This is a genomic window from Izhakiella australiensis, from assembly GCF_002006995.1.
GTDB classification, from domain to species: domain Bacteria; phylum Pseudomonadota; class Gammaproteobacteria; order Enterobacterales; family Enterobacteriaceae; genus Izhakiella; species Izhakiella australiensis.
This window is the reverse complement of record NZ_MRUL01000003.1, coordinates 111613-337840: the sequence shown is the minus strand read 5'-3', so window position 1 is coordinate 337840 and position 226228 is coordinate 111613. Positions and strand designations below refer to the sequence as shown.

The window sequence follows — 226228 nt, the reverse complement described above, 5'->3', positions numbered from 1 at the left end:
GCTTAGTTTAGCGCGCGTCGCCGGAATTTTTGTCACCGGCGGCGAGCAACATTTCCAGCAGCATCAGGCGCAGGGTAAAGGGCGAGCGGCAGAACAGCGGCAGGCTGCGAATCGCTTTTTTCATTTTATCCTCCGACTGAACAAGGGGTTAGCCTATTGACGGCGCTTTTGCGCGGTCAGGCCAAGGCATAATCCACCGGTAAAAGCGAGGAACAACATTAACAGGATATAAACGCTATCCATGGTTATCTCCTTACTTTTAACAGGTGAACATAATACCAACACTTATAGCACGGGCTATATCAGTTAGCCAGTGCTATTTAGCAGAATATTTGAGGATCGCGGAGCATCGTTTACAATGGCTGCCCGACAGGCTGATGTAGCAATATCAGGTCCGTAATGTATAAAAGAAGGAAGCTGAATGAGTCGTCGTGCTAAAGCCGCTGCGCCGCTGCTTAATGGCCAGTTAAAAGATATTGAAGAGCATGTCGAAGGTTTTCGACAGGTGCGTGAAGCGCATCGTCGGGAGCTAATTGATGACTATGTCGAACTCATTTCCGATTTGATTCGTGAATTTGGCGAAGCGCGACAGGTTGATATGGCCGCACGTCTGGGGGTTTCTCAGCCGACGGTGGCGAAGATGTTAAAACGTCTTGGCTCGGCAGGCCTGGTCGAGCAGGTGCCTTACCGCGGCGTGTTTCTGACCAGCGAAGGCGAAAAGCTGGCGGAAGAGAGCCGCGCGCGCCATCATATTGTGGAAACATTCTTACTGGCGCTCGGCATCAGCCCGGATACCGCCCGACGTGACGCCGAGGGTATCGAGCATCATGTAAGCGATGAGACGTTGGCGGTGTTCCAGCAGTTCAGTAACGCCCAACAAAAAAACTGACACTCTTTCTGGTGGCCTGCCATGGGTTCGCTGCTGCGTACTTTTTTGCACGACCGTTTTTTGCAGGCTCTGCTGGCCATCGGACTGGTTACCAGCGCATTTGCCGATTTTCACTATCGCCAGTTGGCCGCTGCGGTTAACTGGAAAACCATCGTTACCCTGGCCTGTCTGCTGCTGCTGACGAAAGGCATTGAAAGCAGCGGCTATTTTGATTTCCTCGGCCGTCGGCTGATCCAGCATTTTCGCAGCCAGCGTTCGCTGGCGCTGTTAATGGTGAGTGCCTCGGCGCTGCTTGCTACCTTTCTCACCAATGACGTTGCGCTGTTTATTACGGTTCCCCTGACGCTGACGCTGCGCAAATTTACCCGACTGCCGGTGAGCCGGCTGGTTATCTTTGAGGCGCTGGCGGTTAATGCTGGCTCTTTATTGACCCCTATCGGCAACCCGCAAAATATTTTGCTGTGGAATCAGGGCGGGCAGGGTTTTTTTCAATTCATCGGGCAAATGCTGCCGCTGGCTGCGCTGCTGGTTGCGGCCCTGCTGCTATTAACCTTCTTTAGCTTTAGTAAACGGCCGGTGCAGACGCCGCAGGGGATGGCGGCCTCAGAGTGGCAGAAAGGGTTATTTATACAGTGCGCGGCGCTCTATTTAGCGTTCGTTATCGCGCTGGAACTGAACCTGGCGCTCTATGCGCTGCTGCTGGTCGCGCTGTTTTTCTTATGGCGCGCGCCGCGTATTCTTTTACTGCTGGACTGGAGTCTGCTGGCGGTTTTTATTCTGATGTTTATTGATGTTTTTTTACTGACCCGGCTGCCGTTATTGTCTCCCCTGTTGCAGCAGATACCGCACTGGAGCGAGACGGAACGCTATTTGCTGGCAATCGGCTTATCGCAGGTTATCAGCAACGTTCCGGCAACGATTTTACTGCTGAATATTCTGCCGGCTTCGACGCTGCTGGCATGGGCGGTAAATATTGGCGGCTTTGGCTTGCTGCCGGGATCGCTGGCCAATTTGATTGCGCTGCGTATGGCGCGCGACCGGCGTATCTGGTGGCAATTTCATCTCTTCTCATTGCCGATGCTGGTATTTGCCGTAGTTGCTGCGTGGTTATTATTTTTGTTAATTGATGCGATTTGACGCCAGGATTTTCTGGTTTGCTGCGCAGATACTGGAATTTATTACGTTTCCTCCTACTGTTAAAAGCAACATAACGCTGTTTTTTTTGCCTGATTCTGGCTGACCTTCAAGCCTGCTAACAATTGATGGGAACTATGGCTGATCAACATTATCCTGCGTCCGAAGAGGACGAAAATAATCAGGGCGGGCAAAACGATGCCTCGCAGCAAGCAAATAATGGAAATGACAATAATGGAGAACGCAAGCGGCCCGGTAAGAAACCGCTGATTATCCTGGCGATTATTGTGGTGGTGATGATAATCGCAGCGCTCATTTACTGGCTAATGACCCACAACCAGGAAACCACCGATGATGCCTTCACCGAGGGGAATGCTGTAACGATTGCCGCTAAAGTTTCCGGCTATGTTACCGAACTGCCGGTACATGATAACCAGCGGGTGAAAAAAGGGGATTTGCTGGTACGCATCGATCCACGCGACAGCGAGGCGCAGCGCGATCAAGCAAAAGCCCAGCTGGGTCTTGCCGTAGCGCAGCTGCACCAGGCGCAGGCACAGCTGGACCTTTCGCGCGTTCAGTATCCGGCGCAGCGCGATCAGGCGCTGGCCCAGCAGGCGCAGGCCGAAGCGAATCTTATTAATGCTGAAGCGGATTACCGTCGCCAGCGCGGCGTTGACCCGCGAGCAACCTCACAGCGCAATATCGATAGCGCCAACGCTCAATTGCGCAGCGCCAAAGCGCAGCTGGCCAGCGCCAAAGCGCAGGTGGAAGTGGCCTCCCAGGTCGCGCTGCAAATTCGCCAGCAGCAGACTAACGTTGAGGCCCGACAGCAGCAGGTCGAACAGGCGAAAGCACAGCTGAATACCGCAGAATTAAACCTCTCCTATACCGAAGTGCGGGCGCCGTATGATGGCTTTGTGACCAAGCGCAACGTGGACCCGGGCACCCTGGTGCAAGCGGGTTCATCACTGTTTTCTCTGGTATCGCCCGATATCTGGATTATTGCCAATTTTAAAGAGTCGCAGCTGGAACATATGAACCCAGGCGATAAGGTTGATATCGGCGTTGATGCCTGGCCGGATCTGAAGCTGGAAGGGCATGTTGATAGTGTTCAGATGGGTTCCGGTTCGCGCTTCTCCGCTTTCCCCGCGGAAAATGCTACCGGTAACTACGTGAAAATTGTCCAGCGCGTGCCGGTGAAAATCGTCATTGATAAAGGTCTGGACCCTAAAAAGCCGCTGCCGCTGGGGCTTTCTGTTGAGCCGACGGTGACGGTGAAATGAGCCACGCGCAAAGCTGGAAACCGGCGAGTAATCCCTGGCTGGTTGCAATGGTCGTAACGGTGGCGGTGTTCATGGAAATTCTGGACACCACTATCGTTAACGTTGCCTTGCCGCACATCGCCGGCTCGCTCTCCTCCAGCTATGATGAATCCACCTGGGTGCTGACTTCCTACCTGGTGGCAAACGGCATCGTGCTGCCGATCTCGGCTTTTCTCAGCCGGGTTTTCGGCCGCAAGATGTTTTTTATGATCTGTATCGTTATGTTCACCGTGTGCTCCTTTCTTTGCGGTATTGCGACCGAACTGTGGCAAATTATTCTATTTCGCGTTCTGCAGGGCTTCTTTGGTGGCGGATTACAGCCGGTACAGCAATCCGTTCTGCTGGACTATTTTAAAGCCGAAGATCGCGGTAAAGCCTTTGGCCTCTCGTCTATTGCGGTGATCGTAGCGCCCGTGCTGGGACCGACGCTGGGTGGCTGGATAACCGATAATTACAGTTGGCGCTGGGTATTTTTTATCAATATTCCGGTGGGTATTCTCTGCGTTATTGCCATTTATCAGCTGCTGGAAGATCCGCCGTGGGAAAAACGTTGGGCGCCGGGCAAGCTGAAAATTGACTATATCGGTATCAGCCTGATTACGCTTGGCCTGGGCTGTTTGCAGGTGATGCTGGATCGCGGCGAGGACGAAGACTGGTTCAACTCGAACTTTATTGTGCTGTTTGCCGTGCTGACGGTGATAGGCCTGGTGGGCGCGGTTTACTGGTTGCTTTATGCCCGCAGGCCGGTGGTCGATCTGCATGTAATGAAAGACCGCAACTTCTGGGTTGCCGGACTGCTGATGGCCGGTATGGCGACCATTCTGTACGGCAGTTCGGTGGTGATCCCGCAGCTGGCGCAGCAGGATTTAGGCTATACCGCCACCTGGTCAGGGCTGGTACTTTCGCCGGGGGCGGTATTAATTATTCTGACCATCCCGCTGGTATTGAAATTAATGCCGATCATACAGACGCGCTGGATTATCGCCTTTGGTTTCCTGTGCCTGTGCGTTTCATTTATTTACTGCGCCGGCCTGACGCCGAATATTGACTTTACCACGCTGATGCTGATGCGCAGCGCGCAGACCATCGGGCTTGGCTTCCTGTTTGTGCCGCTGACAACCATTGCGTTTGTCACTATACCGCAGCGGCTGAATGCCGATGCCTCCGCGCTGTTTACCATGTTCAGAAACGTTTCCGGCTCAATTGGCATTTCACTCTGTACCGCTGCCATTACCGAACGCCAGCAAACCCATAGCGCCTATATGTCTGCCAATATGTCGCCGCTTAACGAGCAGTTTACCCAAACTCTGGCACGCTGGGCGCAGGCAATAAGAGACTTCTCCTCAATGGCCGGCGATCCCAGCACGATTGCCAGCGGAAGGCTTTATCAGGAAATGATAGCGCAGTCGCGAATTCTTGCTTATATCGATGTTTTTGTTGGATTAAGCATATTAGCCCTGATTTTATTACCTTTTTGTTTGCTGCTGTCGCCGATAAAGAGCGAAGGCAGCGCGGGAGCACACTAACATGCAGGTTAAATCCCATCGTCTCTCTTTCAGTCCGGTGGCGCTTATGGTTCTGAGCGTGTTAACGCTTTCCGCCTGCGCGGTCGGACCGGATTACAACGCGCCAAAGCCGGTTACCGCCAGCCATTTTAACGCCATGGACGCCGACGCCGGTTCAAAACCTCAGGCGAGCGCGATTAATCCGCAATGGTGGAAAACGTTTCAGGATCCCCAGCTCGACAGCCTGATTACGCGTGCCATTGCCGGCAACCTCTCGCTACAGCAGGCAGTGATGCGAATTGCCTCCTCGCGCCAGCAAATCAACCAGGCGCGCGGTGCCTGGTTTCCCAGCGTAACGGGCAACGGCCAGGTTACTCGTCAGCAGCTTGGGGTAAAAGGTCAGCTGGAATCTAATGGCGTATACGATCAAATTGACCAGAGCGCGCCGCAATCCCGTTCTACGCTGGATAGCCTGACCAAGCCGGTCACCCTCTATCAGGGAAATTTTGATGCGTCCTGGGAGCTGGATTTGTGGGGAAAAGTGCGACGCCAGGTTGAAGTGGCAAAGGCGCAGCAGCAGCAGAATATTGAAAATCGCAATGACGCGCTGGTTTCCCTTGAGGCCGAGGTGGCGCGAACTTACCTGCAACTACGCGGCGCGCAGGCGGTTACGCAAACCATCGAAACCCAGATTCAGGTGGCGCAGCAGACGCTGGAGCTGACGCAAAGTCAGCAGCGCAACGGGCTGTCGCCGATGACCGATGTCGAAAACGCCCGCGCTCAGCTGGGATCACTGCGTGCTCAGCTGCCGCAGTATCAGTCACAGACTCGGCAGGCGATGAACGGACTGGCCGTTTTGCTGGGTAAGATGCCCGGCGCGCTGGATAGCGAGCTGGCGACGACAAAAGCGCTGCCGCCATTGCCTGCGCTGGTGCCAGTTGGCGTACCCTCAACGCTGGCGCGTCGGCGTCCGGACGTGCGCGTCGCCGAAGCGCAATTGCATGCCGCCACCGCCAATATCGGCGTTTCAGTGGCGCAAATGTTCCCTAGCCTGTCGCTGACCGGCGAGTTTGGCATGCGCAATACCGATGCCAGCTACCTTGATAACTGGAGCAGCCATTTCTATAGCTTTGGTCCTTCGCTCAGCATTCCGATTTTTCAGGGGGGACGGCTGGTCTCCAGCGTGAAGCTGGCGCGCGCCGATCAGGCCAGCGCGGCGCTGGGCTATCGTCAGACGGTGTTGACCGCGTTACAGGATGTGGAAAACGCCCTGGTCAGCTACCGCGCCGATCAGCAGCGCGTGGACAGCCTGAATGAAACGGTAGAAGCACAGCAGAACGCCTTCAACCTGGCGCGCGACAGTTACGGTAAAGGCCTCAGTAGCTTTATTGAAGTGCTGGACGCCCAGCGTCAGCTGGCGCAAACCCGTCAGCAACTGGTTTCCGCCCGGATGCAAAGCAGCGTTGATTTAGTGGCGCTGTATAAAGCCCTCGGCGGCGGCTGGGAGCCCTATCAGAACGTTAATCTGCCGGAATTTCCGGTATTTGGCGATGCTGCCCAGGGATAAATTAGCCCTGGGCGGCGCTAAACTCCAGCGGCAGCAGGCCATGCTGGCGTAATGTGCGGCTGTGGCGCATCGCGGTTTCCGTTTCACAGCCGGCATATTCGGCTATTTCCCGCCAGGTGAAATCGTAACCGGGCCAGCGCGCATATAGCGTGCGGATGCTGGTCAGTACCCGCTGTTGCGAACGCTCGTAGGCCATACTCGCCAGGCGTTTTTCCGCCATCGCCAGATCCTGCGCCAGGCGCTGAATCAAAAAGAGGTTAAGCGCGGGGTAGTGCTGCAAAAAGGTTTCCGGCTGATGCGGCGTGATACGCGTGACGCTGGCGGTGCGCTGCACCCGCGATGAGCAATGATAAAACATGTCGCCAAACAGGCTGCGAAAGCCAAAAAAATCCCCCGGCGTGAACAGCCGCATCAGGCATACCTTACCGTTCTCCTGCAGATAATACAGACCCACCAGACCACTGTGCAGATAATAAAAAGACGACGCTTCATTATGCTGTGGATAGATATGGCTCTGGCGCGGCTGATCGTCAAGGCGAGTAAGGGTGGCGTGAGGCGAGCCCGCCAGGGTGGCAAACAGCTGTGCGCCGTCTCCGTTGGTTTGCCCGCTGCTGCTGGCGCTTGCTTTCATCTTATTCTCCGCCGGTTCTGAGCGATTTAAATTAGCATAAAACGCCGCGCCCCGGAAAACTACCGCCTGCCCGGCTGACGCTCAGTCTGGCCTGTCGATCGCAGAGAGCGTACAGAACGCAAGCTGGCGAAACTTATCCTGACATTCCGATGCTAAACAGAACAAACGTGCGATTTTTTCTCGGATGGCAGAGACGTTAAAGGCCATAAATCAGCGTCAAATCCCATTTTTGCTGTTTTAAACGAGCTAAGTGAGATCAATGTACCAAAAATTAATTTCATTTATTAACTTTGATGGAATAAATGATTTATTTTTTGGTTCTGATAAGGATTGACGTCGAGTAATTTGCCTTTAACCCCGCTTTTTATCTGTCGGATGGGATATATCATGAGCAAAGAGCAATACCTTACGCTGAATCAAGCGTCCGGCCCGAACAGCAGCAGTCGTACGGAGCCATTCGTCAAAGTGATTGCCTGTATCGCAACCCTCGGCGGCCTGCTGTTCGGTTACGATACCGGCGTTATCTCTGGTGCGCTGCTGTTTATGGGGCCGGAGTTGCATCTGACGTCGTTTACCATGGGATTGGTAACCAGCTCCCTGCTGTTTGGCGCGGCCTTCGGCGCGTTGCTTTCTGGTCATTTCGCCGCGACGGTTGGACGCAAGAGAATCATTCTCGTGCTGGCGGTAATTTTTGCCGTTGGCGCGCTGGGTACAGCCCTGGCGCCGGATGTGCAATGGATGGTCTTCTTCCGTCTTCTGCTGGGCGTTGCCGTGGGCGGCGCCTCGGCGTCGGTGCCGATATATATTGCAGAAATTGCCCCGGCTAACCGGCGTGGGCAGCTGGTGACGATGCAGGAATTAATGATCGTTTCCGGCCAGCTGCTGGCCTATATCTCCAATGCCGGTTTCAATGCCATCTGGGGCGGCGCCGACACCTGGCGCTGGATGCTGGCGGTGGCGACGCTGCCTGCCGTTTTGTTGTGGTTCGGTATGTTGTTTATGCCCGATACCCCCCGCTGGTACGCAATGAAAGGTCGGTTGGCAGAAGCGCGCAAGGTGCTGGAGCGCACCCGGGCTAAAGATGATGTCGAATGGGAGCTGACCGAAATCGAAGAAACGCTGCAAGATGATGAGGTCCATGGCAAGCCCCGACTGCGTGAACTGAAGAAGCCCTGGCTGTTTAAGCTGTTTTTAATCGGTCTTGGCGTGGCGGTGATCCAACAGACATCCGGCGTTAATACCATTATGTATTATGCACCGACGATGCTGACCAGCGTCGGCATGAGTGATAACGCGGCGTTGGTAGCAACTATCGCCAACGGCGCCATTTCGGTGCTGATGACCTTTGTCGGCATCTGGATGCTGGGGCGCATCGGCCGCCGTCCGATGGTGATGATCGGCCAGTTTGGTTGTACCTGCTGCCTGCTGTTTATCGGCTGTATTTGCTACTTTATGCCTGAAGCGAGCAACGGCCAGCCTGATATGCTGCGTGCCTATCTGATCTTGCTGGGGATGCTGATGTTTCTCAGCTTTCAGCAGGGCGCGCTGTCACCGGTAACCTGGCTACTACTTTCGGAAATCTTTCCCACTCGCATGCGCGGCATTTTTATGGGCGGGGCGGTATTTGCCATGTGGATCGCCAATTTCCTGATTTCGCTGTCCTTCCCGCTATTGCTCGCCAGCGTGGGTCTGGCAGGCGCGTTCTTCACCTTTACGCTTATCGGGCTGTGCGGCGCGGTGTTCGTTGTGCGCTGCATACCTGAGACCCGTAACCGCTCCCTCGAACAGGTAGAACACTATTTGCATGGCTGGCTGAGCGAGGGGGGAGCATCGCCTAAAAAAGGACTGGCGGGGCGCAAGGCTGAAACCCATTAATCGAATCAGAGTAAGATGACAAGGGGGGCGCTGGCGTCCCCTTTTTTGTTTGCTGGTTCCGGCTGAGTTTCCTGCCGCGCAGTCATCCTTTAGCTCAATGATCGCCAGGGAGGCATTGTTCGGCTGAAAAACGTACACAACTGCAGGCGATCCTGTTGCCGTGCTGTGGCATAATGTGGCCAAACTCACACATTCACTCATTAAGGCAATTTCGTGCTGGTTTCCAACAATGTCACCATGCAATTCGGCAGCAAACCGCTGTTCGAAAATATCTCGGTTAAATTCGGCGGCGGCAACCGCTACGGTCTGATTGGCGCTAACGGCAGCGGCAAATCGACCTTTATGAAAATCCTCGGCGGCGATCTGGCGCCATCCAACGGCAACGTTTCTCTCGATCCTAATGAACGTATTGGTAAGCTGCGGCAGGACCAGTTCGCGTTTGAACGGTTTAGCGTGCTGGATACGGTGATCATGGGACACGCTGAGCTTTGGCAAGTGAAGCAGGAGCGCGATCGCATCTACGCGCTGCCAGAAATGAGCGAAGAAGATGGTTATCAGGTCGCTGACCTTGAAGTGACCTATGGCGAAATGGATGGGTACACCGCCGAAGCGCGCGCTGGCGAACTGCTGCTGGGCGTTGGTATCCCGCAGGAGCAGCACTATGGCCCGATGAGCGAAGTTGCGCCGGGCTGGAAGCTACGCGTATTGCTGGCGCAGGCACTGTTTTCCGACCCGGATATTCTGCTGCTGGATGAACCGACCAACAACCTGGATATCGACACCATTCGCTGGCTGGAAAATGTGCTTAACGAGCGTGACAGCACGATGATCATTATTTCGCACGATCGCCACTTCCTGAACATGGTGTGTACGCATATGGCGGACCTGGACTATGGCGAATTGCGGGTTTATCCGGGTAACTATGATGAATATATGACGGCGGCGACCCAGGCGCGTGAACGTCTGCTGTCTGATAATGCGAAGAAGAAAGCGCAGATCGCTGAGCTGCAGTCATTTGTCAGTCGCTTTAGCGCTAACGCCTCGAAGTCGCGCCAGGCGACGTCGCGCGCCAGACAGATAGATAAAATTAAGCTGGATGAAGTGAAAGCTTCCAGCCGCCAGAATCCGTTTATCCGTTTCGAACAGGAAAAAAAGCTGTTCCGCAACGCGCTGGAAATCACCGACCTGACCAAAGGCTTTGAGCAGGGACCGCTGTTCAAAGATGTCAAACTGCTGCTGGAAGTGGGCGAAAAGCTGGCGGTGCTGGGCGCCAACGGTATCGGTAAAACCACTCTGTTGAAAACGCTGGTCGGCGATCTGACGCCGGAGAGCGGCAGCGTAAAATGGTCTGAGAATGTGCGCATCGGCTATTATGCCCAGGATCATGCAGAGGATTTTGCTAACGATCTGACGGTATTTGACTGGATGAGTCAGTGGAAGCAGCAGGGTGATGATGAGCAGGCGGTGCGTGGCATACTGGGTCGCCTGCTGTTTGGTCAGGATGATATTAAGAAACCGGCAAAGGTTCTCTCCGGCGGTGAAAAAGGGCGCATGCTGTTTGGCAAGCTGATGATGCAGCGACCGAATGTCCTGATTATGGATGAACCGACTAACCATCTGGATATGGAATCCATCGAGTCGCTGAATATGGCGCTGGAGCTTTTTGAGGGAACGCTTATTTTTGTTTCTCACGACCGTGAATTTGTCAGCTCTCTGGCGAGCCGTATTCTTGAAATAAGATCGAATAAGGTCATCGATTTTACCGGAAATTATGAGGATTATCTTTTAAGCCAAGGGGTTGAATAAGTTATTTTCGGCGTTTAATTTCCTGTTCTCCGCACTTGTCCTTACCGGGACGGTGCGGGGGTTTTAAATAACTCTGGTTTTATGATTGTTTTAATTTTGATGCAGGTGTCTGCTTTATTGAATTTCGGTTTGCATTTTCACCAATCCCTGTAATAAATTCCATTAGCCATATTAATATTGATTATTCTTTTTTATGAAAAGATGATTAATAAAACTGGAATCTGTTAAATAAAGGAGTGAAAATGCTCAGCCGAAGGGAATGGTGTAAATCAGTCATTTTAACCTCTGCAGCCGGCGCGGCCGCGTTCTACGGCAGGCCGTCGACAGCGGCAGGTAAAACGACAGCCAGTATTGGAAATAAACCGTCATTACTGCTTAATAATAATTATCCGCGCGATATGATTGGCTATGGCGGTAACTATCCCGAATTCAGATGGCCAGGTAATGCTAAAATAGCGCTACAGTTCGTCCTAAATTATGAAGAAGGTGCTGAACAGCACATCTATCACGGCGACGAAGGATCTGAACGCTTCCTGTCGGAGCTGATCGGCGCGGAAAGCTATCCGGATGTGCATATGTCGATGGACTCAGTCTATGAGTATGGCTCCCGTGCAGGCTTCTGGCGCATACACAATGAATTCCAGAAGCGCAAGCTGCCGCTTTCTGTCTTTGGCGTCGCGATGGCGTTAGCCCGAAATCCTGAGGTCGTCGCGGCAATTAAGCAGGCCAATTATGATGTCGTTAGCCACGGCTGGCGCTGGATTCACTATCAGAATAAAAAGCAGGAGCTGGAGCGGGCGCATCTGGAAAAAGCGATTGAGCTACAAACCAAACTTTTTGGTAAACCGCCGACCGGCTGGTATACCGGACGGGACAGCCCAAATACCCGGCGTCTGATCGTTGAAAATGGTAGCTTTCAGTATGACAGCGATAATTACGCAGATGATCTTCCTTTCTGGACCGAAGTTGAGTGCAGTAATAAACAGATAAAACCGCATTTGATTATTCCCTATACCCTGGACAGTAACGATATGCGTTTTGCGACGCCGCAGGGATTTAATACCGCCGAGCAGTTTTTCACGTATTTGAAAGATGCGTTTGACGTATTATATGCCGAAGGTGAAACGCGACCCAAAATGCTATCGATTGGAATGCATTGCCGCCTGCTTGGCCGTCCAGGTCGATTTATGGGACTACTACGCTTTCTTGATTATATTCAGCAAAAGAACGATGTCTGGATCTGTACCCGGCAAAATATTGCTGACTTCTGGTTAAAGAATTTCCCTTATAAAAAAGCCTGATAATCTTCCGGCGGGTTATTTAGCCCATCAGTAACATGGCAAACGGCAATCTGAAAGATTGCCGTTTGCTTTACTAGAGAACCACCGCCCGGTTACGTCCCTGATTTTTGGCCTGATAGAGCGCGGCATCAGCGCTGGTTATTAGCCCATCATAGCTGTCGCCGGCCGCAGGTTGGCTATTGGTGGTGATGCCGATGCTTAACGTCACCACGCCCGCGCCGCTCAGCGAGGTTGGATGTGAAATAGCCAGCGCTTGTACCGCCTCCAGCGCTTTTTGTGCCAGCGTATTGGCGCTGCGGCTCTCCTGCCCGGTCAGTACAATCGCGAACTCTTCTCCGCCGTAGCGGGCGACCAGCGCCTCGCTGCTGGCGGCCAGATTGCTCAGCGTCGCCGCAATGCGTCGCAGACAATCATCCCCTAGCTGGTGACCGAAATTATCGTTAAACAGTTTGAATGAATCGACGTCAATCATCAGCAGGCTTATTGGCTGTTTCAGCGACTGTGCTCGCTTCCATTGCTGCTGCAAAAAAAGGTCGAACTGGCGGCGGTTAGCCAGTCCGGTCAGTCCGTCCAGCAGCGCCAGCGATTGCAGCGTATGGTTCATCGCCGTCAGCTGATCGCGCACCTGGGTCAGCTCAATCTGGTTTTGCAGATTCAGCCGTATATGCCGCATCACCATGTAACCCAGCAGGCAGATTACCATCAGTAGAATGGCGCTCAACACGGCATAGATCAGCAGATCGGAAAACCAGGATTTCAGCAGTTCCTGCTTATCAAAACCCGCCACGACTACCAGCGGATAACGTTTCAGCGTGGTATAGCCGAGGATACGCTCTACGCCGTCAAGGGTTGAGCGATAATCCGCCGTTCCGCTGCTGGCCGCTTTTAGCAGGTGGCTGAACAGGGGAGCCTGCGACATGTTGCGATTAATTACGCTATCGTCGAAAGGGCGCGAATAAAGAATGGTCCCATCACTGAGCAGCAGCGAAAGGGTGTCGCGATCGCCGAGGTTGTAATAGCCGTAAACCTGGCGAAAGAAATCAATACGAATAGTGCCGAGCACCACGCCGTGAAAGCTGCCGTCCGGATTATTCAAGCGCATCGATACCGGAATGATTAAATCGCCGGTTGAGCGGCTGCGGATAACTTTGCCGATGTGAACGCGATTGTCGTTATTTCGCTGATGAAATTTGAAATATTCACGGTCGGCATTGTTAGCCTGGGCGGGGATTTTACCGTCGGAGGTCACTATCCAGCTGCCTTTATAATCATAGATGAACAGGCCGTGCAGCTGGGGAAGGGTGGCTTTACGCGATTGCAGCAGCGTTTGTAAATAGTCTTTTTGCTCCGACCCCATGCCGTTGATCTCGACCCGATCGCGTAGATCCTGCAGCGTCAGATCTACCTGCAAAAAGGTATCTTCAGCCTGGCGTGATATGGACTGTGAAAGGTTGCGGGCATCCATCTGGCCGTGTTCGACCATGCGATTCCACGAACTCCACATCGTCCAGCCGCTAACCAACAGCACCGCAATACTGATGGTAATGAGAAACAGCAACATGCTGCGCCTCAGGCCGGATTTAAGCATTGCCGAAGGCGAAGAATGTGAGTGAGGCATACCCATCGATCCGTTCAATTTGCAGACAATGGCGATAAGTATAGCGAGCTTAAAAGATGATAGGGTTTCTGAGGGGGAAATAAGCGTTGATTTGCCGAATAAATTTCCCCGGGGTTGGCATTTAATCTCATCCTCAGGCAGCATAGGCAATCTGTACAGCCTGCAACGGGAGCCGCAGTGAACCTTACCGATATTTTCCGAACGCATCCGGTTGTTGCCGCGGTTAAAGACAGCGCCAGCCTGGAAAAAGCTATCGCTTCCGCCTGTCCTATTGTGTCGGTTTTGTACGGCAATATAACCAATATTGGCCGCATCGTGCAGCAGATTAAGCAGGCGGGCAAGATTGCTTTTGTACATGTCGATTTACTGGAAGGCAGTTCTAACCAGGAAATCGTGATTAACTTTCTCAAAATCGTCACCCAGGCTGATGGCATTATCAGCACCCGGGCGGCAATGTTAAAGGCGGCGCGTCAGCAGGGTTTTTACGCCATTCATCGCATATTTGTTCTCGACTCTATCTCGTTTAATAATCTGGGAAAACAGGTTGCTCAGTCACAGCCAGATTTGGTGGAGATTCTGCCCGGATGCATGCCGAAAGTGCTTGGCTGGATCAGCGAGAAAATAGACGTACCGATGATTGCCGGCGGTCTGGTCTGCGATGAAGAGGATGCCCGCCTGGCGCTAATGGCCGGTGCGCTGGCGGTTTCAACCACCAATCACGACGTATGGGGGCTGTCGCTGCGTTAACCGGGCGCCGTCAGGCCGCCTGGTTAAGCGCATTATTCCCGGCAGCGATTAGCTATCCACCAGCGGGCTGAGCTGCGAGAACAGCGGATCAAGCTGGCTATGCAGGCGTTGATAAACCGCTTCATTTAACTGCTGATAAAGTTGATGATGCCTGGCGTCGGGGTGAAAACATTCGCCGGGCTGTACCAGCTGCGCGCAGGCGCTGGCATAATCGGGCCATATTTTCATCGCCATACCGGCATTAATCGCGCAGCCGATGGCCGCTGAACTTTTCATTTTATTGCGCTGTGCAGGAAGGCCGAAAATGTCGGCGAAGATCTGCATAAAAAGATCGCTGTTGGCGCCGCCGCCTGAAATAATCAGCTGATGAAAGGGAACGCCAAGCTCGTCGGCCATTTTATCCATATGGTTTTTCATCGTCAGGGCAATGCCTTCCAGCAGCGAACGAAACATATGGGCCCGGGTATGACGGCCATCAAAACCGAGGATGGCCCCCTTACGAAACTCGGCCTCGGCCGGCGGCGCCCAGTCGTGCAGCGTGATTAATCCCTCGCTGCCGGGCGGAACCTGAGCCGCTTGCTGATTCATTAACTGTTCAATGCTGACGCCGCGATCTGTGGCCTCAGCCAGCGCAGCGGCGCCAAACTGATCGCGAAACCAGCTGACGGTCCACATACCGCGGCGCACGTCCATACATTCATATAACCAGCTACCCGGTAGTGACGCCTGGAAAGGCCAGAAATGCCGGGCGTCAGTATGATTTTTTTCGCCGTGAGTCATTGCGCCGATATAGGTGCCAAGGGAGATCAGTGCGACGCCGGGGGTCAGCGAGCCGGCGCCGAGCGCTTCAACGGCTTTATCATGGGCCGTTACGACAACCGGCAATCCAACAGGCAGGCCGCAGGCCTGCGCCGCCGCTGCCGTTACTTCGCCAGCAATGCTGCCGGGAGGGATGACATCCAGCACCTGGTCAGGCCGCAGATTGCAACGTTGCCAGAGTGCGGGATCCTCGCTCCACTGTTGGCGGTCGTTGTCCATTGGCCACCAGCCGATGTAATTGGCACAGGTATCTTTCAACTGGCCGGTCAGGCGATGGGTAATGTAACCTGAGCTGGTGGTGACATAGCTTACATCGCCATATTCCGGCTGATGCTGGTAGGGCTGATTGAGCCGCTTATCCATCCAGTTAATCACCGGCCAGGCCAGCTCGCCGTCGCTTTTCATTAGCACCCGGCAGCAGCGGATAACGCAGAGGCCCGCCGCCAGCAGCTGATGATTTTGCCCGCCAAGCTGATGAAAACAGGCCATGGCTTTGCGACAGGCGATCTGCAGCGCGCTCCACAGATCATCGTCCGGATGTTCTGCATACTGCGGTGCCGGGGTAGCAAGCGGCCGCAGCGGCTGCTGCTGTTCGCAGACAATCTGTCCCCCGGTGGTAAATATCACCACTTTGGCGCTCTGGGTTCCGATATCGATACCGATCAGATAGTGCTGACTCATACGTACTCCGTTGATTGTGACGCGGCGGCGGTCCGCGCTTTTTTCTTCATCTCTTTAAACAGCAGGGCGGTAAAGACTAATACCATGAGCATGGCGGCGGCGCCCATTAGCCACAAGTTGCGATAAGCGCTGGCTGCGGGCAGCGTGTCCTGCCAGTAGCCTACCAGCGGATAAACAAACACATCCGGTAGAAAACCTATTACCGAACAAATTCCCACCGTGGTGCCGATGATCCGCGTGGGAGTTCGCGCTTCGGTGATACAGGCAAAATACAGCCCGCGCGAGGCATAACAGGTAAATGCCAGCAGCAAAATCATCGCCATTGGCAGCGCGAGCGACGTCGGATGCGCGGTTAACAACAGCAGCAAGCACAGCGTTATCAGCCCTGCCAGCGACAGCAGCTGGATGATGCGCGTGGGGGATTTGACCCGGCTATAAGTGGTAAACAATCCGCCGATCGGGCCGCAAATAGCGCGAAAAATCTTGTTAATAACGACGCCCATATAGCTGGCTGCCACCAGCGACATGCCGTAGATCCCGGCAAGATAGTTGGTGGAATAACTCAGGCTGGCGTAGATGACGTAAACGCCAAAAATTATCAGGCTACAGTACCAGGTGGTGGGGATCTTCAGCACGTTGATGATATCCTGCAACTGAAAAGCCGTTTGCTGCTGTGGTTCTGCGGGGCGATGACCGTCGCTGACCAGCAGCCAGCAGGCGATACCCAGCAGCAGATAGACGACGCTGTACACCAGAATAACGGCTTTAAGACTGTGCGGATCGTCAGGGTGAAACAGCGAAAATACCCACATTGTCGACACCGCCAGCACCATCACGCCGATGCCCCGCAGGCCCTCCATCCAGCCCATAATTTTTCCCTGTTCTTCAGTCGTTCCCAGCAGCGAGGCCGCCTTGATGGATACCGACCACAGCATCAGGATGGTGGTGAAAGCAAAGGCGACCTGGATGAGCAGCATGGCCCAGAAGGGAGGATAGGTGGTCATCAGCAGCCCTAGCAGGCCGGTTGCCAGCATGCCGCCGCTCATCATTTTACGGTGGGAAAACTTATCGGCGATGATACCGCTTGGCGCGTAAAGTATAATCGCGGTAATGCCGAAAGTGCTCATGATGACGCCTATTTCGGTATTGGAGAATCCCATAAACTTCGCCATTGGGATCTGAAAAATATAGCGTAAATAAGCCAGATCGAAGCTGATGCCGCCGCTGATACTTATTATCGCCAACGTTAGCCAGCGTCGGAAATTAGATTTATCCATCAACTGATCCTCGGGTTAATATATTTCAGGCATAAAAAAAGAGAAAAGCAAGCTTCCCGCATGACGCGGAAAGTTACTTTTCTCTTAGCTCGGTCAGTAACGAAGGAAATTCTGTCATAAGGCTGGGGGCGGCATCTGTGAATAAAGTCACAGAAAAATAATATCAAAATTAATGAGGGCTTAATAAGCTTGCCGCTCTGTCTTCGGTTACTTTGTAGCCGGAAAGCGACAGCCGCCGGCGGTAAAAATGGCTTATTTTACGCCAGGTTTTTTTTGTGACGCAGATCGCTTTCTATCTAAAACTGACCGTGATAGCGTAATTGGCAGTTACTCGAGATGAAGAGAAAAGTAACTTCTCCGCCAGCGCGGAGGAGCAGACTTTTCTCTTTTTTTTTGCGTTTTATCCGGCGGACGGGGCAGATATGTCATATGCATTAGAAGATTTTTCCCTCGATTTTTTCTCGCTGCAAGGGAAAGTAGCCATCGTGACCGGTGGCAATAGCGGACTGGGTCAGGCCTTCGCAACGGCCCTTGCAAAAGCCGGCGCCAGCCTGTTTATTCCCGATCTGGCAGCCGCCAATCCGCAAACCCGCGAACTGATTGAGCAGCAAGGCAGCCGGGCTGAGTTCATGCAGATTGATATTACTCAGCCGGGCGCGCCGGCGCAGATCGTTGCCGAATGCCTTGAGCGCTACGGTCGACTGGACATTCTGGTTAATAACGCCGGTATTTGTAAGTTAAATAAAGTTCTTGATTTTGGGCGTGCCGACTGGGACCCGATGATTAATATTAATCTGACGGCGGCGTTTGAAATGAGTCACGAGGCGGCGAAAGTCATGGTCGCGAATAATCAAGGCAAGATAATTAATATTTGTTCGCTGTTTTCATTTCTGGGTGGGCAATGGTCACCCGCCTATGCGGCGACTAAACATGCTGTTGCCGGATTAACTAAAGCCTATTGTGATGAATTAGGACAGCATAATATTCAGGTTAATGGTATCGCCCCCGGTTATTATGCAACCAATATCACCGAGGCCACCCGAAGTAATCCGCAAACTAATCAACGCGTCCTGGATCATATACCGGCTAATCGCTGGGGAGAAACCCAGGACTTAATGGGTGCGATGGTATTTCTCGCCAGCCGCGCCTCAGACTATGTCAACGGCCATTTACTGGTAGTGGATGGCGGTTATTTAGTGCGTTGAACCCGGGCGCGCAAAAAATTCTGAGTTAAGCAACGGAGGTAAGAGTATGAGTCTGTCACGCGCAGAGATTGTTGAGCAGCTAAAAGAGATTGTTGGTCCGCAGCAGGTGGTTACCGATGAAGAGACGCTGCGCCACAGCAGTATTGACCGCTTTCGTAAATATGCCGATATCCACGGCGTCTACACGCTGCCGCTGCCGGCAGCGGTGGTCAAATTACAAAGCAGCGAGCAGGTTTCGCGCGTGCTGGCATTTATGCATCAGCACGGCATTAATGGCGTGCCGCGTACGGGCGCTTCGGCAACAGAAGGCGGCCTGGAAACCACGGTGCGTGATTCGCTGGTGCTGGACGGCGCCTCAATGAACAGCATCGTAAATATTGATATCGAAAATATGCAGGCGACCGCGCAGTGCGGCGTTCCGCTGGAAATTCTGGAAAACCAGCTGCGTGCGCAAGGCTATACCACCGGCCATTCACCCCAGTCCAAGCCGCTGGCGCAGATGGGGGGGCTGGTGGCGACGCGCAGCATCGGCCAGTTTTCTACTTTGTATGGCGCAATTGAAGATATGGTGGTTGGGCTGGAAGCGGTTTTCCCGGACGGCACCATCACCCGCATTAAAAACGTGCCGCGCCGCGCCGCCGGCCCGGATATCCGCCATGTGATCATCGGCAACGAAGGCGCGCTGTGCTACATCACCGAAGTTACCGTGAAAATTTTCAAATACATGCCGGAAAATAACCTGTTTTACGGTTTTACTCTGGAAAACATGAAAACCGGCTTTGCTATTCTGCGTGAGGTGATGGTTGAGGGGTATCGGCCATCGATCGCCCGCCTGTACGATGCTGAAGACGGCAGCCAGCATTTCACCCACTTCGCTGACGGTAAGTGCGTACTGATTTTTATGGCTGAAGGCGCGAAGGGCATAGCGCAGGCCACCGGCCAGGGCATTGAGGAAATCGTCGCGCGCTTTCCGGAGTGTAAGCCCGTCGAAACGTCGCTGATTGAGACATGGTTCAATAACCTCAACTGGGGGCCGGAGAAAGTCGCGGCTGAGCGTGAGCAGATCCTGCGGACCAATAATATGGGCTTCACCACCGAAGTTTCCGGCGACTGGTCAGCGATCCACGCGATTTATAACAACGTTATTCAGCGCATCCGCCAGACATTTCCTCACGCAAAAGACATCACCATGTTGGGTGGGCACTCCTCTCACAGCTACATCAATGGCACCAACATGTACTTTGTCTATGACTACAACGTCGTCGACTGCAAGCCGGAACAGGAGATCGATAAATACCACAATCCCCTTAATGCCATTATCGTCGAAGAGACGCTGAAGCTGGGCGGGTCGATGGTGCATCATCATGGTATCGGTAAGCATCGCGTGCAGTGGGCAAAACAGGAGCACGACAGCGCGTGGTATATCATGCAGGGGCTGAAAAACGTCTTCGATCCGCGCGGCATTATGAATAGCGGAACGATTTACCCTAACGAGAAATAAATGCCAGGCCAGGCCGGCGCGCTGACGCCGGCCTTAACCCGCCAGCCCTCAGTGCTGCCCGCAGACCTCGCAGCGCGGATCTTTTTTCAGCGCCAGCTGGCGAAACTGTAACGTCATGGCGTCATAAAGCAGCAGTTTACCCGCCACCCGCTCGCCGTAGTTGGCCAGCAGGCGAATCGCCTCCATTGCCTGCAGCGCGCCAATCACGCCGACCAGCGGTGCCATCACGCCGGTTTCCGCACAGCTTAATGTCTGCTCGCCAAACAGGCGGCTCATACAGCGATAGCAGGGTTCGTCCGGCTGCCAGCTGTAGACGCTGATCTGCCCCTCCATACGGATGGCCGCCCCGGAGACCAGCGGCAGGCGTTGGGCATAACACAGCCGGTTAAGCTGCTCGCGCGTGCCGAGATTATCGCTGCAATCAAGCACCAGATGCTGGCGTTGCAGCAGCTGCGCCATCTGCGCATCGTCAAGCCGGGCGTCGATAGCGTCCAGCGCGATCTGCGGATTGAGCGCCGCCAGTCGCTGGCGGGCTGAGATAACCTTTGCCTCGCCGAGAGTTGCTTCACTGTGCAATACCTGGCGTTGCAGGTTGGACAGCGAAACGCGATCAAAATCGAGCAGCGTCAGATGGCCGATGCCAGCCGTGGCCAGATACTGGCTGGCAGCGCAGCCCAGTCCGCCCAGTCCGACGACCAGCACCCGGGCTGCTTTTAACGCTTCCTGGCCGTCAAAATCGAAGCCGCGCAGCATAATCTGACGGTTATAGCGCAGCATTTCTTCATCGCTCAGCGCCTGCGGCATTCAACCTCCTAATAGCGCATTAAACGGCTCCACCTCAACCCATTCTCCCGGCTGAACGCTGTTGCGTTCACGTTCAAGCACGATAAAGCAGTTGGCCTGGCTGAAAGAGCTGAAGATGTGAGAGCCCTGGGCGCCGGTGCTATGTACTTCCAGCTCGCCTTGCGCATTGCGCTTAAGCATGCCGCGCTGGAAGTCGAGGCGCCCGGCGGATTTCTTCAGCGCGCTGGCGGTGCGTACCCGCTGGCGCGGGGGCAGCGCGGCGGCGTGCTGGCCGCTGAGTTTTGCCAGTAGCGGCTGTACCAGCTGATAAAACGTGACGGCAGCGGAGACCGGATTGCCCGGCAGGCCGCAAAACCAGCTGTGCTGCAAACGGCCAAAGGCGAAAGGCTTGCCGGGCTTGATTGCCAGCTTCCAGAAGGTAATTTCACCCAGCTCTTCCAGCATCGCTTTGGTGTAATCGGCTTCTCCTACCGAGACGCCGCCGGTGCTGATAACCACGTCGGCCTGGCTGTCTGCCGCCAGAAATGCGCGGCGCAGCGCGTCGGGATCGTCACGGATAATGCCAAGGTCGATAAGCGTACAGCCTAACTTTTCCAGCATCAGGCTGACGGTCAGACGGTTGGTATCGTAAATTTGTCCTGCTGCCAGCGGCTGACCTGGGGGACAAAGCTCATCGCCGGTGGAAAACAGCGCGACCTTCAGCGGACGTAAGACCTCGACGTCGGCAATGCCGAGCGATGCCAGCAGCGGCAGCTCGGCGGCGCCAAGCCGCACGCCGGCGGTCAGTACCGTATCGCCCTGGCGGATATCCTCTCCCGCCAGGCGAATATGCTGTCCGGCGCTAACCGGGGCGGTGAAGCGAACCGCATCGCCGACGGTTTGCGTTTCTTCCTGCATCACGACAGCGTCAGCGCCGGCCGGCAGCGGCGCGCCGGTCATGATGCGAATGCAGCTGCCCTGCGGCCATTCACCCTGCCAGGGACTACCGGCAAAGGCTTTACCGGCGACGTCGAGGGTATCACTCGCGGCGAGGTCGGCGGTGCGCACGGCGTAACCATCCATCGCGGCATTGGCGAAAGGCGGGACGTTTACCGGGGAAATAACCGCTTCGGCGGTCACCAGGCGCGCGGCGGCGCTGAGCGCAACGCGCTCCCGCTGGGTGATGGGGGTCAGGCGCGCCAGCATTGTGTTCAGCGCGTCGTCGAGGGAGATAAGTCCCGCAGTAAAATGTTCCATTTTTTCTCCAGAGCCACCTGCCGGGAGGTGCCATGATAGTACATCCGTCTATTATCACCCGAATCAGCTCGCTGATTGAAGCAGAAGTCATGAAATGAGGCCTTCCCGTTGCGCCTGCGTTCCGGTGATAACAATAATGGAAGCGCCTTGATGCGCTGTCTGCCGCCGGGAGGATTTATCTCAGCTCAGGAAAATCCGACTTACGGCGGCGATAAATATCCGGGTTGCCCAAAGCACTAACCATTAGCTATATGTTAAAACCAATTGTTATTATCAGCGGCCAAAGTTTCTCCTTTACATCGCTGCACAGCCTACCTATAGTCGAAAATCACACCAATACGAATAAAAATAATCTAACTTAGTGTTTTTTAAACCGATTTATAGCCAGCCACGGCAGGCTGTTAGCCGACAGGGTGATCGAAAAATGAGTAAAGCCGTCATTGCTATTCACGGTGGCGCCGGGGCGATCGCCCGGGCAAACATGAGTGAAGAAAAAGAAAAGCAGTACCTTGCAGCGCTGAGCGAGATCGTCAGTGCCGGACAACGTCTGCTTGCTGATGGCGGCAGGGCGCTGGATGCGGTGACCGAAGCGGTGCGCCTGTTAGAAGAGTGCCCGCTGTTTAATGCCGGAAAAGGCGCGGTTTTTACCCATGCGGGCAGTCATGAACTGGACGCCAGCATTATGGATGGTCTTTCTCTGCAAGCCGGCGCCGTGGCCGGCGTTAAGCATATCCGTAATCCGATTCTGGCGGCGCGCGCTATTCTTGAGCATTCCCCGCATGTCATGTTAATCGGCGCTGGCGCCGAAGACTTTGCTGACCGGCAGGGGCTGGAACGGGTTGAAGCTGACTTTTTCTCCACTCCCGAGCGGCGGGCGCAGCTTGAGCTGGCGCTGCAAAGCGGCCGCACGCTGCTGGATCACGACGGCGCATCAGCCGTTTGTTCGCCGTCTGCGCCAGCGGATCAGAAATTTGGCACTGTCGGCGCCGTTGCGCTTGATCTGCACGGCAATCTGGCGGCGGCGACCTCAACCGGCGGCATGACCAATAAGCAAGTAGGCAGAGTGGGGGACTCACCGATTATCGGTGCCGGTTGCTATGCCAACAATGCCAGCGTCGCGGTTTCCTGTACCGGTAGCGGCGAAGTGTTTATGCGTGCCCTGGCGGCGTATGACGTTGCCGCGCTGGTTGCTTACCGCCGCCTTTCGCTACAGGAAGCCTGTCAGCAGGTGGTGATGGAAAAAATTCCTGCGCTCGGCGGCAGCGGCGGCCTGGTGGCGGTGGACAGCGCTGGCAACGTGACGCTGCCGTTCAACAGTGAGGGGATGTACCGTGGTTACGGTTATATCGGAGAGGTGCCTGAGGTCGGAATTTACCGCTGACAGGGTTGATACAAGGAGAAAGCATGACGGAAAGTCCTCAGGCGTTGATGGCGGCCGATCAGGTTCTGGTCGTACGTAATCTCAGCGTCAGCTTTCAGCGTGAAGGCGAACGTATTCAGGCGGTAAAAAATTTATCGCTCTCGGTACGACGTGGCGAAACGCTGGCCATTGTTGGCGAGTCCGGCTCCGGAAAGTCGGTAACCTCGCTGGCATTGATGCGCCTGGTTGAGCAGGGCGGCGGCGTTATCGACGGTGGTGAAATGTGGCTGCGGCGCCGTGACAGCAGCGTACTGGATCTGGCCGGCGCAGCGCAGCGGACGCTGCGTACCGTGCGGGGTGCCGATATGGCAATGATTTTTCAGGAACCGATGACCTCGCTTAATCCGGTATTTCCGGTCGGGGAGCAGATCGCCGAATCTATCCGCCTGCACCAGGGAAAAGGGCACCACGAGGCGCGACAGGAAGCGCTACAGCTGCTGGAGCGGGTGCGTATTCCCGAGGCGCGTAACGTGCTGGATCGCTACCCTCATCAGCTCTCCGGCGGAATGCGTCAGCGGGTGATGATTGCGATGGCGCTCTCCTGTCGTCCGGCGCTGCTGATTGCCGATGAGCCGACGACCGCGCTGGATGTGACCATTCAGGCGCAGATTCTGTCGCTGATCAGGGTGCTGCAAAAAGAGATGGATATGGGGGTGATTTTTATTACCCATGATATGGGCGTGGTGGCCGAAATGGCCGATCGCGTGCAGGTGATGTACCGCGGCGAAGTGGTGGAAAGCGGCGAAGTCGAACAGATTTTCAATGCGCCCAGCCAGACCTATACCCGTTCGCTGCTGGCGGCGGTGCCTAAGCTGGGCGCCATGCGCGGCAGGCCGTTTCCCTTGAAGTTTCCGCTGCTTAACGGGTCGCAGTCGGCACAAGCGGCGGCAGAGCAGAATACCGTTGACTCGCAGTCCGGGCCGGTGCTGCAGGTGCGCGATCTGACAACCCGTTTTGATCTGCGCAGCGGATTGCTGAACCGCGTTACCCGGCGGGTGCATGCGGTTGAAAAAGTCAGTTTTGATTTAATGCCGGGGGAAACTCTGGCGCTGGTAGGCGAGTCCGGCTGCGGCAAATCGACCACCGGGCGATCGCTGCTGCGCCTGGTGGAAAGCCAGGGAGGCAGCATTACTTTCAACGGCCAGCGCATTGATAACCTGCGCGGTGCAGCGCTGGCGCACCTGCGGCGCGATATTCAGTTTATATTTCAGGATCCCTATGCCTCGCTCGATCCGCGTCTGACGGTGGGCTATTCCATCATGGAGCCGCTGCTGGTGCATGGCATCGCTCGCGGCGCGGAGGCTGAAGCGCGGGTCGCTGCACTGCTGGAGCGGGTCGGACTGCTGCCGGAACATGCTCAGCGCTATCCGCACGAGTTTTCCGGCGGCCAGCGCCAGCGTATCTGTATTGCCCGAGCGTTGGCGCTTAACCCGAAAGTGGTTATTGCCGATGAAGCTGTCTCGGCCCTGGACGTCTCGATCCAGGCGCAGATTGTTAATCTTATGCTGGATTTGCAGCGGGAGTTTGGCATTGCCTTTTTATTTATCTCTCACGATATGGCGGTGGTGGAACGTATCAGCCACCGGGTCGCGGTGATGTACCTCGGACAGATTGTTGAAATTGGCCCGCGTCAGGCGGTGTTTGAACATCCGCAGCATCCTTACACCCGTAAGCTGATGTCGGCAGTACCGGTGGCGGACCCGAAAGTGCAGCGCCGGGAACGGCCGCTGCTGGTCGATGAAATTCCCAGCGCCATTCGCGCGCTGGGCGATGAGCCGGAAAGCGCGCCGCTGGTTGAAGTGTCTGCGGGCCATTTTGTTGCCCGCCACGCCGTTGACGCGTCGTTAGCTGAATAACCTACTTAAAAAGACAGGGACCACAGGAGAAAACACAATGATGAAAGCATCACATAAATGGCTGTTGACGGTCGGGTTACTGAGCAGCGCGGCGGCGGCGCCCGCCTGGGCTGCGAAGGATATCACCGTTGCGGTAGGATCAAACTTCACCACGCTCGATCCCTATGACGCTAACGATACTCTGTCGCAGGCGGTAGCAAAATCGTTCTACGAAGGCCTGTTTGGCTTTGATAAAGACATGAAGCTGGAAAACGTGCTGGCGGAAAGTTACCAGGCCAGTGCCGATGGGTTGACCTACACCATTAAGCTGCGTTCCGGCGTGAAGTTTCAGGACGGCACTGACTTTAACGCCGAAGCGGTCAAGGCCAACCTCGATCGCGCCAGCAATCCGGATAATCATCTCAAGCGCTACAACCTGTTTAAAGCGGTGGCGAAAACCGAGGTGCTGGACCAAAACACGGTGAAGGTCACGCTGAAGCAGCCTTTTTCTGCCTTTATTAACACCCTTGCCAGCCCGGTTGCGGCGATGATTTCGCCGGCGGCGCTGAAAAAATATGGCAAGGACATTGGTTTCCATCCGGTTGGCACCGGGCCCTATCAGTTTGATACCTGGAACCAGACCGATTTTGTTAAGGTTAAAAAATTCGCCGGCTACTGGCACCAGGGCTATCCGAAGCTGGACAGCATCACCTGGCGCCCGGTGGTGGATAACAATACGCGTGCGGCGATGTTGCAGACCGGCGAAGCGAACTTCGCTTTTCCTATTCCTTATGAGCAGGCGCCGCTGCTTGAGAAAAGCAACAAGGTCGATCTGGTCACCACGCCTTCCATCATGCAGCGCTATATCAGCCTGAACGTGACCCAAAAGCCGTTTGATAATCCGAAGGTGCGCGAGGCGCTTGAATATGCCATCAATCGCCAGGCATTAGTTAAAGTCGCTTTTGCCGGCTATGCCACTCCGGCTAGCGGTATCGTGCCGCCGGCAATTCAGTACTCTCAGAGCTATCCGGCGACCCAGTACAATCCGGCTAAAGCGCGTGAACTGTTAAAAGAGGCGGGTTTCCCCAACGGCTTTACCACCACGCTGTGGTCATCGCATAACCACAGCACGGCGCAAAAAGTGCTGCAGTTCACCCAGCAGCAGCTGGCTCAGGTGGGCATTAAAGTGCAGGTGAGGGCGATGGATGCCGGTCAGCGCTCGGCAGAGGTTGAAGGCAAAGGGCAAAAAGAGAGCGGCGTACGCATGTTTTATACCGGCTGGTCGGCTTCAACCGGCGAGGCTAACTGGGCGCTGACGCCTCTGTTTGCCACCACATCCTGGCCGCCCGCTATCTTTAACACCGCGTTTTACAGCAATAAGCAGGTAGACCAGGATCTCGACGATGCGCTGAAAACCACCGATAGCGCTAAAAAAGCCGCATTGTATAAAGATGCGCAGGATCGTATCTGGAATGACCATCCGTGGATCCCGCTGGTGGTTGAGAAGCTGGTGTCGGCAAAAAGTAAAAATCTGAGCGGATTTTACGTGATGCCGGATACCGCCTTTAGCTTTGACGACGCCGATCTGAAATAAGGTAGCGACCCGCCGCTGCGCTGAACGGCGCGGCGGCGCTTCACAGGAAGAGGCATGTTTAACTATTTCATTAAACGCCTGGCAGGGCTGATCCCGACGCTGCTGATTGTAGCGGTACTGGTGTTCCTGTTTGTGCATTTGCTGCCGGGCGATCCGGCGCGCCTGATTGCCGGACCGGAAGCGGATGCGACCGTGGTGGCGATGGTGCGCCAGCAGCTAGGATTGGACCAGCCGCTGACGACCCAGTTCTGGCGCTTTATCTCCGCTGCGCTGCGCGGTGATTTCGGCCATTCGATGGTATCGAAACGACCGGTCTCCGCTGAAATCGGCCTGCGTTTTCTGCCCACGCTGTGGTTGACGCTTTCCAGCATGGTCTGGTCGGTGATCTTTGGCATGGCGATTGGCATCGTATCCGCCGTATGGCGTAATCGCTGGCCGGATCGGTTAGGCATGACGCTGGCGGTTTCAGGGCTCTCTTTTCCGGCCTTTGCGCTGGGCATGCTGCTGATGCAGGTATTCTCCGTGCAGCTGGGTTGGTTGCCAACCGTCGGCGCAGACGGCTGGAAACACTATATCTTGCCTTCGGTTACCCTCGGGGCAGCGGTGGCGGCGGTGATGGCCCGTTTTACCCGCGCTTCGTTTGTTGAGGTGATGCAGGAAGATTATATGCGTACCGCGCGCGCCAAAGGCGTGCGTGAAAGCCTGGTGATGATTAAGCATGGACTGCGTAACGCCATGATCCCGGTGGTGACCATGATGGGGCTACAGTTTGGCTTTCTGCTGGGCGGGTCGATTGTGGTTGAGGTGGTATTCAACTGGCCGGGGTTAGGGCGACTACTGGTGGATTCGGTAGAAATGCGCGATTACCCGGTGATTCAGGCTGAGATCCTGCTGTTTTCACTGGAATTTATTCTGATTAACCTGATTGTCGATATGCTTTACGCAGCGATTAATCCGGCTATTCGCTATAAATAAGGATGCGTAATGAAAAACTGGCGACGTAAAGCGGCGCTGTCCGCGATGCCTGTGATACAACAAACGCGCGTCCGCACCCCCTGGCGTGAATTCTGGCGGCGCTTTCGGCGCCAGCCGGTAGCCATTGCCGCCGGACTCTTTGTGCTGATGTTGATTATTCTGGCGGTGTTTGCGCCTTTGCTGGCGCCTTTTGATGCCGAGAATTATTTTGACTATGACCGGTTAAACGAAGGCCCTTCAATGCTGCACTGGTTTGGCGTTGATGCCCTCGGGCGCGATATTTTCAGCCGGGTGCTGGTTGGCACGCGCATCTCGCTGATCGCCGGATTTTTTTCCGTGGCAATCGGCGCGGCGATCGGCACTTTTCTTGGGCTGCTGGCCGGCTATTTCGAGGGCTGGTGGGACCGCATCATTATGCGAATCTGCGACGTGCTGTTCGCCTTTCCGGGGATCCTGCTGGCCATCGCGGTCGTGGCGATCATGGGTAGCGGTATGTCTAATGTGATTGTCGCCGTGGCGATTTTCAGCATTCCGGCGTTTGCCCGCCTGGTGCGCGGTAATACGCTGGTGCTTAAGCATCTGACCTATATTGAGTCGGCGCGCAGCATTGGCGCCTCTGATATGACCATTATCTGGCGGCATATTTTACCGGGAACCGTCTCGTCGATTGTGGTCTATTTCACTATGCGTATCGGCACCTCGATAATTTCCGCCGCCAGCCTCTCCTTTCTTGGCCTTGGCGCGCAGCCGCCGACGCCGGAATGGGGAACCATGCTTAACGAGGCGCGAGCGGATATGGTGCTGGCGCCCCACGTCGCCATTTTTCCCAGCCTGGCGATTTTTCTTACGGTACTGGCGTTTAACCTGCTCGGCGACGGGCTGCGCGATGCGCTGGATCCGAAGCTGAAAAGCTGAGGCTGCCCGGCGATAACCGGCGGCGCCGGACGGGCACGCAAAAGTGCCCATCCGGCGCTATGATTACGCTATGACGATGAAGCCTTTTAATTATCAGCAGGATTTTAAACATCTCGACTTTCGCCAGCATCCCGATCGCTATCAGGTCGGTCGCGGCGAGCAGGGCGTGCTGATGGTCGAGCCCTACAAAAGTGAAATTTTACCGCACTGGCGTTTTCGCACCCCATCGCTGGCCCGGGAGTCGGCCGATAAAATCATGCGGCTATTTGAAGACTATCGTCAGGCCGACGATTTTGTCGGTATGGATATGGCGCGTAAGTTTATTCAAATGGGCTACACCCGCGCGCGGCGCTATGCCAACCATAAAGGCGGCCGTAAATATGATGCGCAGCATCGGGAACTGGCGCGTGAGATTAATCAGGAAAAAGCGCAGGCGGCGGCGATATTCAAGCAGTGCTGGGACAAATTGCGCGCAGATGAAGATTATCTGGCGCGTAAAAAAGCGCATCAGCAAAAATATGGCTGATGCGCTGTTAGCAAGCGGATAGCTTAGCGGTTAAATCCGGCTGCCCCAGAGATCATACTCGTCGGCATGTTCAACGCGTACCCGCACGACATCACCGGCTTTTACTGCGCGCTCGCCGTTAAGGTAAACGGCGCCGTCAATTTCCGGCGCATCCGCCATGCTGCGGCCAATGGCGCCTTCTTCGTCGACTTCATCAATGATGACCATAATCTCGCGGCCCACTTTCTCTTGCAGGCGCTCGGCAGATATTTGCTGCTGTAGCTGCATAAAGCGATCGTAACGCTGCTGCTTTATTTCGTCAGCTACCTGGTCAGGGAGCTGGTTGGCGCCGGCGCCCTCCACCGGGCTGTACTGGAAGCAACCGACGCGGTCCAGGCGTGCCTGCTTCAGGAAATCAAGCAGCATCTGGAAATCGTCTTCCGTTTCTCCCGGAAAGCCGACGATAAAGGTTGAGCGCAGCGTCAGCTCCGGACAGATTTCGCGCCAGCGCTTAATGCGCTCCAGCGTGCGCTCTACGGCTCCCGGACGCTTCATCAGCTTCAGTATGCGCGGGCTGGCATGCTGCAGCGGGATGTCGAGATAGGGCAGAATTTTACCTTCGGCCATCAGCGGAATGACATCATCCACATGGGGGTAAGGATAAACGTAGTGCAGGCGTACCCAGACGCCGAGTTTTGCCAGCTGTTCGCACAGGCTGACCATGCTGGTTTTCACCGGCGCGCCATTCCAGAAACCGGTGCGATGCTTAACGTCCACGCCGTAAGCAGAGGTATCCTGGGAAATAACCAGCAGCTCTTTTACGCCGGATTCCACCAGGCGCTTGGCCTCGTCAAGTACGTTGCCAATCGGCCGGCTGTCGAGATCGCCACGCATTGAAGGAATGATGCAGAAGGTGCAGCGATGATTGCAGCCTTCAGAAATTTTCAGGTAGGCATAATGCTTTGGCGTCAGCTTGACGCCCTGCTCAGGAACCAGGCTGATAAACGGATTATGCTTAGGTTTGGGAACATAATGATGGACGTGCGAAAGCACCTGCTCATAGCTATGGGGGCCGGTGATCTCCAGCACCTTCGGATGCACTTCGCGGATCTGGTTCTCTTTGGCGCCGAGGCAGCCGGTAACGATCACTTTACCGTTTTCGTTGAGCGCTTCGCCAATCGCTTCGAGAGATTCCTGAACCGCGCTATCGATAAAGCCGCAGGTGTTAACGATGACCAGTTCAGCGTCGTCGTAGCGGGGTACCACCTGATAACCTTCGGTGCGCAGCTCGGTGAGGATGCGCTCAGAATCAACCAGATTCTTCGGGCAGCCTAATGATAAAAAGCCAATCTTAGACATTTCTTTATACTGTACATTGCTCAGAAAACGCGGAGTATACAACACGCTTAAACTTTATTCACATTTCTGCTGAGGGGTCGATCTGCATGCGCTTTCTCGCCGTGATCATACTGATGTTAATTTCACTGGTTACTCCGTCTGTTTTTGGCGCTGATTCGGTGAGCGTGCAGGTTCTGCAAAGTAATCTTAATCATCCCTGGTCACTGGCTTTTTTGCCGGGGGAGCAGGGCATCCTCATCAGCGAACGCAGCGGCCAGCTGCGTCGCTGGCATCATGGCAAACTGTCAGCGCCGATTAGCGGCACCCCAGCCGTCTGGGCCAAAAAGCAGGGCGGCTTGCTGGATGTGGCGCTGGCGCCGGACTTTGTCTCCAGTCGCCAGCTTTACCTGAGCTACACCGAATCTGATGACCAGGGCGCGGTGGGAGCGGTCGTCGGGCGCGCGACGCTCAGCGAAGATTACCGTCATCTGAGCGACTTCAGGGTGCTGCTGCGCCAGACGCCGAAACTGTCATCCGGGGCGAATCTGGGTACCCGGCTGGCATTCGATCCCAGCGGCTACTTGTGGATTAGCTTTGGCGATAACTTTGCGGCGGAAAAAGCGCAGGATTTACGGGCATTGCAGGGCAAGATCCTGCGTTTAAAAGCCGATAGCGCTATCCCGGCGGATAATCCTTTTCGCGGCCGTTCCGATGCCCGTGCCGAGATCTGGAGCGACGGTATGCGCAATCCGCAAGGGCTAGCATGGAATCCATGGTCGAAGGTGATGTGGGAAAGTGAACACGGCCCGCGCGGCGGCGATGAAATTAATCTGCCAGAAAAAGGGAAAAACTACGGCTGGCCGCTGGCAACCTGGGGCATTGATTACAGCGGTCAGCCGGTACCGGGTTCCAAAGGGGGCCGGGTGAGCGGCACCAGGCAGCCGCTTTTCTACTGGAAAGTATCGCCGGCGCTGAGCGGCATGGCGTTTTATGACAGCCATCGCTTTCCGGCCTGGCGCCACTCCTTATTCATCGGTGCGCTAAAGGATCGCAGCCTGATCCGCCTGAGCGTTGATGGCAACAAGGTGACAGAACAGCAGCGCCTGCTGCGCGATCGCGGCGAACGTATCCGAGACGTGCGCGTCGGTCCGGATGGCTATCTCTATGTCCTGACCGACGAAGCGCAAGGCAAGCTGCTTAAAGTGGGTTTGCGCTAATATTCAGCCAGCAGCGCTGGCGGCGGAGGTGTAGCGTCCCCAAAGGCAAACCTGCCAGGCGCGATCCTGCGCCAGCTTATACAGCTGAGGGTTGGGATTGATAACGCAGGGATAATCGGCGTGCTCCAGCAGCGGCAGGTCGTTAATTGAGTCGCTGTACGCCCAGAGGTGCTGGAACGCGCTGTCTTGCTGCTGACTTAGCCATTGCTGCAAGCGGGTGACTTTCCCTTCTTTATAGGTCATGGTGCCGTATATGTTGCCGGTATAACGCTGGTCGCTAATTTCCACTCCGATTGCCAGCGCGCCATGAGCGCCAAGGCGCTGTGCGATTGGCGCCACCAGGTGTTCACCGCTGGCGGAGATGACCAGCACTTTATCACCCCGTTCAAGGTGCCAGGCCAGACGCTCCCGGGCCGAGGGATAAATACGTGGCAGGATATCGCGCTGAATAAAGCGCCGGATCCACCCGTCGACGGTGGCAACGCTGGTGCCAGCCAGAGGCGACAGCGTTAGCGCCATATAATCTTCCATCGCCAGATTACCGGCATAATAGTGGGTCATCAGGGTACGTTCTCTTTCCAGCATATCGGCCGGTGCGAAGCCCTGTGAAACCAGCCAGCGCAGCCACAATCCTGAGCTATCTTCACAAATGAGCGTTTCGTCGAGATCGAACAGCGCTAAATCCATAGTTGTGACTCCTCTGACAAATTGGCTTCAGATTAACTAACTTTTGTGACCAGCTTAACCGTTATGACTAAATTCGGAATTTTTCCTGGTGGGATCGGAATCTGTCAGTGCAAAACTAAACATCCGGACGAGGTGGGCCAAAAATATCGAATAAACTCTAATTAACTTTACGATCTGACCATTCAATTACGTTGTCAGACGCGCTAGGGTAAGGAGCTCTTATCGCCGGAATTCGATAATATATTATTTTTCATATGGATACAGGGTTGCGCCATGAAGAAAATATCTTTGCCCACCAGAATCAGCGCGCTGGTAACCTCCGCCTCGCTATTATTATTTGTTTCATTCTCTTCCTGTGCAGAAGATGCGCCGGCACCGCCCCAGATTGAGGCCAGAGCCTGGGTACTGATGGATTATCATAGCGGTAAAATCCTGGCTGAGTCGAATGCCGATGAGCGACTTGACCCTGCCAGCCTGACCAAAATGATGGCCAGCTATGTTATCGGTCAGGCGATTAAGTCGGGCCGCATCACGCCCGATAATATGGTTACCGTGGGGAAGGACGCCTGGGCGACTGGTAATCCCAAGCTGCAGGGATCGTCATTGATGTTCCTTAAGCCCGGCGACCAGGTTTCTGTTTCCGATCTGAATAAAGGTATTGTCATTCAATCCGGCAACGACGCCAGCATTGCGCTGGCGGATTACGTTGCCGGCAGTCAGGATGCCTTTGTTAATCTGATGAATCGCTACGCGCAGCAGCTTGGCCTGAAGAATACCCATTTTACCACCGTTCACGGCCTCGATTCTGAAGGGCAATACAGTACGGCGCGTGATATGGCCTTGATTGGCCAGGCGCTCATTCGTGACGTTCCCGCCGAATATGCTCTGAATAAAGAAAAGGTGTTCGCCTTCAATAATATTCGTCAGATGAACCGCAATCGCCTGCTGTGGAGCAGTAATTTGCATGTAGACGGCATTAAAACCGGCTACACCGGCGGCGCGGGCTATAACCTTGTGGCATCGGCGACCGATGGTAACCAGCGTTTGATCTCCGTGGTGCTGGGGGCGAAAACCGATGCAATCCGCTTTCGCGAAAGTGAAAAGTTGCTGACCTGGGGCTTTCGCTTTTTTGAAACGGTCACGCCAATCAAAGCGGGCCAGGCCTTCAGCAGCCAGCGCGTGTGGTATGGCGATCGCCATAACGTCAATCTGGGCGTCGCCGAAGACGCGGCGATTACTATACCAAGGGGGCAGTTGAAGAATCTGAAAGCCAACCTTGTGTTCAATCAGTCTCAGCTACAGGCGCCGCTAGAGAAAAACCAGGTGGTTGGAACCATTAATTTTCAGTTGAACGATAAAACTATCGAGCAGCGTCCTTTGGTGGTATTGGAGGGCGTCAAAGAGGGTGGTTTCTTTAGCCGGATCTGGGATTTTATTATGCTGAAAGTCAGCACCTTGTTTGGTAAATGGTTCAGTTGATAATCGCAGCGGGTAGCGCCAGGCTTCCCGCTGCAATGGGTTAGTTTCTTACCCATCCCTTACGAATAGGAATAGCAAATATCAGCCGGTACAGCGAAGCGCAGTGCAGCAGCAGCGGATCGCCGTACAGCTTCCAGGCCATTTGTGAGAACAGGCAGCCAAGGCAACCGACTAAAAATCCTCCCAGCATATCCAGCGGCCAGTGGATCCCAAGATAAATACGCGACCAGGCAATAGCGACGCCGATTGCCAGCAGCAGGGTGCCGGACCAGCGACGATGCCAGCAGAAAAAAGCCAGCGCACAGGTAAAAATAGCGGTGCCGTGATCGCTCGGATAAGAGCCGTTAGCAATATGCGGCAATAACTGATAGCCGAGGCCGATGGCAAAAGGACGCGGGTGCGGGAAAAGCAAGCCTAAACACCAGGCGATTGCCATGGCGTAAATCAGAGCAATACCGGTTTTTAACACCAGCACGCGTTGCACGCCGAGTTCATCGCGCGGTCCCCATAGCCAGAGGGCGATGATCAGCCCCGGTACAATGGCTATCAGGTCACGGGCAAAAAAGATGGCCAGCGCGACCAGCCAATGGGGGGAATGCGGCGTCGCGTTGATCCACAAAAACAGCGCACTGTTTAATGATTCCATATATTACTGCCTTCTTTATATCCGTCAGATACATCGTGCATAAAATAATTCACAACTGCCTCAGTCAGAGATTGCGCGCTGAGGGCAGCAAAATTTAGTCAGTTAAGATAGGAAGCTGTTGCGGCGGGGTAAAGGGAATCATTCTTAATACACGCAATGGTTTGGGATTGGTTAAGGTTGGCCGTGCTCTGAATTATTTCTCATGAGATGTAAACCCGCAGACGCTGATAGCGTGACGAGGCTTAAGGAAACGTTAACCCGGACTTGCTGCATCGTCTGGTGCCCGGCACACTAGGCGCAAAAGAAAAAACCCGTTAATAAAATTAACGGGCTCCTCAATTTGGGGATTTCAAAGAAAAGCAGTGGCACTAATTCAGACTGCGGCCCTGACTAAAAGTTCTGCGGGCGTGCAAAAAATTTTTATCTTCCCAGCAACGGCCAGATGACAACAATTAACGTACCCGCCAGCGTGAGCAAAACGTTAGCAATGGCGTAGGTTCCGGCATACCCCAAAGCCGGTATGTTGCTGCCCGAGGCGTCGTTGATGATATCCATCGCCGGCGCACAGGTGCGGGCGCCCATAATGGCGCCGAAAAGCAGCGCCCGATTCATTTTTAGCACGTAGGCACCGAACACAAAGCACAGCATGACCGGCACCAGGCTGACCGCGATGCCTGCCAGCAGCATCATCAGACCGGTATCACCGAGGCCGTTTGACAGGCCGCTGCCAGCGCTAAGGCCGACGCCGGCCATAAACACCATCAGGCCAAATTCCTTTACCATGTTTAGCGCCCCCTGCGGTATATAGCCGAAGGTTGGATGATTGGCGCGCAAAAAGCCGAGCATGATGCCGGAAAACAGCAGCCCGGCGGCATTGCCCAGACCAAAATTGAAGCTGCTGAACTGGAAGGTCACCATCCCAATCATCAGGCCGAGGACGAAAAAGGCACAGAATGCCAGCAGGTCGGTCATCTGGCTGTGAATAGAAATAAAGCCAATGCGGTCGGCGAGCGATTTGACCCGCCGCGCTTCACCGCTGACCTGTAGCACGTCGCCTTTATTCAAAATGATGCTGTCATCAATCGGCATGGCTATCTGACTGCGGATAACGCGATTAAGAAAGCAGCCATGATCGGTAAGGCGCAGCTTGCTCAGGCGTTTATTCACCGCGCTGTGGTTTTTCACCACAATCTCTTCGGTAACGATACGCATATCTAACAGGTCGCGTTCAAACACTTCTTTGCCATTGCGAAAGCTGGGATCGAGGCGGGCATGGGCTTCCGGATATCCCACCAGCGATATTTCATCGCCCTGCTGTAAAACGGCATCGCCGTCCGGGCTGGCGAGAATGCCATTACGACGAATACGCTCAATGTAGCATCCGGTCTGGCGATAAATGCCCAGTTCGCGCAGATTCTTGCCGTCGGCCCAGGCGACCAGCTCCGGCCCGACCCGGTAGGCGCGGATTACCGGCAACCAGACTTTACGCTGGCTGTCGCTGTCCAGCCCGCGTTCACGGGCAATTTGCTGAGCGCTGGTGAATAAATCCTGATGCTGAAGGCGTGGCAGATAGCGGGCAGCAACAATCAGGCTGACCAGGCCGATAAGATAGGTGAGGGCGTAGCCAAGGCTGAGATCGTCCTGCGCGCGGCTGAGCAGATGGGCGTCGCTGATGGTCTGACGTAGCGTATCGCCAGCACCGACCAGCACCGGCGTCGAGGTCATCGACCCCGCCAGCATGCCGGCCGTCAGGCCGATATTCCAGTTAAACAGGTAGCCCAGTCCGAGGGCGATGGCCGTGGCGCTGACCACCATCACTATCGCCAGCAGCAAATAATTTTTCCCGTCGCGAAAAAAAATGGAGAAAAAGTTTGGGCCAGCCTCTACGCCGACGCAGAAAATAAACAGCATAAAGCCAAGATTAAGCGCGTCGGTATCTATGGAGAAATGGTTTTGCCCCAGCAGCAGGGAAACGACCAGCACGCCGATCGCATTACCGAGTTGAATCGAGCCCAGGCGAAGTTTTCCCAAACAAAGTCCGAGAGACAGAACGACAAATAACAGTAAAATGTAATTTCCGCTTAACAATTCTGAGATGTTTATATTCACGATTTAACTTCTTGTTTACCAGTAACCTGTTGTGATCATTAGTTTTCCAGGCTACATTTAGCCTGCATCGTTAGAGAACGATGCGCCAGGATTTCCACCAGAGACAAGCCGCTCAGGATGCCGTGGATTTACCGGTCATTTTAGTCAGTTCTTATTATATCAGCCAGTGAAACCCCTGAGTTTGAGTTGTAAATTAAGCATTTTATTTTATTAAAATTAATTATGTCTAATTTCCGGGCTGAAGATGAAGCTGGTTGGAGCAAATTAATGTTTAGAAGTGTGTCCTGGCCGGGCGTTGTCGCCTGCACTATTTTTTATGGCGTGGTATTTGTCATCGTGCGCTATCAGATCCTGATGTCACACTTGCCGCTACATCAAGGCCAGCTGGGAATGCTGCTATTTTTGTTACCCGGCGCGGTATCTGCGCTGACCAGCAAGCGGGCGCCTCTGACCGTGGCGATTATCGGCTCTCTGCTGGCGACGCCGTTTTGTCTGATTTTGATGGCAACGGGGGTGATGCTTTTTCACAGTTTCTGGCAGGAGTGCGCTTTTTCTATTAGCTCAATCTTCTGGTGTGGACTGGGGGCGCTGGGCGTTATGCTGTGCAGAACGCTGCTGGAGATGCGGCACGGGGGGCAGTAAATCAGCCCGCCAGCTGGCAGGCTGAATGAGGTTACTGGTACAACCCCAGATTCTCTTTCGCATAGGCTGCAAATTCGGTATAGCCGCCGACGTGGTTTTGATCGAGGAAAATCTGCGGTACGGTTTCAACCGGTTTGCCGACGGTTTTTTCCAGATCGGCTTTGGTGATGCCTTCGGCATGAATATCAACGTAGCGGAAATTAAAATCATCGCGTTCTTGCGTCAGCTTCTCTGCCAGCTCTTTCGCGCGGACACAGTAAGGACAGCCGGGACGGCCGAAAATCACTGCAAACATCGCTTGCTCCTTATGAGGTTAAATGTGTGACTTAAATCACATCAGGCAAATTTGTCAGCGTTATGATGCCCGCTTCGCCTGGGGATTAAAAGCAGGATTTACCTGTCGGATTGATAAACGCTGGCTATGGCGTCGACACAAAGCTAAGCTGCACTACATGTTATTGAACCGGCGTCAGGAGTTACGCAATGCGCCCTTTTAGTCGCCTGCCGCGGCCTGTATTGTGGCTTGAGGTGGTTGGCATTCTGCTGCTGATCGCCGCCTTTCTGGTGCTACAACGTTTTTTCCCTCTCCCCCCAAATTTTAACGCGTCGTCCCTGGCCCGGGGACTGGTATTTGCCAGCGTAGCGCTGATGTTACCCGCTGCGGCGACGATTGTCTGGCGCACGCTGCGCAGCTGGCTGCCGGGACGCAAAAATTGACTGGCAAAACAGTAAGGAGCTTTACATGACACCAACCATCGCGCTGCAGCGCGCTCACCGCTCGGTGCGTTCATTTAAAGACCAGCCGATCACGGCTGAGCAGCGGGAGGCTATTCTGGCTGCCGCGCAGTCTGCTTCCAGCTCCAGCTTTCTCCAGTGCTCTTCCGTCATTCGCATTACCGATCCGGCGCTGCGTGAACAGCTGGTGACGCTCACTGGCGGCCAGCGCTATGTGGCCAGCGCTGCGGAGTTCTGGCTATTCTGCGGCGATTTTAATCGCCATCAGCAAATTTGTCCGCAGGCGCAGCTGGGCCTGGCGGAGCAGCTGCTGCTGGCCTGTATTGATACGGCGCTGATGGGGCAGAATGCTATGCTGGCCGCCGAGTCGCTGGGGCTTGGCGGCTGCTTTATCGGCGGTATTCGCAATAATATCGCGCAGGTAACCGAGCTGCTTGCCTGTCCTAAGTTTGTCATACCGCTGTTTGGCCTCTGTCTCGGCTGGCCTGAACACCAGCCCGATCTTAAGCCGCGCATGCCTGCGCAAATGATGATGCATGAGAATCGTTATCAGCCCATCGATCCAACGGTGCTGGCCGACTATGATCAACAGCAGCGCGATTATTACGCCAGCCGCGACAGCAACCAGCGTATTGACAGCTGGAGTGAACATATCCAGCGTACGGTGGTTAAAGAGAATCGCGCTTTTATGCTGGACTATCTCCATCAGCAAGGGTGGGCCACTCGTTAACCACACCGGCGGAGGCCAGGGTGAAAATAGCCATTCTTTCCTGTGACGGATCGCTCTATTCCTGCCGACGCCTGATGGAGGCCGCCAGCGAACGCGGCCATCAGGCCGAGGTTATTGATCCGCTGAGTTGCTACATGAATATCAATCCGGCCTCGCCAGGCGTTCATTATCATGGCCGTCTGCTGCCGCATTTCGATGTGGTGATCCCGCGTATTGGCGCGGCCATTACCTTTTATGGCACCGCAGTGCTGCGTCAGTTTGAAATGTGCGGCAGCTATCCGCTCAACGAATCGCTGGCAATTACCCGCGCGCGCGACAAGCTACGTTCCCTGCAGATGCTGGCAAAGCAGGGCATTGATTTGCCCGTAACCGGCTTTGCGCATTCGCCGGACGATACCCAGGATCTGATTAAAATGGTTGGCGGCGCGCCGCTGGTGGTCAAGCTGGTGGAGGGGACGCAGGGCATCGGTGTGGTACTGGCGGAAACGCGTCAGGCGGCGGAAAGCGTTATTGATGCCTTTCGCGGTCTGAAGGCACATATTCTGGTTCAGGAGTTTATTAAAGAGGCGCACGGCCGGGATATCCGCTGTTTTGTCATTGGTGACGAAGTCGTCGCGGCGATTGAACGGGAAGCGAAAGAGGGCGATTTTCGCTCAAATCTGCACCGTGGCGGACGTGCCAGAGCCGTCGCGATCACGCCTGAGGAGCGAGAGATCGCGGTCAAGGCGACGCATGCCCTGGGCCTTGACGTCGCCGGGGTGGATATTCTGCGGGCGAATCGCGGGCCGCTGGTGATGGAGGTGAATGCGTCCCCCGGGCTTGAAGGGGTTGAAAGCACCACCGGGCTGAATATTGCCGGGATGATAGTCAGCTGGCTGGAAGAACAGGCGCAGCCTGGTTTCAGTCTGAAAACCGGAGGCTGAGCGGATCCTGCTCGATTTATCGTAGTTTTTGCCGGCTATTTTCCGTAGAATCATGCGCACTTTATTCTGCGGCGCGAGACAGCCTATTATGGATTCTCTGACGGTCCCGGACTTCGACATGGTGCGTCGCTGGCTGGATCAGCAAAACATTATCTGGTTTGAATGTGACGCCTGCCAGGCGTTGCATTTGCCGCATATGCAAAACTTTGATGGCATATTTGACGCTAAAATAGATCTCATTGATGATGTCATTCTGTTTTCGGCGCTCGCGGAAGTTAAGCCGACCGCGCTTATTCCGCTGGTAGGGGATTTATCGCAAATAAATGCCAGCTCGCTGACTATCAAAGCCTTTATTGATATTCAGGATGATAATCTGCCGCGCCTGATTGTTTGTCAGTCCCTGAGCGTGGGTGCCGGCGTCACCTTCGGCCAGTTCGCCCACTTTATGAAGCAAAGCGAAGAGCAGATTTCAATGGTGGTGCTGGAAGCTTTTGCTAACCATCTGCTGATGGCGGCAGAAGACGATGAATCCGGCATGGTAAGCCGCTCTCAGGCATTGCATTAATTCCCGCCGCTGAGCCCGCACCCAAAAACAGCTTCTTTGGGTGCAGCGGCGATCAAACGCCTGGTTAGTAACCAATTCTTTTCCTCTCTCTACCATTTTTTATTCTGCATTTCCCCCTTTATTGCCAGATATCCATCGTTGTTTCTGGCATGTCTGGCGGATGCCATAGGCAATCGTGCATACAAAATCGATAAAAGGCGTTTTTTAAGCTAAGGTCTGGTTTGGGTCGGTGAGTGGGGCTATTCTTGCGTGGCTGCAATTTGCATGCAACGTCACGCTGGACATAGTTTTTTTCTATTAACGCTGCAGTGAATATTCATTCACTGTAGTGGGCTATTCCGGCGCTAGCAGTCCAGCGTTCGTTATTACCATCTATAGGTAATAACTGAGCTGTAATTGATCCCTTTCTGGAGGATGGAAGCATGTTCAACCAAGGTAAAAAATGGTTGTCAGGTGTTGTCGCTGGCGTGGTGATGGCCGCATCTACCGGCGTAACGGCTGAAGATAAGACGTTGCATGTTTATAACTGGTCAGATTATATCGCTGCCGATACCGTACCCAATTTCGAAAAACAGAGCGGCATAAAAGTCGTCTACGATGTTTTTGATTCCAATGAGGTGCTGGAAGGTAAACTGATGGCCGGCAAAACCGGCTATGACGTAGTGGTGCCATCCTCAAGCTTCCTTGCACGTCAGCTTCAGTCCGGGGTATTTCAGCCGCTGGATAAAAGCAAACTGCCGAATTATAAAAATCTCGATCCCGATCTGCTGAAAAAGCTCGAGCAGCACGATCCCGGCAACAAATATGCTATTCCCTATATGTGGGCAACCACCGGCATTGGCTACAACGTCGATAAAGTGAAACAGGTACTGGGTAAAGATGCGCCCGTCGACAGCTGGGACCTGGTGCTGAAACCGGAGAATCTGGAAAAACTGAAAAGCTGCGGCGTTTCATTCCTCGATGCGCCGGAAGAGATCTTTGCTACCGTGCTTAATTACATGGGTAAAGATCCTAATAGCAGCAAGGCCGATGATTATAAAGCCGCCGCCGATCTGTTATTGAAGCTGCGCCCGAGTATTCGCTATTTCCATTCCTCTCAGTACATCAATGATCTGGCAAACGGCAATACCTGCGTGGCAATTGGCTGGGCAGGCGATGTGCTGCAGGCAAAAAATCGCGCCAACGAAGCCAAAAATGGCGTGCATATCGCCTACAGCATTCCCAAACAGGGAGCGCTGGCGTTCTTCGACATGCTGGCGATTCCAAAAGACGCGAAGAATCTTGATGCCGCCTATCAGTTCCTTAACTATCTGATGGAGCCAAAAGTAATCGCTGAAATTTCTAATAAGATGTTCTATGCCAACGGCAACAAAGCGGCGCTGCCGTTTGTTGATGAGAGCATTCGTAACAATCCCGGTATCTATCCGACCCCGGATACCATGGCGAAGCTGTTCCTGCTGAAAGTGCAGGAGCCGAAACTTGACCGCGTGCGTACCCGCGAATGGACCCGGGTCAAGAGTGGTAAATAATTAATCACGCGAGATTTTCAGCGTTTTGTATAATTAGGTTGCTGCCGGTTTTTAGCGGTTAAAAACCGGCAGCGCCGCAAACAGAGGCTTATCGTGCGGCCTCTGTTTTGTCTTTTAGGCGGCAGACCGCCGCAGACGCCGATTTAGCGCCGGAGAATAAGGTAAGTGAACGACGCGATTCCCCGCCCTCAAAGCAAAGCTGGCAAGGCGATGACGCCGCTGCTGGAAATTCGTAATCTGACCAAATCTTTTGACGGTCAGCATGCCGTTGATGATGTCAGCCTGACCATTTATAAAGGTGAGATTTTTGCCCTGCTGGGCGCCTCCGGCTGTGGAAAATCAACCCTGCTGCGTATGCTGGCGGGTTTCGAAACGCCGACCCATGGCCAGATTATTCTTGATGGCCAGGATCTGTCGCTGGTGCCGCCCTATCAGCGTCCGGTCAATATGATGTTCCAGTCTTATGCGCTGTTTCCACATCTTACCGTTGAGCAGAATATTGCTTTTGGCCTGAAACAGGATCGGCTGCCAAAAGCGGAGATTGCCAGCCGCGTCAGCGAAATGCTGGCGCTGGTTCATATGACGGAATATGCAAAACGTAAACCCCACCAGCTTTCCGGCGGCCAGCGTCAGCGCGTGGCGCTGGCGCGTAGCCTGGCGAAGCGTCCTCGTTTGCTGTTGCTGGATGAGCCGATGGGCGCGCTGGATAAAAAGCTGCGCGATCGCATGCAACTGGAAGTGGTGGATATTCTTGAGCGCGTTGGCGTTACCTGCGTGATGGTAACCCACGATCAGGAAGAGGCGATGACCATGGCCGGCCGCATCGCCATTATGAATCGCGGCAAGTTCGTGCAGATTGGCGAGCCGGAGGAGATTTATGAACATCCTTCCACCCGGTTTAGCGCTGAATTTATTGGCTCCGTCACCGTCTTTGAAGGCCTGCTGCGCGAGCGCCAGCAAAGCGGGCTGGTTATCGACAGCCCCGGTCTGGTGCATCCCCTGAAAGTCGCGTCTGATGCCTCGGTAGTCGACGGCGTACCGGTATACGTAGCGCTGCGGCCAGAAAAAGTGATGCTGTGCGAAGAGGCGCCGGCCGAGGGCTATAACTTTGCGGTTGGTGAAGTGGTACATATCGCTTACCTCGGCGACCTGTCGATTTATCATGTGCGCTTAAAGAGCGGTCAGATGATCAGCGCGCAGCTGCAAAATACCTTTCGCTTTCGTCAAGGCGCGCCCACCTGGGGTGATGAAGTGCGTCTTTGCTGGGAAAGCGACAGCTGCGTCGTACTGACGGTTTAATTAAGGGGTGAAGATGACTCAAGTCACTGAACGCACCGCGCAGCCCCCGTCCCGGCCTGTCGGGTTCAGGCACTGGCTGACCCGGCTGCATATGCGCCACGGACGCAAACTGGTGATCGCGCTGCCTTATTGCTGGCTGGCGCTGCTGTTTCTGTTGCCATTTTTGATCGTACTGAAAATCAGCTTTGCCGATATCGCCCGTGCGATCCCCCCTTACACCGAACTGCTGACCTGGGCTGACGGTCAGCTGACGATGATCCTTAACTTCGCCAATTACAGCACCTTGACCGAGGACCCGCTGTATGTCGACGCGTATCTTCACTCTTTGCAGGTCGCGGCAGTGTCGACCCTGGCATGCCTGCTGATTGGCTATCCGCTGGCCTGGGCAATCGCCCACGGCAGGCCCACGTCGCGCAATATTCTGCTGTTATTAATATTGTTGCCCTCATGGACTTCATTTCTGGTGCGGGTTTATGCCTGGATGGGGATTTTAAATAACAACGGGGTTCTGAATAACTTTTTAATCTGGCTGGGGGTTATCGACCATCCGCTGACAATTCTGTATACCGACCTGGCGGTTTATATCGGCATCGTTTATTGCTATTTGCCGTTTATGGTGCTGCCAATTTATACCGCGCTTACCCGCCTTGATTATTCGCTGGTGGAGGCGTCTCTTGATCTCGGCGCCCGCCCGCTGAAAACGTTTTTTAGCGTGATAGTGCCGCTGACTAAAGGCGGAATTATTGCCGGCTCGATGCTGGTGTTTATTCCGGCGGTAGGGGAATACGTGATTCCGGAGCTGTTGGGCGGGCCGGACAGCATTATGATTGGTCGCGTTTTATGGCAGGAGTTTTTCAATAACCGTGACTGGCCGGTCGCGTCGGCGCTGGCGGTTATCATTCTGCTTATTCTGATATTGCCAATCATCTGGTTTCACAAGCAGCAGAATAAAGAGAGGGAGAAAGGCGCATGAATCAGCTTCCCTACGTGCGTTCCAAAGGCCGGCTGGCGATTCTGGCCGTGTGTTTCTTTTTCCTCTATGCGCCGATGCTGCTGCTGGTGGTTTACTCATTTAACGCTTCTCAGCTGGCGGCGTGGGAGCGCTTCTCGCTGCACTGGTATAACGTGTTGTTCCACGATGATGCCATGATAAGTGCGGTGACGCTCAGCCTGACCATCGCAGCGTTATCGGCAACCAGCGCAGTGGTGCTGGGCACCATCGCGGCGGTGGTCATCGTACGCTTTGGACGTTTCAGAGGGTCGACCGGCTTTGCTTTTATGCTCACTGCACCACTGGTCATGCCTGATGTCATCACCGGGCTGTCATTGCTGCTGCTATTTGTTGCAATGGGCAATGCTTTTGGCTGGCCGGGCGATCGCGGTATGGTGACTATCTGGCTGGCGCACGTCACTTTCTGTACCGCTTACGTGGCGGTAGTGATTAATTCACGCTTGCGCGAGCTGGATCGCTCAATCGAAGAGGCGGCGATGGACCTTGGCGCCACGCCGCTCAAAGTGTTCTTCGTGATCACCGTTCCAATGATCCTGCCGGCTATTGTCACCGGCTGGCTACTGGCGTTTACCCTGTCACTTGATGATTTGGTGATAGCCAGTTTTGTTACCGGCCCCGGTTCAACAACGCTGCCGATGGCGATTTTCGCGACGGTGCGGCGCGGCATTAATCCGGAAATCAACGCGCTGGCATCGCTGATTTTACTGGTGGTCGGGGTGGTGGGTTTTATTGCCTGGCGCTTTATGGCCCACGAGGAAAAACAGCGTCAGCGTGATATTCAGCGCGCGCGGGCAGGGCATTAAGCCAATCAGCAGGGCGGTGATGTCGCCCTGCTGATATCCGCCGGTTAATTTTCACACGGATAAATCTAATTTTAGAAAAATAAACTCTTTATCACCGCGCCAATTATGGAAACTTTTGACGGATTGCGCTAATAATAAACCGCAGTAAATGCCGTTAATTAACGCGTTAAAAACTTCTGCTCATCATCACACGGTAGCAGGCGGAGGAGAGGGCAATGTCAGATATCTTTCGGGGACCGCAAATGACGGTCAGGCAGGCAGGTTCTGCCCCCGTTGCGGTGTTAATTGCCGGTATCGCTATCATTGCTATTCGCCTGTTGGATGTGCTGCTGTTAGGAACGGAACTCGGTCTGGATGAGTTAATTAATTTTGTCCATCGCAGCGCTCAGGCCTGGGATTCAACCTTGATATTTATTGCCAGCCAGCTGCTGTTCTTTTTTGAATTGCGCTGTGCCTTCGGCATTATTAAAGGCAAAAACTGGGCGCGTTGGGGATATGTTGTAAGCCAGATTATCGCGCTGAGCTATTTGTTTGTCGCCTCGATGGGCTGGGTATATCCGGAAATATTCAGCATTAGTGGCGAAAATAATAGTCAGATTCTGCACCGCCTTATCGCACAGAAGTTTCCCGATCTGCTGATCATTTTGCTGCTGTTTTTGCCCGTCACCAGCCGACAATTTTTCCGGCAAGCTTAATTCGGTGGTGATACAATCCCCCTCCGCTTGCTGAACGACAACAGGTTTTCCCATGTATTGCGCGCTGTATGACGCCGGACGCTGCCGCTCCTGCCAGTGGCTGGAGACGCCTTATCCGGCGCAGCTTGCCCGTAAACAATCTTATCTTGAAACCCTTCTTGCGCCATTCGACGTTGCCGAATGGCGTCAGCCGCAGGCGTCCCATCAGCAAGGGTTTCGCAATAAGGCGAAGATGGTCGTCAGCGGCAGCGTTGAAAAGCCGCTACTGGGGATCATGCATCGTGACGGTAGCGCGGTCGATCTCTGCGACTGCCCGCTTTATCCCGCCAGCTTCGCCCCGGTTTTTGCCGGGCTGAAGCCCTTTATCGCCCGTGCCGGCTTGACGCCGTATAACGTTGCTCGTCGGCGCGGCGAGCTGAAATATATTTTGCTGACGGAAAGTCGCCATAGCGGTGACATGATGCTGCGTTTCGTGCTGCGTTCGAAACTCAAGCTGGCCCAGCTTACCGCGGCGCTTCCCTGGCTGCGCCAGCAGCTGCCACAGCTAAAAGTGATCAGCGTGAATATCCAGCCGGTGCATATGGCGATCCTTGAAGGGGAAGAGGAGATCTTTCTCAGCGATGAGCAGGCGCTGGCTGAACGGCTCAATGAGGTGCCTTTATGGATCAGGCCCGGCAGCTTTTTTCAAACCAACCCGGCGGTTGCCGCCGATCTGTATGCCAGCGCGCGTGACTGGATAGCCGATCTGCCGGTCAATGCAATGTGGGATCTGTTCTGCGGCGTGGGCGGTTTCGGCCTGCACTGCGCAACCCCCGATATGTCGCTGACTGGCATTGAAATAAGCCGCGAGGCGATTATCTGCGCGCGCCGTTCAGCGCAGGAGCTCGGACTGGATAAGGTGAGCTTTGCCGCGCTGGACTCGGCGGCTTTTGCCGGTGAAAAATTACAGGCGCCGGATCTGGTGCTGGTCAATCCGCCGCGTCGGGGAATAGGTGCAGAGCTGTGCCGGTGGCTGGAAGATAATGCGCCGCGCTGGATCCTCTATTCAAGCTGTCAGGCTGAAAGCCTGGCACAAGATTTGGCGCGCCTGGCGCGCTATAAAATCAGCCGTGCGCAGTTATTTGATATGTTCCCGCACAGCAGCCATTTTGAAGTGCTGGTGCTGCTAACGCACAGTAACGATAACTAATCCGGGAACCACTGTTTACGCAGCGCTTCAAGGGTGCCGTTTTCTTCCAGCGCCGCCAGCGCGGTGTTGAAACGTTCGCGCAGCGCGTTGTTATCCTGCCTTACCGCAATGGCCATGCCGGAAAAATACTTATCGTCGGTTAGCTGCTGGCCTACCACCGCCAGGTCCGGGTGCGCTTTACGCCACTGGCTGGCCGCGGCGACATCGCCAACCACCCCGTCCAGACGCTGATTTTGCAGATCCAGCATCGCGTTAATATAGCTATCATAGGGGACGGCGATGATATCGGGATAATGCTGCTGGAAATAGGTCTGATGGGTCGTTCCCGTTTCTACCCCAAGGCGTTTACCTTTCATTTGCTGCAATGAGCTGAAACGTCCCTGCGAGGCCAGCACCACCGCGGCGTTTTCATAGTAGGGCGAGGTAAATGAAACGGTTTTGCTGCGCTCTTCGGTAATATCCAGTCCGGAGATCACGGCATCGTAACGATGATATTTCAGCCCTTCAAGCAGGGTATTGAAGGGATTGTTGACAAAAGTGCAGTGCGCCTTCATCTGCTGGCATAGCGCCTTTGCCAGATCGATATCAAACCCGATGATTTGGTTATCCGCATTGAGATATTCAAAAGGCGGGTAGGTTGCCGAAGAGGCAAAGCGGATCCGTTGATTGGCCGAAGACGGCAGCGTCACCAGCATGAGCAGCAAAGCGAAGAGGCAGGTTTTCATCAGAATAACCAAAATGTCATGCAACTGTTATTAGAATAATATCAACATGCCATTGCGGCGGAACTTGCGCAAGATGGGCAAGTTTAAATATGTGATTAAAGCTAATTCCTTAACAAGCAGAATTGAGGCTACGCTGTCATGCTGCGTAAACCGGCGTAGCAACCGTTAACGTTGCCGCGCCGGTGTGGCTTAGTTTCGCTGTTCAAATGCCAGCGCGCGCCGCTCGATCAGCCGCATTAACAGCGTCAGCAGGCCGTTGACGCACAGGTAAATCACGCCGGCGGCGGCAAATACCGTCACATCATAGGTGCGGCCAAACATCATCTGCCCGTAGCCCATAACGTCCATCAGGGTGATGGTGTAGGCCAGCGAGGTGCTTTTGAACACCAGCACCACTTCGTTGGAATAAGATGACAGCGCCCGTTTGAAGGCATAAGGCAGCAGAATATGTAAGGTCTCTTTACGGCTCATGCCGAGCGCGGCGCAGGAATGCCATTGCCCTGAGGGGATCGCGCGGATGGCGCCATAAAAAAGCTGCGTAGTATAGGCGGCGCTGTTTAGCGACAGGGCCAGCATCGCGCACAGCCAGGGCTGTGATAACAGGTTCCACAGCCAGGGAATATGCTGGATAGAGGGGAACTGGCCCGGACCGTAATAAATAAGGAAAATCTGCACCAGCAGGGGGGTGCCGGTGAACAGCGTAATATAAGCCCGTACCGCATGGCTCAGTCCCGGCGCTTTCAGCGTCAGGATAACGGTAAACAGCAGCGCCAGTAGCAGCGCCAGAACCAATGAGACGGCGGTCAGCATCAGGCTGGTATGTAAGCCCTTCAGCAGCTCAGGAAAATAGCTCAACATCCGTGGCTCCCCCGTTCAAAACGCGTTGCCCGGGCATCGATATATTTCAAAACCTGCTGGCTGAGTAGGGTGATAATCAGGTAGATCGCCGCCGCCACCAGGTAGCCGTTAAAAGGCTGCTGGGTGTAAGTAATAATGCTTTTAGTTTGCAGCATAATATCGTTGACGCTGATCAGCGATACCAGCGCGGTATCTTTCAGCAACACCAGCCACTGGTTGCCCAGTCCCGGCAGCGCATGGCGCCACATTTGCGGCATAATCAGCCGGAAGAAAATGGCGCTTTTGCTCATACCTAACGCCATGCCTGATTCCCACTGGCCGTGGGGGACGGCTTTAAGCGCGCCGCGCAGCGTTTGTGATGCATAGGCTGAGTAAAGTAATGACAGGGCAATCACGCCGCAGAGAAAGGGGCTGACGTTAAAGTTTTCAATATTGACCTTTATCGGCAGAGTAAACAGGCCGAGATTAAGGCTGAAGCCGTCAGACAGCGAGATCAGTAACTGTGAGGCGCCGAAGTAAATTGATAAAACCACCAGTATTTCCGGCAGTCCACGAATAAGCGTAACGAGGCCGGTCGCCAGCCAGGCAAGAGGCTTAACGGGGGACGATTCACAGCCGGCGAACAGCATTGCCAGCACCAGCCCAATCAGCAGGGCGCAAACAGCCAGGCCGACGGTTGTCCCGGCGGCGCTGGCAAGAGGTATGAAATCATTCATTCAGTTATTGCTGAAACCATTTGTTGTAGATGGTCTTGTAGGTACCGTTCGCTTTAATTTTTTCCAGCGCGGTATCAAACTTACTTTGCAGGTCGGTATTCCCCTGGCGTACCGCAATGCCCAGGCCGGTGCCAAAGTAATCTTTGTCGGTGACTTTCTCACCCAGCGGCGCCAGCGTCGGGTTCTGCTTCAGCCACTCGTTAACCACCGCCGTGTCGCCAAATACCGCGTTGATACGGCCGTTTTTCAGATCGAGAATCGCATTCTGATAGCTGTCATAGGGAACGGTTTTGATTTCCGGATGCTTATCAGTGAGATATTTCTGGTGGGTGGTACCATTCTGCACGCCAACGCGCAGCCCTTTCAGCGCGGCTACGCTGGCAACTTTGCCCTTCTGCGCGATAAACAGCGCTGAGTTATCGTAATAAGGCTTGGTGAACAGGACCTGTTTCTCACGATCGGGAGTGATGTCCATACCGGCCATTACCGCGTCGAAGCGGCGAAATTTAAGGCTGGGGATCAGGCTGTCAAACGCCTGGTTAGTGAAGGTACAGGTCGCATCTATTTCCTTACACATTGCCATCGCCAGGTCGACATCGAAACCACGAATTTTGTTTTCAGAGTCAACGAATTCAAAGGGAGGATAGGATGCTTCGGTAGCAAAGCGAATGGTCTGGGCAGCGCTGGCGCTGAGGCTTAAACCGGCCAGTACGGCGGCAACTATAATTTTTTTCATTAGTATCTGTCCTGCATTAATGCGAAAGATAGCTGGCAAACGCATCTGTTTGCGGCTGCGTAAAGCGGCTGGCATCGCCCTGTTCTACGATGCGACCGTTTTCCATATAAACCACTCGGGTGGCGGTTTTTTTCGCGACCTCCACTTCATGAGTGACGATCACCTGGGTAATTTTGGTTTGCGAGAGTTCCTGAATAATCGCCACCACCTGGGCGGTTATCTCCGGATCAAGGGCGGCGGTCGGCTCGTCAAACAGCAGAACCTGTGGCTCCATCATCAGCGCGCGGGCAATGGCAACGCGCTGCTGCTGTCCGCCGGAAAGATGCAGTGGGTAACGATCGGCAAAGGCTTCAAGGCGCAGGCGAGACAGCAGCTTCGCCGCGCGCTGATGCGCCTGATCTTTACTGAGCCCGAGAACCCGACAGGGCGCTTCGATCAGATTATGCATCACCGTCAGATGCGGCCAGAGGTTGTACTGTTGAAACACCATCCCGACATGCTGGCGCAGTGTGCGAATGGCGCCATCGTTGGTTTTGCCTGCAAAGTCAAACTCAGAGCCTGCAATGCTTAAGGTACCGGTACGCGGCACTTCCAGCAGATTAAGCACCCGCAATAGCGAACTTTTGCCGGCGCCGCTTGGGCCAAGCATGACCAGGGTTTCACCCTGGGGGCAGCTGAGGTCGATATCGAACAAAGCCTGATGGGAGCCATAGAAGCAATTAATGGCGTTAAGTTGAATACTCATGCGAAAAAAATGAATAGCGATAGATAGCGTGGATCTTAACGCTGACAGCATAGTTATGCAATCAGGATGCGTTGAAATTTATTTCTGATTAGCTGAAGCTTAAAGCGTAGCACAAGATAGCGCCAATATGTAAAAGGCGCTAAAAATCGCCGCCAGAAAGTGACGCGCCCTGGCCGGGCGCGGACAGCATTATTTTTCTAAGGCGTTAGAAAGGCTGGCGTTGGCAATGTGAGGCGTTTTCGCCAGGTAACGAACGTCATCCAGTGCCCAGCAGGTGCCTTCACGTACCATGAGCACTTCGTCTTTCCATTCAAGCTGCCGGTTACCGTCGCGGCTCATGCTAACCCGCAGTGGAATGTTGCGCGCATCGGTATTTGGAATGGAGGAGGCATCCATGACGTCGGCAGAATCCGGGCCTGCGGCGACGCTGGAGAATATATCGCCCTGTAGCTTATTGCGCAGCTGCGGATCCTGGCTGGCTTTCAGCAGCGACTGGTACAGATTGTCGCTCAAATAAGGACGGTATTTGCTGAGGGTCGCGCTATCCGGGATGCCGTGGCTGGGATTTTTCATGCGTAGATCGTAAAAATCTTGCGCCACGCTGTCAGGGCCTCCGCTGGCGCACGGGCCAATGCGGGTTCCGCTGTCTTTATAAACTGGTTTAACCGTGGTACAGGCGCTCAGGAGTAAAGTCAGGGGAACGAGAACAGCAAGCGCTTGGTTTTTCATCTTGATTTCCTTATTGTTTCTGGAGGTCATTTTTTAGCATAAAGTATAGCCGCTATGTTTAGCCACATGGGCTACCTTTGAATGACGTGACAAACTGAGGAATACGGATGAAATTCTCAACAACACCCACCCTGGAAGGACAGGCAATTAGCGAATACTGCGGCGTGGTGACGGGTGAAGTCATCCTCGGCGCCAATATCTTTCGTGACTTTTTTGCCGGTATTCGCGATATCGTCGGCGGGCGCTCCTCTGCTTATGAAAAAGTATTGCGTAAAGCGCGCGAACAGGCGTTTGCTACCTTGCAGGAGCAGGCGGAAGCGCTGGGCGCTAACGCGGTAGTGGGGATTGATATCGACTATGAAACTATCGGCAAGGACGGCAGCATGCTGATGGTCAGCGTTAGCGGCACTGCGGTAAAAGCAGGTATCTGATGCGCATTGTATGGCTGCTGCTCATCCTGCTGCTGGCGGGCTGTGCTACGCAGGGATTACAGCAGCGCGATGGCTATGTCGCCGATCTGCGCCATCCGGCGAAAGGCGCAGAACCGCGCGTAAAGCTGGTGGTTATTCATTATACGGCGGGGGACTTTCCCGAGTCGATGAGCGCGCTGACCGGTGATGACGTCAGCGCCCATTACCTGATAGCGCGCCACCCGCCGTTAAAGGCAGGCAAGCCGCTTATCTGGCAGCTGGTGCCCGAACAGCAGCTGGCCTGGCATGCCGGCAGCAGTTACTGGCGCGGCGCGACCCGCTTAAATGATACCTCGGTTGGCATTGAGCTGGTCAATACCGGCTATCGGTGGGTTAATGGTCAGCGCGTCTGGTCACCGTTTAGCGCGCAGCAGATTGCCGCGTTAACGCCGCTGCTAAAAGACCTGGTCAGGCGCTATCATTTACGCCCGCAGGATATCATCGGCCACAGCGACGTGGCGCCGCAGCGTAAGCAGGATCCCGGCCCGCTGTTTCCCTGGCAGCAGCTGGCGCGCCAGGGGCTGGGCGCATGGCCGGACCCGGCGCGGGTGCGCTTTTATTTACACGGGCAGTCCGCGACGGCGCCGGTTGCCGCTGGCGTATTGCTCTCACGGCTGGCCAGCTACGGTTATGAAGTCAGCGCTGATATGACCGCCGGGCAGCAACAAAAAGTCATTGCGGCGTTCCAGATGCATTTCCGGCCGCAGGACCACCGCGGGCTGGCGGATGTGCAGACGCTGGCTATTGCCGATGCGTTGCTGGAAAAGTACGGCTCGCGCTAGCGGCTTCAGCCATGAACGTCGAGGAACTCACGCCAGGCGGCGAGCACGTTTTCCAGCGCGGCGCGGTCGGCATCAAGATGGGTGACCAGCCGGGTAACCGCCCCGGTGGAAACCAGTATATCGCGCTGTTTAAGCCACGCTTTTAACGGTTCTACCTGCGTCTGCGGCAGTTTAAGAAACACCATATTGGTATCCTGGCGTGAAACGTCAACGCCCACTTCTCTCAGCTTTTCCGCCAGCCAGGCTGCGTTATCATGATCCTGCTGCAGACGGGTAACGTTATGCTCTAAGGCATACAGGCCGGCTGCGGCCAGAATTCCGGCCTGACGCATCCCGCCGCCCGTCATTTTGCGCCAGCGCCGGGCGCGTTGAATAAACGTCTGGCTGCCGCACAGCAGCGATCCGACCGGTGCGCCCAGCCCTTTAGACAGACAGATGCTCAGGCTGTCGCAATAGCGGGCCAGCGCCTCAAGGGGCACCCCCAATGCGACCGTCGCATTAAAAATGCGCGCGCCGTCAATATGCAGCGCCAGGCCGTGCTGACGGGTGAAATCCCAGGCTTGTTCAAGATAATTTAGCGGCAGCACCTTACCGTTATAGGTATTTTCCAGACTTAGCAGCCGGGTGATGGCGAAATGAATATCATCGGGCTTGATAAACTGCGCCACGCTGTCCAGCGGCAGAGTACCATCCGGCGCATTGAGGATTGGCTGCGGTTGAATGCCGCCAAGCACCGCCGCGCCGCCGGCCTCATATTTATAGTTATGGGCCAGCTGACCGACAATATACTCTTCGCCGCGATTACAGTGGCACAACAGGGCAACCAGATTAGCCTGAGTGCCGGTAGGCAAAAACAGGGCGGCTTGTTTACCACTGCGACGGGCGGCCTCCGCTTCCAGCGCGTTAACCGTGGGGTCATCGCCGTAGACATCGTCGCCGGTATCGGCCGCCATCATGGCGCTGAGCATTGCCGGTGTAGGGCGGGTAACCGTGTCGCTTCGTAAATCAATCACGCTCAATCTCCTGTCAGAAAAACGGGCGCCTTTGCGCCCGTCAGATAATGATGCTTTGTTATATTGACGTCTTTTTTACCGTAGCCAGTTAGTTTTCGCCAGCTCGACCACTTCATCGCCGCGGCCGTTAATCAGCGCGCGCAGCATATACAGGCTGAAACCTTTTGCCTGTTCCGCTTTGATTTGCGGCGGCATTGCCAGCTCGTCTTTCGCGGTAACGACGTCGATCAGCACCGGACCGTCGTGCGAAAATGCCGCCTGCAACGCCCCGGTTAGCTCCGAGGCGCGCTCAACGCGAATGCCTTTGACGCCGCAAGCCTTGGCGATATCGGCAAAGTTGGGATTATGCAAATCCGTGCCGTCGGTCAGGTAGCCGCCGGCTTTCATTTCCATGGCGACAAAGCCCAGCGCGCTGTTGTTAAACACCACGATTTTCACCGGTAATTTCAGCTGAGCGACGGAAAGAAAATCCCCCATCAGCATACTGAAGCCACCGTCGCCCGACATGGCGATCACCTGACGTTTGCGGTCAATAGCCTGCGCCCCCAGCGCCTGTGGCATGGCATTAGCCATCGAACCATGACTGAACGACCCGATCAGGCGGCGCTTGCCGTTCATCTGCAGATAGCGCGCCGCCCAGACGGTGGGTGTGCCAACATCGCAGGTAAAAATTGCGTCATCGGCGGCCAGTTCACTGATTTGCTGCGCCAGATATTGCGGATGAATAGCCTGTTTGTCATTGGCGCTGGCCAGACCATCCAGCTCTTTGCGGCTATCAGCGTAATGCTCCAGTGCCTTATCAAGAAAGCGGCGGTCGGTTTTTAGCGTCAGGCGCGGCAGCAAGGCGCTGAGCGTTTGTTTGATATCGCCGACCAGCGCCATATCTACATGGCAATGGGAACCGAGGCTGGCGGGATTAATATCAATCTGAATAATTTTGGCTTTTTCCGGATAAAAAGCGCGGTAGGGAAACTGGGTTCCCAGCAGCACCAGGGTATCAGCATTCATCATTGCGTGATAGCCGGATGAAAAACCAATCAGGCCGGTCATACCGACATCATAGGGATTATCGTATTCAATATGCTCTTTACCGCGCAGCGCATGCACCACCGGCGCCTTGAGCGTTTTGGCCAGCTCAATCACCTCCGCATGCGCCCCGGCGCAGCCGCTGCCGCACATCAGGGCGATATTGCTTGATTCATTCAGCACGCTGACAAGGCGTGTCAGTTCGTCATAATTTGGCAACACCACCGGAGCCGCGGGCTGATACCATTCTGCGTTGGCGCCTTCAGGAGCGGGCTGCAGCGCGACGTCGCCTGGCAGGACGACCACTGAAACGCCACGGTTGAGGATGGCTTTACGCATGGCGATGCCCAGAACCTGCGGCAGCTGCTCCGGGTTGGATACCAGCTCGCAATAATGGCTGCATTCGCGAAACAGTTCCTGGGGATGGGTTTCCTGAAAATAGTTACTGCCAATTTCGCTGGAGGGAATATGCGCGGCGATAGCGAGCACCGGCACGTGGTTGCGATGGCAGTCAAACAGACCGTTAATCAGATGCAAATTGCCCGGACCGCAAGAGCCGGCACAGACTGCCAGCTCACCGCTGATGTGCGCTTCGGCGCCCGCGGCAAAGGCCGCAACTTCCTCATGACGGGTTGCTATCCATTCAATTGTTCCCATCCGGTTCAGGCTGTCGCTGAGACCGTTGAGCGAATCTCCGGTGACGCCCCAGATACGTTTTACCCCGGCGTTTTCAAGCGTTTTAGCTACTAAGGCCGCGACCGTCTGCTTCATGTTTATCTTCCTTTATTTGATGAATAGTGCACCCTGGTAAAATGGGATAACCATCACAAAGCATAGCCTATGCCGGGGTGAGGAATTTTGCTACGCGTGGGGGAAAATGTAAAAAAGTTCAGGCGGAAAACAGCGCCATCAGCACCGGCGCCAGCAGGCTGAGCAAAAAGCCCTGAACGATGGCAGCCGGAACGATTTCATTACCGCCGCTGCGCTGTAAGACCGGCAGGGTAAAATCCATTGAGGTGGCGCCACATAAGCCCAATGCGCTGGTACGATGGCGCAAAATCAGCGCCGGAATAAGGCTTATGGCCAGTAGTTCACGCAACAAGTCGTTAAAGAATGCCGCGCTGCCAATGACCGGGCCGAATGACTCGGTCATCAAGATACCTGACAGCGAATACCAGCCAAATCCCGACCCTAATGCCAGCCCGGTATTGAGCGACACGCCAATCAGCAGCGCCGCCAGCGCGCCGCCGGCCAGCGAAGTGAACCACACTACGCAGGCGACCATCATGCCGCGCCGGTTAAGCAGTATCTGGCGCAGCGTCATACCGCTGCCGCGCAGTTGGAGGCCGACGAGAAACAGCAGCAAAAGCAGGGCAAACTCACTGGCCTCGCTGGCATGGCTCAACGGGGGCCAGTGGCTGAGTCCCGTAACGAAGCCCGCCAGCACCACCAGCCCCAATTTCAGCGACTCCAGCGCCATATGTAGTCGGGAGGGCAGCGCCTGCTGCTGATGCGCATGGCGCCAGGGATAGCGACGCGCCAGTAGCTCCAGTCCGATGACATTACAAATGATGATGCACAGTGCAGAAATCAGGCTGATGCGGGCGATATTCAGTAAATTCGCCCCCAGATTATCCAGAAATGCCAGGCTGATCCCCATAAAAAACAGAATGATATACACCATCCAGCTAAGGAGCTTATTGACAGCAACCAGCAGCGGCCGCCAGGTCAGAGGCAGTAAATAACCAATAATCAGCGGCATAAGAATAAGTATAAGACCGGAATACATTGAGTCTGTCATCCATGAGGCAAAGGGGGGCGGCGAGAAACTAGCGAAATTTTATCATACTGTAAAGGTCCGCTTGACCCCGGCGCTGTCATCTCACATGCTCGGTCTATCAGCAGAACGTGGCGGGATGAAATATGATTCTGGAACAGATCGATATCGTTGGATTTCGCGGTATTAACCGCCTTTCTCTGACGCTTGAAGACAATAATGTGCTAATTGGCGAGAACGCCTGGGGAAAGACCAGTTTGCTGGATGCGTTGTCGCTCGGTTTTGCTCCGCAGGCAATGGCGCCCGCTTTTCGCAAGCAGGATTTTTTTCAGCCGGCGGGAGAAAAAGCCTGGCGTCGCTTGCATATCCGGTTTTACTTCATTGAGGAGCGCCCGGGAGATGCCTTTACCCATCGTTATCGCCCGTTGCGACCGGCGCTCTATCGTCGGGGGGAGGGGCATTTGCACCGCCTGTGCTATCAGCTGGCGGCGCAGCGTGATGCGCAAGGCAATATTCACTCATCGCAGGCATTTATCGACGGGCAGGGCCAGCCGCTGGCAGACGCGGCCACGCTGGAGGCCATTGCGCTGTTGCGCCGTCTGCACCCGGTATTACGCCTGCGTGATGCGCGTATTGCCAGACAAAACAGCGGCACAAACGGCTTGCCGCTGCGCGCAGCAGGTCAGCTGGCCGATGAGCTGAATCTGTTGATGTCCCACTGGCGCCATGCTCAGCCTTTGCCGGAAGAGGCGATGCGTCAGGGGGTAAAAACCTTACAGCAGCTGATGGAACATTATTTTGCGGTTCAGCCAGCCGGCAGCGGGCTGGAGCACCATCCTTTGCCGCCTGATGCGCGCGCATCACGCCAGAGCTGGCGGCACCTTGACGCCATTAACCGCATGCTGGTGGACAGCGACAGGCGCAGCCGTCAGACGCTGCTGCGTATGTTCGCCTTGCTGCTGCAGGCGCGCGGCGGTGAGGCGCTGGACCCGCTGGCGCGGCCGCTGCTGGTGCTTGAAGAACCGGAAACCCGGCTTCATCCCATCATGCTGTCGGTTGCTTCGGGCGTACTGGAGCTGCTGCCTTTACAAAAAATTATCACCACCAATTCCAGCGAGCTGCTGTCGCAAACGCCGATAGAACAGCTCTGTCGACTGGTCAGAAGTACAGAAAGCATCAACGCCTGGCGCATCGGATCGCAGGGAATGAATGCGGAAGAAAGTCGCCGCATCGCCTTTCATATTCGTTTTAACCGTCCCTCGGCGCTTTTTGCTCGCTGTTGGCTGCTGGTTGAGGGCGAAACCGAGGTGTGGATCATCAATGAACTCGCGCGTCAGAGCGGGTTTCATTTTGCCGCAGAGGGCATCCGGGTGATTGAATATGCGCAGGCTGGTTTGCGTCCGCTGTTACGCTTCGCCCAGCGCATGGGAATTGGCTGGCACGTCCTGACCGATGGCGATGCGGCCGGGCAAAAATATGCCGCGACCGCCCGCAGCCTTGGACCCGATTCAGCGCCGGAAGCCATCGCCCGCTATGTCACGCAATTACCCGCGCTGGATATGGAGCATTTCCTGTATAAGGCGGGTTTTTCAGAGGTCTATCATCGTATTGCCCGTTTGCCGCCGGGGGTGCCCGCCGGTATGCACAAGGCGATAACCAAGGCGATTCATCAGGCGTCGAAACCGGGGCTGGCGATAGCCGTGGCGCTGGATGCCGCAGAGCGTGGCCGCAGCGCAATCCCGCCGTTGCTTCAGCAAATGTTTGCTGAGGTTCTGCAACAGGCGCAGCTTAACAGCGACGAAAAAGATTTGTAAATCGGGTTTGAAAACGTGCGGGATAGCCCAATTTATTTTAACCAGTGGTGACGGGTTTTCAGAAAAAATGCCAGCCTGTGCGACTGGCATTTTTGTCGGGGCTTGTTCAGAATGTGATGAAAGGGATCAGCTAACGGCAGCCGCTTCAACAGGGACGATGAGACTGGCGTGATTACCTTTCGGACCTTGATGAACATCAAACTGGACTTGCTGTCCGGCCTTCAGCGTCCTGTAGCCATCCATCTGAATGGATGAGTAGTGCGCGAAGATATCATCGCCACCGCCGATCGGACAGATGAAGCCGAAGCCTTTGGCGTTATTGAACCATTTAACAGTACCCGTCTCCATGCTGCAGGATCCCTCGCATTACAGTGATTGTTGAGTGAGGTTGTCAGGCCTGGTTGCCTGATAAGCTGTTAACCGCTGTCAGCTTGTATTGGTACAATGTAGGGTAACCCCCTACAGCGTCAACGTTATTCCGGCTGCGGGGTTGTCAAAATTTGAGGCAGATAACGCTCTGATGACTTTTTGTGATGGACATCGCGTAGGTCAAAATTCATGTTTTTTTATGCTGTCGGGGACTCCGTTTTCACGTGTTAAACTTATACGCAGAATCAGGGGTTGCGAGAGCTTACGATTGTTGATAACACTGGGTGCGTAATGGGGAACACAAACGACTGGCTTAACTTTGAACATCTTGCAGAAGATAAGCTGCGCGAAGGGCTTAAACCGCCTTCGCTGTATAAAGTTATACTGAATAATGACGATTATACACCTATGGAATTTGTTATTGACGTTCTGCAAAAGTTCTTTTCTTATGATGTTGAACGTGCAACGCAATTGATGCTTACGGTGCATTATCAGGGAAAGGCGATTTGTGGCGTTTTTACCGCGGAAGTGGCGGAAACCAAAGTCGCACACATTAATAAATATGCCAGGGAGAACGAGCATCCGTTGCTGTGTACGCTGGAAAAAGCCTGAAAGGGCGATCTAAATGGGGGAGGTGCCTATGCTCAATCAAGAACTGGAACTCAGTTTAAACATGGCTTTCGCCAGAGCGCGCGAGCACCGACATGAATTTATGACCGTTGAGCACCTGCTGCTGGCATTGCTCAGTAACCCGTCAGCCAGGGAAGCGCTTGAAGCCTGTACGGTCGATATTGTCACCCTTCGTCAGGAACTCGAAGCTTTTATCGAACAAACAACGCCGGTGCTGCCGGCCGTTGAAGAAGAGCGTGACACGCAGCCGACGCTCAGCTTTCAGCGCGTTCTCCAGCGCGCCGTATTCCACGTGCAATCATCCGGGCGCAGTGAAGTCGCCGGCGCTAATGTCCTGGTCGCTATTTTCAGCGAACAGGAGTCTCAGGCAGCTTATCTGCTGCGCAAACATGAAGTCAGCCGTCTTGACGTGGTTAACTTTATTTCGCACGGCACGCGCAAAGACGAGCCGAATCAGCAGCAGGGTGCCGAAAATCCGGTTAACGAAGAGCAAGCAGGCGGGGAGGAACGTATGGAAAACTTCACCACCAATTTGAACCAGCTTGCTCGCGTTGGTGGCATCGACCCGCTTATTGGTCGGGATAAAGAGCTGGAGCGCGCCATTCAGGTGCTGTGCCGCCGCCGCAAGAATAACCCGCTGCTGGTTGGCGAGTCCGGCGTCGGTAAAACGGCGATTGCCGAAGGGCTGGCCTGGCGCATCGTGCAGGGTGATGTTCCCGAGGTGATGAAAGAATGCACCATTTACTCACTGGATATTGGCTCGCTGCTGGCGGGAACCAAGTATCGCGGCGATTTTGAGAAGCGTTTTAAAGCCCTGTTAAAACAGCTTGAACAGGATAACAGCAGCATTCTGTTTATCGATGAAATTCATACTATTATCGGTGCAGGCGCCGCCTCTGGCGGCCAGGTTGATGCGGCTAACCTGATTAAACCGCTGCTTTCCAGCGGTAAAATTCGCGTGATGGGTTCGACGACTTATCAGGAATTCAGCAATATTTTCGAGAAGGACCGGGCGCTGGCCCGACGTTTCCAGAAAATTGATATTACCGAGCCGTCGGTTGAAGAAACCGTGCAGATCCTTAACGGACTGAAACCGAAGTATGAAGCGCACCATGATGTCCGCTACACCGCAAAAGCGGTGCGGGCTGCGGTTGAGCTGGCGGTTAAATATATCAACGATCGCCATCTGCCGGATAAAGCGATTGATGTGATCGACGAAGCAGGCGCGCGCGCGCGGCTGGTGCCGGTCAGCAAGCGTAAGAAAACCGTCAACGTGGCGGATATTGAAACCGTGGTGGCGCGCATTGCCCGTATCCCGGAACAAAGCGTTTCCGCTACCGATCGCGATACCCTGAAAAACCTGGGCGAACGTCTGAAAATGCTGGTCTTTGGTCAGGACAATGCCATTGAAGCGCTGACCGAAGCGATTAAGATGAGTCGCGCCGGACTGGGACAAGAGCGTAAGCCAGTCGGCTCCTTCCTGTTCGCGGGTCCAACGGGCGTCGGTAAAACCGAAGTTACCGTTCAGCTGGCTAAAGCACTGGGTATTGAGCTGCTGCGCTTTGATATGTCGGAATATATGGAGCGTCACACCGTCAGCCGGCTGATTGGCGCGCCTCCGGGCTACGTTGGATTTGATCAGGGCGGACTGCTGACCGATGCGGTGATTAAACATCCGCACGCCGTGGTGCTGCTTGACGAGATCGAGAAAGCGCATCCTGACGTGTTCAACCTGCTGCTACAGGTCATGGACAACGGCATGCTGACCGACAACAACGGCCGGAAAGCCGACTTCCGTAATGTGGTAGTGGTTATGACCACCAATGCCGGGGTACGGGAAACCGAACGTAAGTCTATTGGCCTCATCCATCAGGATAACAGCACCGATGCGATGGAAGAGATCAAGAAGGTGTTTACACCGGAGTTCCGTAACCGTCTCGACAATATTATCTGGTTCAACCATCTGTCGACCGAGGTGATTCATCAGGTGGTGGATAAGTTTATTGTCGAACTGCAGGCGCAGCTGGATGCCAAAGGCGTGTCGTTGGAAGTCAGCGATGACGCCCGCGACTGGCTGGCGGAAAAAGGCTACGACAAAGCAATGGGCGCGCGACCGATGGCCCGTGCCGTGCAGGAGAACCTGAAAAAGCCGTTGGCAAACGAGCTGCTGTTCGGCTCTCTGGTCGATGGCGGTTCGGTATCCGTTGCTCTCGATAAAGAGAACAATCAGCTGACTTACCACTTCCTGAGCGACGAGAAGCGCAAAACCGAAGGCACCGTGCATTAATTGCGCCGCGCTGATATACGAAAGGCCGACTTAAAGTCGGCCTTTTTTATTGCGGCAGGGGCGCTTAGCGGGCGTCTCCGACAGCCGCCAGTAAATCAGCGACTACGGAAGACAATGCGGCCTTTGCTCAGGTCGTACGGGGTCAGCTCAACAGTGACTTTGTCGCCCGTCAGGATGCGGATATAGTTTTTGCGCATTTTACCGGAGATATGAGCGGTAACCACGTGACCATTTTCCAGCTCAACGCGGAACATGGTGTTAGGCAACGTATCCAGTACGGTACCCTGCATTTCAATATTGTCTTCTTTTGCCATCGAATCCTCTGGGTATGACAACCTTAATTTGGACCGGCAAGATAATGCCGAATTTCCCGAATTATGTAAAGAATTGCTGGTGCAAATACCAACACTATCCGGCGGTCAGGTTCCTGTGAACCACCACGCGGGGGATAAATACCTTCAGTAATGACGTCTGCGGGAGGGATAGCGGATATGGAGCTACTCGCGGCTAAAGCCATCAAGTCAGTTCGATAAAATGCCAGGGTATTCCCAACGGGGCCTGTTCCTGCTCGTTTAACGGCGAACATAGATTACTGATAATATCCGCTGATTATACCATCAAACATTTTTCATTGCGCAGAAAACATTAGTCTCAGAACAGCCGTTTAGCTTGCCAGCACCAGTCGGTCACCGGGCGCTCAGCCAGTTGATTAATTAATGTAAGATAATCGGCGCGGGGGATTTCGGTGGCGCCCAGCGATTGAGTATGCGGGTTTAATACCTGGCAATCTATCAGCCGCCCGCCCTGACGCTGGAAATAATCGGCAAAAACCAGCAGGGCGGTTTTTGAGGCGTTAACGCTGAGGCTGAACATTGATTCGCCGCAGAAAATTTGGCCTAACGCCAAACCATACATACCGCCGATTAAGTTTTCATCCTGCCATACATCGATCGAGTGCGCGTGTCCCAGCTGCCATAGCTTGATCCAGGCTCGTTTCACCTCAGCGGTGATCCAGGTGCCTTCATTGCGATCGCTGGCGCAGCCGGCAATCACCTCCGGGAATGCCCGATTGAGCGTAACCTGATAAGGCGAGCTTTTGTGGAAACGCTTCATGCTGCGGCTAAGATGAAACTCTTCTGGCCGCATCACCGCCCGCGGGTCCGGCGACCACCAGAGAATCGGGTCGCCAGGGGAGAACCAGGGAAAAATGCCGCGATGATAAGCGTTTAGCAGGCGTGCAGGGCTGAGATCGCCACCCATGGCAAGCAGACCGTTTGGCTCCCGCAGCGCCATTTCTGGCGGCGGGAAACGAATTGAGTCACGGGAAAGTTGAATCAGGCGCATAGCGTTTTTACGTTGCTGAAACTGATTTCACTATAGCGCATAGCGCTGCTGAAAATCGCTGTAGCGTCCGCGTTTTGCGATTAATTCCTGATGGCTGCCCAATTCGACAAGTCGACCGCCGTCCATGACGCCGATCCTGTCCATATGTTCAATTCCCTGCAGCCGGTGCGTCACCATAATGACGCTCTTATCACGGGTGACCTGACGCAGCAGGCTAAGGATTTGCTGCTCGGTGTGGGCATCGAGCCCTTCCGTCGGCTCGTCCAGCAGCCAGAGGGCGCCGTCGTGCAGCAGGGCGCGGGCAATACCCAGTCTGCGCCGCTCGCCGCCGGAGAGCTGACGTCCTCCTTCGCCGAGCCAGGCGTTCAGGCCTTCCTGATTGTCCTGCAGCTTTTCGAGACCAACCTGTTGCAGTGCGGCAACCAACTGCTGATCGCTGGCTTCGGACGCCGCCAGCAATAAATTCTCGCGCAGCGTGGCGCTGAACAGATGAACCCGCTGGCTGACAACGGTGGTCATACGCCTCAGCGCGCTTTCCTGCCAGCTTGCCAGCGGGCAGCCGTTCAGCGTGATCTCTCCCTGCTGCGGGTCCCAGGCGCGGGTAAGCAGCTGGAGTAAGCTTGATTTTCCGCTGCCGGTGCGACCGATCAGCGCCAGCTTTTCGCCAGCATGCAGCCGCAGTGAAATATCCTGCAATGCCGGGAAGCTGCTGTTTTCATAACTGAAACTAACCTGTTCCAGGGCGAGGCTTACCTCGGAAACGGCTTGCTGCCTGTCGCCATCAAAGCTGACGGCGGGGCGCTGAGTGGTAATTTCCGTCACCCGCCCGGCCGAGGCGATAACCTGCCCCAGATGCTGAAAGGCGGTTGCCACCGGCGCCAGCGCTTCAAAAGCCGCCAGGCTGCAAAAGACGAACAGCGCTATCAGCGCACCGGGCTTGATGAGGTCGCCAACCCCCGCAGCGCTCAGCCACAGCATCAGCGTTACCGTCAGGCCGCTAATCAGGATCAGCGCGCCCTGAGACCACGCGCTAAGCCCGGCCTGCCGCTGCTGGGCGGTCTGCCATTGCTGCTCCAGACCGTTTAGCTTATGGCGATAGTCCGGCTCGGCGCCGTAAATACGCAGTTCCGCCATTCCCTGCAGCCAGCGCATCAGCAGGCTGCGATACTCACTGCGCTGGCGAGTTAGCGCCGCGCCGCCGGCGTAGCCCAGGCGATAAAACAGCGGCGGCAGCGCGATCAGCGTTGCCAGCAGGATAATACCCAGCGTCATCGCCAGCTGAACGTCCAGCCAGCTCAGACCCACCATAACCACCAGCACGACGCAGAAGGCGCCAACCATGGGGGAGATAACCCTCAGGTAGAGGTGGTCAAGGGTATCCACATCGGCCACCAGGCGATTGAGCAGATCGCCCTGCTGGAAGCGAGACAGTCTGCCCGGCGTGAGAGGCAGCAGATAAGCAAAGATGGTGACGCGAAGATGCTGTAGCACGCGGAAAGTGGCGTCATGGCTTACCAGTCGCTCAAAATAGCGGGCAGCCGTTCGCGTAATCGCCGCCCCGCGTACGCCAGCCGCCGGCAGCATATAATTGAAGCTGTATAATCCGGCAAAGCCCGCCAGCGACGCGGCTGCCAGAAACCAGCCAGAAAGCGTCAGCAATCCGATGCTGGCTAGCAGCGCGGCAATCGCCAGCACCACGCCAAGCGTCAGGCGGAAACTGTGGCGGCGATAGAGTTTCAGATAGGGAAGCAGTAATTTCATCAGCACACCTCACTCATTCGCTGGTTGAGCAAACTGGCAAAGATGCCAGGCTGTTGCAGCAGCGATTGCTTATTGCCTTGCTGTACTATCTGTCCGTCATCCATCACCCAGATAATATCCCAGTCGCCCAGTTGCTCCAGCTGGTGGGTTATCAGCAGGGTAGTCTGCTGGCGAGAGGCTTCAAGTAAACATTGGTTAACCAGCCGTTCGCTCAGCGCATCCAGACTGGCAGCCGGCTCATCGAGCAGCAGCAGCGATGACGATTTAAGCAGCGCGCGTGCCAGAGCGATGCGCTGCGCCTGACCGACGGAAAGTCCGCTGGCCTGTTCGTCAATTGCGCTATCGAGTCCATGGGGGAGGCGGTCGATAAATTCACTGACGCCGGCTTGCTCAAGCACCTGCTGTAAGCGGGCTTCATCAGGCTGCGACATTTGTACAATATTTTCCCGAATGTTTGGGGCCGGAAGGTGCGGATTCTGTCCAAGCCAGCCTAGCTGCCGTTGCCAGCTGTCAGGAGTCATATCCCGTAGTTCCCGGCCGTTAAGCGCCAGAGAACCTTCGTAAGGCAAAAAGCCCATCAACACATTGAACAAGGAGGTTTTTCCTGCCCCGCTCAGGCCGACAATGGCAATGCGCGCGCCGGCTTTAATCTGAAAATTAAGCGGGCCGGCAAGCGTGGCGCCACCCGCCGATTTGATAAACAGGTCCTGCGCATGAATATTTAGCGGCTGATCCAGCGGCAGATGATATTCCCCCTGCGGCTGGGGCGGCTCAGGGTGCTGACTGAGAAACTGCTCAAGCGAGTCGGCTGCCCCCGTCGCCTGTGCTTTTGCATGATAAAAAGTGCCAAGATCCCGCAGCGGCTGAAAGAACTCCGGCGCCAGGATCAGCGCCAGAAAACCAGCAAACAGCGTAACGCCGGCGCCATAGCTGCCGAAATGGAATTCACCAAGGTAAGAAAAGCCAAAATATACTGCGACTATTGCAATAGACAGAGAGGCAAAAAACTCCAGTACCGCCGAGGAGAGAAACGCCAGGCGCAGCACTTCCATCGTACGCAGGCGAAACTGTTCGGTTGACTGGCCAATAGCGTCGGTTTCGGCGTTGGCGCGGTCAAACAGACGCAGCGTATCAAGGCCGCGCAGGCGATCGAGAAACTGACCGCTGAGGCGACTGAGTGCCTGAAAGTTGCGGCGATTAGCATCGGCGGCGCCCATACCAACCAGCGCCATAAAAAACGGGATCAGCGGCGCCGTCGCTAATAAGATCAGTGCCGCCGCCCAGTTAATCGGGAAGATCGCAATCAGAATAAAGCAGGGGATCAGCACCGCCAGCGTCATTTGCGGCAGATAGCGGGCGTAGTAATCGTGCATTTCCTCTATTTGTTCCAGCAGCAGTGTGGCCCAGCTGCCGGCTGGTTTACCCTGAATCCAGGCCGGACCGGCGGTCGTCAGATGATCGAGAACCTGCTGACGCAAAGCCAGACGCACGCTCTGCCCACAGCGAAATCCGGCGCGTTCGCGCGCGAGTGTCAGCAGCGCGCGTAACGCGAAGCAGAGGATCAGCAGCAAAAATGGTGCCGCCAGGCTGGCGCGCGGCGTCTGATCGACAATCAGCGCCTGCAGCAGCGTTGCCAGCAACCATGCCTGAGCAACCAGAATCAGCGCGCTGACGATCCCCAGTAGTGATGAGAGGCGTAGCCAGCGTTTAGCCGGCGCGGTTTGTTGACGTAACCAGCGCGTGAGTTCCTGCTGTCGGGTTTTATTCATCGTAAGCCAGATCAATTTTTGCCGCAGCAGAGACTGCGGTACAAAACGGGAAATGTGGCTAATGTTACCCGCAGCAAAACAAAAAGGCGACACGGGAGTGCCGCCTTTTGTAACTATGATCAGGAAGTTAAATTACCTGTTACGATTTTTTAACTAATCCATCCAGGTAGCGTTCAGCATCGAGTGCGGCCATGCAACCGGTGCCTGCTGACGTGATGGCCTGACGATAAATATGGTCCATCACGTCACCGGCAGCGAAGACGCCAGCGATACTGGTCTGGGTGGCGTTGCCGTGCAGGCCCGAATGCACTTTAATGTAGCCGTTTTCCAGCTCAAGCTGTCCGGCGAAAATAGCGGTGTTCGGACTATGGCCGATGGCGATAAAGCAGCCCGCAACCTCAACGGTTTCCGTTTGTTGGCTATCTGCGGTCGCGCGCAGGCGAACCGCCGTCACGCCCATCTGATCGCCAATGACTTCATCAAGCGTGCGGTCGGTATGCAAAACGATATTGCCATTGGCCACTTTTTCCATCAGGCGGTCGATCAGGATCTTTTCCGCACGAAAGCTGTCACGACGGTGAACAAGGTGAACTTCCGCAGCGATATTGGAAAGATAAAGCGCTTCTTCCACCGCGGTGTTGCCGCCGCCGACCACTGCTACCTTTTGGTTGCGATAGAAAAATCCGTCGCAGGTGGCGCATGCCGAAACCCCTTTACCCTTGAATGCCTCCTCTGAAGGAAGACCCAGATAGCGAGCTGATGCGCCGGTGGCAATAATCAAGGCGTCCGCCGTGTATTCGCCGCTGTCACCCGTCAGGCGAAAAGGGCGCTGCTGTAAATCTACGCTGTGGATATGATCGAAAATGATCTCAGTATTGAATTTTTCTGCATGCTCCTGCATGCGCTCCATCAGCAGCGGACCGGTGAGATCGTGCGGATCCCCTGGCCAGTTTTCTACTTCGGTTGTCGTGGTGAGCTGACCGCCTTTCTCAAGGCCGGTAATCAACACCGGCTTAAGGTTGGCGCGCGCGGCATAAACCGCTGCGGTGTAGCCTGCTGGCCCTGAGCCCAGAATCAAAAGCTTACTGTGTTTGGCCGTACTCATGAAACCCTCATTCAACTGGCTAAGATATGGCATCGATTGTAGGTAATTATCAGCCGCAAAAAAAGCGCTATGGATTGAAGTTACCAATCGATTTAACAGGTTGTCCCGCCAGGCCATGGGCGGGGAATGGCGGGCAGGCTGGACTGGATAGAGTGACTAAGGTGGTATATGCGACAAATTATCCATTTAAAATCATAACGGAAACTGGCTTTATGGCATGTTGTACTGATTCTTGTTGTTTTACTTTGACAATCGGCTGGCGTTTTGCGAAAACAATGTAGGAAGCAGAGAGGCTGTCAGGAGCAGACGAGGTATATCCCCCGGATTACCCTGGCAGCATAAACTCGCCTGCCATCCGTCCTGACTCATGAGGTGGACAGACCGCATGCGTCAGAGGGATGGGCGCTTAATCAAGCATCAGGTAACCGTCTTCCCCAAGAAATCCCTGCACATTGACGTTGTTCAGGGTATGGCAGGTTAAGGGAAGGAATTAAGAGAGACAATAATAATGGTAGACAATAAAAAACGCCCTGGTAAAGATCTCGACCGCATTGACAGAAATATTCTCAATGAACTGCAAAAAGATGGTCGCATCTCAAACGTTGAACTTTCCAAACGCGTTGGATTATCACCGACTCCGTGTCTTGAACGCGTGCGTCGTCTTGAGCGCCAGGGGTTCATTCTGGGGTACACCGCGCTGCTAAATCCGCACTATCTGGATGCGTCACTGCTGGTTTTTGTTGAGATTACTCTGAATCGCGGTGCGCCGGACGTGTTTGAACAATTTAACGCCGCAGTGCAAAAACTTGAGGAAACTCAAGAATGTCATTTGGTTTCAGGTGACTTTGACTATCTGCTGAAAACCCGTGTGCCTGATATGTCCGCCTATCGTAAATTGCTGGGTGAAACCCTGCTGCGCCTGCCGGGCGTAAACGATACGCGTACCTATGTGGTAATGGAAGAAGTGAAGCAGAGTAACCGTCTGGTCATTAAGACCCGGTAACACAGGGCAGGTGCAAAACCTGAGAGTTTTGGGTACACTCCTGTGCATTCATACAGGTTCAGCGTCGGGCAAGCCCCGACGCTGCTATCTGCTTAGTTCACAGGAACCTGGAGAGTTCTCTTGAGCCAGGAATATACAGAAGATAAAGACGTTACATTACGACCATTAAGCAGCGGCCGCCGTTTGCTTGAAGCGCTGCTGATTCTGGTTAGCCTGTTTGCCATCTATCTGATGGTGGCGCTGGTCAGTTTCAATCCATCCGATCCCAGCTGGTCACAAACCGCCTGGCATGAGCCTATCCATAATCTCGGCGGTAGCATTGGCGCATGGCTGGCCGATACGCTGTTGTTTATTTTTGGCATCATGGCGTACGCTATTCCGCCGGTGATTGTCGGTCTGTGCTGGATCACTTTTCGTCAGCGCGACCATCAGGACTATATCGATTATTTTGGCGTAGGTTTACGGCTGATCGGCGTGCTGGCTTTGGTGATAACCACCTGCGGGCTGGCCGCGCTCAATGCCGATGATATCTGGTATTTCGCTTCCGGCGGCGTGATTGGTAGCCTGGTCAGCAACGCTATCTCTCCGTGGTTCAGTCCGGCGGGTGGCACGCTCACGCTGCTGTGTATCTGGGCGGCCGGCATCACGCTTTATACCGGCTGGTCATGGCTAACCATTGCTGAAAAAATTGGCGCGGTAATCATGGGGGTTCTGACCTTTGCCAGCAACCGTTCGCGCCATGAAGAGGTCTGGCAGGAAGAAGACGAAGCGCGCGCAGAATTTGACGAGACGATACATCGTGCCGCGCAGCCGGAAGATGACGATGATATCTTGCTGGCAGCGCCGAAGCGCGTGCTAAGCGATGACGATGATGAGACGGACCCGCTTTTCAGCGCCGCTCACGCCGCCGTCCCGGCGGCCAGCGATGCGGCTTCACAGCCCGATGCCAACGAGGCGGATATTTCTGCTGCCCAGCCGGCACCGTCTGTGCAAAACGTACGTCAGGACACTCCGCCGTTGTATCGCTTCGATATTCCGCAGGAGACGCCATCGCCATCGGTGCCAGTCAAAGATGAGGACGGTCCGGTACTGGGCGACTGGCAGCAGGATAGCCGTTCACCGTTTGATTTTTCCAGCCCTGCACCGCACCAGCCAGCGGCGGTACCGGCTGCGGCGGCATCTGCTGTTGCAGGCGCTCAGGCGGGTTCAGCGACCTTTATGCCGGGCTTTAGCGCAACCAGTGGTGATGAAGAACATAATCCGCAGGTAAAACAGGGGATTGGTCCCGAGCTGCCACGGCCGAATAAGGTTAAGCTCCCGACGCGCCGCGAGCTGGCTTCATACGGCATTAAGCTGCCATCGCAGCGGATGGCGGAAGAGAAAGCGCGTGAAGATCTCCAGCCTCAGCATGATTACAGTGCTGATGACGATGACGCCGGGCAGGAAGCGGCGCTGCGCGAGGCTTTTCTCTCCCAGCAGCAGCAGCGTTACGGCGAGGAGCTTACTGATGAGGACGAAGAGGCGCTGCAGCAGGCCGCGCTGGCTCGCCAGTTCGCTGAGCAGCAGCGTCAGCGCTACGATGGCGACGAGACGCCGCAAAATGCAGGGCAGGGAACAAGGCTGGCGTTAGATACGCGCAATGCTTTTGATTTTTCGCCGATGGCCGATTTGGTCGATGATAATCCAACCGAGCCGCTATTCACTATTGCGCCTGCGCCAGTCGCTGCTGCTGTTCCTGCTGCGCCAGTACCGCCGACTCACCTTGAGGCGGATTCATCGCCGTTTGGCATGGCGCAACAGCCGGTCGCCGCAGAGCCTGAAGAGCAAACCCCCACGCCTGCCGACGCCTTTAAAGACAGTCTGTTCCACCCGTTCCTGGTGCGTGACGAACAGCCGACCCAGCGGCCAACGACGCCGCTGCCCACACTCGATCTGCTTTCCTCGCCGCCGAAAGAAACCGAGCCTGTGGATCACTTCGCGCTGGAGCAGACCTCCCGTCTTATTGAAGCGCGGCTGGCTGACTATCGGGTAAAAGCCGACGTAGTAGGCAGTTCTCCCGGGCCGGTGATTACCCGTTTCGAGCTTGATTTGGCGCCAGGGGTGAAAGCGGCGCGTATTTCCAACCTGTCGCGCGACCTGGCCCGTTCGCTGTCCGCGGTTGCGGTACGCGTAGTTGAAGTTATACCCGGGCGGCCGTACGTCGGCCTTGAGTTGCCGAATAAGCATCGTCAGACGGTCTATCTGCGCGAGGTGCTGGACTGCCCGGCGTTCCGCGATAATCCTTCACCGCTGTCGATCGTGTTAGGGAAAGATATTTCCGGCGAGCCGGTAGTGGCCGATCTCGGCAAGATGCCTCATCTGCTGGTTGCCGGTACTACAGGTTCCGGTAAATCGGTTGGCGTTAACGCCATGATCCTCAGCATGCTGTATAAGGCGACGCCGAAAGAAGTGCGCTTTATCATGATCGACCCCAAAATGCTGGAGCTGTCGGTCTATGAAGGCATTCCCCACTTGCTGACGGAAGTGGTAACCGACATGAAGGATGCCGCCAACGCCTTGCGCTGGTGCGTGGTCGAAATGGAACGCCGTTATAAGCTGATGTCGGCGCTGGGCGTGCGTAATATTGCTGGCTATAACGAAAAAGTAGATATGGCGGAAGCGATGGGACGGCCAATCCCCGATCCGTTCTGGAAGCCAACGGACAGCATGGATATGTCGCCGCCGGTACTGGAAAAAGAGCCTTATATTGTGGTGATGGTCGACGAATTTGCCGACTTGATGATGACGGTCGGCAAGAAGGTGGAAGAGTTGATCGCACGACTGGCGCAGAAAGCGCGTGCGGCAGGGATCCATCTGGTGCTGGCAACGCAGCGTCCTTCGGTGGACGTTATCACCGGCCTGATTAAAGCCAACATTCCAACGCGTATTGCTTTTACCGTTTCCAGTAAAATCGACTCGCGGACTATTCTCGATCAGGGCGGCGCTGAATCGCTGCTGGGAATGGGGGATATGCTTTATCTGGCGCCTAACTCATCGATTCCTGTACGTGTCCACGGTGCTTTTGTGCGCGATCAGGAGGTGCATGCGGTAGTGCAGGACTGGAAGGCACGTCAGCGTCCGGAATATAAACAAGGCATTCTCAGCGGCGGTGAAGACAGCGAAGGCGGTAGCGCCGGCGTCGAGGGCGATGAAGAGCTGGATCCACTGTTTGATCAGGCTGTCAGCTTCGTGGTTGAAAAGCGTCGCGCCTCTATCTCCGGCGTGCAGCGTCAATTCCGCATCGGCTATAACCGTGCGGCGCGCATCGTCGAACAGATGGAAATGCAGGGGATTGTCTCAGCGCCGGGACATAATGGTAACCGTGAAGTGCTGGCTCCGCCACCGCACGAGATGTGATCGCCGTTTTACCGTCCTCATGTATGGGCCAGGCTTGCCTGGCCCATTGATTTTTCGGTGCGGAGATACCATATCTTTGCGTAATAATCAGGATTATTTCCTGTTGGCGCGCTTACCAGAGCGCAGTCTTTTTTTGACCTCCCGCGCCATGACGGCGCAGGAGCGCCTTTCAATAAGGATGCCCGATGAAAAAACTTGTTATTGCCTGTAGCTTACTGAGCGCTTTCGTTTCGACCAGCGTCCTTGCGAACGCGTCGCAGGATTTGCAGCAGCGCCTGAATAAAGTCAGCAGCTTTCACGCCAGTTTTACCCAGAAGGTAACGGATGCCAGCGGCGCGTCCGTTCAGGACGGGCAGGGGGAGCTGTGGGTAAAGCGTCCAGACTTATTTAACTGGCACATGACGGCGCCCGATGAAAGCATACTGATCTCTGATGGCAAAACGCTGTGGTTTTATAACCCGTTCGTTGAGCAGGCAAGTGCAACCTGGCTGAAAGATGCAACCAGCAATACGCCGTTTATGCTGATTGCACGCAACCAGTCAGCTGACTGGGCGCAGTACAACGTAAAACAGCAGGGCGATAATTTTGTTCTGACGCCTAAGAAGGACAACGGTAACCTGAAGGAGTTTACGATCACCGTAACCCCTTCAGGCACTATCAACCAGTTCAGCGCCATTGAGCAGGATGGCCAGCGCAGCAATTACACGCTGAAAAGCCAGCAGAATGGTGCGATTAGTCCGGACAAGTTTAAATTCACCCCGCCTGCAGGGGTAACGGTGGACGATCAGCGCCAGTGAGGATCGCGTGAGTAATCTCTCTTTGGATTTTTCCGACACTACCTTCCAGCCGCTGGCCGCGCGGATGCGCCCCAGAACGTTGCAGGAGTATACCGGGCAACAACATTTGCTTGCCCAGGGTAAGCCACTGCCCAGAGCCATTGAAGCGGGACATCTGCATTCAATGATCCTCTGGGGGCCGCCCGGTACGGGAAAAACCACCCTGGCTGAAATCATCGGCCATTACGGTCAGGCCGATGTTGAACGCATATCGGCGGTGACCTCCGGGGTGAAAGAGATTAGAGAGGCCATTGAGCGTGCCCGGCAAAACCGCCATGCCGGGCGCCGCACCATCCTGTTTGTTGATGAAGTGCATCGTTTTAATAAAAGTCAACAGGATGCTTTTTTACCCCATATCGAAGATGGAACGGTAACCTTTATCGGCGCCACGACGGAAAACCCTTCCTTTGAGCTTAACTCCGCTTTGCTCTCGCGCGCGCGGGTCTATCTGCTGAAATCGCTCAGCGCCGATGACATTGAACGGGTGCTGGCGCAGGCGATGGAAGATAGCGAGCGGGGTTATGGCAAGGAGAATCTGCTGCTGCCTGAACAAACGCGCAGGATGATTGCAGAGTTGGTTAACGGCGATGCCCGCCGGGCGCTGAATACGCTGGAAATGATGGCGGATATGGCCGAGGTCAATGGCGACGGAAAGCGCGAGCTGACGCCTTCGCTGTTAAAAGAGGTATCGGGCGAACGTAGCGCGCGTTTTGATAATAAAGGTGACCGCTACTACGACTTAATTTCGGCGTTGCACAAATCGGTGCGAGGTTCTGCACCGGATGCGGCCCTGTACTGGTACGCGCGCATTATTACCGCCGGGGGCGATCCGCTGTATGTTGCCCGCAGGCTGCTGGCGATTGCTTCAGAAGATGTGGGTAATGCCGACCCACGCGCGATGCAAGTTGCTATCTCAGCATGGGATTGCTTTACCCGGGTCGGTCCGGCGGAAGGCGAACGCGCCATCGCTCAGGCGATTGTTTATCTGGCTTGCGCGCCCAAAAGCAATGCGGTCTATATCGCGTTTAAAGCTGCGATGCGCGATGCGCGTGACAACCCTGATTTTGACGTGCCGGAGCATCTGCGTAACGCGCCGACGAAGTTAATGAAGGAGATGGGGCTGGGCGCAGAATATCGCTACGCCCACGATGAACCTAATGCTTACGCGGCAGGTGAGAACTATTTCCCGCCGGAAATGGCGCAAACGCGCTACTATCAACCAGCCGCACGCGGCCTGGAAGGCAAAATTGCTGAAAAGCTAGCCTGGCTTACTGAACAGGATCAAAATAGCCCGATAAAACGCTACCGCTGAACAGGGCGTTGCGGTAAGGTTAGTAACAATTTCAACGTATTCGCGCTGCGTTTACGCCCCTCCGGATACTTTCAATCAGAATAAGCACAGGATAACAATGCTCGATCCCAATCTGCTGCGTAATGAGCCAGACGCAGTCGCTGAAAAACTGGCACGCCGAGGTTTTAAACTGGATGTCGCAACTCTGCAAGCGCTTGAAGAGCGCCGCAAAGTACTGCAGGTCGAAACGGAAACCTTACAGGCGGAACGCAACTCCCGATCTAAATCCATCGGGCAGGCCAAAGCGCGCGGAGAGGATATCGAGCCACTGCGTGCTGAGGTAAACCTTCTCGGCGAACGCCTTGATGCGGCCAAAGGCGAGCTGGACGCTCTGCAAGAGCAGATCCGCCAGCTGGCGTTGACGATGCCGAATATCCCGGCAGATGAAGTCCCGAACGGTAAAGACGATTCAGAAAATCAGGAAGTCAGCCGCTGGGGCGAACCGCGCAAGTTTGATTTTGCAGTGCGTGACCACGTAGAGCTGGGTGAGAGGGCTAAAGGGCTGGATTTTGCGTCAGCGGCCAAGCTAACCGGCTCACGCTTTGTGGTGATGCAGGGACAGATTGCGCTGATGCACCGGGCGCTGAGTCAGTTTATGCTCGACTTGCATACTGAAGAGCACGGCTACACTGAAACTTACGTTCCTTATCTGGTTAACCATGCCACGCTGTACGGTACCGGTCAGCTGCCTAAGTTCGGTGAAGACCTGTTCCATACCCGTCCGCTGGAGGAAGAGGCCAGCAGCAGCAACTATGCGCTGATCCCCACCGCAGAAGTGCCGCTGACCAACCTGGTGCGTGACGAAATTATTGAGGAAGAGGCGCTGCCGCTGAAGCTGACGGCGCATACTCCGTGCTTCCGCTCTGAGGCTGGCGCCTACGGGCGCGATACACGTGGTCTGATCCGCATGCATCAGTTTGATAAGGTTGAAATGGTGCAGATCGTTAAGCCTGAAACCTCAATGCAGGCTCTGGAAGAGCTGGTGGGTCACGCCGAGAAAGTGCTGCAGCTGCTGAAGCTGCCTTATCGCAAAATGCTGCTGTGTACCGGCGATATGGGCGCAGGCTCCTGTAAGACCTACGATCTGGAGGTCTGGCTACCGGCGCAGGATACCTACCGCGAAATCTCTTCCTGCTCCAATATGTGGGATTTCCAGGCGCGCCGCATGCAGGCACGCTGCCGGGCTAAAGGCGAGAAGAAAACCCGCCTGCTGCATACCCTGAACGGCTCCGGCCTGGCGGTTGGGCGTACTCTGGTAGCGGTACTGGAGAACTACCAGCAGGCTGACGGACGTATTGAGGTGCCTGACGTGCTGCGTCGCTATATGAAAGGCCTGGAATATATCGGCTGATTAGCCGCGGGCGGCTACCCGGTGATGGAGAACCTTTGCCTGGGTCAGGGCAGCTTCCCTTGCCGGAGTCTGGCATCAGCGGTTTTCTTTAGTCCCGGCGGCGGGTCGCGAAGGCATCGATGCCTGTCAGCCGGGCGGATAGCGCCCATAGCCGGCTGGCCTGTTCCGGATTAATAGCATAAGGCCTGACGCCAGTAAAAGAAGGCGCCAGGCCTTCATCCAGCGTGGCAATATCGCAATTTTCGCAGTATAGCCCTCCCATCCCCTCCAGTCGTGGCGATGTCGCAGCCCAGACCTGCGTTGCCGCCCCTTGTTGCGCTGTTTTGAACGTCGGATCGACCGGGTTGCCATTGGCATCGAGCCACCCGGCGGCAATCATTTCGTCGGCGGTCAGATGACGCTGGAGCGGCGTGAAAATCTTTCCCGGATGAAGAGAAAAAGCGCGCACGCCACTGTGCTGGCCAAGCCGATCGAGATGGACGGCAAACAGTGCGCAAGCCGTCTTTGACTGCCCGTAGGCCTGCCATTTGTTATACCCCTGGATGAATTGCGTATCATCCCAGCGGATGTCGGATTGGTGATGTCCCGCTGACGACAGCGCGATGACCCTGGCGCCGCCGCGCAGGGCCGGCCATAGCCGGTTAACCAACGCATAATGGCCAAGATGATTGATGGCGAACTGCGCTTCCCAGCCCGGGCCAACGCGGGTTTCCGGCGTTGCCATAATGCCTGCGCTGTTGATCATGATGTCGATATGGCGTCTGGCGCGCAGAATGCGTTGCGAGAAGTCGTACAGGCTGCCCTGGTCAGCAAGATCCAGTCGCTCAACCTCCACGTGTGATATTCCGCGGGTTCGCTCGCGTGCGGCGTCAACATCGCGCGCAGCAACAATAACGCGGGCGCCTGCCTGTGCCAGTGCCCGCGTGGTTTCCAGACCGATGCCGGAATGGCCGCCGGTGACAATGGCCGTTATGCCGGACAGGTTGCGCCCGGCAAGTACCTGGTCTGCGGTGGTCGCAGCTGCGAAACCGGAGTTAATCGGTAATTGTTTGCTGGTCATGGCATCTCCTCAGGGGGGCATGGAATCAGGGCGAAGCCCGTGTGCAACATTATTCAGGCTGGACTTCGGACTGTGAATGCAGCAAAGTCCAATAGTCTGTCGAGAGCGTCCGGAGTTTGCATGGATCCCTTGTCTGAAGTTCTCTCACTTTTGCCTATACAAGGCTCTGTTTTTGCCGGTCTGAAAGCCGGCGGAGATTGGGCCATCGACTTTCCGCCACCCGATGGCATTAAGTTCAATGCCATCGTTGCAGGGGGATGCTGGCTGACGGTGGAAGGCGTTGAGCAAGCCATCCCCCTGGAAGCCGGTGATTGCTTCTTGCTGTCACGCAGGCGGGCATTTGCGCTAAGCAGCGATCCGACGCTGCCAGCGATCCAGGCCGATGAGATTTATCGCCATGCCGCTAAGGGTATTGCGCGCTGTGGAACCGCCGACGGTTTCTTTTTGCTTGGCGGACGTTTTGCGTTTGGTGACGAAGCCGCTTTACTGTTCGACGGGTTGCCGCCCGTTGCTGTTATCAAAGGCGGTTCGGAGCAGGCATCGGTGCTGAACTGGGCTTTACAGCGCCTTGCCCATGAACTTGCCACCGCGTCGCCAGGAAATGCGATTGTGGTCCAGCATCTTGGTCATATCATGCTGGTGCAGGTTCTACGGATTTATCTGGCGCAGGAGGGGAGCAGTACGCCAGGCTGGCTGCTGGCGATATCCGATCCCCGAATCGGCGCGGCTATTCAAGCTATTCATGCCGATCCTGCCCGCGGCTGGACGGTTGCTGATCTGGCCAGCATCGCCAATGTTTCCCGCTCGACCTTTGCCTTGAGGTTTAAACAGAAAGCCGGGATCGCGCCTTTGGAGTACGTCTCGCGCTGGCGAATGCAACTGGCTGCGCACTACCTTAAAGCGAACCGCGCCACCATTGCTTCCATTGCCCACACCCTGGGCTACGAGTCTGAAAGCGCGTTTAGCCACGCCTTCAGGCGCCTGATGAAGTGCTCACCCAGCGAATACCGGGAAAAGCAGAAATTCACCCTGAGCTATCCAGAGAATGGGTGGCTGAGTGGGTAAATGCTGATGCCAGTCGTGCTTAACGAATGCGTCAGCTTAGCGGCGGCAAACGTCCTGATAAGTAGCCAAAGTTACGAAAAATTTTCCAATAATAAATCTCATCGAAGTTTAACGCTTTTTTGTGATGTAGGTTCGATTTTTCAATAAGATACGTTCGCGGCGATGGTCGGCAACTATGCCTCTAACCGACTGTTAATAAAAAAATTAAATCAAATCTCAGCAAATTGTGCTGCGGCTATTTTTTGCTCATTGACATTAGCAATGGTAATGGCAATATGCCGGCAAAATCGTTCCCTTTTGCTGGTTTCCGACGCTATGTTCACCTGGTCCCGACCCGTGGTTTTATTACTGTGCGGCATGATGCTGCTGACGGTATCTATTGCCGTTTTAAATACGCTGGTGCCGCTGTGGATGAGCCACGATCGGCTGCCGACCTGGCAGCTTGGCGTGGTCAGCTCGGCGTATTATGCCGGTAACCTGTTGGGGACGCTGGTGGCGGGATGGCTGATCAAACGAGCCGGGTTTAACCGCAGTTATTACCTTGCGACCAGTCTGTTTGCCCTGGCTACTCTGGCAATGGGCATGTCTGAAGGCTTCTGGAGCTGGTCGCTGTGGCGCTTTGCCGCCGGCGTAGGCTGCGCCCTGATCTGGGTGGTGGTGGAAAGCGCCTTGCTGTGCAGCGGTACGCTGAGAAACCGCGGACAGCTTCTGGCTGCGTATATGATTGTCTATTACCTCGGTACTGTGGCGGGCCAGCTGCTGGTCAGCAAAGTCTCCACCGAGCTTTTCAGCGTGCTGCCGTGGGTGGTTGCGATCGTTATTGCCGGCATGCTGCCGCTGGTGTTTGTCAAAATCACGGCGAACAGTGATGATGCCGAAGAGGCGCCGTCAAATTTGTGGCCGATGCTGCGTCGTCGTAGCTCAAGGCTGGGGATTAACGGCTGTATTATCTCTGGCATCGTACTGGGTTCCTTGTATGGTCTGATGCCGGTTTATCTTTCGCATCAGGGGATGAGCGATGCTAACGTCGGCTACTGGATGGCGCTGTTGGTCAGTGCCGGCATCGTTGGTCAGTGGCCGGTCGGTCGCCTCGCCGATCGCTTCGGTCGGCTGATGGTGCTGCGCGTGCAGGTATTTATCGTAATCCTTGGTGCCGTGGCAATGTTAGGTAATGCCGCAATGGCCCCGGCGCTGTTTGTGCTCGGCTGTGCGGGCTTCACCCTCTACCCGGTAGCCATGTCCTGGGCCTGTGAGACGGTGCCGCATCACCAGCTGGTTGCGATGAATCAGGCGCTGCTGCTGAGCTACACCGTCGGCAGCCTTGTCGGCCCCAGTATGACCGCCATGCTGATGCAGAATTACTCTGACCAGCTGCTGTTTGTCATGATTGCTGCGGTTGCCTGCGTTTACCTGATTATGTTGCTGCGCAAGGCGGACCATCATGCAACGCCGGTGGCCCATGCCTGAAGGCGGTGAGGGTGATAATGAAGAAAAAGGCGACCTGGTCGCCTTTTTTTTACGGTTATTTTTTTGCCGCCCGCTTAGTACATGACCTCGTGGCCGTAGCTGGCGAGAATATTTTTAACCCGCTCCATGGTCTCCGCTTTTGGGGGATGAACCCCATCAAGCTTGTACTCCTCGCCCATCGCTATCCATTTGTGCTTGCCCAGCTCGTGATAGGGTAACAGCTCAATTTTTTCAACATTCTGCATATCTTTGGTAAAAGCGCCCAGCCGATGAGCGGAATCATCATCATCGGAATAGCCCGGCACGACGACAAAACGAATCCAGGTGCGGATGTTCTTTTTCGCCAGATAGCGGGCGAAATCCAGCGTGCGATGGTTAGATACGCCGACAAGGATCTGATGGACATCATCATTGATCTGCTTCAGGTCAAGCATGACCAGGTCCGTTACCTCCAGCAGTTCGTCGATAACCGGATCGTAGCGGCGTACGAAGCCGTTAGTATCAAGACAGGTATTAATCCCTTCAGCCTTACAGGCACGAAACCAGTCGCGTACGAATTCCGCCTGCAAGATGGCCTCGCCGCCCGACGCGGTTACGCCGCCGCCGGAGGCGTTCATAAAGTGGCGATATGAAACCACATCTTTCATCAAGTCCTCTACCGTCACTTCGCGGCCGCCGTGGGTGTCCCAGGTATCGCGGTTGTGGCAGTAAAGGCAGCGCATCAGGCATCCCTGAAAAAATGTGATAAAGCGAATTCCCGGACCATCTACGGTTCCACAGGATTCAAACGAGTGAATGCGACCTTTGACAGACATTGCGATGTTCTCTCCATAATAGCCCCGACGGGCGGGGTGCAGTTTCTCAGCTGCGTGAAGTGAGATTTGCTTGCCTCCCGCGCTAGAGGGCCAGCAAATCTGACTTGAATAAAAAGGCTCCCGCAGGGAGCCTTTTCCTCATGGTTCCTTCTACTGTCCGACCTTACATGGTCTGAGTAAAGGTACGCGTGATGACGTCCTGCTGTTGCTCTTTGGTCAGCGAGTTAAAGCGCACCGCATAGCCCGATACGCGAATGGTCAACTGCGGGTAGTTTTCCGGGTGATCCATCGCATCAAGCAGCATTTCACGGTTCATCACGTTAACGTTTAAATGCTGACCGCCTTCCATATTCGCTTCGTGATGGAAGTAACCATCCATCAGACCCGCCAGGTTGGTGCGGCGAACATTATCGTCTTTACCCAGTGCGTTTGGAATAATAGAGAAGGTATAAGAAATACCATCTTTCGCATAGGCAAACGGCAGCTTAGCCACGGAGGTAAGAGAGGCAACTGCGCCTTTCTGATCGCGGCCGTGCATGGGGTTAGCGCCCGGTCCGAAAGGCGCGCCTGCGCGACGGCCATCAGGCGTATTACCTGTTTTCTTACCATAAACCACATTGGAAGTAATGGTAAGCACGGATTGAGTAGGTACGGCTCCGCGATAGGTAGTCAGCTTCTGAATTTTCTTCATAAAGCGTTCGACTAAGTCACAGGCCAAATCATCAACGCGCGAATCGTTGTTACCGAACTGCGGATATTCGCCTTCAATTTCAAAGTCGACTGCCAGGCCATCAGCATCACGGATGGGTTTAACTTTGGCATACTTGATAGCAGACAGCGAGTCGGCAGCGACGGACAGGCCGGCGATACCGCACGCCATCGTGCGATAGACATCGCGGTCATGCAGCGCCATCAGTGAAGCTTCGTAGCTGTATTTGTCATGCATGTAGTGGATGATGTTCAGTGCGGTGACGTACTGTTTCGCCAGCCAGTCCATGAAATGATCCATCCGCGCCATCACGGTATCGAAATTCAGCACGTCATCGGTGATTGGTGCTTCTTTCGGACCGACCTGCATTTTCAGCTTCTCATCCACGCCGCCGTTAATCGCGTACAGCATGGTTTTCGCCAGGTTGGCGCGCGCGCCGAAGAACTGCATTTGTTTGCCAACAATCATCGGGCTGACGCAGCAGGCGATGGCGTAGTCATCGTTATTAAAGTCAGGACGCATCAGATCGTCATTTTCATACTGTAACGATGAGGTGTCGATTGAGACTTTAGCCGCGTAGCGTTTGAAGTTAACCGGCAGTTTTTCTGACCACAAAATGGTCATGTTGGGTTCAGGTGACGGCCCCATGGTGTACAGGGTGTTCAGGAAGCGGAAGCTATTTTTAGTAACCAGCGTACGACCATCCAGTCCCATACCGGCCAGGGATTCCGTTGCCCAGATCGGGTCACCGGAGAACAGTTCATCATACTCAGGCGTACGCAGGAAGCGCACCATACGCAGCTTCATTACCAGATGGTCGATCAGCTCCTGAGCCTGTTCTTCGCTCAGCTTGCCGTCTTTCATATCGCGTTCGAAGTAAATATCGAGGAAGGTTGAAACGCGGCCGAAAGACATCGCGGCGCCGTTTTGCGATTTAACGGCGGCCAGGTAACCGAAATATACCCACTGCACGGCTTCCTGAGCGTTAGTCGCCGGACCGGAAATGTCGCAGCCGTATTTAGCGGCCATTTGTTTAATCTGATTCAGCGCATGGTACTGGTCTGAAATCTCTTCACGCAGGCGGATCGTGGCTTCCAGGTTTACCCCGTTTTCCAGATCCTGCTGCAGCGAGGTAAACTGCGCCAGCTTGTCTTTCATCAGGTAATCGATGCCGTACAGCGCAACGCGACGATAGTCACCGATAATGCGGCCGCGTCCGTAAGCATCCGGCAGGCCGGTCAGCACGCCAGATTTACGGCAGCGCAGAATGTCCGGGGTATAAACATCAAATACACCCTGGTTATGGGTTTTACGGTACTCGCTAAAAATTTTCTTCAGCGATGGGTCCAGCTCGCGGTCGTAAGCTTTGCAGGAGCCCTCGACCATTTTGATGCCGCCGAACGGAATGATGGCGCGCTTCAGCGGCGCTTCAGTCTGAAGACCAACGATTTTTTCCAGCTTTTTATTGATGTAGCCAGCATCGTGCGAGGTGATCGTTGAGGCGAGACTGGTATCAAAATCGACTGGCGCATGGGTGCGGTTTTCGATTTTAATGCCGTCCATCACGCGATCCCACAGCTCGCTAGTCGCGCTGGTGGCGCCGCTCAGAAAGGCTTCATCTCCTTCATAAGGCGCATAGTTTTTCTGGATAAAGTCACGAACATTGATGCCGTTCTGCCATTCGCCCTGGTGAAAAGTACGCCATGCAGCCGACATTTTTTCATTCAACTCGGTCATAATATTACCTACCTTATGATGTAAAATTTTTCCTGATGCCTCCCGTTGCTGACAGGAGGTGAATTAATTACGCATGATTAATGCTGGTCAGATTCACGTAGATATATCACCCAATAGGTAAGGCCGACCAGCAGCCCGCCGCCTATGATGTTACCGATGGTGACCGGAATCAGGTTGTTGACAATAAAATCAGCGACGTTCATCTGCGGGAACTGCGCCGCAGTTAAGCCCGTCATATGCCAGAAATCAGCGGAAGCAAAATTTTTAACCACAATGCCAAGCGGGATCAGAAACATATTGGCGATACTGTGTTCGAAACCGCTGGCAACAAACATCGCAACGGGCAGCACCATGGCAATCATTTTATCCAGTAAGGTTCTGCCGGAATAACTCATCCAGACGGCGAGACAAACCATCAGGTTTGCCAGGATGCCAAGGCAAACCGCCTCGATAAAGGTGTGATGCAGCTTATGGTCAACCGTCTTCAATAAGTTTACGCCCCAGGCGCCGTTGGCGGTCATATGCTCGCTGGAGAACCACATCAGGGCGACGAAAAACAGCGCGCCGCAAAGGTTACCGATGTAAACGTTAATCCAGTTGCGAATCAATTGCGACCAGCTAATGCGGCCGCTGGCTTTAGCCACCACGATAAGCACCGTGGAGGTAAAAAGGTCTGCACCGCACACCACGACCAGCATCAGGCCAAGGGAGAAACAGAGGCCGCCTGTGAGTTTGGCGATACCAAAAGGCATCGATTCCGTTCCCGTGGTGGCGGTGAGATAAAAAACAAAGGCAATGGAGATAAAGACACCAGCGGTAATGGCGAGGAAAAAGGTCGTAAAAGGGTGCTTAGTCGCCTTATAAACGCCTGCGTCTTCAGCCACTTTTGCCATCTCGGCGGGCATCAGCAAATTAAACGGGTTGTCAGCTTTCACACCAACGGTCTCCCAATATTTGTCAATAAATAAATACTAACAAACCATTATAGGCAGTAATTTGACCTGGATCATATTGGCCTGACCAGTTGACCTTATATCGCGCCTGTTCTGGGCTTAAATCTGTATAACTTGTTGAATTTTATTATAAAAAATAATTTTAATTTATATAATTTTTTTTGAAAAAGACCAGCGCAAACGGCTGCCCGGGTGGGTGATATGTAGAGATTACAGAGTGAGTGTTGCCATTTAATTGAACAATGGCGGCATGGAGGATCCAAAAGGTTACAATTTGGTTATGGGAAAATGGCTACCCGCAGGTAGCCATTAATCGATCACTTTCCGAAATGGCGTTTAGCCTGCTGAAGCTTTTCATAAGCCTGCAGCAGCGACTGGTGTGCCGGGAAGGAGGTTAAATCTGCATCTACGGCCTGTAGACCATAAAAGGGCGATGCACCGCTGAGGGCGGCGCTGGCCGCCTCAAGCGCCTGCTGTCCGTACATGCGGGTAAAGGCATGCTGATACTGCTCTGGCGAGCGATCTTCTTCCATGGCCAGCAGCAGCAGCGTTTGCAAGCAGCGGTAATAGTTGGCGCGCTCCGGCGTAAAGAGCGAACTATTAAACTCCATCGTCCATTCGGCCCAAATCAGCGCCTGATCCAGATCGCCGCCGGCCAGCGCCAGCATTGATTTCAGCTCGCCAATACGCAGCGTAAACCAGCCATTATCTTTACCGGTTGCGAGGCCCAGCAGTTCGCGAACGCGGGTAAAATCATCGTAGCCTTCGTCATCAAGGCGTTCAATCAGCGCCAGATAGTCCTGCGCCTTCCAGCGGCTGTCCGGCAGCGCAAGCAGGGTTTCACGCAGGCCGGCTCCCATATTGTTGTTTGCCAACAGCAGGTCTTCGGCAGGGTAAATATCTGACATGCCCGGCACCAGAATACGGCAGGCGTAAACGCCCAGATGTTCGTAGTCCGCGATATAGACTTCTTTACCCTCGGCCTGAAAGATGGCCATCAGCGTGGCGAATTCTTCTTCGGTGGTGCCGTCAAAGCGCCAGTCGACAAAGGCATAATCCGCCTCATCTTTAAACAGATCCCAGGAGATGGAACCACTGGAGTCAATAAAGTGAGTTTCCAGATTTGCGTGTTCTGCCACTTCTTCATCGTCAAAAGTCGGCGGGGTAAACACATCCAGATCTTTCAGACTGCGGCCCTGCAGTAATTCAGTTACGGTACGCTCAAGGGCAACGCCAAAGTCAGGATGGGCGCCGAAAGAGGCAAAGCAGGTGCCGTTGGTCGGATTGAAAAGCACCACGCAAATAACCGGATATTTACCGCCCAGCGAAGCGTCATAAGCAAATATTGGAAAACCTTCCGCTTCAAGCTTATCGATGGCTTCAACCACGGCGGGATAGCGACCCAGCGTGGCCTGCGGAATCGCCGGAAGACTGATTGCTTCGGCGATAATGCGATTCTTGATGTAACGCTCAAATACTTCTGATAAACCCTGTACCCGCGCTTCATTACGGCTATTGCCCGCCGACATTCCGTTGGAAACGTACAGGTTTCCAATAATGTTCATTGGAATGTACACCGTTTGCTGGTCTGACTGGCGTACAAATGGCAATGCGCAGATGCCGCGTTTGTTATTGCCGGACTGCAAGTCAATCAGGGCGCTGGCGGTTAACTCATTTTCCGGATCGTAAAAATGGCGCAGAGACTGGTCCAAAATACCTTGCGGCAGGCTGTCGTCGTCGGGCAGCGGGAACCATTTTTCATTTGGATAATGAACAAAGTCGCCATTTGCTATTGTCTCGCCGAGCCAGAAGTCTGCAAAAAAATAGTTGGTGGAAAGACGCTCAAAGTATTCGCCAAGCGCGGAGGCCAGCGCCGCCTTTTTGCTGGCGCCTTTGCCGTTGGTAAAGCAAAGCGGGCAGTCACGGTCGCGGATATGCACCGACCAGACGTTAGGTACGGGATTCAGCCAGGATGCTTCCTCTATATGAAAGCCAAGATCCTGAAGTTTTTGCTGAAAGCGAGAGATTGAATCTTCCAGCGCGGCATCTTTGCCCGGAATATACGTTTGCGTCATGACGGCCCACTATAATTAACTGTGCGGAAAGCGCGCAATCATACGGTGTTTTGCGGGTTATCGCTATCCGTTGCGCTGACATTTTATGAGCTTCGACTAAGGCTGCGCCCGGGCTGTGGCGATGACACCGGTTTTCAGACGCCGCGAGGTTAATAAAATCGCGCGCCAGGGGAAATTGCCGGCATTTTCATCTGCGGGCCAGCGCGAAAAACTGGTCTGCTTAGCGGATAAGTCATTGCAGCGTCAGGGGCGGGGTGTTAAAACCGGGTATAACAAGTAGATTAATTGATAACGAGTGGTGAGGGGAAATGAGTCAGGTTTTCAATTTTAGCTCCGGCCCGGCAATGCTGCCGGTAGAAGTGCTGCGTCGTGCTGAACAGGAACTCTGCAACTGGCAGGGCTCCGGCACCTCAGTGATGGAAATCAGCCACCGCAGCAAGGAGTTTATTCAGGTTGCCGAAGAAGCGGAGAAGGACTTTCGCGATTTGCTGAAGGTCCCCTCAAACTACAAGGTGCTATTTTGTCACGGAGGCGCCCGCGCACAGTTTGCCGCGGTACCTCTCAACCTGCTTGGCGATAATACCACTGCGGATTACGTCGATGGCGGCTACTGGGCGGCCAGCGCGATCAAAGAGGCGAAAAAATACTGTTCGCCTAACGTGATTGACGCCAAAACCACCGTCGACGGAAAGCGTGCGATCGTGCCAATGAGCAAATGGCAGCTGCAAGACGACGCCGCTTACGTTCATTTTTGTCCCAACGAAACCATCGATGGCATTGCTATCGAAGAACAGCCTGATTTTGGCGATAAAGTGGTTGTCGCCGATTTCTCCTCCACGCTGCTTTCACGTCCGATTGACATTAACCGCTACGGTGTTATCTATGCCGGCGCGCAGAAAAATATCGGTCCCGCCGGGTTGACGGTGGTGGTGGTGCGTGACGATCTGCTTGGTAAAGCGCGCCAGGAGCTGCCATCGATCCTCGACTATCAGGTATTAAGCGAAAATGATTCAATGTTTAATACCCCGCCGACCTTTGCCTGGTACCTTTCCGGGCTGGTATTTAAATGGCTCAAAGAGCAGGGCGGCGTCGCCGAGCTGGACAAGCGCAATCAGGCAAAGGCGGATTTACTGTATGGTGTTATCGACAGCAGCGATTTTTACCGCAATGATGTTGCCATCGCCAACCGTTCGCGCATGAACGTGCCTTTTCAACTGGCTGATGCATCGCTTGATAGCCTGTTCCTGGCTGAATCACTGAAGGCCGGACTGCATGCGCTGAAAGGGCATCGCGTTGTCGGCGGTATGCGTGCATCCATTTATAATGCGATGCCGCTGGAAGGCGTAAAAGCGCTGACTGATTTTATGGCTGACTTTGAACGCCGCCACGGCTGAGCGTTAACATAGTTTACAACCGCATTATGCTATGACGGCGCTGGAGCACAGGTTTTGTCGCTTCAGCGCTTTTATTGTTGGAGAATACGTTTCACATGCAGGACTCCCTGACGTTACAACCTGTTTCCCGGATTGACGGCACCGTTAATCTGCCGGGATCGAAAAGCGTGTCTAATCGCGCATTGCTGCTTGCTGCTATGGCCTCCGGCACCACGCGTCTGACTAATCTGTTAGACAGCGATGATGTGCGCCACATGCTGAATGCGCTGGCCGGTCTGGGGGTGAAGTATCGCCTTTCGGAAGATCGCCGTACCTGCGAAGTCATCGGTGTTGACGGGCCATTGCACAGCGCCAGCGCGCAAGAGCTCTTTTTGGGCAATGCCGGAACCGCGATGCGGCCGCTGGCGGCCGCGCTTTGTCTCGGCAACAACGATATCGTTCTGACCGGCGAACCGCGGATGAAAGAGCGGCCGATCGGGCATCTGGTTGATGCCTTACGCCAGGGCGGCGCGCAGATTGACTACCTTGAGCAGGAAAATTATCCACCACTGAGGCTGCGCGGCGGTTTTAGCGGCGGCAGCGTTGAGGTTGATGGTTCAGTTTCCAGCCAGTTCCTGACCGCTCTGTTAATGACAGCGCCGCTGGCGGCGGAAGATACGGCGATTAGCATCAAGGGCGAGTTGGTATCCAAACCCTACATTGATATTACCCTGCACCTGATGAAGGCTTTCTCCGTTGAGGTTGAAAACGACGGCTATCGGGTATTTCGCATTAAAGGCGGCCAGCATTATCAGTCGCCGGGACAATATCTGGTGGAAGGCGATGCCTCGTCAGCCTCCTATTTTCTGGCCGCTGCTGCTATAAGGGGCGGTACGGTTAAAGTCACCGGCATCGGCAAAGGCAGCGTGCAGGGCGATATCCGCTTTGCCGACGTGCTGGAAAAAATGGGCGCGACCATTGAATGGGCGGATGATTACATTGCCTGTTCGCGCGGTGAGCTAAAAGCGATAGATATGGATATGAATCATATTCCTGATGCGGCCATGACCATCGCAACCACCGCGCTGTTCGCTGACGGTACAACGACCATGCGTAACATTTACAACTGGCGGGTAAAGGAAACCGATCGCCTGACGGCAATGGCCACCGAGCTGCGTAAGGTCGGCGCCGAGGTTGAGGAGGGCGAAGATTACATTCGCATCACGCCTCCGGCGACGCTGAAGGTAGCGGAGATCGGCACTTACAACGACCACCGCATGGCGATGTGTTTCTCGCTGGTGGCGTTATCTGCTACGCCGGTTACCATCCTCGATCCTGGCTGTACGGCGAAAACCTTTCCTGACTATTTTGAGCAGTTCGCCCGCATCAGCAGGCCCGCCTGATAATTGCTGCCGGCGCGCCATGCCGGCGGCTTTTTCCTGAAAGTACTTTATATTTACCTGGCTGGCGCAGCGGGGGGTAACTATTCATCTTAGAGCTGCGTATAATGCGCACCTGTCTTAGCCACAAAACAAATAAAGCAGGCTTAACACCGACAGGAGAGAGTGAATGATATCAACAACCCCGGTGATAACCATTGATGGCCCAAGCGGTGCAGGTAAAGGAACGCTGTGTAAAGCCATGGCGGAGGCATTATCCTGGCACCTGCTTGATTCCGGCGCCATTTATCGCGTGCTCGCGCTGGCTGCGCTGCATCATCATATTGATATCAGCGTCGAAGATGCTCTGGTGCCGGTAGCGGCGCACCTTGACGTGCGTTTCGTGGTCAATGACGGAGATACCCGCGTCATTCTTGAGGGCGAGGACGTTACCTCGGAGATCCGCTCTCAGGAGGTCAGCAATACCGCCTCGAAAGTCGCCGTTTTCCCCCGGGTGAGAGAGGCGTTGCTCCGGCGCCAGCGCGCTTTTCGCGAGGCGCCAGGTCTGATCGCCGACGGTCGGGATATGGGAACGGTGGTTTTTCCTGATGCGCCGGTAAAAATTTTCCTCGATGCCAGCTCAGAAGAGCGCGCCCGCCGCCGTATGCTACAGTTGCAGGAGAAGGGCTTTAGTGTTAACTTTGAGCGCCTTTTAGCCGAGATAAAGGAACGCGATGATCGCGATCGTAATCGCGCTATCGCGCCGCTGGTCCCCGCGACGGATGCGCTAGTGCTGGATTCAACCAGCATGAGCATTGAGCGGGTGATTGAAAATGCGCTCAATTATGCGCGTGAAAAGCTGGCGCTTCCTTCGGCTTAAATTCGTAGTGCCCCTGCTGACAGGATGTTTGCAGGTATGTGAAACAACCCCATCCGTCATGAAGACAGGTGGACGTTAAATTGAAGAATCCTGAAGATTATCAATATGACTGAATCTTTTGCTCAACTCTTTGAAGAGTCCCTGAAAGAAATCGAAACCCGCCCGGGTTCTATCGTGCGTGGCGTTGTTGTTGCTATCGACAAAGATGTCGTGCTGGTTGATGCTGGCCTGAAATCTGAGTCTGCCATTCCGGCTGAGCAGTTCAAAAACGCCCAGGGCGAACTGGAAATCCAGGTTGGTGACGAAGTTGACGTTGCACTGGACGCAGTAGAAGACGGCTTCGGTGAGACTCAGCTCTCTCGTGAGAAAGCAAAACGCCACGAAGCGTGGCTGATGCTGGAAAAAGCTTACGAAGAAGCGGCAACCGTTACTGGCGTAATCAACGGCAAAGTCAAGGGCGGCTTCACTGTTGAGCTGAACGGCATTCGTGCATTCCTGCCGGGTTCACTGGTAGACGTACGTCCGGTGCGTGATACCCTGCACCTGGAAGGTAAAGAGCTGGAATTTAAAGTTATCAAGCTCGACCAGAAGCGCAACAACGTTGTGGTATCCCGTCGTGCTGTTATCGAATCTGAAAACAGTGCAGAACGCGATCAGCTGCTGGAAAACCTGCAGGAAGGCATGGAAGTTAAAGGTATCGTTAAGAACCTTACCGACTACGGTGCGTTCGTTGATCTGGGCGGCGTCGATGGCCTGCTGCACATCACCGATATGGCGTGGAAACGCGTTAAGCATCCGAGCGAAATCGTCAACGTGGGCGACGAAATCACTGTTAAAGTGCTGAAGTTCGACCGCGAGCGTACTCGTGTTTCTCTCGGCCTGAAACAGCTGGGCGAAGATCCGTGGGTCGCTATCGCTAAGCGTTACCCGGAAGGCACCCGCCTGACCGGTCGCGTGACCAATCTGACTGACTACGGCTGCTTCGTAGAAATCGAAGAAGGCGTTGAAGGTCTGGTTCACGTGTCTGAAATGGACTGGACTAACAAGAACATTCATCCGTCTAAAGTGGTTAACGTCGGTGATGTTGTTGAAGTTATGGTTCTGGATATCGACGAAGAGCGTCGCCGTATCTCCCTGGGCCTCAAGCAGTGCAAAGCCAACCCGTGGCAGCAGTTTGCTGAGACCCACAACAAAGGCGATCGCGTTGAAGGTAAAATCAAGTCAATCACTGACTTTGGTATCTTCATCGGCCTGGACGGCGGTATCGACGGTCTGGTGCACCTGTCTGACATTTCCTGGAACGCTACCGGCGAAGAAGCCGTACGCGAGTACAAGAAAGGCGACGAAATCGCCGCTGTGGTTCTGCAGGTTGACGCAGAGCGCGAGCGTATCTCTCTCGGTGTTAAACAGCTGGCAGAAGACCCGTTCAACAACTACATCTCTCTGAACAAGAAAGGTGTCATTGTTACTGGTAAAGTCACAGCAGTTGACTCGAAAGGTGCTACAGTAGAATTAGCTGACGGCGTAGAGGGTTACCTGCGCGCTTCTGAAGCTTCACGTGACCGCATCGAAGATGCAACTCAGGTCCTGAACGTGGGTGATGAAGTTGAAGCGAAATTCACTGGCGTTGATCGCAAAAACCGCGTAGTCAGCCTGTCTGTCCGTGCTAAAGACGAAGCTGATGAGAAAGATGCCATCGCGACTGTGAATAATACTAAGCAGGAAGAAGGCAACTTCTCTAACGCAATGGCTGAAGCGTTCAAGGCAGCTAAAGGCGAGTAATCACAGCCTGTAGGGTGGCGGTGAGCCGCCACCCTGAAGTCGTTGGTAATTGCTAAACTCTATGCCAAAAGGATCAACCGGAGGATTTATGACCAAGTCAGAACTGATTGAAAGACTTGCAGGCCAGCAGACTCATATTCCGGCGAAAGTCGTTGAGGATGCGGTGAAAGAAATGCTTGAGCATATGGCAACGACGTTGTCAGAAGGCGAACGCATTGAAATCCGCGGATTTGGCAGTTTCTCTTTGCACTACCGTGCTCCTCGTACCGGACGTAATCCGAAAACGGGCGACAAAGTGGACCTGGAAGGTAAATACGTTCCCCACTTCAAGCCGGGTAAAGAGCTACGGGATCGGGCAAATATCTACGGCTAAGTCTGAGATTGACTAAAAGCGACACTTCGGTGTCGTTTTTTTTTGCCTTTCCGTCGGCGATGAAATTGCATGCCAAAGTGCAAAGTTTTGCGCGTTGGCGCGCATGGTGTTGATGTCGCTGACCACAGGCGCTGCGGGGCAAGGCATACTTTTCTCCTGACCAAAGGGAGAAAATATGGTCGTCACCTTAACTCAACTGGCCGGGATAGCCATTCTGGCAACGCTGCCGCTGGCGTTCCTTCCCGCGCTTCCTGGCGCTGAATTCCTGACTTTGTGCGCCTGCCTTGGATTATTGCTACTGCGACTGTCCTGGCGCTGGATGTGGTATGCCGGCCTGCTGCTGCTGCTTTTTTGCTGGGCCACCGGGCACGGCAAGCGCCTGCTAACGCGTATTGATGCGATCACCACCGGCAGCGTGAGCGCTGCGGTGACGGTTACCGATGTTCAGCCCGGCAGGAACATGGTGCAGATAAGTCTCGACCGGATTAATCATCAGCCGCAGTTTCCTGCGCTGCGGGCGCAAATATATCCACCTGCAAGCCGCCTGGCTGACTTTTGCAGCGGCCAGCGCTGGCTAATGACGCTAAAACTGCGGCCGGTGCATGGCTGGCTTAATGAAGGCGGATTTGACAGCCAGCGTTTCCGGCTGGCAAACGGTAACCCTCTGCAGGGACGGATATTGCATGCCACGCCGTTAGATAGCGCCTGTGGCTATCGTGCGCGGCTGATTGCGATTGCCCAGCGCCATACCAAAGAAATGAAATGGGGCGGAATTCTCGACGCGCTAACTTTCAGCGACCGCAGCGGTATCGACAGCGCGACAAACCAGCTGTTGCGGGAAACCGGGATTATGCATTTGATCGCGATTTCCGGTTTGCACATTAGTTTTGCCGCCGCTGCAGGCTGGTTGTTAGGCCGTCGGCTGCAGTTTTTCCTTCCGGCGGCAAAAATAGGCTTCAAAATGCCGCTGCTTATTGGCATCGGCGTGGCGATCGCCTACTGCTGGCTGGCCGGTATAAACCCACCGGTAATGCGCGCCATTCTGGCGCTCTTGTGCTGGAATTTACTGCGCCTTGCTGGCTGGCACTGTCGTAGCGTTCAGGTCTGGATTATTTGCCTGGCGTTGCTGCTGTTTACCGATCCGATAAGCATACTTTCCGACAGCCTGATTCTCTCCGTTGTGGCGGTCGGCGGGCTTTTACTCTGGTATCGCCTGGCGCCAATGCCTGCCTGCATCCCACGCAAATGGTACTGGGGCTGGCTACATTTGCTGCATTTACAGCTGGGGATGCTGCTGTTGATGTTGCCGGTACAGGCGATGATGTTTCATGGTTTTAGCCTCAGCGCGCTGTTTGCTAATCTGTGGGCCGTACCGCTGGTATCCCTGGTGTCGGTGCCGCTAAGCCTGATGGCCGTTTGTCTGTCACCGTTCAATTCACTGGCGCATTTCTTCTGGTGGCTGGCTGACTGGAGTTTGGTTGTGGTTTTCTGGCCATTGCAGCGTATCCCCACTGGCTGGTTTACCTTATCGGAAACGCAGTGCTGGCTCACGCCTGGCATATGGCTGCTGCTGGCCGCCTGGCGGTTTGCCCTCTGGCGTGGGCAGGTTGCCAGCCTGCTGGCGCTGATGGCCGCGCTCTGTATGTGGCGCCTTAATGGCCCACGTCCCCTGTGGCGGATGGATATGCTGGATGTCGGTCACGGGCTGTCCGTGGTGATTTCACGCGGTCAGCGGGCGGTGATTTACGATACGGGAAAGCGCTGGCCGGGCGGTGATATGGGGAGAAGCGTCATTATTCCCTGGCTGCAGTGGCATAATCTGCGCCCTGAGCTGATCATTTTGAGCCATGCACATCTTGATCATGTCGGCGGCCTCGACAGCCTGCTGCAGCGCTGGCCAACGGTGCCGGTACGCAGCCACTTTGGCCCGGCGGAAAGATTGTCCTGCGATCGCGGCAATCTCTGGCAATGGCAGGGGCTAACCTTCAGGGTGCTCTGGCCATTGAAAAATGATAAAGGCGAAGGGAATAATCACTCCTGCACCATCAGCGTCAGCGATGGACACTGGCGCATACTGCTGACCGGCGACCTGGAAGCGCGTGCGGAGTACCGGCTTCTCGGCTTTGACAGAAGCGCGTTACAGGCAAACATTTTGCAGGTCGGGCATCATGGCAGCCGCACGTCTTCGTCGCCTCCCTGGCTGCGTGCCATCGCCGGTCAGGCCGCGCTGGCATCAACCTCGCGCTATAATCCCTGGCGACTGCCGGCTAAAGCGGTTGTGAAGCGCTATGCTGACAATCATTATCAGTGGTGGGATACGGCAAAATCAGGCCAGATAAGCGTTAAATTTTATCCTAATCATTGGACAATCAGTGGATTCAGGGAACAAATAATGCCCAGATGGTATCATCAGTGGTTTGGCGCGCCGCGTGATTCCAGGTAGAATGAGCGGCTATTTCAATTAAAGCGGTTAAATAATGCATTTGGATAAAGACCTTACCACCTGGCAGACCTTTCGCCGACTGTGGCCAATGATCGCACCGTACAGAACCGGGCTGATAGTGTCAGCTGTCGCCCTGGTGATTAATGCGGCGGGCGATGCGCTGATGATTTCCCTGTTAAAGCCGCTGCTGGATGATGGCTTTGGCAAAGCGAATAACTCCGTGCTGATATGGATGCCGCTGGTTGTAATTGGCCTGATGCTGATGCGCGGGATCACCAGCTACATATCGAGTTATTGCTTGTCGTGGGTATCAGGTAACGTGGTGATGACCATGCGCCGTCGCCTGTTTAGTCATATGATGGGCATGCCGGTATCCTTCTTCGATCAGCAATCGACCGGCACGCTGCTTTCGCGTATTACCTATGATTCAGAGCAGGTTGCTTCGTCTTCTTCAGGTACGCTGGTCACCGTGGTACGAGAAGGGGCCTCGATTATCGGCCTGTTTATCTTAATGTTTTATTACAGCTGGCAGCTTTCATTGATTCTGATTCTGCTGGCGCCGATCGTGTCATTTGCCATTCGTTCGGTCTCTAAGCGCTTTCGTAACATCAGCAAAAATATGCAAAACACCATGGGGCAGGTGACTACCAGCGCCGAGCAGATGTTGAAGGGCCACAAAGAAGTGCTGATTTTTGGTGGTCAGGATGTGGAAACGCGTCGTTTTGAAAAGGTCAGTAACCGCATGCGTCAGCAGGGGATGAAGCTGGTTTCAGCGTCATCCATCTCCGATCCGATTATTCAGCTAATCGCCTCGCTGGCGCTGGCATTTGTCCTGTATGCCGCCAGCTTCCCTTCCGTAATGGATACCCTGACGGCGGGAACCATCACCGTGGTTTTCTCCTCAATGATTGCCCTGATGCGCCCGTTGAAATCATTAACCAACGTTAATGCGCAGTTTCAGCGCGGCATGGCGGCCTGCCAGACCTTGTTTTCCATTCTGGACGGTGAGCAGGAAACTGATGCAGGGCAGCGCGTTATCGAACGCGCCGAGGGCGACGTTGAGTTTAAGAACGTCACTTTCGCCTATCCCGGGCGCGAGGCGCCAGCATTGCACAATATCAGCCTCACCATCCCTAGAGGTAAAACGCTGGCGCTGGTTGGCCGTTCAGGATCGGGTAAATCCACTATCGCCAGCCTGCTGACGCGCTTTTACGATATTCAGCAGGGCGAGATCCTGATCGATGGCCACGAACTGCGGGAATATACCTTAGCGTCGCTGCGCAATCAGGTGGCGCTGGTATCGCAGAACGTGCATTTGTTTAATGACACTATCGCCAACAATATCGCTTATGCGCGTGAAGAGAATTACACGCGCGAGCAGATTGAGCACGCAGCGCGCATGGCCTATGCCATGGATTTTATCTCGAAGATGGATAATGGGCTGGATACCATGATTGGCGAAAACGGCGTGCTGCTGTCCGGCGGCCAGCGTCAGCGTATCGCCATCGCCCGCGCCCTGCTGCGCGACAGCCCGATTCTGATCCTCGACGAAGCAACGTCGGCGCTGGATACTGAATCTGAACGCGCCATTCAGGCGGCGCTGGATGAACTACAAAAAAATCGTACCGCTTTGGTTATTGCTCACCGTCTGTCAACCATTGAGAAAGCGGATGAAATCGCGGTCATTGAAGATGGGCGCATCGTTGAGCGGGGTACTCACAAGGTGCTGCTGGAACAAAATGGCGCTTACGCGCAGCTACACAAAATGCAGTTTGGTCAATGATAGCGCGCATCTGGAGCGGTGAATCGCCTCTCTGGCTGCTGCTATGGCCGTTCAGCCTGCTCTACGGCCTGATCAGTAATTTAATTCGCCTTAGCTACCAGCGGGGCTGGCGCAAAGTATGGCGCGCGCCAGTGCCGGTGGTGGTGGTCGGTAACCTGACCGCTGGCGGCAACGGTAAAACGCCGCTGGTTATCTGGCTGGTCACGCGGCTGCAGCAAGCCGGCCTGCGCGTAGGGGTGGTTTCACGCGGCTATGGCGGCAAAGCGGAGCATTACCCGCTATTGCTGGATGCGACGACAACCACCGCGCAGGCGGGCGATGAGCCGGTGCTGATATGGCAACGTACCGGGGCGGCGGTGGCCGTTGCGCCGCGTCGGGTTGACGCCGTGCGCGCGCTGACGGCGACGGGTGAAATCGACATCATCATCACCGATGATGGCCTGCAACATTACGCCCTCGCGCGTGATTACGAACTGGTGGTGATCGACGGCGAACGCCGCTTTGGTAATGGCTGGTGGCTGCCGGCAGGGCCAATGCGCGAGCGGGCCTCGCGCCTTAAGCAGGTTAATGCCCGGGTGGTGAACGGCGGCGATGCTGGCGCGGATGAAATCCGTATGACGTTGACCCCAGGTCTGGCAATCAATCTGCGTTCAGGCGAGCAGCGGCCTGCCGCCAGTCTACAAAATGTGGTGGCGATAGCCGGTATCGGCCATCCTCCGCGTTTCTTTGCCACTCTGCGCCAGCTTGGCGTTGCGCCGCGGCGTGAAGTCGCTTTTGCCGATCATCAGCATTATGATGCGGCGCTGCTTGCTTCGCTGGCGGCGGCGAATGAATCTTTACTGATGACGGAAAAAGATGCGGTGAAGGCCCGGGCTTTTGCTGACGATAACTGGTGGTATTTACCGGTGGATGCGCAGCTCGACCAACGAGGCCAGGATTTGACTGGCGAGATCCTCCGACTGCGACAGCCCCACTAAACGTTCCCTGCGCTCACTGCACTCGCGCGCCCGAACAGGATAGCAGCATGGCATTTTCGTCCCTTTCTCTGGCGGAGGCCAGGAATCTTCACCTGATGGCGCAGGGATTGTCGCGCTCACCCACGCGCAAAGCGCGCTTTGAGGATCTGCTGACGGCGATCCGTCAAATGTCGCTGCTGCAGATTGATACCATTCACGTCGTGGCGCGCAGCCCCTGGCTGGTGCTATTTAGCCGCATTGGCGGTCATCCCGCTTCATGGCTGGAGCAGGCACTGTCCGAGGGCGCGCTGTTTGAATACTGGGCCCATGAGGCCTGCTTCATTCCTGCCGACGATTATCCGCTGCTGCGTCACCGTATGCTGAACCCGCAGGCTCTGGGCTGGAAATACAATCACCAGTGGATGACTGAGCACCGGCAGGAAATTGCTGAGCTGATGGCGCATATTGAACAGAATGGCCCGGTGCGCTCCGCTGACTTTGCCGCGCCGCCAAAGAGCAAGCCCGGCTGGTGGTCATGGAAACCCTATAAGCGCCATCTGGAGAATTTATTCAGCGCCGGCGAACTGATGGTGGTAGGGCGCCATAATTTTCAGCGTATTTATGATTTACGTCAGCGCGTACTCCCGGCGTGGGATGACGCACTGCACGGGCTGAGTGAAGATGAGGCCGTGCGGCATATGCTGCGCAATAGCGCACGCAGTCTGGGGATCTTTCGTCCTGAATGGCTGGCGGATTATTACCGCCTGAAGCGTGCGCCGGTTGCGGCGCAGCTGGCTGTCTGGCAAGAGCAAGGCGAAGTCGAAAAGGTTGAGGTGGAGCGTCTTGGAACGCTTTATCTGGATGCCTCGCTGGCGTCAGCGTTAAGCGCTGTGCCAGCATCCACCCACACCGCGCTGCTATCGCCTTTTGATCCGGTAGTCTGGGATCGCCGCCGGGCGCAGGCGCTGTTTGATTTTGACTACCGTCTGGAATGCTATACCCCGGCGGCGAAGCGCCAGTATGGCTATTTTGTGCTGCCGCTGTTGCACAGGGGCAGCCTGAAAGGCCGCCTTGATGCCCGGATGGATCGTAAAAATGCCTGTTTACAGGTTCATGAAATATGGCTGGAGGCCGGCGTCAGGATTAGCGAGCGCTTTATTGCCGATCTGCAACGGACGCTAAGCCGCTTTGCCGCCTGGCAAGGGGCGAATCGCGTTGGGATAGCAAAGCTGCCCGACGGGCTGGCCGGGCGTATGGCTTCACACTGGCAGATTGACTGACGCCATAGCTGGGTCAGAGCCGGTTATGCTAAGCTGTCGGCCTTGATTACCCAGGCCACAACGGAGGATATATGGATCATCGTTTACTGGAAATCGTTGCCTGCCCGGTATGTAATGGCAAGCTTTATTACAATAAAGAGCAGCAGGAGCTGATTTGCAAGCCGGACGGCCTTGCCTATCCGGTCCGTGACGGGATTCCGGTTTTACTGGAAAGTGAAGCCCGGACCCTGACGTTGGAAGAGAGCCACTCATGAGTTTTGTTGCCGTTATTCCCGCGCGTTTTGCCTCAACCAGACTGCCGGGAAAACCGCTGGTTGATATTCACGGTAAGCCGATGATTGTCCACGTCATGGAGCGCGCGCTGGAGTCGGGCGCCGGGCGCGTTATTGTGGCTACCGATCATCCTGACGTTGCCAGTGTGATAACGGCGGCGGGCGGTGAGGTCTGTATGACCCGGGCGGATCATCATTCCGGCACCGAACGTATTGCGGAAGTTGTCGAGCGCTATAATTTCTCAGATGACACCATCGTGGTTAACGTCCAGGGCGATGAACCGCTGATCCCGCCGGTGATTATTCATCAGGTTGCGGAAAACCTGCGGCGCTGCGGTGCCGGCATGGCAACGCTGGCGGTACCCATCGGGGATGCGGAAGAAGCTTTTAATCCTAACGCGGTGAAGGTTGTTCGCGATGCGCAGGGGTTTGCCCTCTACTTTTCGCGCGCAACGATACCCTGGGAACGTGAAAGGTTCAGCCAGTCGAAAGAGACCATTGGCGATTACTTTTTACGCCATATCGGCATTTATGCCTACCAGGCGGGATTTATTCGCCGCTACGTAAGCTGGGCGCCGAGCCCGCTGGAGCAGATTGAGCTGCTGGAGCAGTTGCGGGTGCTGTGGTACGGCGAGAAAATTCACGTTGATGTGGCCCGGGCGATTCCCAGCGTTGGCGTTGATACGCCGGAAGATTTACAGCGCGTGCGTGCCGCTATGCAGTAAGTCTCTTGCGGGGGCATGGTTGCCTCGCGCCGATCCCGCAGGGAGTCGAGTTTTTGCGCCGACGCGAAAAGAGTGTGCGCCGGTCATCCCACACAAAGACAAGTCGTGAGGGGGGACGGAATGGAAAATCAACAGTTGCAATCCGAGCTGGCGCTGGTGCTGGGTGAAACCGTTAGTCGGGTTGAATGCATCAGCGAGCATCCCTGGGCCAGCCTTTATACGCTCTACGATCGCAGCGGCAATGCGATGCCGCTGGTGGCGAAATGTTTCAGCCAGCCGGGTATTGCCGCTCAGGAAGCCTATAAGCTCTCGATGCTGGCGCGGGATGGTAAAGTGCGGGTGCCGGCGGTGTTTGGCGTCGTGCTCAGCCATCGAAAGCCGCTGCATGAGACCCTGCTGGTTGAGCGCCTCGGCGGCATGTCGATTGAAGCACCGGCGCGCAATGCGCAGCAGTGGAGCGAGCTGCAGGAGCAGATAGTTGAAGCGCTGCTAAGCTGGCACCGGATTGACAGCCACGGGCTGGTGGGTACGGTGGATAGCACCCAGGAAAATCACTGGGCGCGCTGGTATCTGCAGCGAATTGAAGTGCTGTGGGCCACGCTCAACTACTTACGACCGCCGATGCTGACCATGGACGATCGCCAGCTGCTATACCGCACGCGGCAGCAGGCGGACGCTTTTTTTGACGATTTCGATGATCCCTGCGTGCTGGTGCATGGCAATCTGACGCTGCGCCATATTCTGAAAGTTCCACGTACCGATCAGCTGCTGGCGATGGTTAATCCAGGCACCGTTTTATGGGCGCCGCGCGAGTTTGATGTGTGTCGCCTCTGGGAACCTGGCGCCGCCAGCGAATTGCTGACGCGCTATTTCAGCCATGCGCCGGTCGATGAAGGGTTTCTCTGGCGTCGCTGGCTGTATGTACTGTGGGAAAGTATTGACCACCTGGTTCATACCGGCTGCCTTGATCGGGCGCGCTTTGACCACGCCAGCCAGTCACTGTTGCCCTGGCTCGGAGACAGCGGCGTCGTCGGTAGTGAGATCCTGCCATAGGCGTCCCAGGGTTTCATACCATGCGCGCTCGCTGTGTCCTAACCACAGCGAGGAGGGGAGCGCCCGCTCCCAGGGGGTAAGCGGCGAATCGATCGCCAGCTGGTTGGCCGGCGCAGGCAGTGGGTTAAGACCCTGCTGGCGGAAAAAATGCATCGCCCGTGGTAAATGGTTAGCCGAGGTTACCAGCAAAAACGGCGCCTTACCGATGCGCTGGGCGACCGCAGTGGCTTCCTGATGCGTGTCGCGTGGTTTATCCAGCATGATGATCGCGTCGGCGGGTACGCCCAGCGATTGCGCAACCAGCGCTGCAACCTGCGCCGAGCTCATCGGATTGTTTTGTGCCGCCGCGCCGGTAAATATTAGCTTTGCGCCCGGATTTTCCCGCCACAGACGAATCCCTTCGGTAACGCGCGGCAGGCTGTTGTTGATCAGATTTGAACCGGGCGCCCAGTCAGGGTTCCATGTATAGCCGCCGCCGAGTACTACCACGTATTGCACCGGCTGCTGATTACGCCACGTCGGGTATTTATCTTCCAGCGGACGCAGCAGGCCGTCGGCGACGGGCTGCAGACTGAGCAAAAGCAAACAGAGCCAGCCAACAGAAACCAGCATTTTGCCCGCTTGTAGCCAGCGGCCGCGCCAAAGTAAAAAAAGTCCGACTCCCATCACCATAAGCAACAGCGGCAGTGGCAGTAGCAGCCCGCCAATTGCTTTTTTCAGGATGAAAATCATAAATCCGGACTCCTTTTGGCCGAAAAAACGCCATCTAATAGCTAAGGGATGATGGAAAGGTTCATTCTCAGCCAGTGTATGACAAAATAGAGCGGTAAATCACGCCCGGAGCGCAGCCATGCAGGATCGTAATTTTGACGACATTGCTGAAAAATTTTCGCAAAATATTTACGGCACCACTAAAGGCCGGGTGCGCCAGGCGATCCTCTGGCAGGAACTGGATCGCATCTTAGCCGGCTTGCCGGCAGCGCCGCTGCAGGTACTGGATGCCGGCGGCGGAGAGGGGCAGACCGGCTGCGCGATGGCTGAACGCGGGCATAAGGTCCTGCTGTGCGATCTTTCACAGCAGATGTTAGCGCGTGCGCGGCTGCTGGCCGGGCAGCAAGGTGTGAGCGACAACATGCAATTCAAACAAATTGCCGCCCAGAACGTCGCTCAGCATTTGGATACGCCGGTGGATCTGGTATTGTTTCACGCGGTGCTTGAATGGGTTGCCGATCCTCAGGGCGTGCTGCAAGCATTATTTAACTGTCTGAAACCCGGCGGTGTATTATCGCTGATGTTTTACAATATTAACGGCCTGCGGATGCGTAACCTGGTTTTAGGTAACTTCGCTTACCTGCAGGCAAACATGCCTAAACGGAAAAAGCGCAGCCTTTCGCCGGATTATCCGCGCGAGCCGCAAGAGGTTTATCGCTGGCTGGCGGAGTGCGGCTTCGAGGTTGGCGAAAAGACCGGTATTCGCGTTTTTCATGATTATATGCGGGATAAACATCTGCAGACTGAACGATTTGATGAGCTGCTGGCGCTGGAATCGCATTACTGCCATCAGGAGCCTTTTTTAAGCCTGGGCCGTTATATACACGTCGCCGCGCGTAAGCCTGTGCAGAAGGACGAACTATGAGTGATTTTTCCCAGACCGTACCGGAGCTGGTCGCCTGGGCGCGAAAGAATGATTTTTCCGTCTCTTTGCCTACCGAACGTCTGACCTTTCTGCTGGCTATCGCGACGTTAAACGGTGAGCGGCTGGATAGCGAAATGGGTGAGGGCGATCTGGTGGATGCCTTTCGCCACGTCAGCGAAGGTTTCGATCAGACCACCGAGACGATAAACACCCGGGCCAATAACGCCATCAACGATATGGTGCGTCAGCGTTTGCTTAATCGCTTTACCAGCGAAATTAACGAAGGCAATGCCATCTATCGCCTGACGCCGCTGGCAATTGGCATCACCGACTATTACATCAGACAGCGCGAATTCTCGACGCTGCGCCTCTCCATGCAGCTGTCAATCGTTGCCGGCGAGCTAAAACGCGCCGCCGATGCCGCCGACGAAGACGGTGATGAATTCCACTGGCACCGGCACGTTTTTGCCCCGCTGAAATATTCCGTGGCGGAAATCTTCGATAGCATCGATCTCTCGCAGCGGGTGATGGATGAACAGCAGCAGTCGGTGAAGGATGATATTGCCCAACTGCTGAATCAGGACTGGCAGGCGGCGATTTCCAGCTGTGAGCATCTGCTGTCTGAGACCTCGGGAACGCTGCGCGAACTGCAGGATACTCTGGAGGCGGCCGGCGATAAGCTGCAGGCAAACCTGCTGCGCATTCAGGATGCGATAACCCACAGCCCGGACCTGGTGTTTATCGACCGCCTGATCTTCGATTTGCAAAGCAAGCTTGACCGCATTATCAGCTGGGGGCAGCAGGCGATCGATTTGTGGATTGGCTATGACCGCCACGTACACAAGTTTATCCGTACCGCAATCGATATGGATAAAAATCGCGTATTCGCTCAGCGGCTGCGTCAGTCTCTGCAAGGCTATTTTGATGCGCCCTGGGCGCTGACCTATGCAAACGCCGATCGCCTGTTTGATATGCGTGACGAAGAGCTGACGCTGCGCAATGAAGAGGTGATGGGCGAGCTACCTTCTGAACTTGAATATGAAGAATTTAACGCCATCCGCGAGCAGCTGACGGCGATGATTGAAGAGGCGCTGCAGGTGTACAAACAGCAGCAGAAGCCGCTCAACCTCGGCGCGGTAATGCGTGACTATCTGGCGCAGTATCCGCGGGCGCGTCATTTTGACGTGGCGCGGATCGTCGTCGATCAGGCCGTACGTTTAGGCGTGGCCGAAGCCGATTTTTCCGGTCTGCCCGCAAGGTGGCAGGCCATTAATGATTACGGAGCCAAGGTGCAGGCGCATGTCATCGATAAATATTGAACAAGTGATGCCAGTTAAGCTGGCCCAGGCACTGGCAAATCCGATTTTCCCGGCGTTAGACAGCCAGCTGCGTTCCGGCCGTCACGTCGGCATTGAAGAATTAGATAACCATGCGTTTCTGATGGATTATCAGGAATACCTCGAAGAATTTTACGCCCGCTATAACGTTGAGCTGATCCGCGCGCCGGAAGGTTTTTTCTATTTGCGCCCGCGCTCGACGACGCTCATCCCGCGTTCGGTACTTTCCGAACTGGACATGATGGTAGGTAAGATCCTTTGCTATCTCTATCTCAGCCCTGAGCGGCTGGCGAATGAAGGCATTTTCACCCAGCAGGAACTGTATGACGAGCTGCTGAGCCTCGCCGATGAAAGCAAGCTGCTGAAGCTGGTAAACCAGCGTTCGACCGGCTCCGATCTTGACCGTCAGAAGCTTCAGGAGAAAATGCGGGCATCTCTTAACCGCCTGCGTCGTCTCGGTATGGTGTGGTTTACCGGCAATGACAACAGTAAATTTCGCATCACCGAGTCGGTGTTTCGTTTTGGTGCTGACGTGCGCAGCGGCGACGATGCGCGTGAAGCTCAGCTGCGGATGATCCGCGATGGCGAAGCGATGTCGCTGGAAGGCGGCCTGGCGTTGAACGATGAGAATGACGAAGACGAACATGCCATAGCGGCGTCTCAGGATAACGCGGAGGATGAACAGGAATGATTGAACGCGGTAAGTTTCTCTCCCTGACGCTGATCAACTGGAACGGTTTCTTTGCCCGAACCTTCGATCTGGACGATCTGGTCACCACGCTTTCCGGCGGTAACGGCGCGGGTAAATCGACCACCATGGCGGCATTTATTACTGCGCTTATTCCCGATCTGACGCTGCTGCATTTCCGTAACACCACCGAAGCAGGGGCCACTTCCGGCTCTCGCGATAAGGGACTGCACGGTAAGCTGCGTCCGGGGGTTTGTTACGCGGCCCTTGACGTGCTGAACTCGCAGGGGCAGCGGATACTGGTTGGGGTCCGTTTGCAGCAGGTCGCCGGGCGCGATCGTAAAGTCGATATTAAGCCTTTCAGCATCCAGGGCTTGCCGGCAAATATTCATCCGACCGAGCTGCTGACCGAAACCGTTAATGCCCGCCAGGCGCGGGTGCTGCCGCTTACCGAGCTGAAAGATAAGTTTGAAACCAGCGAAAGCGTGCAGTTCCGCCAGTACAATTCGATCACCGACTACCATGCGCTGATGTTTGATATCGGCGTCGTGGCTCGTCGCATGCGCTCCGCTGCTGACCGCAGCAAATATTATCGTCTGATCGAAGCCTCGCTGTATGGCGGTATTTCCAGCGCCATTACCCGCTCGCTGCGCGATTATCTGCTGCCGGAAAACGGCGGGGTGCGCAAGGCGTTCCAGGACATGGAAGCCGCGCTGCGTGAAAACCGCATGACGCTGGAGGCCATCCGCGTAACCCAGTCGGACCGCGATCTGTTCAAGCATTTAATCTCCGAAGCCACCAGCTACGTGGCGGCAGATTATATGCGTCATGCTAACGAACGCCGTTCGCACCTCGATGGCGCCCTGCAGCTGCGTCAGGATCTGTCCGCAACCCGCCGGCAGCTTGGCAATGAGCAGTACCGCCACGTTGAGATGGCGCGCGAGCTCGCAGAGCATGCGGCTTCTGAGGGCGATCTGGAAGGCGAATATCAGGCTGCCAGCGACCATCTGAACCTGGTACAGACCGCGGTACGCCAGCAGGAAAAAATCGTCCGCTATGAGTCGGATATCGAAGAGCTCGCCATGCGTCTGGAAGAGCAGAACGAGGTGGTCGTCGAAGCGCGTGAAATTCATGAAGAGAACGAAACGCAGGCCGAAGCGGCGGAGCTGGAAGTCGACGAGCTGAAAAGTCAGCTGGCGGATTACCAGCAGGCGCTGGACGTCCAGCAGACGCGAGCTATTCAGTATCAGCAGGCGCTGCAGGCGCTGGAACGCGCGCGCGCCCTGTGCCAGCTACCTGACCTGACTGTAGAAAATGCCGTTGACTGGCATGATAATTTCCAGCAGCGCGAACGCGAAGCGACCAATAAGCTGCTGATGCTTGAACAAAAACTCAGCGTTGCCGATGCCGCTCACGGCCAGTTTGAACAGGCTTTTGAGCTGGTCTGTAAAATTGCCGGCCCGGTGAGCAGAAGCGATGCCTGGCAGACCGGGCGTGAGCTGCTGCGCGATGCGGCGAATCTGCGCCATCATAGCGAACAGCTAACCGGCCTGCGCGCGCGCCTGTCCGAACTGGAGCAGCGCCTGCGCGAGCAGCAGGATGCCGAGCGCCTGTTTAATGAGTTCTGTAAGCGTCAGGGGCAGCAATACGATATTGATGAGCTGGAAAACCTGCAGCATGAGCTGGAAGCGTTAACCGGGCAGCTGGGCGAGAGCGTGGCGGAGGCTGGCGAGCGCCGTATGTCAATGCGTCAGGAGCTGGAGCAGCTGCGGGCGCAGATACAGCAGTTAAGTAGCCGGGCGCCGCAGTGGCTGGCGGCTCAGGAGCTGCTGACGCAGCTTAGCGAGCAGAGTGGGCAGGCGCTGACGCGTAGCCAGCAGGTGACCGAGTTTATGCAGCATCTGCTGGAGCGCGAGCGCGAGCTCACCGTTGAGCGCGATGAGGTTGCCAGCCGCCGACGCGATATTGAGCAGCAGATTGAACGTTTAAGCCAGCCTGGCGGCGCGGAAGATGGCCGGCTCAATGCACTGGCGGAGCGTTTCGGCGGCGTTTTGCTGTCGGAAATTTATGACGATGTCACCATCGATGATGCACCTTACTTTTCCGCACTCTACGGCCCATCGCGTCATGCTATCGTCGTAGCGGATTTGTCGTTAATTCGCGAGCAGCTGGATAACCTCGAAGACTGCCCGGAAGATCTCTATCTGATCGAAGGGGATCCGCAATCTTTTGATGACAGCGTATTCAGCGTTGAAGAGCTGGATGGCGCCGTTGTTGTCAAAATTGCGGAACGTCAGTGGCGTTATTCGCGCTTTCCTAAAATACCGCTGTTTGGCCGTGCCGCACGGGAAAATCAGCTGGAACTGCTGCGCGCCGAGCGCGATACCCTTAACGAGCGTTTCGCCACGCTCTCTTTTGACGTGCAGAAAACGCAGCGTTTGCACCAGTCTTTCAGCCGCTTTATCGGCGGCCACATTAGCGTTGCCTTTGAGCCGGATCCGGAAGCGCAAATTCGCCAGCTTAACGGCCGGCGTAACGAACTGGAGCGCGCGCTCAGCCAGCATGAAAATGAAAACCAGCAGCAGCGTCAGCAGTTCGACCAGGCCAAAGATGCTATCGGCTGGCTGAACCGCATTCTGCCGCGTATTGGCCTGCTGCGGGATGAAACCTTGCAGGATCGCTACGACGAGATTCTTGAACGGCTGGATGAGGCGCAGGAAGCCGCGCGCTATATCCAGCAGCACGGCGCCAGCCTGACGAAGCTGGAGCCGATAGTTGCTGTGTTGCAAAACGATCCGCAGCAGCACGATCAGCTGCAGCAGGATTATCAGCAGGCACTGGAGGTGCAGCGCGAAGCGCGTCAGCAAGCTTTTGCGCTTACAGAAGTCGTTCAGCGCCGTTCACACTTCAGCTATCAGGATGCCGCCGCGATGTCGGACGGCAATAACGATCTGAACGAGCAGCTGCGCCGTCGTCTGGAACAGGCTGAAAGCGACCGGGCCAGCGCCCGCGACGTGTTGCGTCAGCAGCAGCAGCAGCTGGCGCAATATTCACAGCTATTAGCGTCGCTGAAAAGTTCGTGGGATGCCAAGCAGGATATGCTGAAAGAGCTGCAGCAGGAGATGCGTGATATCGGCGTGCATGCCGATGCCAGCGCCGAAGAGCGCGCCCGCATGCGCCGTGATGAGCTCTACAGCGCCTTGAGCAATAACCGTGCGCGCCGCAACCAGCTGGAAAAACAGCTGACGTTTTGCGAAGCGGAAATGGACGCCTTGCAGAAGAAAGTAAAACGCGTGGAGCGTGAATATCTGGCAGCGCGTGAGCAGGTTGTCAGCGCCAAGGCCGGCTGGTGCGCGGTGATGCGTCTGGTGAAAGAGAACGGCGTCGAGCGTCGCTTACACAAGCGCGAGCTGGCTTATCTCAGCGGCGACGAGCTGCGCTCAATGTCGGATAAGGCGTTAGGGGCACTGCGTCTGGCGGTAGCGGACAATGAGCACCTGCGCGATGTGCTGCGCCTGTCTGAGGACCCCAAACGCCCTGAGCGGAAAATCGAATTTTTTATCTCGGTTTACCAGCATCTGCGCGAGCGTATCCGTCAGGATATTATTCGCACCGACGATCCGGTTGAAGCCATTGAACAAATGGAGATCGAGCTCAATCGCCTGACCGAAGAGCTGACCGCTCGCGAGCAGATGCTGGCAATCAGCTCGCGCAGCGTGGCAAATATTATTCGTAAAACTATTCAGCGCGAGCAGGCGCGCATTCGCCAGCTAAACCAGGGACTGCAAAGCGTCAGCTTTGGTCAGGTTAATAGCGTGCGTCTGAACGTCAACGTGCGGGAAAGTCACGCCATGCTGTTGGACGTGCTATCGGAGCAGCATGAGCAGCATCAGGATCTGTTTACCAGCCATCGGCTGACCTTTTCAGAAGCGCTGGCGAAGCTCTATCAGCGCCTGAACCCGCAGATTGATATGGGCCAGCGTACGCCGCAGACCATTGGCGAGGAGCTGCTGGATTACCGTAATTATCTGGAAATGGAAGTTGAGGTCAACCGCGGCTCAGACGGCTGGTTGCGTGCGGAAAGCGGCGCCCTGTCAACCGGCGAGGCGATCGGCACCGGGATGTCGATCCTTGTCATGGTAGTGCAGAGCTGGGAAGAAGAGTCGCGACGCCTGCGGGGTAAAGATATTCTACCGTGTCGCCTGCTGTTCCTCGATGAAGCTGCCCGCCTTGACGGTCGCTCTATCAATACGCTGTTTGAACTGTGCGCGCGTCTGGATATGCAGCTGATTATTGCTGCACCGGAAAATATCAGCCCGGAGAAAGGCACGACCTATAAGCTGGTGCGTAAGGTGATTAATAATAGCGAACACGTACACGTTGTCGGCCTGCGCGGTTTTTCCGCGGAACCGGACAACGCGGCAAATAGCGCGCCTGAAGGTGCGCGTCAAGCTGAGGGCGAATAAGCGCAACCGGACGTCGTCCAGAAAAAGATATTGCTTTGCAAACGGCATTTGCTGCGGAGGCAATTGCCGTTTACTGTTTGTATACTTATAACAAAGACTAACGGCTATCCGGAACGGATGCGTTGCCGGAAGCTTTACATTAAACAGGGGGCAAGGAATGTCACTGGCGCGGAAGTTTTCACTGAAAAAAGTGGCTGCGGGTAGTTGCATGATCCTCAGCCTGACATCGCTTGTTCCGGCATATGCCGTGCAAATGCCGCTGCCCTCAGGGGTTTCTGGCACCACGGCTTCAGCGATTAGCCAGCTGCAGGCCGACCTGCCTGCTGGCGTCAAACCACATTTTCTTACGGCTCTGGCAGGGCTGTATCATAATCACCATATGCAGCCGATGTGGCAGGATCGCGCGGCGGTTCAGCAGTTTCAGCAGCAGCTGGCCGAGGTGGCGATTTCTGGCGTTCAGCCCCAGTTCACCCAGTGGGTGCGCCAGCTGACCGACCCGAATATTACCGGCATGGCGCGAGATATTGTGTTGTCTGATGCCATGCTGGGCTATCTGCAATTTACCAGCGAGGTGCCGGCAAAGGGAGAGCAGTGGCTTTACAGTACGGTGCCTTACAAAATGGAGCTGCCGCCGGTTGCGGTGATCAACCAGTGGCAGCAGGCAGTGACTCAGGGGAACCTGGATCGCTTTGTGCTGGCATTGGTGCCTCAGCATCCACAGTATCAGCCAATGCATGAGGCGCTGAAAGCGCTGCTGGCCGACAATGTTCCCTGGCCGCAGCTGAATGATAAAGTCACGCTGCGTCCGGGGCAGATGAGTAATGACGTGCCGGCCCTGCGTGATATTTTGCAGCGTTCGGGCATGATTTCGGCAAAAACCACGCCGCCAAAACCCAGCGATGATGCCGTCCCTACCGCGCCGGTTCCGATTAGCGAGAGCCAACCGGTGGCGGTAAGCCCGTCAGCGGCGCCGGTTGATGAGCTGGCAAGCCAGTCGCCGCATCCGGTCGGCTCAGTGCAACCTGCGGCGACTTCAGCGATATCTTCAGACGTTTATTCTGAGGATTTAGTGGAAGCGGTTAAACGTTTCCAGCGCTGGCAGGGGCTGGAAAGTGACGGCGCAATCGGCGTACGTACGCGTGAATGGCTGAACGTTACGCCGCAGATGCGCGCTGCGTTGCTGGCGCTTAATATTCAGCGTCTGCGTTTGCTGCCGGACGATATGCACAATGGGATTATGGTTAACATCCCCAACTTTTCGCTGATTTATTACAACAACGGCAGTCAGATTCTGGCCTCGCGGGTCATTGTTGGCCGTCCGGATCGCAAAACACCACTGATGCGCAGCGCGCTGAATAACGTAGTACTTAATCCGCCATGGAACGTACCGACCACCCTGGTGCGTGAAGATATTGTGCCAAAAGTTAAAATCGATCCGGCCTATCTCTGGAAGCACAATTATCAGCTGCTTTCCGGCTGGAGCAGCGACGCGCAGATTATCGATCCGACGATGATTGACTGGAGCATGGTATCGCCAGCGACCTTTCCCTATCGCATTCGCCAGGCGCCGGGGGCGATGAATTCGCTGGGGCGCTATAAGTTCAATATGCCAAGCTCCGATGCTATTTATCTGCATGACACGCCGAACCATAATCTTTTCCAGAAGGATATTCGCGCGCTCAGCTCTGGCTGCGTGCGGGTAAATAAGGCCTCCGAACTGGCAAACCTGCTGCTGCAGGATGCAGGCTGGAATGACGCGCGCATTTCCAGCACTCTGAAAGAGGGGGATACCCGCTATGTGCCGGTGCGCCGCCGTATACCGGTTAATCTTTATTATTTGACGGCCTGGGTCGCTGATGATGGCAAGCCGCAGTTCCGTACAGATATTTACAATTATGACCTTACCGTGCGTTCAGGGGTGCAGGTGCTGCAGCGGGCGGAGAAATTGCTGATGTAACCCTTCAGTAATCAATTTATTAACGCATAATGCATAAGAAATGTTTACGACCCGCGCCTTACCCGATTGTATAAACGGTGGCGCGGGTCACGTTTTACTGGGTTGACGGCGAATTTTTAGACAGGTAAGGTGCGTGCTGTTGCCTTGTTAGGCACTCTTTTATACCTTTTGTCGAGTAATTATGATCCATGGCTAATTTCGATCCGCACCGTCGTAAACTGTTGGTGATGGGGGGCGCTGTCCTGGGCTGCTCATTGCTTCCGGGCCAGGCTTTCGCTTCACTTTCTACCGCTCGTCCCCGTATTCTTACATTAAATAATCTTCATACTGGCGAGACGCTGAAAACAGAGTTTTTCAACGGTAAAAGCTACAATAAAGATGAGTTGAGTCGGCTAAACCATTTTTTCCGCGACTACCGGGCCGGAAAGATAAAATCAATCGATCCCTCTCTTTTTGACCATCTGTACCGCCTGCAGGTAATGCTCAACACCCGTAAGCCCGTGCAGCTGATTTCCGGCTATCGCACGCTGGCAACGAATAATATGCTGCGTGGCAGCGGCGAAGGCGTGGCTAAGCATAGCTATCACACCAAAGGCCAGGCGATGGATTTTCATATCGAAGGTATTTCGTTAAGCCACGTTCGCAAGGCGGCAATGTCGTTAAAGATGGGGGGCGTCGGCTACTACCCGCGCAGCAACTTTGTCCATATTGATACAGGACCGGTGCGGCACTGGGCATAATGACTGATGCGGTCGTCGTTCCGGGGGCCGCTTTACTTTTCCTTTTCAATCAACCTGCTGCGAATTTTCCCTCTGTGCTCCGGCGCTGACGATGTTAGGATAGTACCAGGCGCTACAACGGCCTGTTGCGTTATCGCCTGCGGCTTTGCTATCAGCTGCGATGACAGGCCATTATTCATTCCGGGAGTGTTATGGAGTATCGGATTATCCCCGTCACGGCTTTCGCCCAGAACTGCACCTTGCTTTGGTGTTCACATACCAAAGAAGCGGCTATTGTTGATCCCGGTGGTGACGCAGAGGCCATTCAGGCTGTGGTTAGCGAGCAGGGCGTAGTAGTAAAACAAATTTTGCTGACCCATGGGCATCTCGATCACGTTGGCGCGGCCGCCGTGCTTGCTGCCCGTTATTCGGTTCCGGTTATCGGTCCGGATATCAGTGATAGCTTCTGGCTGCAGGCATTGCCGACCCAGAGCCAGATGTTTGGTCTGGCGCACTGCGCTGCGCTTACGCCTGACCGCTGGCTGGCAGAGGGCGATAAGGTGACGATTGGCGAGAGCACGCTGGAAGTACTGCATTGCCCTGGTCATACGCCCGGCCATATTGTCTTTTTTAATCGCCAGCAGCGGCTGTTAATTTCCGGCGACGTTATTTTTCGCGGCGGCGTGGGCCGAACTGACTTTCCACAGGGTAGCCATGGCGATCTGATCAACGCGATTATGACCAAACTGCTACCGCTTGGCGATGACGTGGTTTTCCTGCCTGGACACGGGCCGGACTCAACCCTTGGTCATGAGCGTATCAGCAACCCTTTCCTGCAATAAATAGCCAATAAAAAAGGCAACCTGCGTTGCCTTTCACCATTGGGTGCTATCGTGGTGCCTCAGAGTACGGCGACGATTGCTTCACACAGCGGCGCCATATTATCCGGGGTCATACCCGCTACGTTAACGCGCCCTGAATTGACCGCGTAAACAGCAAATTCTTCACGCAGGCGGATGACCTGATCTTTTGTCAGCCCACTGAATGAAAACATGCCGTTTTGTTGAATAATAAAGCTGAAATCCCGGCCAGCCCCTTTCTCCTGTAGCGTATTGACGAACAGCTGGCGCATACGCTGAATACGTTGGCGCATATCTGTCAGCTCTTGTTCCCAGATACTGCGCAGCGCCTGATTGCTGAGAATCGTCGCTACCACCGCCGCGCCGTGGGCAGGGGGGTTGGAGTAGTTGGCGCGAATGGTATATTTAACCTGGCTGAAGGCGGTGTCAGCCGTCGCGGCGTCTTTAGCTACCAGCGTCATGGCGCCAACGCGCTCATTATACAAACCAAAGTTCTTTGAATAGGAGCTGGCTACCAGCAGTTCAGCGTGGCGTTCGGCAAACAGGCGCAGGCCTGCAGCGTCTTCTTCCAGACCGTTGGCAAAACCCTGGTAGGCAAAGTCGAACAGCGGCAGCCAACCTTTAGACTTCGACAGCTCTGCCAGCTGCGCCCACTGCTCAACCGTCGGGTCGATGCCGGTCGGGTTGTGACAACATCCGTGGAATAAAACCACGTCGCCCGCTTGCGCCTGCTGCAGGCTGCTCAGCATACCGGCGAAATCAAGACGGTGATTATCGGCGTCATAATACTGGTATTCACAAACCTGCAGGCCGGCAGATTCAAACACGTTTTTATGGTTAGGCCAGCTGGGGTTGCTGACCCAGACGCGCTTCACGCCGGTTTGCGCCGCGAGGAAGTCAGCCGCAACGCGTAGCGCGCCGGTTCCGCCCGGCGTCTGCGCGGTGCGCGCGCGTTTTGCGCTGATGATTTGATTGTCAGCGCCAAACAGCAGCGCCTGCGTGCAGCGGGCAAATTCAGGCAGACCGTCAATGCTGAGGTAATTTTTGCTGGTTTCATTTTCCAGCAGGTACTGTTCGGCTTTTTTTACGCTGGTGAGAACCGGCGTCAGGCCAGTTTCATCTTTATAAACGCCAATACCAAGATTAATTTTATTCGGGCGCTCGTCGGCGCGGAAAAGATCGGCAAGACCAAGGATCGGGTCGGCGGGTGCGGCAGCAATGTTTTCAAACATGAGTGTTTATCCGTAGCGAAGTTCAATTCCAGAAGCAACCTCAGGTTAACGCCAGAGAATATAAATTCCAACCGTTTAGATGAAAAACTGCGGGGCGGATTGATGCAAATATAATTTCATGTTTAGCCAATAAAAAACGGGGCCAAAAGGCCCCGTTTTTTTCTGCTGTTAAACGCGTCAGCAGGGGAGTCGGATTAGAACTGGTAAACCAGGCCTACCGCTACAGTATCGTCATATCCGAGACCCAGTTTGTTGTCTTTATCAATCTGGTTGATGATGTAGTCAACATAGGTGGACATGTTTTTGTTGAAGTAGTAAGTTGCGCCCACTTCGTAGTATTTAACGATGTCAGCATCGCCAACGCCGTTGATGTCTTTGCCTTTGGTCTGAACGTAGCCGATTGACGGACGCAGGCCGAAGTCAAACTGGTACTGAGCAACAAACTCGATGGTCTGAGATTTTTTCGCATAGCCAGAGGTAGACAGGGTATCGCCAAACGCGTCGGTGCCGCCAGGGACGCCGATCGGAACTGCGTTACGGCCTTCGCTGTACATTGCAGACAGGTAAACGTTGTTGGCATCATATTTAACCGCAGTTGCCCAACGCTCAGCTTTAGAACCGCGACCAACATCACCAGTACCGGTGCTGATAGTGTTGCCCTGAGCATCTTTAGTGGTCAGCGTACCGCCGGCAGCCTGAGCGGCAGTACGGTTGTTCTGACCGTAGGCACCTACGATACCCAGACCGATGTCAGAGGTATAAGACGTTGATGCACCCCAGCCGTCGCCGTTAGCACGACGTACGTCTGTACGGTCATTTTTGCCCTGATATTGCAGTGCGAAATCCCAGCCTTTAACCAGGCCGAAGAAGTTGGTGTTACGGTAGGTCACGACGCCGGTAGTACGGCCGCCGGTTACGCCGGTATCGGTGTAAGCGGTATCACCACCGAACTCTGGCAGCATATCGGTCCAGCCCAGCGCATCGTAAACAACGCCGTAGTTACGACCGTAGTCGATTGAACCGAAGTCACCGAATTTCAGACCGGCGAAGCCCAGACGGGTTTTGTTGCCGTCCTGTGCGTCAGAACCTTCTGAATTGTTGAAGTTGAACTGGTATTCCCACTGGCCGTAACCGGTCAGCTGGTCGTTAATCTGAGTCTGACCTTTGAAGCCCAGACGGCCGTAGCTCTGGTCGCCGTTGCCAGCGTAAGCATTTTTGCCATCATTTTTAGAGAAGTAGTGGAGACCAACTGCTTTGCCGTACAGATCCAGCTTGTTGCCGTCTTTGTTATATACTTCTGCTGCGTTGGCCGCACCAGCAGCTAACAGTGCTGGGATCACCACTGCAAGAATGTTGCGCTTCATCATTAGTTATTACCCTCGTTGGAGTTATTTGGACACCTGCCACTGCCAGCATAATTTCTTTACAAAACGATATAAGAACTATGAAGAGAGTTTGGTGTCTTCCTGTGTCTGCACGCATCTTTCCATTCACCGCCACGATTATCTAGCGCGAAAATGCTACAAATCTCGCATCATAGTTACAAAAGGAAAAAATATGTATCAAAATGTAATTTTTATGGAACTTTGTGAGACAACTCAAAATTTACAAAAATAAAAAGAGGTCACCGGGGGTGACCTCTTTATATATATGAATTTCTTATATTTAATGCAGAAAATTAGAAACTGGCGCTGCGAGGCGTGCGTGGGAACGGGATAACGTCTCTTACATTTTGTATACCTGTGACATAGGCAATTAAACGTTCGAAACCTAATCCAAAGCCAGCATGCGGGACGGTGCCGTAACGGCGCAAATCTCTATACCACCAATAATCTTCTTTATTAAGCCCCATTTCTGCCAGCCGCCGGTCCAGAGCATCAAGACGCTCTTCACGCTGCGAACCGCCAATAATTTCGCCAATCCCCGGGGCCAGTACGTCCATTGCTGCGACGGTTTTACCATCGTCATTAAGGCGCATATAGAAGGCTTTGATGTCTTTCGGATAGTTTTTTACCACCACCGGCGCTTTGAAATGTTTCTCCGCCAGATAGCGTTCGTGCTCCGACGCCAAATCCACGCCCCAATAGACCGGGTTTTCAAATTTCTCGCCGCAATTTTCCAGAATCGTTACGGCATCGGTGTAATCCACCTGGGCGAAATCGGTAGTAACAAAACGCTGTAGTCGGGTGACGGCTTCTTTATCAACGCGCTCGGCGAAGAAGGTCATATCATCGGCGCGCTCTGTCAGTACGGCGTTAAAGACGTATTTCAGCATCGCTTCAGCCAGCGCCGCCGCATCGTTCAGATCGGCAAAAGCAATCTCAGGTTCGAGCATCCAGAACTCAGCAAGGTGACGGCTGGTGTTTGAGTTTTCCGCCCGGAAGGTCGGGCCGAAGGTATACACTTTTGACAGGGCACAGGCGTAGGTTTCGGCATTGAGCTGACCCGATACGGTAAGGAAGGCTTCCTTACCGAAAAAATCCTCGGCAAAATCAATTTTACCCTGCGGCGTGCGCGGTAAATTTTCCAAATCCAGGGTTGAAACGCGAAACATCTCGCCAGCCCCTTCGGTATCGGATGCGGTGATAAGCGGCGTTGAAACCCAGAAATAACCCTGCTCATCAAAGAAGCGATGCAGCGCCTGCGCCAGGGTATGACGTACGCGGGCTACCGCTCCGATCAGATTGGTACGCGGACGTAAATGCGCCACTTCGCGCAGGTACTCAATGCTATGACGTTTGGCCGCCATCGGGTAGGTATCCGGGTCTTCCACCCAGCCCGTTACCGCGACGTTTGTCGCCTGCAGCTCATAGCTTTGTCCTTCCCCCGGCGACTCCACCACTTTACCGCTAATCGTTACTGAACAGCCGGTCGTCAGGCGCAGCACGTCATCCTGGTAATTATTCAGAGAATTATTTATGACCGCCTGAATGGGATTAAAGCAGGAGCCGTCATAGACAGCGACAAAAGAAATACCGGCTTTTGAATCTCTTCGGGTACGTACCCAGCCGCGTACGGTGACTTCACTGTCAACCGCAATGCGACCCTGCAGTACATCCGCTACAGGCACTACGCTCATAAGTTTTCTCACTATTAGGTCAGTTATAAAATAGACCCTGTATTTCAGGGTATTGCTATGTTACTTGACGACTGTCAGGACACAAGCAGATTTGACGCTGTCAGGCAGAGAATTATATCAGGCGGCGGGGAAGAGCAAAGGCACCCTAGGTCAGGGTGCCTGGGATCAGCTGGCTTTTTTTACCAGCGGTAAATTGAACGCTTTATGCAGTGCGCGCACGAAGGCTTTATCGTGGCAGATCGTTTTGCCCGGGCTGTCTGAAAGTTTAGCCACCGGCTTACCGTTGCACTCGACCAGTTTAATCACAATGTTCAGCGGCTTCACCAGCGGAATATCACAGGTCAGCCGGGTGCCGATACCGAAAATAACGTTAGCGCGCTGCCCAAAGTGGCGATAAAGATCCAGGGCTTTGTCCAGATCGAGATTATCGGAAAATACCAGCGTCTTAGTTTGCGGATCGATTCCCAGCTTCTGATAGTGAACGATGGCTTTTTCGCCCCATTCAACCGGATCGCCAGAGTCGTGGCGCAGACCCTGATACTGACTGGCATATTCCAAGCCGAAGTCGCGCAGAAAGGCGTCCATGGTGATGCAGTCGGTGAGCGCGATGCCGAGCTGATCGGGATACTCCGCCAGCCAGGCTTCCAGCGCAGCACGCTGACTGTTGGCCAGCACCGGACTGATTTGCTGATGTGCCTGGAACCATTCATGGGCCTGGGTGCCAACCGGCGCCAGCTGCAGCTGACGAGCGAGATCGTAGTTGCTGGTGCCGACCAGCCAGGGAAAATCCGCTTTTAACGTACTGACGATTGCCAGCTGCACTTCGCGGGAGAAACGACGGCGCGTGCCGAAATCCATCAGTTTGAAACGGCTCATATCCATGCCGAGGGTTTGCTGCTTAAAGTCGCCAAGCTTTTCCTGCAGGCGCTCGACGGCCTGTCCGGCTGAAACCGCGGGTGAACGGTGACGATGGACCACTTCACTGATCAGGGCCAGCAATGGCACTTCCCACAGAATCACTTCCAGCCAGGGACCGCTAATACGAATATCGAGCTTGCCCTGATGATTACGCACTTTGACCTGCGTTGGGTCATAGCGGAAGGTGCGCAGCCAGTCGAGATAGTCCTGGCGGAAAAACGGCAGCGAAGACAGCCAGCTATATTCCCGATCGCTGAGTGCCAGGCTACGCATGTTTTCAATGTTGGCTGAAATCTCGTCAGCATAAAAGCCGAGTAGATCGTCGCCGCGGCAGCGAAACTCCGCCGTCACCGTTACCGACTGGTAACGATGGAAAACCGCCTGCTGCATATGTAACTTATAGGCATCAGTGTCCAGCAGACTCAGGAGTATAGGGGAAGCGTGTCGTGTCATGGTTGCGTTTCAGCATCCTCTGGCGAAGAGCGTTGTCCCTGGTTTTAAGTAAAAGACGGCGAAGTATAACCCGTTTCTTTAAAGAGTGAATCTGATCACAACAAAAAGCGTTGCGCGGGTCGAGATCATTCTGTGCCATTGTTATGTAATTGTATCAATAACTGCGATTTGCTGCCTGGAAATCGATTCAGCCATAGCAAGCTGGCGGCAAGCAGAATAGACTTACCTGGACTGACTTATATAACGCAAAGAGAAAGCCTTATGACTCAACTGCCGCAAGCCAAACATCGTCACGATTACCGAGCGCCTGATTATACCATCACCGATATCGATTTGACCTTTGATTTAGCCCCCGCCCGCACGCAGGTGACGGCAATCAGCCAGGTTAAGCGCCTTGGTGAAGACGGGGCGCCGCTAAGGCTGGATGGCGAGGACTTAACGCTGGTGGCAATTGAAGTTGACGGTCAGCCGTGGAGCAATTATCAGCTGGTAGAAGGTGGGCTGTTAATTAGCGGTCTGGCGGAGAATTTCACGCTTAAAATCGTCAACACTATTCAGCCGGATAACAACACCGCGCTGGAGGGACTCTACCAGTCGGGCGAGGCCCTGTGTACGCAGTGCGAAGCGGAAGGTTTTCGTCATATCACTTTTTATCCCGATCGCCCGGACGTGCTGGCGCGGTTTACCACCACCATCTATGCCGACAAGGCCCGCTATCCCTATCTGTTATCCAACGGTAACCGCATTGATGGCGGCGAGCTGGATCAGGGACGGCACTGGGTTAAATGGCAGGACCCCTTTCCTAAACCTTGCTATCTGTTTGCGCTGGTGGCGGGGGATTTCGACGTGCTGCGCGATAGTTTCCGCACGCGTTCAGGCCGCGATGTCGCGCTGGAAATTTTTGTTGATCGCGGCAACCTCGATCGCGCCGACTGGGCGATGACCTCGCTGAAAAACAGCATGAAATGGGATGAGCAGCGCTTTAATCTCGAATATGACCTCGACATTTTCATGATCGTCGCCGTCGACTTCTTCAATATGGGCGCGATGGAAAACAAAGGCCTTAACGTCTTTAACTCGAAGTACGTACTGGCCAAGGCCGAGACGGCGACCGACAAAGACTATCTTGGTATTGAAGCGGTCATCGGCCACGAATATTTCCATAACTGGACCGGCAACCGGGTAACCTGCCGTGACTGGTTTCAGCTGAGCCTGAAAGAGGGGCTGACGGTATTTCGCGATCAGGAGTTCAGTTCCGATCTGGGATCGCGCGCGGTTAACCGCATTGATAACGTGCGTGTGATGCGCGGTGCCCAGTTCGCTGAAGATGCCAGCCCGATGGCCCACCCGATCCGTCCGGATCAGGTGATTGAAATGAATAACTTCTACACCCTGACCGTATATGAGAAAGGATCGGAAGTTATTCGCATGATGCACACGCTGTTGGGTGAAGAGAACTTCCAGAAAGGGATGGCGCTCTATTTCGAACGTCATGACGGTAGCGCTGCGACCTGCGATGACTTTGTCCAGGCGATGGAAGACGCTTCCAATGTCGATCTTTCGCAATTCCGCCGTTGGTACAGCCAGTCAGGTACGCCGCTGCTGACGGTGCGCGACGACTATAATCCGGAACTGGAGCAGTATACGCTGCACGTGCAGCAAATGACGCCGCCGACGGCCGATCAGAAAGAGAAGCTGCCGCTGCATATCCCGCTGGATATCGAACTGTACGATAACGAGGGCAACGTTATTCCGCTGCAGCACAATGGCCATCCGGTGCATCATGTGCTGAACATTACCGAAGAATTTCAGAGCTTCGTATTCGACAAGGTTTATTTCCAACCGGTCCCCGCGCTACTGCGCGAGTTTTCCGCGCCGGTTAAGCTGGACTATAAATGGAGCGATGCGCAGCTGACCTTCCTGATGCGCCATTCCCGCAATGATTTTTCCCGCTGGGACGCAGCGCAAAGCCTGCTGGCAACCTATATCAAACTCAACGTTGCGCGCTATCAGCAGCAGCAGCCGCTTTCACTGCCGCTGCACGTGGCCGATGCTTTCCGCGCGGTTCTGTTGGATGAGCGTGGCGATCCTGCGTTGATGGCATTGATTCTGACGCTGCCGGGAGAGAACGAAATCGCCGAGCTGTTCAGCACTATCGATCCGCTGGCAATTGCTGCCGTGCGCCATGCGCTGCAGCAAACGCTGGCGTCTGAGCTGGCGGATGAATTGCTGGCGGTGTACAACGCAAATCAGCAGGATGAGTACCGCGTTGAGCATGCTGATATTGGTAAACGCGCGCTGAAAAATGTCTGCCTGAGCTACCTGGCCTTGGGCGAGCCCGCTCAGGCCGATGCGCTGGTGCGCCGGCAGTATCAACAGGCAAATAATATGACCGACGCGCTGGCGGCGCTGGCGGCGGCGGTAGCGGCGCAGCTGCCTTGCAAAGAGGCGTTGATGACCGCCTTCGACGATCGCTGGCATCAGGATGGCCTGGTGATGGATAAATGGTTTGTGCTTCAGGCCACCAGTCCGGCTGCCGGCGTGCAGGAACAGGTTCGGGCATTGTTGAAACATCGCTCCTTTTCCCTGAGCAACCCTAACCGCATTCGTTCGCTGATCGGGGCGTTTGCCTCAGCGAACCCGGCGGCATTCCATGCCCGCGACGGCAGTGGTTATCAGTTGCTGGTTGAGATCCTGACCGATCTCAATACCCGCAACCCGCAGGTTGCGGCGCGCATGATCGAACCGTTAATTCGCCTTAAACGCTATGACAGCGAGCGTCAGGCCTTAATGCGTCAGGCGCTTGAGACGCTACAGGGGCTTGATAAGCTTTCGGGGGATCTGTATGAGAAGATCACCCGCGCGTTGAATGCCTGACGGCATTTCATCAATCGGGCGCCTGAGGGCGCCCTTTTTCTTTCAGGTGATTCTTTGCTGAAGGACATTTTATTTTCGGCCCTGTATAGCGGATAATCACGCCCCGACTTGCATCGGGAACTCAGGAGAGTACATGGTCTACCCCCTTGTTCGACAGGCTTTGTTCCGGCTCGATCCGGAACGCGCCCATGAATTTACCTTTAAGCAATTGCGATTGATTAGCGGCACACCGTTTGAGGGATTGATCCGCCAGTCACTTAGCGGGCGATCCGTGAAGTGCATGGGACTCACCTTTAAAAATCCGCTGGGCCTGGCGGCCGGATTGGATAAAAACGGTGAATGTATTGATGCGTTTGCCGCGATGGGGTTTGGTTTTATTGAAATAGGCACCGTCACGCCACGCCCGCAGGCGGGCAACGATAAGCCAAGGATGTTTCGTCTGCTGGAAGCGGAAGGCATTATAAATCGCATGGGATTCAACAACCTGGGTGTTGATCACCTGGTTGAGAACGTAAAAAAAGCGCGCTTTGACGGGGTGCTGGGCATCAATATTGGCAAGAATAAAGACACGCCGGTGGAGCAGGGTAAGGATGATTATTTAACCTGTATAAATAAAATCTATCCGTATGCGGGCTACATTACCATTAATATTTCTTCACCAAATACCCCTGGATTACGCACCCTTCAATATGGTGAGGCGTTGGATGATCTATTAAGCGCCATCAAGAATAAGCAAAAAGAACTGGAAGTTAAGCACCATAAATATGTACCCGTGGTTGTTAAGATCGCGCCGGATCTTTCCGAAGCGGAATTGATCCAAATAGCCGATAGTCTGATCCGACATAATATTGATGGCGTGATTGCCACAAATACTACGCTCGATCGTAGCCTGGTGCAGGGATTAAAATATGCGGACGAAGCGGGGGGGCTAAGCGGCCGTCCCGTTCAGCTTCGTTCTACTGAGGTGGTTCGCCGTCTGGCGGAAGAGCTACAAGGTAAACTTCCTATTATTGGCGTGGGCGGCATTGATTCGCTGCTGGCAGCCCGGGAAAAAATTGCTGCCGGGGCTTCGCTGGTACAAATATATTCTGGATTTATTTACAAAGGGCCGCCGTTGATAAAACAAATTGTGAACTACCTCTAAGGTAATTCTCATATAACGTGGTCAGGGGCTTTATTTTCGCCTCTGGCTCGTTTATATTTTATCCTGTTTATTGTTATTTTATTGCCGCTGGCTTTTTTGTGTGTCAAATATCGCTTAACTCAACCGATTTTAAGACGAGCGGGCAGCAGATTTGTAACTAATTATTTAATTCAGGGTATAGGGCATATTATGAGGATTAAACCTGACGATAACTGGCGTTGGTTCTTCGATGACGAGCAGGACAGAATGATGCTCGATCTCGCTGATGGCATGCTTTTTCGTTCACGTTTCCCACGTAAGATGCTCACGCCGGACGCTTTCAGCGAAAACCGCTTTTGCGTTGATGACGCGGCATTGTATTTCAATTTTGAAGAAAAATGCCGTCAGTGTGGATTGAATGCCGATCAGCGTGCCGAGCTGATATTAAATGCGCTGGTGGCGTTACGCTTTCTGAAACCGCTGATGCCGAAAAGCTGGCATTTTGTTTCGCAGTCGCAAGGTCACTGCCCTGAATCCGGCGAACGCGTTGCCGTAACTCTGTGCGAAAACGGCGAGCGTGCTGAACTGCTGGTGGTCGAAAACGGTGAAAACGCCGCGCTCTGCTTGCTGGCGCAGCCGCAGCTCATGGTCGCCGGACGCACCATGATACTGGGAGATGCAATCAAGGTTATGCACGACCGCCTGATGCCTTCTCCGCAAGCTGGCGCTTTACGTTACGACCGCGCCGTCTGACAAAGCGGCGCTTTTCAGGCCAGGCTAATATCCCCGGCGGGAATGCAACTGCACGACAAAATCGTGCCATCGTCAGCAACGGCACTCTGCTTCATCGGCTTTACTTCCCCGGATATCAGCGTCATACGACAGCTGCCGCAAATCCCCGCCCGGCAGGAATAAGGGATACGAAATCCATGCATTTCCAACTGCTCCAGTAAAACCTGCTGATTGTTTCCTTTTACCGTTTTACCCTGGTAATGAATCGCGACGTCCTGAGGTTTGCCATTATCCGGCTGTATTGACTTAACCACCTTGCCGGCACCGTAGGCTCGCGGAGATTTACGAGCTAAAACCTGCATCTCATCGCCGGCGCGTAGCACGCCGCTGTTGCGGGCGACCAGATTAAGGCCGAAATCAATATCACCGCTGCCGTCCGTCGCCGAACGAAAGCTTTGCAGCGTAGCGAGTGGTTCGCCGTCCGGATGTTTGCGGCCGCGCTCGGTGCTGACAGTGGTCAGAATGCAGCGGCTGCAGGGCTTGGTGACGTCGAATGTTACGCCACCGATGCGGAGAGTTTGCCAGTCGTCTTCATCCCACGCCTGCGCGCCAGTGACGACCAGATTAGGGCGAAACTGTTCGATTTTTATCCCGGCTGGCGCCCGCTGTTGCAGATCGCGAAAAGACGATTCGTTAATCAGCAGATACGGAAAGCCGTCGGCGAAGCCCAACGGTACCTGTTCAAAATGCTGGACGCGGCGGCTCATTTGCCTGCCGACCCAGCGTAGCTGGACCGGATGGGGAAAATAGTGACTAAGCCAGTTATTGATCACTTCCGGCGCAATCTGCGAGGTAAAATGTTGGCCCCAGACTTCGGTCGGCGCAGCCTGCGGCAGAAAGTCCTGGAAACGCACGGCGACGCTGCTATCGTCCGGCGCGGTAAGGTAAAGCCCATCGGCGGTCAGCGCCGGCGTAAACAGCACCATTTGTGGAAACTGGCGGGCGGTAAGGAAGGTTCCGCTATCATCGCTAATCATAAAGGTACGATCGAAAGCCAGTCCGCTCTCCAGCGCCTGGGCATGCGAAACTTGCAGCCCGCGCATTGATTTAATCGGGTGGATGAACAGGCGTGAAAGCGAAATCATTAAAGTTCCTTGCTTCAGTTGAAACGAAAAAAAGCTAACTTTATGACATGTGACGCGCATTCGCTATAATGCGCAACAATTTTTAAGAAGACGATAAGTGACATGATGAAATCTCTGTTTGCCAGTACGGCGCGCGGTCTTGAAGAGCTGTTAAAAACTGAACTGGAACAGCTGGGCGCCGAACAGTGCCAGGTCGTCCAGGGTGGCGTGCATTACCAGGGCGACGATCGTCTGATGTATCAGTCGCTGATGTGGAGCCGACTGGCTTCACGCATTTTGCTGCCGCTGACCGAATGTGGCGTTTACAGCGATCTGGATCTTTATCTTGGCGTCCAGGCCATTGACTGGACCGCCATGTTCACCGGCGATAAAAGCTTCGCGGTGCATTTTAGCGGCACCAATGAGGTGATTCGCAACAGCCAGTACGGGGCGTTGAAAGTCAAAGATGCCATCGTTGACAGCTTCACGCGTAAAAATCTCGCCCGACCTGACGTTGACCGCGAGCGCCCTGATATTCGCGTGAACGTCTGGCTCAATAAAGATACGGCCAGCATTGCGCTCGATCTGAGCGGAGAAGGATTGCATCAGCGTGGTTATCGCCAGCAGGCCGGACAGGCGCCGCTGAAAGAAAATCTGGCGGCGGCAATTGTACTGCGCTCCGGGTGGCGGCCCGGCACGCCGCTGGTCGATCCTATGTGCGGCTCCGGCACCTTGCTGATTGAGGCGGCAATGATGGCCACCGATCGCGCCCCGGGGCTGCATCGCACTCACTGGGGATTCCGCGGCTGGTCGCAGTTTGATGAGGCGCTGTGGAAAAGCGTCTGCAGCGAGGCACAGGTGCGTGCGCGTCGGGGCTTGCAGGAAACCCCTTCACGCTTCTTTGGCTACGATAACGATGGCCGGGTACTGGAGCAGGCGAAAGCGAATGCGCGTCGCGCCGGCGTTGCCGAGTTGGTCAGCTTTGCAAAGCAGGATGCAATCAACCTGACCAATCCGCTGGCACAGGGGGAGGCTGGAACCCTGGTCAGCAATCCCCCTTACGGTGAGCGACTGGAAAGCGAACCGGCGCTGATTGCGCTGCACAGCCAGCTGGGGCGCCGGCTAAAACAACATTTCGGCGGCTGGCAGCTGTCGTTGTTCAGCGCCTCCGTCGATTTGCTCAGCTGCCTGCAGCTTCGTGCCGACCGGCAGTTTAAAGCGAAAAACGGCCCGCTGGACTGCGTACAGAAAAATTACCGTCTGGCTGCCAGCAGCAGCGAGACGACGTCAGCAGAAATCGCGGCAGATTATGCAAACCGGCTGCGTAAGAACCTGAAAAAAATTGATAAATGGGCAAATCAGGAAGGGATCGACTGCTACCGGATATACGATGCCGATCTGCCGGAGTATAACGTGGCTGTCGATCGCTATGCCGACTGGGTTGTCATTCAGGAATATGCGGCGCCAAAAACCATCGATGCGGCCCGCGCGCGCCAGCGACTGTTCGACGCCATTTCAGCGACGCTGTCAGTGCTGGAAATTCCGGCTAATCGTCTGGTGCTGAAAACCCGTGAGAAGCAGAAAGGTAAAAGCCAGTATCAGAAGCTGAGCGAGAAGGGCGACAGCTTCGAAGTACGGGAATATGATGCCAGACTGTGGGTTAACCTGACGGATTATCTGGATACCGGCTTATTTCTCGACCATCGTATTGCCCGCCGCATGCTGGGTGAAATGAGTAAAGGCAAAGACTTCCTTAATCTGTTTGCTTATACCGGTAGTGCCAGCGTTCATGCCGGGCTGGGCGGCGCGCGCTCGACTACCACGGTGGATATGTCACGCACCTATCTGGAATGGGCTGAACGCAACCTGCGTCTCAATGGCCTGACCGGGCGTCAGCATCGGCTGATGCAGGCCGACTGTCTCGGCTGGATGAGTGAAACCGACGAGCAGTTCGACCTTATCTTTATCGATCCGCCGACGTTCTCTAATTCAAAACGTATGGAAGATAGCTTTGACGTTCAGCGGGATCACCTGCGGCTGATGGGCGATCTGAAGCGGCTGCTGCGCCCCGGCGGCACCGTTATGTTTTCCAACAACCGACGCGGCTTTAAAATGGACCATGACGGACTGAAATCCCTTGGCCTGCAAGCCAAAGAAATCACCGCACAGACCCAGTCGCAGGATTTTGTCCGTAACCGTCAGATTCACAACTGCTGGCTGATTAAGCACGCCGGTAAGGAAACAGTTTAATGTCACTGATCAGTATTCATGGCGCATGGCTGTCATTCAGCGATGCGCCGCTGTTGGATAATACCGAGCTGCATATCGAAGAAAACGAGCGGGTTTGTCTGGTTGGCCGCAACGGCGCCGGTAAATCGACGCTGATGAAGATTATCAACCGTGAACAGCCGCTGGATGATGGTCGCGTGGTCTATGAAAACGACCTGATCGTTGCCCGTCTGCAGCAGGATCCGCCGCGCGATATCGTTGGTTCAGTTTATGACTTTGTCGCAGAAGGGGTAGAAGAACAGGCGGAATATCTTAAAGCCTATCACGCGATTTCTCATGCGGTGATGGACGATGCCAGTGAAAAGAACCTCAATGAAATGGCGCGTCTGCAAACTATTCTCGACCATCAGAATCTCTGGCAGCTGGAAAGCCGCATTAACGATGTGCTGCAGCAGATTGGTTTGCAGCCGGATATGCCGCTCTCTTCGCTGTCAGGCGGCTGGCTGCGTAAGGCAGCCCTGGGGCGCGCGCTGGTTAGCAATCCCCGGGTGCTGTTGCTCGACGAGCCGACGAACCACCTGGATATTGAAACTATTGACTGGCTGGAAGGCTTCCTTAAAGGTTTTCAGGGCAGCATTGTTTTCATCTCCCACGACCGCTCATTTATTCGCAACATGGCGACCCGCATCGTCGATCTCGATCGTGGCAAGCTGGTTTCCTGGCCGGGAGATTATGATCTTTACCTCAGCGGAAAAGAAGAAGCGCTGCGGGTGGAAGAGATGCAAAACGCGGAGTTCGATCGCAAGCTGGCGCAGGAGGAAGTGTGGATCCGTCAGGGCATTAAGGCCCGCCGCACGCGCAATGAGGGCCGGGTACGGGCGCTGAAAGCGCTACGGCGCGAACGTTCGGAACGTCGCGAAGTGATGGGCAAAGCCAATATGCAGGTGGGTGAAGCCAGTCGCTCCGGTAAAATCGTCTTTGAGCTGGAGCAGGTCAATTACAGCACGGCGGAAAAGACCCTGGTGAACGCGTTTTCCGCTCAGGTCCAGCGTGGCGATAAGATCGCGCTGATTGGCCCCAATGGCTGCGGCAAAACCACGTTATTGCGTTTAATGCTCAGCCAGCTGAACGCGGACAGCGGTCGGGTACACTGCGGTACTAAGCTGGAAGTTGCCTATTTCGATCAGCATCGGGCCGATCTCGATCCTGAGCGCACGGTTATGGATAACCTGGCGGAAGGTAAGCAGGAGGTGATGGTAAACGGCAAGCCGCGACACGTGCTGGGCTATTTGCAGGATTTCCTCTTCCATCCGAAGCGGGCAATGACGCCGGTACGCGCGCTGTCAGGCGGCGAGCGCAACCGTCTTTTACTGGCAAAATTATTTCTTAAGCCCAGCAACCTGTTGATCCTCGATGAGCCGACCAACGATCTTGATGTGGAGACGCTGGAGCTGCTTGAGGAGTTGATCGAGGGCTATCAGGGAACGGTGCTGCTGGTTAGCCATGACCGGCAGTTTGTTGATAATACCGTGACGGAATGCTGGATTTTTGAGGGCAATGGCGAAATCGGCGCCTTTGTTGGTGGCTATCATGATGCTCAACTGCAACGCGCCGCCTGGAAACAAGCGCGCCAGCCCGTTAAAGCCCCTGCCGCGACCACCAGTAAAAACGAAACGGCAAAGAGCGAACCGCTAAAACGAAGCGCCAGTAAGCTAAGCTACAAGTTACAACGTGAACTTGAGCTGCTACCGGAACAGCTGGAAACGCTGGAGCTGACTCTGGCGGCGCTACAGTCGCAGGTGAGCGAGCCCGCCTTCTTTAATCAGTCTCACGACGTTACCCAGCCGGTACTGGATGAGCTGGCCGCAGCCGAACGGGCGCTGGAAACCGCCTTTGAGCGCTGGGAGTACCTTGAATCGCTGAAAGACAGCGACTAAACCACAGGAGAGGTGCATGTGTGCATCACACCCCGCGGAACAATGGATGCTCTGTCCGCAGTGCGATCTGATGACCCATCTTCCGGCGGTGCAGCCGGGGCAAAAAGCGCGCTGTCCGCGCTGCCATACCACGCTGTTAACGCGTTGGCGTGATACGCGTAAGCGTTCTACCGGCTATACCCTGGCGGCGTTGTTTATGCTATTGCTGGCGAATCTGTTTCCTTTTATCAGCATGCACGTAGCGGGACTCAGCAGCCAGATTACCTTGTGGCGCATTCCCGAAGTGATGATTAATGAGGACTACGCCAGTCTGGCAACATTGTTTTTGCTGCTGGTTCAGGGCGTGCCGGCGCTGTGTATGCTCACCATTTTATTGCTGGTTAACCGGGTTGGCTTGCCGCTGGGATGGAAACGCGTGATGACCCGGGTGCTGTTCCACCTTAAAACCTGGGGAATGGCCGAAATTTTTCTGGTCGGCGTGCTGGTCAGCTTCGTCAAGCTGATGGCCTATGGCGATATTGGCCTGGGGAGCAGCTTTTTCCCCTGGTGCCTGTTCTGTCTGCTACAGCTGCGCGCTTTTATGTGCATTGATAAGCGTTTGCTGTGGCAGGAGGTTGCTCCCTTGCCGGCATTGCCAGCAGTGCCGGTAGCGGGCGTAAGCGGATTAAGCCAACAAATGCGCTCTTGTCGCTGCTGCGCAGCGGTGCTCCCCGCGCAGCAAATTGTCTGTCCGCGCTGCCATACGCGCGGCGCGGCGCGTCGTCGCCACAGCCTGCAGTGGACGCTGTCGCTGCTTCTTACCTCCTTGATGCTGTATATCCCCGCCAATTTACTGCCAATCATGGTAACCCAGGCGCTGGGAAGTAAAATCACCTCGACGATTATGGCGGGTGTGGTGCTGCTGTGGGGAGAGGGATCTTACCCTGTTGCCCTGGTTATTTTTATCGCCAGCATTATGGTGCCTTCGCTAAAAATGCTGGCAATAGCCTGGCTTTGCTGGGATGCCGCAGGCTATGGCAGGCGTGACAGTGAAAAAATGCAGCTGATTTATGAGGTGGTTGAATTTGTTGGCCGCTGGTCGATGACTGACGTATTTGTCATTGCTATTCTCTCCGCGCTGGTCAGGATGGGGCAGCTGATGAGTATTTATCCGGCTATCGGCGCATTACTGTTTGCGTTGGTGGTGATTCTGACCATGATTGCGTCTATGACCTTTGATTCCCGTCTGACGTGGGATCGTGAGCGCTCTGCGCACAAAAACGGGAAGGAGCTGAAACTTGCAGGAGAATAATCCGGGCTCGGCCCAGATAGAACAGATCAAACGCTGGTCGCCGGTGTGGATCGTACCGATTGTCACCCTGCTGATTGGCGGGTGGATCCTGTTCTGGCATTACAGTCATCAGGGGCCGGAAGTGACGCTCATTACCACCAACGCCGAAGGTATTGAAGGGGGTAAAACGGCGATAAAAAGCCGCAGCGTTGACGTTGGCGTCGTGGAGAGTGCCGTTCTGACCGACGATCTGCATCATGTAAAGATCACCGCACGCCTTAATGCCGGCATGGAAAAGCTGCTGCATGGCGACAGCGTTTTCTGGGTAGTGAAACCGACGATTGGCCGTTCGGGCATCAGCGGTCTGGGGACGTTGCTGTCGGGGGCTTATATTGAATTGCAGCCGGGCAGCAAAGGCAGCGAGCCAAAAGAGTACAAGCTGCTGGATGCGCCACCGCTGGCACCCCCTGATGCGAAAGGGATACATATCACGTTGGACAGCGGCAAAGCAGGCCAGCTGAATTCCGGCGATCCGGTATTGTTTCGCGGCTATCGGGTCGGCTCGGTGGAAACCGCGCATTTTGATACCGAAAAACGCATGATGACCTATCAGCTGTTTATCACTGCGCCTTATGATCGGCTGGTCACGACCAATGTACGCTTCTGGAAAGATAGCGGTATTGCCGTCGATATGTCGGCTTCGGGTATGCGTGTCGAAATGGGATCGCTGACCACGCTGTTTAGCGGCGGGGTGAGTTTTGATGTGCCGCAGGGATGGGATCTAGGCCAACTGGCGAAGAACCAGGCTGAATATCGCCTGTTTGACGATCAGCGTAGTATCCAGGATTCGCTTTATACTGAGCACCAGGACTTCCTGATGTTCTTCAACCAGTCGATCAGAGGTCTGCAGCCCGGCGCGCCCGTTGAGTTTCGCGGCATTCGCCTTGGCACCGTTACCGAAGTGCCGTTTAGATCAATGCCTGTCGCGCAGCGGTTGGATAATGACTACCGTATTCCGGTGCTGATCCGCATCGAACCCGACCGTTTCCGCAGCATGTTGGGTAATGACTTTAATATCGACCAGCATCTGAAAACCGGTATAAAGCAGGGCCTGCGCGCTTCGCTGAAAACCGGCAATTTGCTGACCGGCGCGCTCTATGTTGATCTCGATTTTTATCATAACGCTAAAGCATACAGCGGTCCCGGCTCGGTAGCAGGCTATGAGGTGGTCCCTACGATTGATGGCGGTCTGAATCAGATCCAGCAGAAGCTGGTGGCAGTGCTGGATAAGATTAACAATTTGCCCATTGATCCCATGCTGAACGAAGCGACCAGAACGCTGAAGCAGAGCCAGCGTTCAATGCGCGATCTGGACCGCACGCTGACTAGCCTCAATAAGATTATCAGCAGTAAAGAGATGCAGAAGCTGCCGGCGGATATGCAGCAGACGCTACGTGACGTTAACCGCAGCCTGCGGGGCGTGCAGCCGGGGTCGCCGGCCTATAACCGCATGGTGTCCGATATGCAGCGCCTGGATCAGGTGCTGCGTGAGCTGCAGCCGGTATTGCGTACGCTTAATACCAAGAGCAATGCGTTAGTGTTTGAGGCTAAGCCGGGCCACGATCCTCAGCCAAAGAGGGCAGATAAATGATGAAATGGATCCCCGCGTTAATGGTGGCGCTCACGCTGAGCGCCTGCGGCAGTTCTTCGCAGCCGTCCTATTACCAGATCCCGCTGACAGATTCGCCAGTGAATGCGCAGCTGCAAAATACCGCCGGCGCTCATCCGGCGGCGATCTGGGTTGATCGTGTCACGATGCCGGACTATTTATCCGGCAACGGCGTGGTGTACCAGACCAGCAGCGTTAAATATGTCATGGCCTCCAGCCATCTCTGGGCCAGTCCGCTCGATCAACAACTCAAGCAGGCGCTGGTCAGCGACTTATCAGCTCAGCTGCCGGGTCGGGTAGTGTCCGCCGCGCCGCTGGGAGAGCGGCCTGATACCCTTAGCGTTAATGTTACTGGTTTCCAGGGACGTTACGACGGCAAAGCGGTTGTCAGCGGAGACTGGATATTGCAACGGGGAGACCACATTGAGCGGCGAGGATTCTCGCTGGTGCTAGCGCAGCGCGCCGATGGCTATGATGCCTTAGTCAAAACCTTAGGGCAGGGATGGCAACGGGTTTCTGCACAAATTGCCCGCCATCTGGCCGACTCCTCAGTAAATAAATAATAATTATTATCTTCTTTAAGTCCTTGATTGCTGGTGGATGAAAATTCGTCAGGATCGGGGACTTTTTAATTGTCCTTCAGGCTATTAGCAGCATAAAAAGCCAACCTAAAGCGCAGCGGTAACATAACTTTACAAGTCATTTTGATGACATTGGCGTGAAATTTGCGCATTGATCTTTCTGGCGGCAAGAGTTAAAACCAATTTTATGGCTGCTTTAAAAAGTAGCCATTGCTTTCTTAACATCCGAATTCCACCAGTCAAAATGAGGGAAACAAGGCATGAAGAGACAGAAAAGAGACCGACTTGAACGCGCGCATTCTCGCGGTTATCAGGCAGGTATTAGCGGACGCTCTAAAGAGATGTGTCCCTATCAAATGGTTGATGCACGGTCTCACTGGTTGGGAGGTTGGCGACAAGCCATGGAGGACAGGACGACGGCAATAGCCTGATTCTGTTCGTTGTCAGGAAAGAACCTCCGCCAGCGCGGAGGTTTATTTTTTTGCAGGTCAGAAAGCGCTGGTATCTTTAAACAGGCCAACTTTTAAATCGGTGGCGGTATAGATAACATGACCGTCAACCAGTACTTCGCCATCCGCTACGCCCATAACCAGTTTACGACTGATGACGCGTTTAAAATGGATGCGATAGCTTACTTTCTTCGCCGTTGGCAGTACCTGGCCGGTGAACTTAACTTCACCCACGCCCAGCGCACGGCCTTTGCCTTCTGAACCTAACCAGCCGAGGTAGAAGCCAACCAGCTGCCACATTGCGTCCAGCCCCAGACAGCCAGGCATCACCGGATCGTTAATAAAATGACAGCCAAAGAACCACAGGTCCGGCTTGATATCCAGCTCTGCTTCGACATAGCCCTTATGGTAATTGCCACCGGTTTCGTTCATTTCGACCACGCGGTCCATCATCAGCATATTGCCCGCCGGAAGGGGAGGACCTCCTGCGCCGAATAGCTCACCGCGACCTGAGGCAATCAGGTCTTCTTTAGAGTAGGAATCGCGTTTATCTACCATATCGTTCTTTAGCCCTATTTTCGTGAGTGTCGAAGATTAGCGAACAGGTGTACGCTCAACAACTCCGATCAGTTGTGGTTAAACCAGTTTAGCCAACGTAGCGGCCATGGGCGATGCCGGTTATCCTGCTGATTCATTTGCGCGATGCGGTCCTGAATCGTTCGCAGCAGGCAGCTGCCCTGTTCTGTATTCCATGATTTTTGCATCAGCAGCGGCAGCGCATCTTCGGTATGGCTGACGGTCCAGATATGAAATTGCTGTTCTCTGACGGCATTGATCACTTCATCGTTCAGCGCCAGATGCCGCGTGTTACTGGCGGGTAAAATAACACCTTGTTTTCCGCTCAGCCCGCGCTGTTGGCAAATTTGGAAGAAGCCTTCAATTTTTTCATTGAGTCCGCCAACCGGTTGCACGTTGCCAAACTGATCGACCGAACCGGTTACCGCAATTTGCTGGTTGATCGGCTGCGTCGCCAGCGCGCTAATCAGGGCGCACAGCTCTGCCAGTGATGCGCTATCGCCGTCTACCTCAGAGTATGATTGTTCAAATACCATTGACGCTGAGAAGGGCAGCTGCTGTTCCAGTTCCAGCTCTGAAACCAGCCAGGCTTGCATAATCATCATGCCTTTAGCATGGATATTGCCGCCAAGTTCCGCTTTGCGTTCAACATCAGTAAATTCACCGTCGCCGGGATGCACTACGCAGCTAATACGTGCGGGTTCGCCAAAGGCGCGTGGATGGCCTGGGAACTCAATAACCGAGAGGCCGTTTATTTGGCCTGTCACTTCATCTTCAGTATTGATAAGGACCTGGTCGAGCAGAATTTCATCCTGCATTCGCTCGGCAAGAAAACCTTCGCGCCAGGCGCGGGCTTCAAGCGCGCTCTTTAGCTGGCTGGCCGCGAGCCCATTATCCTCGCTGTAGATAACGGCATCCTGCAGCTGACGGGATAACCAGCAGGGGCAGAGGGGCAGCGTTTCCTGATCGCCGGTATAGCGCACGCTTTCGATAATCAGTTCGGGCCAGAAATCGGCTTCAATGGCGCCAATCCCCGCCTCATCGGCAACGCTACGCACCCACTGACACCAGTCTGCTATCTCTTCATCGTCAACGATTTGAATGTTTTCTTCAAATTCGCTGTAAATCGCCAGCGTGGATAATTCCGGCTCCATCTCCTGAAATTCGGCCAGCGCTTCGCGGTCGCCGGCGATAAGTAGCCGGAACTTCAGTGGCATAGCGGGAATTGATATCGGCAGCGCGCAGGTTTCATCCGGCGACAGCCAGACATACTGCTGGCTGAGAAAAATTTGCTTCAGGCGTAGCCACATCAGGGGCTGAGTGAGTACGGCGCGCAGCGAGATAATCAGCGTGCCGCCGTTAAGGCGATGAATCAGGCCGGGCTCAAGGGTTAGCGTCTCCTGAAAAAGACGCACACAGCCGAATAGTTGTTCCGGCTCGATCCAGTCGGCAACGCTAACCTGACCGCTCTGACAGGCGAAGTTATCCTCGGGGCTGGCAAACGCCCGGTAGCGCGCCTGGTTGCCCTCAAGGGTGTACTGACCTCCGCACCATTGTGAGGAGGGATTATCCGCTTCCAGCTGTGTCAACCTGTCGCGCAGCAGCGTCAGATATTGACCATACTCAGCGATTTTTACCAGCATCATGGCCGGTTCTGCCGTCGTCTGACTGAATGCCTGCAAACCGTTTGCCAGTCGCGCCTGAGTTTTTTCAAAGCACCCTGAGGTGTCCTCAGTGACGTGAGAAAAATAGTGCTGGTAGTTATCGGTTTGCGGCCGTAGCGCCTGCCAATCAAGTTTCGTGCTGGTCAATGTCGTCGTATTTATCTGAAATGAACAAAGGGCGCATTATACTGTATTTCAGCCGGTTAAGCATCGCGGTTGAACATTTAGCTGCGGTGGCGCACAGCTTTCGCACATGTAAACTGTTTTCCCGGTTTATGTGTTGCAAAAAGCTGTTATGCTTTGTAATCAGGGTGTTCAGCATTGAGATTCCGATGAAATATCAGCAGCTCGAAAATCTTGAAAGCGGATGGAAATGGAAGTATCTGGTTAAAAAACACCGCGAAGGGGAGTTAATAACGCGCTATATCGAGCTGAGCGCAGCTCAGGCTGCGGTTGATGAGTTGCTGGCTATGGAAAATCAGCCGGTAGATGTATTGTCGTGGATACAAAAACATATCAACCCGGCGCTGGAAAACCGCATGAAGCAAACAATACGCGCCCGGCGTAAGCGTCATTTCAATGCGGAGCATCAGCATACGCGTAAGAAATCGATAGATCTTGAGTATCTGGTGTGGCAACGCCTCGCGGGGCTAGCGCAGCGTCGTAACAGCACCCTTTCTGAAACTATCGTGCAGTTAATAGAAGACGCCGAGCGTAAAGAGAAATATGCCAGCAAGATGTCGCTTCTGAAAGAGGATCTGCAGGCTATTCTTGGTAGTACTAAGGAGAGCGAGAGCTAACGCGGCAACAAATTTCCTTAGCATGACGCAAAATTTATAGATAAAAAAACCCCGCATCTGCGGGGTTTTTTAAAGCCGTTTTACTTAAGCCTGAGGCTGAGTAACAACGTCTTTGATGCCTTTAACTTCGATTTCTACGCGACGATCCGGAGCCAGGCAGCTGATCTGGGCATTGCGGCCTTTCACGCTGTTACAGGTGCTACCGGTGACCGGGTCAGCTTCGCCCATGCCACGTGCAGAGATCTTGTTAGACGGGATACCTTTAGACACCAGGTAATCAACAACGGACTGAGCACGTTTCTCAGACAGTTTCTGGTTGTACTGGTCAGAACCGATGCGGTCGGTATAACCCAGAACAACAACGGAACCGTCTTTCGGATCCATGGAGCTCAGCTGGCTGTACAGTTGATCCAGAGCCTGCTGACCTTCCGGTTTCAGCGTAGCTTTGTTGAAGTTGAACAGAACGTCAGACTTCAGAGTGAAGCGCTTGGTCTGAACAACAGGTGCCGGAGCAGGAGCCGGTGCCGGAGCAGGCGCAGCTGCTTCATCCTGGCCGAAGCGATAAGCTACGCCCAGAGACAGCATGCCGTTATCCGGACGGGCACCAACGGTGGTAGCATCACCGATGTTGTTAACCCACTGGTAATCCAGGCGAGTAGCCCAGTTTTTGGTCAGTGCGTATTCAACACCAACGGCTGCCAGCGGAGATACGCCAGTGTCGTTGTCGCTGATGCGGTTGCCGGTATTGGCATTGTACTGAGTTGAATCAGCACGCCATACCATACCGCCCAGGCGAGTATAGATGTCGAGGTCGTCAGTCAGCGGGTAGCTCAGTTTAGCTGCCAGCTGAATACCTTGTGCTTTGAACGCGCCGTTAACGGTATTGCCTTTATACGGCATACGTCCCAGCCAATCATAGCCCAGTTCGAAGCCCAGATAAGGATTCGCCTGATAGCCCAGGAATGCACCTGCGCCCAGCTGGCTTTCATGGGTAGGACCGTCGTTGTTGGTGTAACCGTTGCCGTAGTAGCCTTTATCGTGGAACTGAGACCAGCCCAGTTTACCACCGACATACCAGGTGTTATCTTTCGGAGCGGCCTGCGCTACTGTAGCGAAGCCAGCCAGTGCCACTGCAATTGCGATAGCTGTCTTTTTCATTTTTGCGCCTCGTTATCATCCAAATAGGCAAGGAGCTGAATTTAGCTCTTGGTTTAATCCTTCGCCGGGCTTTATAGCTCAATTATTACGCTTCCGCATGGAGGTTGTTGGAGCACCTCGGCGTGATAAAGTCTACAACGTCGTGAAAAACTTACAAGTATGATGTTGGGTGGTAAGAGAAAAAAATAGCGTTTTCTACATATTTTTTAACATTTATAGCGTAAAAATTAAGAGCCGCTATCTCTGCTAACGCGGCTAACCCATTGTCACACCGCGTCATAATAGAATCAGAAGGTTATCAGAGGGGTGAAAGGAATGTTCCCTGAGAATATTCCCATTTTTACTTAATGATACAAACTAGAGGGAATTTTTAGGCTGTTTACTGGTCTCCCGGAGGTCTTCTGGAGGTTTGACGCACATAAAATCAAGCCTAAACCATGCCCTGCTTTTGCCGCCGTCTCCAGCATTTTCCTCTGCTCATTCGTCAGTGGGTTCTGAACCCAGCCAATAACGACGCTGTAATTACCGGTGCGCAATGCTCTGCTCATTGCTTCTAACGTTGGCTGTTCTCCCGGGCTTTGGATTTGCATCATTTTATCCAGCGGCAGACCGGTTGATTTCAGCCAGGGACGGCTAAGTTTCTGCTCTGAGGTGAGCCACAGCTGCCAGCGGGATTCGATGCTTAGCTGCTGCAGCAGCGGTAATAACATTAATTGCATCATAGCAATCTGATCCTCGCTAAATACCAGCTCGGCAATTGTGCCGGAACTCAGCGTGGGGGTGGGGCAAGGGTTCAAATGCACAGGTTTGCTAACGCGATAAGAATTAGAAATTTGAGTACGCATGATCTCTTCACCTGTAATGTCACTGTATGAATATACAGTATAACTACAGAGGATGAAGATCAACCTGATTTTTTGAAAACGCCTCGCAAATATTGCGCGATTTTGGCAAAAACGCGGGCGAGGCATTGAATGCCTTTACTGAAATCACTAATGTCTGGAGCAACCAGGTTGATTAACAAGGAGGAAATGATGACAAAAAAGGGACGTATTGAGCGTATTACGCAGCTATTAAATCCGCTTGGCGCTATTAAAGTACGCACTCAATTTGGCGGTTACAGCCTGAGCGTGGGCAAAGCGGTGTTTGCCGTTGTTGCAGAAGGCGAGCTTTATTTGCGCGCCTGTGAGGCGTCAAAGCCTTATCTCTGTGAGCGTAAACTGCAAACGTTAGAGCTTCAGAAGCGAGGCGTGCCTGTCCGTCTTGACTACTATCGGGTAAATGAGACGCTCTGGCGGGAACCAGAGCAGCTGGTGGCGATATCACGTCTGTGTTTACAGGGTGCCCAATACCATAATGAGCTATCAAAACAGGCCGTCGGCATGCGCAGTTTACCTAATATCGGCCATCAGCTGGAGCGATTACTACGCGAAGCGGGGATCAAGAATATCAGTATGTTTAAAGCTGAAGGCGCGAAGGCCTGCTGGCTCAAGCTACGCGCGCTGAATAAACATCTTGGATTGAATACTCTCTATGCCTTAGAAGGCGCGCTGAGCGGCTTTCATTATCAGGCGTTGCCCGGAGAGGTGAAAGCCGAACTGCGCAGCTGGTATGAAGCTAAGGTTGACCAGTTAGAGCGTCAGCGCTATCGATAGTGATGATGCGCGATTGAAGCTCAGTTAATTCCGGAAGCAGTGCAAGCAGTAACGAGATCTGTTGCAAAATCAGGTGGGCGTTACCTTCAACCTGCGACTCGACGGTTTCAATGCGTTTTAACAATAAAGAATGCTGCTTATCCAACGCCGGGGAAATTGCAACTTCTGGTTGTAAGGCGTCATCAACATAGCAGACCGTGTCATCCAGTAATAATAATAACGCCTCGTCTTCCAGCTTTTCCCTGTGGGCGCCAAGGGCTGAGATATAGCTGAGCAGGGAATGGGTGAGGCACAGCAGCCGGAACGCGTCTTCCTCTTGTAGGGTGGAATCTGCTTTTCTGTCTGACCGGTTAGCCACTACCGCTGCTAATTCGGCGGCGGCATTGTGCGCATTTCGTCGGGCAATACGATAATCGACCCGGTTATCTTTGCCCTGGTGATATTGCACCAGAATGGCGTCCAGATAGCGGCAGTGCGCGTTAAGCGTGCGGCGTATCACCGAAGGGAAATCACGAAAACGCCAGTCTGGCCAAATCCAGCTGACTGCCATCCAGGCAAGCGCGCAGCCTATCAGGGTATCAATTATTCTCGGCAGCGCCACTTCATATCCTTCGCCTAATAAGTTGAAGCAAAGCAGCACCAGCAGAGTGATAAACATCGTTGCATGGGCATATTGCACGGTGCGGAAAGCGAAAAACAGCACGCCGCTGATGACTATCAGTAACAGCTGTCCTTGCACTGCCGGCACTAGCCATAGCACAGGTAAACCTATCAGTATCCCGGCCAGGGTTCCGGCGACGCGCAGCGTTAATCTGCTTTTAGTGGCATTGTAGTTAGGCTGACAAACGAAAAGGCTGGTCAGCAGGATCCAGTAGCCATGCTTCATCCCGGTAAACTGAATCATTGCGTAGCTACAGCAAAGCAATAATGACATGCGTACCGCATGGCGGAATAGCGGCGAGGAAGCCGAGAGATGGCGGCTGAAGCGCAGGCGGATATCCTGCCAACCCGTTAAGCCGTCATTTGATAGCTGATTTTCGCTCACATGCGGTTGTGCCAGCCGCTGCTCAGATTCAATGGTGGCGAGCTGGGCATCAATTGCCCGCAGATTGTTGAGTAGAAAATGCATCGCTTTACGCTCTGCCGGATAGCCTGCCCCGGCATCAAGCTGAGCCAGCGTAATTCTCAGGTTAGCAAAGTGATATTCAAAACGCGGATCGTGCTGGTACTGACGTCGCAGCAGAATGGTCTCAGCCAGCCGTTCGCAGGCTTTAGCCTGTAAGGTCAATAGTCGCTGGAAGCGAAAAAGAATATCGCTGTGGCGAAATGCTTTACGTAACGCATCGTACTTAACGTGCGACGAACTCGCTCTTTCGTGTATATCCTGGGCGGCAAAATAGTAGTGCAATGTTCTTTGCGTGCCGCGCTGTCCCTGATCGCCGCGTAGCCGACTCTGTACCGACGCTTTCGTTATGTTGAGTTGCTCGACCAGCCGGCTGTCAGTCATTGCGACCTCGATCATTCCTCGATTGTCTCCCGTCTCAACGTCGGGATCGAACAGGCTGGCCTTAGCTTCCAGATAGTGCGACAGCTGGATAAAAGTGCTGGCAATATTTTCCTGCAGCGGTCGAATGGGGAAAATCAGGTGTCCGCAGAGCGTTAATAAATTATACCAGGCTGCCCCCAGCAGTAGCAGAAAGGGTTGCAGATACCATTGTGGAAAAAGTCCGACGCCCAGCAGGGTATAAAGCGCGATCAGCAAGGCGCCGAAGGCAATGGTCGCGTAGCGTTGCCCCAGCGCTCCCAGCAGAATAAAGCCCCATGTAGACAGGCCAAGCCCGATAATAAACAGCCAGGGCCAGGGATAGAGCAGCTCGACCGATACCGACGCAATGCAGAAGCAGGTAAGCGTAATGACCAGATTACGTAAACGTCCGGTCAGCCGGTCATCTAAATCCGTCAGCGCAGCGGCTACGACGCCGAGGGTAAGCGGAATGGTCCAGGTGATTTGCTGTAACCATAGCGGTACGGCGGTGGTGCCGATCAGCGCCAGCAAAATACGCAGGTTGTACAGCCAGGCGCTGCTGAGGTTAAAGCGCCGCAATGTAAACGGCCGTGCGGGCTGCATTATTAAGTCCGATTGAAACGACGGCGGGCGTTGGCGTCACGTGCTGCGCGGGCCTCTTCCACCGAGACCACCCGACGTCCAACCGGCCAGAGCGCGATAGCGGCAATCTTTAAGTTTGTGATGCCGACCGGAATGCCGATTATGGTGCAGCATTGCACAATGCCAATAAAAATATGGCTCAGGCAAAGCCACCAGCCGAATAGAACAAACCAGACAATATTCAGCAGCGTGCCGGCGCCGTTGCGCAGCGCGTTACGCCGCTCAGGGTAGAGTTCGTCAACGTGTACAGGCTCATTACCGAAAGGGAGCAAAGAAAGCCGGGTTATTTCCCAACAGGAGCGCGTTAGCGGCAGGGTAAAAATAAGTATGATGGTAAACAGCGTCGCCAGCAGCCAGCCCAGCGTGGTAGCGAAGCCACCCAGTACGAAGTTGAGAATATTAAGTACGGTGCGCATAGCGCCTCTCCCCTGAAAAAATAAAGGCAATGTTCAATGCCTTGATTGTAACGCGTTTTAGCGCTGGAGCGCTAAACCTCCTGCCGGTAAACTAGGTGAATAACTTATTGCCACCACAGGTCAGGGGCATGGAACTTAAATCAACGTCGCTTGGCAAACATCTGGCGCAGCATCCTTATAACAGGGTTCGTTTACTGAATGCCGGTGTTGAGGTCAGTGGAGAAAAGCATCAGTACCTGATTCCGTTTAATCAACTGCTTTCCATTCGCTGTAAGCGAGGACTGGTCTGGGGCGAGCTGGAGTTCACGTTGATTGATGAAAAAGTCGTGCGCCTGCACGGTACCGAGTGGGGCGAGACGCAGCGCTTCTTTCACTATCTGGACAAAGCATGGACCGAGTGGGGAGAGGAGATGAGCGTGGTCAGCGCCGCGGTGCTGTCTGATGCCGTCAGCGTTATCGACGATCTTGAGCAGCAATCACGCTGGCTTAAGCGCAGCGATATTACCAGCCTGCGCCAGCAGCTTGATGGTTTATTCGCTGGGTTGCCGCTACCTCATCAGCGTGTTTCTCAATTTGAAAACTGCGCGCAGCAGTGGGCGTATTGTCAGCGCTGGTATCATCAGGCCGATGAGCAACGGCAGCGGCGTAACGCGCAGTGGACCACGCAGATGCTGGAGGAATACGCGGATTTCTTCAATACGGTAGAAACATCGCCGTTAAATGAGTCGCAGGCCAGAGCGGTGATTAATGGTGAAGACGCGGTATTAACTCTGGCAGGGGCCGGTAGCGGCAAAACCTCCGTGCTGGTTGCTCGCGCCGGTTGGTTGATGCAGCGTAAGCTCGCCGAGCCTGAGCAAATTTTGCTGCTGGCTTTTGGACGTAAAGCCGCTGAGGAGATGAACGACCGCATCCGCCAAAGGCTGAATACTGAAGAAATTGAAGCCAGAACCTTTCATTCGCTGGCGTTACATATCATTCAGCAGGGCAGCCAACGGGCGCCGACTATCAGTAGCCTGGAAAGCGATGCAAGCAAGCGACGCCAGCTTCTGATTGAGGTCTGGCGTCAGCAGTGCGCAGAAAAGAAAGCACAGGCAAAAGGCTGGCGTCAGTGGCTGGAGGAAGAACTTGGCTGGGAGCTGGAGAACGCGGCTTTCTGGCAGGATGAGCGGCTGGCTAACCGACTCGCCAGCCGCCTTGAACGCTGGCTGGGGTTAATGCGCACCCACGGTGGCGCGCAGGCGGAAATGATTGAAAGCGCCCCGGAAGCCCTGCGTGACAAGTTTGCTAAACGGGTCAGGCTAATGGCGCCGCTGCTTAAGGCCTGGAAAAGCGCGCTTAAAGAAGAAGGCGCCGTGGACTTTGCCGGGTTGATTCACCAGGCGGTCAACGTGCTGGATAAAGGACGCTTTATCAGCTCATGGAAAGCGATTCTGGTTGATGAGTTTCAGGACATTTCGCCACAGCGTGCTTTGTTGCTGGCGGCTCTGCGACGTCAGAATAAGCGTACTTCGCTGTTTGCCGTTGGCGATGACTGGCAGGCGATATACCGTTTTAGCGGCGCGGAAATGACGTTGACCACCGCGTTTCATCATCACTTTGGTGAAGGGGATCGCTGCATACTTGATACAACGTATCGTTTTAACGAACGCATCGGCGACATCGCCAACCGCTTTGTTCAGGAAAACCCTCATCAGTTAAGAAAACCGCTCAATAGTCTGCGTAAGGGCAATAAGAAGGCCGTGGTATTGCTGCCGGAGAGTCAGCTTGAATCGCTGTTAAACAAGCTCAGTGGCTTTGTTAAACCGCAGGAAACGGTGCTGGTTCTGGCGCGTTATCATTATCTGCGTCCCGCCGAGCTGGATAAAGCAAAGACACGCTGGCCTAAGCTCAATATTGAATTTATGACCATTCATGCCAGTAAGGGCAGGCAGGCTGACTATGTTATTTTGCCTGGTTTACGCACGGGGAAGGAAGGATTCCCGGCGCAGGCCAGAGAGTCGGTAATGGAAGAGGTACTGCTGCCTGCGCCGGAAGATTTCCCCGATGCCGAGGAGCGGCGTCTGGCCTATGTCGCGCTTACCAGGGCGAAGGAACAGGTATGGCTGCTGTTCGATCCCGATGCGCCTTCAGCATTTGTTGATGATTTTAAACGGCTTGGCGTACCCGTGCAGCGCAAGCCGTGAAGCGGATCCGCAGCAGGCTTATTGCAGGCGCTGCTGCAGGTAACGTTGATAATCCGGAATCAATATCTCCTGCTCGCGATGGAAAAGCGGCGAGTGAATAATGAAATCCGCCGTGGCGCGGTTGGTGGCGACCGGAATATTCCAGACCGTAGCCAGGCGTAGCAGTGCTTTAACGTCTGGATCGTGAGGAACGGCGTTTAGTGGGTCCCAGAAAAAGATAAGGACATCGATTTTGCCTTCAGAAATCAACGCGCCAACCTGCTGGTCGCCGCCCATCGGCCCGCTGAGCATTGATTTAACCGGCAGGCCGGTTGCCCGCTGGATCAGGTTGCCGGTAGTGCCGGTCGCATACAGCGTATGTTGGCTTAACGTCTCTTTATAAAGTTCAACCCATTGCATGAGCGCGGTTTTGCAGTGATCGTGAGCGACCAGCGCAATGTGCTTTTTTTCCGGAATTTTTCGGGTGGTTTGATCCATTAGGAATATCCTGGTGAGAATAATCGGATTAAAAGGGAACAATGGGATTTTAGCGCCCTCAGGCGGCAGCGTTCAACTGGTATGCAGGGCTTTTAGCAGGCGACGCAGATGCTGGCGGGTTGCGCTGTCTACCTGCATGTACCAACGATAAAGCACGGCGGCATCCGGAGAGTTATTAAACGCAACACTTTCCGCAGATGGTGATAGTTGTCCTACGGCCTGCTGTGGTTCGGCAAAACGCGGTACCGACGCAATATGATTCGCACGATTATAAGCCACCATCGCCTGCTCAGCATCACTGCCTGCTCTCAGGCTGAGCGTGTCGTGCTGGCTGGCGATAACCTGATTCTGTTCATTAATCAGTTGAAAGCCAGCGCCTCTGTCCAGCTGTTTTGCATCGTTGAGGGTTTCCAGCACGGGAAGGCGAATACTGACGGATTTTGTCTCAGCAACAAACGTGGCGATTAGCGGTACTGAAATATATCGTGCATTGCGACTGGCGCCGCTGAGGGTTTTTTCCACGCGAAACAAAAACTGGTGCTGTCCTTTTTCCAGCTCAATGCCGTCGGCCCCTTTCAGCCAGGAGCCTGATATCTTATGGCCATCTAACACCAGCAAATCAATCTCAGGCTCCAGCTTCAGCGTGGTCGCATGAAGAGCCGTACCGATCAGCATGGTTAACAGACCTGCGCACCACAAACGCAATTTCATTCTTTCTCCGACCCGAGGGCGTACGTTGCCTGATAAATGTATCTAAGTCTTTCACTATGACACTATATTAACATTTAAACATATTTATTCGTGCGATTACCGCATTTTCACGTCTGGCGGCAACGGGCTCTCGTCGAAAAAGCGGCGGTAATTTACACTAATATAAGCGCAATCAGATAAGGAAAAAATATGTATAACGATGTGATTAAGGATGTGCTTGAGACCAGTCGCACCATTGCGCTGGTTGGCGCCAGCGATAACACGGCCCGCCCCAGCTACGGCGTTATGGCGTATCTGCTCGAACAGGGATATCAGGTTTTTCCTGTTAGCCCTAAGCTGGCGGGCGGCATGCTGCTGGGGCAGACCGTCTATGGTTCGCTGGCTGAGGTTCCACAGCCGTTGGATATGGTCGATGTTTTTCGCAACTCGGAAGCAGCCTATGGGGTTGCTCAGGAGGCCATTGCCGCAGGGGCGAAAACGCTGTGGCTGCAGCTGGGCGTGATCAATGAGCAGGCGGCAGTTTTAGCTAAAGAGGCGGGGCTTAACGTCATTATGGACCGCTGTCCAAAGATTGAAATCCCCCGTCTGGGACTCGAGAAAAAATCAGGCTGACAGCGGGCGATGTCAGCCGCGGCCCGACGGATTAGTTACGCAGGCGGGGCGCCTGAAGCTGCCTGCGAATCGAATCCGCCAGTTCGTCCAGGGAAGATTGCTCCGGGTGTTCAGCCTGTGCTTCCCAGGAAAGCTGGGCTTCAGCGAGGTAAGTATGGACCGGCTGGCCATCGTCATCCTCCATCACCACATGATACCAGGGCGATGCCCGCAGCTGTTCGCTGTCGGCGACTTCATCAAAGGCGGGCTTATCAAGCGAATACTCTGCGTCAACGTCCACCACCACGCCGAGAAAACCTAACATTTTATGTCGAACCTGCTGACCGATACCGAACTTGCTGGCAATCATCATGACCTCCCCTCAACATTGCCCTGACGCTTATATGAGGGCAGGGCAATGCTTTTCAAGTCACAGGACCCGACAGGCAAATCCTTTGAGATAAAGGCCTTCAGGATAGCTGGCGATCACCGGATGGTCGGCTGCCTGACGGAATTGCTCTATAAATTGTACATCACGATGCGCATCTAAGGCTGCATCAGCGATAATTTTCTGGAACAGGTCGGTCGGCATCAGCCCTGAGCAGGAAAAGGTTAATAGCGTCCCGCCGGGATTAAGCAGCTGCATTGCCAGCATATTGATATCTTTATAACCCCGGCAGGCACCCGCCAGCTGGTTTTTATTTTCGACGAACTTCGGCGGATCCAGCACAATAAGATCGAATTTTTCATTCCGATCGCGCCAGGTTCTCAGCAGCTTAAATACGTCGTCGCGAATAAACTGCGCTTTATCTGTATCCAGCCCGTTAAGCTCGACATTTTGGCGCGCGATATCCAGTGCGGGTTGTGAGGTATCGACGCTGACCACTGATTCACAGCCGCCAAGTAATGCCGAAACGGCAAAGCCGCCGGTATAGGAAAAACAGTTCAGTACGCGCTTACCCGCCGAATAACGACGGGTTGCCAGGCGGCTATCGCGTTGATCGAGATAATAACCGGTCTTGTGCCCACCCTGGATATCAACCAGTAGCTTCATTCCGTGCTCAGTGATGGTTAGTAGTGCGGGAGGAAGCTCGCCGCAGACCGGCCCCTGGCTGAGCGCTAATCCTTCCTTCTTACGTACGCTGACGTCCGAGCGATCGTAAACAGACAGTTCAGGATAGCACTGTTGCAGCGCGGCAATCAGGGCAGGGCGTTGGTATTCAGCCCCGGCGGAAAGCAATTGCAATACCAGAAAGTGACCAAAACGATCGATAGTAATGCCCGGCAGACCGTCGGATTCTCCGGCAATCAGTCGATAGCTGTCCAGGCCATCGCGTAGCGCTAGCCACTCGCGCAGCTTCTGCGCTTGCTGCAGACGATGGACAAAAAAATCGCTATCGATTGACTCGTCGGCGTTCCAACTCCAGATGCGGGCCCGGATTTGCGACTGCGGAGAAAACGCCCCTCTGGCCAGCCAGTTGCCCTGGCTGTCGCAGATATCGATGGTTTCTCCGGCGCTGGCTTTTCCTTCCATGCGGGAAACGGCACCGGAAAAAATCCACGGATGACGACGGAGTAAGGACTTTTCGCGTCCTTTGGCAAGAATTAATCGCGCTGACATTTGCTATGCTTATTTTCAGAAAAACAGGCCGTATTGTCGGTGTGATGCGGTTAAAAAGCAACGAATCCGCATTCAGGAGGTAATGATGACGAAAAAAGGCGTACTGGCCTGGGTCCACGGTAGGGTGCAGGGCGTTGGGTTTCGCTACAGCACACAGCAACAAGCGCGCGAACTTGGCCTGAGCGGCCATGCCCGCAATCTGGATGACGGCTCTGTTGAGGTGCTGGCCTGGGGGGACCCGGAGCAGGTGGATAGTTTGATTAACTGGCTGAAAGCCGGCGGACCGCGTAGCGCAAAAGTCGAACGGGTCTTGACCGAACCTCATCAGCCCCAGCAGGAGCCCGATCGCTTTACCACTAATTAAGCGTCAGAGACACTTAACTGGCTTAGGCAGGCCAGCGATTTTTGTTGCCTGCTTAGCCGGTCCCTGAGGAAACAAACGAAACAGATAGCGGCTGTTACCTTTCTCTTCTCCATATTTTTGCGCCATCGCTTTTACCAGCATGCGGATCGCGGGGGAGGTGTTGAATTCAAGGTAAAATGCCCGCACAAAGTTGACCACTTCCCAGTGTGCCTCGCTAAGTACGATTTGTTCTTCATCCGCCAGCATTTCAGCCAGCTGCGGCGTCCAGTCATCAACGGATTTCAGGTAGCCGTTAGCGTCACGGGCAATCTCTTTTCCTGCAGATATCACGGTATAGCCTCACATGCATTCAGGCGCGCAGTGTAACAAATTTTTCTGAGCGCAAAAATAAAGCCCCATCAGGGGCTTTATTAAACGCTTAGCGGCAAGACATCAGTTGCTGCGGGTAAAGCCAAGAATGCTCAGCAGGCTGATGAAGATGTTATAAATGGAGACGTACAGGCTGACGGTAGCGCGAATGTAGTTGGTTTCACCGCCCTGAATAATGTTGCTGGTTTCCCACAGGATCGCGGCGGAGGAAAACAGTACGAACATTACGCTGATAGCCAGCTGTAGGCCCGGTAAGTTTAAAAACAGATTAGCGATAACCGCCAGCAGCAGCACCACAAAGCCAGCCAGCAGCATACCTGACAGGAACGACATATCTTTGCGCGTGGTCAGCACATAGGCTGAGCAGCAGAAGAAGACCAGTGCCGTGCCGCCTAATGCCAGAGCGATAACGTCGCCCATGCCCGCCATCAGAAAGCTATTGAGGATCGGACCAAGGCAGTAACCAAGGAAGCCGGTGAATGCAAAGGCCGCCAGAATACCTGCCGGACGATCGGCCAGCCGGTAAGTAAGAAACATCAGACCGTAAAACCCAACCAGCATCAGAATAAGACCCGGTGCAGGCAGAGCAAAAACGGTGCTGGCTGTGGCGGTAACCGCAGAAAACGCCAGCGTGAGTCCGAGTAAAAAGTAGGTATTGCGCAGTACCCTGTGGGTGCTGAGCAGCGACCGACTGCGCGAAGAGGTAATGATGCGATCCATAAAATGCCTCACTTAGAGTCACAAAACTGAGACAAGAATATGAAGTCACAGTCAACAGGGGAAGCCGTTTTACCCTTCTTTACCCGTAGTTTACGCCGCCAGGCGCGTGAACTGTGAGCAAACTGGCGATAATAAATGCAAACGGTATGTAATCGCCTGTTTTTCAGGCAACTGAAGCAAAACCACCTTTACATATTTTCAGGGGATGTTTATAGTTCGCCTCATTACGGAGGGGTGGCCGAGTGGCTGAAGGCACCGGTCTTGAAAACCGGCGACGGGAAACCGTTCGAGAGTTCGAATCTCTCCTCCTCCGCCAGACACGAACCCCATGCTGCTTTGCAGCATGGGGTTTTTCTTTGTGCGGAACAGGGCTGAACGGCAGGCGACGATCGGCAGGGCGGTTAAGCATTATGCAATCAGCCGGCGGTTGCATAAAAAGAGATTGGCAAAGGCCATCCGCCTGAGTATACTCCCGCGCCATCATCAGTGAATACACGATGATATGCGGAGGGGTGGCCGAGTGGCTGAAGGCACCGGTCTTGAAAACCGGCGACGGGAAACCGTTCGAGAGTTCGAATCTCTCCTCCTCCGCCAGATATCAACCCCATGCTGTGTTATGCAGCATGGGGTTTTTTTATAGCATCAAGCATATTCCACAGTGGCGTAACTTTTCCAAAACGGGTTTATTTAGTTTCATCGTCAATGCCAACGCCTATCCGGATGGAATCAGATTATCTACATTATTTTCAGAACGTTATGATATTGTTGATAATAACTGCGTGTTATTTTCGCATTCTGCAAATATTGAAATGTTTAATTTACCCACGGCAGATGTTTTTGACGTCTTATGTAGACTGGCCCATCCGCAAGCTACGGAAGAAAATGCGTATCCTGAGCAAATCTTTGACTACGGCATTACGACTCCAAACGTCAGCTAATTCAGCGCCATCCCCGGCCGGATAAACGCCTGAGATATTCCACTTCACACATGTTCAATAATCATTACCGCCCTTGTATCCGCCTCCAGCGCACGGAAAATATGCGCGTGGTCAGCGGGGTAACACAAATAGTCGCCAACGTTTAATTCGACCGGCCGATCGCTCAGACCAACCAGCGCCCGACCATGGGTGATAATGATATGCTCCACGGTTCCTGGCAGGTGAGGCAGCGAACAGCGACCGTTACCTGGCTGACTCTCCACCTGATAGATATCGCGGCGAGCGCCCGGCGGGCAGGTTGCCAGCAGGATAGCCTGATAGTCCGCCTGCTCGGCGGCCACCGTCAGGCCTTCTCCCCGGCGTACGAGGCGGGTTGTTATTTGCGGTTCCATCATCAGGTTGGCGAAAGGGATATCTAACGCGACGCAAAGCGACCACAGGGTTTCAATGCTGGGATTACCATTTCCCGCTTCCAGCTGGGATAAGGTGGATTTTGCCACGCCGGCCTGCCGAGCCAGCTCGCCCTGACTGAGACCTTTACGCTGGCGTTCTCTGACCAGGCTATGGGCAATCATCGCAATGGGTGTGTTCATATTATTTCCAACAAAATGGTATGGATGCATTGAAAACTGAATCGGTAGTGTTCATTATAACGAACGATCGTTTTTTATGTTGTGGTGTTCAGGATGCGTCTGCGTTATATCAATAAAAAGCTGCTGAAATCCATCCTTTTAATCTGTCTTGCCGATGGTATTTTTGGCCTGTCCTATGGTTCAACCGCTATCAGCTATGGTTTTCCATTGTGGGTAGCTGCAGCGCTGTCACTTTTAGTGCTGGCGGGGGCATCGGAATTTCTTTTCGTTACCATCGTCGGCGGAGGCGGCAGCATTACCGCAGCGGTGGTTGCGGGTCTGCTGGTTAATGCGCGTCATTTACCCTTTGGCATGGCGGTGAAGGATCTTATCGGGCGTACGCCAACGCGTTTTCTTGGTTATCACATCATGAACGATGAGAGCGTCGTGGTAGGGCTGGCGCAAAAGTCACCGCGTAAAGCGCGGGCCGCATTCTGGCTATGCGGCATGGGGATTTTTCTCATCTGGCCACTCAGCGTCATTCTGGGCGGCGTTATCGGCCAGATAATTCCTGACCCGGCCTCCATCGGCCTGGACGCCGTATTCCCGGCAATTTTGCTGGCGCTAACGCTGGAGGCGCTGAAAAATCGCCAGACATTGGTTTCAACGCTCGCCGGTGTCACCACTGCACTGATAGTTTCGCCCTTTTTACCGGTCGGATTACCGATTCTCAGCGCGCTGAGCGGTTTACTGATAAGGAAGAAAAAAACATGATGGAACATCCCTGGTGGATAGCTGGCGGTATTGTGGCGTTGGCGGTGGGCACCTACTTAATTCGTCTGACGGGGGTGGTATTAGGTCATCGCCTCGGGCTGGGCGAGAGCAGCCGCCAGCTGCTGAATGATGCTGCGACTATCCTGTTGGTGACCGTTGCTGTTATTGCGACGTTCCAGCAGGACGATCATTTTGCTGGTGGAGCCCGGGTTGCCGGCGTGGTCGCCGGATTATTACTGGCCTTAGCGCGTCAGTCGCTGATCGTGGTTGTCATTGCCGCTGCTGCGGTAACGGCAACTTTAAGATATTTCGGGATTCACTGACGATTCTGTAATTTATCCATTTTTTCACTGTTTGAAAGTCATTATTTTGGCATTATTGTCTACTTGTTGTTTTAATGCTGGTGCTTTGCGCGCTAAGAATAACATTCTGTTGCTTTTCAACGTCGCCAGGGGACTAAACCCTGAGCAGGAGAGTCTGCTATATTCTCCATACTTGTAACGCTTTAAAACACCTGGTTGTTTCACTCTGGATAATATTGAGGGTAGCGATATTCGGGGTTCGCGCGAAGCTGGCATCATCCGGCTAAGCCAGTCAGGATGTTACCGTCAAAACAATGGATAAACATATGATCAAAAAGATGAGTTGGTGTGCGTTGTCAGTTTGCACCGCACTTTCGGTCGGTACAGCCTGGGGCGCTGAAGGCGATTATCAGCTAGAGCAGGTTCTCATGCTCAGCCGCCACAATCTGCGCGCACCGTTAGCGAATAACGGCAGCGTATTGCAACAGGCGACGAAAAAAAGCTGGCCGTCATGGAATGTACCCGGCGGAGAGTTAACCACTAAAGGCGGGATTCTTGAAGTTTACATGGGCAATTACACCCGCGAATGGCTGGCAAAACAGGGGCTGATCAAAGCCGGTGAGTGCCCGGCGGATAACGCGGTATATGCCTATGCTAACAGCCTGCAGCGCACGCTGGCGACGGCGCAGTATTTTATCACCGGTGCGTTTCCTGGCTGCGACGTATCGGTTTCTCATCAGGATGAAATGGGCACCATGGACCCCATCTTTAATCCGGTGATCACCAACGGCAGCAAAGATTTCCAGCAGCAGGCTATTAACGATATGGCCGAAGCTGATAAAAAGCTGGCCCTGAAACCAGCCCTGCAGCGTCTGGAAAAAATCATTGATTACAAAGCGTCGCCGGACTGCAAAGGCAAGAAGAAGTGCGACCTCACCAGCAGCGAACAGAATAAATTCAGCGCAGATAACGGCAAGGAGCCGGGCGTTAGCGGTCCGCTGCGCACCGCGAATGCGCTGGTTGATGCCTTCACCCTGCAATATTACGAAGGAATGCCGCTGGATAAAGTAGCCTGGGGCCAAATAAAAACCGCGGAGCAGTGGAAAGAGCTGTCGGCGATTAAAAATGCTTATCAGGATACTTTATTCGGTACGCCGGCAATTGCACGCAACGTTGCGGCGCCGCTGGTCGATTATATCCGCAGCATGCTGGTGGACCAGGATAAAAACAGCGCGCCAAAAGTGACGCTAATGGTCGGACATGATTCCAATATTGGCTCGATACTAAAGGCGCTTGATTTCAAACCCTACTCTTTACCAGAGCAGAATGAAGAGACGCCAATTGGTGGGATGCTGGTGTTCGAGCGCTGGCACGACAACAAAGATAATCGCGATCTGGTTAAGGTTGAATACGTCTATCAAACCACCGATCAGCTGCGCAACGCGGTACCGCTCAGTCTGGATACCCCGCCGCAGCGCGTCACCCTGCAAATGGCGGGATGTCAGACGGATGCCAACGGTTATTGCCCGTGGGACCAGTTCGTTAACGTACTGAACGGCGCACTGCAGAACACCTCAATGGCGGTTCAGCTGCCTCCTGCGGCCGAGCCAGTCGCCGCTACGCCCGCTACCAGCGCTGCGGAAACCGGCAAAGCCGCTGCCGATCAGCAGGCGAAGGATACGGCTGCCCAGGCTAAGGCTTCGGCAGAAAAAGCCGCGGCTGATAAAGCCGCAGCAGATAAGGCCGCTCAGGAAAAAGCCGCCGCTGATAAGGCTGCTCAGGAGAAAGTCGCTGCGGATAAAGCCGCCGCTGATAAGGCTGCTCAGGAGAAAGCCGTTGCGGATAAAGCTACCGCTGATAAGGCTGCTCAGGAGAAGGCCGCTGCGGATAAAGCCGCCGCTGATAAAGCTGCCCAAGAGAAGGCTGGCGCTGATAAACCGGCGAAAGCTGATGCGGATAAAGGCGCTGCGGATAAGAAAGCAGACAATGCGAAAGCCGACTCAGACGGCAACGCTAAGGCTGCCGCTAAAGCGCAATAAGCCGCAGTCAGCACTGGTGGTTACGATAAAACCGTCCCTTACCGGGACGGTTTTTTTTACGCCTCAGCTTTCGCGGCCGATCACAACCAGCTTCTGATTAATAAATTCCTTGATGCCGAGATCGGACAGCTCGCGGCCAAATCCCGAACGTTTTACCCCGCCGAAGGGTAACTCTGCGGCGGTGTCGCTTGCCGAGTTGATATAAACCATTCCCGTTTCTATCCGTGACGCCATGCGTCGGGCGCGGTTGAGATCACCGGAGAAAATGGCGCCGCCGAGGCCAAAGGGCGAATCATTGGCAATAGCGACGGCATCATCGTCATCTTTGATGATGTACAGCTGGGCTACCGGACCAAAAAATTCGCTATACCATGCCGGGTTATCACGATTGATATCCGTCAGTATGGTTGGCTGATAAAAGCAGCCAACGCCCTGAACCGCCGCGCCGCCGGTTATTAATCTGGCGCCATGCTCCAGCGCCTGGGCGACCTGCTTTTCCAGTCTGTCACGCGCGGAAGCAGAAGATAGGGGGCCGAGGGTGGTCTGTTCATCCAGCGGATCGCCAATACGTACGCTATTGAATGCCTGGACGAATTTTTCAATGAACTCACTGGCAACTTTTTCATGGACCAAAAAGCGCTTTGCCGCCGTACACACCTGACCGCAGTTGCTGAGCCGCGCACCTGCGCCGGCTGCGACTGCCTTATCAAGATCGCAATCGTCAAGCACCACAAACACGTCATTGCCGCCGAGTTCGAGGGTGGTTTTTTTCAGATGTTTCCCCGCCTGGGCGGCGACGGCGCTGCCTGCACGTTCAGAGCCGGTTAGCGCCGCGCCCTGAATACGTGAGTCGGCAAGCAGCTGACTGACTTGTTCGTTGCTGATGAAAAGGTTGGTCCAGGCGCCCGCCGGTGCGCCGGCTTCCTCAACCAATTCGGCAAACTGAGCGGCGCAGTGGGGAACGTTGGGGGCATGCTTTGCCAGCACGGGATTTCCCGCCGCCAGGTTAGGCGCCAGCACGCGCATAAGCTGATAATAGGGGAAATTCCATGGTTCAACGGCGAGCAATACGCCAATCGGATGATGCTCTACCCAGGCCTCACCTAGATCGCTGGTATAGGGAACCGGAGCCAAAAAGCGCTCGGCGTTTTGTGCATAGTAGCGAGCAATTTGCGCACACAGACGGACTTCGCCGCGGCTTTGATTAATGAGCTTACCCATTTCTTTGCTGGCAATAACCGCCAGTTCGTTAACCCGCGCTTCAATTAACTCTGCCAGTTTATACAGTACCTGCAGGCGCGGCTTAATGTCGCCTTTACTCCAGGACGAATGGTAGAGGGCATCTGCCGTGGCGAGCGCCGCTTCAACCTGCTGATTATCATGTTCAGGCCAGGTTTTTATCAGGGTATTGGTTGCAGGATTAATGCTTTGATATGGCATGTATGCTCCTAATGGAATGGCGCGACAGGCAAAGAAAAAGCCCTCTGGCGAGGGCTGCGAGTCGTCGATTACTCAGACGTTGCGGCGTTCTACTTGCTTATTGTCCCATGTCAGAACGTCCAGCTCCGTTTTGTCGAAGGCGCGGAACAGTACCTCATCGCTGCCTTGCTGCTGCCAAATCTCTTCAGCAAGTTTTTCATCATAATTTGCCACTTCAAAGATAGCTTCAGCAATTTCCGGAGAAGTCGATCGCAGGGAAGCCCATTCGCCAACGTGGTGAGCTTTCGATTGTTGCGTTGCCATATTTAATTCTCCCGTTATATTTATCCGTTAAGTTTCAGCGCCAGCCCAGCCACATGCTCACCCTGATAGCGGGCAATGTTCAGCTCGGTTTCCGTGGGCTGGCGGGATCCATCGGCTCCGGCCAGGGTGGTTGCGCCGTAAGGCGTACCGCCCCGAACCTGAGAAATATCGAAAAGTTCTTTAGCTGCATAGCCGATTGGGACGATCACCATGCCGTGATGGGCGAGGGTCGTCCAGGTAGAAGAGATGGTATGTTCCTGACCGCCGCCGGTGCCGGTTGAGGAAAAAACGCTCGCCAGCTTACCGTAAAGCGCCCCCGACGCCCACAATCTGCCAGTGCGGTCGAGAAAGGTACGCATCTGCCCGCTCATATTGCCAAAGCGGGTAGGGGTACCAAAGATAATTGCGTCATATTGCGTAAGCTCTTCCGGGGTCGCCTCCTGCGCGGCCTGATCCGTTTTACCGCCGACCTGGGCGAAACGTTCAGCATTCATCGTTTCAGGTACGCGTCTGATGGTCACTTCGACTCCCTTAACGCGCTTTGCTCCTTCAGCCACGGCATTTGCCATTGTTTCAATATGTCCATACATCGAATAATAAAGCACCAGCAATTTAGCCATGATTCACTCCATGTTCCTGTTTAAAATAGCGCCGTGATTAAGTATAGAAGAGTGAGCTAAAACTGCCTGACTCAGGGCATTTTTTGCCAGCAGAATGCACATTAAATATAAGTTTTTTTGAAGTTATTTTCCCTGATATCAGGATGACTTACCCTCCGGATTGCCATTTTTTCCTCTGGCCGGAGCCGCATATTGCTTGGTTTACACTATGATTATCGAGTGGCAAACGCGCTTGTGCGCAAATATGCCATGCGGTGGTCTCAGGTAAATCTGGTTTCCTCCGCATAAACAACAATGATTCCTTAACTATCCGGAGGTGAATGATGGCGCAACATCGTGGTGGTGCTGGCAATTTCGCTGAAAACCGTGAAAGAGCGGCGGAAGCTGGCCGTAAAGGAGGAAAGGTAAGCGGCGGCAACTTTAAAAACGATCCGCAGCGGGCATCGGAAGCTGGCGAAAAAGGCGGTCGAAATAGCCGTGCAAACCGAAATGACAAATAGGCAAGCTGCATAGCAATGCCTGAATCCGCCGGTGTGCTGTCCGGCGGTTAATTTTAGCTATCTTTACTACTTATCCGTTAGCCTTGCCCTGGGGCTGACTGCCATTCGTTATGCACTCCCATCCGTTTTACTTAATAGTTAATCCATGACGTCGTTGGCAGAAAATTTAACATTTTTGCCGCAAATTTCATCTGATTAGGTAACTTTGTCAGGGTTTGCTATTATCGCGCCAGTCTGGCTACGGCAGGGAGAACGGGGTGAATTCAAACCACAAGCATTCGATTGGCAGGGCGTCACGCCGCTCACATGCTGTAGCCGCAAAACGTGCGGCTATTCTGCAATCCGCGCTCAGCCTGTTTTCTCAGTATGGTTTTCACGGTACCAGTCTGGATAAGGTCGCTGAGCAGGCGGAGGTGTCAAAAACTAATCTGCTTTACTATTTTCCCTCTAAAACAGCGCTTTACCTCGCCGTGCTGCAGGATCTTCTCAGCATCTGGCTGGCACCGTTAAAAGCGCTCAGTTATCAGCAGGATCCGCTGGAGGCGATCCGTCACTATATTCAGCTGAAACTTGAAGTTTCCCGCGACAACCCGCAGGCGTCGCGGCTGTTTTGTATGGAAATGATACAAGGCGCTCCGCTGCTGAAACAGGAGCTGGAGGAGAATCTCAAAGCATTAGTCAATGAGAAATCGGCGATTATTGCGCGCTGGGTAGACGAAGGGAAATTAGCGGCTATAGCGCCGCATCATTTAATTTTTATGCTCTGGGCCGCAACGCAGCACTATGCTGATTTTGCCAGCCAGGTGACAGCGATTACCGGTCGCGGTCTTGAAGACAGCCAGTTTTTTGCTGAAACCGTTGAGAACGTCCAGCGCATGATTATTGAAGGCATCCGCGTTCGCTGAGCGGCTGACTATCCGGGGAAATATATGGATTCCGTTTCACAGTTAGTGCTGGGTGCTTCAGTCAGCATGGCGGTTGCCGGCAGGAAAATTCCGCTCTGGCAGGCTGCGGTGGTTGGCGCTGTTTGTGGCACCCTGCCTGATTTGGATGTGTTTATCGATCATGGCGACGCCATTCGCAATATGACGCTGCACCGCACCAATAGTCATTCGCTGTTCTGGCTGACGTTATTTTCACCGCTGATCGCTGGTTTGATAACGCTGTGCAAACATCAGCCTTCACTTTTTGGCCGCTGGTGGCTGGCGGTTTGGCTGGTGCTGATTACGCATCCTCTGCTTGATGTTTTTACCGTATACGGAACCCAGCTTGGGTTGCCTTTTACCGACCGGCCCTTTGCTATCGGCAGCATTTTTATTATCGACCCTTTATTTACGTTGCCGCTGCTGGTGGGGGGGATCTGTGCATTATGGTTGCGTGGACGCGCCGGGATACGCAGTAATGCACTAGGACTAACCCTGGGATGCCTTTATCTCGCCTGGAGCGTCGCAGCGCAAAGCTGGGTCAGAGAGCATGTGAGCCAGCAGCTGGCGGCAGCAGGAGAAAAGCCAGCGCCGCTGTTGGTGACGCCAACTCCCTTAAACACGCTGCAATGGCGACTGCTGCGGATGCAGGGAAATCAGTACAGTGAAGCTTACTTCTCATTATTGCATCCGCATAAGGCCATAGAATTCAAATCTTATCCGCGTGATATGGCGCTGTTCAGCCGCCTGCAAGGCAATTGGCATGTTGATCGTGTCGCATGGTTTAGCCACGGCTTTTTTTCTATGAAGAAGCTGAATGGCCGGGTGTATATCACCGACCTGCGGATGGGGGAGGAACCACACTATAGCTTTACTTTCGACCTGGGTCCTGAGCCTTTGCATAATTCGACGGTTGTCCCGTCACGTTTGCCATTTAATCGACCGCCGCTAGCCAAAGCGTGGCGGAAATTAATAACGCGTTTCTGAATACGGGCCGGATATTCCGGCCCGTAGCCCTTTATCAGCCGTGCCGACGGCGACGCATCATCCAGCCAAAGGCCAGGATGACAAACCATAAAGGGGTGACCATCAATGCCTGACGCGTGTCTTGCTGAAGCGTTAACAGCACCAGGATGAAAACGAAGAAGGCCATGACAACCCAGCACATAATTTTGCCAAGCGGCATTTTATACACCGACGCTGCATGTTGTTCCGGACGGCGCTTACGATAAACCAGATAAGAGCAAAGAATAATGGTCCAGACAAACATGAACAAAATTGCCGAAACGGTGGTAACCAGGGTAAATACCGTCATCACATTGGGAATCAGGTAAATCAGCGCAACGCCGCCCAGTAAGCACAGGCAGGAGAAAAACAATCCGTTCGTAGGCACCGCGCGCGGTGAGAGTTTACCAAACAAGGGGTGGGCTACGTCCTGCTGCGCCAGGCCATAAAGCATGCGGCTGGTAGAAAATATCCCGCTATTAGCCGAGGAGGCCGCAGAGGTCAGCACCACAAAATTGACGATACTGGCGGCTGCTGGCAGCCCGATCAGCACAAACATTTCAACAAAGGGACTGCGATCGGCAACCACCTGATCCCAAGGGGTAACCGCCATGATAACGATCAGCGCGCAGACGTAGAACATGATTACCCGCAGGGGGATCGCGTTAATCGCGCGTGGCAATACTTTACGCGGATCGCGCGTTTCCGCCGCGGCGGTGCCGACCAGCTCAATACCGACGAAGGCAAACACGGCTATCTGGAAGCCGGCAAAGAATCCGCTGATGCCCTTTGGAAACCAGCCGCCGCGATCCCAAATATTGCTGAGCGCCGCATGGGCGCCGCCGGGCGAGGGATAATGCATGAAGACCAACACGATGCCGGTGACGATTAGCGCTACGATGGCAACGATTTTGATAATCGCAAACCAGAACTCCATTTCGCCAAACAGCTTAACGGTTACGATATTAAGCGTCAGAAACACCACAATGCATAGCAGGGCGCTCATCCAGACGGAGAATCCGGGAAACCAAAGCTGAAAATAGGAGCTGATAGCGACAATATCGGCAATGCCGGTCACCACCCAGCAGAACCAGTAAGTCCAGCCGGTAAAATAGCCGGCCCATGGACCGAGCAGGTCGGCGGCAAAATCACTGAAAGATTTATATTCAAGATTTGAGAGCAGCAGTTCGCCCATAGCGCGCATGACGAAGAACAGCATGAAGCCAATAATCATATAAACAAAAATGATTGATGGGCCCGCCATACTGATCGTTTTGCCCGAGCCCATAAACAGGCCGGTGCCAATGGCTCCGCCGATGGCCATCAGCTGAATATGGCGATTATGCAAGTTTCGCCGTAGTTCTCCTGCGCCGCCGTTCTCGTCGGCAGTCGCTTTGTTTTGATCAACCATAGGGTTTTTGGCTCCTGTAGATAGCATTGTGTCAGCGCTTACTGGCTTTTATTGGTATGGATATTCGGTCAGATAATGGCAACACGATAGAGTAAACATCCTGTTAATAGCTAAATAAATATTAACAATCGTGAGGGCCGTCGCGTCTTTGCCCGGCGGTTAATAGCCCGTACCGACCGGACGAGAAGATTATCGCAACGCTACTTTGATGGCAGTAAAAAACCGGTCCGGCCAGGCTGAATGCTCAAAAAGAGTACGTTCTGACGTTGAGGGGGGCGATCGCCGATATCTCTATTCAACGCTGCGGGCCGGTTGCCAGAAATTGTCCGCGCAGCGGTCGGTGGCGTAAGTTTTACCCAGCCGGTGTGCATCATTTTTCCAGCCGGGCTTTATTGACCGGCCAGCTAAAAATAAAGCCGGTAAAAAACGCAATCTGCAGCATAAACCAGCACGGTAGCAGAGACGGACCGACAGCGCCGTGCAAAACGAAGTGCAGCGCCAGCTCAAAATAGAGGAACATGCCGAGTTGCCAGGCAACCAGTGAAAGCAGGCCGCTTTTCAGCGTCCTTAACATTGCTCTCAGCCAGGATAATCGCTCAGCCTGCCGCCAGTAAAGCGTCAGTACAATAAACCCGCTAAGCAGCGCCAGAAGTGAAGAAAATAGCGCATGGCAAAGACGCGGTGAGTTGGGAAGGGCATGACTCAAGAGCGGCAACAAGGCCAGCGCCAGCATGGCGCCGGCGACGCCGCCGCTGGCGGTAATCGATGTTGATGTAAAAACGCCGGCCGCAGTCGCCCGGCGCAAGCCTGGACGATGCGGATACAACACCGTTCGCCCGCCCTGCTGGCGAGCAAAATACCACCAGGCTAACCAACCAATAAAGGGCATATAAAGTCCGGTAATCAGCCAGGTCAGGTTCATCACTGGTGGCGCTGCCGGACGGCGAAACGCATCTTTAACGATCATCAGCGCGGTGCATGCGCCAAGCAGCAAAAATGTCATAGCCACTTTGTCCAACATAGTTATGTCCTTATCAAAATGACAGCCTGACGTTTTGTCTATTATTCAGCCCGTTATAAACACAATAGTGGCTGATAAATAGGTCCGGCAAGTGAAGTTTCATAATGTGATTGTACTCATGATTTCATCATCACTTCAGGAAATTTTACCAATGAAAGGCAGTCTTTTGCAGACCACTTTTAGCCAGTAATCACTAAATATTAATCTATCGATGAAAAGTCAAACTTTACTGAAATCCAAAAACAATTGTTACTTATCATTAAGTTAAAATTATCTTTGCTGTATATTTTTTGATGAAATGAGCAAGGGAAGGTGAATTAGTGCAGAAAAATAGCCAGTTATGACTGGTCTGAATACAACAGAAATATTGAATATTAAACAGGAAAATCCTATTATTGCAGCATCAAATAGGTGGCATAACAATGTGACGATGTGCGATCTTTTCGCCCGCCCGAAGTGGTATAACAGCGATGGGATGTGACAGCGGTAAGATTTGCCGGCCCGCGTATAACACGCCTGGTGCGGGCGGTTTGTTGACTGGTTTCTTTTGGTTTTTTATTTTCATCCCGGTTTTATTCTTTCTGTTGCTATGTCAGTCAAAAGCAAAATTATAATCAGGACGCAAATAAAAATTGCGCGCTGGCGAGGCATCAATGACATCTGAAAGCTATTTCAGTTGGCGCTCTGAAGTGCAAACCGCTTTTCAGTCTGTCAGTGAAATCGTGCAATTAACTAAAATTATCGCGCGTGAGACGAGGTGGCTGGCATTTGATAACTTTGCGTTATTCATTCGCCAGCCCGTTCCCTTTACCAGACCGAAAACCTTTATATACAGTAATCATAACGAACATTTTATCCGTCATTACCTGAAGGAGGAATATTCGCATTTCGATCCAGTGGTACAAGCCTGTCAGCTGCCGGGAAAAATATTGCGCTGGGAAGACGCGTTTTTTTCCAGTCATCATTATCTGCATGAGCTGATTAAAGCTAATGGAATAAAGTCAGGAATTTCCTACTCGTCGATGGCAAAAAGTCGTACAATTGGTATTCTCTCTATGAGTTCAGCTAATTCCATGAAAAATAAAACTATCTCATTGGAAGAAGAGCTGAAGCTCCCCCTGTTGACTGAGCTGGCGCTATCCGCTTTGGTCCGCATGGAGGATGCCTCGATGAGCGTACTCAATATGGAGCTAAGCGATCGTGAACTGGAGATACTTAAATGGACGGCCGAAGGGAAAACCTCCGCGGAAATATCTCTGATACTGGCTATCTCGGAAAATACCGTCAATTTTCACCAAAAAAACATGCAAAAGAGGTTTAATGCGCCAAACAAAACGCAAATAGCCTCTTATGCCGCTGCTATTGGATTGATATAAAATCATCGAAGCCTACCAAAATTGGTAGTTTTTCTGGCTTGATTGGTTGTTTACCCTGCGGTAAGTAGGAAGCAACGCTGAGTGTGCCGTTAGGTGCGGCTTTTAAAGGGATGGCGACAGGGGAGTACAATGAAAATAATTCAGACCAGACAGAAGGATATGCCTTCATCTTTACTGGCTGAGCTTGGAAGCTATCGCTACAGCATCTTTACCCGCGACGAAGGCTGGTCTGTGCCGTCAAGATTATATACGCCCGGCCAGGAGTACGACCGTTTCGATCGTTCCGAGGTCAACTGGCTGATTGCATGGCATTCGCAGCTGGGAATTTGCGGATGCGCACGACTGATCCCCTTGCGCAAACAAACGGGGGGTAACCCGACGGTTTTTCATCCGACCGGTCAGTCGCCCGCAGTTTGGGAAATGTCACGTTTTTCTGCCCGTATCGAAGTTGATGAACAGCTGCCTTTGCATCTGCTCTGGCATGCGCTGCAGCTGGCTGAACAGGCTGGCATGAAAGAGTTAATATGTGCTGCAACGCCGATGCTTGAAGAGATGTTCAGCCGTAGTCAGGTTGACTATGAGCCGCTAACGGCGGGCATTATCCAGTCGGAAGATAATCTTTTTGCTATCAGAATTCCGGTTAATCAGCCGAGATTCGGTGAAAAATTTCGCGGTTCGCGCCGTTTTAGTCCGGAGGAGGTGCTGCCTTCGCTGGGGGTCTCTGTCAACTGGAGCAGCCGCAACCGCTAAGCCTGCCCGTGCCATTTAACCCAGAGTGTTATCAGCAGCCAGGCTGCGATTAGCCAGCAGCCTACGGCGCCGGTGAGAGCCAGCGGCAGCCGCCAGTATCCGGCCAGCCAGTAGAGTGAAAACAGATAAACAAAGTAGGGAACGATAGCCCACATACCAAAGATGATGGTGCTGCGCAGCGCTTCAAGGTTGCGTTCGCTGCCGACAATATAATGCGCGATGAGTGCAAAGGTTGGGAAAAGAGGAATAAGCCCGGCGATATAGTAGTTACGGGTCTTTGATAGCAGTCCGATTAGCAGTACCACGCCGGCGCCAAGCAGCGCTTTTAGCAACAGGCCCATTGTTTCTCAATTAGCAGTCAATGTTTCGCTTTACGTTGACCTAAAGAAGCTGAAAAATCAATGGGCGCGGCGGGTCTTACTGACGATAAGCCTGCTTTATCTGCTTAACCGTGGTGCTCAGCACCTCTGCTTGCTCCGGATCTTTGAGGTCATTAATATAGCGCTCCATGTTGATTATCACTTTCCCGGCGTCGGCCTGGCCCATGCCTTTCAGGATTAAAGTGACCAGCGCCTTCATACCGGCGACCTCGTTTGCCAGAGCCTGTACATCCTGCTGAGTCGTAAAATCGTGGCGTATCATAAAAGTTCCTTAAGACCTGATGTTATAGCGCATTGGCTTGTTGTACTAAATCGCATAAGCGAGTATATCACAAGCTTCAGAGCAGCTAACCCGTGGTGCTTAAGATCGAATGAAAGTCAGTCAAATAGAAACTAAAATGTTCCGGTGTGTATATTTTTCATAAATTATGCACAAAAAAAGATGAATTAAGCGAAGCGTAATAAGCAAGATAAGTTGTGGGTTAATTATCGAAGCTTATTTAATTTAATTTATTGATTTTTATATATTTTTATTTTCATCTGCCGTTTTTAACTGCTGAAAAGTGTGGCGAAGGAAAGTAATGGAAACTAATTGTAATAATAAAATAACCTTTTTTTTGCGGCCGACCTTTCAGCGAAAAAAAACGTTATAACCATGAATTTCTGAGTGCATTACTTTCTGGAAAAAGGGTAAGATTGATGTTTAGGCTATAGCCTGCTTTTGCCTGGAGTGTTCTACTTGATCAGCGTTCTTCTTGTTGATGACCATGAGCTAGTTCGCGCCGGCATCCGGCGCATACTGGAAGATATCAAAGGTATCCGCGTTGCCGGTGAGGTGAACTGCGGCGAGGACGCGGTGAAATGGTGTCGGGCGAACCGTGTGGACGTGGTGCTGATGGACATGAATATGCCCGGCATCGGCGGTCTGGAAGCCACGCGTAAAATAGTGCGTTACAATCCCGACGCCCGTATCATCATGCTGACCATTCATACGGAAAATCCGCTGCCGGCGAAAGTTATGCAGGCTGGCGCTTCTGGCTATTTAAGCAAAGGCGCCGCGCCGCAAGAGATGATCAACGCTATCCGGGCGGTTCATGCCGGACAGCGCTATATCGCCTCCGACATCGCTCAGCAAATGGCGCTCAGCCAGATCGAACCCGATAAAGCGGAATCTCCCTTCAGCTGCCTTTCCGAACGCGAGTTGCAAATCATGCTCATGATTACGCGTGGGCAAAAGGTAACTGAAATTTCTGAGCAGCTTAATCTTAGCCCTAAAACTGTTAACAGCTACCGCTATCGTATGTTCAGCAAGCTTAATATCAATGGCGATGTCGAGCTGACACATCTCGCTATTCGCCATGGTATGCTTAATGCAGAATCGTTAATTAACAGTGAATGATGTGTTTGACGCTAAATCTTTCCTGAAAACCGTTACCAGCCAGCCAGGCGTTTATCGCATGTATGACGGTACTGATACGGTTATCTATGTCGGTAAAGCAAAAGACCTTAAAAAGCGACTTTCCAGCTATTTTCGTAGTCAGGTCGGCAGCCGCAAGACCGAAGCGCTGGTGGACAATATCCGCCACATCGACGTTACCGTCACCCATACGGAAACCGAAGCGCTGCTGCTGGAGCATAACTACATTAAGCTGTATCAGCCTCGCTACAACGTGCTGCTGCGCGATGATAAATCCTACCCCTATATTTTTCTTAGCGCCGATGCGCATCCAAGGCTGGCAATGCACCGCGGCGCCAAACACGCTAAAGGGGAGTATTTCGGCCCGTTTCCTAATGGCTATGCGGTTCGTGAAACTCTCGCTCTGCTGCAAAAAATCTTTCCTGTTCGTCAGTGTGAAAACAGTGTTTATCGCAATCGCTCGCGTCCGTGCCTGCAGTATCAGATTGGCCGCTGCCTTGGTCCCTGCGTGGCGGGCCTGGTGAGCGAGGACGAATATAAGCAGCAAACGGATTACGTGCGGCTGTTTCTCTCCGGCAAAGACGATCAGGTTATGAAGCAGCTGGTTGAGCGCATGGAAACCGCCAGCCAGGCATTGAAGTTTGAAGAAGCAGCCCGCGTGCGCGACCAGATTCAGGCGGTGCGGCGAGTGACCGAGAAGCAGTTTGTCAGCAATCAGGGCGACGATCTTGACGTTATCGGCGTCAGTTATGATGCCGGTATTGCCTGCCTGCACGTGCTGTTCATTCGTCAGGGAAAGGTTCTCGGCAGCCGCAGCTATTTTCCTAAAGTTCCATCGGGCACCGCGCTGGCCGAGGTCGTGCAGACTTTTGTCGGGCAGTTTTATCTGCAGGGAAGCCAGGCAAGAACCTTACCCGGCGAAATTTTGCTGGACTTCCTGCTGCCGGAAAAAGAGCTGCTGGCCGACTCGCTCAGTGAAATGGCCGGCCGCCGGGTGAATATCCAGTCGAAGCCGCGCGGCGATCGCGCACGCTATCTTAAACTGGCAAGGACCAATGCCGCGACGGCGCTGGTTAGCCGTCTTTCGCAGCAGTCAACTATTCATCAGCGGCTGGCAAGCCTGGCGCAGGCGTTGGAGCTGCCGACAATCCGCCGTATGGAATGCTTTGATATCAGCCACACCATGGGTGAACAAACCGTGGCCTCCTGCGTGGTATTTGATGCTAACGGTCCAGTGCGCAGCGAGTACCGGCGCTACAACATTAGCGGTATTACGCCGGGCGATGATTATGCAGCGATGAACCAGGTGCTGCGTCGGCGCTATGGTAAAGCGCTGGACGACAGCAAAATTCCCGACCTTATCTTAATCGATGGCGGCAAAGGGCAGCTGGCGCAGGCAAAAAATGTTTTTGCTGAGTTGGATGTTTCCTGGGACAAAGACCACCCATTATTGCTTGGCGTGGCCAAAGGCAGCGATCGTAAAGCGGGTCTGGAAACGCTGTTTTTTGAGCCGGAAGGCGAGGGGTTTTCCCTGCCGCCCGACTCGCCAGCGCTGCATGTTATCCAACATATTCGTGATGACTCTCACAATCATGCAATTTCGGGGCATCGCAATAAACGCGCTAAAGTGAAAAAAACCAGCACCCTGGAATCCGTTGAGGGCATCGGTCCGAAACGGCGCCAGATGCTGCTGAAATACATGGGCGGCCTGCAACCGCTGATGAATGCGACGGTCGATGAAATAGCCAAAGTCCCCGGCATATCCCATGCTCTGGCGGAAAAAATCTATGGGTCATTGAAACACTAACCATTGCAACCCCATGGACATTGTAGCAACATACTTGCAATTCCTACTCAGTCCAGACAGTTAGCTAATATATGCGTTTTAATATTCCAACTCTGCTGACCCTGTTTCGCGTAATTTTGATACCGTTTTTTGTGCTGGCGTTTTATTTGCCATTTCAATGGGCGCCGTTCGCCTGTGCGCTGATTTTCGTCGTGGCGGCTATCACCGACTGGTTCGACGGCTGGCTTGCTCGTCTCTGGAAACAGACCACGCGTTTCGGCGCCTTTCTCGATCCGGTTGCCGATAAAGTAATGGTGGCGATAGCGCTGGTCCTGGTGGCTGAGCATTTTCACATCTGGTGGGTTACGCTGCCGGCAGCAACCATGATAGCGCGCGAGATCATCATTTCCGCGTTGCGTGAATGGATGGCGGAAATCGGCAAGCGCAGCAGCGTGGCGGTTTCCTGGATCGGTAAGGTCAAAACTACGGCGCAGATGCTGGCGCTGGTCGGCCTGCTGTGGCGTCCGAATGAGCTGATAACCGGAGCGGGTATCATCGCACTTTATATCGCTGCGGTGCTTACATTCTGGTCAATGTTTCAGTATCTGAACGCGGCGCGCGCGGATTTGTTTGAAGGTTGACAGAAGCGCTTTAAAAAACAGCAAACAGATGTCCGGAAGGGATAATTTTATTGACTCAAACGCTCAGGTCAGTAGAATGCATCGCATCGAACGGCAGCATTGCCGCAAGAAGCCAACATAATCAGTAAGTTGAAAAACGCCTGATAAAAATGCGGGAATAGCTCAGTTGGTAGAGCACGACCTTGCCAAGGTCGGGGTCGCGAGTTCGAGTCTCGTTTCCCGCTCCAGTATTTTCCTCGTACAGAGGAAGCAGTATTAAAGGCGCGTTGGCAGAGTGGCCATGCAGCGGATTGCAAATCCGTCCACCTCGGTTCGACTCCGGGACGCGCCTCCACTTAACGCCCATGCCCGGGTGGTGAAATCGGTAGACACAAGGGATTTAAAATCCCTCGGCCATTAGGCTGTGCGGGTTCAAGTCCCGCCCCGGGCACCATATTTAAAGCTAAATAAAAACAAGCTGTTAGTAATTTCTTAAACCACCTTAACCGGTGGTTTTTTGTGTCTGTAATTTGTTGAGTGGCAGCAAAATGGCAGCACCCTGGCAGCATAGTTATTTCAGGTCTGTTTATTTTGTGTCTGTACGGTTATCTAATGGGTTAAGCGTGACTGCGGCATCAAGGTGATTAGGGGCGAAATGCGCGTATCGCATAGTCATCATAATCGTGCTATGGCCGAGTATCTGTTGAAGCACCAGGATGTTGCCACCACGCATCATAAAATGGCTGGCAAAGGTATGACGTAGAACGTGTGTGCGCTGTCCCTTCGGTAGTTCAATTCCGGCTCTGTTTAAAGCTGCTTTAAACGACTCGTAAGCAGGGGAGAAAAGCGTACCACGCTTCTTAGGTAGGGTTTTTTGTAACTGGTCGGAAATTGGCACTGTACGATTCTTTTTGCTTTTGGTCTGGGTAAACGTCAGACGGCCCGGCAAAACCTGTGATTGCTTTAAAGTCTCCGCTTCGCTCCAGCGTGCGCCGGTCGCCAGGCAAATTCTCACGATTATGCCAAGATCTGTGTTGACTGACTGATCGCACGCCGCCAGCAGCCGGTCAATCTCTTCCTCATAAAGAAATGCCAGCTCCTGATCTCCTTCTTTGAACTGTCTAATCCCGGATAACGGGTTGTCGCCTTCCCATTCTCCCAGTCGCTTCATCTCCGAAAAAACTGCGTGAAGGTAAGACTGCTCGCGGTTTACTGTCGCCTCACTAAGTTTCTTCTTTCCCTTCTGATTCCATTCACCGCTCAAGCGTCTTTCCCGGTAGACAGCAAATGTGTTTTTATCGAAATGAATAGCAAGCGGATCCCCTAGGCGCTCGCAGATGGCTAGTAACTTCACTTTACGTTCTTCGCCAGATGTCAGTGTCTTGCCGTGCATTTCATACCAGCGCTCAATAAAAGTGGAGAGTCTTACCGCATTATCGTTAACCGCCTGGCCGTAAGCGTTATTCATGGTACGGCGCTCAAATGAGAGTGCCTCCCCTTTGGTGGCAAACTGTTTGCGTATGCGTTTCCCGTCACGACCATACGGAAAGCACTGGCATAGCCATTTACCTGACGGAAGCTTACGAACTGTCATCAATCGTCACCTATAAATATTATTTTTTTAAAAGCTCTCGGATCTCAGCAATTGAATAGTTTTCTTCAGGGATATATTCAAGTTGATGGCTTTTTACAAGATGCTGCCACTCTTCAGGAATGTACTCAAAAGCTGGTGCTGACATATCGTCCTCATCACCTTCTCTGACGACCGTTACTAAGAAAAAAACTTCTTCTTTATCTTCTTCCTCGTCATCCACTATATCAACATCAGTTACTACCAATCGCATTGTGGTATCTTTCTTTGATACATAAAGCCCTTCTTCAGGTATTGAAATTTTTGAATTCATAAAGCCATCCTTATGCAATTTAGCATTTAAAAAATAAGAGCACCTATTACAGCGCCTACGATGAAAATAAAGCCGATTTCTATGAGATAGGTACGGAGAAGATCTGTGATTTTTAAACGAGTAGTAAGCTGCGAAGTGGTTGAGCTGCCATTCTCCTGTGATTTCTGATCAAGCCAAGATAAAGCAAGCTGAAGTTGGGGACGAGTTAAATCGTTCAGCCTGCCTGTACCGAAGTTAATGTGGCAGTAACGAATGAGTTTTTGTCTGGTCTCGCTATTTTCGCTGTTTCTCAGCAGGAGGCTAACCAGTGCTTTGCTGGCATCCCTATCCTTCCACCGATCTAACATGGCCTGAAGGAAACTGACTGCTGCCTGATATTGATTTACGGTCATTTCACTGACGGTAGCTATACCAATCTCAGCATGGACTTTCTGCCAGACTACAAATGCCTCAATTTCACCAGCTTCAGCAATCTCAGTAACTAAGTTGTTTAGCTCTTTACGCTGAGCTTTAACGATAGGGCGCACATCTTGCTGTTCTGCCGGGATTGCAATGTTGATGGTATGGCTCCCATCAAACTGATCAATGCGGATTTTGTTCTCATTGAAATCACGTCCTGCGACACGGTTTTGCCCACCAGTAGAATTAACCGTCATAAAATTCATCCTTACTTCTTATTTTCGTTGAAATCCCTGCCTGCGACACGGTTTCCTTTGCCAGATACGCTGATTGAATTTGATGCAGAGTTACCGGCAGTTAGCGCAGCTAATGCGGCTGCTTTGATCGCTAAAGGGGCGGCTCTGAAATGGTTTAAAACTTCCAGTTCATCACGGCTAAGCATGACACCGCCACCTTCTTCTCCCGTGAGGATGTATTGGACATTAGCCCCATTCAAAGCGAAGGAACACAAAACATTACCGCCAGGGACGGCATTACCACGCTCATACTTTCCCCAAATCTCTCTTGAGATACCGCAAAGGTCGGCAATTGCGGCCTGATTAAAACCCAATCTCTTCCTTTCATTTTTCAATCTATTAGCACAATGAAAATCAAAGTTCATATAACACCATTGACAATGCGAACTTTGGTTCGCATAATGTTTCTCACGGATACTTAGCAGATCACAATATACCACTATGACACAACTACATCATGCACAGAGATCACGCACGCCTAGGAACGCTGCCACAGGCGGAACATTGCCGCTGCGCCTTACACCAGAAGAAAGGGCAACAATAGAAGCAATGGCTGAAGCCGATTGCCGTTCGGCATCAAATATGGTGCGCATAGTTTTTTTGCGTGGGCTTGAGGCAATGCAGCCCAATCAGTAAAGGAATTAATTATGAGCAAGAAGAAAACGACAAGGTTTTGCCTAGGACGCCCCGTAGTAATTGATGCTTCCACACTGGCCTTGGGGATTTATTCAACAGATGCAGGGCGCTTAGGGCAGGTTGTAATTTCTGTGAATGTTATCGCCGTGTATGCCGGGGCGGTAGAGGTAGCACCTGAGCTTATAGAAAAACTCAAAACATTATTATCGCCAGAAAGAAATACCAGCTTTAAGTTAGAAAGCTCGGATTGATTGCCCTGCATCAAGAGGTGAAAAATGTCAGGCGTAACTATCAATTTAAATGTTGCATCGCCTTATTTATCTTTAAAAGAGTATGCCAGAGTGACCGGAATACCCTTCGAGACCTGCCGGGATATGGTGAAAGATGGAAGAATCATCATTCGACCCAAAAAGCTTTCAGGTGAAAAAGTTGAAGTAAACATGGTTGCCATGCTTAAAGATGCGATTGCTAATAGCTGAAAGGAATACCAAATGAAAAAGCGATATTCACAGCATGGGTCACATGCCGCAAGTATTCCGGGATTGGTTCAGGTAAGCAAAAACGTTTATGTATATTCCGGATTCACTATCCGCAAATCACCGCGCAATGCTTTTAACAGAAGTAATTTGTATTTGATAAATAAGCGCGATGATAACGGTGGCATTGATAATTACTATGGCCGTGACTTTGCCTTAGCGGAAGCAATGCGAACCATTGAAAGGTTGAATGCTGGAAGAAGTTATGAAAATTGAAATGATTATCGGGCTTTCTCTCTTTGCTGTTCTTGCATTGTATTTAATTCAATTTTTAATCAGGCTGCGGAGTAAAAAAGTAAAGCAGCAAAGAGCTAAAGCGCTTGCTGAATATAAAACCCGCCGTGAAGAAGTTGAACTAAAAGCCCGTAGGCAACTGTAGCAGGTACACGATATGAACGATAACGCCCCATCACTTGCCAGCCTGTTAAAGCATGGTTGCCAGGTCACGCACTACCGCAATACACGCGGCTGGATTGAATGCCCGGACGGGCGTTTCTTCAAACCTGAGCCGAACAAGGTACGTTTTATTAAAGGTATGAGTAAGCCTTTTGTTTATACGAAGAAGATAAACAAAGGCTTATTTAGTGCCTTAGCAAGGCTATTCAAAAAGCTGCTTTAGTCATTAAGTAACAGATAAAACTTTTTCTACCTGTCGTCACTTTATTAAGTGATGGCGAATTTACTCACCAAAAATACGCGAGAAAGCAAACTCAAAATCACGGGGATAAAAATGAAAGCAGAGTACGAAGCCAGAATAAATAAGATACTTCATGCCTACCATCTGAGTAACCAGCATGGGACATCATCAGGCGGTTACTCCATTGCTATGTTGCGCCATAGCCTTCACCATTTTTGCGGCGTGGCAATATGCTCTGATGATGCAGATATTGAAACTATTGCCGAAATTAGGTCGTTTATTGCGCGAGTAAGTAAGGGGGATGTACCCCAGCATTATGATCACCCCGGCATTAATCAATTTTCGTCAACGGATGGAAATAAGACGCTGTGTATAAAAGAACCGCTAGTGGTAAGCATTGAACTGACCCCTGAAAACATTAACAGCCTCCGTAATGCTATCGGAGGCCAGAACACATAATTAAAACACCCAGACACCACCAGTGTGAGGATATTTCTCATAAGCGGTCTTATGAATCTTATTCGCCAGATCGCGAATAGTTTCCGAGACCCCATTGTTATTAGCTGGTCTGGCGTCTATGGATTCCAGGGCTTCAATGGCGGAACTCAGGAGTTCAATAATTTTTTCATCTTCCAACTTTTTATTTCCTTTTGTTGGTGGGTAGTTATGCCGCTCGCTTCTTGCTGGAAGGCGGCATAACGAAATTACCACAAAACCATGCGCCGGACATGGCTAAAACCCGGCACTTATCCGAGGCATTACTTGCGAGTGGTGCGCCTGATAAGTGGCAGTGATGGGGGATAGGTTAATGAGTATCGGACAAGAAAAACCAGTATCCGGGCGTCAAATGTTCCTTGAACAGCGTGCCCGTTTGCAGTCGAGCATTTCAGTTTCCCGTACCAATGACACGGCGAGCCGTTTCAACCGCTTGGGCGAGACTCAGAAAAAGGTGATCATCCTGCTGGCAAACGAAGCCGCGCAGCGGTTTAAAGATCTGCCGTCGCTGACTCATTCCCACCTCACTATGCCTTTTGAACAGTTCAGCTCCCAGGACAAGGTGAGCCTGATGTTGGGCATTAAGCGCCTTGCCGAGCTGGCTGCGGCGTTGCCGTGGGAGTTTCCCGATCATGCCGCGCCGCGCCTTGAAATTCAGGCGTTACGCGAATCACCACCACCCGCGCCGGATGGCGTAGTCAATTAACCACTGAATGATTAACCAGTAGTCAGGCGTATCATCGCGCCGGGCTTCCTGCACCCAGGAGAAAGCAAGATGAAGCACGTAATGATTGATATTGAAGCCATGGATAACAAGCCAACTGCGGCGATTGCGTCTATTGCTGCGGCTATCTTTGACCCTATGTCAGGTGAGGTTTCCGCCTCAATGTACCGCCGCATTGCTATTGAAAGCAGTGAGGCATTCGGCGGAACGCTGGGCGCTGAAACAATCAAATGGTGGTTTAAGCAGTCGGGAGAAGTACGAGCGGAAGTAATCAAAGAAGGAGCTTACTCCCTCCCTGTAGCTCTTAGTGAATTAAATATGTTTATCCTGGAATATTGTGATCTGGCGAGCGTGAAAGTCTGGGCGCGCGGTACTGATTACGATATGCCGATTATCTACAACGCACTGCGCGCTGTAGATTTAAAACCGGTCTGGAATTTCTGGAATGTCCGCGACGTTAGAACGGTTGAAGAGGTTGCGCTTACTGTCTGTGGATATGCCTCAAATCGGCTTGTCGATTCTGAAAAGCATAACGCTGCCGCTGATGTGTGGAATCAGATCGCCCAGCTCTCAGACAACCTAAAAAGCCTCGCGGCCAAAGGCGCTATGGGGGCGGCATTATGATCCGTTCCCTTCTCAAATGGCCCGGTGGCAAAAGCCGCGTGATGCCTGAATTACTGTCGCATTTACCAAAGGCTGGTTGCCTCGTTGAGCCTTTTGTTGGCGGCGCTTCCGTCTTCCTCAATACCGATTATCGTCGCTATATCCTTGCGGATATCAACCCCGATCTGATCCGCCTTTATCGTGAGGTAAAAAGCAATCCTGAGCTGGTGATTGATCTTGCCCGCCCGCTCTTTGCGAGCGGCAATTCCAAAGAGGAATACTTACAGAACCGCCGCATTTTCAACGGTACAAAAGGTTTGCTTGATGTGGCCCGCGCAGCCCTGTTTCTATACCTCAACCGCCACGGCTACAACGGCGTGGTGCGTTATAACCAGAGCGGCGGTTATAACGTGCCATTTGGTCAGCACAAAACCGCGCCTTACTTCCCGGAAGCGGAGATCCGCCAGTTTGCTGAGAAGGCCAACGACACCAAAGCTATTTTCCTGTGCAGCTCGTTTCAAAACACCCTCAAAGTGATGGTTGGGACGGATGAAGCCATTTACTGCGATCCGCCGTACCTGCCTGCCAGCGATACCGCCAATTTCACCCAATACCACACCGAGCCATTCACAGAGAAGCACCACCGCCAGTTAGCGGCGGAGTTGCTGGAAGTGAACCGAAAATATGACACGCCAGTTGTCATTTCCAACAGTGACACCGAAACCACCCGCGAGATTTACCACCGCTTCCGCCTGCATGAAATCGACGTACAGCGCTCTGTTAGCACTGACGCCAGCAACCGGCAGAAGGCCAAAGAAGTGATCGGCACTCTGGGCATCGTTGAGGGATGCCCGGCAGGAGGTTGCGAATGAACATGGAAAACACTCTCGATCTTCCCGTTTGGATGGCTATTGATTTAGCTCGCGCTCATGCTGACGCCACGGTTTATGCGGTAGTTGATCGAATCTTAGACCACTGGAAATTGCATGATTTTTGGGTTGTTGAATTTGAAGCTTTTGACGTCTACGAAGGCGTCTATGTACGTAATCAATTTACATTCGATACGGCTAAAGAAGCATACAAATTTAAGCCAGGGCGCGCCGTTACGTGGAGTTATGACACCGCCGATTGTGATGATGAGCTGCCATTCTGATGAGCACATCACTAAGCGGGCGCAGCGCCCCAACTCCGCCCCCTCCGTATCCGGGTAGCGCACCAGACGCCACCCGGTACGATTATGAATGGCAGAAGCCAAAAGCTGCCATTTGTGTTGATAAGACTCCCGTTGTTGATCTAGTCGAGCTGGGTCAAGAACAGGAGTTTTTGGCGTGGGTGAAAGTCACCCTTGCGCCGCTACCTCGCTTTATTCGCCTGCGTCTGGCTTCCCGCATTGACAGCATTCACACCATGAAGGGCAGACACATAGCCCGTCTGGCGCTGCGCGATATCATCCGCAGGGATCTGCCGCCTATCAACATGGTGAATGAGCAATACGCTATTGCGATGACCGATGAGGCTAAATCTCAGGCTGATACAGCATTCAAAGGGTTAAACCCGCTTTACCACACGTTTAACACTCTGCATGGATTGGTTGAGCGCTTTAACCACCTGCCGGACTTCACGCCGGAAGATGTTGAGCTACTGGCGCAGGATATCGCTATCTATATGCGGTCTGTGCTGAGTGAAGTTCACGAAACGGTAGAGACTCAGAGTGATCGGAAATATGCCGGATACCTTTACACCGAAGCGGCTATCCTCGCGCGGCTTTTCTTCCTGACACCTCCGAGCTGGTCAAAGTATTGCCGGGGAGCGCTGTTTATTGATGAGGCAACTACTGGCATTAGCAAGATGCTGGATGATCGCTATTGGCACCGTAACCTGAAAAAGTACGCCGCGCGCTGGCGTGAGCACCTGCACATTGCCTTTGGTGATGTAAAGCGAGGCGCTGCGCCATATTGCAGTAAGCACCACGTTGATGAATGGGATGCAAGACGCAAGCGCAGCCGTGCAATCATGGCCCGTCTTGAGCTGGAAGACCAGGACACCAAAGAGCGCATTTCACTTATTGAGCAGATCGATAAGAGCATATCTAACCCGGCATTGCGCCGCGTTGAACTTATGACCCGTATCGGCGGCTTTGAGAAAGTCGCCACTGAAAGCGGCTACGCGGGCCAGTTTTTTACCCTGACAGCGCCATCAAAATACCACGCATATACCGTATTCGGTCATCGTAATGCTAAATGGAATGGTGCCAGCCCAAGAGCCACGCAGCGTTATCTTAATCGGGTGTGGCAAAAGATTCGTGCTGAGCTGGCCCGCCGTGAAATTCCTGTCTTTGGCCTGCGGGTGGCTGAGTCTCACCACGATGGTACGCCGCACTGGCACGGCCTGCTGTTCTCTCTGCCGGAACATTCCGCCGAACTGCTGGAGGTGATGGAAGACTATGCCACCCGCGAGGATGCGGAAGAGTTGCAGGGCAAGCACGGCAATCAGCCGCGTTTTGATATGAAGCCGATCGATCAGGAAATCGGCAGCGCCACCGGCTACGTGGTGAAGTACATCAGTAAGAATATTGACGGCTACGCGCTCGACGGTGAAACCGACGACGAGAGCGGCAGGCCGCTGAAAGAAACATCAAAACACGCTACCGCCTGGGCATCGTGCTGGGGCATCCGTCAGTTTCAGTTTTTGGGCGGCGCGCCGGTATCTGTCTGGCGTGAGCTGCGCCGGTTCCGCAATCAGGAGCAGGCCGACAAGATAAACCCGCTATTTGCTGAGCTGCACCGTGCTGCGGATGCTGGCGACTGGCAGCAATACACTCAATTGCAGGGTGGGGCACTGGTTGCCCGCCGTGATCTGCCGTTGCGCATCTGGTACCAGCAGAAAGAAGAACCGAATGATTACGGCGAGTATCTGGATCTTATTAAAGGTCTGGTGATGCCCGCTGCTCACATCCCACCAATTGAAACCCGCCTGCATACCTACCGCATTGTGCGTAAGAAACCGGAGATTCAGGACGGCTCCGGGCAGGCCGTTGACTTTGATTTTGACCTTCGGGGCGCGTCCGCGCCCTCTAGGACTCGTGTCAATAACTGTACTGAGGTCAAAAAACGAACAAATTCACCGCCCGGATCACCGTCATTAATGACAGTGCCAGCTGGGCGGGAAGGGCCGGAACAGTTTGAGATCGGTCAGTTGACCCAGGAACAGCGTAAACAGGTACGTGAAAGCCTTCATAACCACAAACCGAAGCGGCAGAAATCGCCTGCTGATGAGTTTGAGGAGCTGGCGCGCAGCATTACCAGCGGCGACTGTTCCGAATATGACACCCAGCGGGCAGAAAGTTACCTCAAAGCAGCCCATGCGATCAGGCAGCAAGAGCAAGTTTTATCACCGGCAATTGCTGGTCTGGCTGGGCTGGTTCAGTCATGGGCGCAGGTTAAGAAGGTACAGATCAGTAAACCGCAGGCCATTCAACTGGCGCGCGGTAATGAAGTGACGGTACTCGATACCGTGTATCGCGCGCATCCGGTTACAGGTGAGTTGATTATCGCCGGTACAGATCAGCCGTGGCGTAAATCCATATCCAAACACAAGGTTGGTGAGCTGGTTGACCGATGGAAAGCAGCGGTTAAGTCAGCAGATAACGAGGGGTAAGAGAGGAAAAATGAAAACGATTCTGGATGTTATCGGCTTTTTGCTGGCGGTTTCGGCCTATGACTGGATGCGGACAAACGTACCAGCAAAGCGCCGGGCGGCATGGATTGCGGCAGCGGTGACTTTATTCGCCTGGATCTGTGTTCGGGCCGTTGGTGAGGCGCTATTTGAGGTACTGATCCAATGGGTTTGGTGACAATCGTTATGACCTGCGCAACTTGTTGCGCGGGGAGTAGCGATTCTGCGGGCGCGGGCGGCAAAGAGTCCGCTAGCGCCACTAAGTGGCGCTCATTGGGTACCGCACTGTCAGATTTGGCAATGTTGGCCATACACATCGAGCGCCGTCATTTTTAGCAGTGCTGCAGCTGCAACGCGAGGTTTTACGGATGAGTTATTTAGGGAGCAAAGGCGGTAGTGGCGTCTATCAAAAAATCATTGCCGAGATGCCGCCGCATGATACCTACATTGAAACGCACCTGGGCAGTGGCGCAGTAATGTTTCACAAGCCACTTGCAGCCAGGACGATTGGAATTGATGTCGATGAAAATGCTTTTAAATTAACGCGGGAGCGCTGGTCTGATATGGGGGAAACTCCGCCCCGGTTGCATCTTTATCACGGTGATGCTGTAGGTTTTCTGGAAAGAGAAGACTTTACTCAACATGGCCGCGTGCTGGTTTATTCCGATCCTCCCTATCTGCCAGAAACGCGCACCAGTCGCGCCCGCTATCGTCATGAATATACGGTTGCCGATCATGAGCACCTGTTAGCCTGCCTCATAAGCCTGCCGGAAAACGTCAACGTGATCCTGTCTGGCTATCCGTCGCGGCTCTATGACGAAACGTTAGCGGGCTGGCGCAGTAAGGAGTTTCAGGCCATGACACGCGGCGGCGTGCGAACAGAAAAAATCTGGATGAACTACCCGGAAGGGCGCGCGTATTCCCACGCGTTTGCCGGAAAAGACTACAACGATCGGCACCGTATTAAGCGTAAAGTTGAGCGCTGGCGCGCGAAATATGCCGCGCTTCCGCCTGCTGAAAGGCTGGCAATCATGGTGGCGCTCAATGAGGTTGACGCGGGCTAGTTTTGCCGCAAGGATAATTCGTTTCAGCGGGTGATTTTTTGCGCTATCATTCCGGCAGTGGTTCACGATTATTGGCAGGAAAGGCAATTATGAGCAGTAAAAAAAATAAAATATCATCTATGGCCGCAGCGCTGGCGGTGGCTCTTGCCCCTGTTCCTGCCAGTAGCATTGTGCATCATGACGTAGCAATCTCCCGGCACAGTACGTCTACGCTATCCCTCCAGGACGTAAAGGATTCTGTGGCATACCTTCCTATTGATGAGGCCACCAGTTATATGCTTAACCTGGCTGACAGGATGAAGACACACCGGGCAAACCTTCGCATCGAATGGGAAGAAAAGCAGATCCCTATTCTTCTGAAAAACCAGAAAAAAGAGACTCAGGAAGGGTTTGAAAGCCTTTTCCGTCATATTGCGGTATGTGCAAGTTTTGTCGAGGCTGCAAGGGTTGCGCTGAAAAGCGTACCTGAAAGTAACGCGGAACTGAGAAAAGAGATTGTCGCTTTTGCTCGTTCCGCTGCGACGCTTCGCTATACGATTGAAGATATTTTATCTTTCATTGAAAGCACGCATGTGCCGAAGAAAACTTCAGATGTTGATCTGGGTGTTACCGCCGATCAGGTTCATGCACTTATCCGCAGTGAACATAAAAAGCTGGGCCTTGAAGATCCAACGTTCCATTAAGGCAGGGCCATGATTAAAGTCTCTGTCCACAACGATATTGAACTCCCCGCAGTTGCTCGTAAATATGCAAATGCTTTGCAGTCATGGAAGAACGGTGGATCTCTACCCTCAGTTTTTGGCAATGAAGGGCAATGGGAAGATAGCGGGCGTCTCCGCGATTCTTTTGTTTTTAAGATCCATATCCGTTTACCTGATGAAAAGCCGTGGCCTGCAAAATTGCCTGCTGCTTCTCGTAAATCAAACAGTTATCTTGTTTACTCCCGCCATTTCTTATATCCAGATAAGTATCAGCTAATCAGCATTATGACACCCAATGCGCATGAGTTAGCCCGCACATCCTACATGGCAGAAATTGAGCGCAGAGCAGAAGAGTTCCAGTCTTCTTTTTGAGTTTTTCGACGACTACCCATCAATCCCTTACTAATTTGAAAAGCTGCCTTTAAAGGTGGCTTTTCTTTCTTCCTGGCCTTCTTTCCCTGTTGCACAATAGTGCACAAATTTGCACAATTTTTTTGAAGCTATTTACACACTTTCCGCCCTGTGGCGGCGCGGTCTGCCCCCGGATCGGGAAATGCACAAAAAACGAAGCAAATGTCGCGCGCAGGTGACGGGGGAACAGCCCACGCGACAGGGGTCAGGGAGGGGATGCCTTTAATTGCCATTCTTCGGCCTTTTCCGCCTTCTCAGCGCGCCTTCTCGCTTCCGGGTGTGTGCGGGGTCGATTGCCGTTTGCACCTGCCAGAATGGCGTTCATGCGCTCTGAGTGAGGGGTGTTAAAGGTCGTGCAAAGTGGTGCTCAGGTGGTGGCCGGTCATGCGAGGATTGAAAATTATTGAAGGAGAACCGCCGCATGATGTGCGGCGGGTAGGTCGGGTTACTCGTCTTTGAGCAGAGCGTAGGGATTAAAGCGGATCACTTCCTGACCGAGCCAGTCATTGACGCCTTTCATTGCTTCCATCACAGGCAACATTTCGTTGATGGCAAAGACGCGCGCCGCTTTCTCAACATCACCGAGCGATCCGTTGCCTTCCGGCATTGCGCCCATCAGTTGCGGCGGGATGCGGTGAGCGTCGCGCAGATCGTTGCGCGTTGCTGATTTGATGTTAAGAAACTCATCCTTTGCCGATATCTGGCTGAACGGCAACAGTTGCACGCCGTCTTTGCCGCCGCCAGGCGCATGGATCAGCACGTTTTTGAAGGAGCCTTTCCCTCTGGCCTGTGACAGAGTCTTTTGCACCACCTTTATGCTTTCCTGATCCACCTTCTCCGAACCGACATAGAGAATACATCCGGCATGGGAGCCGTTGTCGTAATACAGTTTGCGGAACTTATCGGCGGAATGTGACAGGCTGGCGGACAGCAGCGCCCCCATATATTCAGGCATACCGTAGATTTCCTGATGAATGTCCGGGTTCATGATGTGGCAGACCTCGCCCGCCTTAAACTCGTATTCATCTTTCCACTGCCGGATAAACCAGTAGGTATCAAGATCGCTTCCCCGTCGCGTGTTCAGCGCCGGAACATGCTTAAGTTTTAGCGGCTCTCCCAGGCGATTAGACCGACGCTCAAGATAGGCATTGCCGAAGACAAACCAGTCCAGCGCAAACGCAGAGAAGGCCTGACGTGAGAGTAACGGGTGAGGGATATAGCACCCGGTCAGCACATTACGCTTGAAGTAAAGCGCCGACTGATGCAGCGGGGACTGTGCGAACGCACGGGTTAACCCTTTCCAGTCTATTGGCGTCTCGTAGTACCGGCCATTATCGACGCAGCACATGCTGTCCAGCAGATCATAGCCGTCTGTTACTGAATATGGCCCGTCAAACGTGAAGGCGCTTAGCGCCGGATCGCTTCTGAGCGCGTCGGAAATATCAGGCTGTCCGGCACTGCCACTGCTGGCAGTGTGTTTGTTTTTGTAGGTGCGCTTCTTCATCAGAACTCCATAGCAAACCCGCCGCTGCCACTCTCCTGGCCCAACGGTTCGTTAATAATGGCGAGCATATTCGCCCAGGCTAAATCCCCGTGGCTGACGCCGCGCGAGCGGTCAGTGTCATAGGTGATGAATCCGCCCGGCGTCTTTACCTTGCGAACAGAGTTAAATGCGTTGATCAGCGCGCGCTCGCTGCGGTCATATTCCCACCGCCCGGCGCGGATCAGCTGTAGCATTTTCAGCACCAGGGCGCGCTTTGACGTCATTGACATGGTGTAGGGCATCGCCATCGGGAAAAACTTCTTCACTATCTGGTAAACGGCCTCACCGTTACCGCCCGTCACGTCGATGCCGACATGCTGCACGTTGTATTTGAAGGTGAAGTTTTCGATAACTTTCGCCTGCTCTTCAAACTCAAGGCCGCGCACCTGTTCCGTTTCCACCGTGCGGAATTTACCGCCCGGTACCAGTGGCGGAACCACAACGCAAATCGCGCCGCTGTCACCGTTGCCGCTGCTGCCGTTGGCGTCATAACCTATCCACACCGGGCGGTTACCCATCGGCCTGGACGCAAAAGGTTTCCAGTCCGGCCATTCGTCGTAACCATCTGCCCCGCAGCCAATCAGGGCGTTAAGGTTGAAGGCTGACTCGCCATCGTGCACGAACTCGCACATGTACAGGTTGCGGAATTCATCCTCGCTGTTTTCATCCTGAATTTCTTCAAGATCGGTATACTCCCAGCCGTGGTCTATCACATCCTTCAGGGTGACAATCTGACGCCAGGTTTTATCCGGGCATAACAGCCCGCTGTTCAGTGTTTTCCAGCCCACATCAAACGCTTTGCGCTGTGCCTTCGGGCGTTTCTCATTCCAGCGATCGCCCGTCCAGAACGGGTAAGCCTCATGGGTCTCGCCTGACGGCGTGGAAAAGTAGGTACGCGTCAGTCCCTTCAGCGTTGCCATCGCACCTGCAACCTTTCGCAGGTTAGTGAAGTTGCTGACCCAGAAGAATTCATCGAACTTCAGGTTGCCCGTATATGACTGCGCCGTTGCAGCGGACGTGCCGAGGAAATGCAGCTCTGCGCCGTTACTCAGTACGATTTTGTCACCGCCCTTAAGCTCAACGTCCACCTTTTCCGCCATCTTCTGAATGAATCCCCTGAACTGGTGCGCCTGACGGCGGGATGCAGACAGAAATATCTGGTTGCGCTGGTACGGGTATTTCACATCATCGCGCAGCGCATCAAGCAACGCCTCGCGGGCAAAGTACCAGGTTGCGCCAATCTGGCGTGATTTCAGTATCATGCGGTTTCGGTGGTGGCGTTGTTCATACCAGCCGCGTTGATGCCACGAAAGAGAATCAAGTATTTTCTCCCGCAGCGCGACGATCTGTTCTTCGGTGAAGTGGTTTTTCAGCTTACGCTTGCGCGGCTTTTTGCCCGTGCCAGCCCCTGCCGGTTGTCCGTCAGACAGCTTTTTCAGTTGCCGGGTCAGCAGATCAATCTCCTTGAAGTCTCCTCCGGTCTTGTCTTTCTTGTCCGTAAGCTGGATGAGGCGGGCATCCATAGACTGGCTGACACGCTGGACGGGCGGTGTTTCATCCCATTCATCGCGTTTCTTCCAGGCGTAAATTGTGTTCTGATTAATCCCCATCAGGCGCGCGATCTCCGCTGGCGGGTAGCCCTGCCAGTAAAGTTGTTTTGCCCTCTGACGTACAAAAGCGTCCTGTATCATCTGCCCTCCACCGTTTATGGAGTGAAGATTACCCCGCGCGCGATCCCGCTATCGCCCCCTTTATGGTCTGGCCTTCCTCCGACAACAAAACCTCGTTGAGACAGCAAGTTACGCTCTGCCATCATGGCCGTACAGAAACCACTCAACAGGATTATCGACATGGCTAGCGCAGCTAAACCAGCCCGTAAGAAATTCCGCGTTGCTGTCTCCGGTGCCACCGTTGACGGGCGTGAAATTCGCCCTGAGCACCTTCGTGATGCAGCAGCAAACTACAGCCCGGACGTGTACGGCGCACGCGTCAACGTGGAGCACTATCTTTCGCCGTTCCCTGGCAGTGATTTCGGCGCAATGGGTGATGTGACAGCACTGAGTGCTGAAGATATCAGCGAAGGCCCGCTCGCCGGACGTACCGCGCTTTACGCTGAGATCGAACCTTCTGAGCGCATGAAAAAACTGACGGAAGAAGGTAAGAAAATTTACTCCAGCATTGAGCTACACCCGCAGTTTGCGCTTAACGGCAAGGCTTATGTTATGGGGCTGGCGATGACTGATACCCCGGCGAGCCTCGGCACCGAGCGCCTGAAATTTGCCGCGCAGCAGCGTCAGCAGGTTATGTCCTTCAACAATCAGCAGGGTGAAGCCCCGCTGTTCACCGATGCCATTGAGGCAGAAATCATCGAACTGGCCGAGCAGCGCAGCGATGAAGGTAAGCAGTGGTTCGGGCGCGTCATGGGGATTATCGGCAAAGGTCGTAAATCTGACGGCGAGCAGTTCAGCCAGGTGCGCGACGCTGTGGAGAACGTCGCCCAATCCCATGCCGATCTGCTGGACAGCTTTAACGACCTGAGCCGCGCCCGCGAGCAGGACAGCCAGGCCATCCAGAAGCTGACCTCCGATCTTGCCGCGCTGACCAGCAAGCTGGGAAGCACAGACGCCAATTTCAGCCAGCGGGAACCCGCCAGCGGCGGTGCTAACGCGCAACTGGCTGATTACTGATATTCACAAAGAGAGCAGAGAACATGGATAACAATACCCGCCAGCTATTTGATCAGTACATCGCCCGGCAGGCACAGCTCAACGGCGTTTCCACCGCCGCTATTGCTGCAAAATTCGCTGTAGACCCGACGCGTCAGCAGCGCCTGGAACAGGCCGCACAGGAGAATGATTCCTTCCTGAGCAAAATTAACGTGTTTGGCGTCAACCAGCAGATCGGCCAGAAAGTCCTGATCGGCAGTAAAGGCCCGATGGCTGGCGTAAACAACAGCGTCACCAGCCGTCGCAACCCTGGCTCTAATCATTCAATGGAGCCGTTCGACTACATGTGTCGCAAGGTCAACTATGACTACGGCATCAGCTATGAACAGCTTGATGCGTGGGCGCATATGCCGGAGTTCCAGCCGCTGATCAGCAAGGCAATGGCCCGCCAGATGTCGCTTGACCGCATCATGATTGGCTTTAACGGCGTTAAGTACAGCGACCCGTCTGATCGTGCCGCTAACCCGCTGTTGCAGGACTGTGGTATTGGCTGGTTGGAAAAGATCCGCCAGGAAGCGCCGCACCGCGTCATTTCCAATGTGACGATCACCTCGCGCGATGAAGATAACAAGGTTGTCGCAAAAGGCACCTACGGCAACATTGGCGCTGCGGTGTACGACGCCAAGAACAGCCTGATGGATGAATGGCACAAGCGTAACCCGGATAACGTGGTGATTCTGGCGGGCGACCTGCTGACGAGCAGCAATTTCTCGGCCATTAACGCTTTAAGCCAGACCAACCCGAATACCGAAATGCTGGCCGGTCAGCTGATTGTCGCGCAGGAGCGCGTAGGCAATATGCCGACCTTTATCGCGCCTTACTTCCCGGTAAATGGCGTGCTGATCACGCCGTTCAAAAACCTGTCGGTTTACTACCAGCGTGGCGGTCTGCGCCGGACGATCAAGGAAGAGCCAGAATACAACCGTGTCGCAACGTATCAGTCGTCAAACGATGACTTCGTCATTGAAGACTACGGCAATGTTGCGTTCATTGACGGCATTCAGTTCGCCCAGACCGAACCGGCAGGCGAGTGACAGAAGCGGCGGGGCATTGCCCCGCCATGACGGGGAGAAGTGACGATGTTAACACCGGCACAACGACATTTTCAGAAGGTCATGGCAGAACGCCGGGGCCAGGCGGATGAAGAATCCGATATCCAGCGCACCGCGCATGAGCAAATTCTGCATCGCCTACGTATGGACTTGTCCCGCCTCAGCGGCGTGCAGTCCGAAGAAACCAAAGCCGAAATGAAAAAATCCATGCTGCCTGAATACGAGGGATGGATTGAAGGCACACTCGACGGCGACAGCGGGCGGCAGGATGAAGTCATTACCAGGCTGATGGTCTGGGCGATTGACTGTCGTGACTATGCGCTTGCGTTGAGGCTGGGGCGCTACGTGGTACGCCACGGGCTGACGCTGCCGGATAACTTCAACCGCACGGCAGCGACCTTCCTGACTGAAGAAATGAGCAAGCCACTGTTGACGCTCGCGGCTGCTGATGCCGACGCTGATTTGTCGTCCGGTATCGCAGTGCTTGACGAAGTGGCGGGAATTGTCGCCGACAGTGATATGCCGGATGTGGTGCGCGCCAAGTTGTGCAAGGCCCGTGCACTTGCCCGCCGTGGTGCGATTGATATCACGACCAAAGCGGAAGCGCTGGCGCTGTTCCGTGAAGCGCTGACGCGCAACCCCAACGCCGGGGTGAAAAAAGAGATTGCCACGCTTGCCCGTGAAGTTAAGAAGCTGTCTGCGGATGGCGGCACGGGTGAAGGCGATACGGCCAGCACCGACAAAACTGACGGTACTGCAGAGCCTGTTCCTGAAAAGACCACCTCCGCCAGCGCAGCAGGTAAAGCGACGGCGCGTAAAACCACGACTAAGACGGCAACAGGCAAAGCGACAAAACGCAAGCCTGCCAGCCAGAAAAAGAATTAACGACTTCGGCCCCGTCCGACAGGCGGCGCGGGTGGATATCTGCCCGTATACGGTCTTTTAACCACCCGCCCACCGCCTGATTTATGGGAGATAAGCGCATGAGCAGCCTTGTGGCAAATAAGCGCGTTTTGCCTGCCGACAGCGATACGCCCGATGTTGATGATGGTGATACCACCGTCAGCGCCGGGGACTTCTGGCCGGTGATTAAACTGGCCGATCTCCGTCTGGCCGCGCGTATCACTGGCGGTATCACTACGTCCAGGCTGATGCACGTCACCACGGAAGCGGTAGCCCATGTCACCGCGCAGTTGCTTGACTGGCGTGCCGGTCAGGTCAAAGCAGGTTTTCACACGCTGGAAGATGTGCCTTCAGTCCTGCCGTCAGGTGATACGGAAAAGCTGATGATCAACGGTGAAAACGTGAAGGTCTACCGCTTCCGGCGTGCGGTTTATTCGATTGCCAGGGCGCTGGTACTTGAAGGTTATCGCGATGTTGATACCACGGCGAAAGGCGGCAAAGACGCCGCCGCGCTTGACCTGCAACGGGATGATCTCTGGCGGGATGCCCGCTGGAGTATTGCCGACATTCGCGACACGCCGCGCCTCTATGCGGAGCTTTGCTGATGAAAGTGAAGGCATTGCAGGGGGATACAGTGGATTTGCTTTGCTGGCGTCACTACGGCACCACGCAGGGCGTGACCGAAAAAGTGTTATCTGCCAATCCCGGACTGAGCCAGCAGGTTTTTCTTGAAGCCGGTCAGGAGATTGAACTGCCGGAAATCGCGCGCAAAGCACAGCGGGAGTTGGTGCAGCTTTGGGATTGAGAGGTTGCCATGAGCGACGTACCTACGGGGATGCTGGAACAAACAATGAAATGGATTGCTACATATCTGCCGACGCTCTACGCGGCAGGTGCAGCGTTGAGCATATCGGCACTGATGAGTCTGTATGACGGCCAGTCAATGCTGAAAACCGCCACCGGTTCACTGGTCTGCGGGATTGTCACGCTGGCGGTTGCCGGATCGCTTGAATATCTGGGCCTGCCATCCAATGCCGTCACCTTCGTGGGCGCGTCAATCGGATTTATGGGGGCTGACAAAGTACGCAACAAAGTGACTGGCTTTATTGAAACCCGTATCGGAGGGGCGAAAAGTGGAAATGAGTAAAAACGGACTGGCCCTGCTCAAAAGCTTTGAGGGCTGCGAGCTTACCGCCTATCAGGATGCAGTAGGTGTCTGGACTATCGGCTATGGCTGGACTCAACCCGTTAACGGTGTGCCGATCGGTAAGGGAATGACCATCACACAGGCAACCGCCGACAGCCTGCTGAGCAGCGGCGTGGTGCGGTATGAAAAAGGCGTGACAGGCCTGGTGAAGGTCGCCGTTAATCAAAACCAGTTTGATGCTCTCGTTGATTTTGCCTACAACCTTGGCGTTAACGCTCTGGCGGGGTCAACACTGCTGAAAAAGCTGAATTCCGGGGATTTCGCGGGCGCAGCGGATGAGTTTCCGAAGTGGAACAAGGCGGGTGGCAGGGTTCTCAACGGTCTGGTGAAGCGCCGTGCCGCTGAGCGGTCACTCTTCCTGTCATGAGCTGGTTACTGTCCCGCTGGAAACCTGTGCTGATTGTGGTGCTCTGTGGTCTGGCTGTCTGGTGGTTCAGTCATCAACGTTATACAGCCGGGTATGGTGACGCCAGCGCAGAGTGGGCGCTGAAATGGAAACAGCGCAATGCTGACGATGCTACAGCACTGGCTAAGCGGCAGGCAGAGGCCAGGGAAGAAGAACAACGCCGACAGGGTGAAATTGATGAGATCAGAAAACAAGCCAGCCAGCAGCTTGCTGGCGTCAAGGCTGATGCCGATCGTGCCCGTGCTGCTTATCGTGGGCTGCACGGCAGGGCCGATAAACTCGCCAGGCAACTGGCAGAACGTGAACGCGCCTGCGGTGCCTGTACTCCCGGCAGAAGCGAGACAGAAGCCAGCGGAGCCGTATTGCTCGCCGACCTGTTCCGCCGCGCTGACGAGCGAGCGGGAGATCTGGCAAGAGAGGCTGATGAGGCAAGAGCCAGAGGGCTGGCCTGTGAAGCCGCATACGGTTCAATAGCGACTCCGCCTAAGAGGTAGCGCCATGTTAAAAGCTGATTCACTACGCGAGACCCTGACCAGCGCTAACAAATGGTGCAGGGCCAACCCTGAAGCCTTCACCGTTTTTGTGGAAGAAGGGAATATCGAGACGACCGGCGAAACACCATCGTTTATGTACCGCTATACCCTGGTACTGTTTGTGATGAATTTTGCCGGTGATATTGATGATTTCACGTTGCCGTTAATGGCATGGCTCTGGCACAACCAGCCCGATCTGCTGCTGAACCCGGAGAAGAACCGGGACATTAAATTTACGACCCTTATCAACAACGACGACACCGCCGACATTCTTTTTGAAATGCCGCTGCGCGAGCGCGTGAAGGTCACTCTGGATGCCAACGGCATTCCCCGCGCGGAGCATTTGCCGGAACCGAAACCGCGTATTCCTTCAGCGGCCGGCGACTGGAGCGCCATCTTTGAAGATGTAACGTGGGAGGCTGACGCCCATGAGTAACGATCTCTTCCGTGAGCTGGATCAGGTATTCAGCGACATACTCGCGGGCACTTCTCAGGCCGGACGTGTTCGCACCGCCCGCGCGGTTGGCCAGGCACTGCGAAAGAGCCAGCAACAGCGCATCAAAGCGCAGCAAAACTCTGAAGGTTCGCCATATCCTGCCCGCCGTCGCCGGGTGCTGCGTTCTCAGCAGGGAATTGTGTTTGTCTGGCAGGGTGAAATCCGCCGCCTGAAAAACTGGCACGGTGGCCGGGGAAAATACGGACGAACCATTACCGGCTTTGATGAAGAGCGCAACGATATTCGCACCTTTTACCGCAGCGACATTGAGCGTTACATCGAGATCAATACGCGCTCAGTGCGCCGCAGCACTGCGAAAAAGGTGCCGATGTTTCAGCGGTTGCGCAGTTATCGCTTTCTCAAAATGCGCGCTGATGCAGGCGGAACATCCGTGGGTTATGACGGCGTGGCGGCACGCATTGCGCGCGTGCACCAGTACGGCCAGCGTGATCAGGTCGGGCCGGGTGCCTTTGCTAAATATCCGGTGCGTGAGCTGCTGGGCTTCACCGCTGGCGATGAGCAGATGATTACGGAACAGGTGGTTAACAGCCTGGGGAGTGCAGCACGATGAGCGCTGAACTGATCCGCCTGCTGGAAAATATCCTCCGCGTCGGCGTTGTTATTGCCGTTGATGAAGAGAGCTGGCGCGTGCGCGTGCAAAGTGGCGAACTTCAGACCGACTGGCTGCGATGGAACACCACGCGCGCCGGGGCATTCAGTATCTGGGTGCCACCTTCCGTGGGTGAGCAGGTCTGGCTGGGCTGTATCGGTGGCAATCCTGAAACGGCGGTCATTATCGGCAGTCTCTACAGCAGCGACCACCCTGCGCCGGGCAGCAACCTGAAAGAGATTGTGCTGACTGCGCCAGACGGTGCCTCTTTCCGCTATGACGCAGAAGCCAGCGCGCTGGAAGCACAGGGCATGAAAACCGCGCATATCAAAGCCTCCGCCAGCGTCACGCTTGAAACGCCGGTCGTAGAATGCACCGAACATCTGAAAGCGCGGACGTTCGAACTGACGGAAGGCGGCACGATGAAGGGAAATGTCACCCATTCTGGCGGATCGCTTTCATCTAACGGGGTAACGGTTCATTCGCACGTGCATGGTGGTGTGCAGGGTGGCAGCAGCAACACCGGGGGGCCGAAATGACAGTCCGCTATACCGGTATGAACCCGGACGGCACGGGCCAGCTTACAGACACCGATCAGCTGTGGAATTCAGTACGCGACATACTGACCACTCCGCTGGCAAGCCGGGTGATGCGCCGGGATTATGGCAGCATGATCCCCGATCTGTTGGATGAACCACAGAACGAAGTGACGCGCCTGCAATGTATGAGTGCGGCAGTGATCGCCCTGACGATGTGGGAGCCGCGTATTGCCCTGAACGGCATCAATATCAGTTATTCAAAGGATGGCGCTGTCACCGCTGAACTGGTCGGCATTATCACCGAACCCATGCAGACGGCAGGCAGTGCGCTGACGCTCAGGAGTGGCAGCAATGGCAACAGTTGATTTATCGCAGCTACCACAGCCGCAAATTATCGAAGTGCTGGACTTTGAAGTCATTCTCAGCGAGGTCAAAGCCGTCATGCTGGCGGCATTCCCGCAGGAACAGCAGGCGTCTGTTGCCGCAGCGCTGGCGCTGGAATCCGAACCGCTGAACGTGATCGCCCAGGTAGTTGCCTATCGTGAAATGATGCTCAGGCAGCGGATTAATGACGGTGCGGCGGCGTGTATGTTGAGCCATGCCGTATCGTCCGATCTTGATAATCTCGCGGGCAACCTGAACACCGAACGCCTGATCATCACCCCGGAGACGGCAACTACTGACGCGGTAACGGAAAGTGATACCGCACTGCGTTTGCGGGCGCAGGCTGCGTTTGAAGGGCTAAGCGTGGCGGGGCCAACTGGCGCATATGAATATTTTGCCAAAAGTGCCAGCGGCAAAGTGGCGGATGCCAAAGCGATCAGCCCGTCGCCTGCCGTGGTGGTGGTCTCTGTGTTGTCCACCGAAGGCGACGGCACTGCCAGCGCGGAACTGCTGGCGACAGTGGATAAAGCGCTGTCTGCTGACGATAAGCGCCCCGTTGCCGATCGTCTGACCGTTCAGGCAGCGGAGATAGTGAATTATCAGATCAATGCGCTGCTGTATTTCTACCCCGGCCCGGAGTCTGAACCAATCCATACCGCCGCGCAGGATGCGCTTCAGTCCTGGCTGAATCAGCAGGGCAAGATTGGCCGTGACGTTGCCCGCTCAGCCATTATGGCGGCGCTGCATGTTCAGGGCGTGCAGAGGGTGGAGCTGCTGGAGCCTGCCAGCGATATTGTGATCGCCGATACGCAGGCAGCGCGGTGCGAGTCCTTCACGATTGAGACCGGGGGCACCGATGAATAAGAACATGCTGCCGCCTTCGGCCAGCAGCTTTATGCGCAGTACGGAGAAGGTGACGGAACGGATTACCGATATTCCTGTTGACCTGCGCAAGCTGTGGAACCCGGACGAATGTCCGGCTGAACTTCTGCCTTATCTCGCCTGGGCGCTGTCTGTTGACCGCTGGGATAAGAACTGGTCAGAACAGACTAAACGGCAGGTGATTAAAGCCTCCTGGCTGGTTCACCGTCAGAAGGGCACCATTTCCGCTTTGCGCCGCGTTGTTGAACCGTTCGGCTTTCTGTTGCGCGTGATCGAGTGGTGGCAGAGCGGCGAAGAACCTGGAACATTCAAGCTTGAAATCGGTATTCAGGAACAAGGGATTACGGAGGAAACCTATCTTGAGCTTGAGCGCCTTATTGACGATGCAAAGCCGAGAAGCCGCCACCTTACAGGCCTGTCTCTTTCGCTTCAGTCGCAGGGTTATATCGAGGTCGGGGCGGGATGTTATATCGGCGATACGCTGACCGTTTATCCCTATTTTCCTGAAACCATATCCGTGGGTGGTGGCGACTACACCGGCGCGGCAGTCCATTTAATTGATACCGTGGAGATCGCAAGTGGCGACTAAATATTTTGCCCTGTTAACCAATATCGGGGCGGCAAAACTGGCAAACGCCACGGCATTGGGTGCGCAGGTTGAGATCACCCAGATGGCCGTGGGTGATGGTAATGGTGCTCTGCCGACACCGAACCCGGCACAAACGGCGCTGACGCATGAGCTGCGCCGCGCGCAACTGAACATGCTGACTATTGACCCGGTAAACACCAACCAGATTATTGCTGAACAGGTCATACCGGAAGACGTAGGCGGGTGGTGGATCCGTGAAATCGGCCTGTTTGATAAAGATGGCGATATGATTGCGGTTGCCAACTGTGCAGAGACCTATAAACCGCAGTTACAGGAAGGCAGCGGACGAGTGCAGGTGATTCGCGTGATCCTGATTGTCAGCAGTACCGAAGCGGTAACGTTGAAAATCGATCCGTCCGTGGTGCTGGCGACCCGTAAATATGTTGATGATCAGATAATTCAGGTTAAAGCCTACATTGATGAGCAAATGGCGGCTCATATCGCAGCCAGTGACCCGCATCAGCAATACCTGCTTGAGGCGGATATTGATAAGTATATTCCCGCTGGTTTTCCGCTTCCGTGGCCTAAGGCTACGCCGCCAGAGGGATGGCTTAAGTGCAATGGTTCAGTATTTGATAAAGCAAAATATCCCAAACTCGCGGCGGTTTATCCTTCGGGTGCTTTGCCTGATCTCCGTGGTGAGTTTTTGCGTGGCTGGGATGACGGACGCGGTGTTGATGGTGGAAGAGTAATTTTAAGTTCTCAGGATGCTTTAGTTGCAGGGCATGTTCATACGTTAGCCAGAATGTGGGCCTCATCGGATGAAACGAATAATTCCGTCAAGCATTTAGGTGTGTCTAAAAATATTCACAATACAACGAAAGATAATATGGGTAACGGAGTTCTCGAAGATGTTGATAGCGCATTAGGGATTGTTATTGGTTATGGTCAAGGCGGCAATTTTACGTCTACCACGTCAATAAAAAGCAACTCATCATCAACAGATAACAGGCCTCGTAACTCCGCATTTAACTACATCGTGAGGGCTGCATAATGGCGAAGGCAAAACTTAACAGCGAATTCATCGCCACGGTGGCCGGTGATATTACCGTTTTTAACTACGATGGTGGGACGCGCGAATACCTGTCTTCATCGGTTGAATATCTGCCGGTTGGTGTCGGTATCCCCGCTAACTCCTGCACTGACGCCCCGGGCGAAAGCAAAGAAGATTTCGCCCTCTGCCGGACAGCAGATTTTACTGCCTGGGAATACGTCGTCGATCACCGTGGTGAAACGGTATACAGCACCAAAACAGGCGAAGCGGTGATTATTTCTGCCACCGGTGATTACCCGGAGGGTACTACTAGGCTGGCACCTGCTACGCCATACGATATATGGAACGGTAGCGAATGGGTGACGGATACGGAAGCACAGCACGCGGCGGGCGTGGAAGTAGCAGAACAGCAGAAAGCGGCGCTGCTGGCAGAGGCACAAACGACGATCAGCCTGTGGCAGACGGAATTACAGTTAGGCATTATCAGCGATGAAGACAAAGCCAGTCTGATAGCCTGGATGAAATACATCAAAGCTGTGCAGGCGGTGGATACTTCGAAAGCGCCGGATATCAGTTGGCCGGATAAGCCGGAATAAGTTTTCATTCCGGCAGGCACTGCCGACTCTAACCGTGCTGGCCATGTGTATCGAGTACAGTCATTTTTAACGGTGCTGCAGCACTGTCAGCTATGGCGGTGTGTTCCGGAAGATGAAGCGGGCAAATGCCCGCTTTAGTTTTATGTGGATGCCGTCAGAACAGGCCAGACAGCGTACTACTGGCAGAGTTGTAGGCAGACGTGGCTTTATCCTTCAGCCCTGAAAGCAGATCGCCAACGGACGATGCTTGCAGGCGTTCGCGAAGGTCTTCATCGCAGCGCTGGAAGCTGATTGAAAACTCTATTTTTTTCGCCTTTCCGTAGCGGTCAAATTCCGTATGCGTGGCCTGTAGTCCGGTCAGCACATACATCCCGTAAATCTGCCCCGCGCCGCTGATTAAAGGCCACGGACGCCCGGTGTATGCCTGCGTTGCCAGCACGGTAAGAGATACGTCTCCGCCCGTAATTTCCGGGTAAAGCACCCCGTCAAGGTTGATCTGCGTCTCACCCGCGCCGATGTACTGCCATTTTGCTGATCGGTTGATGCGATCATTCTTCACATGACGCCAGTTCAGTGAGTGCCGCAGTTGCTGGTAAGGCAGTGTCTTCAGTTCAAAAACGAACATTCCGTATATCATCATCATAATGTTGCCTCCCCTTAATCTCTGTCTTTGAAGCTGCCGCGATTGAGCCGCGCAAGGCGGGCCATTTCGGCATTCACTGCGTCGGCGGCAATCCTGCCAATTTCGCGCGCGTCCTGCCGGTCAACGCCGTGAAGATGTACGTGGATTTCCCCCGTAAAGCCGCCAGCGGCAACCGGTATATTGCTGGCGCTGCGGCTGACTGGCGGAAGTTCCGCCTGTTTAACGGCAAGCGATGCCGCTACCACTGCGGGACGTGCGCTTAACCCGTTGTTCCTGACCGTGCTGGCCAGCTGCGATTCTTTCCATTCCCCACGAACGGCCAGAGCACGCGGCAGGTTTTTAAACACGATATCGCCGGGGCCGATCTTCTTCGTGTTATCGGCAGTCGCTTTGGTGTTGCTGTCGATATTCTGCAACCGGCGCATAGTGCCGTTATCGCCGGTCAGCGGTGAAGTGGGTTGCGGTGCTCCGGGCGGGGGTGTATTCCCGTTATTGTTTTTACCTGATGAGACTGGCGACCAGTTCCATCCCTTTTGCACCATTTTTTTCTGCTGCGGATCCCACTCCCACATAACAGGGTCTTTTTTAAGGCTTTCAGCTTTCAGGCGTGCAGCTTCCAGACCAGAAGGGATAAGGTCGAGTTTTTCCAGTACCCAGCCAATGCCTTCCATGAGGGTTGTCAGAGGTAATAGCAGCAACTGAAGGGCACTACCCAGGACTTTACCGAATGTTTCCCCCGCTGATGCGCATTTATCAAGGGATTCACGGCTACTTTCCACAGGTGATAAGAGTTTTACAAACCAGTCCCAGACTTCACCAACGACTTTGGCTATTGCTGAGAAGGCCAGCGACAAAGGGAAAAAGGCATCACGGAAAGGAGCTAGTTGCTGCATAACTCCGCTGAAAAAACCGGTGAAAAATGCTCTTATCGGCTCCCAGAATCTCCAGATTAGCAATCCGGCAGCGATAAAAGCCGCCGCTATCAGACCAATCGGACTAAGTAGAAGTGAGAGCGCTGCACCCAGTACAGATACTGAGGTCGTGATAATACTCCATATGGTCGTAAAGCCCGTCAGGCGAAGAGCGAGCATTCCGATGTTTTTGAACAGAGATCCTAATGCTGCTCCTGGGGAAAGAAACGCACCCATAAGACCGGCACGAATGCCGGGCGTGATGATCGATATGCCTCGCAGCTTACTGAGCATTGATGTGAGAACAGGCCCCCAACCGCGCACACTTGCCATTGCAGGGCCGGAAGCTGTTCCGAGCGTTCGTAGGGCGGATATTGTTCCGGTTACGCCCCCTGTCAATAGGGTAAAACCTAACTGGAGTTTAGCCAGTGGCCCCATCAGCAGGCCGATCGCCAGCGATGTGCCGCCAATGGCGGCGGTCAGTGCCAGAACGCTGCCACCGACAACCAGCAGGGATTGGGCGAGCTTCGGATTTTCCTTCGCCCACTGCGTCATATTCCCCACAATGTCACTCAGTCCCTGAGTCAGGGCGCGAAGCTGATTATCGACGAGATCGTTAATCTGGATACGGAAGCCTTCCCAGGCGCTGTCCAGATTTTTGAGATCCCCATCAAGGTTATCCGCCATTATTTTGGCGGCTTTCTGTGCCTCACCTTTTGCGTTTTTAAGTTCACCCAGCAGCTTCTGAAGTTCGCCGCTCCCGGCCGACATAACCAGAGCCTGGAATGACTTTGACGCCTCTTCACCGGCAATATCTTTGAAGAATGAGAGCTTATCGGTATCCCCGTACTTGCTGATCTTTTTATAGAGATCGGTTAGAACAACTTCAGCAGGGCGCATTTTCCCTGCTGCGTCAGCGACTTCTACGCCTAATTCTTTAAGCGCGGTTTTTGCCCTGCCGGTTGGTGCGGCAAGGCGTGAAAATGTGGCCTGCAAACCTGTACCGGCGATACTCCCGCGCAGGCCTACGTTTGCCATCACGCCGATCATGGCTGTTGTCTGTTCAACACTGACGCCAAGATTGGAAAGACCTGTCCCGGCGTACTTCATTGCTTCACCGATATTTTGCAGGTCGGTGTTGGTACGGGTGAACGCGCCGGTTAAGACGTCACTGACGCGATCCATTTCTTTGGGATCGAGACGGAACTGAGACAGAATATTTGAGCTGATATCGGCGCTTTCGCCTAAATCCATACCACCGGCCAGCGCCATATTGAGCACACCGGGCAGTGCGGCCTGAATGGCCTGTGGAGTAAAACCGGCCATAGCGAGAAACGCCTGCCCGCTGGCGGCGTCAGTCGTGGTGAACTGCGTTTCAGCGCCCAGCTTTTTGGCCTGTTCACGAAGTGCTGAAAAGTCTGTTGAGCTTTTATCTATACGGGTCAGCGCCTGCACGCGGGACATTTCCCGGTCAAACCCAACTGCGGGGGATAAGAAGCGTCCCGCTGCGTAACCGGCAGCAGTGGCCCCGGCAACGGCCATCGTGCCACCGCCGCGAAGTTTACCCGCTGTTTGCTGCATCTGGTCATAGCGCGCCCGTGCCTGTGTGACAGCGGCAAGCTGTCGCCGTTCCCGCTCCAGCGTCTGGTTGTACTGTTCGGTTCGACGTATCGCGCTCTGAATGGTGCGATCACTGCCGCCCAGCGAAACGCCGTGGCTGCGCAGCGCCTGTGAGGCAGCACGCAGCTTAACCATTTCCTGCGTGCGTGCAGAGTTAAGGCGCTCCAGCTTTGCGGCCAGTGCTGCCATATGTGCTTTTTGCTTGTCTGTAAGCTGTGTACCTTCCCGCTGCGCCTGATTCAGCCCTTCAAGCGTCCGGCTGGCTTCGTCAATTTTGCGGGAGGTCTTTTGCACGCTGTCGCGCAGACGGTTGAACGTGCGGGACTGGCTGTCCAGATCTTTAATGCTGGATTGCGTTTTTTTGAGGGATTCTGACAAACCGCCCGCGCTCTGGCGGGCGGCATTGACCGGGCGGGTAAGTTTATCTATCGCGCTGAACGCGACGCGGATATTAAGGCTTTTCACTGTCACTGGCTCCACTTCGGACAGCCGCCCGCTCACGCCAGGCTATGACTTCGCCCAGTTCCATCGTGAAGACTTCAGAGGGCGGCCAGTTGAAAACAACCGCGATATCAGCGACCAGATCGTCGATCAGGTCGAACCGCAGGAGTGTTACTGATTCTCCGTCTCCGCCTCGCTCGATGCTCCAGACCCCGCAGGCGTCAAAAAAGGGACGAGCGCTTCTGACAGGCTGACAAAATCGCGGGTATCCATTTCGTTGATTTCGGTCTGCTTGAGGCGTGGTGACGTGACGCGGGTCAGCAGTACCGCCACCGAATCCACATCCATATTCATCACGTTAACCAGCTTCAGCCCGCGCAGGGAGCCAGCCTGTTTGATCTCATCCGTGATCGTTACCTGAGTAATTTTCTCATCGCCGCGAACAACGGGTTTTGCCAGCGTAATGGCGTTATCGTTTTTTTTGCTCATTGTTGAATACTCCGGGCGGCACGGCTGTGCCGCCACTTATCAGGTTAATCAGTTACCCATTCCCAGCGCAGACGTAATGCGGTCAGGGTAGATATTCTTGCCGTCTTTCTTGTAGATGAAGTTCAGCAGATCAAACTCAAACAGCGGCTTATCGTCGATGGTGAGTTTGTAATAAGTGTTCTTCATCGTGTAGCTGACGGAGGTATCTTCTCCCTGCTTGCTTTCGCCGCCGTCCATTTCGGTGATGCGGCCGCGCAGTTCGACCTCAACCAGCAGGCTTTCACCATCGGTGTAATACTCACCGGCGAAGCGGAAGCGGGTCTCGTCGATATCGCCGCAGTAGTTCAGCAAAAGCGACTGAACCAGACCGCCAACCACCATCGTTGTATCGAGTGCGCCACTGTCCAGACCGAGATCCACCGCAGCGGAGCCAATCATCCCGCCGCCCTGAAAGTCTTCTGTCTTGCGTGTCAGCTTTGGCAGCGTCACGGAAGAGACTTTGCCGATGCAATTGCTGCCGTTCACAAAGCAGGTGAACAGGCGCAGTTTGTGAGGAACCGCCATTTATGCACCTCCCAGCGAAGAGAACGCAGATTCAAAGTATTCATCGGTGAAGGTCTGATACATCGTCAGATCCTCCATCGGCGGAACCGGCGTATATTTATAGCGAATGCGCACCTGACCCTGACGGAGACCGGTTGCCGGGTTATCCAGGATATCAAACCAGCATTCAGCGCCGATTAGCCGCCCCTGCGTCACCAGTGAGCTGAGTTTCCCGCTGATACCGCTGACCACGTCCTTGACGTTGGCCGGGGTAAGCGGCTCGTCAATGGCCTCAAACTGAGCCTCCGCAATGCTGTCAGCCAGAATCTGGGCGGTACGGGTATAAACCTCAAAGATGTAATCTTTGGTATCCGTGACGCGGTTTCCCCAGAACCGGAAACCGTTACGCTTGATAAGCGTCGTGATCTCCTTGTTGTTCAGTTCGTTCGCGTCGCTGTCTTCAGCCTGAAGCGACCAGAAAACATCCTGAGAAATACCCAGCACGTTGTTGACTGACACGTTGGAAAGCGATTTGTGCCAGCCCTGATTGTTGTCAATCAGCGCACGCAGGCCGCAGGCATACGCCGGGGCAGGGAAGGTTTCGTTCTCTCCGGTCAGCGGGTTATAAGCGATGAAATCAGGCCAGATAAGCATAAGTTCGCGGTAGGCGAAGGTTGCGCGGTAGGCAGTAGCTTCCGCCATCGTCTTGCAGCCGTAGCAACTGGCATAAACAAACGCGCGCAGGTTTTGCGCAATGACGCACAACGCGGAGGTCACTTCTTCCGTGTCGTATCCCGGCACAGCCAGAATGCGCGGACGATAGCCGACCTTCTGTTCTGCCGTCAGGAATGCGTACATGCCGGTATAGCTGCCGTCTTCTGCCGTGCCCCCCATGATAAGCTGTGCCTGCGTTTTACCGCCTTGCTCTTCCGTAGCTGCTGCCACGCGCACAACGATCACCTTCGGGCTGGTCTGGTCAGCGATGGCTTTAAGCGTTTTGTACAGGGAGCCGGTTTTACCCGCCTTACCCAGCACGTTGTTAACCCGCGTTACTAACACGGGGGTATTCAGGGGAAAGGCTTCCGCATCGGCATCATCCGCCACGGCGACGACCCCAATGACATTCGATTCAATGTCATTGATAGCCGCCACAAGGTCGGTATTCTCCCGGATGCGGGCACCATGAAAGCGATCTTCCGCCATAGTTTCCACCATTACGTTATTGAGTTCGCAGTGATAATCCCCCATGTTTGAGCGCCACTCACGCTATTGCGGGTCTGGCCGGACGGCGACAACAAAAACCGATTTGGTCTCTCCCGCGCGCGTGGGATCCTTCGCCGGAAGAAGGGGGAAAGCATGGCACTTACAGACCTGACCAAATCACTTAACGACGCCGTCAGCAGTTATAACGATTCACTTACCGAGGCGGTAAAAAGTCCAGGATTCAGCATTACGATGGGCGGCAAGGTACTGACGCAGCTTGATGATCGGATCATGTCGTTGTCACTGACGGACAACAGGGGCTTTGATGCCGATCAGCTATCTATTTCCATTGATGACAGTGACGGTATGGTTGCACTGCCGCCGCGCGGGGCTGAGCTTGCCGTATCATTTGGCTGGCTGGGTGAACCACTGATTTACAAGGGGCTGTACACGGTTGACGAGGTTTCCCATGAAGGCCCAGCAGATACCATTGGCGTTACTGCCCGCAGCGCTGATTTTCGTGAAGAATTCAACGTAAAGCGCGAAGTTTCATGGCATGAAGTGAGCGTTGAGCGCGTTGTGTCGGCAATAGCGCACCGATACGGACTGAAGGCGCAGATCAGTGAAATGCTCATAGATATTGAGATTGATCACGCCGACCAGACGCAGGAAAGCGATATGTCATTCCTTACCCGCATGGCGGACATGCTGGGCGCAATTGCCACCGTTAAGAACGGCAGTCTGCTGTTTATCCTGCCGGGTGGTGATGTGACCGCTGACGGGAAGGCGCTCCCCTCTGCCAGTATTGACCGCACAAGTGGCGACCGGCATCGCTTTCGTATTGCCGATCGGGATGCCTATACCGGTGTTCGGGCTTACTGGCTGGATCTGAATTTTGGCAAAAAGAAAAAGGTCAGCGTTAAGCGCCGCAAACCTGCAAAGCCCAAAAAAGAGAAGAGCAGCAGCCGTGAGGGCGATTACATGGAGGGAGCAGACGGTAACGTTTATGTGCTGCGCAAAACCTACCAGAATGAAGAGGCGGCGAAACGTGCGGCGGCGGCAAAGTGGCAACAGCTTCAGCGTGGCGCAGCAGAGTTTTCGATCACCCTGGCGCGTGGCCGCGCTGAGCTTTACCCTGAAATGCACGTCATGGTTAGCGGTTTTAAGGATGAAATAGATAATCAGGACTGGATTATTGCACGTGCTGAGCACGTCATAGACGACAACGGCTTTACCACCCGGCTGGAGCTGGAAGCGAAAATACCTGACTGGATAGCGGAAACTGAATAAAATGAAATGGAGTTCAACTCCCACAGGGGAGCCATCATTATGTTCAGATGTCCATTTTGCGGCGCTATGGCCCGCACCCGTACCAGCCGTAAAATAACCGATATGACAATCCGGCAATATCACCAGTGTCAGAATCTGGAATGTAGCCGATCATTCACCACGCTTAACAGCGTGGAAAGGGAGGTAACAAAGCGTGCAGGCGTTGCACCGTTACCGCCTGATTTCATCCCCCGCGATGCCTTCCCGGCGTCTCACTATGGAAGGGATCAGTTAAATCTAGCGCTTTAAATAGTGGCAGCAAAATACCAGTCATCACCTGATATCACCGCATATCACCATTAGTAAAAGCCTTATAAGTCATAAAGTTATGATTTGTAAGGCTCATTGATAGTTTTTAAAATCCCTCGGCCATTAGGCTGTGCGGGTTCAAGTCCCGCCCCGGGCACCACCGCTACCGATTATAAAAACCAAATAAAAACAAAGCTGTGTAAGCAATGTCATGACCGCCTTCGGGCGGTTTTTTTCTATGGTTATTCTTAGTTTCAGAATCTTTTTCGCGATTACTGCCCACCCACGACCGGCACCATTGAAATTTTTCCGCCGTACCTAAATTTCTCCAGCGGCGATGACCGGGCGATGAAATCAACATATCAGCTCAAACTTAAGGCGACTTAGCTGCTGTCATCGGCAACCCTCTACAGATTTTCCCGCAACTGGCCGCCATGCTTTCAGGCAAACAGGGATAAACCGGCGGTAAATTTGCGCAGTGCTTTCTTCTCACCGGTCACGGCAATCCCCAGCAGCGGCAGCGCATCCGTGGTGACTTCGGCAACGGCGGCGCTGAACGCGGCATAGTCCGTTGTCATCTGACCCTGTTCAGGAAAGATCACCACGTCAAAATTCTGACTCAGTACGCTACTGAGCAGCGTCGACAGAACCGCTGGCGTAGCGCTTAGTACCGGAATTCCGGTCGGAATCAGGCCCGGCCAGCTCAGGCCACTGCCATCGGTCAGCGCCGGGCCGACCAGATGTGGGTGGCGCTGGCCGACGGTCAACGCCATTACCGCTGCGGCATTAGCCGTTTTACCCGGGGCCAGAGAGGGATTAATAATCAGGACGCAGCGCTCTTCTTTCATCGCGAACTCGCTTGCAGAGGGAAAACCGCAACTTACCTTGGTTAGCTCGCCACGTCTGGAAGATTTGTGCAGCGCTGGCGATAGCGTGCCGGAGTGAGCTGAAAAGCGCGGCGGAACCAGCGGCCAAGGTGGCTTTGGTCGGCAAAGCCGGTTTGAAAGGCAACGGCTGCCGGCTGCATGCCGCAGGCGAGCATCTGACGCGCCGCATTCAGGCGCTTCTGGATCAGCCAGGCATGGGGTGACAGACCGAACTCAGCCTGAAAGGCTCGCGTCAGGCGGAATCTGTCTGCCTGCAGCGCGTGCGCCGCCTGTTGCAGCGTGATGTTTTCCGCCAGATTATCGCAAAGATAATCGCGCAAGGCGTATGCCAGACGCGGTGCGGCGGCGACCCTCTGCGGACTGAACCAGCGTTGATGGCGCACCAGGTTGGTCAGCAGCTGCTGCAGACCGGCTTCTTTTATCAGCGCGCTTTCATCATCGAAAAATGTCTGGCAGGCATGAAACACCGCGGCGGCCAGGCGCTTATCCTGAGCAAGCGTTGCGGCAAACTGCAGCTCACCCGCCGGCAGCTTGTCCTGCCAGATGTTCGCCATCTCCGCCTGCAGCCACTGGGGTGCAAGGTAGAGCATGCGATAGGTGAAGCCCTGTTCATCGATGGCATCGCCGTCATGCAGATCGCCTGGTTCAAGTAAAAAGCTGGTACCGGGTCGGCTGCGGTGACGCTGGCGCCGGGAATGAAATTGCTGCACTCCCTGCTCGGTTACACCAACCAGATAGCTATCGTGAAAATGCGGGTCGTAGGCATGACCGGTAAAGTGAGCGCGGATCGCCTCAATACCGCTGACCGCATCGTGCGTGAGGCTAACCCAGTGCGGCGTGGGTGAGGGCATAGCGTCTCCATCGTCAGCAATAAGATAGCTGCCAGAGTACGATGTAAAATCCTGTGCAGACAAGCGGTGAGAAAAATTATCACTAAAATTTATAATCAGCTACCTTCCAATACGGGATGGCTGCTGATTATAATCAGGCAGTTTTAGTTAGATCTCTAACCATTAGGTAGCTATGTGTTAACGGCTCAGGAACTCAATTTCTCAAGACTACTTCATCTCACGGCCCATGCGTGGCGCCAGGCTATCGATCGCCGAATGAAAGACAATGGCCTGAGCATGAGCAGCTGGATGGCCGTTGCTACCCTGGCTATCGAGCCGCAGCCGATGACGCAAAAGGCGTTAGCGCAGGCGATGGGGCTGGAGGATGCCAGCGTGGTACCGCTGATCGATCGCCTGGTGCGCCAGAAGCTGGTCGAGCGTATTCAGCCGCCGGAAGACCGGCGTAAACGGCTGCTGTATGTCACCGAAGTGGGTTATCAGCTGTATGAAAAGCTGCGTCTGGAAGCGGATGCGTTACGTCACGAACTGCTGGCTGATATTAACAGCGAGGAGCTGAAAATTACCGAACGCGTGCTTAAACAGCTTCTGACGGCGATCGGAGAAAAGTAGGGTGAAAAGCATTCGCCAGCGACTGGCTGAGCGCCCGGATCCTTATGCGCCGCGTGAATGGGAGCCCGGAACTCAGCCGATGATGCCGGGTTCGCCTTCAACGCCGGTGCATCCTAACCATAAACGCGTAGCCTTTGGCATTATCGGCCTGCTGATTTCAGTGACCGGCGCGCTGAGTAACGCGCTAGTGACGGCAAATTTAACCAATTTGCAGGGGGTTTTCGGCGCCTACAACAATGAAATAGCCTGGCTACCCGCCGTCTATGTAATGGGCAATATTTCAATCAATCTGCTGCTGGTGAAATTTCGTCAGCAGTTTGGCCTGCGTACGTTTACTGAAGCCTTTCTGGTGCTCTACGTGCTGGTGGCTTTTTTTCATCTGCTGGTCAATGACCTCAGCTCGGCGATCGTGGTGCGCACCGCCCATGGCATGGTGGCCGCAGCGCTAAGTTCATTAGGTATTTATTACCAGATTCAGGCATGGCCGGCGCGCCACCGGCTTAAGGCGCTGGCGATAGGCCTGGCTGCTTCGCAGCTGGCTATTCCGCTGGCGCGCTTGTTTTCCACCGAGCTGCTGGAGCTGGAAGAGTGGCGCGGGCTTTATCTGTTCGAACTGGGACTGGCAATGATCTGCCTTGGCGGCGTGCTGGTGCTGAAACTGCCGCCGAGTCAGCGCTATCGGGGGGTCTTTGAGAAAAAAGATTTTCTCACCTTCTTACTGATGGCGCCGGGAATGGGATTATTTTGCGCGGTATTGTCATTAGGGCGCATCGAATGGTGGACCAGCACGCCCTGGCTGGGGATCTGCTCAGCGCTGGGGCTGGTGCTGGTGGTTGCCGCCGTGGTGCTCGAACATAACCGCGCCAATCCGCTGATTAATACCCGCTGGCTGGGGCGTGGAGAAATCGTCCGCCTTGGGATCGTCATGATTATGCTGCGCGTGACGCTTGCCGAGCAGAATACCGGGGCGATCGGTTTTTTACAGCAGCTCGGTCTGCAAAACGATCAGATGCAAGGGCTGGCGCTGGCGATCCTGCTGGGTGTCATTGCCGGCATGATTACCAGCGCCCTGACGATTAACGTTAAGCATCTGAACTGGCCCATTCTGCTGTCGCTATTATTGATTATGCTGGCTTCGCTGATGGATGCGCAGTCAAGCCCGCTGACCCGTGGCAACAACATGTATTTCAGCCAGTTCCTGTTGGGATTCAGCAGCGCCTTTTTTATTGCGCCGGCGCTGCTGATCAATATCGGCAGCGTCGTACAGCAGCCGAAAAACCTGATAAGCCTGGTGGTACTGTTTGGCATGAGTCAGAATCTGGGCGGCCTGATTGGTTCCGCGCTGCTGGGAACGTTTCAGAACTGGCGTGAGAAATATCATTCTAACCTGTTAGGCGATCAGCTTAATTATCTTGATCCCAACGTTACCGAGCGCCTGTCGCAGTATGCCAGTCAGTTCAGCAGCCTGTTGAATGACAGTACGCTAAGCGCGGCTCAAAGCGTAGTACAGCTTCAGTCGGCCGCCACGCTGCAGGCTAACGTGCTGGCCTATAACGACACCTATATGCTTACTGCCGGACTGGCCATGCTGACTCTGATTTGGGCGGTATGGCGCGTGCTGCGCCAGCACTATCTCAAGAGGCAGCAGGCGAAACGTGAAGCGGCCGCCGAGCTGGCGGCCCGGCGGGCAATGCAACAATCATCTTCAGCGATTACTGCGGGGAAATAATGAGTCAGCAGGAACAGGATCAGGCCAACGCTCGTGACAATGCCAACAAGCTGCGCGTTTTGTCGATCGCCTTTGGCGCCGGCATTGCCATTATTGGCGTGCTGGTCATTTTATACGCCTGGCAGCTCTGGCCCTTCACCAGTCAGGTGCAGAGCACTGAAAATGCCTATGTACGCGGCCAGGTAACCTTTATCAGCCCTCAGGTCAGCGGTTACGTAACGACCGTGGATGTTCAGGATTATCAGCCGGTGCGTCAGGGGCAACGGCTAATGACCATTGACGATCGGATATACCGCCAGCGGGTGCATCAGGCGCAGGCGCAGCTGGCGATGAAAAAAGCCGCCCTGGCGAATAACTTACAGCAGCGACGCAGCGCCGAAGCGGTCATTGTGCGCAACGAGGCCGCGCTGGAAAATGCCAAAGCTCAGGCGGTAAAAAGCGGTCTGGACCTGAAGCGGGTAGAGAATCTGGTCACCGATGGATCATTGTCATTGCGCGAGCGCGACGCTTCGCGCGCCAGCAACGCGCAGATGGTGACGTCAGTCGCCCAGGCAAAAGCAACGCTGAACGTTTCCCGCCAGGACTTGCAAACGGTGATCGTCAATCGGGCATCGCTGGACGCTGATGTCGCCAGCGCCGCCGCTGCGCTGGAGCTGGCGCAAATCGATCTGAATAACACGCGCATTGTCGCGCCGCAGGCCGGACAGCTGGGACAAATTGCGGTACGTCAGGGGGCCTACGTTAGCGCCGGCACCCGGCTGACGTCCCTGGTGCCGCAGGCAGTATGGGTGGTGGCCAATTTCAAAGAAACCCAGCTGGCGCGTATCCGTACCGGCCTGCCGGCCAGCTTTACCGTGGACGCGCTCAACGGGGAGCGATTTGACGGCGAGGTTGAGTTTATCTCTCCGGCGGCCGGCTCTGAGTTCAGCGCGATTTCGCCGGACAACGCCACGGGCAACTTTGTCAAAATCGCTCAGCGCATTCCGGTGCGCATTAAGGTTACCAGCCGCAACGCCGCGCATTTACGTCCCGGCATGTCGGTTGAGGTGCGCATTGATACTGCTGCAAAAAATCGTCATCAGGAGAACCCGAAATGAAATGGCGCGCTCTGATGCTGACGTTGACGCTATTACTGCTGGGATGTTCAACCGAAGTGGAAAAAGCGCCGCGATCGCTGCCGATACCTTTGCAGTGGCGTGATCAGTTCGGTCCATCAGCGCCGGTTGAGGCTGGCTGGTGGCACGCATTTGGTGACCCGGCGCTAAACCGACTGGTGGAGCAGGGGCTGCGCAATAACCCGGATATTCTGATTGCCCGCTCGCGCGTCGACCAGTACCGCGCCCAGTTGCGCGCGGCTAACGGCGGCGACTATCCGACGCTGCAAGTCGGGGCGAATGCAACCCATGCCCGCGCGATGTCGCCGGTCACCGGTCAGCCCTATGAGTACGCTGTTTTTCAGGGATTGCTGGAGGCGAACTATGAGGTTGATTTATGGGGCGCGCGCAGCAACAGCATCGAGGCGGCGCGCCAGTCGCTGGCCGCTCAGCAGGCTGCAGCGTCTGCCGCCGAGTTGACCATCGCCAGTTCGGTCGCCTCTGGCTATATGACGCTGGTCGCGCTTGATGAGCAGCTCCGGGTGACGCGCGGTACCCTTGCCAGTCGGGAGAATTCGCTGCGGCTGGCTAAAAGGCAGTATGATGCCGGCTATAGCTCGCGGCAGGAATGGTTACAGTCCGCATCGGAATATCAGACGGCAAAGGCGCAAATTCCGCAGCTGCAACATCAGGTCGCCCAGCAGGAAAACGCGCTGAGCGTGCTGGTCGGTATGAACCCGCGCCAGATAGCTCGCAGCCGGGCGTTCGATCACCTTATGCCGCAGTCGCTGCCGGCGGTGCTGCCGTCGGCATTGTTACAGCGTCGTCCGGATATCGTTCAGGCTGAGCGAACGCTGCTGGCGGCTGATGCATCGCTGCGCTCATCGCAAGCCAAACTGCTACCCTCGCTCAATCTGACCGCCAGCGGTACCTTGCAGAGTCGGCAGCTTTATCAGCTGCTGGAAAACCCGTTCCGGCTATGGAGCATTGGCGGCAGCGTACTGGCGCCGATCTTTAACCGCGAGGCGCTGACCGCGCAGGTCGATGTTTCGATGTCGCAGCGTAATCAGGCGCTGTACGCTTATGAGAAAACCGTGCGAAACGCCTTCAGCGAGGTGAATAACGATCTGGACGCCATCGATCGTGGTCAGCAGCAGCTAAAAGAACTGGAAACGCAGCTGTGGGTGACGCAAGAGTCGTTGCGTATTGCCCATAACCGCTATCAGAATGGCTACGCCTCCTACCTGGATGAGCTGGATGCGCAGCGAACCCTCTTTACTACCCAGCTTAACCTGGTGCAGGTAAAAAATAATTTACTGCTGGCGCAAATTGACCTCTACCGCGCGCTCGGCGGCGGATGGCAGCCCTCACCCTGAACGCCCTAACGCGCTGGCGGTGCTGTTCCGGCCGCTGGTTTGCCTCCGAATTTACTTCTTCAGTTTATTCGGCATTAAATGCTAAAATGCACCACTTTATCCGCCTGGATTAACATAAAATTAAAACGGCAGCGCGCTCAGAGAGTTATTAAATTCTTTTTTGCCAGCAGTTTTTCGCCACGCTGAAATATGCCCTCTGACACTGTGTTTAAGCCAGAGGATTCGGCGTTGTACACCGGCAGGCGAGACTGAAGCGTGCTGACAAATAAACCAGTTTGAATAACGCGCGTATACAACCCGATAACCATAGCAAACGCGGCTTATTCCTGTAGTAGAAGACATCGCATGAAACTAGCCTTCCGACTTCTTGACTGGCAGGCCAGCGCGCCGGGACTGGCGACAGCGGGCGACTGGGCCGAATGGGCCCGCCAGGCTGCAACCATTGACGCGACGCAGCCGCTGGCTAAGAGTCAGCACTTGCCGATGATGACCGCCCGACGCCTTAACAGCGGCAGCCGGGCGGCGGTTGACTGCGCGATGGCATTATTGGCGCGTAATCAGCCGCAGGCTGCGGTATTCACCAGCCGCCACGGTGAGCTGGAGCGTAATTTACGTATTCTGACGGCGCTGGCGCAGCAACAGCCGCTTTCCCCGACCGATTTCACTATGTCCGTGCACAACGCCGCCGCCGGCAGTCTGACCCTTGCCGCTAAAGCGCCGCTGATTACCTCGTCTCTGGCGGCAGGCATTGATTCATTTCAACAGGGTCTGGTTGAGGTGGCAACGCTGCACTGCGCAGGTTATCAGCAGGTGATGCTGGTTGATTTTGATGGCGCTATTCCCGATTGTTACCATCCCTGGTTGCCAGAAAATACCCCGACCTGGCCCTATGCAGTGGCATTGCTGTTGACGGCGGGCGACCAGTGGCAATGTCGCGCACTGCCGGCGCAGTCTGAAAAACAGGAAGCCCTGCCGCAAAGCCTGCAATTCCTGCATCACCTGTTAGCTGAAAGCGAGCATTTCACCCTGGCAGGCGATCGGCTGAGCTGGCAGTGGGATCGCCATAGTGAATAATCAGCGGTCGGCCAGTGAGATGGGGCAGCGACTCAATCGTCTGTGGCGCGGCGCGATGACCGCCTGCTGCTTTGCCTTATTCGGCCTCGGCGGCATGCTGCTTTCGCTACTGTGGTTTAATTTGCTGCTGTTGTTTCAGCGCGACGCGCAGCAGCGGCAGTGCAGAGCAAGGCGCAGTATCGCTGCCAGCTTTCGCTGTTTTTTACGCTGCGCCAGAGCGACAGGGGTGCTTGATTACCGTATTGAGGGCGCGGAGAAGCTGGAGAGCGATCGCGGTTGTCTGGTGGTGGCAAACCACCCCACGCTTATCGACTACGTGTTACTGGCATCGGTAATGCCGGAGGTTGACTGCCTGGTCAAGGCGGAGCTACAGCGCAACCTGTTTTTTAGCGGGGTGATTAAAGCTGCGGATTATCTGATAAACAGTCAGTCAGATACCCTGCTGGCTGAGTCCCGGCGCCGGCTGATGAAAGGCGATGTAATTATGATTTTTCCGGAAGGCACTCGCACCAGACCGGGAGAGCCGTTAAAACTGCAGCGCGGTGCGGCGAATATTGCGCTGCGCTGTGACTGCGATCTTCGGCTGGTACATATTGTATGCAGTCAGCCCACGTTGGCTAAGCAACATCGCTGGTATCAAATCCCAGCGCAAAAACCGGTGTTTTCAGTCGTGGTTGGCGAACGGCTTTCAGTTAATGACTTTAAAAACGATAATCCACATGCACCTTCACTGGCGGCGCGTCGGCTAACCCGCTATTTAGAGTCGGCATTGACACCACAGCATTATTAACTTTTCGGAAACCTCTATGGCAGAGTTATCTACTGAAATTAAGCAGATGATTATTGATACGCTTAACCTGGAAGAGCTAAGCGTCGATGATATTGAAACCGAAGCGCCGCTATTCGGTGAGGGTTTGGGCCTGGATTCCATCGACGCGCTGGAACTTGGCCTGGCGGTAAAAAATCGCTATGGCGTGGTGCTGTCGGCGGAAAGCGAGCAGATGCGCCAGCATTTCTATTCGGTGGCAACGCTGGCCGCTTTCATCAGCCAGCAACGCGGCGCGCTTAGCACCTGATAAAGAACGAGAAAGTATGATGCAAAAAAATGATATCTATCAGGAAGTCACTGACCTGCTGGTTAAATTGTTCGAACTCAATCCGCAGGATATACAGCCGCAATCGCGGCTGTATGAAGATCTTGAGTTAGACAGTATTGATGCGGTAGACATGATCGTCCATCTGCAAAAGCATACTGGCAGAAAAATTGCGCCGGAAACGTTCAAATCAGTTCGCACCGTACAGGACGTCGTTGATGCGGTGGAACGGCTGATTCAGCAGGGATAAACAGCAGGTGCGTAGGGGGATGCGCTTTCTCGGCTGGCTGGCGGTGATCTGCTGGCCGCTGCTGGTCTGGCTGAGTCTTACTCACCCGCAGTGGCGCGGTTTAATTCCACTGCTGATGCTGGTGTTTATTTTGCGAGTCATCGCGCTGCGCAACGGCAAAACGGCGCTGGCTGCGGGGGGACGCTGGCTGGCGGCGGCGGGTATTCTGCTGACGGCGGCCAGCTTGCTGCTGCAGCGAACCCACCTGCTGCTGTGGTATCCGGTCGCGGTGAACGTTATTTTGCTGCTGCTATTTGCCGCCTCGCTGCGCAGTGCAATGCCGCTGGTAGAACGGCTGGCTCGCCTGCAGGAGCCGGAGCTGTCCGCTGCGGGCGTTCGCTATACCCGCCGGGTGACGCAGGTCTGGTGCGTTTTCTTTTTATTCAACGGTACCATTGCCTTAATCACCTGCGTTGAAGGCAACCTCAACCACTGGATTATCTGGAACGGCGGCCTCAGCTACGGCTGTATTGCCGTGATGATGGTGACGGAGTGGTTTATCCGGCGACGGGTGAGGGCGGCGAAATGACGGCAACGGTGCCGCTGGCAGCATGGCTGAGCGCAAATCGGGCAGCGCCGGTAGCGATTCGCCATGGCAAAATCATCAGTCAACAGCAGCTGCGCCAGGACGTGCAGACGCTGTGCTGCTGGCTGAGCCTCAGACAAGAATTACGCTGGGCGCTGTGTTTTGAACAAAGCTATGATTTTCTGGTTGCTCTGCTGGCCACCTTGCACAGCGGTAAAGTACCGGTGATCCCCGGCCATCTGCGTCCGGCGCTGCTTAACGAACAGCGAGCCAGTTTTGATGCCGTGCTAAGTGATATTCCGCTGGCGCTGGAGGTTTTCTGCCAGCAGCTGCCGCTTGCCGTGCAGCAAAGCGATGGCAAACTTCCCGTCATAATGCCTGACGCGACGCTGATCCTCTTTACCTCAGGCTCTACCGGCGCGCCGCGCGAAGTGGTAAAGCCGGTAGCCTGCCTGGATGAAGAGATCCGCTGGCTGAGCCAGGCGTGGGGCGAACGCCTGCGGAATTTAACGGTGATCTCCAGCGTCAGCCATCAGCACCTCTACGGGCTGACATTTCGCATCATGCTGCCGATGGCGCTGGGTCTGACCTTTCACAGCGATCAAATTGCTTTCAGCGAGCAGCTCAGCGCGTTAGCGCGCGCGCGCCGCTATCTGCTGGTCAGCAGTCCAGCCTTTTTACGCCGGTTGGATAGCCAGTTGTCGGCACCGCCATGCGCGCTGGTGGTTTCCGCCGGCGGCGAGCTTTGCGCGGGCGATGCGGCCCTGGCCGCCGACTGGCTCGGCGTGGCGATTGATGAAATTTACGGCAGTAGTGAAACCGGCATTATCGCTACCCGGCGCAGCGACGGCAGGAACGTTCTCTGGCAACCTTTTGCGCCGGTGCGTTTTTCCCCGGCGCCTGATGGGCGCTGGCGCGTCCAGTCGCCGCTGATCGCCTCAGCCGACGGGATGTTGCTTGACGATCGGCTCCATTTCGACGGTGAGGGCTTTAGCCTGGCCGGGCGCTATGACCGCATCGTCAAAATTGAAGATAAACGGGTGTCCCTTAGCGACGTGGAGCGCCGTTTAATGACGCTTCCCGGCGTGCATGACGCGGCGGTGCTGGTACTGAAGCGGGAAGGGCGCAGCGTGGTTGGCGCGGTGCTGGTTATTGACCCGTCGGCCGCCGGTGAGTTTAACGGACTGCGCTGGCGTCAGGCGCTGCGCCCGTGGCTGGAACCGGTGGCGATCCCTCGCTACTGGCGCACGGTGGATGCTATTCCCCTTAACAGCCAGAGCAAACGCGACTGGCATCAGCTGGAGGAATTATTTAATGCTGCCCGTTGAGCTGGAGCGCGGATGCCTGGGCGATAAAGCCTGGGTCGGGATGCAAATCAACGCTGATTTACCGTGGTTCAGCGGCCACTTTCCGCAGCAGCCAATACTGCCCGGCGTGGCTCAGCTGGACTGGGTGATTCAGTACGCACAGCAAATGCTGGCGCCGGGCTGGCAGTTTGCCAGCGTTGAAAACATCAAGTTTCAACAGCCGGTGCAGCCGGGGCAGCATCTGATGCTGCATCTGGAATGGCGCGCAGAGAGAGGACAGGTAATTTTCAGCTACCAACGCGTTGGCGATGGTCAGCAGGTTAGCAGCGGCAAGCTGGGGCTACGGCAATGAGCGATTTCCGCCCCTGCGTGGTCATTCCCTGCTATAACCACGGTGCCGCGATGGCTGCGGTGATGGCGCGCCTTGCGCCTTATGATCTGGCGGTATTTGTGGTCGATGATGGCAGTGACAGCGCTACGCAGCAGGCCTTAGCTGAGCTGCGCGCCCCGCAGCTGACGCTTATCCGTCTGTCACAGAACGCTGGCAAAGGGGCGGCGGTTATCCGCGGCTTGCAGGCCGCCGCCGATGCTGGCTTTAGCCATGCTGTCCAGCTTGACGCCGACGGCCAACACCAGATTGAAGATGTTCCCCGTTTGCTGGCGGAGGCGCGCAGGCATCCACAGGCGCTGATCTCCGGCTGGCCGCGCTATGATAACTCGATCCCAAAATCGCGACTGTACGGTCGTTACCTGACCCATTTCTGGGTGTGGATCGAAACGCTTTCGTTGTCGATCAAAGACAGTATGTGCGGCTTTCGCGTCTATCCGCTGGCGGAAACCTGCGCGCTGATCGCCAGCCGGCCAATCGGTCAGCGAATGGATTTTGACACCGAGGTTATGGTGCGTCTTTACTGGCGCGGCACCCCCAGCCGCTTTATCCCAACCCGGGTGACCTACCCCCCGGACGGCATTTCCCACTTTGATGCTCTGCACGATAATTTGCGCATTTCCTGGATGCACACCCGGCTATTTTTCGGCATGCTGGCGCGTATTCCGTCGCTGCTGGCTCAGCGTCGGCAGCAGCGGCACTGGGCCGGAACGGCAGAGCGCAAAGGGCTGTGGGGGATGCGCCTGATGCTGTGGGTCTATCAGCGGCTGGGTAAGGGGCCTTTTACCTTGCTGCTATGGCCGGTGGTCGGCTTTTACTGGCTGAGCGGCCACCAGGCGCGCGCGGCGTCAAAGCAGTGGCTGGCCCTGGTCGGCGACGTTGCGCGCCAGCGCCAGCTGACGTTGCCGGCGCCCCTTGGCAGCTATCGCCATTTTTTGCGCTTTGGTCAGGCAATGCTGGGCAAGGTTGCCAGCTGGCGCGGTGATTTACGCTGGGGAAGAGATATCGATTTTGCCCCGGGCGCAGAAGAGATGCTGCGCGCCAGCGCTGGCAGCGGCGGCGGTAAGCTCATTCTGGCTTCGCATCTGGGGGAAATAGAAGCCTGCCGGGCGCTGGCGCAGCGGCTGAGCGGCCTGACTATCAACGCCCTGGTATTTACCGATAACGCAGCGCGCTTTCAGCATATGATGCAGCGTATCGCGCCGCAGGCCAGCAGTCATCTGATACCGGTGAGCAACATCGGGCCGGAAACCGCCATTTTACTGCGTCAGAAGCTGGACGCGGGTGAATGGGTGGCGATTGTCGGCGATCGTACGGCGATTAACCGCCAGCGCGGCGGCGTGCGGCGGGTTATCTGGAGTGTTTTTATGGGGCGTCAGGCGCCCTTTCCGCAGGGGCCATTCGTGCTCGCTGCGGCGCTGCGTTGTCCGGTGCTGCTGATGTTTGCGCTGCGTGAGCAGGGCATGCTGCGCATCCACTGCGAGCCGTTTGCCGACCCGCTGGATTTACCGCGGCAAAACCGGCAGCAGGCGTTACAACAGGCGGTCGACCTTTATGCCCGCCGTCTGGAACATTATGCGCTGCGTGCGCCGCTGGACTGGTTTAATTTTTTCGATTTCTGGCAGTTGCCTGATCGGCCGCGCGGCGACGAGAAACAGGAGTGAACGTGTCAAACGATGCTGATTTGTCTATTGAGATTGCGCTGAGCATCCCTTTCCACGACGTGGATGCCATGGGGGTGGTCTGGCATGGCAACTATTTTCGTTATTTCGAGATCGCCCGCGAAGCGTTGCTGGGCCGCTTTAACTATGGCTATCGCGAGATGAAGGCCTCGGGCTGGCTGTGGCCGGTAGTGGATACCCGCGTTAAGTACCGCCATTCGCTGACCTTCGAGCAGCAGATTCGGGTAAAGGCCAGCATCAGTGAATATGAAAACCGTCTGCGCATCGACTATGTCATTTTTGATGCGCTGAGCGGTCAGCGAACCACAACGGGTTATACCATTCAGGTGCCGGTTTCTCTGGCAGAGCAAGCGCTTAATTTTGTCTCTCCGCCGGTCCTGCTGGAGCGACTGGGAGTCACGTTATGAGAGGCGTCTTACTGATCGTGTTGCTGCTGCTGAGCAGCGCTTCGCAGGCGGTGACCCTGGCGCAGCTGCAGCAGCGCTTCGCCAACCAGCCGGTGGTGCGTGCCGATTTCAGTCAGGTACGCCACATTGAGGGGATGAAGCAGCCGCTTAAATCCCATGGACAGATGCTGATAGCGCAGAAAAAAGGCCTGTGGTGGCAACAAAGCGCGCCGTTCAAAATGACGCTGGTCCTCGATGATAGCCATATGGTGCAGACGGTAAGTGACCAGCCGCCGCAGATTATTACCGCGGCGAATAATCCACAAATGTTCCAGTTTAATCACCTGCTGCGCGCGCTGTTCCAGGCTGACCGCCGGGTACTGGACGAAAATTTCCAGCTTGATTTTACCCCGGCAGCCGATGGCAGTTGGCAGCTGGCGCTGACGCCGATCACCTCGCCGCTGGATAAGCTTTTCCGCCGCATCACGCTGCAAGGGGCGCAGTTTCTTAACCGGATTACGCTCGACGATCGCCAGGGGGACAGCACAGAGATTACCTTCAGCAATCAGCGTATTACGCCGCCGACACTGAGCGCGCAGGAGCAGCACTATTTTGACTTCTGAGCGTCATCGCCTGCTGGCTATCCTGTGGCTGGCTATTGTGCTGGCGTTCGCCGTCGCACTGCTGCTGATCTGGCCGCGCGCAACCCTTAACAGCAGCGTGATGAGTTTGCTGCCGGCGCTGGACAGTCAGCGGGTGCCAGCGGCAATCGAACACGGTTTTACCCAGCGGCTGGACCGCCAGCTGGTATGGCTGGTACGCGCGCCGGATAATGCGACGGGAAGCGAGGTGGCGACGGACTGGCTGCAGCGCGTGCGCGGCATTGCCGGTATCGGCGAGGTTGAAGGGCCACTTGACGATCGCTGGCAGCAGCGCTGGGGCCTGTTCGCCTGGCAGCATCGCAATGCGCTAGTAGACAGCGCCACTCGCGCCCGGCTGCAGCAGGGCGCGCAGGCTCAGGCGGACTGGATACTCAGTCAGCTTTATTCCGCCTTTGCCGGGGTTGGTCGTCAGGAGCTGCAGCGCGACCCGCTGCTGCTGGTGCGCAGCGCGCAGCTGGCGTTACAGCAGCAGGGAAACCGGCTGATACTGCAAAACGGCTGGCTGGTGGCGAAAGACGATAGCGGCGCCAGCTGGTACTTTCTCCATGCTGAGCTGAATGCGCCGCCTGACGATATGCAGCGCGCGCATCGTATCGCCGACGCGCTACGCCTGGCGCAGCAGCAGCTTCAGCAGCGTTGGCCCGGCGCCCAGCTATTGACGCGCGGTAGCCTGTTTTTCAGCGACTTTGCCAGCCAGCAGGCGCAGCATGACATCACCCGCCTGGGAACCGGTACCGTCGTTGGCGTTTTGCTACTGGTCTTTCTGGTGTTTCGCTCTCTGCGACCGCTGCTGCTGTGCGTACTCTCGGTTAGCATCGGCGCGCTGGTAGGCCTGGTCGCCACCCTGCTGCTGTTTGGCGAGATGCATTTAATGACGTTGGTGATGAGCATCAGCATTACCGGCATTTCCGCCGATTACACCCTGTATTATTTGACTGAACGTCGGGTACACGGCGCCGATCTGTCGCCGCTGGAAAGTCTGGGTAAAGTTGCGCGCGCGCTGCTGCTGGCGCTGGCAACGACGGTGATGGCTTACCTGATTATGCTGCTGGCGCCCTTTCCGGGGCTGCGTCAGCTGGCGGTGTTTGCCGCGGCGGGGCTGACAGCCTCCTGTCTGACGGTGGTTTGCTGGTATCCGCTTCTGGTAAAAGGCTTGCCGGTACGCCCGCTGCCATACGTGGCGCTGATGGGGCGCTGGCTGGTGGCCTGGCGGCGCAAGCCTGCGCTACGGCTCGGTTTGCCGCTGGCGGTGCTTGTGGTTTCGGCTATTGGCTGGAGTCGGTTGCATATCAATGATGATATCAGTCAGCTGCAGGCGCTGCCGCCCGCGCTGCTGGCGCAGGATCGCCAGGTCGCCAGCCTTACCGGGCAGCAGGGCGATCAGCGCTGGTTCCTGGTCTCCGCGGCGCAGCCACAGGAAGCGCTGCAGCGACTGGAGCAGTTGACGCCGCTGTTACAGCAGGCGCAGCAAAAACGCTGGCTGGCGAGCTACCGGCTGCTGCCGCTGCCGTCGCTGGCGCAGCAGCAGCGTTCGCTGGCGCTGCTGCGTCAGCAAGCGCCGCAGGTGGCGAGCCTGCTGCAACAGGCCGGCATCAGCATCGGCAAACCGGACCTGTCCGCAATGACGCTGACGCCGCAGGCGTGGCTGGCCGCACCCAACAGCAGCGGCTGGCGCTTGCTGTGGCTGAGCCTGAAAGACGGGCGCAGCGCGGTGCTGGTACCGGTTAGCGGCGTTGGTAACAGCGCTGCTCTGGCCGGGCTGGCACAGCAGGTGCCCGGCGTTGCCTGGATCGATCGTAAAGCCAGCTTTGATAAGCTTTTCGGATTTTATCGGCAGCTGCTTTGCGGCCTGCTGCTGGCCGCGCTGGGCGCAATTGGCCTGAGTTATCTGATTCGCCTCGGCGTGCGTCAGGGGATGTTAAGCATGGTGCCGTCCTGCCTGTCGCTGGCGGCTGGTCTGGCGGCGCTGGGATACAGTGGGCAGCCGCTTAATCTGTTCTCGCTGCTGGCATTGGTGCTGGTGTTGGGAATTGGCATAAATTACACCCTGTTTTTCAGTAATCCGCGCGGTACGCCGTTGACGTCGTTGCTAGCGGTCACCCTGGCGATGACCACCACGCTGCTGACCCTTGGAATGCTGGTGTTCAGCCAGACGGCGGCGATTGCCGACTTTGGTCTGGTACTCTGTTGCGGCATTATGACCGCCTGGCTGCTGGCGCCGCTGGCAATACCGGGCAAAAGGAGAAAGCCATGAGGGCAGCTTCAGCGCTGACAGGCATACTGTTACTATTATCCGGTTGTGCATCTCACCCGCAGCCGGCGGGCACATCGCAGCCGGAGGCCTGGCTGAAACCCGGCGTGAAGGTCTCGCTGCCCGCGCCCGGTATCTCGCCAGGCTTCAGCGAACAGCAGCTGCTGACCGGCCGCTTCGGGGGGAAAACTCAGTCATTGATGGTGCTGCTGAGTGCCGATGGTGAGCGGCTCAATCTGGCCGGGCTGTCGCCGCTGGGGATCCGCCTGTTTACGCTGCGCTATGACGCCAGCGGCGTGCATACGCAGCAGTCAGTAATGCTGCCGAAGATGCCGCCTGCGGCCCAGGTTCTGGCGGATATTTTACTTAGCCGCTGGCCACTTTCGGCCTGGCAACAGCGCCTGCCGCCGGGCTGGCAGCTCAGGGACCATGGGGATCGACGCATCCTTAGTGACAGTAATGGCAAGCCGGTTGTTGAAATAAGCTATATCACGCGCGCTAATCAACGATTGCCAATAACCATTCAGCAGTATGCTTTTGGTTATCGTATTACGATTCAATATCTGGATTAAACATGATTTATATTTCCGCCGTCGGCATGATAAGCGCGCTTGGCCGCGATCTCCGTACTAGCGCCAGCAGCCTGGCGCACGGAAATGCGCCGGGAATGCAAATTAAAACCGGCTGGCTGAGCGCTGACCGTGCCTGCTACCTTGGCTGCGTTGAGGGCGATTTACCGGCTATCCCTGCGCGCTTAGCTGCGCACAATAGCCGGAATAACCAGCTGCTGCTGGCAGCGCTGGCGCAGATAGCGCCAGCGGTGGATGAGGCCATCGCCCGCGTTGGCCGCCAGCGAATTGCCGTTATTCTCGGCACCAGCACGTCCGGGCTGGATGAAGGCGATCGTTTTATCAGCGGTGCCCGCGACGGTTATCACTATGAAATGCAGGAGCTGGGCGATCCATCGCGCTTCCTGGCGGCTTACCTTAATGTCCAGGGACCGGCCTGGACGCTATCTACCGCCTGCTCATCGAGCGCCAGGGCAGTGATAAGCGGTCAGCGCCTGATTGAGGCGGGACTGGTGGATGTTGCGTTGGTCGGCGGCGCGGATACGCTGAGCCGGATGCCGATAAATGGCTTCGACAGCCTGGAGTCGTTATCATCAAGCCGCTGCCAGCCTTTTAGCGCCGCGCGCGATGGTATTACTATCGGCGAAGGGGCAGCCCTGATGCTGTTGACCCGTGAGCCGCAGCCAGTGGCTTTGGCGGGCGTCGGGGAATCATCAGACGCCTGGCATATGTCGGCGCCGCACCCGCAGGGTGAGGGCGCCATTCGCGCTGTCAGGATGGCACTGACGCAGGCGGGAATCGCGCCTGAGCAGGTGGGTTATATCAACCTGCACGGCACGGCGACGCCGCTCAACGATGAGGTCGAGGCCAGGGTGGTGCAGGCAATATTTGGCGACCGGGTGCCCTGTAGCTCAACCAAACATCTTACCGGCCATATGCTTGGTGCGGCGGGTATCGGCGAGGCGGCCTTGTGCTGGCTGCTGCTGACTGAGTCATTGCCGCTGCCGTGGCAGGACTTTACCCGCAGCCGCTACGATGAAACGCTGGCGCCGTTCGGTCTGCTGCAGGCGCCGCAGCCGCTGACGCAGCCGGTAATAATGAGCAATTCATTTGCTTTTGGCGGTAATAATGTCAGCCTGATTTTTCGGGGGCAGGATGTCTGAGTTTCAGCCAGCGCACGGGTATCTGCCTCACGCCGCGCCAATGGTGCTGATCGAGCGGGTGATCGCGGTGAGCGAAGATAGTGCCCACTGTCAGGTGATGGTGAACGAAAGCAGCGTGCTGGCGCCTTTTCTTAATCAGCGTGGCGCGCTACCGGCCTGGTTTGGTATTGAGATTCTGGCCCAGACAATCGGCGTCTGGTCTGGCTGGCACGGCCGCCAGCATCAGGATGAAAAACCCCAGCCCGGCATGTTGCTGGGCGGGCGGGGATATCGCGCCGCGCAGGCGGAGTTTGCCGCCGGCATTTTGCTGGACGTGGAAATTACGCTGCTAATGCGTGATGGCAAAGTCGGCAGCTTTGAAGGCACTATTCGCCACGGCACAGCGCTGCTGGCGTCAGGAAGGCTGAATACTTATCAGCCAGAACAGGAAGAATTTCAGCAACTTTTAACACAGGGTATCAGCGGATGACGCGTTCAGTATTGGTCACCGGGGCCAGCAAAGGCATCGGGCGGGCGATTGCGCTGCGCCTGGCGGCAGACGGATTTAACATTGGAGTGCATTACCATTCCGATGCTCAAGGCGCGCAGGCCACCTGTCAGCAGATTGAGCAGGCCGGCGGATCGGCCCGCCTGCTTCAGTTTGACGTAGCGAACCGCCAGCAGTGCCGCGAGGCGATCGAGCAGGACATCGCGTTGCACGGCGCCTGGTATGGCGTAGTGAGCAACGCCGGGGTAACCCGCGACGGCGCGTTTCCGGCGCTGGACGACGATGCCTGGGACCGCGTGATACAGACCAATCTCGACAGTTTTTATAACGTTATCCACCCCTGCGTTATGCCCATGATTGGCCTGCGTAGCGGCGGGCGCATCATCACGCTGTCGTCGGTATCTGGCCTGATGGGTAACCGGGGACAGGTTAACTACAGCGCGGCGAAAGCCGGTATTATTGGTGCCAGCAAAGCACTGGCGATTGAGCTGGCAAAGCGCAAGATTACGGTGAACTGCATCGCCCCTGGGCTAATTGACACCGGTATGGTCGAGGTGGCGCCGCAGGCGCTGGACGACGCGATGAAAATGATCCCGCTCAGGCGTATGGGGCAGGCCGATGAGGTGGCCGGACTTGCCAGCTACCTGATGTCGGATATTGCTGCCTACGTCACGCGCCAGGTGATCTCGATTAACGGGGGGATGCTCTGATGAAGCGGGTGGTCGTCACCGGCATGGGCGGCGTGACCGCCTTTGGCGAGCGCTGGGAGCAGGTAGCCCACGGCCTGAAGCTCGGGAAAAACGCAGTGCGCCATATGCCGGAATGGCAGGTCTATCAGGGGCTGCTGACGCAGCTCGGCGCACCGATCGACAGTTTTACCCTGCCAGAGCACTATACGCGCAAGCGCATTCGCTCAATGGGGCGGGTTTCGCTGCTGGCAACGCGCGCCAGCGAGCTGGCGCTGGAGCAGGCCGGCTTAATTGGCCATCCGGTATTAACTAATGGCGAGACCGGCATTGCCTATGGCTCATCCACCGGCAGCACCGGGCCGGTGAGCGAATTCGCCACCATGCTAACCGAAAAGCATACCAATAATATTACCGGCACCACCTACGTGCAGATGATGCCGCATACTACGGCGGTTAACGCCGGCCTGTTTTTTGGCCTGCGCGGCCGGGTGATCCCGACCTCAAGCGCCTGTACCTCCGGCAGTCAGGCTATTGGCTATGCCTGGGAGGCGATCCGCCATGGTTATCAGACGGTGATGGTGGCCGGTGGGGCAGAGGAGCTATGTCCGTCGGAAGCGGCGGTTTTCGATACGTTATTTGCCACCAGCCAGCGTAACGATCGGCCGCAGAGCACGCCGTCGCCTTTTGACAGCGCGCGTGACGGTCTGGTGATTGGCGAAGGGGCGGGAACCCTGATTCTGGAAGCGCTGGATCACGCACAAGCGCGTGGCGCCCCCATCCTGGCTGAGCTGGTTGGTTTTTACACCAACTGCGACGCGGCGCACATCACCCAGCCGCAGCGGCAAACGATGCAGGTCTGCATTGAGCGGGCGTTGCAAAGCGCCGGGCTGGCGCCGCAGGATATCGGCTATATCAACGCTCACGGTACCGCAACCGATCGCGGCGACGTTGCGGAAAGCCATGCAACGGCGGCAGTATTTGGCGATCGAACGCCGATTTCGTCGCTGAAGAGCTATTTTGGCCATACCCTCGGCGCCTGCGGCGCGCTGGAAGCCTGGATGAGTATTGAGATGATGCGTGAGGGCTGGTTTGCCCCCACGCTTAATTTGCAGCAGCCAGCGTCGGACTGCGCGGCGCTGGATTACATCATGCACCGGCCGCGCCACATAGAGACCGATTTTATTCAAAGTAATAATTTTGCTTTTGGCGGCATCAATACCTCGTTAATTTTTAAACGCTGGCGCTAAGCGCCAGTGACGCCCTCCTTGCCAGCAGCGATTTAGCGGCTGCTTTCCGTTCCCGAGTGCTAACAAAACGTAAATTTAGGCCGAACGTATACATTGATACTTGCATTTGCTTACGTCGCGAGCATAATCGTAACCCGAATTAAAACTATTCTCATTTACATTACATTTTGTAGGTATTTATGCGCACTTTAACACCATCCAGCGCTGGCTTTCGCGTCAGCCTGCTGACGCTGATTATCGCCGCCAGCATCACACCGGGAATGGCCGCCAGCGTTTCTTCTGCTAATTCCGCCGCCGGCAGCAGCCCGGCGAAGCCCGACATCGCCAGCGCTAACGCTCAGACGATGACGGTTATCGCGACGCCGGACGACAACTTCAAACCCGGCGGCGATCAGCTGGTACCGGCTTATCTCGACGGCCAGATAGCCAACGGCGGGCGTATGGGAATGCTGGGCGAACAGCGGGCGCAGGACGTTCCCTTTAATATCGTTGGCTATACCAGCAAAATGATTGCTGACCAGCAGGCGCAGAGCATTGCTGATATCGTCACCAACGATCCCTCAGTGCAAAACGTGCAGGGATTCGGCAACTTCTCGGAAAACTATCGCATTCGCGGCTTCCAGCTGGACGGCGATGACATGAGTTTCGGCGGCTTACAAGGCATTATGCCGCGTCAGGTGGTTTCCACGAATATGATTGAGCGCGTGGAGATTTTTAAAGGCTCTAACGCGCTGATGAACGGCGCCGGCCTCAGCGGCGTCGGCGGCATGATCAACCTTGAGCCTAAGCACGCCGACGATACGCCGCTGACCCGCCTCGGCGTTGATTACACTTCGCGTTCGCAAATTGGCACCTCGCTGGACGCCGGGCGCCGCTTTGGTGATAACAACCAGTTCGGCGCGCGCGTTAACCTGCTGCAGCGTGAGGGCGACACGGCGGTTGATCGCGACAAGCGCCGTACTACTCTGGCCTCGCTGGGGCTGGATTATCGCGGCGATAGCCTGCGCACTTCGCTTGACGTGGGTTACCAGAAGCAGACCTACCACAACGGACGCATCGGGGTCGGTATTACCGGCGTGAACGATATTCCTGGCCTGCCGTCGACTACCAGCAACTACAGTCAGAAATGGGTCTACAGCGATATTGAAAGCCAGTTCGGTATGGCGCGCGCCGAGTATGACCTGACCGACAGCTGGACGCTGTACGGCGCCATGGGCGGCCAGCATTCGCACGAGCTTGGCGCCTATTCATCGCCGAAGCTCATCAACAGTAACGGTGACGCCACCGTCAGCCTGCTTGATACCAATAAATACATCGACGCCTTCAGCGGTATGGCGGGCGTACGCGGTAAGTTCAACACCGGTTTTATCAGCCACAGCGTCAACGTCGGCTATTCGGCGCTCACCAAACGCGATAAGACCGCCTGGCGTTCAGGCACCAGCCTGCAAAACACCAATATTTACGATCCGATTGAAGTACCGCGCCCGACGGTGACCGGCGGCGCTGGCGATTACAGCTCGCCGGGCGTGACCGCGCGCACCCGCACCGAAGGGGTATTGCTCTCCGATACGCTTGGCATGCTGGACGACCGGGTATTGCTGACGCTTGGCGCCCGCCACCAGCGGGTTGAGGTGCGCAACTATAGCTACACCACCGGACTGGAAGATGACAGCTCGCGCTTTATTAAGAGCCGCTGGACGCCAGCTTATGGTCTGGTGGTAAAACCCTGGCAGTCAATCTCGCTGTATGCCAACCACATTGAAGCGTTGCAACCGGGCAGTGCGGCACCGAACACGGCGACCAACTACGGTCAGACCACCGGCGTTGCGCACTCTAAACAAAATGAGGTGGGCGTTAAAGCCGACTTTGGCCGCATCGGCGGTTCACTGGCGCTGTTTGACATCCGTAAACCTTCCGGCATCCTCAACAGCGCTGGTGCCTACGTGCTGGACGGCGAACAGCGCCATCGCGGCGTTGAGCTGAGCCTGTTCGGCGAGCCGATGTTGGGACTGCGTCTCAACGGCGGCGCGACCTGGCTTGATCCGACCATGGTGCGTACCGCAGGCGGCACCTATGATGGCAAAGAGCCGATCGGCGTGCCGCATTACAATATGGTCCTTGGCGCCGAATACGACATTAAACCGATCGAGGGGCTGACCGCCACCGCCAGAGTCAATCGCAGCGGTTCGCAGTATGCCAACTCCGCCAATACCAAAAAGCTCGATAGCTACACTACGCTGGATTTGGGCGTGCGCTATCGCATGAAGCTGCAGGAAAATGACATGGTATGGCGCGTCGGCGTTGAGAACGTTACCAATGAGAACTACTGGTCCAGCGTTGAAAGCTACGGTACCTATATCTACCAGGGCCAGCCGCGTACGCTGAAAGTCTCCATGAGCTACGATTTCTAATCCGGCAGGGGGTTACCCAACCCCCGAACGGCTCGCGCGCAAGGGCCGCTGAACAGGCGCGTGACGCCAAACGCAATCAACGCGAGCGGAGGCTTAAAGCACTTCGACGAGCTTGTCCGGTGACAGCGAACGGGAGAAGAACCAACCCTGAAAGCGGTCGCAGCCGATATCCGCCAGCGCGCTAAACTGCGCGCTGTTTTCCACCCCTTCGGCCACAACTTCAATGGAAAGCGCCTGACACATGGCGACGATCGCGCGTACCGTCACCAGATAATCACCCTGTTGATTTACCGCCTGAACAAATGAGCGGTCTATTTTGACTTCGTCGATAGTGAGCTGGCGCAGGCCCGTCAGTGATGCCATACCGGTACCAAAGTTATCCAGCGCGATGCGGACCTGCATGTCATGCAGCGCATTAAACTTGCGCTGCGCTTCGGCAAAATCGTTAGTGAGCGCCGTTTCCAGTACTTCAATGGTCAGTTGATGCGGCTGGATATTGTTTTGCAGCAGCACGCGCTCCATAACGCGAATAAAGTCATTGCGTTTCAGGTGGCGTGGGCTGACGTTGACCGATACCCGCATCGCCTCCATGCCCGGCTGGCGATGCCAGCGGGCTAGCTGCTGGCCGGCTTCATTAAGCACCCAGTCGCTTATCTGGCGGATCAGGCCGGTGCTTTCCGCGACCGGCAGAAAGGTGGTCGGCGCAATCAGTTTTCCTTCCGGCGTACGCCAGCGCAACAGTGCTTCCAGGCCTGAGGCGTGGCCGAGACGGGAATATTGCGGCTGGTACTCAAGGAAGAACTCGCCGTTATCCAGCGCTCTTTTCAAGCCGCTTTCGATGGTATCGCGATGATGCTGCTCTTCACGCAGGCGGCTTGACCAGAACATCCAGCGGCGGCGGTTCTTTTTCGAGTAATACTGCGCCATATCGGCTTTATGTAGCATATCGGCGACCGGGCCGGCATCTTTGCGGAACAGGTAAACCCCCAGGCTGCTGGAGACGCTGACCACGCTACCTTCCAGATCAACATCGCGCGTCAGATTTTGCAGCAGGCGGTTCATCATCACCGTTAGCTTACTGCGCGCTTCCTGTTCGTTATCGCCAAGGTGATTCACCAGCACGGCAAACTCATCGCCGCCCAGTCGGGCAATCGCATCGTGGCTGCGGATTGCGGCGCGTAAGCGCCGCGCGACTTCCTGCAGTAAGGCATCGCCCGCATTATGACCCAGGGTATCATTGACCTCTTTAAAGCGATTTAAATCCAGATAGAGCAGGGCGGCATATTCGCCTTCAAGCTGGGTCAGCTGCCGCGATAGCTCAATTTTGTGCAGGAAGCGTGAGCGGTTATCCAACTGCGTCAGCTGGTCATGCCAGGCGAGATGGTGCATCTCCTGCTGACGCTGCATTTCGGCAGTGATATCTTTTGCCTTACCTACCATTTCGGTCGCCATGCCTTTACCGTCATGACGTACCGCTTTTCCGGTGTTGTGGATCCAACGAATTTCGTCGTGGGGGGTAACAATGCGGTACTGGCAGTTAAACATCGGGGTATGACCACGCAAATGCTCGCGCATTTGCCGCTTTACTTCATCACGATCGTCCGGATGAATCAGCTGTTCAAGTGCGTATACCGGATGCGTCAGTTCTTCATCTTCAATCGCGAAAATTTGCCGCCAGAAGTGATTGTGGGTGATTTCATTACTCTGCATATCCCAAAACCAGAAGCCCTCTTCGGTGATCTCCATGGTCTGCTCAAGCCGCCAGCGCAGATGCGCTTCTTCGCGCTGGGCATGAAGTTCAGTGGTAATATCGGTGGCGATCACCAGAAAGCCGGAATAGCGTTGGTCAGTGAGCGGCGCGACCTGGCAATGCAGCCATTGGGGCTGGCGGCCATCGGTCAACTCGAACTGGGGGTGGTCTGCGCTGAGCAATAGCGCAAGCTGCTGGCTTTGCTGCAATCGCAGATAGAGCGATTCTCCGGCTTCATTGGCAAAAGTAAGCGCTGCCTGGCTATCAGTAATAAATATGGCGTTGGCACTGTGCTGTACCACCTGCTTAAAAATAAATGCACTTTCTTCAGGAAGGTGATGTCGACGCATGATGGATACAGTAACCGCGCGGGTTAATGCCAGTTTCTCAGAGTATATTGGCGGAATATTATCCGGGTAGTGGGTAATAAGTCTATCTGCCGGAGTAAGAAAAATCTTAGATCAGCCCGCTGCGGAAACTTACGCTATATCCTGCTTGTTCATCGGCAATTTCGCCGCGTTTTATGGCGTGTTCTACCCTGGAATGCCATTTTTGTCCGGCAGCAAACTTATTAAAGCAATTTAATAATGCCGGTAATTAATAATTCATACTGGCATGCTATAAGCCTGCCTGAGAAAAGCGAGGCATTATATTGATTACGGTGCTACAGATAAAGCGCTGACGGTTTTTTAGCTTACGGCTATCGGCATAATGTGCTAATCTATCCCGGTTCTCCCGCAGAATAGATTATTGCCGGGATAGTTAATCTCTCCTGATGCTGTCGCCGGTTCACAAGCCGGAATTGATGTGATTGCCCTGATGAAGAAGCCCTCTGATCTACCGCCTGAAAATGATAACCGCGTTCCGTTGGATGACGCGCAGTTCGCCGTGGTGGTGCTTGCAGTCGCTTCTTTTATTCTTATAATCTTTGTGCTGATTATTACGTTGTGGATGACCTGACTAATTCGTCAGCGTTAGCGAGCTTGCCGGAGGAGAAGATGGACAGCTACGAAACGGAGGATAAGCTGCTGGCCGTGATTGGTCTGCTGAGTGCTGCGCTGGTAACGGTCATCGTGGTATTTCTTGCTACCTGGCTTTCAACCTCTCGTGCTACGCCATTAAATGCCGCTGATACCGAACAGTGCCAGCCTGCCAGACCCTTTCCCCAACCGGGCCTGCGGCCCTGAGCAAAAGCTATTTCCCGCCGCCCGACAAACCGCTAAAACAGCAGCCCCACCGACGTTGCCGCCGGCGGGGCTGATAGTATTACGATAACCGCATTGCCCTTAGCGATTCACCAGCTTCGCCGGCAGGGCGATGACCAGCAGCGAGCTTAACAGCAGGCAGACGGCGAAAAACCACAGCGCGCCGTTGCTGCTGCCGGTCATATCCAGCGCTATCCCCATGACGGAATTGCTGACCAGTCCGGCGATGTTGGCAATTGAGCAGGCCAGCGCGAAGCCGGCCGCCGCTGCCGTGCCGCGCAGGAAGGTGGCTGGCAGGCTGAAAAATACCGGCACGGCGCCGATAATCATCGCCTGGGCAATGGAAAACAGCACCACCGTCATCGCCACGCTGTGGGAGAATAGCGGGCTGGCGCCCATTGCCGCAGCCCCGATAATAAAGGGGATGATGATATGCCAGCGGCGCTCGCGCATCCGGTCTGAACTGCTGCCGATAGCCAGCATGCCGATTAGCGCCGCCAGGCTGGGAATGGCCGTCAGATAACCGATGGTGCTGATATCCGTCATGCCTGCGTTTCTGATAAAGGTTGGCATCCAGAAACCCATGGCGTAGGCGCTAAGTAAAATCGAAAAATCAATGCCGCCGAGCATCACTACGCGAATATTGAGCAGCCCGTCGCGCAGACTGTGTTTGACGCCTTCGCTATCCTTTTCATCATTTTCCAGCTCGTTTTGCACGCTTTGCTTTTCACTGCTGCTTAGCCAGGCGGCGCTTTCGACGTTATTTGGCAGTACCCAGAAGGTCAGTACCCCCAGCAGTACGCTGGGTAGCCCTTCCAGCAGGAACAGCCACTGCCAGCCGCGCATACCATAAACTGAGTGAAAATGTCCCATTATCCAGCCGGAAACCGGTCCGCCGATCAGGCTTGATAGCGGCAGGCCGATCATAAACAGCGCGATGATGCGGCTGCGGCGCCAGGAGGGATACCATTTAGTGAGATAAAACAGCACGCCGGGCAGGAAGCCGGCCTCCGCCGCGCCGAGAAAAAAGCGGATGATGTAAAACTGCATGGGCGTTTGTACCAGCAGCGTGGCGGTGGAAAGTAAGCCCCAGGTGATCATAATGCGGGCAATCCATATTTTGGCGCCCACGCGCTGCAAAATCAGGTTGCTCGGCACTTCAAACAGAATATAACCGACGAAAAAGAGGCCGGCGCCCAGTCCGAAGGCGGTTTCGCTCAGGGCCAGGTCGTTGGTCATTTGCAGCTTGGCGAGGCCGATATTTATTCGGTCCAGGTAAGCGGCGAGATAACACAAACAGAGAAAAGGGATTAGCTTCCAGGTGATCTTGCGATAAATCGAAGCGGTGTCCTCAGCTGCCATAACAGCAGGACGGGTAGAAACAATAGTCATAATCTTCTCCGAGCGCGATGGCCCTGATGGGCATATTGTAATGCGTCCACAGCGTTGCTGAACGTCTTGTTTCTGCGCACTCCGTGCAGGTGAACTGCGCCCTTAGCGGGCGCTTATCTGTCCCAAATAAGTAAGCGCGTCGGCTTTGCTCACTACGTCGCCGTACTTACTGTCAATATCAAAAAGATTGGCTTCATGCGGTTCGGGATGCCGGTCGCCAACGCATTCGCGTACCACCATGGCGCGAAAGCCGTGCTGTAATGCATCGACGGCGGTCGCCCGCACGCAGCCGCTGGTGGAACAGCCGGCAATCAGCAGCGTATCAATCCCTTCGGCCACCAGCAGCGGTGCCAGTGCCGTGGCAAAGAACGCGCTGGCATACTGTTTTCTGATCACCACCTCCTGCGCCAGCGGTAGCACCTGCGGGCAAAAAGCGGCCAGAGGGTTGCCTTCCACCATATCGCGCATGACCGGCGCCTTCTGTACCCAGATACCGCCGTCGCGCTGGTGCGCCGGATGATAGCGGATCTGGCTATGAATGACCGTTATTGCGCTATCGCGCGCCGCCTGCAACAGCGTGCGCGACTCTTCAACCGCCGTCACCACCCCTGGCGCATAAAGCGGCGCGCCAGGGGTAATGTAGCCCTGCATAAAATCAACCATCAGCAGCGCGGGGCGCCGGCCAAAGCCGATACGATTTCCCCAGACGCCGGCATAATTTTCACTTGCCGTTTGTGACATCATCTCCTCCCGTTACCAGGCGCCGGAAAGCAGCGCGCCGGCGCCCGGTACCACCGGTTCCAGCTCGAGGGCTTTTAGCAGGGCATAGGTAGTGGCGATGGCTGCGGTGATCACCGGCTTACCGGTCTGAGCTTCCACCTTCGCGACCGCAGGCAGCGACGGCATCTGCACGCAGGCTGACAGGACCACCACGTCAATATCATCCAGCGGCATGTCGGCGACGATGGCCGGCAGATTATTGGGATCGTGGCGAGCTACCGCCAGGTTATCGGCAATTTCCAGCGCGCGCCAGGTCTTCACCTCAATTCCCTCTTGCTGGATATAATCCACCACTAATTCCGTCAGCGGCTTCATATAGGGCGCCACCAGCGCGATCTTTTTCGCTCCCATGGTATGCAAGGCTTCCACCAGCGCACCAGCGCTGGTGATGACCGGCGCCAGCGCCGCGTTGTCGCGGGTTACGGCGGTTAAACGCTGCTGGGACTGGCGATGGTAGCCGGGACCCATGGCCATAATCGCCACCAGGCAGGCGTAACCCAGTACGTCGACCTGCGCGTCGGAAAGCTCAAGGGCGCAGCGGTCTGACTCTTTATCCATCGCCGCCAGCTCATCTTTATTGACGTGCTTCATCCGCATGCGGCTGGAGTGAAAGGTAAAGCGCTCCGGGCGGATCAGCTGGCGCGCTTGCAGCATCGCCGGTATTTCGGTTTCCATGGTGATGTTAGAGCTTGGGACGATTTGCCCGATACGGTAGTTCAGTTTCATTGTGGCTTCTCCGCGTGTAGTGCCGTGCCAAGGAAGGTGCCGAAGGCGCTAAAAAAT

Annotated in this window: 222 protein-coding genes and 5 tRNA genes (1 of these 227 cut by a window edge); 149 read left to right on the top strand and 78 right to left on the bottom strand. The window is 54.6% G+C overall.

Going from position 1 to position 226228, the window contains the following annotated elements:
- Positions 1-7: 7 nt before the first annotated feature.
- Positions 8-124: a hypothetical protein gene (locus tag BTJ39_RS25530; RefSeq protein ID WP_479684388.1), complete on the bottom strand. Its 117-nt coding sequence runs from the start codon at positions 122-124 to the stop codon at positions 8-10.
- Positions 125-421: 297 nt separating this feature from the next.
- Here BTJ39_RS25530 and mntR point away from each other — a divergent pair, with 297 nt between their 5' ends.
- From mntR to BTJ39_RS07600, 5 genes are all read left to right on the top strand, one after another.
- Entirely contained in the window at positions 422-889 is a 468-nt protein-coding gene (gene mntR / locus BTJ39_RS07620) for a manganese-binding transcriptional regulator MntR (RefSeq protein WP_078002058.1), read from the top strand.
- Positions 890-910: 21 nt separating this feature from the next.
- Positions 911-2026, top strand: coding sequence for an SLC13 family permease (locus BTJ39_RS07615; protein WP_078002057.1), 1116 nt, complete (start codon positions 911-913; stop codon positions 2024-2026).
- Positions 2027-2151: 125 nt separating this feature from the next.
- On the top strand, positions 2152-3306 hold the full coding sequence (locus BTJ39_RS07610) for an HlyD family secretion protein (RefSeq protein WP_078002056.1): 1155 nt from the start codon (positions 2152-2154) through the stop codon (positions 3304-3306).
- Positions 3303-4871 carry a DHA2 family efflux MFS transporter permease subunit gene (locus BTJ39_RS07605; RefSeq protein WP_078002055.1) on the top strand — a complete coding sequence of 523 codons (1569 nt, stop codon included), beginning with the start codon at positions 3303-3305 and terminating at the stop codon, positions 4869-4871. Before BTJ39_RS07610 ends, BTJ39_RS07605 begins: the two co-directional genes overlap by 4 nt.
- 1 nt (position 4872) lies before the next feature.
- Complete coding sequence (locus tag BTJ39_RS07600; RefSeq protein WP_078002054.1) at positions 4873-6417, top strand: efflux transporter outer membrane subunit; 1545 nt, start codon at positions 4873-4875, stop codon at positions 6415-6417.
- 1 nt (position 6418) lies between these two features.
- Here the strand turns inward: BTJ39_RS07600 and BTJ39_RS07595 are convergent, their stop codons facing one another.
- Positions 6419-7048, bottom strand: a complete 630-nt coding sequence (locus BTJ39_RS07595) for a Crp/Fnr family transcriptional regulator (protein ID WP_078002053.1) — start codon at positions 7046-7048, stop codon at positions 6419-6421.
- Positions 7049-7435: 387 nt separating this feature from the next.
- On the opposite strand from BTJ39_RS07595, the gene BTJ39_RS07590 reads away from it, so the two are divergent.
- From BTJ39_RS07590 to puuE, 3 genes are all read left to right on the top strand, one after another.
- Positions 7436-8923, top strand: coding sequence for a sugar porter family MFS transporter (locus tag BTJ39_RS07590; RefSeq protein WP_078002052.1), 1488 nt, complete (start codon positions 7436-7438; stop codon positions 8921-8923).
- A gap of 213 nt (positions 8924-9136) precedes the next feature.
- Positions 9137-10729, top strand: a complete 1593-nt coding sequence (locus BTJ39_RS07585; RefSeq protein WP_078002051.1) for an ABC-F family ATPase — start codon at positions 9137-9139, stop codon at positions 10727-10729.
- A gap of 398 nt (positions 10730-11127) precedes the next feature.
- The gene (gene puuE, locus BTJ39_RS07580) at positions 11128-12030 is read left to right on the top strand and encodes an allantoinase PuuE (RefSeq protein ID WP_078002125.1); all 903 of its coding nucleotides are present in this window, start codon (positions 11128-11130) and stop codon (positions 12028-12030) included.
- Positions 12031-12103: 73 nt separating this feature from the next.
- Here puuE and BTJ39_RS07575 read toward each other — a convergent pair whose 3' ends face one another.
- On the bottom strand, positions 12104-13648 hold the full coding sequence (locus BTJ39_RS07575; RefSeq protein WP_078002124.1) for a sensor domain-containing diguanylate cyclase: 1545 nt from the start codon (positions 13646-13648) through the stop codon (positions 12104-12106).
- A gap of 177 nt (positions 13649-13825) precedes the next feature.
- Here BTJ39_RS07575 and BTJ39_RS07570 point away from each other — a divergent pair, with 177 nt between their 5' ends.
- Positions 13826-14395, top strand: a complete 570-nt coding sequence (locus BTJ39_RS07570) for a glycerol-3-phosphate responsive antiterminator (RefSeq protein WP_078002050.1) — start codon at positions 13826-13828, stop codon at positions 14393-14395.
- Between the two features lie 48 nt (positions 14396-14443).
- On the opposite strand, the gene BTJ39_RS07565 is transcribed toward BTJ39_RS07570, so the two are convergent.
- The gene (locus tag BTJ39_RS07565; RefSeq protein WP_078002049.1) at positions 14444-15895 is read right to left on the bottom strand and encodes an FGGY-family carbohydrate kinase; all 1452 of its coding nucleotides are present in this window, start codon (positions 15893-15895) and stop codon (positions 14444-14446) included.
- Complete coding sequence (locus tag BTJ39_RS07560) at positions 15892-17172, bottom strand: MFS transporter (RefSeq protein ID WP_078002048.1); 1281 nt, start codon at positions 17170-17172, stop codon at positions 15892-15894. The genes BTJ39_RS07565 and BTJ39_RS07560 overlap by 4 nt, the downstream gene beginning before the upstream one ends.
- 422 nt (positions 17173-17594) lie before the next feature.
- Between BTJ39_RS07560 and BTJ39_RS07555 the strand changes: the two genes are divergently transcribed.
- Together BTJ39_RS07555 and BTJ39_RS07550 are read left to right on the top strand one after the other, a co-directional pair.
- The gene (locus BTJ39_RS07555; protein ID WP_078002047.1) at positions 17595-18377 is read left to right on the top strand and encodes a glucose 1-dehydrogenase; all 783 of its coding nucleotides are present in this window, start codon (positions 17595-17597) and stop codon (positions 18375-18377) included.
- Between the two features lie 46 nt (positions 18378-18423).
- Positions 18424-19878 (top strand): FAD-binding oxidoreductase, encoded by a 1455-nt coding sequence (locus tag BTJ39_RS07550; protein ID WP_078002046.1) that lies wholly within the window; start codon positions 18424-18426, stop codon positions 19876-19878.
- A 48-nt stretch (positions 19879-19926) separates the two neighbouring features.
- Here BTJ39_RS07550 and moeB read toward each other — a convergent pair whose 3' ends face one another.
- A complete protein-coding gene (gene moeB, locus BTJ39_RS07545) occupies positions 19927-20682 on the bottom strand; it encodes a molybdopterin-synthase adenylyltransferase MoeB (RefSeq protein WP_078002045.1) in 756 nt (251 codons plus the stop codon).
- A complete protein-coding gene (gene moeA, locus BTJ39_RS07540; protein ID WP_078002044.1) occupies positions 20683-21918 on the bottom strand; it encodes a molybdopterin molybdotransferase MoeA in 1236 nt (411 codons plus the stop codon).
- Between the two features lie 424 nt (positions 21919-22342).
- Between moeA and BTJ39_RS07535 the strand changes: the two genes are divergently transcribed.
- The 6 genes from BTJ39_RS07535 to BTJ39_RS07510 all read left to right on the top strand — a co-directional run bounded on the left by BTJ39_RS07535 (position 22343) and on the right by BTJ39_RS07510 (position 29183).
- A complete protein-coding gene (locus BTJ39_RS07535; protein ID WP_078002043.1) occupies positions 22343-23299 on the top strand; it encodes an isoaspartyl peptidase/L-asparaginase in 957 nt (318 codons plus the stop codon).
- A 23-nt stretch (positions 23300-23322) separates the two neighbouring features.
- The gene (gene gsiA, locus BTJ39_RS07530; protein ID WP_078002042.1) at positions 23323-25194 is read left to right on the top strand and encodes a glutathione ABC transporter ATP-binding protein GsiA; all 1872 of its coding nucleotides are present in this window, start codon (positions 23323-23325) and stop codon (positions 25192-25194) included.
- Positions 25195-25234: 40 nt separating this feature from the next.
- Positions 25235-26767: a glutathione ABC transporter substrate-binding protein GsiB gene (gene gsiB, locus BTJ39_RS07525; RefSeq protein ID WP_096777701.1), complete on the top strand. Its 1533-nt coding sequence runs from the start codon at positions 25235-25237 to the stop codon at positions 26765-26767.
- A gap of 54 nt (positions 26768-26821) precedes the next feature.
- Positions 26822-27742 (top strand): glutathione ABC transporter permease GsiC, encoded by a 921-nt coding sequence (gsiC, locus tag BTJ39_RS07520; RefSeq protein WP_078002040.1) that lies wholly within the window; start codon positions 26822-26824, stop codon positions 27740-27742.
- Positions 27743-27751: 9 nt separating this feature from the next.
- A complete protein-coding gene (gene gsiD / locus BTJ39_RS07515) occupies positions 27752-28657 on the top strand; it encodes a glutathione ABC transporter permease GsiD (protein WP_078002039.1) in 906 nt (301 codons plus the stop codon).
- A gap of 76 nt (positions 28658-28733) precedes the next feature.
- Entirely contained in the window at positions 28734-29183 is a 450-nt protein-coding gene (locus BTJ39_RS07510; protein ID WP_078002123.1) for a DUF4385 domain-containing protein, read from the top strand.
- Between the two features lie 30 nt (positions 29184-29213).
- Here BTJ39_RS07510 and rimO read toward each other — a convergent pair whose 3' ends face one another.
- A complete protein-coding gene (rimO, locus tag BTJ39_RS07505; RefSeq protein WP_096777700.1) occupies positions 29214-30521 on the bottom strand; it encodes a 30S ribosomal protein S12 methylthiotransferase RimO in 1308 nt (435 codons plus the stop codon).
- Between the two features lie 113 nt (positions 30522-30634).
- On the opposite strand from rimO, the gene BTJ39_RS07500 reads away from it, so the two are divergent.
- A complete protein-coding gene (locus tag BTJ39_RS07500) occupies positions 30635-31717 on the top strand; it encodes a PQQ-dependent sugar dehydrogenase (RefSeq protein ID WP_241825885.1) in 1083 nt (360 codons plus the stop codon).
- Between the two features lie 3 nt (positions 31718-31720).
- Here BTJ39_RS07500 and BTJ39_RS07495 read toward each other — a convergent pair whose 3' ends face one another.
- Positions 31721-32404, bottom strand: a complete 684-nt coding sequence (locus BTJ39_RS07495; RefSeq protein WP_078002037.1) for an HAD family hydrolase — start codon at positions 32402-32404, stop codon at positions 31721-31723.
- Positions 32405-32677: 273 nt separating this feature from the next.
- On the opposite strand from BTJ39_RS07495, the gene BTJ39_RS07490 reads away from it, so the two are divergent.
- Complete coding sequence (locus BTJ39_RS07490) at positions 32678-33883, top strand: serine hydrolase (RefSeq protein WP_078002036.1); 1206 nt, start codon at positions 32678-32680, stop codon at positions 33881-33883.
- Positions 33884-33923: 40 nt separating this feature from the next.
- Here BTJ39_RS07490 and ybjG read toward each other — a convergent pair whose 3' ends face one another.
- Positions 33924-34529 carry an undecaprenyl-diphosphate phosphatase gene (ybjG, locus tag BTJ39_RS07485; protein ID WP_078002035.1) on the bottom strand — a complete coding sequence of 202 codons (606 nt, stop codon included), beginning with the start codon at positions 34527-34529 and terminating at the stop codon, positions 33924-33926.
- A 420-nt stretch (positions 34530-34949) separates the two neighbouring features.
- Complete coding sequence (locus tag BTJ39_RS07480; RefSeq protein WP_078002034.1) at positions 34950-36638, bottom strand: aspartate:alanine antiporter; 1689 nt, start codon at positions 36636-36638, stop codon at positions 34950-34952.
- Positions 36639-36905: 267 nt separating this feature from the next.
- Between BTJ39_RS07480 and ybjM the strand changes: the two genes are divergently transcribed.
- Positions 36906-37280, top strand: coding sequence for an inner membrane protein YbjM (gene ybjM, locus BTJ39_RS07475; RefSeq protein ID WP_241825883.1), 375 nt, complete (start codon positions 36906-36908; stop codon positions 37278-37280).
- 31 nt (positions 37281-37311) lie between these two features.
- Here ybjM and BTJ39_RS07470 read toward each other — a convergent pair whose 3' ends face one another.
- Positions 37312-37575: a GrxA family glutaredoxin gene (locus BTJ39_RS07470; RefSeq protein WP_078002032.1), complete on the bottom strand. Its 264-nt coding sequence runs from the start codon at positions 37573-37575 to the stop codon at positions 37312-37314.
- Positions 37576-37763: 188 nt separating this feature from the next.
- Between BTJ39_RS07470 and BTJ39_RS07465 the strand changes: the two genes are divergently transcribed.
- The 10 genes from BTJ39_RS07465 to rlmC all read left to right on the top strand — a co-directional run bounded on the left by BTJ39_RS07465 (position 37764) and on the right by rlmC (position 46760).
- Complete coding sequence (locus BTJ39_RS07465; RefSeq protein WP_078002031.1) at positions 37764-37997, top strand: DUF1418 family protein; 234 nt, start codon at positions 37764-37766, stop codon at positions 37995-37997.
- A 25-nt stretch (positions 37998-38022) separates the two neighbouring features.
- Positions 38023-38745 carry an oxygen-insensitive NADPH nitroreductase gene (gene nfsA, locus BTJ39_RS07460; protein ID WP_078002030.1) on the top strand — a complete coding sequence of 241 codons (723 nt, stop codon included), beginning with the start codon at positions 38023-38025 and terminating at the stop codon, positions 38743-38745.
- Between the two features lie 20 nt (positions 38746-38765).
- Positions 38766-39668, top strand: coding sequence for a 30S ribosomal protein S6--L-glutamate ligase (gene rimK / locus BTJ39_RS07455; protein ID WP_078002029.1), 903 nt, complete (start codon positions 38766-38768; stop codon positions 39666-39668).
- An 88-nt stretch (positions 39669-39756) separates the two neighbouring features.
- A complete protein-coding gene (locus tag BTJ39_RS07450) occupies positions 39757-40233 on the top strand; it encodes a YbjN domain-containing protein (protein ID WP_078002028.1) in 477 nt (158 codons plus the stop codon).
- Between the two features lie 422 nt (positions 40234-40655).
- On the top strand, positions 40656-41762 hold the full coding sequence (potF, locus tag BTJ39_RS07445) for a spermidine/putrescine ABC transporter substrate-binding protein PotF (protein ID WP_078002027.1): 1107 nt from the start codon (positions 40656-40658) through the stop codon (positions 41760-41762).
- A gap of 165 nt (positions 41763-41927) precedes the next feature.
- Positions 41928-43061: a putrescine ABC transporter ATP-binding subunit PotG gene (potG, locus tag BTJ39_RS07440; protein ID WP_078002026.1), complete on the top strand. Its 1134-nt coding sequence runs from the start codon at positions 41928-41930 to the stop codon at positions 43059-43061.
- A gap of 13 nt (positions 43062-43074) precedes the next feature.
- On the top strand, positions 43075-44034 hold the full coding sequence (potH, locus tag BTJ39_RS07435) for a putrescine ABC transporter permease PotH (protein WP_078002025.1): 960 nt from the start codon (positions 43075-43077) through the stop codon (positions 44032-44034).
- Positions 44031-44876 carry a putrescine ABC transporter permease PotI gene (gene potI / locus BTJ39_RS07430; RefSeq protein WP_078002024.1) on the top strand — a complete coding sequence of 282 codons (846 nt, stop codon included), beginning with the start codon at positions 44031-44033 and terminating at the stop codon, positions 44874-44876. The genes potH and potI overlap by 4 nt, the downstream gene beginning before the upstream one ends.
- 215 nt (positions 44877-45091) lie before the next feature.
- Positions 45092-45571, top strand: a complete 480-nt coding sequence (locus BTJ39_RS07425) for a YbjO family protein (protein WP_078002023.1) — start codon at positions 45092-45094, stop codon at positions 45569-45571.
- 52 nt (positions 45572-45623) lie between these two features.
- Positions 45624-46760: a 23S rRNA (uracil(747)-C(5))-methyltransferase RlmC gene (rlmC, locus tag BTJ39_RS07420; RefSeq protein ID WP_078002022.1), complete on the top strand. Its 1137-nt coding sequence runs from the start codon at positions 45624-45626 to the stop codon at positions 46758-46760.
- Here the strand turns inward: rlmC and BTJ39_RS07415 are convergent.
- The 6 genes from BTJ39_RS07415 to BTJ39_RS07390 form a co-directional block, all read right to left on the bottom strand.
- Complete coding sequence (locus tag BTJ39_RS07415; protein ID WP_078002121.1) at positions 46757-47485, bottom strand: transporter substrate-binding domain-containing protein; 729 nt, start codon at positions 47483-47485, stop codon at positions 46757-46759. The two genes, rlmC and BTJ39_RS07415, sit on opposite strands and share 4 nt — an antisense overlap.
- 189 nt (positions 47486-47674) lie before the next feature.
- Positions 47675-48343: an arginine ABC transporter permease ArtM gene (gene artM, locus BTJ39_RS07410; RefSeq protein ID WP_078002021.1), complete on the bottom strand. Its 669-nt coding sequence runs from the start codon at positions 48341-48343 to the stop codon at positions 47675-47677.
- Positions 48337-49059, bottom strand: a complete 723-nt coding sequence (gene artQ / locus BTJ39_RS07405) for an arginine ABC transporter permease ArtQ (protein ID WP_078002020.1) — start codon at positions 49057-49059, stop codon at positions 48337-48339. Before artQ ends, artM begins: the two co-directional genes overlap by 7 nt.
- A 4-nt stretch (positions 49060-49063) precedes the next feature.
- Positions 49064-49795: an arginine ABC transporter substrate-binding protein gene (artJ, locus tag BTJ39_RS07400; protein WP_078002019.1), complete on the bottom strand. Its 732-nt coding sequence runs from the start codon at positions 49793-49795 to the stop codon at positions 49064-49066.
- A 16-nt stretch (positions 49796-49811) separates the two neighbouring features.
- Positions 49812-50540: an arginine ABC transporter ATP-binding protein ArtP gene (gene artP, locus BTJ39_RS07395; protein ID WP_096777699.1), complete on the bottom strand. Its 729-nt coding sequence runs from the start codon at positions 50538-50540 to the stop codon at positions 49812-49814.
- A 189-nt stretch (positions 50541-50729) separates the two neighbouring features.
- On the bottom strand, positions 50730-51269 hold the full coding sequence (locus tag BTJ39_RS07390; RefSeq protein ID WP_078002018.1) for a lipoprotein: 540 nt from the start codon (positions 51267-51269) through the stop codon (positions 50730-50732).
- Positions 51270-51376: 107 nt separating this feature from the next.
- Here BTJ39_RS07390 and BTJ39_RS07385 point away from each other — a divergent pair, with 107 nt between their 5' ends.
- Together BTJ39_RS07385 and BTJ39_RS07380 are read left to right on the top strand one after the other, a co-directional pair.
- Positions 51377-51700 carry a heavy metal-binding domain-containing protein gene (locus tag BTJ39_RS07385; RefSeq protein WP_078002017.1) on the top strand — a complete coding sequence of 108 codons (324 nt, stop codon included), beginning with the start codon at positions 51377-51379 and terminating at the stop codon, positions 51698-51700.
- Complete coding sequence (locus BTJ39_RS07380; protein WP_176110254.1) at positions 51697-52521, top strand: N-acetylmuramoyl-L-alanine amidase; 825 nt, start codon at positions 51697-51699, stop codon at positions 52519-52521. The genes BTJ39_RS07385 and BTJ39_RS07380 overlap by 4 nt, the downstream gene beginning before the upstream one ends.
- Before the next feature lie 5 nt (positions 52522-52526).
- Here the strand turns inward: BTJ39_RS07380 and ltaE are convergent, their stop codons facing one another.
- The 3 genes from ltaE to BTJ39_RS07365 all read right to left on the bottom strand — a co-directional run bounded on the left by ltaE (position 52527) and on the right by BTJ39_RS07365 (position 56349).
- Entirely contained in the window at positions 52527-53534 is a 1008-nt protein-coding gene (gene ltaE / locus BTJ39_RS07375) for a low-specificity L-threonine aldolase (protein WP_078002015.1), read from the bottom strand.
- A 75-nt stretch (positions 53535-53609) separates the two neighbouring features.
- On the bottom strand, positions 53610-55331 hold the full coding sequence (gene poxB / locus BTJ39_RS07370) for a ubiquinone-dependent pyruvate dehydrogenase (protein ID WP_078002014.1): 1722 nt from the start codon (positions 55329-55331) through the stop codon (positions 53610-53612).
- Positions 55332-55449: 118 nt separating this feature from the next.
- On the bottom strand, positions 55450-56349 hold the full coding sequence (locus BTJ39_RS07365) for a LysO family transporter (protein ID WP_078002013.1): 900 nt from the start codon (positions 56347-56349) through the stop codon (positions 55450-55452).
- A 134-nt stretch (positions 56350-56483) separates the two neighbouring features.
- On the opposite strand from BTJ39_RS07365, the gene BTJ39_RS07360 reads away from it, so the two are divergent.
- A complete protein-coding gene (locus BTJ39_RS07360; protein ID WP_078002012.1) occupies positions 56484-58151 on the top strand; it encodes an ATP-dependent nuclease in 1668 nt (555 codons plus the stop codon).
- 126 nt (positions 58152-58277) lie between these two features.
- On the opposite strand, the gene cspD is transcribed toward BTJ39_RS07360, so the two are convergent.
- The gene (gene cspD, locus BTJ39_RS07355) at positions 58278-58499 is read right to left on the bottom strand and encodes a cold shock-like protein CspD (protein WP_078002011.1); all 222 of its coding nucleotides are present in this window, start codon (positions 58497-58499) and stop codon (positions 58278-58280) included.
- A 312-nt stretch (positions 58500-58811) separates the two neighbouring features.
- On the opposite strand from cspD, the gene clpS reads away from it, so the two are divergent.
- Both clpS and clpA read left to right on the top strand, forming a co-directional pair.
- Positions 58812-59132 carry an ATP-dependent Clp protease adapter ClpS gene (gene clpS / locus BTJ39_RS07350; protein WP_078002010.1) on the top strand — a complete coding sequence of 107 codons (321 nt, stop codon included), beginning with the start codon at positions 58812-58814 and terminating at the stop codon, positions 59130-59132.
- Positions 59133-59160: 28 nt separating this feature from the next.
- Positions 59161-61437, top strand: coding sequence for an ATP-dependent Clp protease ATP-binding subunit ClpA (gene clpA / locus BTJ39_RS07345; RefSeq protein ID WP_078002119.1), 2277 nt, complete (start codon positions 59161-59163; stop codon positions 61435-61437).
- Between the two features lie 95 nt (positions 61438-61532).
- Here clpA and infA read toward each other — a convergent pair whose 3' ends face one another.
- From infA to trxB, 5 genes are all read right to left on the bottom strand, one after another.
- Complete coding sequence (gene infA / locus BTJ39_RS07340) at positions 61533-61751, bottom strand: translation initiation factor IF-1 (RefSeq protein ID WP_002211347.1); 219 nt, start codon at positions 61749-61751, stop codon at positions 61533-61535.
- A 337-nt stretch (positions 61752-62088) separates the two neighbouring features.
- Positions 62089-62781 carry a leucyl/phenylalanyl-tRNA--protein transferase gene (gene aat / locus BTJ39_RS07330; protein ID WP_078002009.1) on the bottom strand — a complete coding sequence of 231 codons (693 nt, stop codon included), beginning with the start codon at positions 62779-62781 and terminating at the stop codon, positions 62089-62091.
- 30 nt (positions 62782-62811) lie between these two features.
- Positions 62812-64542: a heme ABC transporter ATP-binding protein/permease CydC gene (gene cydC / locus BTJ39_RS07325; protein WP_078002008.1), complete on the bottom strand. Its 1731-nt coding sequence runs from the start codon at positions 64540-64542 to the stop codon at positions 62812-62814.
- Complete coding sequence (gene cydD, locus BTJ39_RS07320) at positions 64542-66311, bottom strand: heme ABC transporter permease/ATP-binding protein CydD (protein ID WP_078002118.1); 1770 nt, start codon at positions 66309-66311, stop codon at positions 64542-64544. The genes cydC and cydD overlap by 1 nt, the downstream gene beginning before the upstream one ends.
- A gap of 139 nt (positions 66312-66450) precedes the next feature.
- Positions 66451-67416 (bottom strand): thioredoxin-disulfide reductase, encoded by a 966-nt coding sequence (trxB, locus tag BTJ39_RS07315; protein ID WP_078002117.1) that lies wholly within the window; start codon positions 67414-67416, stop codon positions 66451-66453.
- Between the two features lie 26 nt (positions 67417-67442).
- On the opposite strand from trxB, the gene BTJ39_RS24520 reads away from it, so the two are divergent.
- The 6 genes from BTJ39_RS24520 (at position 67443) to serS (ending at position 75353) form a co-directional block, all read left to right on the top strand.
- Complete coding sequence (locus tag BTJ39_RS24520) at positions 67443-67697, top strand: hypothetical protein (RefSeq protein ID WP_139356324.1); 255 nt, start codon at positions 67443-67445, stop codon at positions 67695-67697.
- A 227-nt stretch (positions 67698-67924) separates the two neighbouring features.
- The gene (gene lrp / locus BTJ39_RS07310; protein ID WP_017347019.1) at positions 67925-68419 is read left to right on the top strand and encodes a leucine-responsive transcriptional regulator Lrp; all 495 of its coding nucleotides are present in this window, start codon (positions 67925-67927) and stop codon (positions 68417-68419) included.
- A 120-nt stretch (positions 68420-68539) separates the two neighbouring features.
- Positions 68540-71815 (top strand): DNA translocase FtsK 4TM domain-containing protein, encoded by a 3276-nt coding sequence (locus BTJ39_RS07305; RefSeq protein WP_078002007.1) that lies wholly within the window; start codon positions 68540-68542, stop codon positions 71813-71815.
- Positions 71816-72000: 185 nt separating this feature from the next.
- Positions 72001-72612, top strand: a complete 612-nt coding sequence (gene lolA / locus BTJ39_RS07300; RefSeq protein WP_078002006.1) for an outer membrane lipoprotein periplasmic chaperone LolA — start codon at positions 72001-72003, stop codon at positions 72610-72612.
- Between the two features lie 7 nt (positions 72613-72619).
- Positions 72620-73963: a replication-associated recombination protein A gene (locus BTJ39_RS07295; RefSeq protein WP_078002005.1), complete on the top strand. Its 1344-nt coding sequence runs from the start codon at positions 72620-72622 to the stop codon at positions 73961-73963.
- A gap of 97 nt (positions 73964-74060) precedes the next feature.
- On the top strand, positions 74061-75353 hold the full coding sequence (serS, locus tag BTJ39_RS07290) for a serine--tRNA ligase (RefSeq protein ID WP_078002004.1): 1293 nt from the start codon (positions 74061-74063) through the stop codon (positions 75351-75353).
- Positions 75354-75441: 88 nt separating this feature from the next.
- Here the strand turns inward: serS and BTJ39_RS07285 are convergent, their stop codons facing one another.
- The gene (locus BTJ39_RS07285; protein WP_078002003.1) at positions 75442-76413 is read right to left on the bottom strand and encodes an SDR family NAD(P)-dependent oxidoreductase; all 972 of its coding nucleotides are present in this window, start codon (positions 76411-76413) and stop codon (positions 75442-75444) included.
- A gap of 120 nt (positions 76414-76533) precedes the next feature.
- Between BTJ39_RS07285 and BTJ39_RS07280 the strand changes: the two genes are divergently transcribed.
- Positions 76534-77478, top strand: a complete 945-nt coding sequence (locus BTJ39_RS07280) for an AraC family transcriptional regulator (protein WP_078002002.1) — start codon at positions 76534-76536, stop codon at positions 77476-77478.
- 315 nt (positions 77479-77793) lie between these two features.
- Positions 77794-78945: an MFS transporter gene (locus BTJ39_RS07275; RefSeq protein ID WP_078002001.1), complete on the top strand. Its 1152-nt coding sequence runs from the start codon at positions 77794-77796 to the stop codon at positions 78943-78945.
- A 74-nt stretch (positions 78946-79019) separates the two neighbouring features.
- Here BTJ39_RS07275 and pflA read toward each other — a convergent pair whose 3' ends face one another.
- The 4 genes from pflA to ycaO form a co-directional block, all read right to left on the bottom strand.
- Positions 79020-79760, bottom strand: a complete 741-nt coding sequence (gene pflA / locus BTJ39_RS07270; protein WP_078002000.1) for a pyruvate formate lyase 1-activating protein — start codon at positions 79758-79760, stop codon at positions 79020-79022.
- 163 nt (positions 79761-79923) lie between these two features.
- Positions 79924-82206: a formate C-acetyltransferase gene (pflB, locus tag BTJ39_RS07265; protein WP_078001999.1), complete on the bottom strand. Its 2283-nt coding sequence runs from the start codon at positions 82204-82206 to the stop codon at positions 79924-79926.
- A gap of 77 nt (positions 82207-82283) precedes the next feature.
- A complete protein-coding gene (focA, locus tag BTJ39_RS07260; protein ID WP_078001998.1) occupies positions 82284-83141 on the bottom strand; it encodes a formate transporter FocA in 858 nt (285 codons plus the stop codon).
- 335 nt (positions 83142-83476) lie between these two features.
- Positions 83477-85234 (bottom strand): 30S ribosomal protein S12 methylthiotransferase accessory factor YcaO, encoded by a 1758-nt coding sequence (ycaO, locus tag BTJ39_RS07255; RefSeq protein WP_078001997.1) that lies wholly within the window; start codon positions 85232-85234, stop codon positions 83477-83479.
- 308 nt (positions 85235-85542) lie between these two features.
- On the opposite strand from ycaO, the gene serC reads away from it, so the two are divergent.
- The 12 genes from serC (at position 85543) to BTJ39_RS07195 (ending at position 99533) form a co-directional block, all read left to right on the top strand.
- Positions 85543-86628, top strand: a complete 1086-nt coding sequence (serC, locus tag BTJ39_RS07250; protein WP_078001996.1) for a 3-phosphoserine/phosphohydroxythreonine transaminase — start codon at positions 85543-85545, stop codon at positions 86626-86628.
- Between the two features lie 95 nt (positions 86629-86723).
- The gene (gene aroA / locus BTJ39_RS07245) at positions 86724-88010 is read left to right on the top strand and encodes a 3-phosphoshikimate 1-carboxyvinyltransferase (RefSeq protein ID WP_078001995.1); all 1287 of its coding nucleotides are present in this window, start codon (positions 86724-86726) and stop codon (positions 88008-88010) included.
- A 166-nt stretch (positions 88011-88176) separates the two neighbouring features.
- Positions 88177-88866, top strand: coding sequence for a (d)CMP kinase (gene cmk / locus BTJ39_RS07240; protein WP_078001994.1), 690 nt, complete (start codon positions 88177-88179; stop codon positions 88864-88866).
- 105 nt (positions 88867-88971) lie between these two features.
- Entirely contained in the window at positions 88972-90648 is a 1677-nt protein-coding gene (gene rpsA / locus BTJ39_RS07235) for a 30S ribosomal protein S1 (RefSeq protein ID WP_078001993.1), read from the top strand.
- An 88-nt stretch (positions 90649-90736) separates the two neighbouring features.
- A complete protein-coding gene (ihfB, locus tag BTJ39_RS07230) occupies positions 90737-91021 on the top strand; it encodes an integration host factor subunit beta (protein ID WP_078001992.1) in 285 nt (94 codons plus the stop codon).
- Between the two features lie 175 nt (positions 91022-91196).
- Positions 91197-93464 carry a DNA internalization-related competence protein ComEC/Rec2 gene (locus tag BTJ39_RS07225; protein WP_078001991.1) on the top strand — a complete coding sequence of 756 codons (2268 nt, stop codon included), beginning with the start codon at positions 91197-91199 and terminating at the stop codon, positions 93462-93464.
- 34 nt (positions 93465-93498) lie between these two features.
- Positions 93499-95247 (top strand): lipid A ABC transporter ATP-binding protein/permease MsbA, encoded by a 1749-nt coding sequence (gene msbA / locus BTJ39_RS07220; protein ID WP_078001990.1) that lies wholly within the window; start codon positions 93499-93501, stop codon positions 95245-95247.
- Positions 95244-96224 (top strand): tetraacyldisaccharide 4'-kinase, encoded by a 981-nt coding sequence (gene lpxK, locus BTJ39_RS07215; RefSeq protein WP_078001989.1) that lies wholly within the window; start codon positions 95244-95246, stop codon positions 96222-96224. Before msbA ends, lpxK begins: the two co-directional genes overlap by 4 nt.
- 47 nt (positions 96225-96271) lie before the next feature.
- Complete coding sequence (locus BTJ39_RS07210; protein ID WP_078001988.1) at positions 96272-97483, top strand: winged helix-turn-helix domain-containing protein; 1212 nt, start codon at positions 96272-96274, stop codon at positions 97481-97483.
- A gap of 71 nt (positions 97484-97554) precedes the next feature.
- Positions 97555-97737 (top strand): Trm112 family protein, encoded by a 183-nt coding sequence (locus tag BTJ39_RS07205; protein ID WP_078001987.1) that lies wholly within the window; start codon positions 97555-97557, stop codon positions 97735-97737.
- The gene (gene kdsB / locus BTJ39_RS07200; protein ID WP_078001986.1) at positions 97734-98480 is read left to right on the top strand and encodes a 3-deoxy-manno-octulosonate cytidylyltransferase; all 747 of its coding nucleotides are present in this window, start codon (positions 97734-97736) and stop codon (positions 98478-98480) included. The genes BTJ39_RS07205 and kdsB overlap by 4 nt, the downstream gene beginning before the upstream one ends.
- Positions 98481-98600: 120 nt before the next feature.
- Complete coding sequence (locus tag BTJ39_RS07195; protein ID WP_078001985.1) at positions 98601-99533, top strand: YcbJ family phosphotransferase; 933 nt, start codon at positions 98601-98603, stop codon at positions 99531-99533.
- On the opposite strand, the gene elyC is transcribed toward BTJ39_RS07195, so the two are convergent.
- A complete protein-coding gene (elyC, locus tag BTJ39_RS07190; protein ID WP_078001984.1) occupies positions 99477-100265 on the bottom strand; it encodes an envelope biogenesis factor ElyC in 789 nt (262 codons plus the stop codon). The genes BTJ39_RS07195 and elyC overlap by 57 nt on opposite strands.
- Positions 100266-100383: 118 nt before the next feature.
- On the opposite strand from elyC, the gene cmoM reads away from it, so the two are divergent.
- The 7 genes from cmoM to BTJ39_RS07155 all read left to right on the top strand — a co-directional run bounded on the left by cmoM (position 100384) and on the right by BTJ39_RS07155 (position 111178).
- Positions 100384-101169 carry a tRNA uridine 5-oxyacetic acid(34) methyltransferase CmoM gene (gene cmoM, locus BTJ39_RS07185; RefSeq protein ID WP_078001983.1) on the top strand — a complete coding sequence of 262 codons (786 nt, stop codon included), beginning with the start codon at positions 100384-100386 and terminating at the stop codon, positions 101167-101169.
- Positions 101166-102488, top strand: coding sequence for a chromosome partition protein MukF (gene mukF / locus BTJ39_RS07180; RefSeq protein ID WP_078001982.1), 1323 nt, complete (start codon positions 101166-101168; stop codon positions 102486-102488). Before cmoM ends, mukF begins: the two co-directional genes overlap by 4 nt.
- The gene (gene mukE / locus BTJ39_RS07175) at positions 102469-103197 is read left to right on the top strand and encodes a chromosome partition protein MukE (protein ID WP_078001981.1); all 729 of its coding nucleotides are present in this window, start codon (positions 102469-102471) and stop codon (positions 103195-103197) included. Before mukF ends, mukE begins: the two co-directional genes overlap by 20 nt.
- Complete coding sequence (gene mukB / locus BTJ39_RS07170) at positions 103194-107660, top strand: chromosome partition protein MukB (RefSeq protein ID WP_078001980.1); 4467 nt, start codon at positions 103194-103196, stop codon at positions 107658-107660. The genes mukE and mukB overlap by 4 nt, the downstream gene beginning before the upstream one ends.
- Positions 107661-107913: 253 nt before the next feature.
- Positions 107914-109617: a L,D-transpeptidase gene (ldtD, locus tag BTJ39_RS07165; protein ID WP_479684389.1), complete on the top strand. Its 1704-nt coding sequence runs from the start codon at positions 107914-107916 to the stop codon at positions 109615-109617.
- Between the two features lie 188 nt (positions 109618-109805).
- The gene (gene mepK, locus BTJ39_RS07160; RefSeq protein ID WP_078001978.1) at positions 109806-110357 is read left to right on the top strand and encodes a peptidoglycan L,D-endopeptidase MepK; all 552 of its coding nucleotides are present in this window, start codon (positions 109806-109808) and stop codon (positions 110355-110357) included.
- Positions 110358-110548: 191 nt separating this feature from the next.
- Positions 110549-111178, top strand: a complete 630-nt coding sequence (locus BTJ39_RS07155) for an MBL fold metallo-hydrolase (RefSeq protein WP_078001977.1) — start codon at positions 110549-110551, stop codon at positions 111176-111178.
- Positions 111179-111237: 59 nt separating this feature from the next.
- On the opposite strand, the gene BTJ39_RS07150 is transcribed toward BTJ39_RS07155, so the two are convergent.
- The 4 genes from BTJ39_RS07150 to pncB form a co-directional block, all read right to left on the bottom strand.
- Positions 111238-112428 carry an amino acid aminotransferase gene (locus BTJ39_RS07150; RefSeq protein ID WP_078001976.1) on the bottom strand — a complete coding sequence of 397 codons (1191 nt, stop codon included), beginning with the start codon at positions 112426-112428 and terminating at the stop codon, positions 111238-111240.
- Between the two features lie 194 nt (positions 112429-112622).
- Positions 112623-113795 carry a porin OmpF gene (gene ompF, locus BTJ39_RS07145; RefSeq protein ID WP_078001975.1) on the bottom strand — a complete coding sequence of 391 codons (1173 nt, stop codon included), beginning with the start codon at positions 113793-113795 and terminating at the stop codon, positions 112623-112625.
- Between the two features lie 311 nt (positions 113796-114106).
- Positions 114107-115507: an asparagine--tRNA ligase gene (gene asnS, locus BTJ39_RS07140; RefSeq protein WP_078001974.1), complete on the bottom strand. Its 1401-nt coding sequence runs from the start codon at positions 115505-115507 to the stop codon at positions 114107-114109.
- A 165-nt stretch (positions 115508-115672) separates the two neighbouring features.
- Positions 115673-116878: a nicotinate phosphoribosyltransferase gene (gene pncB / locus BTJ39_RS07135; RefSeq protein WP_078001973.1), complete on the bottom strand. Its 1206-nt coding sequence runs from the start codon at positions 116876-116878 to the stop codon at positions 115673-115675.
- A 261-nt stretch (positions 116879-117139) separates the two neighbouring features.
- Between pncB and pepN the strand changes: the two genes are divergently transcribed.
- From pepN to BTJ39_RS07120, 3 genes are all read left to right on the top strand, one after another.
- A complete protein-coding gene (pepN, locus tag BTJ39_RS07130; protein WP_078001972.1) occupies positions 117140-119755 on the top strand; it encodes an aminopeptidase N in 2616 nt (871 codons plus the stop codon).
- 133 nt (positions 119756-119888) lie between these two features.
- The gene (pyrD, locus tag BTJ39_RS07125; RefSeq protein ID WP_078001971.1) at positions 119889-120899 is read left to right on the top strand and encodes a quinone-dependent dihydroorotate dehydrogenase; all 1011 of its coding nucleotides are present in this window, start codon (positions 119889-119891) and stop codon (positions 120897-120899) included.
- A 189-nt stretch (positions 120900-121088) separates the two neighbouring features.
- A complete protein-coding gene (locus tag BTJ39_RS07120) occupies positions 121089-121631 on the top strand; it encodes a cell division protein ZapC (protein WP_078001970.1) in 543 nt (180 codons plus the stop codon).
- 14 nt (positions 121632-121645) lie between these two features.
- Here the strand turns inward: BTJ39_RS07120 and BTJ39_RS07115 are convergent, their stop codons facing one another.
- The gene (locus tag BTJ39_RS07115) at positions 121646-122755 is read right to left on the bottom strand and encodes a YcbX family protein (RefSeq protein WP_078001969.1); all 1110 of its coding nucleotides are present in this window, start codon (positions 122753-122755) and stop codon (positions 121646-121648) included.
- A 105-nt stretch (positions 122756-122860) separates the two neighbouring features.
- Here BTJ39_RS07115 and rlmKL point away from each other — a divergent pair, with 105 nt between their 5' ends.
- The 6 genes from rlmKL to rmf all read left to right on the top strand — a co-directional run bounded on the left by rlmKL (position 122861) and on the right by rmf (position 130851).
- Positions 122861-124984 carry a bifunctional 23S rRNA (guanine(2069)-N(7))-methyltransferase RlmK/23S rRNA (guanine(2445)-N(2))-methyltransferase RlmL gene (rlmKL, locus tag BTJ39_RS07110; RefSeq protein ID WP_078002116.1) on the top strand — a complete coding sequence of 708 codons (2124 nt, stop codon included), beginning with the start codon at positions 122861-122863 and terminating at the stop codon, positions 124982-124984.
- Positions 124984-126900 (top strand): ABC transporter ATP-binding protein, encoded by a 1917-nt coding sequence (locus tag BTJ39_RS07105; RefSeq protein ID WP_078001968.1) that lies wholly within the window; start codon positions 124984-124986, stop codon positions 126898-126900. Before rlmKL ends, BTJ39_RS07105 begins: the two co-directional genes overlap by 1 nt.
- Before the next feature lie 16 nt (positions 126901-126916).
- Positions 126917-128191, top strand: a complete 1275-nt coding sequence (gene pqiA, locus BTJ39_RS07100) for a membrane integrity-associated transporter subunit PqiA (RefSeq protein WP_078001967.1) — start codon at positions 126917-126919, stop codon at positions 128189-128191.
- Entirely contained in the window at positions 128178-129821 is a 1644-nt protein-coding gene (pqiB, locus tag BTJ39_RS07095; protein ID WP_078001966.1) for an intermembrane transport protein PqiB, read from the top strand. The genes pqiA and pqiB overlap by 14 nt, the downstream gene beginning before the upstream one ends.
- Complete coding sequence (pqiC, locus tag BTJ39_RS07090; RefSeq protein ID WP_078001965.1) at positions 129818-130402, top strand: membrane integrity-associated transporter subunit PqiC; 585 nt, start codon at positions 129818-129820, stop codon at positions 130400-130402. Before pqiB ends, pqiC begins: the two co-directional genes overlap by 4 nt.
- Positions 130403-130680: 278 nt before the next feature.
- Entirely contained in the window at positions 130681-130851 is a 171-nt protein-coding gene (rmf, locus tag BTJ39_RS07085) for a ribosome modulation factor (protein ID WP_078001964.1), read from the top strand.
- 57 nt (positions 130852-130908) lie between these two features.
- On the opposite strand, the gene fabA is transcribed toward rmf, so the two are convergent.
- Both fabA and BTJ39_RS07075 read right to left on the bottom strand, forming a co-directional pair.
- Positions 130909-131427, bottom strand: coding sequence for a bifunctional 3-hydroxydecanoyl-ACP dehydratase/trans-2-decenoyl-ACP isomerase (gene fabA, locus BTJ39_RS07080; protein WP_078001963.1), 519 nt, complete (start codon positions 131425-131427; stop codon positions 130909-130911).
- Between the two features lie 68 nt (positions 131428-131495).
- On the bottom strand, positions 131496-133256 hold the full coding sequence (locus tag BTJ39_RS07075; protein ID WP_078001962.1) for a S16 family serine protease: 1761 nt from the start codon (positions 133254-133256) through the stop codon (positions 131496-131498).
- Positions 133257-133441: 185 nt separating this feature from the next.
- On the opposite strand from BTJ39_RS07075, the gene matP reads away from it, so the two are divergent.
- The gene (gene matP / locus BTJ39_RS07070) at positions 133442-133909 is read left to right on the top strand and encodes a macrodomain Ter protein MatP (RefSeq protein WP_078002115.1); all 468 of its coding nucleotides are present in this window, start codon (positions 133442-133444) and stop codon (positions 133907-133909) included.
- An 84-nt stretch (positions 133910-133993) separates the two neighbouring features.
- Here the strand turns inward: matP and ompA are convergent, their stop codons facing one another.
- Complete coding sequence (gene ompA, locus BTJ39_RS07065; protein WP_078001961.1) at positions 133994-135067, bottom strand: porin OmpA; 1074 nt, start codon at positions 135065-135067, stop codon at positions 133994-133996.
- Between the two features lie 344 nt (positions 135068-135411).
- The gene (sulA, locus tag BTJ39_RS07060; RefSeq protein ID WP_078001960.1) at positions 135412-135912 is read right to left on the bottom strand and encodes an SOS-induced cell division inhibitor SulA; all 501 of its coding nucleotides are present in this window, start codon (positions 135910-135912) and stop codon (positions 135412-135414) included.
- A gap of 186 nt (positions 135913-136098) precedes the next feature.
- Between sulA and BTJ39_RS07055 the strand changes: the two genes are divergently transcribed.
- Entirely contained in the window at positions 136099-136722 is a 624-nt protein-coding gene (locus BTJ39_RS07055) for a TfoX/Sxy family DNA transformation protein (protein ID WP_078001959.1), read from the top strand.
- Here the strand turns inward: BTJ39_RS07055 and yccS are convergent.
- Positions 136685-138850, bottom strand: a complete 2166-nt coding sequence (yccS, locus tag BTJ39_RS07050) for a YccS family putative transporter (RefSeq protein ID WP_078001958.1) — start codon at positions 138848-138850, stop codon at positions 136685-136687. The genes BTJ39_RS07055 and yccS overlap by 38 nt on opposite strands.
- 2 nt (positions 138851-138852) lie before the next feature.
- Positions 138853-139305, bottom strand: a complete 453-nt coding sequence (locus BTJ39_RS07045; protein WP_078001957.1) for a YccF domain-containing protein — start codon at positions 139303-139305, stop codon at positions 138853-138855.
- A gap of 128 nt (positions 139306-139433) precedes the next feature.
- Here BTJ39_RS07045 and helD point away from each other — a divergent pair, with 128 nt between their 5' ends.
- Positions 139434-141488 (top strand): DNA helicase IV, encoded by a 2055-nt coding sequence (gene helD, locus BTJ39_RS07040; RefSeq protein ID WP_078001956.1) that lies wholly within the window; start codon positions 139434-139436, stop codon positions 141486-141488.
- Between the two features lie 18 nt (positions 141489-141506).
- Here helD and BTJ39_RS07035 read toward each other — a convergent pair whose 3' ends face one another.
- Entirely contained in the window at positions 141507-141965 is a 459-nt protein-coding gene (locus BTJ39_RS07035; protein ID WP_078001955.1) for a methylglyoxal synthase, read from the bottom strand.
- Between the two features lie 72 nt (positions 141966-142037).
- Positions 142038-142676, bottom strand: coding sequence for a YccT family protein (locus tag BTJ39_RS07030; protein WP_078001954.1), 639 nt, complete (start codon positions 142674-142676; stop codon positions 142038-142040).
- Between the two features lie 189 nt (positions 142677-142865).
- Between BTJ39_RS07030 and BTJ39_RS07025 the strand changes: the two genes are divergently transcribed.
- Positions 142866-143288: a CoA-binding protein gene (locus tag BTJ39_RS07025; protein WP_078001953.1), complete on the top strand. Its 423-nt coding sequence runs from the start codon at positions 142866-142868 to the stop codon at positions 143286-143288.
- 31 nt (positions 143289-143319) lie between these two features.
- Here BTJ39_RS07025 and hspQ read toward each other — a convergent pair whose 3' ends face one another.
- The gene (gene hspQ, locus BTJ39_RS07020; RefSeq protein ID WP_078002114.1) at positions 143320-143637 is read right to left on the bottom strand and encodes a heat shock protein HspQ; all 318 of its coding nucleotides are present in this window, start codon (positions 143635-143637) and stop codon (positions 143320-143322) included.
- A 60-nt stretch (positions 143638-143697) separates the two neighbouring features.
- Entirely contained in the window at positions 143698-144888 is a 1191-nt protein-coding gene (rlmI, locus tag BTJ39_RS07015; RefSeq protein WP_078001952.1) for a 23S rRNA (cytosine(1962)-C(5))-methyltransferase RlmI, read from the bottom strand.
- Positions 144889-144970: 82 nt separating this feature from the next.
- Here rlmI and yccX point away from each other — a divergent pair, with 82 nt between their 5' ends.
- Positions 144971-145252, top strand: coding sequence for an acylphosphatase (gene yccX / locus BTJ39_RS07010; protein WP_422386018.1), 282 nt, complete (start codon positions 144971-144973; stop codon positions 145250-145252).
- Positions 145253-145255: 3 nt separating this feature from the next.
- Here the strand turns inward: yccX and BTJ39_RS07005 are convergent, their stop codons facing one another.
- Both BTJ39_RS07005 and yccA read right to left on the bottom strand, forming a co-directional pair.
- The gene (locus tag BTJ39_RS07005; RefSeq protein WP_078001950.1) at positions 145256-145582 is read right to left on the bottom strand and encodes a TusE/DsrC/DsvC family sulfur relay protein; all 327 of its coding nucleotides are present in this window, start codon (positions 145580-145582) and stop codon (positions 145256-145258) included.
- A gap of 102 nt (positions 145583-145684) precedes the next feature.
- The gene (yccA, locus tag BTJ39_RS07000; RefSeq protein WP_078001949.1) at positions 145685-146341 is read right to left on the bottom strand and encodes an FtsH protease modulator YccA; all 657 of its coding nucleotides are present in this window, start codon (positions 146339-146341) and stop codon (positions 145685-145687) included.
- Positions 146342-146569: 228 nt separating this feature from the next.
- Between yccA and BTJ39_RS06995 the strand changes: the two genes are divergently transcribed.
- From BTJ39_RS06995 to BTJ39_RS06985, 3 genes are all read left to right on the top strand, one after another.
- A tRNA-Ser gene (locus BTJ39_RS06995) sits at positions 146570-146657 on the top strand.
- A gap of 190 nt (positions 146658-146847) precedes the next feature.
- Positions 146848-146935 (top strand) — tRNA-Ser (locus BTJ39_RS06990).
- A gap of 29 nt (positions 146936-146964) precedes the next feature.
- Positions 146965-147279: an Imm42 family immunity protein gene (locus BTJ39_RS06985; RefSeq protein ID WP_078001948.1), complete on the top strand. Its 315-nt coding sequence runs from the start codon at positions 146965-146967 to the stop codon at positions 147277-147279.
- A 44-nt stretch (positions 147280-147323) separates the two neighbouring features.
- On the opposite strand, the gene BTJ39_RS06980 is transcribed toward BTJ39_RS06985, so the two are convergent.
- Positions 147324-147872 (bottom strand): helix-turn-helix domain-containing protein, encoded by a 549-nt coding sequence (locus BTJ39_RS06980; RefSeq protein WP_078001947.1) that lies wholly within the window; start codon positions 147870-147872, stop codon positions 147324-147326.
- A 93-nt stretch (positions 147873-147965) separates the two neighbouring features.
- Here BTJ39_RS06980 and BTJ39_RS06975 point away from each other — a divergent pair, with 93 nt between their 5' ends.
- The 3 genes from BTJ39_RS06975 to agp all read left to right on the top strand — a co-directional run bounded on the left by BTJ39_RS06975 (position 147966) and on the right by agp (position 150966).
- Complete coding sequence (locus BTJ39_RS06975; RefSeq protein ID WP_078001946.1) at positions 147966-148625, top strand: AzlC family ABC transporter permease; 660 nt, start codon at positions 147966-147968, stop codon at positions 148623-148625.
- Complete coding sequence (locus BTJ39_RS06970) at positions 148625-148948, top strand: AzlD domain-containing protein (RefSeq protein ID WP_078002113.1); 324 nt, start codon at positions 148625-148627, stop codon at positions 148946-148948. The genes BTJ39_RS06975 and BTJ39_RS06970 overlap by 1 nt, the downstream gene beginning before the upstream one ends.
- A 305-nt stretch (positions 148949-149253) precedes the next feature.
- The gene (agp, locus tag BTJ39_RS06965; protein ID WP_078002112.1) at positions 149254-150966 is read left to right on the top strand and encodes a bifunctional glucose-1-phosphatase/inositol phosphatase; all 1713 of its coding nucleotides are present in this window, start codon (positions 149254-149256) and stop codon (positions 150964-150966) included.
- A 63-nt stretch (positions 150967-151029) separates the two neighbouring features.
- Here the strand turns inward: agp and BTJ39_RS06960 are convergent, their stop codons facing one another.
- The 3 genes from BTJ39_RS06960 to wrbA all read right to left on the bottom strand — a co-directional run bounded on the left by BTJ39_RS06960 (position 151030) and on the right by wrbA (position 153329).
- A complete protein-coding gene (locus BTJ39_RS06960) occupies positions 151030-152406 on the bottom strand; it encodes an NAD-dependent succinate-semialdehyde dehydrogenase (protein ID WP_078001945.1) in 1377 nt (458 codons plus the stop codon).
- A 72-nt stretch (positions 152407-152478) separates the two neighbouring features.
- On the bottom strand, positions 152479-152709 hold the full coding sequence (locus BTJ39_RS06955) for a YccJ family protein (RefSeq protein ID WP_078001944.1): 231 nt from the start codon (positions 152707-152709) through the stop codon (positions 152479-152481).
- Positions 152710-152729: 20 nt separating this feature from the next.
- Positions 152730-153329 (bottom strand): NAD(P)H:quinone oxidoreductase, encoded by a 600-nt coding sequence (gene wrbA / locus BTJ39_RS06950; protein ID WP_078001943.1) that lies wholly within the window; start codon positions 153327-153329, stop codon positions 152730-152732.
- Positions 153330-153652: 323 nt separating this feature from the next.
- Here wrbA and BTJ39_RS06945 point away from each other — a divergent pair, with 323 nt between their 5' ends.
- The 3 genes from BTJ39_RS06945 to BTJ39_RS06935 all read left to right on the top strand — a co-directional run bounded on the left by BTJ39_RS06945 (position 153653) and on the right by BTJ39_RS06935 (position 155739).
- Entirely contained in the window at positions 153653-153829 is a 177-nt protein-coding gene (locus BTJ39_RS06945) for a con-10 family general stress protein (protein ID WP_078001942.1), read from the top strand.
- A gap of 257 nt (positions 153830-154086) precedes the next feature.
- Complete coding sequence (gene rutR / locus BTJ39_RS06940) at positions 154087-154734, top strand: HTH-type transcriptional regulator RutR (protein ID WP_078001941.1); 648 nt, start codon at positions 154087-154089, stop codon at positions 154732-154734.
- A gap of 24 nt (positions 154735-154758) precedes the next feature.
- Complete coding sequence (locus BTJ39_RS06935; RefSeq protein WP_078001940.1) at positions 154759-155739, top strand: metal-dependent hydrolase; 981 nt, start codon at positions 154759-154761, stop codon at positions 155737-155739.
- Positions 155740-155773: 34 nt separating this feature from the next.
- Here the strand turns inward: BTJ39_RS06935 and cycA are convergent, their stop codons facing one another.
- Positions 155774-157168, bottom strand: a complete 1395-nt coding sequence (cycA, locus tag BTJ39_RS06930; RefSeq protein WP_078001939.1) for a D-serine/D-alanine/glycine transporter — start codon at positions 157166-157168, stop codon at positions 155774-155776.
- Positions 157169-157538: 370 nt separating this feature from the next.
- Complete coding sequence (locus BTJ39_RS06925; protein ID WP_078001938.1) at positions 157539-158189, bottom strand: DUF4396 domain-containing protein; 651 nt, start codon at positions 158187-158189, stop codon at positions 157539-157541.
- Between the two features lie 653 nt (positions 158190-158842).
- Here BTJ39_RS06925 and sdiA point away from each other — a divergent pair.
- Positions 158843-159565 (top strand): LuxR C-terminal-related transcriptional regulator, encoded by a 723-nt coding sequence (gene sdiA, locus BTJ39_RS06920; protein WP_078001937.1) that lies wholly within the window; start codon positions 158843-158845, stop codon positions 159563-159565.
- A gap of 129 nt (positions 159566-159694) precedes the next feature.
- Positions 159695-160315 carry an acyl-homoserine-lactone synthase gene (locus BTJ39_RS06915; protein WP_078001936.1) on the top strand — a complete coding sequence of 207 codons (621 nt, stop codon included), beginning with the start codon at positions 159695-159697 and terminating at the stop codon, positions 160313-160315.
- On the opposite strand, the gene BTJ39_RS06910 is transcribed toward BTJ39_RS06915, so the two are convergent.
- Positions 160312-160656: a GlpM family protein gene (locus BTJ39_RS06910; protein WP_078001935.1), complete on the bottom strand. Its 345-nt coding sequence runs from the start codon at positions 160654-160656 to the stop codon at positions 160312-160314. The two genes, BTJ39_RS06915 and BTJ39_RS06910, sit on opposite strands and share 4 nt — an antisense overlap.
- A gap of 76 nt (positions 160657-160732) precedes the next feature.
- Entirely contained in the window at positions 160733-160957 is a 225-nt protein-coding gene (locus BTJ39_RS06905) for a DUF2594 family protein (RefSeq protein ID WP_078001934.1), read from the bottom strand.
- 477 nt (positions 160958-161434) lie between these two features.
- Between BTJ39_RS06905 and uvrY the strand changes: the two genes are divergently transcribed.
- The 6 genes from uvrY (at position 161435) to BTJ39_RS06875 (ending at position 164972) form a co-directional block, all read left to right on the top strand.
- On the top strand, positions 161435-162094 hold the full coding sequence (uvrY, locus tag BTJ39_RS06900; protein ID WP_078001933.1) for a UvrY/SirA/GacA family response regulator transcription factor: 660 nt from the start codon (positions 161435-161437) through the stop codon (positions 162092-162094).
- Positions 162087-163919 (top strand): excinuclease ABC subunit UvrC, encoded by a 1833-nt coding sequence (uvrC, locus tag BTJ39_RS06895; protein ID WP_078001932.1) that lies wholly within the window; start codon positions 162087-162089, stop codon positions 163917-163919. Before uvrY ends, uvrC begins: the two co-directional genes overlap by 8 nt.
- 71 nt (positions 163920-163990) lie before the next feature.
- Complete coding sequence (gene pgsA / locus BTJ39_RS06890; protein WP_078001931.1) at positions 163991-164539, top strand: CDP-diacylglycerol--glycerol-3-phosphate 3-phosphatidyltransferase; 549 nt, start codon at positions 163991-163993, stop codon at positions 164537-164539.
- 151 nt (positions 164540-164690) lie between these two features.
- Positions 164691-164766 (top strand) — tRNA-Gly (locus BTJ39_RS06885).
- A 33-nt stretch (positions 164767-164799) separates the two neighbouring features.
- Positions 164800-164873, top strand: a tRNA-Cys gene (locus BTJ39_RS06880).
- Positions 164874-164885: 12 nt separating this feature from the next.
- Positions 164886-164972 (top strand) — tRNA-Leu (locus BTJ39_RS06875).
- Positions 164973-165104: 132 nt separating this feature from the next.
- On the opposite strand, the gene BTJ39_RS06870 is transcribed toward BTJ39_RS06875, so the two are convergent.
- Genes BTJ39_RS06870 through BTJ39_RS06855 form a run of 4 tightly spaced genes read right to left on the bottom strand, consistent with a single transcriptional unit; the run spans position 165105 to position 167482 of the window.
- Positions 165105-166112: a phage integrase gene (locus BTJ39_RS06870; RefSeq protein WP_078001930.1), complete on the bottom strand. Its 1008-nt coding sequence runs from the start codon at positions 166110-166112 to the stop codon at positions 165105-165107.
- A 19-nt stretch (positions 166113-166131) separates the two neighbouring features.
- Positions 166132-166422 carry a DUF8087 domain-containing protein gene (locus BTJ39_RS06865; protein ID WP_078001929.1) on the bottom strand — a complete coding sequence of 97 codons (291 nt, stop codon included), beginning with the start codon at positions 166420-166422 and terminating at the stop codon, positions 166132-166134.
- Positions 166423-166448: 26 nt separating this feature from the next.
- A complete protein-coding gene (locus BTJ39_RS06860) occupies positions 166449-167078 on the bottom strand; it encodes a hypothetical protein (protein ID WP_078002111.1) in 630 nt (209 codons plus the stop codon).
- An 11-nt stretch (positions 167079-167089) separates the two neighbouring features.
- Positions 167090-167482 (bottom strand): helix-turn-helix domain-containing protein, encoded by a 393-nt coding sequence (locus BTJ39_RS06855; protein ID WP_078001928.1) that lies wholly within the window; start codon positions 167480-167482, stop codon positions 167090-167092.
- 282 nt (positions 167483-167764) lie between these two features.
- Between BTJ39_RS06855 and BTJ39_RS06845 the strand changes: the two genes are divergently transcribed.
- The 6 genes from BTJ39_RS06845 (at position 167765) to BTJ39_RS06825 (ending at position 169385) form a co-directional block, all read left to right on the top strand.
- The gene (locus BTJ39_RS06845) at positions 167765-168004 is read left to right on the top strand and encodes a hypothetical protein (RefSeq protein WP_078001926.1); all 240 of its coding nucleotides are present in this window, start codon (positions 167765-167767) and stop codon (positions 168002-168004) included.
- A 24-nt stretch (positions 168005-168028) separates the two neighbouring features.
- Positions 168029-168232, top strand: a complete 204-nt coding sequence (locus BTJ39_RS06840) for a DNA-binding protein (protein ID WP_078001925.1) — start codon at positions 168029-168031, stop codon at positions 168230-168232.
- A gap of 12 nt (positions 168233-168244) precedes the next feature.
- Positions 168245-168505: a DUF4761 family protein gene (locus tag BTJ39_RS06835; RefSeq protein WP_139356323.1), complete on the top strand. Its 261-nt coding sequence runs from the start codon at positions 168245-168247 to the stop codon at positions 168503-168505.
- Positions 168495-168668, top strand: coding sequence for a tumor necrosis factor receptor family protein (locus BTJ39_RS24800; protein ID WP_176110249.1), 174 nt, complete (start codon positions 168495-168497; stop codon positions 168666-168668). Before BTJ39_RS06835 ends, BTJ39_RS24800 begins: the two co-directional genes overlap by 11 nt.
- 12 nt (positions 168669-168680) lie before the next feature.
- Positions 168681-168908 (top strand): phage filamentation protein Fil family protein, encoded by a 228-nt coding sequence (locus BTJ39_RS06830; protein WP_006117874.1) that lies wholly within the window; start codon positions 168681-168683, stop codon positions 168906-168908.
- A 111-nt stretch (positions 168909-169019) separates the two neighbouring features.
- A complete protein-coding gene (locus tag BTJ39_RS06825) occupies positions 169020-169385 on the top strand; it encodes a hypothetical protein (RefSeq protein ID WP_139356322.1) in 366 nt (121 codons plus the stop codon).
- On the opposite strand, the gene BTJ39_RS24795 is transcribed toward BTJ39_RS06825, so the two are convergent.
- Positions 169386-169562, bottom strand: a complete 177-nt coding sequence (locus BTJ39_RS24795; protein ID WP_006117875.1) for a hypothetical protein — start codon at positions 169560-169562, stop codon at positions 169386-169388.
- 172 nt (positions 169563-169734) lie between these two features.
- Between BTJ39_RS24795 and BTJ39_RS06820 the strand changes: the two genes are divergently transcribed.
- The 9 genes from BTJ39_RS06820 to BTJ39_RS06780 all read left to right on the top strand — a co-directional run bounded on the left by BTJ39_RS06820 (position 169735) and on the right by BTJ39_RS06780 (position 176560).
- Complete coding sequence (locus BTJ39_RS06820) at positions 169735-170127, top strand: hypothetical protein (RefSeq protein ID WP_078001923.1); 393 nt, start codon at positions 169735-169737, stop codon at positions 170125-170127.
- 69 nt (positions 170128-170196) lie between these two features.
- A complete protein-coding gene (locus BTJ39_RS06815; protein WP_078001922.1) occupies positions 170197-170769 on the top strand; it encodes a 3'-5' exonuclease in 573 nt (190 codons plus the stop codon).
- The gene (locus BTJ39_RS06810) at positions 170766-171620 is read left to right on the top strand and encodes a DNA adenine methylase (protein ID WP_078001921.1); all 855 of its coding nucleotides are present in this window, start codon (positions 170766-170768) and stop codon (positions 171618-171620) included. The genes BTJ39_RS06815 and BTJ39_RS06810 overlap by 4 nt, the downstream gene beginning before the upstream one ends.
- Positions 171617-171901 carry a hypothetical protein gene (locus BTJ39_RS06805; protein ID WP_078001920.1) on the top strand — a complete coding sequence of 95 codons (285 nt, stop codon included), beginning with the start codon at positions 171617-171619 and terminating at the stop codon, positions 171899-171901. Before BTJ39_RS06810 ends, BTJ39_RS06805 begins: the two co-directional genes overlap by 4 nt.
- A 179-nt stretch (positions 171902-172080) precedes the next feature.
- Positions 172081-174405 carry a replication endonuclease gene (locus BTJ39_RS06800; RefSeq protein ID WP_241825882.1) on the top strand — a complete coding sequence of 775 codons (2325 nt, stop codon included), beginning with the start codon at positions 172081-172083 and terminating at the stop codon, positions 174403-174405.
- Positions 174406-174415: 10 nt separating this feature from the next.
- Positions 174416-174601: a hypothetical protein gene (locus BTJ39_RS06795; protein WP_078001919.1), complete on the top strand. Its 186-nt coding sequence runs from the start codon at positions 174416-174418 to the stop codon at positions 174599-174601.
- A gap of 190 nt (positions 174602-174791) precedes the next feature.
- On the top strand, positions 174792-175487 hold the full coding sequence (locus BTJ39_RS06790) for a DNA adenine methylase (RefSeq protein ID WP_078001918.1): 696 nt from the start codon (positions 174792-174794) through the stop codon (positions 175485-175487).
- A gap of 89 nt (positions 175488-175576) precedes the next feature.
- A complete protein-coding gene (locus BTJ39_RS06785; RefSeq protein WP_078001917.1) occupies positions 175577-176170 on the top strand; it encodes a hypothetical protein in 594 nt (197 codons plus the stop codon).
- Positions 176171-176179: 9 nt separating this feature from the next.
- Positions 176180-176560: a type II toxin-antitoxin system YafO family toxin gene (locus tag BTJ39_RS06780; protein WP_078001916.1), complete on the top strand. Its 381-nt coding sequence runs from the start codon at positions 176180-176182 to the stop codon at positions 176558-176560.
- 484 nt (positions 176561-177044) lie between these two features.
- Here BTJ39_RS06780 and BTJ39_RS06770 read toward each other — a convergent pair whose 3' ends face one another.
- Both BTJ39_RS06770 and BTJ39_RS06765 read right to left on the bottom strand, forming a co-directional pair.
- Positions 177045-178103, bottom strand: coding sequence for a phage portal protein (locus BTJ39_RS06770; protein WP_078001914.1), 1059 nt, complete (start codon positions 178101-178103; stop codon positions 177045-177047).
- The gene (locus BTJ39_RS06765; protein ID WP_078001913.1) at positions 178103-179833 is read right to left on the bottom strand and encodes a terminase large subunit domain-containing protein; all 1731 of its coding nucleotides are present in this window, start codon (positions 179831-179833) and stop codon (positions 178103-178105) included. Before BTJ39_RS06765 ends, BTJ39_RS06770 begins: the two co-directional genes overlap by 1 nt.
- A 159-nt stretch (positions 179834-179992) precedes the next feature.
- Between BTJ39_RS06765 and BTJ39_RS06760 the strand changes: the two genes are divergently transcribed.
- The 16 genes from BTJ39_RS06760 (at position 179993) to BTJ39_RS06685 (ending at position 190119) form a co-directional block, all read left to right on the top strand.
- Positions 179993-180829 carry a GPO family capsid scaffolding protein gene (locus BTJ39_RS06760; RefSeq protein WP_058687129.1) on the top strand — a complete coding sequence of 279 codons (837 nt, stop codon included), beginning with the start codon at positions 179993-179995 and terminating at the stop codon, positions 180827-180829.
- A 23-nt stretch (positions 180830-180852) separates the two neighbouring features.
- A complete protein-coding gene (locus BTJ39_RS06755; RefSeq protein WP_078001912.1) occupies positions 180853-181902 on the top strand; it encodes a phage major capsid protein, P2 family in 1050 nt (349 codons plus the stop codon).
- Between the two features lie 45 nt (positions 181903-181947).
- Complete coding sequence (gpM, locus tag BTJ39_RS06750) at positions 181948-182805, top strand: phage terminase small subunit (protein ID WP_078001911.1); 858 nt, start codon at positions 181948-181950, stop codon at positions 182803-182805.
- Positions 182806-182903: 98 nt separating this feature from the next.
- On the top strand, positions 182904-183428 hold the full coding sequence (locus tag BTJ39_RS06745) for a head completion/stabilization protein (protein ID WP_078001910.1): 525 nt from the start codon (positions 182904-182906) through the stop codon (positions 183426-183428).
- The gene (locus tag BTJ39_RS06740; RefSeq protein WP_063153978.1) at positions 183428-183628 is read left to right on the top strand and encodes a tail protein X; all 201 of its coding nucleotides are present in this window, start codon (positions 183428-183430) and stop codon (positions 183626-183628) included. Before BTJ39_RS06745 ends, BTJ39_RS06740 begins: the two co-directional genes overlap by 1 nt.
- Before the next feature lie 9 nt (positions 183629-183637).
- A complete protein-coding gene (locus BTJ39_RS06735) occupies positions 183638-183970 on the top strand; it encodes a phage holin, lambda family (protein ID WP_063147938.1) in 333 nt (110 codons plus the stop codon).
- Positions 183957-184397 (top strand): lysozyme, encoded by a 441-nt coding sequence (locus tag BTJ39_RS06730; protein ID WP_078001909.1) that lies wholly within the window; start codon positions 183957-183959, stop codon positions 184395-184397. Before BTJ39_RS06735 ends, BTJ39_RS06730 begins: the two co-directional genes overlap by 14 nt.
- Complete coding sequence (locus tag BTJ39_RS06725) at positions 184394-184930, top strand: DUF2514 family protein (RefSeq protein WP_078001908.1); 537 nt, start codon at positions 184394-184396, stop codon at positions 184928-184930. Before BTJ39_RS06730 ends, BTJ39_RS06725 begins: the two co-directional genes overlap by 4 nt.
- 4 nt (positions 184931-184934) lie before the next feature.
- Positions 184935-185405: a phage tail protein gene (locus tag BTJ39_RS06720; protein ID WP_078001907.1), complete on the top strand. Its 471-nt coding sequence runs from the start codon at positions 184935-184937 to the stop codon at positions 185403-185405.
- Positions 185398-186036 carry a phage virion morphogenesis protein gene (locus tag BTJ39_RS06715; RefSeq protein WP_078001906.1) on the top strand — a complete coding sequence of 213 codons (639 nt, stop codon included), beginning with the start codon at positions 185398-185400 and terminating at the stop codon, positions 186034-186036. The genes BTJ39_RS06720 and BTJ39_RS06715 overlap by 8 nt, the downstream gene beginning before the upstream one ends.
- Positions 186033-186614 (top strand): phage baseplate assembly protein V, encoded by a 582-nt coding sequence (locus BTJ39_RS06710; RefSeq protein ID WP_078001905.1) that lies wholly within the window; start codon positions 186033-186035, stop codon positions 186612-186614. The genes BTJ39_RS06715 and BTJ39_RS06710 overlap by 4 nt, the downstream gene beginning before the upstream one ends.
- Positions 186611-186979: a GPW/gp25 family protein gene (locus tag BTJ39_RS06705; RefSeq protein ID WP_078001904.1), complete on the top strand. Its 369-nt coding sequence runs from the start codon at positions 186611-186613 to the stop codon at positions 186977-186979. The genes BTJ39_RS06710 and BTJ39_RS06705 overlap by 4 nt, the downstream gene beginning before the upstream one ends.
- On the top strand, positions 186966-187862 hold the full coding sequence (locus BTJ39_RS06700) for a baseplate assembly protein (RefSeq protein ID WP_078001903.1): 897 nt from the start codon (positions 186966-186968) through the stop codon (positions 187860-187862). Before BTJ39_RS06705 ends, BTJ39_RS06700 begins: the two co-directional genes overlap by 14 nt.
- On the top strand, positions 187855-188469 hold the full coding sequence (locus BTJ39_RS06695; RefSeq protein WP_078001902.1) for a phage tail protein I: 615 nt from the start codon (positions 187855-187857) through the stop codon (positions 188467-188469). The genes BTJ39_RS06700 and BTJ39_RS06695 overlap by 8 nt, the downstream gene beginning before the upstream one ends.
- Entirely contained in the window at positions 188459-189523 is a 1065-nt protein-coding gene (locus BTJ39_RS06690) for a phage tail-collar fiber domain-containing protein (protein ID WP_078001901.1), read from the top strand. Before BTJ39_RS06695 ends, BTJ39_RS06690 begins: the two co-directional genes overlap by 11 nt.
- Positions 189523-190119, top strand: a complete 597-nt coding sequence (locus BTJ39_RS06685) for a tail fiber assembly protein (RefSeq protein ID WP_078001900.1) — start codon at positions 189523-189525, stop codon at positions 190117-190119. Before BTJ39_RS06690 ends, BTJ39_RS06685 begins: the two co-directional genes overlap by 1 nt.
- 154 nt (positions 190120-190273) lie before the next feature.
- Here BTJ39_RS06685 and BTJ39_RS06680 read toward each other — a convergent pair whose 3' ends face one another.
- The 6 genes from BTJ39_RS06680 to BTJ39_RS06655 are packed head-to-tail and all read right to left on the bottom strand — an operon-like array spanning position 190274 to position 195969.
- Positions 190274-190762, bottom strand: coding sequence for a phage tail protein (locus tag BTJ39_RS06680; RefSeq protein ID WP_014072465.1), 489 nt, complete (start codon positions 190760-190762; stop codon positions 190274-190276).
- Positions 190763-190776: 14 nt separating this feature from the next.
- A complete protein-coding gene (locus tag BTJ39_RS06675; RefSeq protein WP_078001899.1) occupies positions 190777-193758 on the bottom strand; it encodes a phage tail tape measure protein in 2982 nt (993 codons plus the stop codon).
- On the bottom strand, positions 193745-193900 hold the full coding sequence (locus tag BTJ39_RS06670; RefSeq protein ID WP_032424037.1) for a GpE family phage tail protein: 156 nt from the start codon (positions 193898-193900) through the stop codon (positions 193745-193747). Before BTJ39_RS06670 ends, BTJ39_RS06675 begins: the two co-directional genes overlap by 14 nt.
- Before the next feature lie 5 nt (positions 193901-193905).
- Complete coding sequence (locus tag BTJ39_RS06665) at positions 193906-194223, bottom strand: phage tail assembly protein (protein ID WP_045292898.1); 318 nt, start codon at positions 194221-194223, stop codon at positions 193906-193908.
- 48 nt (positions 194224-194271) lie between these two features.
- Positions 194272-194787 carry a phage major tail tube protein gene (locus tag BTJ39_RS06660; protein WP_006117904.1) on the bottom strand — a complete coding sequence of 172 codons (516 nt, stop codon included), beginning with the start codon at positions 194785-194787 and terminating at the stop codon, positions 194272-194274.
- Positions 194788-195969: a phage tail sheath subtilisin-like domain-containing protein gene (locus BTJ39_RS06655; RefSeq protein ID WP_078002108.1), complete on the bottom strand. Its 1182-nt coding sequence runs from the start codon at positions 195967-195969 to the stop codon at positions 194788-194790.
- A 153-nt stretch (positions 195970-196122) separates the two neighbouring features.
- Between BTJ39_RS06655 and BTJ39_RS06650 the strand changes: the two genes are divergently transcribed.
- Together BTJ39_RS06650 and BTJ39_RS06645 are read left to right on the top strand one after the other, a co-directional pair.
- Positions 196123-197259, top strand: coding sequence for a contractile injection system protein, VgrG/Pvc8 family (locus tag BTJ39_RS06650; protein ID WP_078001898.1), 1137 nt, complete (start codon positions 196123-196125; stop codon positions 197257-197259).
- Between the two features lie 39 nt (positions 197260-197298).
- The gene (locus BTJ39_RS06645; RefSeq protein WP_078002107.1) at positions 197299-197547 is read left to right on the top strand and encodes an ogr/Delta-like zinc finger family protein; all 249 of its coding nucleotides are present in this window, start codon (positions 197299-197301) and stop codon (positions 197545-197547) included.
- Between the two features lie 440 nt (positions 197548-197987).
- Here BTJ39_RS06645 and BTJ39_RS06635 read toward each other — a convergent pair whose 3' ends face one another.
- Both BTJ39_RS06635 and BTJ39_RS06630 read right to left on the bottom strand, forming a co-directional pair.
- On the bottom strand, positions 197988-198395 hold the full coding sequence (locus BTJ39_RS06635) for a DUF2000 domain-containing protein (protein ID WP_078001896.1): 408 nt from the start codon (positions 198393-198395) through the stop codon (positions 197988-197990).
- A gap of 41 nt (positions 198396-198436) precedes the next feature.
- Complete coding sequence (locus tag BTJ39_RS06630) at positions 198437-199285, bottom strand: AraC family transcriptional regulator (RefSeq protein ID WP_078001895.1); 849 nt, start codon at positions 199283-199285, stop codon at positions 198437-198439.
- A 255-nt stretch (positions 199286-199540) separates the two neighbouring features.
- Here BTJ39_RS06630 and BTJ39_RS06625 point away from each other — a divergent pair, with 255 nt between their 5' ends.
- The 21 genes from BTJ39_RS06625 to BTJ39_RS06525 all read left to right on the top strand — a co-directional run bounded on the left by BTJ39_RS06625 (position 199541) and on the right by BTJ39_RS06525 (position 220318).
- The gene (locus tag BTJ39_RS06625) at positions 199541-199894 is read left to right on the top strand and encodes a MarR family winged helix-turn-helix transcriptional regulator (RefSeq protein ID WP_078001894.1); all 354 of its coding nucleotides are present in this window, start codon (positions 199541-199543) and stop codon (positions 199892-199894) included.
- Positions 199895-199973: 79 nt separating this feature from the next.
- Entirely contained in the window at positions 199974-201623 is a 1650-nt protein-coding gene (locus BTJ39_RS06620) for an MFS transporter (RefSeq protein WP_078002106.1), read from the top strand.
- A complete protein-coding gene (locus BTJ39_RS06615; protein ID WP_078001893.1) occupies positions 201623-202720 on the top strand; it encodes an HlyD family secretion protein in 1098 nt (365 codons plus the stop codon). The genes BTJ39_RS06620 and BTJ39_RS06615 overlap by 1 nt, the downstream gene beginning before the upstream one ends.
- Complete coding sequence (locus BTJ39_RS06610) at positions 202717-204093, top strand: efflux transporter outer membrane subunit (RefSeq protein ID WP_078001892.1); 1377 nt, start codon at positions 202717-202719, stop codon at positions 204091-204093. Before BTJ39_RS06615 ends, BTJ39_RS06610 begins: the two co-directional genes overlap by 4 nt.
- Positions 204094-204438: 345 nt before the next feature.
- The gene (locus BTJ39_RS06605) at positions 204439-205167 is read left to right on the top strand and encodes a beta-ketoacyl synthase chain length factor (RefSeq protein ID WP_078001891.1); all 729 of its coding nucleotides are present in this window, start codon (positions 204439-204441) and stop codon (positions 205165-205167) included.
- Between the two features lie 19 nt (positions 205168-205186).
- Positions 205187-205957 (top strand): lysophospholipid acyltransferase family protein, encoded by a 771-nt coding sequence (locus tag BTJ39_RS06600; protein ID WP_078002105.1) that lies wholly within the window; start codon positions 205187-205189, stop codon positions 205955-205957.
- 16 nt (positions 205958-205973) lie between these two features.
- Entirely contained in the window at positions 205974-206243 is a 270-nt protein-coding gene (locus BTJ39_RS06595) for a phosphopantetheine-binding protein (RefSeq protein WP_078001890.1), read from the top strand.
- Between the two features lie 16 nt (positions 206244-206259).
- Complete coding sequence (locus tag BTJ39_RS06590) at positions 206260-206511, top strand: acyl carrier protein (protein WP_078001889.1); 252 nt, start codon at positions 206260-206262, stop codon at positions 206509-206511.
- Between the two features lie 19 nt (positions 206512-206530).
- Complete coding sequence (locus tag BTJ39_RS06585) at positions 206531-207079, top strand: COG4648 family protein (protein WP_078001888.1); 549 nt, start codon at positions 206531-206533, stop codon at positions 207077-207079.
- Positions 207076-208404, top strand: a complete 1329-nt coding sequence (locus BTJ39_RS06580; RefSeq protein WP_078001887.1) for an AMP-binding protein — start codon at positions 207076-207078, stop codon at positions 208402-208404. The genes BTJ39_RS06585 and BTJ39_RS06580 overlap by 4 nt, the downstream gene beginning before the upstream one ends.
- Positions 208391-208735: a 3-hydroxyacyl-ACP dehydratase FabZ family protein gene (locus tag BTJ39_RS06575; RefSeq protein ID WP_078001886.1), complete on the top strand. Its 345-nt coding sequence runs from the start codon at positions 208391-208393 to the stop codon at positions 208733-208735. Before BTJ39_RS06580 ends, BTJ39_RS06575 begins: the two co-directional genes overlap by 14 nt.
- Positions 208732-210435 carry a glycosyltransferase family 2 protein gene (locus BTJ39_RS06570; protein WP_078001885.1) on the top strand — a complete coding sequence of 568 codons (1704 nt, stop codon included), beginning with the start codon at positions 208732-208734 and terminating at the stop codon, positions 210433-210435. The genes BTJ39_RS06575 and BTJ39_RS06570 overlap by 4 nt, the downstream gene beginning before the upstream one ends.
- A 2-nt stretch (positions 210436-210437) precedes the next feature.
- Complete coding sequence (locus BTJ39_RS06565; RefSeq protein WP_078001884.1) at positions 210438-210860, top strand: acyl-CoA thioesterase; 423 nt, start codon at positions 210438-210440, stop codon at positions 210858-210860.
- Positions 210857-211462: an outer membrane lipoprotein carrier protein LolA gene (locus BTJ39_RS06560; protein WP_078001883.1), complete on the top strand. Its 606-nt coding sequence runs from the start codon at positions 210857-210859 to the stop codon at positions 211460-211462. Before BTJ39_RS06565 ends, BTJ39_RS06560 begins: the two co-directional genes overlap by 4 nt.
- Positions 211452-213755, top strand: coding sequence for an MMPL family transporter (locus tag BTJ39_RS06555; RefSeq protein ID WP_078001882.1), 2304 nt, complete (start codon positions 211452-211454; stop codon positions 213753-213755). Before BTJ39_RS06560 ends, BTJ39_RS06555 begins: the two co-directional genes overlap by 11 nt.
- Entirely contained in the window at positions 213752-214324 is a 573-nt protein-coding gene (locus BTJ39_RS06550) for a DUF3261 domain-containing protein (RefSeq protein ID WP_078001881.1), read from the top strand. Before BTJ39_RS06555 ends, BTJ39_RS06550 begins: the two co-directional genes overlap by 4 nt.
- Positions 214325-214326: 2 nt before the next feature.
- Positions 214327-215484, top strand: a complete 1158-nt coding sequence (locus BTJ39_RS06545) for a beta-ketoacyl-[acyl-carrier-protein] synthase family protein (protein WP_078001880.1) — start codon at positions 214327-214329, stop codon at positions 215482-215484.
- Complete coding sequence (locus tag BTJ39_RS06540) at positions 215477-215953, top strand: hotdog family protein (protein WP_078001879.1); 477 nt, start codon at positions 215477-215479, stop codon at positions 215951-215953. The genes BTJ39_RS06545 and BTJ39_RS06540 overlap by 8 nt, the downstream gene beginning before the upstream one ends.
- On the top strand, positions 215950-216681 hold the full coding sequence (locus BTJ39_RS06535) for a 3-ketoacyl-ACP reductase FabG2 (RefSeq protein WP_078001878.1): 732 nt from the start codon (positions 215950-215952) through the stop codon (positions 216679-216681). The genes BTJ39_RS06540 and BTJ39_RS06535 overlap by 4 nt, the downstream gene beginning before the upstream one ends.
- Positions 216681-217907 (top strand): beta-ketoacyl-ACP synthase, encoded by a 1227-nt coding sequence (locus tag BTJ39_RS06530; RefSeq protein ID WP_078001877.1) that lies wholly within the window; start codon positions 216681-216683, stop codon positions 217905-217907. Before BTJ39_RS06535 ends, BTJ39_RS06530 begins: the two co-directional genes overlap by 1 nt.
- A gap of 179 nt (positions 217908-218086) precedes the next feature.
- A complete protein-coding gene (locus BTJ39_RS06525; RefSeq protein WP_078001876.1) occupies positions 218087-220318 on the top strand; it encodes a TonB-dependent receptor in 2232 nt (743 codons plus the stop codon).
- A gap of 93 nt (positions 220319-220411) precedes the next feature.
- Here the strand turns inward: BTJ39_RS06525 and BTJ39_RS06520 are convergent, their stop codons facing one another.
- The gene (locus tag BTJ39_RS06520; RefSeq protein ID WP_078001875.1) at positions 220412-222418 is read right to left on the bottom strand and encodes a sensor domain-containing protein; all 2007 of its coding nucleotides are present in this window, start codon (positions 222416-222418) and stop codon (positions 220412-220414) included.
- A gap of 457 nt (positions 222419-222875) precedes the next feature.
- Here BTJ39_RS06520 and BTJ39_RS24790 point away from each other — a divergent pair, with 457 nt between their 5' ends.
- The gene (locus tag BTJ39_RS24790) at positions 222876-223028 is read left to right on the top strand and encodes a hypothetical protein (protein WP_176110243.1); all 153 of its coding nucleotides are present in this window, start codon (positions 222876-222878) and stop codon (positions 223026-223028) included.
- A 38-nt stretch (positions 223029-223066) separates the two neighbouring features.
- Entirely contained in the window at positions 223067-223255 is a 189-nt protein-coding gene (locus BTJ39_RS06515; protein WP_078001874.1) for a hypothetical protein, read from the top strand.
- A gap of 99 nt (positions 223256-223354) precedes the next feature.
- On the opposite strand, the gene BTJ39_RS06510 is transcribed toward BTJ39_RS06515, so the two are convergent.
- The 4 genes from BTJ39_RS06510 to BTJ39_RS06495 all read right to left on the bottom strand — a co-directional run.
- Positions 223355-224665: an MFS transporter gene (locus BTJ39_RS06510; RefSeq protein ID WP_078001873.1), complete on the bottom strand. Its 1311-nt coding sequence runs from the start codon at positions 224663-224665 to the stop codon at positions 223355-223357.
- A 102-nt stretch (positions 224666-224767) separates the two neighbouring features.
- Positions 224768-225406, bottom strand: coding sequence for an N-carbamoylsarcosine amidohydrolase (locus BTJ39_RS06505; protein ID WP_078001872.1), 639 nt, complete (start codon positions 225404-225406; stop codon positions 224768-224770).
- A gap of 12 nt (positions 225407-225418) precedes the next feature.
- A complete protein-coding gene (locus tag BTJ39_RS06500; RefSeq protein ID WP_078001871.1) occupies positions 225419-226171 on the bottom strand; it encodes a maleate cis-trans isomerase family protein in 753 nt (250 codons plus the stop codon).
- On the bottom strand, positions 226168-226228 hold the 3' portion of the coding sequence (locus BTJ39_RS06495; RefSeq protein ID WP_078001870.1) for an alpha/beta hydrolase. Its footprint extends 761 nt past the window's final position; the window shows 61 of its 822 coding nt (coding positions 762-822); its start codon lies off the right edge, out of view; its stop codon occupies positions 226168-226170. The genes BTJ39_RS06500 and BTJ39_RS06495 overlap by 4 nt, the downstream gene beginning before the upstream one ends.

Excerpts from the sequence above, each read along its gene's own strand:
- BTJ39_RS25530 (WP_479684388.1), bottom strand. The coding sequence starts at position 124 with ATGAAAAAAGCGATTCGCAGCCTGCCGCTGTTCTGCCGCTCGCCCTTT.
- mntR (WP_078002058.1), top strand. The coding sequence starts at position 422 with ATGAGTCGTCGTGCTAAAGCCGCTGCGCCGCTGCTTAATGGCCAGTTA.
- BTJ39_RS07615 (WP_078002057.1), top strand. The coding sequence starts at position 911 with ATGGGTTCGCTGCTGCGTACTTTTTTGCACGACCGTTTTTTGCAGGCT.
- BTJ39_RS07610 (WP_078002056.1), top strand. The coding sequence starts at position 2,152 with ATGGGAACTATGGCTGATCAACATTATCCTGCGTCCGAAGAGGACGAA.
- BTJ39_RS07605 (WP_078002055.1), top strand. The coding sequence starts at position 3,303 with ATGAGCCACGCGCAAAGCTGGAAACCGGCGAGTAATCCCTGGCTGGTT.
- BTJ39_RS07600 (WP_078002054.1), top strand. The coding sequence starts at position 4,873 with ATGCAGGTTAAATCCCATCGTCTCTCTTTCAGTCCGGTGGCGCTTATG.
- BTJ39_RS07595 (WP_078002053.1), bottom strand. The coding sequence starts at position 7,048 with ATGAAAGCAAGCGCCAGCAGCAGCGGGCAAACCAACGGAGACGGCGCA.
- BTJ39_RS07590 (WP_078002052.1), top strand. The coding sequence starts at position 7,436 with ATGAGCAAAGAGCAATACCTTACGCTGAATCAAGCGTCCGGCCCGAAC.
- puuE (WP_078002125.1), top strand. The coding sequence starts at position 11,128 with ATGATTGGCTATGGCGGTAACTATCCCGAATTCAGATGGCCAGGTAAT.
- BTJ39_RS07575 (WP_078002124.1), bottom strand. The coding sequence starts at position 13,648 with ATGCCTCACTCACATTCTTCGCCTTCGGCAATGCTTAAATCCGGCCTG.
- BTJ39_RS07565 (WP_078002049.1), bottom strand. The coding sequence starts at position 15,895 with ATGAGTCAGCACTATCTGATCGGTATCGATATCGGAACCCAGAGCGCC.
- BTJ39_RS07560 (WP_078002048.1), bottom strand. The coding sequence starts at position 17,172 with ATGGATAAATCTAATTTCCGACGCTGGCTAACGTTGGCGATAATAAGT.
- BTJ39_RS07555 (WP_078002047.1), top strand. The coding sequence starts at position 17,595 with ATGTCATATGCATTAGAAGATTTTTCCCTCGATTTTTTCTCGCTGCAA.
- BTJ39_RS07550 (WP_078002046.1), top strand. The coding sequence starts at position 18,424 with ATGAGTCTGTCACGCGCAGAGATTGTTGAGCAGCTAAAAGAGATTGTT.
- moeB (WP_078002045.1), bottom strand. The coding sequence starts at position 20,682 with ATGCCGCAGGCGCTGAGCGATGAAGAAATGCTGCGCTATAACCGTCAG.
- moeA (WP_078002044.1), bottom strand. The coding sequence starts at position 21,918 with ATGGAACATTTTACTGCGGGACTTATCTCCCTCGACGACGCGCTGAAC.
- BTJ39_RS07535 (WP_078002043.1), top strand. The coding sequence starts at position 22,343 with ATGAGTAAAGCCGTCATTGCTATTCACGGTGGCGCCGGGGCGATCGCC.
- gsiA (WP_078002042.1), top strand. The coding sequence starts at position 23,323 with ATGACGGAAAGTCCTCAGGCGTTGATGGCGGCCGATCAGGTTCTGGTC.
- gsiB (WP_096777701.1), top strand. The coding sequence starts at position 25,235 with ATGAAAGCATCACATAAATGGCTGTTGACGGTCGGGTTACTGAGCAGC.
- gsiC (WP_078002040.1), top strand. The coding sequence starts at position 26,822 with ATGTTTAACTATTTCATTAAACGCCTGGCAGGGCTGATCCCGACGCTG.
- gsiD (WP_078002039.1), top strand. The coding sequence starts at position 27,752 with ATGAAAAACTGGCGACGTAAAGCGGCGCTGTCCGCGATGCCTGTGATA.
- BTJ39_RS07510 (WP_078002123.1), top strand. The coding sequence starts at position 28,734 with ATGAAGCCTTTTAATTATCAGCAGGATTTTAAACATCTCGACTTTCGC.
- rimO (WP_096777700.1), bottom strand. The coding sequence starts at position 30,521 with ATGTCTAAGATTGGCTTTTTATCATTAGGCTGCCCGAAGAATCTGGTT.
- BTJ39_RS07500 (WP_241825885.1), top strand. The coding sequence starts at position 30,635 with ATGTTAATTTCACTGGTTACTCCGTCTGTTTTTGGCGCTGATTCGGTG.
- BTJ39_RS07495 (WP_078002037.1), bottom strand. The coding sequence starts at position 32,404 with ATGGATTTAGCGCTGTTCGATCTCGACGAAACGCTCATTTGTGAAGAT.
- BTJ39_RS07490 (WP_078002036.1), top strand. The coding sequence starts at position 32,678 with ATGAAGAAAATATCTTTGCCCACCAGAATCAGCGCGCTGGTAACCTCC.
- ybjG (WP_078002035.1), bottom strand. The coding sequence starts at position 34,529 with ATGGAATCATTAAACAGTGCGCTGTTTTTGTGGATCAACGCGACGCCG.
- ybjM (WP_241825883.1), top strand. The coding sequence starts at position 36,906 with ATGTTTAGAAGTGTGTCCTGGCCGGGCGTTGTCGCCTGCACTATTTTT.
- BTJ39_RS07470 (WP_078002032.1), bottom strand. The coding sequence starts at position 37,575 with ATGTTTGCAGTGATTTTCGGCCGTCCCGGCTGTCCTTACTGTGTCCGC.
- BTJ39_RS07465 (WP_078002031.1), top strand. The coding sequence starts at position 37,764 with ATGCGCCCTTTTAGTCGCCTGCCGCGGCCTGTATTGTGGCTTGAGGTG.
- nfsA (WP_078002030.1), top strand. The coding sequence starts at position 38,023 with ATGACACCAACCATCGCGCTGCAGCGCGCTCACCGCTCGGTGCGTTCA.
- BTJ39_RS07450 (WP_078002028.1), top strand. The coding sequence starts at position 39,757 with ATGGATTCTCTGACGGTCCCGGACTTCGACATGGTGCGTCGCTGGCTG.
- potF (WP_078002027.1), top strand. The coding sequence starts at position 40,656 with ATGTTCAACCAAGGTAAAAAATGGTTGTCAGGTGTTGTCGCTGGCGTG.
- potH (WP_078002025.1), top strand. The coding sequence starts at position 43,075 with ATGACTCAAGTCACTGAACGCACCGCGCAGCCCCCGTCCCGGCCTGTC.
- potI (WP_078002024.1), top strand. The coding sequence starts at position 44,031 with ATGAATCAGCTTCCCTACGTGCGTTCCAAAGGCCGGCTGGCGATTCTG.
- BTJ39_RS07425 (WP_078002023.1), top strand. The coding sequence starts at position 45,092 with ATGTCAGATATCTTTCGGGGACCGCAAATGACGGTCAGGCAGGCAGGT.
- rlmC (WP_078002022.1), top strand. The coding sequence starts at position 45,624 with ATGTATTGCGCGCTGTATGACGCCGGACGCTGCCGCTCCTGCCAGTGG.
- BTJ39_RS07415 (WP_078002121.1), bottom strand. The coding sequence starts at position 47,485 with ATGAAAACCTGCCTCTTCGCTTTGCTGCTCATGCTGGTGACGCTGCCG.
- artM (WP_078002021.1), bottom strand. The coding sequence starts at position 48,343 with ATGTTGAGCTATTTTCCTGAGCTGCTGAAGGGCTTACATACCAGCCTG.
- artQ (WP_078002020.1), bottom strand. The coding sequence starts at position 49,059 with ATGAATGATTTCATACCTCTTGCCAGCGCCGCCGGGACAACCGTCGGC.
- artJ (WP_078002019.1), bottom strand. The coding sequence starts at position 49,795 with ATGAAAAAAATTATAGTTGCCGCCGTACTGGCCGGTTTAAGCCTCAGC.
- artP (WP_096777699.1), bottom strand. The coding sequence starts at position 50,540 with ATGAGTATTCAACTTAACGCCATTAATTGCTTCTATGGCTCCCATCAG.
- BTJ39_RS07390 (WP_078002018.1), bottom strand. The coding sequence starts at position 51,269 with ATGAAAAACCAAGCGCTTGCTGTTCTCGTTCCCCTGACTTTACTCCTG.
- BTJ39_RS07385 (WP_078002017.1), top strand. The coding sequence starts at position 51,377 with ATGAAATTCTCAACAACACCCACCCTGGAAGGACAGGCAATTAGCGAA.
- poxB (WP_078002014.1), bottom strand. The coding sequence starts at position 55,331 with ATGAAGCAGACGGTCGCGGCCTTAGTAGCTAAAACGCTTGAAAACGCC.
- BTJ39_RS07365 (WP_078002013.1), bottom strand. The coding sequence starts at position 56,349 with ATGTATTCCGGTCTTATACTTATTCTTATGCCGCTGATTATTGGTTAT.
- BTJ39_RS07360 (WP_078002012.1), top strand. The coding sequence starts at position 56,484 with ATGATTCTGGAACAGATCGATATCGTTGGATTTCGCGGTATTAACCGC.
- cspD (WP_078002011.1), bottom strand. The coding sequence starts at position 58,499 with ATGGAGACGGGTACTGTTAAATGGTTCAATAACGCCAAAGGCTTCGGC.
- clpS (WP_078002010.1), top strand. The coding sequence starts at position 58,812 with ATGGGGAACACAAACGACTGGCTTAACTTTGAACATCTTGCAGAAGAT.
- clpA (WP_078002119.1), top strand. The coding sequence starts at position 59,161 with ATGCTCAATCAAGAACTGGAACTCAGTTTAAACATGGCTTTCGCCAGA.
- infA (WP_002211347.1), bottom strand. The coding sequence starts at position 61,751 with ATGGCAAAAGAAGACAATATTGAAATGCAGGGTACCGTACTGGATACG.
- aat (WP_078002009.1), bottom strand. The coding sequence starts at position 62,781 with ATGCGCCTGATTCAACTTTCCCGTGACTCAATTCGTTTCCCGCCGCCA.
- cydC (WP_078002008.1), bottom strand. The coding sequence starts at position 64,542 with ATGAAATTACTGCTTCCCTATCTGAAACTCTATCGCCGCCACAGTTTC.
- cydD (WP_078002118.1), bottom strand. The coding sequence starts at position 66,311 with ATGAATAAAACCCGACAGCAGGAACTCACGCGCTGGTTACGTCAACAA.
- trxB (WP_078002117.1), bottom strand. The coding sequence starts at position 67,416 with ATGAGTACGGCCAAACACAGTAAGCTTTTGATTCTGGGCTCAGGGCCA.
- BTJ39_RS24520 (WP_139356324.1), top strand. The coding sequence starts at position 67,443 with ATGGCATCGATTGTAGGTAATTATCAGCCGCAAAAAAAGCGCTATGGA.
- lrp (WP_017347019.1), top strand. The coding sequence starts at position 67,925 with ATGGTAGACAATAAAAAACGCCCTGGTAAAGATCTCGACCGCATTGAC.
- lolA (WP_078002006.1), top strand. The coding sequence starts at position 72,001 with ATGAAAAAACTTGTTATTGCCTGTAGCTTACTGAGCGCTTTCGTTTCG.
- serS (WP_078002004.1), top strand. The coding sequence starts at position 74,061 with ATGCTCGATCCCAATCTGCTGCGTAATGAGCCAGACGCAGTCGCTGAA.
- BTJ39_RS07285 (WP_078002003.1), bottom strand. The coding sequence starts at position 76,413 with ATGACCAGCAAACAATTACCGATTAACTCCGGTTTCGCAGCTGCGACC.
- BTJ39_RS07280 (WP_078002002.1), top strand. The coding sequence starts at position 76,534 with ATGGATCCCTTGTCTGAAGTTCTCTCACTTTTGCCTATACAAGGCTCT.
- BTJ39_RS07275 (WP_078002001.1), top strand. The coding sequence starts at position 77,794 with ATGTTCACCTGGTCCCGACCCGTGGTTTTATTACTGTGCGGCATGATG.
- pflA (WP_078002000.1), bottom strand. The coding sequence starts at position 79,760 with ATGTCTGTCAAAGGTCGCATTCACTCGTTTGAATCCTGTGGAACCGTA.
- pflB (WP_078001999.1), bottom strand. The coding sequence starts at position 82,206 with ATGACCGAGTTGAATGAAAAAATGTCGGCTGCATGGCGTACTTTTCAC.
- ycaO (WP_078001997.1), bottom strand. The coding sequence starts at position 85,234 with ATGACGCAAACGTATATTCCGGGCAAAGATGCCGCGCTGGAAGATTCA.
- serC (WP_078001996.1), top strand. The coding sequence starts at position 85,543 with ATGAGTCAGGTTTTCAATTTTAGCTCCGGCCCGGCAATGCTGCCGGTA.
- aroA (WP_078001995.1), top strand. The coding sequence starts at position 86,724 with ATGCAGGACTCCCTGACGTTACAACCTGTTTCCCGGATTGACGGCACC.
- cmk (WP_078001994.1), top strand. The coding sequence starts at position 88,177 with ATGATATCAACAACCCCGGTGATAACCATTGATGGCCCAAGCGGTGCA.
- rpsA (WP_078001993.1), top strand. The coding sequence starts at position 88,972 with ATGACTGAATCTTTTGCTCAACTCTTTGAAGAGTCCCTGAAAGAAATC.
- ihfB (WP_078001992.1), top strand. The coding sequence starts at position 90,737 with ATGACCAAGTCAGAACTGATTGAAAGACTTGCAGGCCAGCAGACTCAT.
- BTJ39_RS07225 (WP_078001991.1), top strand. The coding sequence starts at position 91,197 with ATGGTCGTCACCTTAACTCAACTGGCCGGGATAGCCATTCTGGCAACG.
- msbA (WP_078001990.1), top strand. The coding sequence starts at position 93,499 with ATGCATTTGGATAAAGACCTTACCACCTGGCAGACCTTTCGCCGACTG.
- lpxK (WP_078001989.1), top strand. The coding sequence starts at position 95,244 with ATGATAGCGCGCATCTGGAGCGGTGAATCGCCTCTCTGGCTGCTGCTA.
- BTJ39_RS07210 (WP_078001988.1), top strand. The coding sequence starts at position 96,272 with ATGGCATTTTCGTCCCTTTCTCTGGCGGAGGCCAGGAATCTTCACCTG.
- BTJ39_RS07205 (WP_078001987.1), top strand. The coding sequence starts at position 97,555 with ATGGATCATCGTTTACTGGAAATCGTTGCCTGCCCGGTATGTAATGGC.
- kdsB (WP_078001986.1), top strand. The coding sequence starts at position 97,734 with ATGAGTTTTGTTGCCGTTATTCCCGCGCGTTTTGCCTCAACCAGACTG.
- BTJ39_RS07195 (WP_078001985.1), top strand. The coding sequence starts at position 98,601 with ATGGAAAATCAACAGTTGCAATCCGAGCTGGCGCTGGTGCTGGGTGAA.
- elyC (WP_078001984.1), bottom strand. The coding sequence starts at position 100,265 with ATGATTTTCATCCTGAAAAAAGCAATTGGCGGGCTGCTACTGCCACTG.
- cmoM (WP_078001983.1), top strand. The coding sequence starts at position 100,384 with ATGCAGGATCGTAATTTTGACGACATTGCTGAAAAATTTTCGCAAAAT.
- mukF (WP_078001982.1), top strand. The coding sequence starts at position 101,166 with ATGAGTGATTTTTCCCAGACCGTACCGGAGCTGGTCGCCTGGGCGCGA.
- mukE (WP_078001981.1), top strand. The coding sequence starts at position 102,469 with ATGTCATCGATAAATATTGAACAAGTGATGCCAGTTAAGCTGGCCCAG.
- mukB (WP_078001980.1), top strand. The coding sequence starts at position 103,194 with ATGATTGAACGCGGTAAGTTTCTCTCCCTGACGCTGATCAACTGGAAC.
- ldtD (WP_479684389.1), top strand. The coding sequence starts at position 107,914 with ATGCCGCTGCCCTCAGGGGTTTCTGGCACCACGGCTTCAGCGATTAGC.
- mepK (WP_078001978.1), top strand. The coding sequence starts at position 109,806 with ATGGCTAATTTCGATCCGCACCGTCGTAAACTGTTGGTGATGGGGGGC.
- BTJ39_RS07155 (WP_078001977.1), top strand. The coding sequence starts at position 110,549 with ATGGAGTATCGGATTATCCCCGTCACGGCTTTCGCCCAGAACTGCACC.
- BTJ39_RS07150 (WP_078001976.1), bottom strand. The coding sequence starts at position 112,428 with ATGTTTGAAAACATTGCTGCCGCACCCGCCGACCCGATCCTTGGTCTT.
- ompF (WP_078001975.1), bottom strand. The coding sequence starts at position 113,795 with ATGATGAAGCGCAACATTCTTGCAGTGGTGATCCCAGCACTGTTAGCT.
- asnS (WP_078001974.1), bottom strand. The coding sequence starts at position 115,507 with ATGAGCGTAGTGCCTGTAGCGGATGTACTGCAGGGTCGCATTGCGGTT.
- pncB (WP_078001973.1), bottom strand. The coding sequence starts at position 116,878 with ATGACACGACACGCTTCCCCTATACTCCTGAGTCTGCTGGACACTGAT.
- pepN (WP_078001972.1), top strand. The coding sequence starts at position 117,140 with ATGACTCAACTGCCGCAAGCCAAACATCGTCACGATTACCGAGCGCCT.
- pyrD (WP_078001971.1), top strand. The coding sequence starts at position 119,889 with ATGGTCTACCCCCTTGTTCGACAGGCTTTGTTCCGGCTCGATCCGGAA.
- BTJ39_RS07120 (WP_078001970.1), top strand. The coding sequence starts at position 121,089 with ATGAGGATTAAACCTGACGATAACTGGCGTTGGTTCTTCGATGACGAG.
- BTJ39_RS07115 (WP_078001969.1), bottom strand. The coding sequence starts at position 122,755 with ATGATTTCGCTTTCACGCCTGTTCATCCACCCGATTAAATCAATGCGC.
- rlmKL (WP_078002116.1), top strand. The coding sequence starts at position 122,861 with ATGAAATCTCTGTTTGCCAGTACGGCGCGCGGTCTTGAAGAGCTGTTA.
- BTJ39_RS07105 (WP_078001968.1), top strand. The coding sequence starts at position 124,984 with ATGTCACTGATCAGTATTCATGGCGCATGGCTGTCATTCAGCGATGCG.
- pqiA (WP_078001967.1), top strand. The coding sequence starts at position 126,917 with ATGTGTGCATCACACCCCGCGGAACAATGGATGCTCTGTCCGCAGTGC.
- pqiC (WP_078001965.1), top strand. The coding sequence starts at position 129,818 with ATGATGAAATGGATCCCCGCGTTAATGGTGGCGCTCACGCTGAGCGCC.
- rmf (WP_078001964.1), top strand. The coding sequence starts at position 130,681 with ATGAAGAGACAGAAAAGAGACCGACTTGAACGCGCGCATTCTCGCGGT.
- fabA (WP_078001963.1), bottom strand. The coding sequence starts at position 131,427 with ATGGTAGATAAACGCGATTCCTACTCTAAAGAAGACCTGATTGCCTCA.
- matP (WP_078002115.1), top strand. The coding sequence starts at position 133,442 with ATGAAATATCAGCAGCTCGAAAATCTTGAAAGCGGATGGAAATGGAAG.
- ompA (WP_078001961.1), bottom strand. The coding sequence starts at position 135,067 with ATGAAAAAGACAGCTATCGCAATTGCAGTGGCACTGGCTGGCTTCGCT.
- sulA (WP_078001960.1), bottom strand. The coding sequence starts at position 135,912 with ATGCGTACTCAAATTTCTAATTCTTATCGCGTTAGCAAACCTGTGCAT.
- BTJ39_RS07055 (WP_078001959.1), top strand. The coding sequence starts at position 136,099 with ATGATGACAAAAAAGGGACGTATTGAGCGTATTACGCAGCTATTAAAT.
- yccS (WP_078001958.1), bottom strand. The coding sequence starts at position 138,850 with ATGCAGCCCGCACGGCCGTTTACATTGCGGCGCTTTAACCTCAGCAGC.
- BTJ39_RS07045 (WP_078001957.1), bottom strand. The coding sequence starts at position 139,305 with ATGCGCACCGTACTTAATATTCTCAACTTCGTACTGGGTGGCTTCGCT.
- helD (WP_078001956.1), top strand. The coding sequence starts at position 139,434 with ATGGAACTTAAATCAACGTCGCTTGGCAAACATCTGGCGCAGCATCCT.
- BTJ39_RS07035 (WP_078001955.1), bottom strand. The coding sequence starts at position 141,965 with ATGGATCAAACCACCCGAAAAATTCCGGAAAAAAAGCACATTGCGCTG.
- BTJ39_RS07030 (WP_078001954.1), bottom strand. The coding sequence starts at position 142,676 with ATGAAATTGCGTTTGTGGTGCGCAGGTCTGTTAACCATGCTGATCGGT.
- BTJ39_RS07025 (WP_078001953.1), top strand. The coding sequence starts at position 142,866 with ATGTATAACGATGTGATTAAGGATGTGCTTGAGACCAGTCGCACCATT.
- hspQ (WP_078002114.1), bottom strand. The coding sequence starts at position 143,637 with ATGATTGCCAGCAAGTTCGGTATCGGTCAGCAGGTTCGACATAAAATG.
- rlmI (WP_078001952.1), bottom strand. The coding sequence starts at position 144,888 with ATGTCAGCGCGATTAATTCTTGCCAAAGGACGCGAAAAGTCCTTACTC.
- yccX (WP_422386018.1), top strand. The coding sequence starts at position 144,971 with ATGATGACGAAAAAAGGCGTACTGGCCTGGGTCCACGGTAGGGTGCAG.
- yccA (WP_078001949.1), bottom strand. The coding sequence starts at position 146,341 with ATGGATCGCATCATTACCTCTTCGCGCAGTCGGTCGCTGCTCAGCACC.
- BTJ39_RS06985 (WP_078001948.1), top strand. The coding sequence starts at position 146,965 with ATGGGGTTTTTTTATAGCATCAAGCATATTCCACAGTGGCGTAACTTT.
- BTJ39_RS06980 (WP_078001947.1), bottom strand. The coding sequence starts at position 147,872 with ATGAACACACCCATTGCGATGATTGCCCATAGCCTGGTCAGAGAACGC.
- BTJ39_RS06975 (WP_078001946.1), top strand. The coding sequence starts at position 147,966 with ATGCGTCTGCGTTATATCAATAAAAAGCTGCTGAAATCCATCCTTTTA.
- BTJ39_RS06970 (WP_078002113.1), top strand. The coding sequence starts at position 148,625 with ATGGAACATCCCTGGTGGATAGCTGGCGGTATTGTGGCGTTGGCGGTG.
- agp (WP_078002112.1), top strand. The coding sequence starts at position 149,254 with ATGATCAAAAAGATGAGTTGGTGTGCGTTGTCAGTTTGCACCGCACTT.
- BTJ39_RS06960 (WP_078001945.1), bottom strand. The coding sequence starts at position 152,406 with ATGCCATATCAAAGCATTAATCCTGCAACCAATACCCTGATAAAAACC.
- BTJ39_RS06955 (WP_078001944.1), bottom strand. The coding sequence starts at position 152,709 with ATGGCAACGCAACAATCGAAAGCTCACCACGTTGGCGAATGGGCTTCC.
- wrbA (WP_078001943.1), bottom strand. The coding sequence starts at position 153,329 with ATGGCTAAATTGCTGGTGCTTTATTATTCGATGTATGGACATATTGAA.
- BTJ39_RS06945 (WP_078001942.1), top strand. The coding sequence starts at position 153,653 with ATGGCGCAACATCGTGGTGGTGCTGGCAATTTCGCTGAAAACCGTGAA.
- BTJ39_RS06935 (WP_078001940.1), top strand. The coding sequence starts at position 154,759 with ATGGATTCCGTTTCACAGTTAGTGCTGGGTGCTTCAGTCAGCATGGCG.
- cycA (WP_078001939.1), bottom strand. The coding sequence starts at position 157,168 with ATGGTTGATCAAAACAAAGCGACTGCCGACGAGAACGGCGGCGCAGGA.
- BTJ39_RS06925 (WP_078001938.1), bottom strand. The coding sequence starts at position 158,189 with ATGTTGGACAAAGTGGCTATGACATTTTTGCTGCTTGGCGCATGCACC.
- sdiA (WP_078001937.1), top strand. The coding sequence starts at position 158,843 with ATGACATCTGAAAGCTATTTCAGTTGGCGCTCTGAAGTGCAAACCGCT.
- BTJ39_RS06915 (WP_078001936.1), top strand. The coding sequence starts at position 159,695 with ATGAAAATAATTCAGACCAGACAGAAGGATATGCCTTCATCTTTACTG.
- BTJ39_RS06910 (WP_078001935.1), bottom strand. The coding sequence starts at position 160,656 with ATGGGCCTGTTGCTAAAAGCGCTGCTTGGCGCCGGCGTGGTACTGCTA.
- BTJ39_RS06905 (WP_078001934.1), bottom strand. The coding sequence starts at position 160,957 with ATGATACGCCACGATTTTACGACTCAGCAGGATGTACAGGCTCTGGCA.
- pgsA (WP_078001931.1), top strand. The coding sequence starts at position 163,991 with ATGCGTTTTAATATTCCAACTCTGCTGACCCTGTTTCGCGTAATTTTG.
- BTJ39_RS06870 (WP_078001930.1), bottom strand. The coding sequence starts at position 166,112 with ATGACAGTTCGTAAGCTTCCGTCAGGTAAATGGCTATGCCAGTGCTTT.
- BTJ39_RS06865 (WP_078001929.1), bottom strand. The coding sequence starts at position 166,422 with ATGAATTCAAAAATTTCAATACCTGAAGAAGGGCTTTATGTATCAAAG.
- BTJ39_RS06860 (WP_078002111.1), bottom strand. The coding sequence starts at position 167,078 with ATGACGGTTAATTCTACTGGTGGGCAAAACCGTGTCGCAGGACGTGAT.
- BTJ39_RS06855 (WP_078001928.1), bottom strand. The coding sequence starts at position 167,482 with ATGAACTTTGATTTTCATTGTGCTAATAGATTGAAAAATGAAAGGAAG.
- BTJ39_RS06845 (WP_078001926.1), top strand. The coding sequence starts at position 167,765 with ATGAGCAAGAAGAAAACGACAAGGTTTTGCCTAGGACGCCCCGTAGTA.
- BTJ39_RS06840 (WP_078001925.1), top strand. The coding sequence starts at position 168,029 with ATGTCAGGCGTAACTATCAATTTAAATGTTGCATCGCCTTATTTATCT.
- BTJ39_RS06835 (WP_139356323.1), top strand. The coding sequence starts at position 168,245 with ATGAAAAAGCGATATTCACAGCATGGGTCACATGCCGCAAGTATTCCG.
- BTJ39_RS24800 (WP_176110249.1), top strand. The coding sequence starts at position 168,495 with ATGAAAATTGAAATGATTATCGGGCTTTCTCTCTTTGCTGTTCTTGCA.
- BTJ39_RS06830 (WP_006117874.1), top strand. The coding sequence starts at position 168,681 with ATGAACGATAACGCCCCATCACTTGCCAGCCTGTTAAAGCATGGTTGC.
- BTJ39_RS06825 (WP_139356322.1), top strand. The coding sequence starts at position 169,020 with ATGAAAGCAGAGTACGAAGCCAGAATAAATAAGATACTTCATGCCTAC.
- BTJ39_RS06820 (WP_078001923.1), top strand. The coding sequence starts at position 169,735 with ATGAGTATCGGACAAGAAAAACCAGTATCCGGGCGTCAAATGTTCCTT.
- BTJ39_RS06815 (WP_078001922.1), top strand. The coding sequence starts at position 170,197 with ATGAAGCACGTAATGATTGATATTGAAGCCATGGATAACAAGCCAACT.
- BTJ39_RS06810 (WP_078001921.1), top strand. The coding sequence starts at position 170,766 with ATGATCCGTTCCCTTCTCAAATGGCCCGGTGGCAAAAGCCGCGTGATG.
- BTJ39_RS06805 (WP_078001920.1), top strand. The coding sequence starts at position 171,617 with ATGAACATGGAAAACACTCTCGATCTTCCCGTTTGGATGGCTATTGAT.
- BTJ39_RS06795 (WP_078001919.1), top strand. The coding sequence starts at position 174,416 with ATGAAAACGATTCTGGATGTTATCGGCTTTTTGCTGGCGGTTTCGGCC.
- BTJ39_RS06790 (WP_078001918.1), top strand. The coding sequence starts at position 174,792 with ATGAGTTATTTAGGGAGCAAAGGCGGTAGTGGCGTCTATCAAAAAATC.
- BTJ39_RS06785 (WP_078001917.1), top strand. The coding sequence starts at position 175,577 with ATGAGCAGTAAAAAAAATAAAATATCATCTATGGCCGCAGCGCTGGCG.
- BTJ39_RS06780 (WP_078001916.1), top strand. The coding sequence starts at position 176,180 with ATGATTAAAGTCTCTGTCCACAACGATATTGAACTCCCCGCAGTTGCT.
- BTJ39_RS06770 (WP_078001914.1), bottom strand. The coding sequence starts at position 178,103 with ATGAAGAAGCGCACCTACAAAAACAAACACACTGCCAGCAGTGGCAGT.
- BTJ39_RS06765 (WP_078001913.1), bottom strand. The coding sequence starts at position 179,833 with ATGATACAGGACGCTTTTGTACGTCAGAGGGCAAAACAACTTTACTGG.
- BTJ39_RS06760 (WP_058687129.1), top strand. The coding sequence starts at position 179,993 with ATGGCTAGCGCAGCTAAACCAGCCCGTAAGAAATTCCGCGTTGCTGTC.
- BTJ39_RS06755 (WP_078001912.1), top strand. The coding sequence starts at position 180,853 with ATGGATAACAATACCCGCCAGCTATTTGATCAGTACATCGCCCGGCAG.
- gpM (WP_078001911.1), top strand. The coding sequence starts at position 181,948 with ATGTTAACACCGGCACAACGACATTTTCAGAAGGTCATGGCAGAACGC.
- BTJ39_RS06745 (WP_078001910.1), top strand. The coding sequence starts at position 182,904 with ATGAGCAGCCTTGTGGCAAATAAGCGCGTTTTGCCTGCCGACAGCGAT.
- BTJ39_RS06740 (WP_063153978.1), top strand. The coding sequence starts at position 183,428 with ATGAAAGTGAAGGCATTGCAGGGGGATACAGTGGATTTGCTTTGCTGG.
- BTJ39_RS06735 (WP_063147938.1), top strand. The coding sequence starts at position 183,638 with ATGAGCGACGTACCTACGGGGATGCTGGAACAAACAATGAAATGGATT.
- BTJ39_RS06725 (WP_078001908.1), top strand. The coding sequence starts at position 184,394 with ATGAGCTGGTTACTGTCCCGCTGGAAACCTGTGCTGATTGTGGTGCTC.
- BTJ39_RS06720 (WP_078001907.1), top strand. The coding sequence starts at position 184,935 with ATGTTAAAAGCTGATTCACTACGCGAGACCCTGACCAGCGCTAACAAA.
- BTJ39_RS06715 (WP_078001906.1), top strand. The coding sequence starts at position 185,398 with ATGAGTAACGATCTCTTCCGTGAGCTGGATCAGGTATTCAGCGACATA.
- BTJ39_RS06710 (WP_078001905.1), top strand. The coding sequence starts at position 186,033 with ATGAGCGCTGAACTGATCCGCCTGCTGGAAAATATCCTCCGCGTCGGC.
- BTJ39_RS06705 (WP_078001904.1), top strand. The coding sequence starts at position 186,611 with ATGACAGTCCGCTATACCGGTATGAACCCGGACGGCACGGGCCAGCTT.
- BTJ39_RS06700 (WP_078001903.1), top strand. The coding sequence starts at position 186,966 with ATGGCAACAGTTGATTTATCGCAGCTACCACAGCCGCAAATTATCGAA.
- BTJ39_RS06695 (WP_078001902.1), top strand. The coding sequence starts at position 187,855 with ATGAATAAGAACATGCTGCCGCCTTCGGCCAGCAGCTTTATGCGCAGT.
- BTJ39_RS06685 (WP_078001900.1), top strand. The coding sequence starts at position 189,523 with ATGGCGAAGGCAAAACTTAACAGCGAATTCATCGCCACGGTGGCCGGT.
- BTJ39_RS06680 (WP_014072465.1), bottom strand. The coding sequence starts at position 190,762 with ATGATGATGATATACGGAATGTTCGTTTTTGAACTGAAGACACTGCCT.
- BTJ39_RS06665 (WP_045292898.1), bottom strand. The coding sequence starts at position 194,223 with ATGAGCAAAAAAAACGATAACGCCATTACGCTGGCAAAACCCGTTGTT.
- BTJ39_RS06660 (WP_006117904.1), bottom strand. The coding sequence starts at position 194,787 with ATGGCGGTTCCTCACAAACTGCGCCTGTTCACCTGCTTTGTGAACGGC.
- BTJ39_RS06655 (WP_078002108.1), bottom strand. The coding sequence starts at position 195,969 with ATGGCGGAAGATCGCTTTCATGGTGCCCGCATCCGGGAGAATACCGAC.
- BTJ39_RS06650 (WP_078001898.1), top strand. The coding sequence starts at position 196,123 with ATGGCACTTACAGACCTGACCAAATCACTTAACGACGCCGTCAGCAGT.
- BTJ39_RS06645 (WP_078002107.1), top strand. The coding sequence starts at position 197,299 with ATGTTCAGATGTCCATTTTGCGGCGCTATGGCCCGCACCCGTACCAGC.
- BTJ39_RS06635 (WP_078001896.1), bottom strand. The coding sequence starts at position 198,395 with ATGAAAGAAGAGCGCTGCGTCCTGATTATTAATCCCTCTCTGGCCCCG.
- BTJ39_RS06630 (WP_078001895.1), bottom strand. The coding sequence starts at position 199,285 with ATGCCCTCACCCACGCCGCACTGGGTTAGCCTCACGCACGATGCGGTC.
- BTJ39_RS06625 (WP_078001894.1), top strand. The coding sequence starts at position 199,541 with ATGAAAGACAATGGCCTGAGCATGAGCAGCTGGATGGCCGTTGCTACC.
- BTJ39_RS06620 (WP_078002106.1), top strand. The coding sequence starts at position 199,974 with ATGATGCCGGGTTCGCCTTCAACGCCGGTGCATCCTAACCATAAACGC.
- BTJ39_RS06615 (WP_078001893.1), top strand. The coding sequence starts at position 201,623 with ATGAGTCAGCAGGAACAGGATCAGGCCAACGCTCGTGACAATGCCAAC.
- BTJ39_RS06610 (WP_078001892.1), top strand. The coding sequence starts at position 202,717 with ATGAAATGGCGCGCTCTGATGCTGACGTTGACGCTATTACTGCTGGGA.
- BTJ39_RS06605 (WP_078001891.1), top strand. The coding sequence starts at position 204,439 with ATGAAACTAGCCTTCCGACTTCTTGACTGGCAGGCCAGCGCGCCGGGA.
- BTJ39_RS06600 (WP_078002105.1), top strand. The coding sequence starts at position 205,187 with ATGGGGCAGCGACTCAATCGTCTGTGGCGCGGCGCGATGACCGCCTGC.
- BTJ39_RS06595 (WP_078001890.1), top strand. The coding sequence starts at position 205,974 with ATGGCAGAGTTATCTACTGAAATTAAGCAGATGATTATTGATACGCTT.
- BTJ39_RS06590 (WP_078001889.1), top strand. The coding sequence starts at position 206,260 with ATGATGCAAAAAAATGATATCTATCAGGAAGTCACTGACCTGCTGGTT.
- BTJ39_RS06585 (WP_078001888.1), top strand. The coding sequence starts at position 206,531 with ATGCGCTTTCTCGGCTGGCTGGCGGTGATCTGCTGGCCGCTGCTGGTC.
- BTJ39_RS06580 (WP_078001887.1), top strand. The coding sequence starts at position 207,076 with ATGACGGCAACGGTGCCGCTGGCAGCATGGCTGAGCGCAAATCGGGCA.
- BTJ39_RS06575 (WP_078001886.1), top strand. The coding sequence starts at position 208,391 with ATGCTGCCCGTTGAGCTGGAGCGCGGATGCCTGGGCGATAAAGCCTGG.
- BTJ39_RS06570 (WP_078001885.1), top strand. The coding sequence starts at position 208,732 with ATGAGCGATTTCCGCCCCTGCGTGGTCATTCCCTGCTATAACCACGGT.
- BTJ39_RS06560 (WP_078001883.1), top strand. The coding sequence starts at position 210,857 with ATGAGAGGCGTCTTACTGATCGTGTTGCTGCTGCTGAGCAGCGCTTCG.
- BTJ39_RS06550 (WP_078001881.1), top strand. The coding sequence starts at position 213,752 with ATGAGGGCAGCTTCAGCGCTGACAGGCATACTGTTACTATTATCCGGT.
- BTJ39_RS06545 (WP_078001880.1), top strand. The coding sequence starts at position 214,327 with ATGATTTATATTTCCGCCGTCGGCATGATAAGCGCGCTTGGCCGCGAT.
- BTJ39_RS06540 (WP_078001879.1), top strand. The coding sequence starts at position 215,477 with ATGTCTGAGTTTCAGCCAGCGCACGGGTATCTGCCTCACGCCGCGCCA.
- BTJ39_RS06535 (WP_078001878.1), top strand. The coding sequence starts at position 215,950 with ATGACGCGTTCAGTATTGGTCACCGGGGCCAGCAAAGGCATCGGGCGG.
- BTJ39_RS06530 (WP_078001877.1), top strand. The coding sequence starts at position 216,681 with ATGAAGCGGGTGGTCGTCACCGGCATGGGCGGCGTGACCGCCTTTGGC.
- BTJ39_RS06525 (WP_078001876.1), top strand. The coding sequence starts at position 218,087 with ATGCGCACTTTAACACCATCCAGCGCTGGCTTTCGCGTCAGCCTGCTG.
- BTJ39_RS06520 (WP_078001875.1), bottom strand. The coding sequence starts at position 222,418 with ATGCGTCGACATCACCTTCCTGAAGAAAGTGCATTTATTTTTAAGCAG.
- BTJ39_RS06515 (WP_078001874.1), top strand. The coding sequence starts at position 223,067 with ATGGACAGCTACGAAACGGAGGATAAGCTGCTGGCCGTGATTGGTCTG.
- BTJ39_RS06510 (WP_078001873.1), bottom strand. The coding sequence starts at position 224,665 with ATGACTATTGTTTCTACCCGTCCTGCTGTTATGGCAGCTGAGGACACC.
- BTJ39_RS06505 (WP_078001872.1), bottom strand. The coding sequence starts at position 225,406 with ATGTCACAAACGGCAAGTGAAAATTATGCCGGCGTCTGGGGAAATCGT.
- BTJ39_RS06500 (WP_078001871.1), bottom strand. The coding sequence starts at position 226,171 with ATGAAACTGAACTACCGTATCGGGCAAATCGTCCCAAGCTCTAACATC.